Below are 167,709 nucleotides of genomic sequence, written 5' to 3' on the forward strand. Positions count from 1 at the left end.
ACCAAACCCCACCTCCCCGGGGTGCAATTTTAACAAACACACCCCCCCGGCGCCGCGGGTGGGGGTTTTTTTTTTGGGCCCCCACTCCGCTCCAAAACACTCACGACCGAACCGAACGAACATGTTCGTGACGAATCGCCGGCGGCGACTGGCGTGATCGCCTGGAGCAGCTGCTCGCCCAGTTCGCGCCGCAGCACCAGGTCACCGGGGTTTCCGGCCGTCGAAGTACACCTCCAGCTCGCCGATCGAGGTGAATGTCGCCGTGCCGCCCGGGATTCCGATGATCCGGACGCCATCCCCGGCGATCGGGTCGAACGCGAGCTCGTAGGTCTTGTTCGGGCCCGCGGTGCTGTCGTAGGGGTATGCCGGGGTGGTCGTCAGGCCGGTGACGTCCACCCAGCTCGCCCCTTGGCGGACCTGCGCGGTCAGGGAGCGGGCGAACCAGCCGCCATCCGCGAACATGCTGCCGGTGGTGTAGACGACGCGGTCGATCCAGTACTCGTCCCGCCAGGTGTATCCCCAGAAGTCGGCCTGCTTGCGGGCGCCGTCGAAGCTGTCCTCGCTCTCCTCCCGGACGCCGTTGTTGAGGTATTCGCCGTGGCCGTAGTGGGCCGTCTTCTCGATGGGGAAAGGCTCTTTCTCCGGGCCGGCCAGGTTGTCCGCCGGGTCGGGCGGGTTCTGGCCCGGATCGCCCGGCCTGCGCGGAGCCACCCGGAACTGGCGCAACGAGAAGTCGTAGTTGGGCAGCCCGCACGCCACGTTCAGGAACCAGTTGGACTGCAACCACATCCGCGTTCCGTCGGCCGAGACGAACTTGGCCGGGATGGTGGGCGCGTAGCCGCCGTTCTTCGGCCCGGCGCAGGCCGGCTTGGGTTCGCCGGTCTCCGGCGTCGGCACGTCGTGGCCGCCCGGCACGGGAAGCAGCCGGACGCGGCCGGGGCGACCGAACCAGGGCTGGGCGCCGAAGTCCTTGGACATGAACAGCTGCCACGGCCCCCAGGGCGTCGGCGCCTCGTAGAACTCGAAGGTGTACTCGGTCCACGAGGTGTAGATGAACCGGCGCAGCGGGGCGTTGTAGAAGACGCCGCCCTGGGAGATCACACTGAGGTCGCGGCGGCGTTCGCCGAAGACGTCGGTGTAGAGCCGCCGTTCGTCGGTGAGCACCGGTGCCTTCTCGCCGATGCTGGCGCTCCACTGTGGACTTCCAGCTCGCCCGGTTCCGGCGTAGAACCGCCAGGTGTCCCGCTGCTGGATCGAGTTCCGGGGAACCCGGGCCAGGTAGAGGCTCGTCGGCGACGGCACCGTGTTGCTGTAGGAGTCGCGCCAGTTGTCATCCAGGCCGTAGGCGTAGACGTACCCGGCGTTCTCCGGGCCGAGCGATCGGGCGTGCTCCTGGCTGCGACCGAAGTCGAGGAACATGATCGTGGTGAAGACGTGGCCGGTGAACATCGGCTCGGACGGCTGCTGCCAGGTGCGCCCGTAGTCCTCCGATTTGACGACGGTGGCGTCCACCGCGTCGTCGAACGCCGTGGCGGCGGGCGCGAAGCGCAGGTCCTGCACCGCCAGGTACAGCTCGTCCCGGCCGTCGCCGTTGCCGTCGACGGCGACGATCCCGGTGGGTTTCGAGTTGTACAGCTTGGGATCGGCGTGGGCCTTGGCGACCGCGTCGCCGGCGGCCAGCCGTTCGCCGCGCAGGCCGGTTTCGGGTGTTCCGGCGATCCGGTTCACCACGATGGCCGCCATCGGCTCGTCGCCGAATCCCTGACCGTCGCCGTTGGCGGTGTAGACGTAGTCGTCGTCCGCCCAGCAGGTCGGCCACAGGTCGCCGGTGCTGTCGGTGCTGACGGTGGCGGCGTACTCGGTGAACGCGGTCGCGAAGAACGCGCTGGCCGGATCGGCGACGGTCAGGCCTTCGGCCGCCTCGCCGACGCGCGGCACGCCGCCGAGGAGCACCCCGCCCGCGCCCGCGAGCGAGAGCTTCACGAACTGGCGCCGGTCCACCTCAATCCTCCGGCCGGAACCGGGTGCCCTTCCGGAACGCCCGCTCCAGCGATTCCAGGCTCCGCTGCTTGGTTTCCGGCATGACCCACCAGACGATCGGGAAGACGATCACGCCCGCGGCGGCGTAGGCGATGAACACCACCCCGGCGCCCACCAGCGAAGTGAAGGTGGGGAAGGTCAGCGAGACGAAGAAGTCGGTGAGCCAGTTGAACAGCGTGGCGACGGCCATCGCCGCGCCGCGGATCGCCAGCGGGAAGATCTCCGCCAGCACCACCCACAGCACCGGCCCCCAGGTGGCCGAGAAGGTGTTGGTGAACACGACGAAGGCGGCGACGGCGATCCCGAACAGCGCCGGGGACTCTGCGGGCAGCACCAGCGCCGCCACACCGACCGCGAACAGGCTCACCGACATGCCGACCAGCCCGGCGAGCAGGACGGGTTTGCGGCCCCTGCGGTCCACGACCTTGGCCCGCACGACGAGCGCGATCGTCAGGATGTTCAGCAGCCCGTTGAGGAACGTGAACAGCAGCGCGGTGACCTCGGAGACGCCGAAGGTCGTGAGGACGCTGGGCGCGTAGTAGACGATCGTGTTGATGCCGGTGATCTGCTGGAACACGGCGAGCATCGCGCCCAGCAACAACAGGCGGCGCACCCAGGGCGCGGACATGCGGGCGCCGAGCCGGGCGTCCCGCTGCTGGCGTTCGAGCTCGGTGATCTCGGCGAGCTCCCGGTCGGCGGCGGCCGGATCGCCGCGCAGGCCGACCAGCAGCGCGCGCGCCTGCTCCGGGCGTCCCCGCCGCACCAGCGACCGGGGCGTGTCCGGCGCGGCCAGCAGCCCCAGGACCAGCACGACCGCGGGGAACGCGCCGATGAGGATCATCCACCGCCACGAGGCGACGAAGGCCAGCCCGTAACCGGTGGCGGCGGCCAGCGCCGTGCCCACGATGATCATGTACTGGTTCAGCGAGGTGACCGCGCCGCGCTCCCCGGCCGGCGCCATCTCGGCCAGGTAGAGCGGAACCACCACCGAAGCGATGCCGATGCCGATCCCGATGACGAACCGGAACAGCACCAGCAAGGCGACCGTCGGCGCCACACCGGCACCGAGCGCGCCGATGGTGAACACGACCCCGGCGGCGAGCAGGACGCGCTGCCGTCCGAGCCGGTCGGCCACCGGCCCGCTGCCCAGGGCCCCCACCATCGCCCCGACGACGGTCGAGCTGACGACGGCGCCCTTGAGCAGCGGAGTGAGCGGCAGCTCGTGCGGGATGAACAGGATGGCGGCGGAGATGATCCCGTTGTCGTAGCCGAACAGGATCGCCGCCAGCGACCCCAGCGCGTAAACGCGCCGGGTGACCCGGAGCTTCGAAGAGGGCGTTGCCATCGACCACCTCCACGCGGCAACGGGCACCGGGGAGAACCACGAGCAGGCGAGCACCGATCGCGCCGCCCCCTCGACGCGCCCATCACACCCCTGGTACCCAACAACCCAGCCCGCAATACCTGGCCCGGTGGTCAGCGGGGCGCAGGAGCGGTCCCGGCAGCTGTCGGCACGTGTTGTAGACGATCACGGACTTCTCCAGCGAGGTGTTCACGAGGTCGCGCTCCAACTACTCACCATCGCCGAGGTCCGACTCGCTCACCAGGAAGCGGACCTCCCGCGCGCTGTCCACGGCTAGGGCGCCTCTGCACGATCCGGCGTTCACGACACCGACAGCTGGTCCACAATGGACGTCGCTGGAAAAGCGAACGCCCGGCCGGGCCGGGCGTTCGTCAGGCGTGCTTCTCGGGCCGTTCTTCCGGCTCTGCTGGTGGGGCTTCGCCCAGGATGTTGATCGGCCTGCGGCTTCGGACCGTTCCGAACAGCAGTGCCTGCGCCGTTGCCACCATGTGGTCCTGGATCACAGTTTGCGTCTTCACCGGGTCTCCCGATTCGATTGCCGTGACGATCTCCAGGTGACGGTCGGCGCTCATGTTGGTCAGCGCCCGTTCCAGGCCGCGGTACATGATGCACATGCGGATCGAGCCTTCCAGCAACTTCCACGACCGCAGCAGCGCGTCGTTTCCGGTGAGCTCGCACAGCAGCTCGTGGAAGGCGAGGTCCGCCTCGATCTGCGCTTCCAGCGAGACCTGCGCGGCCGCCGCCATGTCGTCGACGGCGGCGCGCAGGCTGCGGCAGTGCTGTTCCCGGTAGTAGCCGGAGGCCAGCGTTTCACCGGCCACCGCCTCCAGCGCGGCCCGGACGGTGAAGGTGTTGATGATGTCCTTCTCGTCGATCTGCCGGACCGTGACCCGGCCGCGATCGCCGTAGGAGACCAGGCCCTCCTGCTGCAGTTCGCGCAGCGCCTCGCGCAGCGTGCCGCGGCTGATGCCGAGCTGATCGGACACCTGCACCTCGCCGAGGTGAGTGCCCGGCGGGAACGTGCCGGTGGTGATCGCCTTCCGCAGGGCGTCGACGGCCATCTGCCGGAGGTTCCGGCCTGCCTGCGCCTGACGGCTCACCACTCGCAGCCTCCTCGGTTCCGCGCCTCCGACGGCGCTCAGCACCGTTCGTACTCGGCAATCAACTCTACCTTCGCCGCGCTGGGCGATCGGTGGTCGAACTCGTAACCGAGCCATTCGCGCACCAGCCGGCGGGCCAGTTCGAGCCCCACCACCCGCTGCCCGACGGTCAGCACCTGGCAGTTGTTGGACAGCACGGACCGCTCCACCGAGTACGAGTCGTGGGCGGTGGTGGCCCGCACGCCCGGCACCTTGTTGGCCGACAGCGCCATCCCGATGCCGGTGCCGCAGACGAGCAGGGCCCGGTCGGCGGTGCCCGCGCGCACGGCTTCGCCCGCCGCCAGGCCGATCTCCGGGTACGGGCGGTGCACGTCCTCGGCATCGCGGTGCACGCCGAGGTCGATCACCTCACTCACCCTGGGATCGGCGCGCAGGTCGGCGGCGAGGCGTTCCTTGAAGTCCAGCCCGGCGTCGTCGCAGCCGATCGCGATCCGGTACGTCATCGGAGTTCTCCCGTCAGGTAGTCGGCGATCGTCCGGGCGATCAGGGCCATCGACACCGCACCGGGATCGGGCGTGCCGACGCTGCGCTCGGCCAGCGGCCGCGCCCGTCCCTTGCGCGGCACCAGTTGTGCGGTGTTCCGGGCCGCCAGGTCGGCCGCTTCCGCCGCGCGCGACCACGCGGCAGCTGCCGAAACATCAGCGGCGACCGCCGACAGCAGTTCGGCCCGGAACGGTTCCAGCGCGTCAACCAGCGTCTTGTCGCCGACCGCCGCGCCGCCGAGCGTCGCGATGCGCGCGGCCAGCGCATCCACCGCCTTGGCCGCGATTTCCGCGCTGCCGCCGTGGTCGGCGAGGACTTCGCCGGCGGCCCGCAGCCCGGCACCCCACAGGACGCCGGACGTGCCACCCGCGCGTGCCGCCCAGCCGTCCCCGGCGGCGGCGAGGCAGTCCCCCGCCCCTGCTCCGGCCCGCTGGGCTTCCTCTGCGGCGGCCAGCGCAGCGCCGATGCCGCGGACCATGCCGCGGCCGTGGTCGCCGTCGCCCGCCACGGCGTCGATGGCACCGAGCTCGCTTTCCTCTTCGCCCAGCGCCGAAGCCACCTGACGCAGCGCCACGAGCACGTGTTCGGCGAGCCGGCGAGACTCGGCGGAGGCGGGTGAGTACACCCGCTCGGCCGTCTGCGGCTCGCTCGCCGCGGGCTCAACCGGCGCCTGCGGCTCGCCGGCCGTTCGGCCGCGCCGGAACGCCGGCGTCCACGCCGGAGCCGTCCACAGACGTTCGAGCTCGTCGTCCAGCCAGGTCATGGTGAGCGACACGCCCGCCATGTCGAGGCTCGTCACGAGCTCGCCCACCTCGGGCAGCACCGGGACGTGCCCCGACTCGCGCAGCAGCGCGGCCACCGGCCGCCACAGCACAAGCAGTTCCTCCTGCTTGACCGCGCCGAGGCCGTTGAGCAGCACGGCCACGCGCTCCCCCGCGTTCGCGGGCTTCTCCGCCAGGAGCCTGCGCACGAAGTCGGCCGCGAGTTCCCCGGCCGAGGGCAGCGGCACGTCCCGAAGGCCGGGCTCGCCGTGGATTCCCAGCCCCAGGCCCATCTGCCCGTCCGGCACGCTGAACAGCGGCTCGGGCGCGCCGGGGAAGGTGCATCCGGCGAACGCGGTGCCGATCGTGCGCGTGCGCTCGTTGGCCTTCCGGCCCACCCGCACGACTCCGGCGAGGTCCATGCCCTCTTCGGCGGCCGCGCCCATCATCTTGAAGACCGTGAAGTCACCGGCGATCCCGCGCCGCCGCTCCGCCTCCTCCGCCGGAGCGCTGGCGATGTCATCGGTGACCACCACGTTGTCGACGGCGATGCCCTCGGCCCGCAGCCGGTCGGTGGCCAGGCCGAAGTTCATCACGTCGCCGGCGTAGTTGCCGTAGCTGAACACCACCCCGGCACCGGACTGCGCGGCCATCGCCACCGAGTAGGCGTCCTGCGCGGACGGCGACGTGAACAGGTTGCCGCTGACCGCCCCGTCCGCGAGGCCGGGGCCGATGATCCCGTAGAAGGCCGGGTAGTGGCCGGAGCCGCCGCCGGGCAGCACCGCGACCTTCGGCCGCTGCGGCCGGGCCCGCCGCACCGCGCCGCCCGGCACCTGCCGCACCAGGTCGGCGTGCAGCTCGCAGAACCCGGCCAGCGCGTCGTCGGCGAACGTCGCCGGGTCGTCCCACAGATACGTCATGCCAACCCATCCGTCCTCAGTGGAGGAACGATCCGCCGTTGATGTCGATCGTGGTGCCCTGCAGGTAGCCGGCGTCGTCGGTGGACAGCCAGGTGATCACCGCGGCCACGTCGTCCACTGTGGCCTGACGGCCGATCGGGATGCCGCTGGTGATGGCGTCCTCCAGCTCCGGAGTGGTCGCGTCCGCCCGGATGTCGGTGTCCACCGCGCCCGGCGCGACTGCGTTGACGGTGATCCCGGCCGCGCCGAGCTCCTTGGCCAGCGACTTGGTGAACCCGAGGATGGCGGCCTTCGCGGCGCAGTACGGCGTCTTGCCGAACACTCCCCCGCCCTGCTGGGCCGACACCGACGACATGTTGACGATGCGCCCCCAGCCCGCCTCGATCAGGTCCGGCAGGAACGCCTTGGTGACCAGGTAGGTGCCGGTCGCGTTGACCGCCAGCACCTTGTTCCACAAGTCGAGGGTGGTCTCCAGGAACGGCACCGGCGAGGTGATGCCCGCGATGTTGGCCAGCGCCCCGACCGCGGACAGCCGGCCGGCGGCCACCTCGGCCCGCACCGCGTCGTAGGCGGCCTGCACCGACGGCTCGTCGGCGACGTCGATGCCGTGCGCGAAGACCGTCGCGCCGGTCTGCGCGGCGATGTCTTCGGCGGCGGCCTTCGCGGCCGGTTCGTCGAGGTCGAGCACCACGACGGCCCATCCCTGGCGGGCGTACCGCAGGGCTGCGGCCTTCCCGATGCCTCGCGGCGCGGCCGCGCCCGTAACCACCGCCGTGCGCTGGATGCTGGTCACTCCTGGTTCTCCTTCGGTCGACGTTTCAGAGCAGGGTCGCGATGTATTCGGCGGCGCGTACCGCCGCGGCGGGCCGTTCGTCGTCGGTGACATCGCGGGTTTCGAGTTCGAGCGCGAACGACCCGCCGTAGCCGACGGAACGCAGCGCCTCGAACGCGGCGGGGAAATCGACCACGCCGTTGCCGATGCTGTGGTTGATCCCGCCGGGGACGGCGTCCCTGAGGTGCACGTGGGCAATCCGCTGCCCGAACCGGTGCGCGAAGGCGGCCGGGTCGCCGCCGGAAGCCACGATGTGGCTGGTGTCCAGCACGACGCCCACCGCCGGATCCAGCCTCTCGATCAGCTTCGCGGCCAGGTCGACGTCGGCGCACAGGCGGAAGAAGTGCGGCGCCTCGACCCAGATCGCCACACCGTGGGCGCTTGCGAGCTCGGCGGCCCGCGCGAGCTCGCCCGCGACGCGATCCAGGTCGGCATCCAGGCCGGTCTCCGGCTCGTGCGACTGGGCGCCGCACGGCAGCACCAGCGCATCCGCGCCGCAGCCCGCGGTCAGGTCAAGCAGGCGGCGCAGGTGCGTCTCCCGCTCCTGGGCGGCGCTCGGGTCGAGCACTCGGTTCAGGTCACCGATGTCACCGTTGACCGATCGGACCGCGAGGCCGCCCGCCCGCACTGTCGACACCACCTCGGCCACGGCGGCTTCGGTCAGCTCGTAGGGCACGTGGTCGCACACGCCGGGCAGCGCGCCGAGATCGATCTCGGCGAAGCCGCATCCCGCGATCACGCCTAGCGCCTCGGACAATCCGAGGTGGCGAAAGCTGATGGACGAGCACCCGGGCCACCGGTCCGACAAGGTTCCTCCTCAAGCAACGAATGCGGAGATGTTAACAGCGCCCTGTCAACAGACAAGAGCAGCCAATCAAAGTCGGGGATTACTGCTAGTGGCAGCGGTTTTACATGGCAGATCACTGTTGACAAACGAGCGATGAGAGCTGAATATCTCCCGCAGTGTTGACACGGCGGAGCCGATGTCGACAACGTCGAACTACCCCAATGAAGAGGTGAGTGATGAGCGCGGAACCGCTGCGCATTAGCGGGCCGGTGCACGGCACACCGGACGTGCGACGGGTGGCGTGGGGATCGACCGCGGGCGCCGTGATCGAGAGTTACGACTTCATCGGTTTCGGCACCGCCGCGGCCCTCTACTTCGGCCCCGCGTTCTTCCCGAACGCCTCACCGATCGTCGGGACGCTGTCGGCCTTCGCGACGCTCGGCGTCGGTTTCGTCGCCCGGCCGCTCGGCGGCGTCATCGGCGGCCACCTCGGCGACCGGATCGGCCGCAAGCCCGTGCTGGTCGCCTCGCTGATCGTGATGGGCCTGGCCACCTTCGCCATCGGCCTGCTGCCCACCTACGCGCAGGTCGGCGTGCTCGCCCCGGCGCTGCTGGTCACCGTGCGGATCATCCAGGGCGTCGCCTACGGCGCCGAATGGGGCGGGGCGATCCTCATGACCTACGAACACGCCCCGTGGCTGCGCAAGGGCGCGTACACCGGCATCGTGCAGGCCGGCTTCCCGATCGGGCTGCTGCTGGCCAACCTCGTCTTCCTCGGCTCGGTCGCGCTGCCCGGCGACTGGGCGTGGCGTGTGCCGTTCCTGGCCAGCCTGCTGCTGGTGATCATCGGGCTGATCGTGCGGTCGAAGGTGCCCGAGTCGCCGGTGTTCGAGGACGTCCGGGACAGCGGCGAGATCGTCAAGTCGCCGATCGTCGAGGTCATCAAGGACGACTGGCGGAACCTGCTGCGCGGCATCGGACTGCGCATCGCCGAAACCGCGGGCTACGCCGTGGCCATCACCTACATGATCTCCTACCTGAAGTCGGAGAAGCTGGCCACCAGCGGCGAGACGATCCTGTCGCTGTGCATCGCCTCGGCGATCGGCATCTTCGCCACGATCGCCTGGGGCGGGCTGACCGATCGGGTCGGGCGGCGCCCGGTGTACATCTGGGTCTGCCTCTTCGGCGCGGCCTGGGCGATCCCGATGTTCCTGCTCGTCAACACGGGATCGGTGCTGGCGATCATCGCCACCGTGGCCATCTCCTACGGCGTCTGCCAGAACGCGCTGGCCGGCTCGCAGGGCGCGTGGTTCCCGGAGCTGTTCCAGGCGAAGACCCGCTCCTCGGGCGCCTCGCTGGCCTACCAGATCTCGGCGATGATCTCCGGTTTCACGCCGTTCGTCACCACCCTGCTGTTCCTCGCGCTCGGCTGGATGGGCCCCGCCCTGCTGTTCCTCGCCTACTCGGTCCTCGGCCTGGTCGCCGCGTTGGTGACCCGCGAGACCTTCGGCAAGCGGGAGCGCCAGGAAGCGCTCCGCCGCAGCGCGGAGAACGACGATCCCCGACCCGCCGCCGCGCACTGAGAAGCCTGTTTCCAGACTCGTCTTGCGTGGCGGTGCGGGTGGCGGCCCCCCTGCGGGAATTACGGTCGCCTTCTCGCTGTGGGATCCCCGATGTCATGAATGACCAATTCACTACGTCGGCGCTGTCCTTGCGAAAAGACACCTGAGAACCCGCGGCGGTGCAAGTTGCCAGGGCGGGCTAAGCGGCTTCGCCGCTTCAAAGACAGAACCGACTTCACCAACAGTCTCCGAGACCGCCTCCACTGCCCGAGAGGAACACGATGACGATTGCCACCGGCAGCGACCTGACGGCGCGCGCCGACCGGGTGCGTGCGGCGGCCTTCCGCATGCGGCACCACGTCCTGGACATGGGCCAGGTGCAGGGCCAGGGATACGTCGGGCAGGCGCTGGGCGTCGCCGACGTCCTCGCCGCGGTCTACGTCGACCAGCTGCGCTTCCGGGCCGACGACCCGCACTGGCCGGAGCGGGACCGGTTCCTGCTGTCCACCGGCCACTACGCCATCGCCCTGTACGCCGCCCTCGCCGAGGCCGGCACCATCCCGGTCGACGAGCTGGAGACCTACGGCTCCGACGGCTCCCGCCTGCCGATGTCCGGCATGGCCTCCTACACGCCCGGCATGGAGATCTCCGGCGGGTCGCTCGGGCACGGCCTCACCGTCGCGGTCGGCATGGCGCTCGGCACCCGGCTGCGGGGCGAGCAGCCCCGCATCGTCAACTTCCTGTCCGACGGCGAGCTGGACGAGGGCTCCACCTGGGAAGCCGCGGTGGGCGCCGCCCACCACCGGCTCGGCCGGATCCTGGCCATCGTGGACATGAACGCCCTGCAGGCGGACGGGCCCACGAAGGGCGTGCTGGGCATCGAGCCCGCCGAGGAGAAGTGGGCCGCGGCAGGCTGGTTCACCCAGCGCGTCGACGGCAACGACGTGCCGGCGCTGTTGCGGGCGTTCGACGCCGCCGCGCAGCGATCGGCGCCCGTCGGCGAGCCGGCGGTGATCCTCTGCGACACCAGGATCGGGCGCGGTGTCCCGCTGCTGGAGGCCAGGGAGAAGGCCCACTTCATGCGGATCGAGGAGCACGAGTGGCAGCTGTGCCGCGAACAGCTGACCGAGAATCACCCGGGAGAGCAGACACGATGACCGCCACGACACCGAAGCGGCTGACCACCTCCGCGATGATCGCCTCGTTCGCCGACCCCGGGCAGCGGACCACCAGCGCCCCATTCGGCCACGCGCTGGCCGCGCTCGCCGAGGCGGACGACCGGATCGTCGGCCTGACCGCCGACCTCGGCAAGTACACCGACATGCACGTGTTCGCCGAGGCCCACCCCGACCGGTTCTTCCAGATGGGCATGGCCGAGCAGCTGCTGCTCGGCGCGGCGGCCGGGATGGCGGAGGTCGGGCTCGTGCCGTTCGCGTCGACCTACAGCGTCTTCGCCGCCCGGCGCGCCTACGACTTCCTCTGCCTGGACATCGCCGAGCCGAACCTCAACGTCAACATCGTCGGCGGGCTTCCGGGCCTGACGACCGGCTACGGGCCCAGCCACCAGGCGACCGAGGACGTGGCGATCTTCCGCGGCATGCCGAACCTCACCATCGTCGACCCGTGCGACGCGGTGGACATCGAGCAGGCCGTGCCGCAGCTGGCCGCCGCCGAAGGGCCGACGTACCTGCGACTGCTGCGTGGCAAGGTGCCGACCGTGCTGGACGAGTACGACTACTCGTTCCGCCTCGGCAAGGCGGCGGTGCTGCGCGGCGGCTCGGATGTCGTGTTCGTCTCAAGTGGACTGATGACGATGCGGGCGCTGCAGGCCGCGGAGGAGCTCGCGAAGCACCGGGTCGACGTCGCCGTGGTGCACACGCCGACCATCAAGCCGTTCGACGCCGACACTGTTCTGTCCGAAGTGGACTCGGATCGGCTCGTGGTGACGCTGGAGAACCACACCGTGGTGGGCGGGCTGTTCGAGACCGTCGCCTCGGCAGTGGTGAGCCGCGGGCTGGGCAAGCGGATCGTGCCGATCGCGCTGCCCGACGCCTTCCTGGACGCCGGCGCCCTGCCGACGCTGCACGAACGCTACGGCCTCGCGACCGACACCATCGTCAACAAGGTCCTCGGCGCCCTCGGCTGACCGCGGGTACGACCGGCCGGCGACCTGGCGCCGCGCCGGTCGTACCCGGTTCCCGGGCCGCGGGCCACTCCTCGCCCACAGTGGTGTGAATTGCGGGCTTTTCGGTGAGATCGCAGTGAACTCGGTGACGCACGTGCTCGAAAAGGCACGTGCTACGTGAATCTACTACGCGATTCTACGAGGTGAGTTCATTGCGAAAAGCGAGCCACTGGACCCTGGCGACCCTGGGCGCACTGTGCCTGAGCGGATCGGCCGCACTGCCGCTCGCGGCAGCCGACCCCGCTTCCCTGGAGGCGTCGTTCAGCAACGTGGCGGCGGGTGCGTGCCTGCAGAGCCCGGACGGCTACGCGATCACGTTGACCGACTGCAACTCGAACGACCCGAAGCAGGACTGGTCGCGCGAGTACCTCGGCCACTCCGAGCTGATCCGGATCGACCGCACGAACAGCTGTATGGGACATGGCGGCGGCCCGTACGTGCGTCTGATGCCGTGCGACTCCTACGACGCGACCCAGCAGTGGCGCGTTGAAGCCGCCGACGAGGGCAGCCTGCTGCACCACATGGCCACCAACAGCTGCCTGGGCCACCTGAGCGGATCGGACGTGCGGCTGTTCCCCTGCGAACCGGAGAACCCGGCGCAGCAGTGGAGCCTGACCGCGAGCTGAACCACCCGGCCGTGGGGGGTGTTGTGGGGGGGTGATGTTGCGGAAAAAAAAAAGCCGCCGCGCGCCCGGAGACCCCCACCCCCCCCCCCACCGCCGCTCTCGCGCCCCCCCGGGCTGTGTCTTTTGCGGCCTCAATAACAGACCCAAAAGACTCACGGCCCCGTGCCCAGCGGAAACCCCTCCCCCTGCGGCACACCGTGCCGCTCCTGCATCTCGCGTCCCGCGATGATCGGCCGATACCTCGCAATGAGAGGTAACGTTGACAGGTGGGCGATGTGGACGCGCAGATCGTCGCCGACGAGCTGATGACCGTGATCGCGGCGCTGCGGCGGGTCGTGCGGCGCAGCCTTCGCGCCGAGTTGGCGATGCCGAACCTGCGAGGCGCTCAGGTCGAGTTGCTGCAGGTCGTCGAGCAGCAGCCCGGCGTCAGCGTGGCCGGTGCCGCGCTCCAGCTGCGCATGGCGCCGAACTCCGTGAGCACCTTGGTCAATCAGCTCGCCCGGGTCGGCCTGCTGCGCCGCGAGACCGATCCGGCCGATCGCCGCGCGATCCGGCTGCACCTGACCGACGCCGCCGCGCATCGGATCGCCGCCTGGCGGCACGCGCGGACCCGCCTCGTCGGCGGCGCCCTCGCCAATCTGTCCAAAGTGGATCAAAAGGCGGTCGCCGATGCCCTGCGCGGGTTGAACGCGTTGGTGCGGGCAGTGGAAGGAGGTGGCGCGGATGACCGAGATGGCCGTGCGATGCAGGGGCCTGCGGCAGTCGTTCGGCGAGCAGGTCGCGGTCGACGGGATTGACCTCGACGTCCGGCCCGGCGAGGTGTTCGGCCTGCTGGGCCCCAACGGCGCGGGCAAGACCACCACGATCCGGGCGATCACCACCCTGCTGCCCACCGCGGCGGGCGCCGTCGAGATCTTCGGCGTCGATGTGGCGCGCCACAAGCTGGCGGCGCGCGGCTGATCGGGTACGTGCCGCAACAGCTTTCGGCCGACGGATCGCTGACCGGGCAGGAGAACGTCGCGCTGTTCGCCCGGCTCTTCGACGTTCCGCGCGCGCAGCGGCGATCCGCGGTGCGCGCCGCGCTGGCCGCCGTCGGGCTCGCCGCCGTCGCCGAGCGCCTGGCCAACACCTATTCGGGCGGCATGGTGCGCCGCCTCGAACTCGCGCAGGCGCTGGTCAGCGGGCCGAGGCTGCTCGTGCTGGACGAACCGACGATCGGCCTGGATCCCATCGGCCGGGAGAGCGTGTGGGACCGGATCGCCGAGATCCGTGCCGAGACCGGGATGACCGTGCTGGTCACGACGCACTACATGGACGAGGCCGATCAGCACTGCGAGCGGCTCGCCCTGATGCACCGCGGGCGGATCCGGGCCCGGGGAACCCCCGCCGAGCTCAAGGCGGCCGTGGGACCGGACGCCACGCTCGACGACGTCTTCCGGACGATCACCGACGATACCTTCGAGGAAACGGGAGAAGGGATGCGAGATGTCCGCGCGACTCGACGCACCTCCGGCCGCCTCGGTTGAACCGGTGCGGCGCAGCCCGCCGGGCCTGGTGGCGGCGCGGGTGGCGGCGATGTGCCTGGTGGAGCTGCAGAAGCTGCGGCACGACCGGGCCGAGCTGCTCACCAGGGCCGTGCAGCCCGCGCTGTGGCTGCTGATCTTCGGCCAGGTGTTCACCGGGCTGCGCGCGATCCCCACCGGGAACGTCCCCTACCTCGACTTCCTCGCGCCGGGAATCCTGGCTCAGTCGGCGCTGTTCATCGCGATCTTCTACGGCATCCAGATCATCTGGGAGCGGGACGCGGGCGTGCTGGCGAAGCTGCTGGTCACGCCCACGCCGCGGGTCGCGCTGGTGACCGGCAAGGCATTCGCCGCCGGGGTGCGCGCGCTGGTGCAGGCGCTCGTGGTGCTGGTGCTGGCGGCGCTGCTGGGCGTCGGCCTCACCACGAACCCGGTGAACCTGCTCGCGATGGCCGTCGTGGTGATCCTCGGCTCGGCGTTCTTCTGCTGCCTGTCCATCACGATCGCCGGGCTGGTGCTGTCCCGGGACCGGCTGATGGGCATCGGGCAGGCGATCACCATGCCGCTGTTCTTCGCCTCCAACGCCCTGTACCCGGTCGACCTGATGCCCGAGTGGCTGAAGGTGGCCAACTACGCGAACCCGCTCGGCTACGAGGTCGACGCGCTGCGCGGCCTGCTGATCGGCACGCCGGCGCACCTGGCGTTGGACTTCGGCGTCCTGGTCGTCTCCGCCGGCATCATGATCAGCATCGCGGCCGCCCTGCTCGGGCGCTTGGCGCGCTGAGCCGGCCGGCCGGCGCCGATGGCATGTCCACTAAGGACAATCCTGACCACCATCAGGCGGGACGAGAGGCGCCCTTGGCCGAGTCTCGGCCGAGGGCGTCTCACACGTCGCGTCCTGCGGCACTGGAGGTGATCTTGGGTTCGGTGTCTTGACACCCGGCTCGTCTGGTGCAAGCGTCAGCGTTGTTGTTCATGCGACGGCGCGCAGGAAGCCGGTGTGAATCCGGCACGGTCCCGCCACTGTGAATGGGGAGCTACCGCCACCGATGCCACTGCCGCACCAAGCGGTGGGAAGGCGAGCGGGTAGCGATGATCCACGAGTCAGGAGACTGACGCCGTCGTACCGATTCGTACGGGGTCGCGGAGCCCCGGAGGAGGTACTGAAGGTGCAGCACCGCGCCGCGCGCGTCGTCGCCACCCGCCCCTGCCACGCTAAGACCGGCCGAGTCCCCGATTCCACCAGGTGTCCGAAAACAGCAGTTCAGCAGCACCGGCATAACCAGCCCTGCTCTGTTCGCCCGCTGACACCTGCGTGGAGACACCCTTGCTTCCCCCTTGGAACTCTGCGTGCCTGGAACGCATTCGGCGCTGCGATATGGGCCAGTGCGCCACCCTTCAGGGCGGTGGCGAAGGCCCACTCCGCGAAGCCCGCCAAGGGCTGGGCAGGCCTAAACCGGACGTGCTTGGGATTCGATGTACTGGCGCAGCACGCTGATCGGAGCGCTGCCCACGGAACCGGCGAAGTAAGAGCCGGACCACAGCCGCTCAGCGCGCCAGTAGTGGCGGTCCAGCTTCGGCGCAGTGTTGATCTGATAAACCGAGGTCATACGATCTTGGTGTGCAGCTGCGGTACTCCTTCCGCCTCTACCCAACGCAAGGCCAGCAAGCCCTGCTGGCCCGTGCGTTCGGGTGCGCTCGGGTGGTGTACAACGACGCTGTACGAGCACGAAACGCAGCGCACGAGGCAGGTGAGAAAGCCCCGAGTGCGGGTGAGTTGTCGAAGCGGCTGATCACCGATGCGAAGAACACCCCTGAACGCGCCTGGTTATCCGAAGTGTCGACCGTCGTGCTTCAACAAGCGCTTCGAGACTGCGACCAGGCATTCCGCAACTTCTTCGATTCGCTGTCAGGTAAACGAGCGGGCCGGAAGATGGGCGCACCGAGGTTCAAAACCCGCCGAGACCGCAGGCAGGCGATCCGGTTCACCGCCAACGCCCGCTGGTCCATCACCCCTGGCGGGAGGCTCCGGTTACCGAAGATCGGCGACATCCCCGTCACCTGGTCCCGGACACTGCCGTCGAAGCCCTCATCGGTGACGGTCATCAGGGACGCTTCCGGAAGGTATTTCGCCTCGTTTGTGGTCGACACCAGGCCGGAACCGATCAGCGGCTCCGCACCGGAGGTCGGGATTGACCTGGGCTTGAAGCACTTCGCGGTGACCTCGGACGGCCGCAAAATCACATCGCCAAGGTTTCTGCGGAAGGCGGAGAAGAAGCTCAAGCGGGCACAACGTGCCGTGTCCCGCAAGGAGAAAGGATCGGCCAACCGGGAGAAGGAACGGACCAAGCTCGCTCGCGCCCACGCGCGGGTAGCTGACGCTCGCCGAGAATTCCACCACCAGCTCTCCACCCAGTTGATCCGCGAGAACCAAGCGATCGCAGTGGAAAATCTGGCAGTGAACGGGTTGGCGCGCACCATGTTGGCGAAGTCCGTGCACGACGCCGGATGGTCCGGATTCGTCGCGATGCTGGAATACAAAGCCGCCCTGCACGGTCGGCAGGTGATCCGCATCGGCCGTTTCGAACCCACCTCGCAAACCTGCTCGGCCTGCGGCACCAAAGACGGCCCCAAACCATTGCACGTGCGCACGTGGCAGTGCGGCTCATGCGGGGTGTGGCTGGACCGGGACATCAATGCGGCGGTGAACGTCGCGAAGGCCGCCGGACTGGCGGTGACAGCCTGTGGAGCGCAGGTAAGACCACCCACGCAGGTGGGGGCTCAGCGCGGTGAAGCAGGAACCCACCGAGGTGACCTGTCGGCGCGACGCCCGCGCCGACAGACGCAGTAGGAATCTCCGGCGTTCACGCCGGAGAGGAAGTCAATGGCAGACGATCTACGACGACCAGTACCACCTCGACCACGGCCTGGTGCCCACGGCCACCGAACCGTCCGAAGTGGACTCGGGATCCGCCGGCTGGATGAAGACGCGCCGCGTCGTCGATCCGTGTCGCAACCGCGGCGCCGACGGCTCCGGTTGCCCGGTGTCCGAGGAGGGCGAGCGATGACCCTGGACGGATTCCGGCGGCTGTCGCCCGCCGCGCGGCTGCTGGTGATCAACCAGTTCGGCATCAACGTCGGCTTCTACATGCTGCTGCCGTTCCTCGCCGCCCACATGACCGGCCTCGGGTACGGCGCGGCGATGATCGGGCTGGTCCTCGGCATCCGAAACCTCAGCCAGCAGGGCATGTTCCTGGTCGGCGGAACCGCCTCGGACCGGCTCGGGTGCCGCCCGATGATCATCGCTGGATGCGCGTTGCGGGTGGTTTCCTTCGGGCTCTTCGGCGTGTTCACGTCGTTGCCCGGGCTGGTCGCCGCCGCGGTGCTCACCGGCTTGGCGGGCGCCCTGTTCAACCCCGCCGTGCGCACCTACCTCATGCACGAGGCCGGGGATCGGCGCGCGGAGGCGTTCGCCGTGTTCAACGTCTTCGCGCACGCCGGCACTCTCGTCGGGCCGTTGCTGGGCGCCGCGTTGCTCGCCCTCGACTTCCGGCTGATCGCGCTGGTGGCGTGCGTCGCCTTCGCGGTGTTGACGCTCGCCCAGATCGTCGTGCTGCCGCGGCGCGAACACGGGCCGCAGCAGCACAGCGTGCTCGGGAGCTGGCGCGAGGTCTTCGCCAACCGGCGCTTCCTGATGTTCACCTTGGCGCTGTCGGCGTACTTCGGGCTCTACAACCAGCTCTACCTGATGCTGCCGCTGGAGGCGCAGCGGGTGTCCGGGCTCACCGAGGCCGTGGCCGCCGTCTTCGTCGTGTCGACCGTCGTCGGAATCGCGTTGCAGGTCCGGATCACGCAGTGGTGCCGGCGGCGGTGGAGCGCGGGGCGATCGGTGTCGATCGGGCTGGCGTGCATGGGCGCGTCCTTCCTGCCCTTGCTGCTGAGCAGCCCGCTGCTCGACGCGCCCGCGGCGGGTGAGCCGGGCTGGGGCGTGGTCGCGCTCGCGTGCGTTCCGGTGCTGCTGACGACCGTCGTGTTCACCATCGGCATGGCGATCACCAATCCGTTCGCGATGGAACTGCTGCCGATCGTCGGCAGCGAGCGGTTGGCGGGCACGTACTACGGCTTCTACTACCTGGTGTCGAGCCTGGTCGCGGCGGCGGTGAGCTGGGTCGTCGGCGCGCTGCTCGACGTCGCAGGCGAGGCGCCGATCCGGTGGGTGCCGTGGTTGGCCCTGCTTGTAGTGGGACTGCTCGGCGGGGCCGGTGCCGCCCTGCTGGAACGACGAGGACTGCTCGACCGCGCCGGCGAACCGGCGCGGGATCAGGGGAAGGAGACGCGAAGGTGACCGGCGTCAATCGACGGAAGCTGCTCAAGGGGGCGTTGGGAGCGCTCGCGGTCGCTTCGCTCACCGCCTGCGGCGGCGCGGGCGGCTCGAACGGACGGCTGCGGGTGGCGTTCCCGACGTCGGGCGCGAAGGAATCGCTCGACCCGCACACCAGCTCGCTGTTCGTCGACCAGGCGCGGGCGAAAGCACTGTTCGACACGCTGGTCGGCTACGCCGACGACATGAGCGTCGTGCCGCGCCTGGCCGAGTCGTGGGAACCCGACGCGACCGGAAAGCGGTGGCTGATCCGGTTACGCAGCGCCCGGTTCCACGACAACCGGCCGGTCACCGCCGACGACGTCCTCTACAGCTACCGCCGCATCGCCGACCCCGCCACGGCATCGCCGGCGCGGTGGCAGTTCGCCGCCGTCGACTTCACCGCCAGCCGCGCGCGTTCGGCCGGCGAGCTGGAACTCGTGCTGCGGGCGCCGAACTTCGAATTCCCCTCGGCGTGGGGCGCGCCCGCCACCGAGATCGTTCCGGCCGGAACCACGGATTTCGCCGCGCCGGTCGGTTCCGGCCCGTTCCGGTTCGCCTCGTTCCAGCCCGGCAGGCCCGCCGTGTTCGCCCGGTTCGACGGCTACTGGGAAGGTGCCCCGAATCCCGCAGAGCTGGAATTCATTCCCATCAACGACGAAAGCGCCCGCGTCGCCGCGCTGATGTCAGGCCAGGTGCACTACGCCCACGACATCAGCGCGAACTCCGCGAGCCTGCTGCAGCACGACGACCGGACGGAGGTGCTCGCCGCGCCCGGCGGCACCATGCAGGCCGTCGCGCTCAAGGTCGATCGCGCGCCGTTCCACGATCCCCGGCTGGTGCGGGCGATCGCGTCCGGTGTGGACCGCCGAACGCTGCTCGACGTCGCGCTCAGCGGGCGCGGCCTGGTCGGCAACGACCTGTTCGGCAAGGGTTTGAAGTACTACCCGCAGGACCTGCCGCAGCGCGAACGGGATCTCGGCCTCGCCCGATCGCTGCTACGGGAGGCCGGGGCGGAGGGGCTGGAGTTCGAGCTGCTCACCAGCGCCGCCGATCCCTACTTCGAGTCGGCGGCGACGCTGCTCGGCGAGCAGCTGGGCGAGATCGGGCTGCGCGCCACGCCGCGGGTCAGGCCGTCGGAGACGTACTTCTCCGACATCAAGACCGCCGGCGTCGCCGCCCACACCAGGACCGCTCCCCTGCCGTTGACGACCTTCATGGCGCAGCGCATGCGAGGCGACGCGGGCAGCAACAACTACACCGGATACCGGTCGCCGGAGTTCGATGCGCTCTTCTCGCAGGCGATGAGCACTCCGGACGAGGCGGAGCGGGCGCGGCTGCTCGCCGACGCCCAGCGCCTCGCCAGGGACAACAGCGGCCTGCTGGTGTGGGGGTTCAGCGACTGGAATGTCGCCGCCAGCGGCGCGCTGTCCGGGATCCGGGCCGCCCCGCCCAACTCCTTGGACTGGGCGCGGTTCGACCGGGCCTCGCTTGGCTGATGGGGAGATTCCTGTTTCGGCGGCTGGTGATCGCCGCGCTGCAACTCGCGGCGGTGGCGGTCACCGTCTTCGCCCTGACGTCGATCCTGCCCGGCGACACCGCCGTCGTCGTCCTCGGCGAGCACGCCACCGACGAGCAGGTCGCCGCGCTCCGCGAGCGGCTGGGGCTGGACCGGCCGCTCTGGGAGCGCTTCGCCGACTGGCTTTCCGGTGTGCTGCAGGGCGATCTGGGCACGTCGTTGCTGACCGGTACCGCCGTCTCCGACCAGATCGCCCGGGGATTCGCCACGACGGCGCTGTTGGCGCTGCTCGCGCTCGCGGTGGTGATCCCGCTGGCGCTGGCGGTCGGCATCGGCACCGGCTTGCGACCGGGTTCGTTGCTCGATCGCGGGCTGAACGGCGCGGTCGTCACGCTCAACTCGGTCCCGGAGTTCGCGCTCGCCCTCCTGCTCATCGCCCTGTTCGCCCTCCAGCTCGGCTGGCTACCGGCCACCGCGGCCGGAGCGTCGGGCTGGGCGCTCGCCGCGCAACCCGCGGTGCTCGTCCTGCCGGTGGGCGTTCTGGTGAGCAAGCAGTTGTGCGCCTTGGCGCGCCAGGTCCGCATCGGGGTCGTGGAGGCCGACAACGCCGAGTACGCCATGCACGTGCGGCTGCACGGCCTGACCGAACGCACCGTCGTGCTCCGGCACGTGCTGCCCAATGCGCTCGGCCCCGCGGTGCAGCAGCTCGCGCAGGCCGTCGACGGGCTGCTCGGCGGCGTGGTGGTCGTCGAGGCCGTTTTCGCCTTGCCAGGAATGGGTTCCGGGTTCGTCGGCGCGGTCATGGCCCGCGATCTGCCCGCCGTCCAGGGATATGCGCTGGTGTTCGCGGGCACCACGATCGCGCTCAACCTGTTCGCCGACGTCGTCGCCCGGCGGCTCGTCCCGCAACGCGAGGTGGTCGCGTGAGTCCGCGTCGATTCCTGGGCCTGGCCGTCATCATCGGATCGGCGCTGCTGGGCGTTCCGGTGCTCGTCGCGCTGATCGGGCCGCTACTGGCCGGTCCGGTGCGCTCCGCCGCCGGGCCGTTGCGGCCGCCCGGCCCCGAATTCCCGCTGGGAACCGATGTTCTCGGCCGGGACGTGCTCGCACTCGCGCTCAGCGGCGGCGCCTCGATCGTCGCGCTCACCGGCCTGTCGCTAGTGTTGGCCTACCTGCTCGGCGTGCCGCTGGCGCTGCTCGTCGCCGGGCGTCGCAGCCGCTGGGCCGACGGCTTCCTGCTGCGCGTTCTGGACTTCGTGCTCGCACTGCCGGGCCTGCTCGTGCTCCTGGTGCTGGCCGCCGCCGGATGGCGCAGCGTATCGACCTTGATCGTGGCCATCGCCGTGCTGCAACTCCCCGCCGTGGTGCGCATCGTCCGCAGCGCCGCGCTGGCTCCCGGCTGCCGGGCGGCGGTCGAGGCGATGACGATGCAGGGCGAGCCCTGGTGGCGGATCCACCTCGGCTACCTCGGGCGCGCCGTGCTGGGGCCGGTGCTCGTCGACGCCGGAACCCGGTTGAGCCTCGTGCTCTACCTGCTGGCGTCGGCGAACTTCCTGGGGCTCGGACTGGCGCCGTCCGCGAGCGACTGGGCGGTGCTGGTCGAACGCAACAAGGAAGCCCTTTTCCTCCAACCGTTCGCCGTACTGGTCCCGGCGTTGTTGCTGGTGTCGCTTTGCATGGGCACCAATCTGCTGGTCGATCAGGCGCTCCTGCGCCGGAACGAGGTCGCAACCCGATGAGCACACCGATCCTCCGCGCGCAGGGGCTGCAAGCGCTCTCGGGCGAACACCGGCTGCTGACCGGCATCGACCTCGACATCCGGCCCGGCGAGATCACCGTCGTGATCGGCGAATCCGGTGCCGGGAAGACGACCTTGGGGCTGGCGTTGCAGGGCGAGCACCACGCCGGGATCGCGCTGGCCGGGCGGGTCGACCTGCGCGGGACGGATCTGCTCGGGCTGCCCACCGCGCGGCGCCGGGCGACCCGCGCGACCGTGATCGGCTACCTGCCGCAGCATCCCGCCGGAGTGCTCAACCCGGTGCGCAGGATCGGCAGCGTGCTGGACGAGCTGGCCGCCGTTCGGCACGGCACGCGCGAGGCGAGCGCGACGGCGGTCGCCGAAGCGCTGGAAGCCGCGCAGCTGGATCCGACCCAGTTCCTCCGCCGCTACCCGCACCAGCTCTCCGGCGGACAGCAGCAACGGGTCGCCCTGGCCCAGGCGCTCATCGGCCGGCCCGAGGTCCTCGTCCTGGACGAACCGGCCACCGGGCTGGACGCCATCACCAAGTCCGAGACCGTCGCCGCGCTGACCCGGCTCGCGGGCCGCGGCACCGCCGCCGTGCTGCTCACCCACGACCTTACGCTCGCCCGCCGGCTCGCCGACGAGATCGTCGTCCTGCTGGACGGGCGGATCGTCGAGCGGGGCCCGGCGAGCCGGCTGCCGCAGGAGCCGGCCCACGCCTACACCCGAAGCCTGCTCGCGGCGGAACCCCGCCTGCCGACCGAACCCCGAACTCCGCATGCCGCGGATCCGGCGTCCGGGCTGCACGCGCGCGGGCTCGGGAAGACGGCGAACGGCAAGCGGTTGCTGGACGACGTGGACCTCCACGTGCCGTCCGGTCGGTGCGTCGCGATCGTGGGTCGCTCCGGGGCGGGCAAGACCACCCTCGCGCGCTGCCTCGCCGGGTTGACCCGGCCCGACACCGGGCAGGTGCTGCTGGACGGCGTCCCGCTGGCCGCCGACATCCAGCGCCGCGACCGGCGGCAGCGGACGCAGGTGCAGTACGTCCACCAGAACTCGCAGGCGTCCTTCGACGAGTTCCGGCCCGTCGCCGCCCAGATCGCCAGGACCGCGCGATTCGCTCGCGGCCTCGGCGGCGAGCAGGCCCGGGCCGAGGCGGAGAGCATGCTCGAAGCGCTCGGGCTCACCTCGTCGCAGGCCGCTCGGCGGCCCGGGGCCCTGTCCGGCGGGCAGTTGCAGCGGGCGGCGCTGGCGCGGGCACTGCTCGCCCGGCCCGCCGCGTTGATCTGCGACGAGATCACCTCGGGCCAGGACCTGATCAACCAGGCGGAGCTGCTCGACCTGCTCGCCGAAGCCGCCCGCACCACCGCCGTCGGATTGGTGCTGATCAGCCACGACCTGCCCGCGATCGCCGGCATCGCCGACGAGATCCACGTGCTCGAAGCGGGCCGCCGCGTCGAGCACGCCGCCACCCACGAGCTGCTCACCCGGCCGCGAACGGCGATAGCGCGCGATCTCCTCCCCGGCGCGAGCTGCGGCGCGGCGTCGACAGGCGGAGGAACCTGACGAACCGCTGTTGCAAACCCTTGGCAACTACACTCCGGACACGAGACAACGCTGATCCGAAGGGCGGTCCCGGTGAGCAACAACCGTCGAGCGGCGATCGGCGCGGTCCGCGACAACTGGGATCGCCGGGCCCCGGCGTACGACCGCTTCTACCAGGCCTACACGCAGGACAAACGCGATGCGTGGCGCGCGACCTGCGAGAAGATCCTCGGCGAGATGTTCGGCCGGCGCGACAGGCCTCTCGAAGTGCTCGACGTCGGCACCGGAACCGGATTCCTCTCGACGCTGCTGGCCGAACTCGGGCACAACGTCACCGCGGTCGACGCCTCCAGCACGATGCTCCACTACGCCCGTGCCAAGGCACGACGCCGAGGCATCGCGGTGCGGACCGTCGCCTGCGGCGCCCACGACGTCGCGACGCTGGACGCCAAGTTCGACCTCGTGACCTCGCGCTACGTCCTGTGGACGCTGCCCGATCCGGTCGCCGCGCTGCGGGCCTGGCGCGGGATCATCAACCCCGGCGGCGGCCTGCTGCTCGCCGACGGGCTCTGGCACACCTGGCGGCACGACTTCCGCCGGCTCGTCGCATCGCTGCGCCCCGGAGCCGACCATCGCTTCCCCTGGCTACTCCTGCGCGATTACGCGCAGATCGGCCACGCGACGCCGCACTGGGCGGGCCTGACGGCGGACCGCGCGCGGGCGCTGCTCGCCGCGGGCGGATTCCAGTGCGGCACGCGCCACGACCGGCTCCTCCCGGGATACGCCCGTCCCGTCAGCGCGGATTTCTTCATCCTCGGCACCCGACCGGCCCAATTGCCCTGACAGGCCGCCGCGATCAGTGGTGGTACTCGTGCACGACCGCGTGCCCCTTGCCGCGGGCGATCAGCACCCGGTTGACCGGCACCGTCAGCACGAATGCGATCGCCAGGGCGACCACCAGGGAGCCCCAGAACAGCGGGCTGGTGAGCCCCGCGTCCATCGCGCCGGGGATGACCACCATGATCAGGTTGTCCACGATCTCCATCACGGTGATGGACAGCGTGTCGGCCGCGAGCGCGACTCCGAGCGCGGCGCCGAAGGCCAGGCCCGAGCGCAGCACGGGCAGGATCGTCAGGCTGTAGCCGAACAGGAACGCCAGCACCACGGCCAGCACGATCGTCGCCACGTTCGACAGGCCCAGCGCGGTGCCGATGACCATGCCGAGCACCTCGCCGATCGCGCAGCCGGTCAGGCAGTGCAGGGTGGCCGAGATCGCGGACCGGGTCAGCGCACGTCCTTCGAGTGCTCGGTGATGAGCGTGCCCGTGATCCGCGTGCCCGTGGTGGTCGTGGGTTTCCGGGTGATCAGCCATGATGCGCATTCCCCTTGAAGATGATGCCCGGCGAGCGGCTCCCGCCCCTTGGCGAGATCTGTATACCCTACGGGGGTATAGCTTGCAACCCGGTCGGCGCGATGATCACATCCACCCGAGGCGCCACCATCCGCCTCCGGGAGATCGCGCCCCTGCCAATACCTTAGGGGGGTATACATGGCCGTCGAGGACAGCATCCCCATGCACGTTGACGCATGCCGGAGCCCGCAGTGAGCAGGAGGAGGTACGTGGCGAGGGGCGTGCCGGGCGGTCACCGGATCTGGGACGACAAGGGGCGCCGCTGGTGGGGCGACCACTACGAGCTGTGCCCGGACAACCTGCTGAACGAGCTGACCGGCGCCGCTGACCACGCGAAGATCACCGCCCTCCTCAAGCGCTACCGAGCCAGAAGCGCTAGACGCCACCTAGGTGTTGTGGGTCAGGACGTTGATGCCGTGGGAGCGGGGCGGTTGGTGCGTTGTTTGCCGGCGACGATGAGTGCGCTTGCTGCGAGTGGGGGTAGCGCCCAAAGTGCGGCAAAGATGTAGCCGTCCAGTGCGGGGAGCAGGGTTTCGGTGGGGGTTGCTGCGGCGAGGAGGAAGCCGGCGAGGGCGCTGCCCATGCTGAAGCCGATGCTGCGGACGATCTGGTTGATGGAGAGCACGCTGGCGGTTTCGGCGTGGGGCACGTCGACGAGTACGAGTTTGGGCATGACCGCGGAGACGCCTCCGACTCCGAAGCCGAGGATGGCCATTGCGGTCAGGACGGCGACGAGCGAGCCCGTGGCGGCGGCGAAGAGTGCTGCGGCGGCGATGACAGCGGCGACGGAGATCGCGTAGGTCCATCGTTGCGCGATGCGGTCGGCCAGGCCGGGCATGATCTTGCCTGCGACGAAGCCGAGAAGGGAGAACGGGATCAGGGCGGCACCTGCCGCGACGCCCGGGAGAGCGAATCCGTAGTGGGCATCTTCCGGGGTCTGCACGTAGCGGGTGAGCAGGCTGAACAGCAGGTACATGCCGATTCCGGCGATGAGCATTGCGAGGTTCGCGCGGAAGACGGGGCCCTGGCCGAGCAACCGCAGGTTGACCAGCGGCGCGGCTGCCCGGAGTTCGATGGTCACCCAAGCGGCGAGGATCACGGCGGCAGCGGCGAGGACTCCCGTCCCGGCCAACGGGTCGGCCCACAGGGCGGGCTCTGCTATGACCAGGAGGACGCCGAGCGTGCCGGCCCCGAGCAGAAGGGCCCCGATCACGTCGATCCGGGGTCGTGGTCCCGGGGCCTCGACGGGAAGTGCACGCCACGCGATGACAAGCGCGGCGGCGGACAGCACGAAGCCGAGCCAGTAGGCGGCGCGGAGCCCCGCGAGTTGGTTGAGCAGGCTGATCACGGGGTAGCCAACACCGATCCCCACGGTCGATGCGACCGACAACGCGGCGATCGTCGATGCGGACCGTTCCGGGGGCAGGTGGGTGCGGGCGACGCTCATCAGCAGCGCTACGACGGCCACGCCGAGCCCCTGCAATCCGCGTCCGATCAGCAGCGCCTCGAAAGGCAACGGGAGCACCGTCAATGCTCCGCCGAGCGTGACGAGGGCAAGGGTGGCCAGGATCGTGGCACGCCGGTAGGGCCCGCTGCCGAGCCTGCCGAGAACTGGGCCGGCGATCGCACCGGTGAACAGGGTGACCGTCAGGGTCCATTGCGCGGCGTCGAGGGACACGTGCATCCCGGTCGCGACCGCGGTGATGAGCGGTGCTCCGACGCTTCCGATCACGGCGGCCGACAGGGCCGTGCATACCAGGGCGACACCGAGACGGCGGGCCTGCTGGTCGGGGACGGCGCTGCGGTTGTTCAGCCGGGCTCTCATCGGTTCGCCTCGGTTGTGATGTGCTCGAACAACCCGGCTTGAATCCGGGTGCGAACGCCCTCAGCCCACGCCCCGTCGACATGCTCGACGTCCAGTGCGGCTCCGGCGTTCAAGAGCATTCCGAACGCGAGGAACGATTTCACCGTTACCGGCTCGAGACTCGTGCCTCCCTCAGCCGTATCCCACAGTCGGGCGAAACACGACCGCACCACGTCACGAACCTCCTGGTCGCCGCACGCGGCGAAACCCTGGAGCTGCAGCAGCAGCCCCGTGCGGTCGGCAAGCAGATCGAAGTACTGGGTACCCATCGCCGAGAGCGCCGCCAGCCCGGTCTTGCCTTCGGCTGCGCCTCGCATTCCATCGCTCAGGCGGTCGAATGCTGCGCGGACCAGCTCTAAGAACAGTGCTTTCTTCGTCCGGAACATCCGGAAGATGTACGCCTGCGTGATCCCGGCGTCCCTAGCGATCGCCTCGGTCGACGCGCCGTGCAACCCGTGCGCGGCGAACTCCTTCGCGGCGATCGCCAACACCTGAGCCCGACGCTCGGCCCCGCTCATCCGTTCAACCATGTCGATAAGTTACTACTTACTAACTACTAACTACTAACTAATGTGAGATCGACACACGCCAGCGCCCCACTGTCCACTGAAGGCCGACGGCGGCTCGTCGAACGCTGCAAGACCCGCCCGATCGCATGTCGCCGCCGAGATGGGAATCTCGCGGGCCACGGCCAACCACCCGCCTCGCTACTCCGAGCAGGCGTCACCAACGTGGTGGCCTCCTGCACCTAGGCGCCGCGGCGGCTCACGCGCGGAGCCCGGCCAGCGAGCGCGGCTTCGGCGACGGCGACGTCGTTGAAGGGAAAGCGGATTCCGTTGACGGTTTGGTAGCGCTCGTGGCCTCGCCCGGCGATCAGCACGACGTCACCGGGCTCGGCCCGCTCGACGGCCGCGACGATCGCCCGCCTGCGATCCTCCTGCACCAGGACCTCCGCGCCGCCGCGACCGATCGTGCCGGTGAGCATCTGGGCGATGATCTCCCCCGGCCGCTCGTCGTAGGGATCGTCGGCGGTGAAGATCGCGGTGTCGGCGGTCAGCGCGACGCGTCCCATGTCCGGGCGGTTGAACCGGTCCCGGTTGCCCGCGCTCCCCACGACCAGGTGGACGCGCCCGGCCGGGTGCGCCCGGCGCGCGGTGGCGATCAGCTGCGCCAGCGCGGACGGCGTGTGGGCGAAGTCGACCACCACCTGGAACGGCTGGCCGGCATCCACCCGCTGGTACCGGCCGGGCGGCGGGGCCGCGCCCATGCCGGCCGCCGCGTCCCGCCGGGACACGCCCATCAGGCGGGCCGCGGCGTAGGCGGCGGCCAGGTTCGCGGCCTGCGCGCCGCCCGCGGCGGGCGTGGTCAGCTCCACCTCGTCGCGCCCGTCCCGCACGACGACCCGCAGGCCGCCGAACGTCGAGGTCGCCGCGTCGACCCGCACGTCCGCCAGGCGGTCGCGGCCCACCGTCACCGTCGGCACCCGCGCCTGAGCCGCCAGCCGCCGGCCCCACGAATCGTCGATGTTGATCACCGCCCGGCGGCAGGAATCCGGGGTGAACAGCGCCGCCTTCGCCGCGTAGTACTGCTCCGTCGTGCCGTGGTAATCGAGGTGCTCCGGGCTGAGATTCGTGAACACCGCGACCTCGGCCGTCACCGGGTCGATGCGGTGCTGGTCGATGGCGTGCGAGGACACCTCCATCGCCGCCGCCTGGACTCCTTCCGCGCGCATCCGGCACAGGGTCCGCTGGAGCTCGGCGGCATCCGGGGTGGTCAGGGTCGCCGGGCAGCGCATCCCGGGAATCCGGGCCTCCACCGTGGACACCAGGCCGGTGCGGTAGCCGGCGGCGGCGAGCGCCGCCTCGATCAGATGCACCGTGGTGGTCTTGCCGTTCGTGCCGGTCACGGCGGCGACCGCCAGCGCATCCGCCGGATTCCCGTGCACCGCGGCGGCCACCGGCCCCACCACCGGCCGCACGGCGGGAACCCGCACCTGGGGCACCGGCACGTCGACGAACCGCCTCACCAGCAGCGCGCTGGCTCCCGCCGCCACCGCCTCATCCGCGAAGGCGTGCCCGTCCTCGTGTGCTCCGGGCACGGCGCAGAACAGCGCGCCCTGCCGCACCCACCTGCTGTCCTCGGTGACATCCAGGACGTCGGCGTCTCCGCGCAGCTCGGCCTCGGGAAGGTCCCGAGTGGCCTTCGCCAGGCTGATTCCCGCGTGCCGACAACCGCATTCCATTTCGCGTCACCATGAACTTCCCGAACCGTCGCGCCAGGTCTGCAGTGGGTACCCGACGCCACCCGGTCGCGAATCGCTGTGCACACGGGAGAAACGGAAGTGACGTGTGGGACATCCCGCGCGTTGACTACAGTACCCCCCTAGGGTATAAATAGCGCATCGGCGAGGAGCCGACGGGAAGCCAGCCGAAAGGGATGTGGACGTGATCGAGACCAACTACACCGTGACCGGCATGACCTGCGACCACTGCGTTCGGTCGGTGACCGAGGAGATCGGCCGGATCGGCGCGGTCTCGGACGTGCGGGTGGACCTGCCGACTGGCGCCGTGACCGTGCGCAGCGCCGAACCGGTGAGCGACGCGGACGTGCGCGAAGCAGTCGAGGAAGCCGGCTACGAACTGGCCGCCAGCTAACGGCGCCGAACGGATCCGCCGCCGCGCGGATCCGGCACGAAAGGTTTGAGATGAACACAGCAGCGAAGCTCGCCGCCTACGGTGCGGTGGTAGCGCTCGGCTTCGGCGGAGCGTGGATCACCGGAACCGCTGTCGGCCCGCTCACTTCCGGCACCGCGCAAGCGCACGCCGGACACCCCGGCGGTGGGAACGCCGGGGAGGCGGGCAACAACAGCGGCACCGTCGCGGGAGCCACGCAGGACAAGACTCCAGCCGGACTGACGTCGACCAGGGGCGGCTACACCCTCGCGCCCACCACGACGTTGATCGCGCCGGAGACCACCGACGAGTTCTCCTTCCGCATCACCGGCGCCGACGGACGACCGGTCACCCGGTTCGACCTCGAGCACGACAAGCGGATGCACCTGATCGTCGTCCGCCGGGACACCGCCGGATACCAGCACCTCCACCCCGAGATGACCCCGGACGGAACCTGGCACGTGCCGATGCGCCTGCCCGGCGCCGGGACCTACCGGGTGTTCGCCGACTTCACGCCGACCGGCGGCGAGGGCCAGACGCTGGGCATCGACGTGTCCGCGCCGGGCTCCTTCTCCCCCATCACCACCGGACCATCCCGGCTCGTCGAGGTCGACGGCTACCAGGTCCGCCTCGACGGCGAGCTGGTCGCCGGCCGGTCCTCGCCGGTCACGCTGACGGTGAGCAAGGACGGGCTCCCGGTCACCGACCTGCAGCCCTACCTCGCGGCCTACGGCCACCTGGTGGCGCTGCGCACCGGCGACCTCGCCTATCTGCACGTGCATCCGACCGGCTCGCCGGGCGACGGACGCACCCCGGCCGGACCGGGCATCGCCTTCGAGGCCGAAGTGCCCTCCAGCGGCACCTACCGGCTGTTCTTGGACTTCCAGCACGGCGGTACGGTCCGCACCGCGGAATTCACAGTCAACGCGCAGGAACCGGCGGACGGGCAGCACAGCCCGGCTCCCGCCGGTGACGGCCACGGCGGTCACGGGTGAACGGGAGAACTCCGATGAGCACTGAGACAAGTCCCACCGCGGAGATCGAACTGGCCATCGGCGGCATGACGTGCGCCTCCTGCGCCGCCCGCGTCGAACGGCGGCTCGGCAAGCTCGACGGCGTCACCGCAACGGTCAACTACGCCACCGAGAAGGCCAAGATCAGCTATCCCGAGGGGCTCGACCCGCAGCAGCTGGTCGAGCAGGTCGAGGCCGCCGGCTACACCGCCGAGCTGCCCCGCCCGTCCCGTGAGTCCGAAGTGGACGAGACCGAGGCCGAAGACCCGACGAAGTCCCTGCGGGACCGGCTGATCGCCTCGGCCGCGCTGTCGGTTCCGGTGATCGTGCTGGCCATGGTTCCGGCGCTGCAGTTCACCTACTGGCAGTGGATCTCGCTCACGCTCGCCGCGCCCGTCGTGGTGTGGGGCGCGTGGCCGTTCCACAAGGCCGCGTGGACGAACCTGCGCCACGGCGCGGCCACCATGGACACGCTGATCTCCATGGGCACGCTGGCCGCGTCCCTGTGGTCGCTGTACGCCCTGTTGTTCGGCACGGCCGGCGTCCCCGGCATGACCCACCCGTTCGAGCTGACCATCCAGCGCATGAGCGGCGACGGCAACATCTACCTCGAAGTCGCCGCCGGGGTCACGACGTTCATCCTCGCCGGGCGCTACTTCGAGGCCCGCTCCAAGCGCCGGGCCGGCGCCGCGCTGCGGGCGCTGCTGGAACTCGGCGCCAAGGACGTCGCGGTGCTGCGCGGCGACCAAGAGGTCCGCATCCCGACCGATCAGCTCGCCGTCGGCGACCGGTTCGTCGTCCGGCCCGGCGAGAAGATCGCCACCGACGGCGTCATCGAGGAGGGCAGTTCCGCCGTCGACGCGAGCATGCTCACCGGCGAATCCGTGCCCGTGGAGGTCGGTGCCGGCGACGCCGTCGTGGGCGCCACCGTCAACGCCGGCGGCCGGCTGGTCGTCCGCGCCACCCGCGTCGGTTCCGACACCCAGCTGGCCCAGATGGCCAAGCTCGTCGAGGACGCCCAGAACGGCAAGGCCGCCGTGCAGCGGCTGGCGGACCGGATCTCCGCGGTGTTCGTTCCCATCGTCATCGCGCTGGCGATCGGGACCCTGGGGTTCTGGCTCGGTACCGGCGCCGGTGCCGCGGCGGCGTTCACCGCTGCCGTCGCGGTGCTGATCATCGCCTGCCCGTGCGCCCTGGGCCTGGCGACCCCGACCGCGCTGCTGGTCGGCACCGGGCGCGGCGCGCAGATGGGCATCCTCATCAAGGGCCCGGAAGTGCTGGAATCGACCCGGCGCATCGACACCATCGTGCTGGACAAGACCGGCACCGTCACCAGTGGACAGATGTCGCTCGTCGCGGTGCACGCCGCCGACGGGATCGACGAGGACGTGGTGCTGCGGCTCGCCGGAGCGGCGGAAAACGCGTCGGAGCACCCGATCGCCAGGGCGATCACACGTGGCGCGACCGAGCGCGTGGGCGAACTTCCCGCCGTCGAGGAGTTCAGCAACGTCGAGGGGCTGGGCGTGCAAGCGGTCATCGACGGCCACGCCGTGCTCGTCGGGCGACCGGCGCTGCTCGAACAGTGGAGCCAGCCGCTGACCGACGAACTGGCCGCGGCGCAAGCCGACGCCGAACGGCAGGGCCGCACCGCCGTCGCCGTGTCCTGGGACGGCGCCGCCCGGGCGGTGCTGGAGGTCGCCGACACCGTCAAGCCGACCTCCGCCGAGGCCATCGCCGGGCTGCGCAAGCTCGGGCTGAAGCCGGTGCTGCTCACCGGCGACAACGAGACCGTGGCGCGCACCGTGGCGGCCGCGGTCGGCATCGACGAGGTGATCGCCGAGGTCCTGCCGCAGGACAAGGTCGACGTCGTCAAGCGCCTGCAGTCCGAGGGCCGCGTGGTGGCCATGGCCGGTGACGGCGTCAACGACGCCGCCGCGCTCGCCCAGGCCGATCTCGGCCTGGCCATGGGCACCGGCACCGATGTCGCCATCGAGGCCAGCGACCTGACCCTGGTGCGCGGCGACCTCCGCGCGGCGGTGGACGCCATCCGGCTCTCCCGCCGCACGTTCGGCACCATCAAGGGCAACCTGTTCTGGGCCTTCGCCTACAACGTCGCGGCCCTGCCGCTGGCCGCGACCGGGCTGCTCAACCCGATGATCGCCGGTGCCGCGATGGCGTTCAGCTCGGTGTTCGTGGTCGGCAACAGCCTGCGGCTGCGCCACTTCCGCAGCACCATCACCGAAGAACCGCTGCCCGGCGCGAACGAGCGCGAAACGGTTCCGGTAGCCGCTCTCCGCAGCTGACCCGGAAGCCAGGGCACACCGATGAGCGGTTCCGGCATGTCGCCGGAACCGCTCATCCGCATCCCGGCCCCAATGCCTTGGTCGATGAAGCGAACGGACTGTTCGCCTCACCTATCGAGACAAACGGTCCGTTCACCCCACACCACCAACACCCAGGCAGGTGAAGCGAACGGACTGTTCGCCTCGCCTATCGGGACGAACGGTCCGTTCACTTCAAGTGCTCGGCCCCCTACCGCACGCGGACGATCGCGGATCCTGATCCGCGGCAGCATCCGATGCTCCGGTTCTCACCCCAGGAAGGACGATCGATGCGCACCCTCATCCGTCTACAACGGACGTTCCAGCGCGGGCAGGTGCACGGGAACCTGGCCGCCGCTGTGCACCTCTGCTGCCACCGGCTCGTTCCCGCTGTCAGGGCCGGGCTCCGGCGGCGCGGAGCGTTCGGCGAAGCGGCCGTCGAGGTCACCGCCACCGCCCTGGCGGCCTGCCGGCGCACGTCGCGAAAGTGACGTGATGACGGCCGTGAGTCTTTTGGGTCGCCATGGCAGCCCAAAAGACTCACGGCCGTCAGCCGGTGATGGCGTGCTCGGTGTACTGCCCGCAGGAACTGAAGCCGAGGCGGTGGTAGATGGGTTCGCCGTCCGCTGACGCCTGCAGGACCGCGATGCGGTGGCCTTCGGCGCGGGCCGCGTGGAGCGTCGCGAGGGTCATGGCGCCGCCGTAGCCACGCCGGCGGTGGTCGGCCAGAATGCAGATGTTGTAGATCCCTGCGACTCCCGCATGGCAGAACACCTCGGCCGAGCAGACCGGACGGCCCGCCACGTAGCCGACCAGGTAGCGAGCCGGGCAGTCGGCGGCCAGCGCCTGCGGGGCCGCCTGGGCGAAGAAGCGGCGAACGGTGCCGGCGGGCGGATCCCAGTTCCCGGCGAGAACCGTCGCGTAGTCGGCGAGCTGTTCGGGCGTGGTCACCGGGCGGATCTCCAGCCGCTCCGCATGCGGCCGCGGCAGGGAATCATCCAGTTCGGCCCACATCGCCGTCTCGCTCTCGGCGACCGGCAGGCCGGCGTCCGCCAGGAGGGAGCTCAGGTCCGCCGGTGCGGAGGCCGGGCCCACCCACCAGGAGAACGGGCGGCCGGTGGCGGCCAGCGTCCGGATCGTCTCGGCGATCCGAGCCGGCGCGGCTTCCGGGGCGAAGCGGGCCGCGGCGACGATGTTGAAGGTGTCGTCGTCGAGCCCGCTGTCGGCGACGACGAGGTCGCCCGCCTCCACCACGGTCGCGCCGCTCATGCGCCGGTGCAGGTGGCACGCGTGCTCGGCCAGGTTCCGTTCCATCCGGGCCAGCAGATCGCCCACGCCGGAGACCGGGTTCGTCATCGGTTGCACGATGCTCGATCCCACCACGCACCCGGCCAACGGCGCATGTCTTTTTCGAGCACGGCACCGGCCGTGAGCCTTTTGGGTTGCCACAGCGGCCCAAAAGGTTCACGGCCGGTCATTTCCCGTGCGGGGTCAGTGGATCGCGATCAGCCCGAGGCCGAAGCCGGCGGTGATGACGACGGCGCAGACCACGAGCGCCCACTTGATCGCGAAGCGGTGGTGGTCGCCCAGGTCGACCTTCGCCAGTCCGATGAGGACGTACATCGCGGGCACCAGCGGGCTGAGCATGTGGATCGGCTGGCCGAGCAGGGAGGCGCGGGCGATCTCCATAGCGCCGATGCCGTGCTGGGCGCCCGCCTCCGCCAGGATCGGCATGACGCCGAAGTAGAAGGCGTCGTTGCTCATGAAGAACGTGAACGGCACGCTCAGCACCGCGACGATGATGCTGAAGAACGGGAACAGCGCGTCCGGCATCGCGGTCAGCAGGTAGTGCGCCATCTGCTCGATCATCCCGGTGCCCGAGAGCACGCCGGTGAACACCGCCGCCGCGAACACCATCGCGACCACCGCGACCACGCTGTCCGCGTGCGAGGCGATGCGAGCGCGCTGCTGGTCCAGCCGCGGGTAGTTGACGATCAGCGCGATCCCGCAGCCGATCATGAACAGCACCGCGATCGGCAGGACGCCGATGATGAGCGCGGTGAGCAGCGCGATCGTCAGCACGGCGTTGAACCAGAACAGCTTCGGGCGCAGCGACTCGCGGTCGGGGGCGAGGACGTCGAAGTCGGCCGAGCCGCCGTGGTAGGTGTCGGGCCCGGGCCCGCCCGCCCCGACGAGCACGGGCGCGGCGGTGCGCAGCCGGGCGCGTTCGCGCAGGCCGATGGCGTAGGCGATCACGAACACGGTGACCAGCCCGGCGGCCAGCGCGGGGATCATCGGGACGAACAGCTCCTGCGGGTCCAGCTTCAGCGCGCTGGCCGCCCGCGCCGCCGGCCCGCCCCACGGCACGACGTTGAGGATCGCGTTGGTCATGCAGGCCAGGCCGGTCATCAGCACCGGGCTGACGCCGAGCTTGCGGTAGATCGGCAGCAGCGCCGACACCGTGATCATGAACGTGGTCGTGCCGTCGCCGTCCAGCGACACCACCGCCACCAGGGCCACCGTGCCCATGATCAGCCGCAGCGGGTCGTTGCGGGTCAGCCGGACCACCGCGCGGGCGATCGGGTCGAACAGCCCCGCGTCGATCATGATTCCGAAGTAGAGGATCGCGAACAGCAGCATCGCCGCCGTCGGGGCCACCGACTTGATGCCGTCGGTGATCATGTCGCCGAGGTCCGGCGCGAAGCCACCGAGCAAGGCGAACGCCGCCGGAACCACGATCAGCGACACCATCGGGGAGAGCCGTTTGCTCATCACCAGGTAGAGGAAAACGGTAACCATGCACAAGCCGAGCAGCGCGATCAACGCTCCTCCTCCCCGCGGACCGACGGTGGTCCTCGTTACAACGGCGTTTCGTTCTGCGGAACCGTAGGTGACCCCGTTCACCTTGGGGAGAGTTGTCGACGTTGTCCGCCTATCCCGCGTTCACCGCGTTTTGCGCGTTTTGCTCGCGGGGTACAGTCGAGGGATGTCACGCCGCCCGATGCGGTTCGCGCGGCAGGCCTTGGCCCTCCAGATCGGCTTGATCGCCCTGGTCACCGTGATCGGGTTCGTCCTCGTCGCGTCCCTGCTCGACCGCAACCTCGTCGACCAGTACGGCCAGCGCGCCCTCGCCGTCGCCCACTCGGTGGCCGCCGACAGCGACCTGGGCAGCGCGGTCGCGCGCGGCGACCTGCCGCAGGTGCGCGATCAGGCCGACCGGGCGCGCTCGGCCACCGGCGCGCTGTTCGTCGTCGTCACCGACCGCAACGGCATCCGCCTGTCGCATCCGGATCCGGCCAAGATCGGCGAGCCGGTCAGCACCGATCCGCGCTGGGTGCTCACCGGCCACGAGGTCGTCGACGTGCAGCGAGGCACGCTCGGCCTCTCCGCGCGGGGCAAGGTCCCGCTGCGCACCCCGGACGGCGCGATCGTCGGACAGGTGAGCGTCGGCTTCGACGCCGAGGACATCAGCACCGCGTTCCTGCGCCTCATCGGCACCACCGCGGCGTTCACCGGCGGGGCGCTGCTGGTCGGCGTGGCCGGGGCGGCGTGGCTCACCCGCATGCTCAAACGGCGGACCCTTGGGCTCGAACCGCAGGAGCTGGCGGAGTTGGTGCGCCAGCGCGAAGCGGTGCTCTTCGGCATCCGCGAGGGCGTGCTCGCGGTCGACGCCGAAGGCCGCGTCTCGGTGTGCAACCGCGAGGCCGAGCGGCTGCTGGACACGCCCATCGAAATCGGCACCCCGGCCGGGGAACTGGCCATTCCCCAGCGGCTCCGGGATGTGCTCGCCGACCGCCGTCCGGCCGACGACCTGATCACCGTGACCGGCGACCGGATGCTGGTGGTCAACCACCGCCCCGTCGTTCGCGGCGGCACCGAGCTCGGCAGCGTGCTCACCCTTCGCGACCAGACCGATCTCGCCGCGCTCAGCCGGGAACTGGAGTCGGTGCGCAGCATGACCGACACGCTGCGCGCCCAGCGGCACGAGTTCACCAACCGGCTGCACACCCTCTCCGGGCTGCTCCAGACCGGGCGGCACCAGGAGGCCGTCGAATACGTGCAGGCGCTTTCCTCCGGGTCGGTCGCCCGGCTCGGCCCGGCGACCGAAGCGGTGCGCGATCCCTACCTGGTGGCGTTCCTGTCCGCCAAGAAGGCGGTCGCGGCGGAACGCGGCGTCGAGCTTGAGCTCGGCGAGGCGAGCTGGGTGCCGTCGGCGGTCGTCGCCCCGGTGGAGGTCATGACCGTCGTCGGGAACCTGGTCGACAACGCGATCGACGCGGCGCGGCTGGGATCGGCCCGCCCGGCCCGCGTCGAAGTGGACCTGCTCGCCGACGGCACGACGCTGCACCTGTCCGTTGTGGACACCGGCGACGGCGTGCCGGATGTGTTGCGGGAACAGATCTTCACCGAGGGCGTGTCGACGAAGGGCGCAGACGGCAACGGACTGGGGCTCGCGCTGTGCCGGCAGGCGGCGCGCAGCCTCGGCGGAGACGTGCGGCTGGCCGATACCGGTGAGGAGCGAGGGACGGTGTTCGTCGCGGAGCTGCCGGAGGTTCTCGAAACCACCCAGGAGGTGACGCTGTGATCGGAGTTGTCGTGGTGGAGGACGACTTCCGGGTCGCGCAGGTGCACGCCGAGTTCACCGAGCGGGTGTCCGGATTCCGCGTCCTGGGCACCGCGCACACCGCGGCGCAGGCGCGTGAGCTGATCGACGCGCACAGTCCGGACCTCGTGCTGCTGGACAACTACCTGCCCGACTGCGCCGGGGTCGCGCTGCTGGCCGAGCTCGACGTCGACGCGATCATGCTCACCGCCGCAACCGATCCCGCCACCGTCCGCGCCGCGCTCGCGGCTGGCGCGCTGAACTACCTCGTCAAGCCGTTCACCGCGGAGCAGCTCACCGACCGGCTCACGGCTTATGCCCGCTACCACTCGCGCCTGCCGGTGACCGGCGGAGCGGTCGACCAGGAGGAGATCGACCGGGCGGTGCGGCTGCTGCACGAAGGCGACCGGCCCGCGGCGCCGAAGGGCCAGTCCACCCTGACGTCCCAGCTCGTGCTCGACGCGCTGCGCAACGGCGGAGGCGCCCGCTCCGCGGCGGAGATCGCCGAGGAGCTGGGCATCGCCCGCGCCACCGCGCAGCGCTACCTGGCCGCGCTGGCCCAGGACGGCAGGGCGGTCATGACGCTGCGGTACGGCGCCAGCGGCCGGCCCGAGCACCAGTACGAGCCGATCGCCGCGACCAGATAGATTCGTCCTATGTAGACATTCGGCGGGCGGCGCCGGCCCGGGATACCGGCGCTGTTGTTCGGCCGCGCCGAGAAGAACGACACGGCTCCCTGACGCGACGGGGCCGTGAGTGTTTTGGGTTGCTATAGCGACCCAAAACACTCACGGCCCCGTGCCCGCAGGAACGTCTACTCGCTCAGCGCGGATGCCCCATGGCCAGCAGGGCCAGTGGTTCGTAGCCCGCGGGGCAGTGCTGTCGCAGGGCGTCGTCGTCGAAGCCGGCTACCAGCACCGCGCCGATTCCGTCCGCGGCGGCCTGCAGTGCCACGTTCTGCGCCGCGGCACCTGCTTCGAGATGCACGTAGCCGACGCCTCGCGTTCCCGGCGGCTGGTCGGCGAACCTGGCCCGGGCCGCCGCCGTGTCACCGCTGATCAGGATGAGCGCGGCGCAGGACGACAGCCAAGGCTGGTCGCCGATGCCCGCGTCGCCGATCCGGGCGCGCAGATCGCCCCGCGCGAGCGGGACCAGCCGGTGCGCGCCCGGTTCGTACCGGTAGCTCCCGGCCGGCACGTTCGTCACCTCGCCCGCCACCAGCGTCAATCCCAGGAAGAACGATCCTCCTGCGGACGGGGCCGTGCGCAGGCCTGGGCCGCTGATGCCTTGCGCGGCCCAGAGCAACCGGCTAACTGCTCGTGCGGACAGCGGCGCGCCGGAGTACTCCCGAGTGCTCCGACGCAGCCGGAGCACTTCGTCGAACGAGGGCGTGGCCGATTCGCTGGGCGGCGGCAAGATCACCGGCGGAGCGTACCGGCCGAAGCGATCGTGGTGCTCAGCTCCCGAAGTCCTGGGTCCAGTAGTCGCCGTTGGTGTCGAGTGCGACGCCGATGGTCTTGTTGGAGCAGTTCAGGATGTTGGTCTTGTGCCCGTCGGACTTCATCCAACCGGCCATGACCTCGTCGGCCGTCTGGTAGCCCTGGGCGATGTTCTCCGCGCCCGGCGACGGGTGGCCGGCGCGCGAGATGCGCTGCGTGAAGGTCACACCGTCGGGGGTGGTGTGATCGAGGTAGGTGCGCTTGGCCATGTCGGCGCTGTGCTCCTTGGCCGCCTTGACGAGCCGGGAGTCCACCTTGACGGCGCCGCAGCCGGCACCGGCTCGTTCCTTGTTGACCAGATTGACGACCTGGTCTTCCACCGACGGAGCCGCACCCGCCACGGGGGCCAAGGCGGCGGCGGTTCCGGTACTGAGCATCAGGGCGGCCACAGCGATTACGGAGCGTCGAACATTCGGGGGTTTCATGCCGTCGCAAGCTACCCCATTCGGCTGAGATCAAACCGTTACATGTGCATACGGTCACCACGCCCTGTGGCACAGAGTAATTAGTCCCCCACAGAGCGGTTCGATCAAGGCCCTCCGGGCGCTTGTTTGCGAAAGGCCGTCACGTCTCCGGCCAACAGCTCAAGAGTGGACAGGCCTGACTTTTGTCATCACCGGCCGGTGACGCCTGCTCACTACCTGGAACACCGCGGCGAGCCGAACATGATCAGCCATGGAGAACGTGTTGGAAGTCCGCGCGGCGCGCCACCGGTACGGCGGCACGCGCGCCTTGGACGGGGTCGATCTGGACGTCGGCGCCAGCGAGTGCGTCGCGCTGCTCGGGCCGAACGGCGCCGGGAAGACGACCCTGGTGAACCTGGTGACCGGCCTGCTCCACCCGCAGGACGGCGGCCGGATCCGGGTCGGTGGCGGAGATCCGAGGATCGCCGCCACCCGGAGGCACCTGGGCGTGGTGCAGCAGTCACTCGGGTTCCCGAACACGCTGAAGGTCGCCGAGCTCGTCACCGGCGCCGCCGTGCGCGGCGGTTTCCCGCGTGCCGCGGCGGGCCCGGTGATGGCCGAGCTGGACCTGACCGAGCTGGCCGGGCGCCGGGCGAGCAAGCTCTCCGGCGGGCAGCGGCAGCGGCTGCAGCTGGCCATGGCGCTGGTGACCGAACCGGCGCTGCTCGTCCTCGACGAGCCGACCACCGGCCTCGACGTGCCGGCGCGTAGGCGGTTCTGGCAAGTCCTGGCCGAGCGTCGCGCGCGCGGTACCGGCGTGCTGGTGACCACGCACCTGATCGAGGAGTCCGGCACCGTCGCCGACCGCGTGGTGGTGCTGGACCACGGGCGCATCGTGGCCGCCGACCGGCCGGAAGAGCTGATGTCCCGGCTGCCCGATCGCACGGTCACCGCGAAGACCGCGCTCGACCAGGCCCGGCTGCGCGAACTTCCCGAGGTCGTGTCGATCAGCCGCGACGGCGACCACGTCCGCCTGGGCACCCGCAGCCCGGAGGCGCTCTTGCGCGTGCTCCTCGCCGAGGATCCGAATCTGACCGACCTCCGCGTCGAGGGAGCCGGCCTGGAGGAAGCCGTGGTCGGCCTGACCGAACGGAGCGCCGCATGAACGCCAGGATCTTCGGCGTCGAGGTCGCGTACGAGCTGCGGGCCATCTTCCGGGAGCCCACCGCGCTGTTCTTCTCCATCGTGATGCCGGTCGGGTTCTTCGCCCTGTTCGTCTCGCTGTACGGGAACATTCCGGCCGGTCCGGTCCCCGCGGGAACCGGCATGCTGGCGACCTTCGGAACCTTCGCCGTGCTGTCGGTCTCGCTGACCAACCCCGGCATCACCGTCGCGGGCGACCGCGAACGCGGCTGGCTGCGGGCGAAGCGGGTGTCCGCCGTCCCGATCGGCGTGACGCTGGCAGCGAAGCTGGTCGCGGTGCTGCCCTACTCGGCCGGGGTCCTGCTGGCCATGACCGCGACCGCCGCGCTCACCGGCTCGCTGAACATCTCGGTCGTCGAGCTGCTGCGCGTCTTCGCCGTGCTGATCCTCGGCGCCCTGCCGTTCGCGCTGCTGGGTCTGGCCGTGGGTTTCCAGGCCGGGGCGAACGCCACCGCGGCGATCCTCAACGCGTTCCTGTTCCCGTCGGCGGTGCTCTCCGGCCTGTGGATGCCGCTGGAGATCCTGCCCGCGTTCTTCGGTCACATCGCGCAATTCCTGCCGACGTACCACCTGGCCCAGCTGGCGCTCGCCCAGCTGGACGGCGAAGCGGCGACCGCGCATGCGCTCGTCGTGCTCGGCGCGACCGCGGTGACCGCAGCACTCGCCGCGATGTCGTACCGTCATGCCCGATCATGAGAAGCTGCGCACGTCTCGCCCGCTGGGTCCACCTCATCTACCTGGCGAACCTCCTGTGGGGCCCAGCCTTCGACCCGAGATCGACCTGGGTGGACTGGGCGCTGGCGTTCGGCGTCATGGCCGCGGTCGTCCCGATGTACCTGCTGGCGTGGCACCGCCCGGCTCGCGCGCGCTGGTGGTGCACCGTGCCGACCGCCGTGCTCGGCGCGGCCATGACGCCGATCAACTCCGGCGCGGCGGTGCTGTTCGTCTACGCGGCGGCGTTCGCGGGCGTCTCCGAATCGCGGCGGACCGCGCTGCGCTGGTTCGTCGGCCTGTCGGTGCTGGTCAGCCTGTTCTCCGTGGTCTCCATCGTGCCGATGCCCTGGCGGCTGTACGGCCTCATCCCGTCGCTGGTGCTCCTCTGGGCCATCGGGACGATGCAGATCAACTGGGTCGAGCGGGACCGCGCCGCGGCGGAACTTCGCAGCCAGAACGCGCGCATCGAGCACCTCGCCACCCTGGCGGAGCGCGAACGCATCGCGCGCGACCTGCACGACCTGCTCGGCCATTCCCTGACGGCGATCGTGGTGCGGGCGGCGCTCACCAACGAGCTCATCGGCCGCGATCCCGAGCGGGCGCGGGGCGAAGCCGCCGAGATCGAAAGCACCGCCCGGGCGGCGCTCACCGAGATCCGCGACGCCGTCACGGGCTGGCGGCAGGCCAGCCTCGACGCCGAGCTCGAAGCGGCGCACCACGCGCTGGCGAGTCTCGGCGTCGATGTCGTCGTGCGACGGGAGAAACTGGCGATCGTGGGTTCCACCGAGCACGAACTGGCGCTGGCGCTGCGCGAGGCGGTGACCAACGTCGTCCGGCACGCCACCGCGACGACCTGCCACATCGGGCTGAAGGCCCAGGAGGGCGAGCTGCAGCTGGTGATCGCCGACGACGGGATCGGCGGCGACGCCCCGGAGGGCAACGGCCTGTCCGGCATGCGCGAGCGAATCGCCGCGCTGGGCGGCCGGGTGCAGCGCACCGGATCGGCGGGAACCACGCTCACCGTCGCGGTGCCGTTGCGGGTGGCGACCTAGGTGGGCGAGGAGATCCGGGTCGTGCTGGCGGAAGACCAGGGCATGGTCCTCGACGCGTTCGCCGCCCTGCTGGACCTGCAGCCGGACGTCAGCGTGGTGGCGACGGCGGGCAACGGCGACGAAGCGCTCGCGGCCGTCGAGCGGCACCGGCCCCACATCCTGCTCACCGACATCGAAATGCCGGGGCGAACGGGGCTCGAAGTGGCCGCGGAGCTCCACCGGGCCGGAGATCCGGTGCGGGTCCTGATCGTCACGACCTTCGCCCGCATCGGCTACCTGCGGCGCGCGATGGACAGCGGCGTCGCGGGATACGTGCTCAAGGACGCGCCGATCGCGGAACTGGTGGCGGCGCTGCGCCGCGTGCACGCCGGAGAGCGCGTCGTGGCACCGGAACTGGCGATCGCGGCGTGGGATCACGCGGATCCGCTGACCGACCGGGAACGAGAGCTCCTCCGCGAAGCGACGACCGGCGCGAGCAATGCCGAACTGGCGCGCCGCCTCAACCTCGCCGAAGGCACGGTCCGCAACTACCTGTCGACGGCGATGGCGAAACTCGGGGCTCGCAACCGAATCGAAGCGGCGAACACCGCCCGCGAACGTGGCTGGCTCTAGAGCTCGTCGCCAACCTCGTCCTGCATGCCGGTGCATGTCGCGGCGTTTCCGCAGCGGTGGCGTTTTTGCGCGAAACCGGCGTTCTCCAGGCGTGCGAGATGACGGTTTCGCGCGAAAACGCCATCCCAACCGCACGACCACCACGCGTCGTCACCGCATCCCGAACGGCCTCGACAGCTCGGTCATCGATCGATTTCACAGCTGAATCGCAGCGAATAGAAGTGTTGGACGCGATGGGTCACCGGCGGCAACACTCAAGGCGGATTCGATGGATTTCGGTTTCTGGGAGGGGAAATGGACACGTCGTCCTCCGACGTGGCCCGGCTGCTGCGGATTTTCGCCGCGCGCGCCCTGGTTCTCGCGTTCATCGCCGGCGTCACGGGCATTACGACGCTGGCGATGGTTCTCGCGCTCGTCGGGGTCGGACTCCTCCTGGCGCCGGTGGAAACCGCTCGTCGGAAGGGCGTCAGCCGGTGAGGTGTTCCAGCAGTGCCCGCGCCGCCGGGTTCGTCGGTTCCGGCAGCCGCCCGGCAAGGTAGATCGTCCTGGTGAAGTCGGTGCCTTCAATCCGGGCGAAGGGCAGCCCGGCCCGCTCGGCGACGGACTGCGGGACGATCGTGATGCCCAGCCGCGTCGCCACCAGCTCCATCAACAGCGGAACGTTGGTGGCCTCGCAAACCGGGTTGTGCCGGAGCCCGGCGTCGGCGAACCGGTGGCGAACCATCGCCTGCATCACGCTCCCGCTGAAGTCCACGAACGGTTCGTCGTCGATCTCGGCCAGCCGGACCCGTCGCCGGTTTTCGAGCCGATGTCCCGGATAGGTGACCAGGACGATGCGCTGCGTCCACTGCGCGAAGCTGGTCAGCTCGCCCGGCAGCGGCCCATCGGCGGCGAGGTAGGCCAGGTCGAGCTCGCCGTCGGCGACGGCCGCCGAGAGTTCGGGCACGGCGCCGTCGCGGACGTGGATCCGGATCCCGGGATAGCGCGACTGGAACACCCCGAGTTCGCGTGGCAGGTCGACGACCGTCAGCATCTGGATCATGCCGATGGAAACCCGGCCCCGGGACAGTCCGACGACCGCGGACACCTCACCTCGCGCCGCGACCACGTCGGCGACGAGCCGGTGGGCGACCGGGAGCAGGGCACGGCCCGCCTCGGTCAGCGCCACGCGACGGGTGGTCCGCTCGAAAAGCGGCGCGCCGAGCTCGGCTTCGAGCTTGCGGATCGAAGCGCTCAACGCCGACTGGACGATGTGGATCTTCCGGGCGGCGGCGGTGAAGCTGCCGCTGCGCACCACGGCCAGAAAGTGCTCGACCTGCCGAAATTCCATCCAGCAACCATATCGCTGAATGCAGACCGAACCAGCATCAGAACAGACTGCTCGCGGAAATGTGGTCATGCGGGGTGGTTTGCCCGCTGCCAGCATGAGATGGGCGCGGCCGCACGCATCGGTGCACTGGGGTTCTGCGGCCGATGCGCCCGCCGACGTCGAGGGGGCGAGGTCAGATGAGGATTGTCGTCGACCTGAACCGCTGCCAGGCATTCGCGCAGTGCGTGTTCCTGGCGCCGGGAGTTTTCTCGCTGCACGGCGAAGAGGCCTTGCTCTACCAGCCGCGCGTCGACGAGGCGCACCGCGACGACGTGCTGCGGGCCGCCGCAGCCTGTCCCGTCCAGGCGATCCTGGTCGACCGCCTCGACGCGGCCGGGCATCGGGGAGCGGGCGACGATGTCCGCTGACAGCCTGTTGACCGCGCTCCGCAAGGACGGCCGGATCGTGATCGTCGGCGCTTCGCTGGCCGGTCTGCGTGCCGCCGAGCAGCTGCGCGAGGAAGGTTTCACCGGCTCGCTCACCTTGATCGGGGACGAGCCCCACGAGCCCTACGACCGGCCTCCGCTTTCCAAGCAGGTGTTGCTCGGCCGGTCGCTGCCGGAAGACACCGCTCTCCCCCGTCGGCGCGCGATCGACGCGCAGTGGCGGCTCGGCGTCGCCGCCACCGGGCTCGACCGGGACGGCCGGCGGGTCCTGCTGTCCGACGGTGCCGAGGTCGAGTTCGACCGCCTGCTGATCGCCACCGGCGGGCGCTCCCGTCCGTGGCCGCACGAGACCGAGGCCGCGCTCGACGGCGTGTGCGTGGTGCGCACCAGGGAGGACACCGCCGGGCTCGCGCGCCGGCTGGCCAGGCGGCCGAATCGCGTGCTGGTCATCGGCGCCGGCTTCACCGGCTCGGAGGTCGCCTCGGCGTGCCGGGAGCGGGGACTGCAGGTCACCGTCGCCGAGCGCGGCGAAGCGCCGCTGGTCGGCGCGCTCGGCGGCGTGGTCGGCGACGTGGCCGCGCAGCTTCAGCGCGAGCACGGTGTCGACCTCCGCTGCGGCGTCATGGTGACCGCGTTGGAGGGCGACGCCGGTGGTCGCCTCAAGCGCGCGCACCTTTCCGACGGCACCGTGGTGGATGCGGAAGTGGCCGTGGTCGCGCTCGGCGCGGTGCGCAACACCGCTTGGCTGGCGGGTTCGGGCCTGGCGGCCGGTCCCCGCGGCATCGCCTGCGACGCCGGCTGCCGGGCCTTCGACGTCCACGGCATCGTCACCGACGACGTGTTCGCCGCGGGCGATGTGGCGCGCACCCCACACCCGCTGTTCGGATACCAGTTCCTCGCGCTGGAGCACTGGGGAAACGCCGTTGCGCAGGCCGAGATCGCGGCGCACAACATGATCAGCGCCGGTTCGCAGCGACGCCCGCATCTCTGGATGCCGTCGTTCTGGTCGGCTCAGTTCGGGGTGAACATCAAGTCCGTCGGGGTGCCGTCGATGGCGGACGAGCTCCTCGTGCAGCAGGGCACGCTCGAGTCGCACTGCTTCGCCGCCGCGTACGGCTACCAGGGGCGCGTCATCGCCGCGGTCGGCTTCGACCACGGGAAGTGGATGGGCTTCTACAAGCGGCTGATCGAGCAGGCCGCGCCGTTCCCGCCCGACTTCCCCGGCGTGGACCGGCGCTCGGCGGGGCTGCGGCCGGTGCCGGCCAGGTTCCCCGATCCGGCGCTGCCCACCCACAGCCCGACCGTCACCCTGACCGGTCACTCGCCCAGCGAGCGGCGCGTCGTCTTCACGCCGGCCCGCGCCTGACTTCGAGGAGCGCGTCCATGCAAACGACCAGCCCGGTGCGGCGGATCACCGACTACTCCGTCCGCGCCGACCCATACCCGGTTTACGCCGAGCTCCGCAGCACGCCGGTAGTGCGCGACGACAGCGGCATCTATCTCGTCACCACCTTCTGGGAGATTCGCGAGCTGCTGCAGGACCCGCGGATCAGCTCCGATGCCCGCAACCTCGCCCCCGGCGCCGATCCGCTGGTCGCCGCGGAGCCGGACGACGAGGGGATGCTGCCGCCCAGCTTCATCCGGCTGGACCCGCCCGAGCACGACCGGCTGCGCCGCCTGGCGATGCGCCCGTTCGGGCCCCCGCACAGCCCGCGGCGCATCCACGACATGCACGGCGAGCTCGCCGGGATCGTGACCGGATTGATCGACGGGCTCGACGGCCGGGACCGGTTCGACGTGGTCGACGACTTCGCCTATCCCTTCCCCGTCGCGGTGATCTGCCAGCTCCTGGGCGTGCTGCGGGAGGACGAGCCGCACTTCCGGAGGCTGGTCGACGTGGTGGTCGCCGGACTCACCCCCGCCGAGGACCCGGAGGCGCAGCGGCGCGCGGTGCGCCAGGGCCGCCTGGAACTCGGGCAATACCTGGCGGCGCTGATCGAGGATCACCGCCGCCACCCGGGCGACGACATGCTCTCCGCGTGGATCACCGACGAGGGGCCGGAGGGGCGGATGTCCCTGTTGGAGATGATCACCAACGCGGTCCTGCTGCTGATCGCCGGGCACGAGACCACCGTCAACCTGATCACCAACGGGATGCTCACGGTGCTGCGGCAACCGGCGGTGCTGGAGCTGCTGCGGGCCGATCCGCTGGCGGCGGCCCGCTGCGTGGAGGAGCTGCTGCGCTACGAGCCTCCGGTGCAGATGCTGCCGCAGCGCACCACGTTGACCGACGTCGAGGTCGCGGGCAGCGTCATCCCCAAGGGAGCTCCGGTGTGGCTGCTGCTGGCCTCGGGCAACCGGGATCCGGCGCGCTTCGCGGATCCGGACCGCTTCGACCCGGCTCGCGAGGACAACCAGCACCTCGGCTTCGGCTTCGGCGTGCACGCCTGCTTCGGCGCGCCGCTCGCCCGGCTGGAAACCCAGATCGCGCTGACCGAACTCGCCCGCAGGCTGCGCGACCCGCAGCTGGCCGAAGACCCGCCGCCGTACCGGCCGAGCCCGATCCTGCGCGGCCCACGCCACCTGTCGGTGACGTTCAACGGCCTGGCCGCCTGACGGGAGCTCGGTCCTGATAGGTCAACGCGAAGCCGCTTCCATTTCCGCCAGCCGCCTACACCGGCGGCCAACCGGGTGCACCGAAACCGTTGCAGTGGCGGAAAACTCTTGTCGCAATGGCTTGACCCGGCGTAGCATTCCAGCGCGCTGCGACCCGCGATCCCGCGTTGGGAGTCGGCATGGTGCCTACGTCGATCACGGCCGAACGCTGGAGATCGGTGCGCACCTCGCTCCGGGAAACCGGCGGCAGGTTCGCCGAATTGGCGTCATCCGAGCGAAATCCCCAGGGCAGCGCCATAGGAACGTGGTCTGCGGGCGAAACCGCGGCGCACGTGGCGACCGTGACATCGATGTACACCGCTCTGCTGTCGTCGCCGGAGAATTCCCACCCGTTCCCGGAAATAGCGCAGCGCGTGCGGAGCGCGGCCCTCGACGAAATCGCTGCCCTGAACGATTTCACGCTGCGGCACATGACGGAACGCGACCCGCGCGTCCTCGGCCAACGCATCCGCGATGACATCGAAGTCGTCCTCGACGCGACCGCCGACCTCGACCCAGCGGAACCCGTGGGCTGGCTCGGCGGCGCCCGGCTTCCCGTCGCGGGCTGGTGCGCCCACCTGCTGAACGAGCTGCTGATCCACGGGCACGACATCGCCGGTTCCGCCGGGACGCGGTGGGAAGTCCCGCAGCCCGATGCCGCGCTTGCCTTCGAGCTCTTCCTCGTCGCCCTGCTCAGCAACGACACCGGGAAACTGCTTTCCCACGAACCCATCCGCCGGGATCGCGTCGCCGTGGAGTTCCGCTCCCGCTACACCTCGCCGGTCGTCCTGACCGCGCACGACGGCCGGATCACCGCCACCGCTTCGGCGCGCGAAATCGACGTGCACGTGTTCTTCCAGCCGGCCGGCCTGATGCTGATCCTGTTCGGCCGGCTCGGCAAACTGCGGGCGGCGCTCACCGGCCGGGCGGTCGTCTGGGGGCGTCGGCCGTGGCTGCTGCTCGCCTTCCTGCACTCCGTCCGATTCCCCTGATGCGTCCACTTTGGACGTCAAGCCCAGTCACGCACCGGCGTCGGGCTCTCCCGACAGCGGCCCGGGCAGCGGGATGACCTCGCCCGTGCAGCGGCCGTCCGGATGCATCAGCCAGCCCACCCGCTTGCGGGTTCGCAAGATCACCGAACTGTTGATGATCCTGCCTGCGGGCAGCAGCCGTTCGAGGCTGTCCTGCATGTTCATGAGGTCGGTCATGTCGGCGGTCCACGCGTTGACCACGAGGTTCGCCGAACCCGTCACCGACATGCACAGCCGCACCCGGGAGTTCTCGCGCAGCCGGGAAACGGTCGCGGACAGCGCGCTGCTCGGCAGCCGGCACCACCAGATCACCGGCATGGGCCACCGGGTGTGCAGCTGGGCGACTTCACAGCGCAGCCTCAGCGTCCGGGAGCGCAGCAGCGCGGACAGCTGGCGGCGGACCGTGGAGGTCGGCCGGCCCAGCTGGCCGGCGAGCTCGGCCGCCGTGGCCCGGCCATCGTGCGCGAGGGCGGACACCAGCGGCGCGTAGACGTTGGATCGCAGGTAGATCGGTTCGCTGGGCCGATCCTGCTCGGCGCGTGCGGCGCGCTGGATCTCCTCGCGCTGCTCCCGGTCCAGCGCGTCCAGCTGCCACTGGCTGCCCTCGATGTGCATCCGGGCGCCGATGTGGGAGCGCAGCGACGCCACGCCGGGCAGCTTCGGCAGCTCGTCCAGCAGCAGCGCGGACAGCTTGCCGAAGGAGCCGGCGGAGACCGTCAGCATCAAGTCCCGCCCCTGGGCGGCGTGTTCGAGGTTGTGCACGCGGGGCATCCGCTCCAGCCTGCCGGCCACCTCCTCAACGGCGCCCGGAATGCAGTTCATCTCGACCAGCGCCACCATCGCGCCGCCGGAGAACACGCCGTGCACCGGATACGCGGTGATCCAGGCCAGTCCCGCCGCGCGGAGCCGGGCCCAGCGCTGCGCCAACGCCGTCGGCGACGCGCCCAGCACGGGCGCCAGCGCGGTCCAGGGCGCGCGGGGCCAGAGCTGAAGGGCGTGGATGAGCGCCAAGTCACCTTCCGAGAAGTCCTGATGCACGTTTCCCGCTCTCGATGTGCCGTGGATGAGCGCATCCAGCGAATGATCTTGTTGCTCCGCATGCGCGATCAAACTCTAGACCAGCTGGACGAGAGGTTGAGAGAGGTTCACGACGTTGGATCTGTTGGATGACGCCTGGGCGTTGCAGCCTGACCTGGCCCGGGTGCGCGAGGCGCTGCACCGGGATCCCGAGGTCGGCCTGCACCTGCCGCGCACCCAGGAGCGGGTGCTTGACGAACTGCGCGGGCTGCCGCTGGAGATCAGCACCGGCACCGAGACGACATCGGTGACCGCCGTGCTGCGCGGTACCGGCTCCGAACCCGCCCCGGAAGGGCGGACCACCGTGCTGCTGCGCGGAGACATGGACGCGCTGCCCGTCGAGGAGCGCTCCGGCGAGGAATTCGCGGCCACCAACGGCGCGATGCACGCCTGCGGCCACGACCTGCACACCACCGGCCTGATCGGCGCCGCTCGGCTGCTGAGCGCGCACCGCGACCGGCTGGCCGGCGATGTCGTGTTCATGTTCCAGCCGGGCGAGGAAGGCTATGACGGCGCGCGCGTCATGATCGAGGAGGGCGTGCTCGAAGCGGCGGGCCGCCGCCCCGACCACGCCTACGCGCTGCACGTCGTGCCGCACCGGCTGCCCGCCGGCCTGATCTCCGGCCGGGCCGGTGTCACGCTGTTCGCGTCCTACACGCTCGAAGTCACGGTGCGCGGCACCGGCGGGCACGGCGCGACGCCTTACGAGGCAAGGGATCCGATCGTCGCCGCCGCCGAGATGGTCGGCGCGCTGCAGACCGCGGTGACCCGCTCGTTCAACGTGTTCTCCCCCGTCATCGTCACGGTCGGGGTGCTGCGCGCGGGCACCACCGCCAACATCATCCCGGACACCGCGTCGTTCGAGGCCACCGTCCGGGCCGTCGATCCCGGCGCCGAACCCGAGCTGCGCGAGGTGTTCGGCCGGTATCTGCGGGGGATCGCGGCGGCGCACGGCGTCGAAGTCGACGTCACGCTGACCGCGGGATATCCGGCCACCGTCAACGACGCCGCCGAAGCCGAATACGTCGGCGGTGTCGCACGCGAGCTGTTCGGCGAAGAGCGCTACCACGCCGCGGAGCACCCGTCGCAGGGATCCGAGGACTTCTCTCGGGTGCTGCAGGAAGTTCCCGGCGTGCTGCTCTTCCTCGGCGCCCACGTGCCGGGAGTGGAACCGGGAAAGGCGCCGGCGAACCATTCGCCGCTGGCCCGATTCGACAGCTCCGTGCTCGGCCAGGCATCCGCACTGCTGGCCGGCCTCGCCGCAGAAAGGTTGTGTGCATGAGCGCGCCCACTGCTCCTCTGTCGCGACGCAAGGTCCTGATCGGGCTCGGCCTCGGCAACGCCATCGAGTGGTACGACTGGGGCGTCTACGCCGCGTACTCGGTGTTCTTCGCCTCGCAGTTCTTCCACAGCGGAAGCACCGGATCCGATCTGCTCAAGACGCTCGCGGTGTTCGCCATCGGCTTCGTGGCGCGGCCCATCGGCGGGATGTTCTTCGGTTGGATGGCCGACCGGGTGGGCCGCAAACCGGTGATGACGCTGAGCATCGGGATGTCCGCCGGGTCGTGCTTCGTCCTCACGTTGTGCCCCACCGCGGACCAGGTCGGGCTGCTCGCGCCGACGATCCTGGTGCTGGCGCGGCTGGCGCAGGGCTTGGCGCACGGCGGCGAGCTGCCGTCGGTGCAGACCTATCTCGCGGAGATCGCGCCTCCGGAGCGCCGGGGCCTGTGGTCCAGCGTGATCTACGTGTCCGGCGGTATCGGGACGTTGTTCTCCATGGCGCTCGGCGCAGCGCTCTCCGCGCTGCTCAGCCCCGAGCAGATGGCCAGCTTCGGATGGCGCATTCCGTTCGTGCTCGGCGGTTTCCTCGGGTTGTACGCGCTGGTGCTCCGCAAGAAGTTCACCGAGACCGACATCTTCAAGGCCGCGGCGAACGCCGAGCCCGCCGAGAAGAAGGCCCGCCCGAAGCAATCGACCCTGCGGATGCTGCGGGCCAACATCAAGCCGATGCTGTGGGTGGTGGGCATCAACGTCGGAGGCACCATCGTCTACTACGTATGGGCCATCAACGCCCCGACGTTCGCGATCTCGCAACGGCACACCGACCCGACCGGCGCGATGCTGGCCGGCGCGGCGGCGACGGCGCTCTACATCGTGGCGATGCCGTTCTGGGGCATGCTGTCGGACCGGATCGGCCGCCGGCGGCTGCTGCTGATCGTCTGGCCGGTGTACCTGGTGCTGTTCTACCCGCTGAACATGCTGATCCAGGGCGAGGTCTGGCAGCTGTTCGTCGCGATGTCCATCGGCGTGGTGCTCAACGGCGTGCTCAACGCGATCGGCCCGGCGATCACGGCCGAGCTGTTCCCGACCGGAATCCGGGCGCTCGGCCTGGCCGTGCCGTATGCGCTGACGGTGGGCCTGTTCGGCGGCACCGCGCCCTACATCCAGACCTACCTGTCGGAGCTGGACATGTCGGGTTGGTTCAACATCTACGCGATCGCCCTGGGCGTGATCACGCTGATCACGTTCTGGCTCCTGCCGGAAACGAAGGGCATGAAGCTCGGCGACGAAAAGCAGAACGCCCCGCAGAACACCGCAACGCAGTAAGCACCGCGACGAAGCCCGGCATCAGGATTTCCTGATGCCGGGCTTTCTCGATCTCGCGCCGGAAGACGGTTTGAGGCGGCGACGTCGATCCGGTTAGCGTGCGGATCATGCCCTTCGTGCCGTCGGTCAACGTCGGCTTGGCACGTCCCATCGCGGCCAAGTCGGGTTCGACCGGCATCGACAAGCTCCCGGTGGCTTCTCCCGTCGCCGTGTGGGAGCCGCCGCCGAGCGGCAGCGGGCTGGCCGGCGACACTATCTGCGACACCGCCAACCACGGAGGTCCCGATCAGGCCGTTTACGCCTACGCGCGCGAGGATCTCGACTCCTGGGAACACGAACTCGGCCGCACGCTCCGGTCCGGGACCTTCGGCGAGAACCTCACCACGGAAGGGCTGGACGTCACCGGCGCGCTGATCGGGCAGCGGTGGCGGATCGGCCGTGATCTCGTGCTCCAGGTGACCGTGCCCCGGATCCCGTGCCGGACGTTCGCCGTTTGGCTGGGGCGAAAAGGCTGGGTGAAGACCTTCACCCAGCGCGCCGTTCCCGGTGCTTACCTGCGGGTGGTCCGGCCGGGATTCGTCAACGCCGGCGATCGCATCGAGGCCGAGAACCGCCCCGATCACGACGTGACCATCGGCGTGGTGTTCCGGGCTTTGACCACGCAACCCGAACTGCTGCCGCGCTTGCTGGCGGCGGAAGAGCTGCCTGAGGACGTCAGGGCCAGAGCAATCGCCCGCTGCCCGTTCGAGCTCTACTGAGGCCGTGAGTGTTTCGGGGTGCCATGGCACCCCAAAACACTCACGACCCCTTGTCAGCGGCGGGTCAGGACCCACCACGCCTGCACCGCCGCGTAGGCGAGGATCACCGCTCCGACGGCGCTGGTGATGTGCACGCCGAAGGTGAAGGCGTGCGCCGCCGACTCACGCAGCGCGATGCCCTGCTCCACCGGCAGCTCGGCCGCCGCCGACACCGCGCCGCCCAGCGTGTCCCGCACCGTGTCCACTATGGACTCCGGGATGTCGGTGACGTCGATGCGGCCGCGGTAGGCGGCGGTCAGCACGCTGCCGAGGATCGCAGTGCCCATCGCCGCACCCAGCTCGTAGCCGGTCTCCGAGATCGCCGAGGCCGCGCCCGCGTTCTCGGGGGCGACGCTGTTCATGATCGTGTCGTTGGTCGCCGTCTCGGTGATGCCCGCGCCGAGACCGACCACCATGAACGCCACGACCACCAGCCAGGTTCCGCCCTGCGCGGGCAGCAGCACCATCAGCAGGTAGCCGAACGCCGTCGCGAGGATCGCCGCACCCAGCAGTTCGGCCAGCCGGACCCGGCGGATCAGCCGCACCGCCACCAGCGACCCGAGCACCGACAGCGCGATGCCCGGCAGCAGCGCGAGACCCGCGCGCAGCGGGCTCATGCCCAGCACGAGCTGCAGGTACTGGGTCATGAAGAACAGCCCGCCGACCATCACGAACACCGCCAGCAGGTTGCTGGCGACCGCGACGCTGAACCGCGGGTTGCGGAACAGGTCCAGGTCGAGCATCGGGGCGTCCAGCCTGCGCTGCCTGCGCACGAACGCGTAACCGGCGATCACCGCGACCGCCACCGCGGGCAGCGCCAGGGCGCCGCCGCCGGCGAACTCCTTGATGCCGAGGACCAGCGCCAGCATCGCCAGCAGCGACAGGCCCGCGCTGGGCAGGTCGTAGCGGCCGGGCGCCGGATTGCGCGACTCCGGGATCACCAGCGGGCCGACGATCAGCAGCAGCACCATCACCGGCAGGTTGATCAAGAACACCGAACCCCACCAGAAGTGCTCCAGCAGCAGCCCGCCGAGCAGCGGGCCGAAGGCGGAGCCGCCGGCGAAGGTCGCCGTCCAGGCCGCGATCGCGGTGGTCCGGGCGCGCGGGTCGGTGAAGATGTTGCGGATCAACGACAGCGTCGAGGGCATCAGCGTCGCTCCGGCGACGCCCAGCAGCGCGCGGGCCGCGATGAGCAGCTCGGCGGTGGGCGCGAACGCCGCCAGCGCGGAGGCGAGGCCGAAGCCGGTCGCGCCGATCAGCAGCAGCCGGCGGCGGCCGATCCGGTCGCCGAGCGTGCCCATGGTGACGAGCAGGCCGGCCAGCATCAGCGAGTAGATGTCGACGATCCACAGCAGCTGCCCGCCGGTTGGCCGCAGCTCCTCGCTGATGTGCGGCAGAGCGAAGCTCAGCACCGTGTTGTCGACCGAGATCAGCAACACCGGGAGGAGGAGGGCACCTAGCGCCGTCCACTGCTTGCGGGAAATCTGAGGCGAATTCAGCTTTAACATCTTCTACTCGTTTCGACTGTACCGTCCAGACGGTATAGTAACCGTCCGGACGGTACAGTGCCACCCATGGCAGCCACCAGCACCCGAGACCGCATCCTCGACGCCCTACAGCGGATCCTGATCCGCCAGGGCACCGCTGCGGTGACCCTCGAATCGGTCGCCGCGGAGGCCGGCGTGTCCAAGGGCGGCCTGCTCTACCACTTCCGCTCCAAGCACGCGATGTTCCAGGGGCTCACGCGGCGGATCGACGAGGACGCCGAGGCCGAATTCGCCCAGGCCACCAGTGAGGGCGTGGACGTCGTCCGGTACTTCCTGCAGACCTCGCTGCCCGCCTCGGACGAGGAGGCGGCGCTGTACTGGTCGGTCATCGCGGCCCTGCGCAGCGGCGAAGGACTCACCGACGACGGCACCGAGGTGCTGGCCAGGGTCTTCAACCGCTGGTCCGAGCTGCTCACCGACTACATCGGCGACCCGGTGCTGGCCGAGACCGTGCGCCTGGTCGGCGACGGCCTCTACCTGAGCGCGCTGTCCGGCCTGCCGCGCCCGCACCCGGATCTGCTGCGCCAGGTCTTCGACCGGATCCTCGAACAGGTCGCCGCGGCGCGCCGGGACTGAGCGCCACCATTCCCGACCGCCGCGAGAAGAGGGCTTTTGGGTACGTCGCTCGAAACGTGGCGAGTGTTACCCAGTTCGTATACAAAAGATCGTACCGCTGAGTAAGATTCCCCTCGACCAAATTGGCTCGTCGGGAATTCCATGCGGGGGTCGCACGGTGTGGACGCAGCGGGATCAGATCCAGGCATACCGATTTCTCCGCCGCAGGCTGGTATCCGCGCTCGTCTCGGCCGACGCCAACCATCCGGTCGCTCCCGCCAAACGGGTCGTCCTCGGCACGGCGCTCGGCCTGGCGGTCGCGCTCCTGGTGGGGGCTGTGTTCGGTGTCATCGGCCTGCTCGCCCCGGCGCGGGCGGAGGCGTGGCGACAGGGCGGCCAGGTGATCATCGAGAAGGAGACCGGCACCCGGTTCGTCCTCGGGCAGGACGGCCTCCTTCATCCGGCGCTCAACTACGCGTCGGCGCGGCTGCTCGCGGGCGGTGATGGCGGCAAAACCGTGACGGTGTCCGCGAAGTCGCTGAGCGGCGCACCTCGCGGCGCTGCGGTCGGCATCGCGGGCGCGCCGGATTCGCTGCCGGGAAGCGATCGCCTGCTGACCGGCGCCTGGACGACGTGCACCCGCGTCGCGCCCGACCGGCCGAGCGGCGAAGCCCCGACCGCCACCGTCCTGTTAGGACCGGGTGGCGACGGCACCGAACTCCGCGAGGGGCAAGCACTGCTGGCCCGGCTGCCCTCCGGCGAACGCTTCCTGGTGACCGGCGGGCACCGGTACCGGCTGGGCGGTGAGCGCGCCGTGGTCGCGCTCGGATACGCGGCGGCCGAAGACGTTCCGGTGGCGCCAGCGTGGCTGAACACCCTTCCGGCGGGCCGGGATCTGACCACCATCGCCGTGCCGGACGCAGGCAAGCCCGGCATCCGGGTCGGCTCCGAAACCCGCCCGATCGGCCAGGTGCTGGTGTCCGAGGTCGGCGAGTACTACCTGGTCCGGCGCGACGGCCTGGCCGTGATCACCGAGACCGAGGCGGATCTGGTGCTCGGCGCGCCGGAGAACACCGCCGCCTACCCCGGCCGGCGCCCGCACCGGGTGGAGGTCGCCACCGCCGACATCGGCGGCGTGCCGCGATCCCCGGAACGCCAGGACGGATACCCCGACCGGCACCCGGATCCCGTCAAGCCCGGCCGGGCGCCGACGGTGTGCGCCACCGGCGAGCGGATCACGGTCGGCACGGCACTTCCCTTGCGGGGCGGGGAGAAAGTCGTCCCGGTGACCGCGCCCACCTCGGACACCGCCGCGGAGGTGTACGTGCCGGGCGGAGCCGGTGCGGTCGTCGCCGAGGAACCGGCCCCGGGCGTTCCCGCCGGGACGGTGTATCTGATCACCGATGCTGGGATGAAGTACCCGATTCCGGGTGACGAGGCGATTTCCGCGCTCGGTTACGGAACTCGGCTGACGCACGGCGTGCCCGCCTCCGTGCTCGCGCTGTTCCCGACCGGCGCGGTGCTCGACCCGGCGCTGGCCGGGCAGGTGTTTCCGGGCTGATGGGTTCGGCGGAACGCGGGCTCGTCCGGCTGGGACTGCGCTACGCCGTGTGGCTGCGCTTCGTCGTGATCGCCGTGGCGAGCGGGGCCTCGCTGGCGCTGGAGAACGAGCGAAGTCCTGGCTGGGCCATCCTCATCGTCCTGGGGCTGAACGCGTGGAACGCGTGGTACGCCACCCAGATGTCGCGCTCGGCCGCGCGCTGGCCGGTCGCCGTCGACGTGCTGGTGATGTGCGCGGTCTGCCTCACCCAGGTCTGGACGACGCCCACCGCGCCCAGCCCGGAGGGCACCAGCTGGGTCCGGGTCGCGGCGGCCATCACCGTGGTCGCCTATCCCTGGCAGATCGGCGCGGGGGCGTTGGGCGCGGCGACCGCGGCGATCACCGCCGCGCACCTGGCCGGGACGGCGCTCTCGCTGCCCGAGCACTGGCTGACGGCCGCGCCGATCCACCTGTGGATGTTCATGGAAGCAGGCCTTTCCTGGGGGCTCTACCTGCTGGTCCGGCGCGGTGCCCGCACCGCCGACCAGATCGTCGCCCGCGGCGAGCGGCTGCGCCGCCAGTCGGCGGTCGCCGAGGCGCGACGCACCGACGAGCGCGAACACCTCGCGGCGCTGCACGACACCGCGTCGGCCACGCTGCTGATGGTCGGCGCCGGAGTGGTGGCCGAACGGCAGGTTTGGCTTGCGGAGCAGGCGAAACGCGACCTGGAGGTGCTCCGCGGCCGGTCCGAGGTGTCCGGCGGCGAGGTCGATCTCGCCGGCATGCTGCGGGAAACCATCACCCGGACGCCGCTGCGGGTCCGGGTGACCGCCCCGGACGAGCTGGTGGTGCCGGCCGTGGAGGCGGTCGCCCTCTGCCACGGCACGCGGGAAGCGCTGACCAACGTCGTCCGGCACGCCGGGATCGACCAGGCCGACGTGACCGTCGCGCAGCACGACGACAGCGTCGTCGTGGAGGTCGTGGACGCCGGGCGCGGATTCGACCCGGACCGGATCTCCGGCCACCGCTACGGCGTGACCGGCTCGCTCGTGGAGCGGATGCGCCGGACGGGCGGGAGCGCGCAGGTGATCAGCAGTCCCGGCCGGGGAACCCGGGTGCGGATGACGTGCCCGCTCGGCTCGGCGGAGGACGCCGGCGGCGACGCCGAGATCATCGCCACGAAGTTCCTGCAGGGCATGCAATGGGCCTTGGTGGTGATGAACCTAGTCATCCTGTGCCTGCTAGACCTGCCGAAGCTGCTGACCAATCTGGACGACTACCGGTCCGCGCCCACCCAGTTCCTCGCCTTCGCCGGATTCATCGCGGTGACCCTGATCGTGATGGTCAGCCTGCGCCGGCAGCGGCCGATCGGGCGGTGGCGCTGGCCGCTGCTGGCGCTGGTTTTCGCGTTGTCCATGGCCGGGACCGCGTCGGTGCAGCCCGAGCACCTGCTCGGCTTCGCGCACTGGTCCGAAGGAGACGCCGGCTGGACGGTGGCTTTGCTCCTGCTCGACAGCAGGATCCCCACCTTCGCCCTGACTCTCATCGCCCAGTACGTGGTGACGTTCGCGCAGGTCGGGCTCGCCGGGCACGCCGCGATCTCGTTCTCCGACGCGGTGAACGCGACCGTGCTGATCCTCTCTTACCAGACGGCGATGGGCATGATCGCCGCGGTGTTGCGCGCGCTGGCGGTGTCCTCGGCGCGGGCGGCCAGGGAGGAGGAGCAGCTGCGAACCGCCGAGGAGGTGGCGCGGCAGCTGCACCAGGACCGCAAGAACCGCTACGCCGACCTGGAAGGCACGACCGTTCCCCTGCTCGACGGCCTGGGTTCGGGCGCCCTCGACCCCGGTGACGTCTCGGTCCGCCGGCGGTGCTCGGTGGAGGCGGCGAAGATGCGCCGCCTGTTCGCCGAAGACGCTTCCACGCCGGATCCGCTGCTGCACGAGCTCCGGGCCTGCATAGAACTGGCGGAGCGGCAAGGGGTTTCCGTGCGCTTCGCCGAGTACGGCAAGCGCCCGGCGATCCCCAGGGAGGTGCGGCGCAAGCTCACCGAGCCCGCGGTCACCGCCCTGGCCACCGCCGCCGGCACGGTTCGGGTGACGGTGGCCGGCTCCGGAGACGCCGTGACGGTCAGCCTGGTAGCCGCGGCCGTCGAACCGGTGCTCGCCGAGTCCCGCTCCGACGGCGAAGTGGTCACGTCGACGGTGGTGGACGGCGGCCGGATCTGGATCCAGGCGACTTGGAGCGGCCCGACATGACTTCCTCCCCCGCTCTCCGAGGCGGGCTTCCCAAGCACAACCCGACATTGCGCAGCGGAGGTTAGAGTTGATCACGGTCGTGGTCGTAGACGATCATCCCGCGGTGGTCGCCGGCGTGCGGGCCTGGTGCGCGCTGGCCGATCCGCCGATCAAGGTGCTCGATTCGGGCCCGGCGGTGTCGGTCGCGTGGCTGGATCCCGGCGCCACCGCCGACGTGGTGATCTTCGATCTGCAGCTGGACATCACCGGCCCCGCCTACGGCGACCTCAAGCGGCTGGTGGACGCCGGCCGCCAGGTGGTGATCTACAGCATGCGGGCCGACCGGGAAACCGTGTTGACCTGCCTGGACATCGGCGCGTTCACCTACCTCACGAAGGCGGAGGGCGAGGACCACTTGGTCGCCGCCGTGCAGGCCGCGGCGAACAACACGCCGTACCTGCCGCCGTCACTGTCCGGCGCGTTCGGCACCGACGACCGGCCGCACCGGCCCAAGCTGTCGCCCCGGGAGACCGAGGTGCTGCTGGAATGGTTCCACTGCGAGTCCAAGGAAATGGTGGCGCGGCGGCTCAACCTGACGGTGCACCGGGTCAACTCCTGCCTGGAGCGGGTGCGGGTCAAGTACGCGAACGTCGGCCGGGAGGCCCCGACCAAGGCCGCCCTGGTCGCCCGCGCGATCCAGGACGGCCTGGTGCGCGCCGACGAACTCTGATTCCCCGTTACCCAGCTCCTGATCAAGGAGTCTTGGTTCCGGCATGACCTGACCGGAGCGCAAGACCGCGGACGCAGCCCCGGGCCGGAACGGGTGCTGTCGGTGTTCGACCTCCTCATCACCTCGTTCGCGCAGCCGTCGTACGGCGGCTGCGCGGTCGTCAACACCGTGACCGACACCCGGTGCGATCCGGCGATCGCCGACATCGCCCACCTCGCTCGTCGCCGCGCGCTGCTGGAACAGCGGCTCCAAGACTTGGCCGTGCACGACGCACCGGGTCTTGCCTGCTGCTGGTCATCGAAGGCGCCAGTGTCGTTACGACCATCGAGGGCGACCAAAACGCCGGCGCCAATGCCCGCGCAGCGGCGGCACAACTCGTCGAAGCGGCAACCAGGAAAGGCTGACGAACGGGCGGCCCGGAAATGGGGTACGAACGGCCCCCACCGCGCGCGAGCCGAGCTCGCTAACGTCCTCCTCGGAGATCCAATCGGGAGGAATCGGTGGAGATCAAGCGGATTCGAGTCGGGGTGGTGGAGGACCACCCGCTGTACCGCGCGGCGGTGGCCAGGATGCTCGCCGACGCGCCGGACGTCGAAGTGGATGCGGTCGCCGAATCTGTCGCGCAGTTCGCGGCCCGCAGCCGGTGTGCCGGGAGCATCGTCGTGCTCGACCTCGGGTTGCCCGGGGTACGGGGTGCGGCGGCCGTGATGGAACTCGTGCGCCGGGGCCACCCGGTGCTGGTCGTCTCGGCGATGGCCGACCGCACCGAGGTGCTCGGCGCGATGCTGGCCGGGGCCCGGGGTTTCCTGGGCAAGGACGCCGAGGGCGAGGAGATCCTGGCGGCGATCCGGGAGATCGCGGCCGGGCGCAGCCACGTCGCCCCGAAGCTGGCGGCCGTCGTGCTGGACACCTCGCGGGAACGCAACGCGGGCGCGCGCATCGAGCTCTCACACCGCGAGGCCGAGGTGCTCAGCAGGCTCGCCGCCGGCGAACGGGACCAGGACATCGCCATGGGCCTGCGCATCAGCATCCGCACGGTTCGGTCCTACCTGGACCGGATCAGGGACAAGACGGGACTGCGGCGGCGTCCCGCGCTCACCGCGTACGCGATCGAACACGGCTTTGTCACCTGTCCGGCGCCCGACCGGTTGCCGGCCTGACATCGGGAGAAGCGACGTGATGATCCTTGCGTCGACGATCTGCTTGATGGCGATGCTGACCATCAGCGTCCGGCTCGCGCACCACACCGGATACCGGCGTGGGCGCAGGCGTGAGCGGGCCGCTATGAACCGGTACCTGCACGACACCGTCCTGCCGACGCTGGAGGCGCTGGCGCTGGCTGCCCCGTCGGATGCGGCCGCTGCTCCGGCGAGGCTCGCCGAGCTGCGCCAGGCCGCCAAGGAGCAGGCCGCGTTGGTGCGCCGGGACATCATGGCCCGCCCCGAGGCGGGGCACGCGAGGCTCGAATCCGATCTGGTGGCGCTGACGGCGGATCTGGCGCGCAACCGGCTGCGCACCGAACTGATCCGGGCGGACGTGGACGACACGCTCCCGGCTCATCGGCGCACCGCGATGCGCGACGCCGTCCGGGAAGCGCTGCGGAACACGCAGAGGCACAGCGGAACCGATCACGCCTTCGTGCGGGTCGAGGAGCGCGACCGGGGCATCGCGGTGATCGTCCGCGATCACGGGACGGGCTTCGACATGGCGGGCAAGGACGCCGGATTCGGCATCAGGGAGTCCATTTCGGCCAGGATGGCGGAGGTCGGCGGGTCCGCCCGCGTCGAATCCCGCCCCGGCTGGGGCACGCAGGTCACGCTGTGGGTTCCGCAGTCATGACGCGCAGGGCACCGCTCGCCGCGGCGGTCTGCGCGGCGCTCGGTGGCGGCCTCCTCATCGGAGCGCCGCCGGCCTCCGCTCAATGCGCCGCTCCCGCCGGGGTGTACCGGGAGGCGATGGGGTGGGCACAGCGGCTCACCGACGCGTCGGGAACCTGGCCGGTCGCCGACGGAACCGGGCAACTGCTCGCGGTCGTCGGCACCGGGATCGACGCGGGCAACGCCCAGTTCGCGCCGGGACAGGTGGTGCCGGGCTCCGATCTCGGCGACTGCGACGGGCGCGGCACGTTCGCGGCGGGCATCGTCGGCGCGCGGCCCGACCCGGCGACGGCCTTCGCGGGCATGGCACCGGGCGCCCGCCTGCTCGGGATCAGGTACACCGAAACCCGCACCGGCGGCGATGATCCCGACCCGGACGCGCTGGCCGGCGCGATCCGGCGGGCCGCGGACGCTGGCGCCACGGTGATCCTGGTCGCCGTGCCCGCGCAGCGCACGAGCCCGGAGCTGGAGGACGCGGTGCGGGATGCCTTGTCCGGCAACACCTTGGTCGTGTCGCCGGCGGTGGGCGACGAACCGGGAGTGCGGTCCTACCCGACCGGCCTGCCCGGTGTCGTCGCGGTCGGCGCGCTCGACCCGTCCGGCGCGGCGGTGCAGGACGAATCGGGCCCGTACCTGTCGATCGCGGCTCCGGGCGCGGACCTGACCGGCCTCTCGGCCGGGGCCCGCGGCGGGCTCGGGCACCGTTGGGGCGTGGACGGCCCGGCGTTCTCGGCGGCGTACGTCGCGGGAGCGGCGGTGCTGGTGCGCTCCTACCGGCCGGAGCTGAGCGCCGAGCAGGTCGCCGAGCGACTCGCCCGCACCGCCAGCCACCCGCCGAACGGACACGATTCCCGGTTGGGGTGGGGCGTGCTGAACGTCGGGGCCGCCGTGGTCTCGGAGCTGCCCGACGATCCTTCTGCTCTGGTACTCCCGAACGCCCCGGCACCTCCGGCGGCGACCGTGCGCCCGGCCGCGGGCCCGGCGCCGCTGCCGGACCATGCGCCGCTACCGGGATGGCTCGCGCTGGCGGGCGTCGCAGCCGCCGCGCTCGCCGTCGTCGCCCGAACGACCATCCGGCTCGGCAAGGCCCGCGGCTGGCGCCCGGGCTCCCGATCTCGCCACCGCGCCCCCTGAGCGGCCTTCCCCGAACCCACCTCGACCTCCGGGAGAACGCCACTTCAGGGGTTCGGCCTCCCGGAGCTGCTTGACTAAATGCTTCCGCTGGTCACGGCGTGAGCCTTTCTGGGTTGCTTTAGCGGTTGTTCGGAAACTCCTTCGCGCCGTGGTGCATCTTCGCTGTCTGGTGTGGAGTGAACGGCCTGTTCGCCTCGATAGGCGAGGCAAACAGTCCGTTCACTCCATCCACCCGATGCCGCTAGCACGGAGTGAACGGACCGTTCGTCCCGATAGACGAGGCAAACAGTCCGTTCGCTTCACCCGCCTGCGGCGGCTTTCCAGCTTGGCCGCATAGTGCGCGGCTGTGGTTGGTGGCCGCTGAAAGCGCACGATGTCCTACCCCGCGTGCACAATGCAGGACATGTCTCAGTCATCTCCGCACCGGCACCACGCCATCGACTACGTCGAGCTCACGGTTACCGACCTCGAACTGGCCAAGCGCTTCTACGCCGAAGCGTTCGGCTGGCGGTTCAACGACTACGGCCCCGGGTACGCCGGCATCCGGGGCGCGCAGGACGAATCCGCGCCCGAAGTGGGCGGTCTGCGCGCCGACCAGGAGGTGCGAGCGGGCGGGCCGCTGGTGCTGCTCTACTCGACCGACCTGGACCGGTCCGTGGAGGCGGTGAAGCACGCCGGTGGCCGAGTCGTGAACGGGCCGTACGAGTTCCCCGGTGGACGCCGGTTCCACTTCACCGACCCGAGCGGGAACGAACTCGGCGTCTGGGCGGAAGCGTAGCGGGGTCGTGAGTGGGAGTGGTCGCTCGAACGACCATCGCCACTCACGACCACCGGGCTCGATCGGCGGGTAGGGAAGTGGAACGGCCGCTGAGCGACGGGGGGTTTTGCGCTCAGCGGCCGGGCTTGGTGGCTGGTCCACAGTGGTCGGTTGTTCAGTGCGCGGACTGCCTGTCTCGGACGGTGCCGTGGACGACGTCGTTGATGTCTCGCCAGGAAGCCGATCCTGGGTCCAGGATGCTGCTGTGGGAGGACGCGTCCGGGATGAACCAGCCATCCGAATCGCGGCTGGACGGCAGCGGCGTGACGCCGGGGAAGTCGTCCGGGTCGGGCCCGTGGACGCGGCCCTGCGCCCACTGGATCGGGTCGTGCTCCATCGTGACCGAATACCTGGCGCTCGGATACGGGTTGGTCAGCTCCGTCACGCCCTCGCCCATCCCCGCCGAGGCCACGTGGACCACGTTGTCCGCCCGCATGCCCGCCGCGTCGGCCAGGCCGACGATCGCCCCGCCGTAGCTGTGCCCGATCACGGTGACCTGGGCGCCCTCCCCCAGCCTCGGCCGCAGGTCGTCGTTCACGAAATCCGCCAGCCGCGGCGCCATCTCCTGCGACAGGGCCGCCGAACTCGCCTCGGGCAGGCCCTGCGGGAAGTCGCCGTTCATCCACAGCACCGACGCCGTCCGGCCGGTCGGGTCGGCGCCCGCGAAGCTGCCCACCCGGTCCGCGTAGCGGGGGAAGTCCTCCAGCCCGGTGTTCATGCCCGGCACCAGGACGGCCACCGACCGGGTGTCGGAGTCGAGCCGGCCGATCAGCCCCACGATCCGCCCGTCTCCCGACGGGTCGAACTGGATGATCTGCGTGTTGCTGTTGAGGATCTCGTCGTACGCCGCGATCTTCTCCCGGAGGTACTTGAGCTCCGCCTCGTGCCCCACCGGCCCCGGCTTCGCTTCCAGCTCCTTCAGCTCCGCGCCGGCCGCGGCCCGCGCCGCCTCGATCTGGGCCCGGTTGGCGGCGTTCAGGTCAGCGAACGAGCCGCCGGAAGTACCGTCGGCCGGCACCGGGACGGTCAGGTCCGGGTTCAGCCGCCGGATCTTGGCGGCCTGCTCGGCGTCCCAGCGGCGCACCGCGACGTTCGACGCCGAGATCCCGTCGATGATCCCGGTCAGCCTGCCGGACGCCGCTTGCAGGCCGCGCTCGTTGTGCTGGATGTTGCCGAGATGCCCGGCCTGCGCCTGCTGCGACCCGGACACGTTCGCGAACGCGGACGTCACCAGCGTTCGCGCGGTGAGGTTGCGGCGTGCTTCACCGAGCACCGCCACCTGGTCGGGCAACGCCTGCGCCGCGGTGTCGAGCGCGGCGTGGTTCACCGCGAACCGCGCCCCCGAGATCTGCTCGGAACGGTCCATTCTCCTGGCTCCTCACAAGGAATCCGAACGACCGCTCAGGTCCTGAGGGTCTGCGGGGTGATGTCGTCGAGCAGGGCTCGCTGCGCCTGCTGGGCGCGGGTAGCGCGTTCGTCGTGCCGCCGGATCATCCGCGCCGCCCAGTCCAGGTCGTCGCGGAACTTCTGGTCGCGGTCCAGCGCTTTGCTGGTGGCCTCGCAGCTGCTGGTGATGTTCGACCGGTGCGCGCCCGCCGCCGCGGACGACGCCTGCACCCTGCCGAACGCGTTCTGCGACGCGGCGCCGTGCCGCAGCGCCTGCGAGGTGTTCAGCAGCGGATTCCTGGTTCCCTCGACGAGTTTCGCCACCGCGTCGAAGAACTTCGGGATCTCGGCCCGGAAACCGTCCGGGTTGCTGCTGGACGCGCCGCCGTTCGCCGACTTCTGCGGGCCGCCCTGCCGGATCGCCTCGCGCGCCCGGCCGATGAACTCCCGGTACTGGCCGCCGGTGTAGGTCGACCACTGGCCCCATCCGTGCGCCTGGAAGATCGCGTGGGCGTTGCGCGCGTTCGTCGCCGGGTCGGCGTTCGCCGCCTCGTTGCGGTGCCGCTGGTCGAAGGCGTTGCCGTGACCGGGATTCACCGACCGGATCTGCCACAACCCGACCGACGGGCCGTACACCTCGTTCTGCAGGGACAAGTCGCCGATCGCCCCGGGGTTCCCGCGCGACTCCGCGAGCGCGACGGCGACCGCGATCCGCAGGTCCTCGCCGCTGAAACCGGCGTTCGCGGCGTGCTCCGCGATCTGCTGGTCGGTGAGCGTTGGCATTCGCCTCTCCTCCTAGAACGAGCGCTGGTCCGGCGGTTCGGCGCCGAGCACGGAGGGGGTGATGACCGAGGACTCGCCCCAGACCTCCTCGGTTTCCACCAGCCACGGCGGGATGCGGCGCGCGCCGGACATGTCCTGTCCCCCTGGCGCGAACGGCATCATCGGCATCATCGGCATGCCGCCGACGCCGCTGCCTGCCGCGTTCACCGCTCCCGCCGCGGCTCCCAGCACTCCCGCGGCTCCCATCGCGTTCGGCGCCGACGCGATGCCGCTCAACCCGGCCGCCGCCGTCGGCGCGGGCATGCCTGCCCCGCCGCCGAGCGATCCCCCGCCGAGGCCGGGCATCGCTCCGCGCGGCATGCCGATCGGCTTGGCGTCGTCCTTCTCCTCGTCCGCGGGGTCTTTCGGCTTTCCCCACTCCGGCACCTTCGGGGGCCGGAAGCCGCCGAGCCGTCCCATGCCGGCGGCCGACGCCGCGGCCAGGCCGGCGGTGAACATGTTGCCGAACAACGGCGGCGTGTGCGGCTTCTCGCCCGGCTTCGGCTCGGGCTGCTGCCCGGGCTCGGGTTCCCCTGCCCCACCGTCGGTTCCGCCATGGCCGCCGTGGCCGCCGTCATCACCGCCGTCATCACCGGCGCCGTCGCCGGGCACCGGCGCGTCCGGCACCGTCGTCTGATCCGCCAGCGGCATCCCCTGATCTGCCGCGCGGTACTTGCCGCCGAGCTCGGTCATCACCGCGATCGCCTTGGCGTGGGCGGCATCCGCGGCCGCGCTCGCCTGCTGGTGCTTCTGCACCGCCTGCGCAGCATCGGCCTGCCGCTGGCGCAGCTGGGCCACGGCCGCGGGCGAGGTCGCCTGATCGACCTCCAGCGAGGTGGTGGCCAGCCGCACCGTCTCGTCCGGTAGGTCCGCGACCTCGACCGCGGGCGGCATATCGGTGCGGGCCTTGGCCAGCGCGTCGGCCGAGTCGTGCACCCGGTCGCGGATGGCGAACGCCGCATCGGCGATCCGGCGGAGCCCGCCGGAGAGGTCCGTGATCATCACCCGGTACTGCTCAGAAGCGCCGCCCCGCCACTCGTCCTGGAACTTCGCCAGCTTGGCCTCCAGGTTGCCGGCCTGCTCGTGCAGGGCGGCGCCGACGCTGTCCCAGGAGTCGGCGGCCGGACGTACCGATGTGTCGTCGCCGCGTTGCAGCATCGCGTAGAGCTGAGAATGGCTGTACGCGGAGAAGTTCGTCGGTTCCCGCATCTCGCTCACGCCTTCCCCACACCGGGCAGGCCGACCGACTGCACGGCCGCGCCAAGCCCGGACAGCGACGAGGTGACCTGGTCGTCGTGCTGTTCGTATGCGGTGAGCACGGTGCCGGTGATCTTCTCGGCGAAGTCGATCGCCTCCCGTGCACGGCCCACCAGGCTGCGCATCTCCGCCATCGCCAGGAAGTGGTTCTCCCACAGCGAATGGGCCTCACCGAACTCGCCGAGCCGCAGCTCGCGCTCGGTGAGCGAGTCGAGCTGCCCGGACGGCCGGTCCATCCCGGACAGCTGGGTGGCGAGTTCACCGGCGAACTCCATCAGCGACTGCAGATGGACCGCGAACGACTCGTTGCTGGACATGGACATCCCTTTCCGCACATCGATGCGACCGCGCACTGGCAGCGCCGCCCCCGCTCCGGGATCGCGCACTCACCTCTCCCGATCCCGGAGCGAGGCCCCTGCCCGGATAAGGCCTGTTTCACGAGCGGCGTGGGTTCCGCTCGCAGCGCCGCGGGTTCTCAGATGCCTTCTCGCCAGGCCCCGATGCTGGACACCGGAATCCCGGAGTCGGGAAGGCATCTGAGGTTCCGCTGCTCGCACCGCTGCGCGAACCACATTTGAAACGGCTTCTACGCGCCCTGCTGGAACTTGCCGGCCAGGGCCGAGTCCAGGGCCGCGCCGTCCATCGCCGAACGGCTCAGCAACGAGCCGAGGTTGTTGATGATCTGCGTCATCTCGCCCAGCGCGCCGCGGAGGTTGGCCTCGGCGGTCCGCGCGTCGGAACCCGACTGGCTGCCGGACTGGTACCACGTTTCCCGGACCGGGCTCAGCGCCGTGTCCAGCTCCCCGAGCGCGTTGCCGATCGCGCCGGAATACCGGACCAGCGCGCCGCCCGCGTTGTCCACCGCGCCGAAGTTCATCGCGACGGTGTCACTCGACGGTCCACCCGCGTAGATCATGTCTGCTCACTCCTTCCCGGACTGGTCCGTGCGCCTCAGCCGTTGAGCCCGGCGATGATGCCGCCCGAGTGCACGGCCGCGGTCGTCTGGTTGATCTGCGTGCTCTGCTGCTCGGAGAAGCCCGCGTGCTGGTTCATGACCTCGTTGAACTTCGTCGCGATGACGGTCAACGCGTTCTGCGCGCGCTGGATCTTGTCGTTGAGCAGCATCTTGTTCTGGTCGAACGCCAGCCGCGCCGCGCCGTTGAAGTTCTGCGTCGCGCCGACCAGACCCTCCACCTCGGCGTTGAGCTTGGCCATCATTTCGCGGATCCGCGTGGCCGTGTCGTCGAAGTCGCCGGCCGCCTTGGTCATGATCGCCCGATCGACGACGACACCCTGGGGTGTGCTCATGTCGCACCTCCTTTCGACTGATGACACTAGGGACGTTCGGCGCGGCTCCCCACGGCAGAACTCACGCCGTCACCGACGGCACTTTTGCCCGCATCGAACGGAGTCCAGGCCACCTGGACCAGTTCGTGCCCGGCCCGGCGGCGCACCAGGACCCCGCGTCCGGGCGGCTGCTTGCGCGGCCGGACGTCGCCGAGCAGGGCGCCTTCGTCGCGGCTGCCCGACATCACCAGGCCCGGCGAGCCGAGCTCCCTGATGCGCTGGACCACCGGGTCGAACATGGCTCGCGCCGCGCCTCCGCTGCCGCGCGTCAGCACCAGGTGCAGGCCGATGTCGCGGGCGTGCGGCAGGAGGTCCAGCAGCGGCAGCAACGGGTGCGTGACCTTGCCGGGCGAGGCGACGAGCTCGTAGTCGTCGATGAGCAGGAACAGCTCGCGGCCCTGCCACCAGTCGCGGCGGCGGAGCTGTTCGGGCGTGATGTCCGGGCCGGGCAGGCGTTCTCGCATGGCCTGCGCGACCTGGGCGACGACGTCGTCGAGCACCGGCTCGGAACCGGCGTAGCTGAGCAGGTGCTCCTCGGCGACCGCGCCGAGCAGCCCGCGCCGGTAGTCCACCGCGATGATCCGTGCCTCGTCGGGTGTGTAGCGGTGGGCGATGCCGTGGGCGATGGTGCGCAGCAGCGCGGTTTTCCCGCTCTCCACGTCGGCGAACGCGAGGAAGTGCGGCTCCTTGTCGAAGTCGAGGAACACCGGCTGGAGGTCGGATTCCGCCACGCCCAGCGGGATCGCGCGGCCGGACGGCGCGCCGAGCCGGTCGACGGTGATCTCGCGCGGGAGCAGCCGCACGCGCGGCGCCGGCGCGCCCGGCCAGGCCCGGGAGACCTGGGCGACGAGCTCGGCGGTGCCGGTGCTCAACGTTTCGGCGCGCTGGTCACCGTCCACTCTGGGCAGTGCGCCCAGCATGTGGAGCCGTTCCGCCGTGAGGCCCCGGCCCGGTGCTCCGGCGGGCACGTTCTGCGCGGCGCGGCGATCGATCATCGAGTCGCTCGGGTCGCCGAGCCGCAGTTCGATGCGGGTGCCCATGCTGTCGCGCAGCGGCGTCGGCATGCTCAGCCACCAGGTGGTGGAGATGATCACGTGGATGCCGAAGCCGAGCCCCCGGGTGGCGAGCTTGACCAGTGAGTCCTCCAGGGAGGAGAACTCCTGGCGCACCGTCGCCCAGTCGTCGACGACGACGAAGACGTCACCGAATTCGCGTTGCCCGGCAACGCTTTCGGTGAACTCCGCGCGGCGCTGCCGGAAGGTCTGGATGGAATCGATGCCGTTCTCGGCGAAGAACGCCTCCCGCTGATCCAGCAGGGTGGTGGCCTCCGCGACGATGCGCCGGCAGCGCTCCTCGTCCCGCCGCAGGGCGTGGCCGCTGACGTGCGGCAGCCCGGCGATCGCGCCGAGCGCGCCGCCGCCCATGTCCAGCAGGAAGAACTGCACCTCCGCCGGCGTGTGGGTGAGGGCGAGCGAGGCGATCATGCCGCGCAGGAAGGTGCTCTTTCCGCTCTGCGGCGCGCCGATGAGCATGACGTTGCCCGCCGCCCCGGAGAAGTCCACCCACAGCTGGTCGCGGCGCTGCTCGAAGGGCTTGTCCACGGTGGCCACCGGGACGGCCAGGTTCGCGCTCCAGCCCCGCGGGCGGAGCCCGCGCTCCGGGTCGAGCTCCAGCGGCGGCAGCAGCTGGTCGAGAGTCGGGGGCTCGTCGAGCGGCGGAAGCCAGATCGGGTGCGCGGCCGGGCCCTTGCCGATCAGCCTGGACACCATCGCACCCATGATCGTCTCGCCGGTGCTCTCCACCTGCTCCGGCTCGGCCTGCGGCTCGGGCGCCGGATTCGGATCCACGATCTTGTTCAGCCCGAACGGGATCACTCGCCGGCCGGGAGCGAGAGCCGGCGCCGAACCGGCGGCCCGGGGCGGGAGTTCGCCGGAGACGTAGGCGGCCTTGAGCCGGCGCAGCGTGTCGGTGTCGCTCTTCAGGTAGGCCGAGCCCGGCACCGCGGGCAGGTGGTAGGCGTCCGGAACGCCGAGCACGGTCCGGCTCTCCGACGCCGAGAACGTGCGCAGCCCGATCCGGTAGGAAAGGTGCGCGTCCAGCCCGCGCAGGCGGCCCTCCTCCAGCCTTTGGGAGGCCAGCAGCAGGTGCACCGACAGGCTTCGGCCGAGCCTGCCGATCATCACGAACAGGTCGATGAACTCCGGCCTGCTGGACAGCAGTTCGCTGAACTCGTCGATGATCACCAGCAGCGCGGGCAGCGGCGCGAGGTCGGCGCCCGCTTCGCGGGCCTGCTCGTAGTCCCGCACCGACGCGTAGTTCCCCGCCGCGCGCAGCAACTCCTGGCGGCGCACCAGTTCCCCGTTGATCGCGTCGGCCATCCGGTCGACCAGGGCCAGGTCGTCGGAGAGGTTGGTGATCACCGCGCAGGTGTGCGGCAGCGCGCTCATCCCGGCGAACGTCGCCCCGCCCTTGAAGTCGATCAGCGCCAGGTTCACCGCCTCCGACGAGTGCGTCACGGCGAGCCCGGTGACCAGGGTGCGCAGCAGTTCGCTCTTGCCGGAGCCGGTCGCGCCGATCACCAGCCCGTGCGGGCCCATCCCGCCCTCGGCGGACTCCTTCAGGTCCAGCTCGACCGGTAGCCCGTCGGGATCGAGCCCGAGCGGGACGCGCAGCCGCTCGCGGGCGGCGCGGGCACGCCAGGTGGCCACCGGATCGGTGTCCCGCGGATCGCCGATGCCGAGCAGGTCAGCCAGCCCGAACGTGGTCGACATCGGCGTCTCGGCGCCGGTGGTGCCCGGGGAGTGCCACGGGGCCATCGACCTGGCCAGCGTCTCGGCGGCGGTGGTGCTCAACCGGTCCGGCTCGCCGATGTAGCGGAAGCCGACCTCGTCGTCGCTGCCGACCAGCATGCCCATGAAACCGTCGGAGACGTGCAGGAAAAGGGCGTTCGGCTGCGGCTCGGCCGGCGGCAGTTCGGACAGCTCGATCACGGTGACGCCCTGCCGCTCGGCCTCCAGCGGCACCCGGCCGCCATCGGCGATCACCACGAGGTGCGGCCGTTCGGTGTCGGCTTGCTTGCCGAAAGCCGCGCGCTCGCCGAGGTCGCCGCCGAGCAGCTCCGCGAGCGCACCGATGTCACCGGCCGCCAGCCTCGCCGGCCCGGCCGCGTCGGGATCGGTGTCGTCCTGGGCGTGCGGCAGCCACTTCACCCAGTCCCAGTCGGCCCAGCGCCGCTGCCCCAGGCACAGCCCGATCCGCAGGTCGTTCGGGGACTGGAAGGTGACCGCCTGGGCGAGCATCGCGCGCACCAGCTCGCTGGCCTCGTCGCGCTGCCCGCTGACGCCGATCCGGGCGTAGCCGCGCAGTGCGATGGCCACCGGCAGATCGGGCACCGTCGAGTAGGTGCGGATGAAATGCCGCAGCGCGGTCGAGGAAACCGGGTCGAGGTCCTCCAGCGGCGCGGTCTGCGGGGCGCGCAGCGGAGTGGCCAGCTGCTGGGGCCCGCGGCCGATGCGCACCTGCCCGAAGTGCGGATCGCGCCTGCGGCGCTCCCAGCGTCGCGGGCTCGCCACGAGCGTCCACAGGTCCTCCGGTTCGGGCTGGGCGAACAGCAGCGCGGCGCGCTGCGCCTCGGCGGTCTCGCGCACCTGCTTGCGCAGCCCGGCGAGGTAGCGCTGGTAGTCGCGGCGCTCCTCGTTGATCTTCGCCTTGGTGGACTGCCGCCCGCCGGCCAGCGACATCGTGATCATGCCGATCATCACGACCAGGAACAGGCCGCCGAAGATGTAGGTCATCGGCCCGCCGGATCGTCCGATGTAGACGAACGACATGGCGCCCATGCCCAGCATCATCGGCACCATGAACAGCATCTGCATCCAGGACTGCCCGCCCTTGACCAGGCTTGGTGGCGCCTGCAGCACGATCTCGCCGCTGTGCTGCTCCGGCGCCCGCCCCAGGCGCAGCGCTGGTTGGGTCCGCATCGGTCTACTCCCCCGGCTCGAAACGCGTGCCGGACCCGAGTGTGGTCATCTCCGCCGCTGCGCAGGTGGGTACTTTTACCGTCCACCTGACATCTCGACGGACCTACGCTCGCGGGGAATGGAGGTGCGGCATGGACACCAGTCTGGTCACCGCGATCATCAGGGCGGGCCTGTCGTTGCTGGCCCAGACGATCAGCGACGTCACCGGCGACCCGGGGGAATTGCGGTCCAAAGCGCGGGACTGCGCGCTGTGCGCCCAGCAGGTGGGGGCGGCCGCGTCCGCGACCGGGCAGATCGTGACCCAGCTGGGCGAGACCTGGAACGGCCGGGGCTACGACGCCTGCCGGCAGACGTCCGACAACTTCGTCGACCAGCTCAACAACGCCCTGAAAGTGGCGCTGGAGAAGGAAAGCCAGCGGCTCACCGCCGCCTCGGACGCGCTGGTCAAGGCGCGCAACACCGCGCAGACGCAGAAGAAGAGCTTCTTCGAGACGGCGATGGACATCGTGCAGCGCATGATGGACGCCATCAGGGCGGCGCACTCGATGTCCTCGCCGTGGCGCGAGGCGGCCATCGCGCTGGCCATCATGAACGCGGTCATGCAGGCGGTCCAGGCGAAGTCCGAGGCCGAGTCGGGCGCCGAGCAGACCAAGAACGAGCTCAGCCAGACACTGTCCAACTTGTTCGCCGACAGCGGCGCACCCGCCGCGGTGGCCGCCTGAACCGAACGGGACATCGCCGATGAACGCGCTGCACACCACCCAGGGCCCGGACGATCCGCCCGAACTCGCCGAGTTGATGCGGCGGTTGCAACACCAGCAGGCGGAGATCGACCGCATCCGGCAGGACGTCGACGCCACCCTCGTCTCAGGCTCCTCGCGGGACAACGAGGTGACCGTCACGGTGCGGGGCACCGGCAGGTTCACCGACGTCTCGATCGACCCCGAGGCGCTGCGCCGGTACGACGCCCGCGATATCGGCGCGATCGTGGTGGAAGCCGCCAACGACGCGCTGGACCGGCTGGCGCAGCACGCGGCGCAGCGGCTCGCGCCGGCGCTCGATGCCACCGACGAGTGGACGTGATGCCCACGCCGCGCCGGGTGACCGTGGTGGCCCCGGGCTCCAGGGTGGATGTCGCGCTGCCGCTGGAGTGCACGGTGGCGGAGCTGATCCCGCAACTCGTCCGGCTCACCGGCGTGCCGAGCCGCCCGGAGCAGCATCCCGGCTGGGTGCTCGCCCGCATCGGCGGCTCGGCGCTGGCTCCCGGCCTGACGGTGTCCGCGACGTTGGTGCAGGACGGCGAGATCCTCTGCCTGAATCCCCGCCCGAGGCAGGAAATCCCGCTGGTCTTCGACGACACCGTCGACGCGATCGCCGGTGCCGCGCAGGTCCGCTCCGGGCCGTGGCGGCCGAAGGCCGGGCGGCACCTGAGCCTCTTCGCAGCCATGGCGTTGTTCGTCGGTGCCACCGTGTTCGCGGCCGCGGCGCTGGCCGGCGGCCCGGCGGCACCGATCGGCTGCGCGGTGATCGCCGTGGCGCTGGCGGTCGCGGGCGGCGCCCTGTCCCGAGCCCGGGGCGACCTGGACTCCGGGAGCGCGACCGCGGGCGCGGGCGTGGTCGCGGCGCTGCTGGCCGGGATCACGGCCCTGCCGCCGCACGTGCCCTGGCCGATCGAGATCGGATCCTTCGCCGCGGGCCTGGGCGCGGTGACGTTGTACGCCACGGCGGCGGCGATGCTGGTCCACCGGTTCGCAGTGTTCGCGCCGATCATCGCGGCCTCGGCGCTCGGCGCGGTGATCACCGCAAGCGTGCCGCTGTTCGACCTGCCGGGCGCCTCGGTCGCGGCGGTCTCGGTGACGCTGACGGCCGCGCTCACCGCAGCCGCACCGATGATCGCGCTGCGCCTGGCCCGGTTGCCGATGCCTCGGGTGCCGGCGGACATGGACTCGTTCCGGGCCGACGAACAACCAACGCTCGACTCGTCGGTCCTCGGGCCGACGACGACGGCGACCGACATCCTCACCGGCCTGGTCACGGCGCTCGGCCTGGTGACGGCCGGAGGTTGCCTCGTGCTGCTAGGTAACCCGTCGCCGTGGTCAGCGGTGCTGGTTGCGCTCGTGGCCACCGCGTGGCTGCTGCGCTCGCGCTCCTACGCGGGTACCGCGCAGCGAGTGGCGGTGATCGTCATCGGCCTGCTCCTGCTGATCGGCCTTGGCGCGCGCCTGCTGTCCACACTGGACCACTACTGGACGCTCGCGGTCGCCGCGTTCGCCGTCACGGCGGGAGCGGGATGCCTGCACTACGCCGGACGAAACCCGGCGAGCCTGCCGTCCCCGCTCCGCGCCCGCTGGCTGGACATCCTCGAATACACGGTGCTCATCGCGCTAATCCCCACGGCGGCGGCGGTCCTGGACCTCTACAACACGATCCGCGACGCGGTCGGCTGACGACTCGCCGAACCGCGTTCCGGGCACCCTCCTACCCGCCAGATTGAACACCTGTTTAGCATGTTGAACATGCGTTCAAAGGACGAGGACCGGACCACGCGGGCGATCATCCGCGAGGAGTCGCTGCGCCTTTTCGCCGAGCACGGCCCGGACGCGGTGACGATGCGGCAGATCGCCGCCGCGGCGGGCGTCTCGCCGGGGCTGGTGATGCACCACTTCGGCTCGAAGGAAGGCCTGCGGGAAGCCGTCGATCAGCACGTGTTCAACGCGTTCGAAGCGATGCTCGACGCGCTGACCGCCGGACCGGCGCCGGATCCGCGGGACGCCGCGGCGACCGGATCGCTGGTCGAGGCGCTGATGCGACACCTGCCTCCCGGCTCTCCCCTGCCCGCCTACCTGCGCCGATTGCTGCTGGCGGGCGGCGAACCGGGCCGACGGCTGATGCGGCGCATCTACGAGGCGAGCAGCGCGGGGCTGCGAGCCATGGTGGCGGCGGGCAAGGCGGCGCCGGGCCGCGATCCCGCGATGCGCGCCGCGATCCTGATGGCCAACGACCTGGCCGTGCTCCTCCTGCACGACCAGCTCACCGACGTGCTCGGCGTCGATCCGCTGACGACCGAGGGCATGGGCCGCTGGACCTCCGAGTCGCTGGCCATCTACGCGTCAGGGCTGCTCCCGGTTCCCGAGGAGCACGAGGCATGACGACCAGGCATCGCACTCGACGCATCGACTGGGAATCCGCCTCGGCCAAGCCGAGCTGGTTCTTCGGAACCGGCGCCACGACCGCCGAACGGACGTTGGCCCACCTGGCGGCCGCGGCGGGCATCGCCGTCCTGCTCTGGACCGCGCGGGACCTGCCCTGGCCGTGGTGGAAGTACCTGGTCGGCGCCGTCCTGGTGTACGACCTCGCCGGCGGCGTGGTCGCCAACGGGCTCAACGCCGCCAAGCGCTTCTACCACGGGCCACTGCCGCTGCCGCCCACCCGGCTGAACCGGTTGCTGCACAACGAGATCGGCTTCGCCGCCGTCCACCTGCAGCCGATCCTGATCGGCGTGCTGTTCGGCGGCCCGCGGTGGTGGGGACCGCTTTGGTACGCCTGGGCCCTGGCGGGAGTCGTGCTGGTCGCCCGCGCGCAGCTCTACCTGGCGCGCCCGCTCGGGCTGTTCGTCGTGCTCATCGGCGTGATGATCGCCCCGACGCTGCCCAGCCCGGAAGGCTTCGCCTGGCTCCCGGCGGTCCTGCTGCTGAAACTCGTCCTCGCGCACGCCGTTCCCGAAGAGCCGTACGGCCGCACCGAATCCGCCTGATCAGGCCGCGTCGGACGCGCCTCATTCGACCTTGATGAGGGTGACCTTCATGGATGGCTTGTAGGTCGTTCCGTCATCGGTGCGCTCGTGCAGGACGGTCTGGACGCGGTGGCCGTCGCTGAACTCCACTGTGGAACGGGTCGTTTCGCCCTGGTAGGTCCACGTGTCGCCGCGCGCGATCAGGCTGCTGACGGTCACGTTTCCCTGGCTGTCGAAGAAGTGCGACGTGTAGGCGCCACTCGTCTCGTCGTACCCGATGATCTCGGTGCCGCCGACGCCGAACTCGCCGATGCGCCCGTATGCCGAGTGGAGGATGAAGAACCCGCCGGGAGCCCACTCGTACACGTCGGAGGTCGTGATCGCCGGCCCGGGGCTTCCGTCATCGTTGATCATGTGGCCTTCGTTGATCCACCTGCCCACCCAAGCGCCGAGCGCGTCGTGCTGAGGGCCTCGCCTGGGCCCCTGACCGTCGGCGTGTTCGGCACCGCGGTTGACTGCCACTACTCGTGATGTCGTCATATTTGCTCCTCTTCGATCGGGAGATTTCCCAGGCGCGCTTCGGTGGCGGTCCTCAAGCGGTTCGAGGGTCGCACACGGGCGTGACAGGCCCAGGGCGGCGGCGCACCAGCGGCGGCCCATCCGAACAGGCCCTTTCCGGCGAGTGGATCGTGATACTTTCGCCGCGAACGGTCACAGGGGGTATTGCGAAATGGCACACGAGCCCGTCGAAATCGACACCGGCGTGCCGCACTCGGCGCGGATGTGGAACTACTGGCTCGGCGGCAAGGACAACTACGCCGTCGACCGCGCGGCCGGCGACGAATTCCGCGCCCTGTTCCCCGGAATCGACTTCGCCGCGCGCGCCGGGCGGGCGTTCTTGGCGCGCGTCGTGCGGCACCTGGTCGTCGAGGCCGGCGTGCGCCAGTTCCTGGACATCGGCACCGGGCTGCCCACCGCGGACAACACCCACGAGATCGCGCAACGGCACGCCCCCGAGTGCCGGATCGTCTACGTCGACAACGATCCGCTGGTGCTGGCCCACGCCCGGGCGCTGCTGACCAGCAATCCGGCAGGCGCCACCGACTACATCCACGCCGACATCCGCGACCCGGAGACCATCCTGGCGCGCGCCGCCGACACGCTGGACCTCGACCGCCCGGTCGCACTGGTGCTGTTCGGCATCCTCGGCCTGGTCCCGGACGAGGATGATCCGTGGTCCCTGGTCCGTCGACTGCTGGGGGCACTGCCGCCGGGCAGCTACCTCGCGCTGTTCGACAGCCCGGACACCGATCCGGCGCTGCTGGCGGCCCGCCGCAAGCAGGCCGACGCGGGCGCGATCCCGTACCACAGCCGGAGCCCGGAGCAGATCGCCGAGTACTTCCGGGATCTGGAGATCCTCGAACCCGGGCTGGTGCCCTGCACCCGCTGGCGTCCCGACGAGCCACCGGCCGATTCCCCGGCCGACCTGTCCACGCTCGGTGGCATCGGCCGCAAACCCTGACCTCAACCGTCCGCTGTGGACAGCTGGCCGGGGCGCTAGCACGCGTACCGCCAGAAGTCCCGCATCCACTCGGCCGGGACGGGGCCTTCCGTCGCGACCTGGGTGAACAGGATGGTCACCGCGCCGGTGGACGGGACGATGTGCGCCGACGTCCCGGTTCCGCCGACCCAGCCGTAGCGCCCCGGCACGTTACACGGATCGATGGCCGCGATGTCGACCGAGCCGCCGAATCCCCAGCCCTGCCCCTCCAGGAACACCTCGCCGATCTCGCGCTGGGCCGCGGTGGTGTGATCGCTGGTCATCATGCGCACCGAATCGGCCGACAGCAGCCGGCGGCCGTCTGCGGTGGTGCCGCCGGCCAGCAGCATCCGGCCGAAGGCGAGCCAGTCGTCGACGGTCCCGACCAGCCCGCCGGAACCCAGCGGGAACGCCGGCGGAGTGCTCCACTGCCCGTCCGGGCCGTCGGCGAGCTCCAGCCCGGCGGGACCGGGTCGGTAGTAGCTGGTGAACCGGTCCCGGTTGGCGGCCGGCACCACGAACCCGGAGTCGGCCATGCCCAGCGGCGCGAACACCCGCTCCGCCAGGAAGTCCGGCAGGGACCGGCCGGAGGCTCTGGCGATCAGCACGCCCTGCAGTGCCGAGCAGGTGTCGTACAGCCACGCCTCGCCCGGCTGGTGCAGCAGCGGAATCCGGGACAGCTCGGCCATCCACTCGTCCGTCGCCGGGAAGCTCTGCGGCTCGCGGCCGTCCCTCTGCACCGAGAACAGGCTCTGCACCGCCGGCAGCTCGAAGTCGGATGCGAAGCCGTAGCCCGCCGTGGAGCTGAGCAGGTCGAACACCGTGATCGGTTGGGCCGCCGGGACCACGTCGTCGACCGCGCCGGCGGGCGTGCGGACGACGGACGGCTCGGCCAGTTCCAGCAGCCACTTCCGGACCGGGTCGTGGAGCGCGATCCGGCCGTCCTCGACCAGCATCAGCACCGCTGCGGCGACGATGGTCTTGGTGACCGATGCGATGCGGAAGATCGAGTCCCGGGTCATCGGGGCACCACCGACGGCGAGGGAACCGACGGCGGCCACCTCGACCCGGTCACCGCGCGCCACGAGTCCCACCGCTCCCGGCACCGATCCGTTGTCGACGTGCTTCCGCAGGATGTCGTGCAGGTCGGTCATCATCCACCTTTCGTCACCAGGTCCAACAGGTAGACGACCGAGGCGGCCGGAACTCATCGGTCCGTCGCGCGTTCGTCCGATCTGGATCACGCGGCGCGACGAAATACCTAATGTCCCTTTTCGGTCGTAGATGAGTTTTCGCGCGGCCGGGGTCTGTACCGTTGGGCCACCGGCACGTCGCGGGCCCGGACCGCATGCCACCACCGAAACGGAAAGAGACCGACATGGGCGAGATCCACGTGCACGAGTTCGTCAGCCTCGATGGCGTGTTCGAGAGCCCGAGCTGGACGGCCGAGTACGGCTTCACCGAGGGAATGGGCCGGGCGATCGGCGGCCTGACCGAAGCCAGCAGCGCGATCCTGTTGGGGCGCACCACCTTTGAGATGTTCGCCCCGGCCTGGTCCGGGCGAACCGCCGAAGACGACCCGGGCGCGCCGTTCTTCAACGACAGCCCGAAGTACGTGGTGTCGTCCACCCTGACCACGGCCGACGCCTGGAAGAACTCGACGGTGTTCGGGGCCTACGACCCGCAGGCGATCCAGAAGCTGAAGAACGAGGTCGACGGCCACATCTACATCAGCGGAAGCGGCAAGCTGGTGCGCGCGCTGCTGGCCGACGGCCTGGTCGACGGCCTGCACCTGCTGGTCTACCCGCTCGTTCTCGGTTCCGGCGAGAGGCTGTTCCCGGAAGGCACCCAGCGCCTCCCGCTGTCCCTGACCGACCAGGAAGTGTTCGAGAACGGCGTGGTGCACCTGACCTACGGCCCCGCGAAGTCCTGAGCTCTGGCTAGGTCCCGTGTGTACTTTGTGTCGCTATAGAGCCTGTTTCCAAACTCGTCCTGCGTAGCGGTGCGGGTGGCGGAACCTCAGAGGTCTTCTCGCTGTGGGATCCCCGACATCATGAATGACCAATTCACCACGTCGGGGCTGTCCTCGCGAGAAGACCTCTGAGAACCCGCTGCGGTGCAAGCGGCGTGCGTGGGCTAAGCGGCTGCGCCGCTTCAAAGACAAAGCGCCCGCGTTACCACATCCGCACGTCACCACATCCAAAACAGCCCTCTATAGCAGCACAAAGTACACACGGGACGGACTCGCGCCGCGGGGCTCGTCAGTCGCGGAGGGCGCCTGAGTCGATCACCAGGTCGCGGATTCGCTCCAACGCTCCCTGGGTGACCGCGCGGTCGCCGAGTTCCGCGAAGCGGACGTCCGGGCAGACCGGCACCCGCCGGGCCAACTCGGACCGGATGCCGACCAGCCCGGGTTCGCCGAGTTCGGTGGCTGCGCCGCCGACCAGCACCAGCGCCGGGTCCACGGTCAGGGCCAGCACCACGGCCAGGTGGGTCCACGCCGCGACCACCTCGTCCAGCCGACCTCGGTCGGTGAGCGCCTGCACCGGTTCCGCGGTGCCGATCGCGTCGGCCAGCCCGCCCAGCCCGTATCGCTGCTCCACCGTGGCGTCGCCGGTCGGCTCGCGCAGGGGCAGGAGGCCGATCTCGCCGCTGGCACCGTGCGCGCCCGGCAGCACTCGCCCGCCGAGCATGATGCTCGCCCCGATGAATCGTCCGATGTAGAGCAGCACCACGTCGTCGGCTCCGCGGGCCGCGCCATGCACCCGTTCGCCGGTGAGCATCAGGTTGACGTCGTTGTCCACCAGCACGCAGTCACCGAACCTGCCCGCGAGCGCGTCTCCCAGCGCCTCCGGGCCGGTCCAGCCGAGGTCCGGCGCGGTGCCGACGACTCCGGTGCCGGGCGCCACCACGCCCGGCACCGCGATCGCCACCCCGCACACGTCTATGTCGGTCAGCCCGTTCGCCCGGCACAGCGCGACGAGCTCCCCGACCAGCCATTCCGGTTCCATCCGGTCGCCCTGGTAGGCGGCGTGCCGGTGGGCCACCACGGTGCCGGTGAGATCGGCCAACGCCAGTTCGGCTCGCCCGCGGGCCAGTCGCGCCAGCAGCACCCAGCGGCTTCGCGGCCGGATCGCCAGCAGCACCGGGCGGCGGCCGCCGGTGGAGCCGGCCGCTCCGATCTCGTGCACCGCTTCGTCCGCCAGCAGGTCGCGGACGAGCCTGGTGATCACCGGCTGGCTGATCCCGGTCAGCTCGGCCAGGTCGGTGCGGGACAGCGGGCGCTCGCGCAGCTGCCGGAGCACCGCCGCGCGGCCATCCCGCCGCCCGCGCGGGGTCTTGCCTGTTGAGGTCCGCCGATCCTCGGCGAGCGTTCTGGTCACGGGCCGCCTCGACTTTCTTTCTGTCGAAATGAAAGTCTAGCAACCGGCCCCGGGCCACCACCAGATCAAGACGGCGGGCGGCCAGAACCCGTGTGCACTTTCTGTTGCTATAGCAGCACAAAGTGCACACGGCCCTGGTAAGCCACACGGCCCTGGTAAGCCGAACGGCCCTGCCGGTCGGGACCGGCAGGGCCGCCGCATCAGCCCTCGATCGGCGCGGTGCGGGCAAGCGTGGCGCCGTCCGAGGCGTAGGACAGCAGCACGCGGTCGGCCGCGCCGACGGGCAGCCGCACCGTGGTCTCGCCCTTGGGCAGTTCGCGGCTCACCTGCCCGGTGGCCTGCTCGCCGTCCCAGCCGAACAGCCGGACCGCGCCGGCCACCTTCGCGGTGAGCTCGACGTCCACGGTCGTCGCGTCCACCCGCCGCACCGAGCGGATCTGCACCGCGTCCGCGGCCAGGCCCGGCGCTCCGGACAGCGGCACTCCGTCCACACTGGACTGCAGGATGCTCAGCGGCGAATCCACGCTCCTGGCCGCGGTGTCCGGCAGCACCGGCTCCTTCGGCTGCGAAGCCGGCGGCTGGTAGCCGGGCAGCTCGGCCAGGCCCCAGCGGTACGGATCGCCGCGCACGCCCTTCCAGGTCGACCAGCCCACCCTGGTCTGCGTGGTCTTGTCCTGGGTGTCCGAGTCGTAGATCAGCACGTTCAGGCCCATGCGCGCCGGGTCGACCGCGTCCGGCAGCACCGAGAACGGGATCTTCGCCTCGACCGCGTAGCCGCTGTACGGCTCGGTGAGCTTCGACGCCACCTGCATGCCGGGCGCGGTTTCCGGCCCCGGGCCCTGGTGGTTGTCCGCGTCCCGCTCGAAGCACGGTGGGTTGCCGCGTTCGGGATCGTTGGTGGTCGGGAAGATTCCGGACTTGAACGCGGTGGCCGTGTTCTCCGACGTGCCCGACGGGTCGATGGTGATCTCCACCGAATCCGTGCGGCGGTGCCGCTTGCAGTCGTTCGGCTCGATGACGGTGCCGAGGACGTCGTCGGTCACGTGCACCATCACGTACAGCGCGTCGTCGGTGAAGGTCACCTTCGCGGTCCCGGAGATGTCATCCGCCGGGGCCGGGGTTCCTTCCCACAGCGAGGAGAGGTCCAACTCCGGGCCGGCGTACTCGCCGTCGCCTTCCACGCCGTCCATGGCCGGGGCGGACTGCGCCTTCGGGATCGTGGTCACCGGGACCAGTTCCAGGGCCGCCGCTTCGGTTCCGGCCCCGCTGGTCGACGTGGTCTCGATGGCGATCGGGTAGTCGCCGTCGTTGGGCGCCCGGTTGGACGTGGGCAGGCCCGGGTCGGTGTTGGTCACCTCGAAGGTCACCGAACCGGTGGCGCCGGGCGCGAGGGCCGAATACTCCTTCTCGGCGGCGTCCGCGCGAAAACCGTCGGGCAGGTTCAACCGCACCGCGCCGCTTTCCGGAGCCTCGCCGCGGTTGACCAGGTCGACCCGCACCGAGCGGGACTGCCCGCTGCCCAGCGTCAGGACCGGCTTGTTCAGGCTGTCCAGCTGCGGCGCGCCGACGTTTCCGGCCCATTCCCGGAACTGGCCGACCTGCGCCAGCGGCTCGATGGTGCCGCGCACCGCGGGCACAACCCGCACCACGCGCGAGGAAACCCCGCTGGCGTGGTCGGCGGTGTCCAGCCTCGCCGCCAGCCTGGAGCGCGTGTTCGGCGCGGCGTCCGCCGGCGGTGTCACGGTGAAGCGGACCGTCTTTTCGCGGCCCGGCGGCACCGTGCCGAGCTCGCCGGAACCGGTGATCTGCCATCCGTCCGGCACGTTCAGCCCAACCCGGCCCTGCTGGATCGCGCGGCCGACGGCCTTGGCCCGAACCATCACCTCGAACGGTGCGCCCGGAACGACGTCGAAGCGGTCGGTCTCGACCGCGAGCTCCGTGCCCGCCGGCAATCCGCCCGAGCCTGGCAGCACCGCGCCATCCAGCGCGGCGGTGACCCCGGCGGCATCCGGGCCATACGGCGCGCGGCTGTCGATCTCGGTGAACCAGTCGCAACCGATCTTCGCGGGATCCGTCGGCGCGGGCGGATTGCTCGCCCAGCCCTGGGTGCGGTACTCCCACTCCGCTTCGCGTTCCACCGTGGACCACGGCTTTCCGCCGTTGGTGGAGGAAGGATGCCCCGCCCACACCCCGAGCACCCGGTCGGTGGGCTCCGCCGGGCGGTAGCCGGTCGCCTCGCACTCCGGCCCGGGATCCGCGGTGCCCCGCGCGCCCGACTGGAAGATCCGCCCCACCCGCCAGGGATTCAGGTTCTCGTCCGAGATCTGCTCCGGAAACGCCGACGGGTCACCGGCTTTCAGGTACGCCTCGACGGCCAGCCGCGCCGCCTGCTGGTGGTTGCCGTGGTTTCCCGGCGTCGGCGACGGGTCCATGGTGACGATCACCTTGGGCTTGGTCGCGCGAACGACCCGCACGATCCGGGAGAGGCTGTCCTCGTGGTCCCAGACCTGCTCGGTCAGCGGCGCGCTGACCGTGTAGAAGAAGTCGAGCTTGTCCAGGTTGTAGACGTGCTCGACGCCGGCCTTGCCGACCGCGCGCCGCTCCTCGCCCTCCCGGATCAGGCCCAGCGGCGGCCCTTCCTCGAAGCCGACGGCGTTGCCTCCGCCCTCCCCTCGGGTCGTCGTGATGACGCCGGCCTTGACCCCGTGCTGCTCGCTCCACTGGCCGAGCGTCGACAGCGTGCCGGCCTCGTCGTCGGGGTGCGCGCCGATGAACAGCACGTCGAGTTCGACCGGGTCGGCCGGGCGCGGCGCCGCGTGCGCGACCGGTCCCGAACCGAAGGCGAACACCGCGACCGCGGCTGCGATCGCCGGGCATTTTCGCATTCTTCCTCCACGAGAAGTGAAACAAGATAAAAGGAACTTCCGCGCGAGAAAATATCTACCGCAACAGAAACAAAGTTCCCCGAAAATCCCCCGGCAACGCGCTTTTCGGCCAACTTCGACCGCATCACCACATCCTCGAAACCGGGGGATCGAGGAATGTTAGGAAGAACGAAAACGGAAAGTCAACAGGCGGCTAGAACTCGCGGGTTCAGGCACGGCGCGATGCTTTCACGAGCCGACGACAGTCCGTGATCGCCGGATGTTGCGCGTTCGGAAGATGCGGCTCCGGAATACGCTCTGCGATGCAAGCGGCACCGGTCCACAAGAGACAGCGGTCCGCGAAACCTGCGAGCGGGCCTTCGGATTCACGCGCTGCGACCGGCGCGAGCGGCCTGTGCGAGCCGCAGGAGCCGCGCCGAGAGCACCGCGACGCTTCCGATGGCCGCAGTGGCCAGCAGCAGCATGAACGTCGGGTACAGGTACGGCACCTGGATCCAGGCGACGTCCCGGCCGCGGTAGAGCGTGCTGACGACCCGGTCGATGAACACGAACACCAGCAGCGGAATCGACAGCGGCAGCAGCCGGAATGCGGCGCGAACCGCGCTCGACCGCTTCGTCGCCCACCGGCGCGAACGCAGCACGCCGCGGATCGCGAGCAGCGCGGCACCTGCGGTCAGCACCAGCAGCACCGCGTCGGCCACGACGAACGGGGCGTTCGGCACCGGCGCGGGTGTGCCCTCCAGCAGGGCGATGAGTTGATCCGCGATCGCTTTGGCGTCGCCGTAGGCGAGTCCGGTGTTGGCCATGACCGCGATCCCGTACCCGGAAGCCGGCAGCAACGCCTGGTAGGCGGTGGCGGTGAACAGGTCGCCGCTGTGCGCGATGATCGGAGCGCCGGAACCGGTCGTGCCCACCGACCAGCCGAGAGCGTAGTCGCCGGAGATCTCCGACGACGGAGCGTGCGTGGCGGCGATGGTCGTGGCGGTGGCGATGGCCGCTCCCCCGGGGCCGCGACCGCCGTTGTTCTGCGCGATCAGCCATGCGGACATGTCGTGCGCGGAGCTGAGCATTCCGCCGGAACCGCCGCCGAAGGCAGGTGGTTCCGGCACGGCGACGGCCGAACCGAGCACCATCAGATGCCCGTGCGCGCTCGGCGGCAGCTCGCTCGCCGTGTCGATCGTGCGACTGTCCGTCATGCCGAGCGGCGCGAACACGTGCTCCTGGAGGTAGTCGTCGAAGGGCTGCCCGGCGACCACTTCGACCAACCGCGCGGCGACCTGGAAGTTGGGGTTGTGGTACTCCCACCGGGTTCCGGGTTCGGCCGCCAGCTTCGCCGAGCTCATCTCGGCCACTGCTGACCGCAGCGAATCCGGCTGTGGCCGGTTGAAGGGCGGGTAGGTCGCGTCGGACAGTCCCGAGGTCTGGTCCAGCAGCTGGCGCACGGTGATGCGAGCCGCGCGCGGGTCGGACGTGGTGAATTCCGGCAGATAGCTGCGCACGGGCTCGTCCAGGTCCACCCGGCCCGCTTCCGCCAGCTGCATCACGGCCAACGCGGTGAAGGACTTGCTCACCGACGCCACGGCCATGGTCGTGTGCTCCGTGACCGGCTCGCCCGCCGGAGTGCGGCCGTACCCGGCGGCCCGCACCACTTCGTCGCCCTGGGTGACGGCGACCGCCGCGCCCGGTAAACCGGTGCTTCGGAGGTACTCCTCGACGACGGAGTCGATGTCGGCGGCGCCGACCGGCGGGGCCGCCGGGGCGAACGCGGCGGCGACGGCGAACGCGCCGGATGCGATGAGCGCTTTGATGATCATGCCGACGAGTGTCGGCGCGGATCGTCGTGTCCACATCGGACCAGAGTCCGAATTCCGGTATCGGACCGTGGTCCGATGTGGGGGCGTTCTCCTGCGGATATGGTCGTCGCGTGATCACTCCCGGAACCGTCGGAACGCGGCGGCTGGTGGCGCTCGACGCCGTGGTGGCGGCTGCGCTCGTGCTGGTGGCGGCGTTCCGCGCTCCTGGCGCCGCGCTCTTCGAATGGGCCCTGGCCCTCGTGCTGTGCGCGCCGCTGGTGCTGCGCAGGCGCTGGCCGCGAGCAGTGCTCGGTGTCGTGGTCCTGGCAGGCATGAGCGCGATCATCACCGGAAGCGCGAGCGATGTCGTGGTTCTGGCGATCGCCTTCGCGCTCTACCCGGTCGGGCTGTCCAGCCCGGCGCTCCACTCGTGGCTGGCCCTGGCAGGTGCGCTGGCCGGGATCGCGATCGCCGGCCTGGCAGTGGTCTTGGTTCCGGGCCTGCCGCTCGTCGCGGTGCCGGAGAACACCGAGTCCTTCGCGACAACGCCGATGCCCGTGTTCGGCTACAGCGCGGTCGTCTTGGCGGGCTCGTGGGCTCTCGCGCGGACGGTACGAGCGCGCCGTGGTCAAGCCGCCCAGCTCGCCGAGCTTCGCGCCCGGCAGGCGGCGGTCGAGGAGAGGTTGCGCATCGCCAGGGACGTGCACGACGTCGTCGGGCACAACCTCAGCCTGATCGCGATGAAAGCAGCGGTCGCCAACCACCTGGTGGACAGCCACCCGGAAGAAGGCCGGGCCGCGCTCGCGACCATCGAGTGGGTCAGCCGCAGCGCGCTGGCCGACGTCCGCGCCGTCCTCGGCGCGCTGCGCGACTCTGCCGACGCATCGCCGGATTCCGGATTCGACGGCTTGGTCGAGAACGTCAGGTCTGCCGGTGTCGCGGTCGAGTTCGACGAGTCCGGCCTGGCGGAAGTGCCGATGGCGGTGCGGGCGTCGGCGTACCGCATCGCGCAGGAAGCGCTCACGAACGTGCTCCGCCACGCCCGGGCGACCAGCTGCCGGCTCGGCCTCACCGCCGCCGCCGGTGTCCTGACCGTGTCCGTCGTCGACGACGGGAAGCCTCCCGAACGGCCGGGACCGCCCGGCCAGGGCCTGCTGGGGATGCGCGAACGAGTCGCGTTGCACGGCGGGACGATCGGCATCGGCCCCGAGCCCGGCGGCGGGTTCGCGGTCCGCGCCCGGCTGCCGTTCGAGGTGGCCGATGAGTGAGCGGCTGCGAGTGCTCCTGGCAGACGACGAAGCGCTCTTCCGGAGCACCCTCCGCCTGCTGATCGATGCCACCCCGGGGATGACCGTGGTGGGCGAGGCGGCCACCGGCTCCGCCGCCGTGGAACTCGCATCGGAGCGGGCGGCCGACGTCGTCGTGATGGACGTCCGGATGCCCGAGCTCGACGGCATCGCCGCCACCGCGCGGATCACCGCGCTGCCACGGGCCCCGAAAGTGCTCGTCCTCACCACGTTCGACCTGGATGACTACGTGTACCGGGCGCTGCACGCCGGCGCCGGCGGCTTCCTGCTCAAGGACATCCGGCCCAACCAACTGCTCGACGCGATCCGGGTGATCGCCACCGGTGAAGCGCTGCTCGCCCCGAGCGTTACCCGGCGGCTGATCGCCGAGTTCACCCGCGGGCCGCAGACCCGGCCCCGCCGCGAGCTCAGCGGGGTCACGCAGCGGGAGATGGAGGTGCTGGCGCTTATCACGCGCGGGTTGTCCAACACCGAGATCGAGCTGCACCTGCACCTCAGCCGCAGCACGGTCAAGACCCACATCGGGCGGTTGATGACCAAGCTGGCCGCGCGGGACCGGGCCCAGCTGGTGATCGCCGGCTACGAGTCCGGCCTGGCCGATCGGCCGTGAGCGGAACTCGGCAGCAGCCGGGGAACGGCCAGCAGGGCCGATGCCGCCGCGGTGGCGGCGGCCAGCACGAACGCGGCCGGGACGGATGCCACGTCGAGCAGGGTCCCGGCCAGCGCCGAACCGATCGCGTTGCCGACCCCGAACGAGGTGATCATCCAGGCGTGCGCCTCGGTCAGCGTCCCGTCCGGCGCCATCCGGGCGATGAGCGCGAACGCCGACGCCAGCACGGCGGGCAGCGCGCATCCGCTGACGAAGGCCAGCGGGAACATCAGCACGATGCCGGGTGTGAGAACCAGCGGCAGGTAACCCGCGGCAAGCAACGCCAGCAGCACGAGCAGCCGGCGGTCTTCGCGGTGCGCCGCGCGCACGGCGGTGTACCCGATCCCGCACACCAGCGCTCCCGCCGCGTTCAGCGCGATCAGCCAGCCCGCGAACGCCGGACTTCCTTCCGTCTCGGCGTATCCGGTGATGCCGACGGTGAAAACGCCGATCGTGGCTCCCACGCAGACCAGCACGGCGAAGAGCCTGAGCACGCCCGCACTGCGCAGCGGGCCCGCCCAGTGGCGTTCCACCCGCGCACCGCGCCACGCCCGGGCCGGGCGGGCGGTCGCGAACCACGTGGCACCGGAAAAGCCCAGAACTGCGGCGAAAACCAGACCTGCGGTGGGGCCCGCGACGGCGATCGCGCCGAGCACGACCAGCGGGCCGGTCACGAAGATCAGCTCCTGCGTCGCCGCATCCAGGGAGAACGCGGCGCGGACGTTCCGCTCGCCGGGCACCACGTGCTCCCACAGCACCCGCAGGCACGGTTCGAGCTGCGGTGTCACCGCGCCGGCGACGACGGCCGCGACCGCGCCGATCACCGGGCTGCGCACCGGATTCGCGAAGGCCAGCACCAGAAGCGCGGCGGCCGACACCGACGCGCTCGTCAACAGCGCGGGTGCCTGGCGCGTCCGGTCGATCAGCCGGCCCATCACCGGCCCGCACACCGCGGCGCTCGCCGCGTAGAGCGCGATCAGGAAGCCCGCCAAGCGGTAGTCGCCGCCGCCGTCGCGAACGGTGAGCAGGATCGCCAGCGGCGCCATGCCGGTCGGCAGCCGACCGATCAGCGACGCCGACAGCAGGCGCGGAACATGACGAGAACGCAGCACCGCGCCAACCGGAGTCCGCCCGCTGCTCAACGTCTGATCGGCGTTCACAGCGCACCACCGACCGGAATCCCGGGCACGCCGCACGACGAACCCTCGACCGCCACGCCGCTGGAATCCGGCCCGCTGCTCGCCGGCAGAGGTGCTCGCTTCAGCGACGCCCACCGACTGCATCGGGTTCCCTGCTCGTCCGCTGGACGAGCAGGTCCGGGCGAAGGAGGTGGAATACGGTCACCGCGCTCGGCCAGGTAGCTCATTCGACCACGTCGTCCTGTTCTCCAGTCACGATCTTCTTGATGTTCTCGTAGCTCGTCGTGCCCGCGTCGAGATAGTCCGAGTGTCCATTGGTCGGCTGGTTCTTGCCTTGGGCGTCGGTGGACAGTTCCGTCGCGCCGTCGAGCTCCCCGGTGCGGAAGAGGCTTCCCATGGCTTCGACGATGTCGTTGTTGAAGTCGGACTTGCCCTGCAGGGAGACGGTCGCGTCCGCGCTGAAGGTGTAGACCGAGCCGGCGGGCACCTTGAGCTCCGACACGTGGTCGACGACGTGCCCGGGGCCGCCGAACAGGACGGTGTCGTCCACACCGGTCCCCTCGTTCTTCAGTGCCGCCTCCGTGGTCACGGCCCCGTAGGAGTGGCCGAGCGCGGTCAGGTGCGGGTCGGGTCCCGGGAGGCGTTGATGCCCTGGAAGAAGCGGGCGAGGTCGGTGGCGCCGCCTTCGGCCTGGCCGTTGCCGAGCGCCTCCGGCATGTTCGGCGAGTCGTATCCGATCCAGGTCACGCCGGCCACCGACTTGCCTTCGTCGTGCAGCCTGGTCATCTCGCCCTGCTTCAGCTCCAGGGTGTCGCCGCCGACCGTCGAGTTCATCCCGGGGATCTGCACCGCGACGTGGTCGGCCGTGTCAACGTTGCCCGTGGCCACGGCCGCCTTCGGCCACTCCTCCAACATGTCCAGCAGCAGGAGCTGCCGGTTGCCCTGCGCGAGCTGCTTGTCGATCGCGTTGATCGCCGCCATCTTCTTCTCCGCGTCGGTGTAGACCCACGGCGTGGAGAGCTCATCAGTGAGGGTGCCGTCGAGTTCCTTCTGCACCGAGGCGCGGAGTGCTTTGAGCCTGGCCCGGTTCGCCTGGTCGCGGAACGCGGCGGGCACTCCGTCGAGGTTCCCGATCCAGGCCGGGTGGTTCTTGAGCACGGCCTTCTTGTCCGCCTCCGACAGCGATTCCCACCACGCGGCGTTCGCGCCGGGCTTGCCGTTGGGCGGCGGCGTGATCGGCAGGTCGCCCACCTTCTCCCCGGTTCGCGCGGCCTGCTGCAGGGTTCCGGCGGCACGCAACTTGTCGCCGCAGGCGGTGCGGAGCACTTTCGCGAGCTGGGTGTCGATGGCGGCGCCGCGCCGCACCAGCTCCCGGACCCGCTCGACCAGTTCGAGCTGCACGGCTCGCCGCTCGGCCTTGACCGCGTCGAGCTCGCCGGGCGCCACGTCCGTCGGTGGGGCGGTGTCGTTGACCGCTCCGCTGTCGGCGATGGTGAAGCCGTTGGTCTTCGCCAGGTTCTCCGTTTCCACCAGGGATTTCCGCAGCGCCTCGACCGAGTCGGCGGCGTCGGTCGCCGCCATCCGGACGGCGGCGACTTCCGCGGTCAGCTGCCGCGCCGATGCCGCGATCCTGGCGTGGGCGGGAGCCGCCGCGCCTGCGGCCGCGCCCTGCCAGCTCGCCGGGGGCTTGCAGCCGGTCACCTCGTCATCGAGCGCGATCAACGCGTTTCGGTGCTTGAGCAGGGTTCGCACCGCCTCGTCCAGCGCGCCGGGCTCCCATTTCCGGATGGTGCCGATCGTGATGCTCATCGAAGACCTCCGAAGGCCGACAGCCGGATCGCGGCGAACGTCTCGGTGACGCTGCTGTCGTCATCCAGGTATTGGGCGGCGCAGGCGTCCAGGTTCTGCCCGTAGTCGCCGGTGGCCCGCGCCCACTGCTCGATCTCGGCATCCCAGTCCCCTGCCAGCGCCACGGCGGCCGAGGAGGCGGCTGCGCCGGGCAATGCACGCGCGATCTGCTCCGCGCCTGTTCGCAACGCGACTCCCCGCACCTGCTCCGCAGCGCAGCTCGCCTGCCCCGCTGCCTTCCGCAGTTCGTCTGGGCGAATCTTGAACGACATCGCCGGCACCTCCGTCACATCCGTGGTGGTTGTGCAGGTGGGACGGCGGCGCCGGGGTTGGCGGATCCGTCCGCGTGCGGCCATGTCCGCCGTCGGACAGGCTCACAGCCGGTCGAGTTCGGAACCGTCGAGCCAGCCGAGCTTGGCCGCGCGGAAGGCGAGCTGGATGCGGCTGGTCACCCCGGCGACTTCGTAGAGGTCCGCGATCATCCGGCGAACGGTGCGGGTCGAAACGCTGAACCGGCGCGCGACCGCCTCGTCCTTGCTGCCGTTGACCACCATCACCAGCAGCTGGTGCTGCGCCGCCGTCAGCGGCCCGCCGGCGCGACCGGGTTCGGTCTCGCCGAGCGGGGTGGCCGCACGCCAGCAACGGCCGAACAGGTCGCCGGCCGCGGCCACCGCGCCGGGAGTGCGCACCAGCATGCTTCCCCGGTCGTGGTCGGCGACGTCGAGGGCGGTCACCACGTAATCCTGGTCGACGACGATCGTCCAGACCGGGAGCGTCGGGCTCATCCGGATCTCCACGCCGGCCTGCTGCATCCGCCGGGCGCCCTCGACCAGCGGGGTGAGGTAGTTGATGCTGTCCAGCATGATCACCCGCAGCCGGACGCCGCGTTCGGCCAGCGACACCGCCAGCTGCACCACCGGGCTGTAGTCGGTCGGATCCGGCACTCCAGGAGCCGGGCCGGACGCCGCCAGCACCAGCACGTCGTCACGCGCGGTCGCCGCGATGCGCTCCAGGCAGCTGAACGCCGCAGCGGGCCCTCGGTTGAGCTCGACCTCTGGCGATCCGGCGGCGACCCCGTGGGACTGCAGCGCCGACAGTTCCTCCACCGTCGCCGAAGCCAGCTCGATGCGTTGCGATTCGGCCCGCAGCGCCACCCGGGCGCGAGCGAGCAGCGGCGCGAAGGCGATGGTCGGGTGAACCGGCCGGATCGCGCCGGTCCCGTTGTCGTACTCCTCCACCAGCCCGCTCGCTTGGAGCCCGGCAAGCGCGTCGGCCACTTCGCCGGGCGCCAGGCCCAGCCGGGAGCCGACATCACCGGGCTCGCAAGCGGTCTCGGTCAGCAGCAGCCGGTAGATCCGTTCCCCCGGCTCGCTGATCCCCAGGCCCTGCAGCATAAGAGTCCCCAGCCGTCGACCTGCCCCAGAACAAGATCGAGATCATACCTGCCGGCCTCGAACACGCCTCGCGGCGCCGCGGGAAGAGGCTGGCGCCACCCGCTTTCCATGTACTATGTCATCTATCATAAATTACCGAACGGAAGTTTCATCGACGCGTGGGAGGCGCTGCGGCATGGTCGACCGCTCATCCACCGCGGCCGCCGGGACGGTGGCCGCGTGAGCCCGCGCAAGAGCGACAGCCGCGAGCGGATGCTCACCAGCACCGAGGCGCTGTTGCGGGAGCACGGGGCGACCGCCACGACCATCGACCGGGTTCTCGCGCACAGCGGCGCCCCTCGCGGCTCGGTCTACCACCACTTCCCCGGCGGGCGGACGCAGCTGATCGACGAGGCGGTGACGCTCGCCGGTGAATCCATCACCGGCCTGATCGAGACCGCCGCGCAGGCCGACGATCCCGTGGTGGTGATCGACGCCTTCTTCGCGCTGTGGCGCGACCGGATCGTGGCCAGCGACTTCCGGGCCGGCTGCCCGATCGTGGCGGTGGCCGTGGAGACCAACGACGACGCCCCGCAGCTCGCGCGCTCGGCGGCCGCGGTTTTCGCGCGCTGGCAGGAGGCGCTGGTCGACTTGTTCCGCCGGCACGGCCTGCCCGAAGAACGCGGAAAGCGGCTGGCCGCGTTCGTCATCGCCGCGGCCGAAGGCGCGATGGTCATGTGCAAGGCCGAGAAGAGCGCCGCGCCGATGGAGGCCGCCGCAGGAGAGATCCACGAACTGCTGGTTCGCACCCTGCAGGAGCCCGCGGATCGCCGCCGGAACCGAGAGACGACCTGATCATCAGCAACAGCAAGGAGCTTCCCGTGTCCACCGCAGAACTCGCCGCCATGTCCGGCCTCGAACTGATGCGTTGGGTGCAGTCCGAGCGCACCGACGACATCCCCTCCATCGGCCGGCTGCTCGGCATGCGTTTCGACGAGGTGGAGCACGGCCGGATCGTCATCTCGCTGGAAACCCGCCCGGACTTCGCCAACCCGCTGGGCATCGTGCACGGCGGCATCGCGGCGACGCTGCTCGATTCGGCGATGGCCTGCGCGGTGCACACCACCCTCCCGACCGGCGTCGGCTACACCACCCTCGAACTCAAGGTGAACTACATCCGCGCCGCGCAAACCGACGGCCGCACCCTCACCGCCGAAGGCAACGTCATCCACGCCGGCCGCAGCACGGCGACGGCCGAAGGAAAAGTGCTTGACGACCAAGGGAAACTGATCGCACACGCCACTACGACCTGCCTGATCCTCCAGCCCGCTGGCTGAGCCGCACGCCCGGTTTCCGGGGATCTCGCGAGTCCGCTGTGGATTCTATGGCCATTCCCTTTACAGAAAATGAACTCGTCATGCCCGATTTCGTCGTCCCAGCAGTACGATCCTGACGAACCGCGACTCGCCGCCGCAGCAGTCCGAAGAGAACTCCGCGAAGTCCGCTGCGGCGAGCGGCTTCCGCGTGCCTTGACCTACTCGATCTGATTCGATTCGGCCGCAATTCTTCGTTGCGGGCGCCTTCAGCGTTCTTCACAGGCCACGAGTACTGCTGTGGGTATTTGTGCCTACACCGCAAGGATTCCGGGCGGCCGAATGGCCCAGATCACGACACGCGGGCTCGACCGAGCGTCGGAATTGTCGGTGGCAGGTGGTATATCTAAATCACGTGAGGCCGCCGGGGATGCGAAGCGGCCAACGCATCGGCTTTCCTCCCTCCAAAGGAGAATCGGCCGCGGTCAGGGCCGCCGGGCGGTTCCGCATCGCCGCGCCCTGATCGCATCCGCCCGCACGATCCCGACCCGCCACCACGCGCCCGAACCCGCGCCACCAGGCGCACCGCGAAAGGAAGTTCCGCCATGTCCACCACCGCACCCGAGCCCGGGAACCCGGCGGAGAACACACCCGCGCGCCCGTTCCAGGTGGACCTGCGCGGCGTGGTGGACCTGCTCAGCCGGCACATCTACTCCAGTCCCCAGGTGTTCCTGCGGGAGCTGCTGCAGAACGGTCGCGACGCGATCGAGACCCGCCGACGGCTGGACCCGGCGGCCCCCGAAGGGCTGATGCGGATCACGCCCGCCGCCGCGGGCCGGCCGGACTTCACCTTCACCGACAACGGAGTCGGGCTGACCGCGGCCGAGGCCACCGACCTGCTCGCCACCGTGGGCCGCTCCTCGAAGCGCGACGAGGTGCTGAACCTGCGCCGGGAGGACTACCTGGGCCAGTTCGGCATCGGCCTGCTCTCCTGCTTCATGGTGTCCGACCACATCACGGTTCTCAGCCGGTCCGCGCGCGGCGGCCGCGCCATCGAGTGGGTCGGGCGCGCCGAGGGCACCTTCCACGTGCGCGAGCTGCCCGAGGACCAGACCGACGCGCTGCCGATCGGCACCACGGTTCGCCTGACCCCGCGCCCGGACGAGGCCGAGATGCTCTCCGCCACCCAGGTGCGCGCCCTGGCCACCCGGTTCGGCCAGTACCTGCCGCACCCGGTGGAGGTCGCCGCCCCGGACGGCACTCGGGACACCATCACCCGCGCGCCGGTGTTCCTGGACCCGCACGCCCACCCCGAGCAGGTGCTCGAACTCGGCGCCGAGATCGTCGGCGCGAAACCGCTGGCCGCGTTCCCGGTCGAGGCGCCGGGCACCGGCACCCGGGGCGTGGCGTTCGTGCTCCCGTACGCGCCGCCGCCCGGTAGGAACCAGGCGAACCGCGTGTACCTGGGCCGGATGCTGCTGAGCGAGCGGGTGGACGACCTGCTGCCCGGCTGGGGTTTCTTCGTGCGGTGCGTGCTGGACACGACCGACCTGAAGCCGACGGCGTCCCGGGAATCGTTCGTGGGCGGGGAGGATCTGGAGCACACCCGCACCGAGCTGGGCGCCCAGCTGCGCCGGTGGCTGCTCGGCGCGGCCCGCACCGACCCGCACCTGTTCGGCCAGGTGATGAGCGTGCACCAGCAGGGCATGAAGGCGCTGGCCGTGCACGACACCGACCTGGCCCGGATCCTGTTCTCCTGGCTCACGGTCGAGACCAGCGCGGGGACCATGAAGGTCACCGACTACACCGCCCTGACGCCCCGGGTGCGCTACACCGAGACCGTCGACGAGTTCCGCCAGATCGCGGCCGTGATCCCGGCGGACGCGCCCATCGTGAACGCCGGGTACGCCTTCGACTCCGACCTGCTGCGGCAGCTGGTGGACCTCACCCCGGGCCTGACGCTGGAGCGGGTCAACGTCACCGCCGAGCTGGACAACCTCAACCCGCCGCCGCTGGCGGACCGGGAATCCGTTGTCGCGCTGGAGAATCGTGCCACCGCGGTGCTCGCGGACTCCGGCGCGGAGGCGGCGGTGCGCATGTTCACGCCCACGGACCTGCCCGCGCTGTACGTGGCGGATCCGGAGGTGCTGCGGCACATCGAGCGTTCCAAGGCCACCGACGTCGCCCCCACGCTGTGGGCCGGTCTGGTCTCCGACGCGGACGCGTTCATGGCCAAGCACGCGGCGGTGCGGGGCGCGGACGCGAAGGCCCGGCTGTGCCTGAACTGGTCCAACCCGCTGGTGCGGCAGCTCGCGAACGTCCGCGACGAGGCGGTGTTCTCCCGCTCGGTGCGGCTGGTCTACCTGCAGGCGATGCTCGCCGGCCACCGCCCGCTGTCCGCTCGTGATCGCCGTCTGCTCACGACGACGATGACCGATCTCGTCCACCTTTCCATCGGATTCGAAAGCGACCTGGCATGAGCGACGCCACCAAGACCATCACCGATCTGCTCGAAGAGGCCGACCAGACCCCGTACGGCCCGCAGGAGCGCGCACTGCTCGACCAGGCCATCGCTGTGTCCGAGGAGGCCGGGCACGAGGAACTCGGCTACGCGGCGCGGATGCGCCTGGTGACCTCGGCGAAGATGACCGGCGACACCGACGGCATGCTCGCCGCTTTCGCCTGGTGCCTGGGCAAGTTCGACTCGGACCCGGTCCGCTTCCCCTCGGAGCTCACCGGCGCCGCCGATTCCTGGGACCTGCTCTGGTACTTCAAGTGGATGGCCTCCACGGTGACGGGCAGCCTGCAGTTCTCCTCGGCTCAGCTGGAGGCCGTGCTCGCCGACATGGACCGCCGCTACACCGAAGCCGGCGTCGGCCGCACCGGCGTGGTGCAGTCGCTGTTCTCCTCGTCCGTGGAGACGGGGCGGCTGGAGGACGCCGAGCGGTTCCGCCTGGAGCTGGAGGCCCTGCCCAGGGACGAATACTCGCACTGCGAAGCTTGCGCGCGCAGCGAGTTCGCGGACTACCAGCAGACCATCGGCGACAACGCGGCTGCCGTGGCGCTGTTCGACGAGATCCAGGAGCAGCAGCTCAGCTGCGGCGAGGAGCCGGAGGGCAACGAGGCCGATTCGCTGCTGCCGCTGCTGAGGCTGGGACGCGGCGAGGACGCCGCCGCCGCGCACATGCGCGGCTACCGGGCCACGCGCGGCAACCCGGACAACATCGCGATGATCGCCCGGCACTGGGTCTTCTGCGCGGTCACGGGCAACGAGGCACGCGGATTGGCTCTGCTGGAGCGGCACATCCGCGACCAGATGGTGGACCCGATGAACGACCGGCAGAAGTTCGCCGGGTCGTGCGCCGCGGCCGTGCTGCTGGACGCGGTCACCCGGGCCGGCCAGGGTTCGACGCCGGTGCGGCACTCCGACGACCCGGTGCTGGCGCCGCTGCTGGGCGACCACGCCGGCCCCTGGACGGCGGCGGACCTGGCCGCGACGTTCTGGGCGGCGGCCGACCGGCTGGCGGCGGCGTTCGACGCCCGCAACGGCAACGACTTCCACACCCGGCAGGTGGCCCGGTCCCGGGCGCTCGCCGACGAGCGCTACGACGTGCCGCTGGAGTCGAGCACCTACACGCCGGTCGTGGCGGCCGAGGTCACCACGACCGAGCCGACCACGGCCGAGGACTGGCTGCGGCAGGCCGGTGAGCGCGCCGCGACGGGAGACCACGACGAGGTCATGGACGCCGTCGAGCGCGCTCTCGCCGCAGGTGGGCGGGCGGTCGCCGCCGACGCCTACCGCGTCGCGGTGCAGGCCCTGATCGCGAGGGATCAGCACGAGCAGGCCGCCAACGCGCTCGCCGACCGCGGGAAGGCGCTGCGCGAGCTCGGCCGGGACGACTACGCCGACGTCGAGGACCAGATCGGCCTCGCCCTGTACGGCACCGCGACCGCGGCCGACCTGCCCGCGTTCGACGCCGCGATCGAGGACGCCCGCGCCCGCGCCGGCCGGGACGTGCTGGCCGACCTGCTCGCGACCCGGGCGGACGTGCTCGGCACCGAGGAGCGGGTCGACGAAGCACTGCGCGACGCGCAGGAAGCGGCGGCCCTGCTCGTGCCGGTGGCGGAGCCGACCATCGCAGAGCGGCAGCTGCGCAACCACGCCGTGCTGCACCGCACGTTCCTGCTGATGATGTCGCAGCGGTTCGAGGAGGCCGCGGGTTCCATCGACGACCTGCTCCGGGACGCCGGGATCGGCAGGCCGACCCGCCAGGTCGGGCTGCGGATGAAGGCACAGGCGCTGGCCACCCAGGGCCGGCTCGACGAGGCCCTGCAGGCGGCCGAGGAGGCGCTGTCCCTGCAGGTGGCCATCGGCGGCGCCCGGCTGGTGCTCAACGCCGCCGGCCTGAGCGCGCAACTGCTTTCGGACCTGGGCCGCGACGCCGAGGCCGCGGCCCGCATGCGGTTCGCGCTGCGGCAGGCCGAGTCCGCCGGGATCACCGGCGTCTTCGCCGAGAAGTTCCGGCTCGGCCAGTACCTGACCTGGTCGGACCAGGCCGACGAGGCGATCGAGGTGATCGACGAGGTCTACCGCGGCGAGTCCGAGTCCGGGGCGCCGCCGGTCGCGCTCGGCGAGACCATGCTGGGCCTGGGCGTCGCGGCCCTGCGCGGCGAACAACCGGGCGTCGCCTACGGCGCGTTCCAGCGGGGACTCGAGCACGCCGTCGAGGCCGAGCACCTGCCGCTGCAGGTGGGCCTGGCGACGCAGCTGGCGCGGATGCTGGTGCAGTTCCGGGACGACGAGGCCATCGAGGTGATCGACGCCGTGCTGGAGCGGGCGCGCGCCGCCGAGGACGGCCAGTCGGCGCTGCGGATGCTCAACGAGCGCGGGCTGGCCAAGGCCAACCTGGGCGACGAGTCGGCCATCGCGGACTTCGACGCGGTGATCGCCGAGGCGCACGCCGCGGGTGAGGCGTGGCTCGCGGCCGACGCTACCGACTCCAAGGCGCGCGAGCTGGCGGGCGCAGAGCGCCACGACGAGGCGATCCAGTGCGCCCTGGCGGCAGCGGACGGGTACGCCGCGAACGGCGACCCGAACTCGGGCGCGAACAGCGAGTTCCTCGCCGCGCAGATCCTGCGCGGCCAGGGTCGCGCGGACGAGGCGCTCGCCTGCTACACCTCGGCCATCGAGCGGGCCGAGGCGCCCGCCCTGGTCGAGCGCCTGACCGAACAGCGGGCGGAATACCTCGCGGAACTGGGCCGGAGCGAGTGATCCACCGGTGCCGGAGCGGGCGGCCGTCCCGGCACCATCTCTGTCCACATTGCACTGTTGCGGACCGGAACCGGCCTGCGCCGAGAGGAATGCGCCGAACGCGGTCCTGCCCAGCCCGTTGGACCACCGGCCGAGAGGGTTGGGTTCATGAGGGTCATCGCGTCGATCATGCTGTTGCCCGGCGTTGTGCTGACGGTGCTCTACATCAAGGCAGGCTTGACCGCGACGGCCGCCGGCGATGACGTGGTGTTCGCCTGGCTGAACGTGTGGATGGCCGGGCCGATCTTGCTGCTGTTCGTGGTGCCGATGTTGTTCAGCAACGCCCCGGTCGGCGGCGACCGGAAGTTCCGGGGCGCTCCCATCGGCCGTGCGACCGTCGAGAGCGTGCGCCGCACCGGCCTGACCGTCAACGACAGGCCGCAGCTCGAACTCCGCGTCCTGGTGGACACCGCGGACGGCGTCTCCTTCTCCAGCACCACCAGGTTGATCGCCGACCTCACGGAGCTCGCCACCTTGAAGCCCGGCCTGATGCTGCCGGTTCGCTACCTCCCCGGAGAGCCCGCCCGAGGCGTGGCGGTGGTGCGCGACGCGCCGCCGCACGAAGTGCAAGCAACGCTCGACGCCATCCAGCTCGCGAAGGGCGAAATCACCCCGCTGCAGCACGAAATCGGCACCCGCGGCATCGATGCGCAGGCGGTGGTGATGTCGATGACGCCGACCGGCGAGATCCGCGGCGACAAGAGCGTGCTCGACCTGACGGTGCGAATCACCCGCCCCGATGGCGGCACCTTCGACATCCAGCAGAATCGGCCGGTGCTCCCGCAGGTGGTCGACCAGATGCAGCCGGGCAAGATCCTTCGGGTGCGCTACCTCCCCGCGGACGAAACCGATTTCGGGATCATCAGCGCCCTCAACTGACCGCCACGAACCGGTTGCGGTCTGCTGTCGGCCGGCCTAACTTGGGAAAATACCGATTGCAGACTGCAACCAGACCGTGAGGCGACGAATGGGCGACATCGAACCGCAGGTCGCGGGCGGAAAGGTGCTCTGGCACTTCACGATGTCGCTGGACGGCTTCGTGGCGGGCCCGAACCACGAGATGGACTGGATGACCGGCGTCTCGTCCCGCGATGGCCTGGCCGACGAGTACGCCACGACCACCGGCGCCGTGCTGGGCGGCCGGGACGGCTGGGACCGCTACCCGGACCCCGGCGGCATCTACGGCGGCGCCTGGAACGGAACGGTCTTCGTGCTCACCCACCACCCCGAGGACGCCGCGCCCACCGACGGGGTCACGTTCCTGAACTGCGGCCCCGCCGAGGCGGTGCGGATCGGCCTGGAGGCGGCCGGCGGCAAGAACCTCGAGATCTTCTCGGCCGACATCGGCCGCCAGCTCCTCGAACTGGAGCTGATCGACGAGATCGACCTGCACATCGCGCCGGTCCTCCTCGGCGAAGGCATCCGGCTGTACGACAACCCGGGCGGCGCGCCTATCCGGCTCCACCGCGTCGGCACGAGCGACCCGGCATCGGCCATCGACGTGCGGTACCGCCCCACCGCAGCGGCGGAGTAGGGGAACTCTCCAGAAAACCCCAGGGCAGGCTCGCCCCGAAGGCACTCGACGCCCGACAGGCGGGCGATTTCGCGCGAAATCGTCACCCCGCCCTCGCGCGGACCGCTGATTTCGCGCGAAATCGCCCCCCGCCGCACCCACCACAGAGCGATCATGTTCGCTACTGGCCCTGGGCGCGGAAACTCGGTGTGCGCCAGCGGTGTTCCGGAAGGAAGCGCACGTCGTACTCCCGCGGGACGGTCGCGAACTTGCCCGGCTCCGGCACCGCGGGCGTGCGCGGGAGACCAAATTCTTCCGTCGGGACGCCCAGGTTCTCGAAGAACCGCTCGAAGGTGCCGCCAGGACCGGCCGCCACCCCGACGATCTGGCTGTGGTGGCGCTCGATCCGATAGGCGTGCGGGCAGTTCTTCGGCACGAAGCCGAAATCGCCTGCGCCGAGCAGCTTCTCGTACTGCTCGCCGGCGGTGTCCTCGACGAAGAGCCGGACCGCGCCGGCCGCGACGTAGAAGACCTCGTAGGTCTCCGAGTGGGAATGGGCCGGGATCGCGTCACCCTTCGGGCCCTCGCAGGTGAAGAAGTTGAAGGCGTGCTCGGTCTGCTCGCCGCCGGCGTAGATGGTGATCAGGTCGCCGAACAGGTGCGCGCGGTCGCCCATCCCCTTCTGGACGAAGTACGGCTTGCCCGGCTCGGGCGGGATGTGCGAGCGGGAGCGGTAGGGCGTGGCGAACTCCATCGTCATGCGATTCCTCCTGGACGCGGCTATTTCGTCAGGTTGCCTGACATTTTGCCGCGGGCGAGGGCGGCTGGCTATGCTCGGTGCCCGCTCCCGCTACCCCAGGAACCATGACAGCACCACCACCGAACCTCCCCCAGCTGCTCACCGACGCCAAGCGCTGGTTCGACGACGCGCTGCTGAGCAGCATGCAGGCGGCCGGCGAACGCCCGGTGACCGTCGCCCAGGCTGCCGTCTTCGCGAACCTGGATGCGGGCGGAACCTCGATCTCCGAGCTCGCCCGCCGGATCGGCACCACCCGCCAGTCCGTCCACCAGGCAGTGCACGGGCTGATCGGCATGGGCCTGCTGAAGCAGGTCCCCGATCCGGCCTCGGCCCGCAGCCGGCTGGTCCGCACCACTCCGGCGGGAGCCCGCGCCCACGAGCGCGCCCTGAACATGATCGCGACCATCGAAGGCGTCTTGGCCGAGCGGATCGGCGCCAGCGCGGTCGACGCACTACGCGACGGGCTCGACCGCGACTGGGGAGATCCACCGCTGGTCCAGGACCGCTGACAGCGACACGGGCTTTCACCGGCCGATGGGACCGGCAACCGCGGCAGCGGGGACGACATCTTTTTCCGTCTCCCCCGGCGCGCGGCTTCCGTCGGTTTCGGCGGGGGTCGATCATCGCTTTGATCTCCGCTTGCCGGGCCATCGCCGCCAGCGACCAGCCGATCCGCGTTCCGGGCCCGATCGGCCGGCCCAACGCGTCCGATGTGGACTCCCCGGCGGCGACGACATCGCCGACCACCTGTGCCCGAGGATCAGTCCACTGTGTACAACTCTGCATCGGTCGGGATCAGCTCGGCGACGGGAATTGGCGATCTCCTCCGCGGCGGTCTGCGTCGACACTCGTTCAGGTGCAACCTAAGCGAGGACGGCGCCGCGAGTCCGCCACAAGTAGGCGATGCGAGCGTCGTGAGTGTTCATTCCGGTTCTTACCGGACTTATCACTCACGAAAAACGCCCGCACCTGCGCGCAGGTGCGGGCGTGCTCGGGCCGGGTCAGGCCAGGTTCTTCTGGATCAGCTCGAGGTACCGGTCGATCATGTGGTCGCGGATCCCGTCGGCGGCGGGCGCGAACACGTCGCTGGTGAAGCCCTTGAACTTGTCGGTCAGCCCGGCGGTGAAGGTGATCTTCTTGTGCAGCTTCCCGCTGCTGTCGAAGTAGCGGACGTCGTCGACGTGGTGGAACACCGGCTCCGGCGGGAGCTGCGGGACGACGTCGTTGTTGTTGACGAACCGGAACACCCGCTCGGCGAGCGCCTCGTTGTACGGGCCGACCAGCAGGCGGTCGCAGGTGCGCGGCTGCCCGAAGGTGTAGACGCCGTCCGGGAGCAGCCGCGGGTCTTCGAAGAAGATCCGGGCGGAGGCGAGCATGGCCAGCGCGCCGCCGAGGCTGTGCCCGGTGAACCACAGGCTCTGGCCGTTGTCCCGGAATCGCTGCACCGCGTCGCGCACCTGCGGGTAGATCGAGTCCAGCGCGCGGCTGAAGCCCGTGTGCACGTGCCCCTTGCCGGCGGGGCCGCGAGCGGCCAGGGTGTTGGTGTCGGTCAGCCAGTCCTTGATCTTCTTCGGCTCGGTGCCCCGGAAGGCGACGACGACCATCTTGTCGCTGCCCGCCGCGAAGGCCTGCGTGTCCTCGATGGGGAACGAACCGTCGAGCTCGGCGTGGAAGTACTCGCACCGGTCGAAGCCCCACTCCTTGGTGGCCTCCCGGATCGTCGCCTCGTCGTCGTACGCGAGCTTCGCCGCCCTGGCCAGCCAGTACGCGTGCTGCAGCCGGTAGTCGGTCACCTCGTGGTCGAATTCGAGCACCGCCATCGTTGGCCTCCATCCGAAGAAGATCTCGCCGGGTCAGCGCCCCGGCGCTCCCGGGGCGCCAAGCGCGACTATGGCGAGGGATGGCGGCGCACATGTGCCTGGTCACTGGAAGGGATGGCCACTGTGGCCCGGTTCAGCGACACAGCCGGAAAAGCACGAAAATCCAACGCGTTCGCGCGGCCTGTGAGGTGCTCGGCGCGGTCGGGGCTTGCGCTCAACCTGGGTTGAGCCAGCATGCTGCCCTTCGATGCCCCGGTTCGCCGATGGCATCGGTTCTTCCAGCAGGAGAAGGGAAAACATGCACGCACAGTCATCGCCGCCGAAGGTCGCAGCACCCGCTCCCGCAGTGGTTCTCGCGCTGGCCTGCGCCGGTTCGTTCGTGGTGATCCTCGACGCCACGATCGTGTCCGTCGCGTTGCCCGCCATTCGCGCGGAGCTGGGGTTCGATCCGGCCGCACTGTCGTGGGTGGTCAACGCCTACACGCTGGTCTTCGCCGGGTTCTTGCTGCTGGGCGGCCGGTTGGCGGATCTCTTCGGGCAGCGCGCGATGTTCGTGCTGGGCATGAGCCTGTTCACGGCCGCCCGGTTGGTCGGCGGGCTGGCCGGATCGGCCGAGCAGCTGCTGATCGCGCGGGCGGTGCAGGGCTTCGGCGGGGCGCTGCTGATGCCGGTGACGCTGTCCCTGCTGACCACGACCTTCACCGAACCCGGCAGGCGAGCCCGCGCGCTGGGCACCTGGAGCGCCGTGGGCGCGGTCGGCGCCGCGTCCGGCCCGGTCATCGGCGGCGTGCTGACGCAGTGGGCCGGGTGGCGCTGGGTGTTCTTCGTCAGCGTCCCGGTCGGCGTGCTGGCCGTCGTGGCCGCCGCCGCGATCTTGCCGGGCCGGGTGACCACCGGAGCCCGCCCCCGGCTCGACGTGATCGGCGCGGTGCTGGCGACGGCGGGCTTGGGCGCGCTGGTGTACGCAGTGATGCAGCCGTCCGCCGGGGATGCCCTGCCGCCGCTGCTCGGCGGCCTCGCGCTGCTCGGGATCTTCCTGCTGCACCAAGCGAAATGGGCGGCGGATCCGCTGCTGCCGCTAGAGGTGTTCCGGCTGCGTTCCGTCAGCAGCGGGAATCTGGTGATGTTCTTGCTGGGCCTGGGTTTCTTCGCCAGCCCGGTGCTGTTGTCGCTGTACTTGCAGGACGTGCACGGGTATTCGCCGCTGCAGGCGGGCCTCGCCTACCTGCCGATCGGATTCGCGATGTTCTGCGGCGCGCAGAGCGCCGGAGCGCTGTCGGTGCGAATGGGAGCCCGCCGCGCGGCCGTGCTGTGCTGCCTGCTCGGCGGCGCCGGTTTCGCCGGGGTGGCGGCGCTGATCGGGGCGCACGCCTCGTACCTGTCGTCGGTACTGCTTCCGGGGATCTTTCTGGGATTCGGAACCGCCGCCGCGTTCACCCCGATCACCGTGGCCGCCACCGGCGGCGTGCCGCCCCACCACAACGGCCTCGCGGCCGGGCTGCTCAACACCGTGCGGCAGACCAGCGGCGCGATCGGGCTGGCGGCGCTGACCGCGCTGACCGCCGCCGTCGCGTGGGAACCGGGCGCGGAAGCGCTCGCGCACGGCTACGCGGCCGCGTTCACCGCGTCCGCCGGCTGCCTGGCGATCGCGGCGGTCGTCGCGGCGCTGGCCATGCCGCGCCGCTGATCACGGCAGGTCGACGGCGGCGCGGAACCTCGGGCACCGGTCGGGGCCGGCCTCGTGCCGGCACCCGAGCAGGTGGTTCAGGTAGGACCGCGCCGCGTCCAGCGCCGCCTGCTGCCGCTCGATCTCGGCGATCCGGGCGGGAACGGTTTCCTGCCAACCGGATTCCGCGTCGAGCATGGCCGAGATCTCGTCGATGCTCATCAACCCGGTCGTGCGCCACAGTTTGATCAGCGCGATCCGGTAGAGCTGGTCGGCGTCGTAGCACCGCTGCCCGGCCCGCCGCTGCGGGCTGATCAGTCCGCGCCGTTCCCAGTAGTGCAACGTCGAAATCGCCAGCTCGAAGTGGTCGGCGACGACGCGGATCGGAGTCAGGGAGCTCACTCCGCGAATTCTATCCGGCGACCAGGATCGTCCACAGAGGACGAATGCTAGAAAGGGGCGTCCTGGGCGAGCAGTTCCTTGAGCGCGTCGTCGATGAACGCCGTGTCCACCGGGTTGAGACCGCCGCCCGCGAAGTGCCCCCAGGCACCGGGGATGACCCGCAGCTCCGCCCCGGGGATGCGGGCCTGCTCCCACTCGTTGTCCTCCGGCGGGAAGTACAGGTCCTGCTCGCCGGGCATGATGATCGTCTTCGCCCGGATTCCCGCGAGCGCCTCCTCCACGCCGGCGTAGCCGGGGGTGCCGCCGAGGTCCGCGTGCTGCCAGGTCCACAACATGGTCAGCAGGTTGTTCGCGTCCCGCTTGAGGAACAGGCCTTCCCAGAACCCCACCAGGAAGTCCTCCAGCGAGCCGTAGCCGAGCGGCTCCCGCAGGTAGATCTGCTCGCGGTAGAACTGCTGGCAGAAACCCCATCCCGCGTAGACCCGGGCCATCGCCCGCAGGCCGGTCACCGGCTGCTCCCGGTACCAGCCGTTGTGCCACTGCGCGTCCGCGGTGAGCGCCGCCTTGACGCCTTCCAGGAAGACGAAGTTGTGCGGGCTGGTCTTCGCCGAGCCGCAGAACGGCAGGATGCGCCGCACCATCTCCGGGTAGCTCAGCGCCCACTGGTAGGTCTGGCCGGCGCCCATGGACCAGCCGGTCACCAGCTCCAGCCGTTCGATGCCGAACCGCTCGGTCACCAGGCGGTGCTGGAGGCGGACGTTGTCGTGCATCGTCACGTCCGGGAACCGCGCCCGGTCGTGCGGTGCCGGGGTGTTGCTGGGCGAGGACGAAAGCCCGTTGCCGAGCATGTTCGGGATGATCACGAAGTACCGCGACGGGTCGAGGGCCATACCCTCCCCGACGAGCCATTCGTTGTCGTAGTGCTGACCCGAATACCAGGTCGGGTAGACGATCGCGTTGTCCTTGGCGGCGTTGAGCTCGCCGTAGGTCTTGTACGCCAGCTTCGCGTCGCGCAGCGTGGCACCGCGCTGCAGCCGGACGTCGCCGAGGTCGAACACTTCGTAGTCCATCGCGGCCTCCTCGCCACCCAGGTGGTGCCCGCGGCGGCACGCCTGGCACGGTTCGAGCGAACGCGACGCTCCTCCGGCGGGCTGCCCACCAATGTAGGTCCGCTCGCGAGACGCGTCCGGCCACGCACGATCCGCGACCTGACGCATCCCCCATAAGGGCGGCAGCGGCCGACGCGCCATCCGGCCTGCTACGCAGGTGCGGGAACTTCGCGAAGGATGCCGGTTCGTGACCGGAATCGATGAAGCCCTGCAGCTCTACCCGGAGCTCGCGGTCCTGCTCGGGCTGTCCCTGTGGACCTTCTGGAGCCTGACCGGCACTCCCGGGCGCCGGGAGTGGCTGTTCGGGGTGCTGAACTGGCCGGAGCACAGCGACGCGCTGTGGATCGCCGACCGCCACGAGGCCCTCGCGGTCCGGCTGCTCGTCGACTCGCCGGACACGCGCGGCGGGGTCGTCTGGCGCTCCTCGGGCACGCTGGCCGCCACCATCGACGCCCTGCGCAGCCTGCCCGCGCCCGGCGAGCCCGGTGCTCCGCACCGGGTCATCCAGTCCGGGCCGTTCTGGCCGTCGCGCGACTTCCGCTGATCCAGCCTCCGGCCCGCGTCGCGGTCATCGCGCCCGCGGGCGCGCGGAGTCGAACGCCTGCCTGGCCCGGTCGCGGCGTTCGAGGTCGGCGAAGAACCGGACCATGCCGGCCTGTCCGCGCAGGCTGGCCGCCAGCTCGCGCCGGTCGCACTCCTCGGTCGGACGGCCCGCGAGGACGTCCTGAGTGGCCCGGTCCAGCTCGTCCGCCAGCCGCTCCAGCAGCGCGGCCCGTTCGGCGTGGTCGTGGGTGATCGCGCAGCGCCGCAGCAGATCCCGCATCGGCACTGCGGTGGTCCGCGGATACATCGAGAAGGGCACGTCCGCAGCTGTCATGCGCTCTCTCCCTGATGTTTTGGTGACAGGCCGAGTACTACCGCATCCGCCATGCCCGGGCAGCGCGCCCAAAGCCCGTCACCGGCGCTCCGGTGACATCTGCAGACCGCATTCCCCCAGCGTGACAAGGTCCAGCCACCCGACCGAGCGGACTTTGACCAACGGCTGCGCGTGAACGGGGATTCCCGGCTGGGGACCGCTCCCGGCGCCGCCGTGCGAGAGTTCCGCAGATCCAGCCGCGAGTGCCGGCGGGGTTCGAGGAGCGGGCATGTCACGAATCAATCGGAACGGCTTTGCCGGGAACGCGCGGACGACGTGCGTCGGCGCGGCATTGCTGGCAGGAAGCCTTTTCCTGTCGGGCTGCTCGTTGTTCCAGAGCACCGACAGCGCCTGCTCGGACGTCAAAGAGGTGGTGGAGGCCTTGCCACCGACCAACCCGGACGACACCGGCGTCGAGATCATGCCTCGCATCGACCAGCAGATCGCGGCGGCACGCGAAGCTCAGGGCGTGTTCGCGGACGCCGAGGTGCCCGCGGAGTTCCAGGACGCGTGGACGGGGATGATCGGCGCGCTCGAAGAGAACCGCGAGGCCTGGCAGGCTGTGACGCCGTGGAAGGGCGCTCCGGGTACCGAGATGATCGGCGTGCTCGAACTCGGTTCGGTCAAGCAGAAGGCCGACGATGCGAAGAACTCCCTGAACGCCGCCGCCGACCGGCACGGGTTCGCGAGCTGCGGCACCGCGATCAACTGGCAGTACTGAGCCCACCTGCCGCCCGCGCGTCCTGGGGGGTGCGCGCGGGCGGTGATCGAACGGCGGGTGAATTGCCGGGAAATTGGTCGGTGAAGCGGGGGCGGACGCCTTCGCGGGCTCAATACGTTGACGGCCTCAGTCGTTGCCTGTGCCTGCGGAGGCGGTCGTGGACGGTTTTCCCTGGGAGCTGGCGCTCGCGATCACCGGCGCGCTGGTTCCCATCATCGCCTTCCTGTGGGAATTCGCGTTCGTCGGCCGCAAGCGGCTCGGCTACCGGGTGCAGATGGACACCACGCCCACCGATGTCAGCTCCCTGTACGCCGGCGCGTGGCGGCGGCTGGAGCGGGCCGACGGCGGGCGGCTGGTCGACCCGTCGTTCGTCCTGCTGCGCGTCGAGAACACCGGCACCACCAACATCGCCGAGAGCGACTACGGCTTCCCCGAGGACACCCCCGTGGGCATCCGCGTCAGGTTCCCCGGCCGCCGGGTCGCCGGAGTCGTCGTCACCGAGCTCAGCGACCCGTCGCTGGCGACGTACTTCGACGCCAAGGCACCGGGGCTGGGCATGTCGGACGTCGACGAGGCCGACCGGACGATCGGGCTCGTCGAACTGCCCAAGGTCAAGCTGAACAGCTCCGCGCACTACAAGGTCCTGGTCGTCCTGGAACGCGCGGGAGACGACGGGGGCAAGATCCCGGATCCCGAGGTCGTCGGCACCATCAGCGGCGGCGTGGGCAGCGGGAAGGTGCACGAGACCAAGAGCCAGACCGGAACGCCCCGCTGGGTCGTCGCGCTGGTGTGCTTCCTGCTGATGGTCAGCCTCGTCGAACCGTTCCTCATCGACCTCACCAGGGACGAGGCGGCCCGGCTGGACTGCGCCACCGGGAACCTCACCGTCACCGGCTCCACGGCCTTCGAACCCGCCCTGCGGGAGGCCGCCGACGAGTACGTGAAGTCCTGCCCAGGAGCCAAGTTCGCGTGGGAGATGCACGGCAGCGCCCAGGGCCTCGATCTGCTCAACCGCACGCGATCGCCCGAGATGCTGGCGTTCTCCGACGGCCCCAAGGGCGACCGGCTGCCGGAACTGCTGCCGCGCCCCATGGCGTTCCTGCTGTTCACGATCGTCGTCAACCGGGAAGCCGGCGTCCAGGACCTCAAGCCGGAGCAGGTCCGGGACGTCTTCGGCGGCCGGGTCGCCAACTGGGCGGACGTGGGCGGCAACGACGTGCCGGTGCGCATCGTCGACCGGGAAGCCCTGTCCGGCACCCGCGCCACCCTGGAGGAACGGCTCCTCGGCGGCGAGGTGGAACCCGGTGAGAACTCCAACGACTGCGTGGAGCCCAGGAACGAGAACCTGCGCGGCAGCGTCCTCCGCTGCCGGCGCAGCGACACCGGCAGCCTGCTGGACACCGTGGCCAAAACCTCCGGCGCCATCGGCTACAGCGAGCTGCGGGCCGCCGAAGGGCGCGCGGAGTTGCTCAAGGTCCGCATCGGCGGTCATGAAGCGAACCTGGAGGCGGCCGACCACGGCGCCTACCCGTTCTGGCAGACGGAGTACGCCTACACCTTCGGCGAACCCGCGGCGACGTCCCTGGCCGCGAGCTTCAGGCGCTACCTGACGAACCAGGTGGGCAGCGACATCATCCGCTCCTACGGCAACCGCCCGTGCGCCGAGCTGGCGAACCCGGTGCTGTGCCGCCCCGAGTAGCCCGCTCCGTCAACCCAGCGACCAGTCCGCGTCGCCATCGGTGACGGTCGCGTCGCCGAAGGGATTGCGGGTGGCGTCGGGCCAGGATCCGAGCGGGAAGTCGGTGGCATCCACCGCTTCCCCGTGCAGCGCGACCATCTCGCCGGCCTGGGTCGCCACCACCGTGGCGAGGGCTCCGATGGCAGTGTTGATGAGCCCGTAGCCCACCGTCGTTTCCTCGACGACGAGGAGCGCGCCCGCCCAGGAGAACACCGCCGACTCGAAGGCGGCTATGGCCGCCACCATCGTCTGGATGTACTTGGCGAGGATGAATCCCAGGGAGACGTAGAAGGCCACTCCGGCGCTCGCGCAGATGACGAGGGCTCCTGCGGTCTTGCCGGCGATCGTCCCGATGCGAGTGGCGGCCTGCCCCTGCGGTTTGATCGCCGCGGTGTAGGCGTCCGCGGCGGCGCCGTGCCATTTGTCGTCGGCGATCATCGCCTCCGGCGTGAGTCGGCCGGCCACCGAACTGGCTCGTCCGCGCAGGTTCTGCCATTCCCACGCCCGCACGTACATCAGGATCGGCGCGACTGCGGCCTTCAGGAGGTCGACGATCACCTCGCAGACGACCGTTGCCGCTTCTTCGAGCAACTCCGCGCACCACGCGATCGCGTCCTTGACCGGCTGGGGAACCCACCCTGATTGGATCGCGGCCGCTGCGGCCGGGCCGATCCGCGCGATCTGGCCGGTCAGCTCCTCGGTTCCGGCGGTGAGCCGGTCGATGACGACGTTGAACTGCGCTTCGCTGAACATGACCGATCACCCGCCTTCAGCACAGGTTCCGGAGGGCGTGGGTGCCGTCCTCGTCTTCCTGCTCGTAGGTGTCCGCGACCTGCCGCAGGGTTCCGGCCACCTCGCGCGTGCGCTGGACGCCTTCCCGGCACCGGTCGTGGACCTGGCCGACGACCTCGTCGTAGGCGGAGAGCAGCAAGAAGAACGGCCCCGATTCCAGTGCTCCGACGCGGAGTTGCGCGACCTCCGATGCGATCAGGTTCAGCGCGTCGGCCTGTTCGTCCCAGATGTCGGCCTCAATCCGGAGGGCGCCCGTTGCGACCTCGACCTCGTTCTTGTCCGGCGGTGCCACGAATGCCTCCCGCTCACCGATGACCGTGCTCGCCCGGGTCACGCATGATCGAGAAGACCTCGTCCAGCGCGGAGTCCCACGCGTGAGAGTTCCGTGATCGCCGGGCCAGCGCGCTTTTCAGGTTCGTTCGCGCTCGGATCAGGGCATCGCTCAAGGCATGCGTCAGTCGCGCGCCACCGAGCGGACCGATCCACTCGGGATCGGCCACACAGGACAGTTGCCCGGTCTCCAGAACCGTCAGCGCGAGCTTTCCCGTCGCAGCGGTACCAACTCCTCGAACGACTGCGTGCGGCCGACGAGCCTCATCCAGTGACACGAGCATGTGCTCGATGAGCACGTCCAAGTCCCGCGGGTCGGCTTCCGGGCACGATTCTGCCGGCGCGCCAGGAGGATTCTCGTCGCTGACTTCTCGGCCTTCCTCGGCCAGGAAGTTTCCCCAGCCCGCCATGCGCCGGTTCAGGGCCGCGTCGGCGGCTTCGGCCACCGCGCCGGCGAACTCAACGGCGGCCAGCTTCTCGGACCACCGCGGGCGAATCCGGATCGCGACAGGTATCCCGTCCGCGTCCAGCCGCACCCGAACGGCTCCGGTTCGGTCAAGGCCCTCGACGTCGCGCGATGCGGCCCGCGCCGCGTTCGTCAACGACGAACGGGCCGCCCGCAGCCGCCGGCCGAGCCGTTCCAGCCTCGCCGCCGGGTCGGCATCTCCCACGACCATCCCCACCTCGCCTCACATCGCGGGACTCGGCCCCGCGCGGCGCGCCAACTGCGTGGCGACCACGATCATCCCCACCGCGCCGGTGAGCAGCAGCAGCCCGGTTCCCGTCGACTCCAGGCCCGCCGCACCGAACACGCATTGCAGGCCCCACGCCGCCACTCCTCCGGCCGTGACCGCCACGAGCACCGATGCAAGCAGGCCCACCAGTCGCACGCCCCTAAGCAGCAACACCACGCAGACCGCCGCGACGATCTCGATCATGGCCGCGATCACGATCGTCGCACCGGTCAACCCGAATATCGGCGTCGACGCCACACCCGCGCCGGACGCGACGACGAGCGCCACCACGAAGCACGCCACGGCAACCGCGCTCCACACCACAGCCACACCAGGACGTCGCACAGGCATGAGCCTTCCCATCACGTCAGCCGGCAACGCGCGACCGCCGGTAGGCACTTCACCGGGCACCGGCGGTGGCCCCCAACGCCGGAGGGACAACGTCCCAGCACCGCCGACGCGGCAGAAACCGCCGTTCAGGGCAAAGCCGCACCACCGAACGAAAATCACCTTCGCGGCGCAAGCGCCGCCGGACACTCCGGAATCGGCCCGCCGATCGCGGGCCCGCGCCAATCTAGTGGCGCGAAAGCCGCCGATCGGGCGTTTTCGCTCGGACTCACAACCATCGGATGACGAGCAAACGAAGCGTGAAATACGTGAACTATTAATGAAATCGCTTCACGGACGCGGTGATCCCGGGCGGTCGATCGCAGAATTTCACTCCCACGCCGGGCGCGCCGGCGGTTCTTCCCGGACGAAATGCGCGCTTCACATTGCGATCCGGCGCTCATATGAGCAATTGGCTCGGACGGACGACGGCCGCTTCCGCCATTCGCTATTAGTCCACTGTGGATTTCGCTGTCGAACCGTCACACCGATGCAGCCTTGCGCTCGGCGTGGCCGAGAATCTCCGGATTTCCCCAGACGCCCCCGGCCCGGCATCCGACCTGGGAATACCGGGCGCGCGGTCAGCACGATTCGAACGGGAAATATTCCTTCGAGTACTACTGAACGGACTCCCCTCCGGGCACCCGGATGGCGTATACCGAGCTCCCCGAAATACGCCGCATCATCGAAACCGGGAAGGCGACAGGTATTTTCGAGCGAGTCGATCTTCGTGGTTTTCCGCACAGTTTCGTGGTTTCCTGGCGGAACAGCGCTATGAGTTGATGAGCACGACGGGCATGCCAGGGGAGCAGATGCCGAATAGCGACAACTGGGGTGGGTTATCGAGGCGCGTCGCGGAGCACTCCGCTGACGTTGAGCAGTTCCACGCACCGTCCCGCCTGCTGACCGGACGGCGGGGTTCCCGGCCGGGCGCAACGCACGGTCGCGGTGACGTTCTCGTTGGCCGGGATCTCGATCGGCGTCACCCAGTGGTAGTCCTGGTTCCGGAAGGTCTCCAGCGCGATCGTGGTGATCGTCCGGTCGCCGAAGCGGATGGTGAGCAGGCCCTCGTCTCCCTGGTAGTTGGCCAGGACGAGGTCGGTCACGAAGAAGATCTTGTCCTCCGGGACCTGCGCGGAACGCGAGAGGGTGGCGCTGGGATTCGCGACCACCTCGATGGTCATCGAATGCTGCCCGCCGTTGCCGGGCGGAACTCCCGGAACTTCCGGCGGCGGAGGTGGCGGCGGTTGTTGCCCGGCGTCCGGCGGGGGCTTCGGCGGTTCGGCAGGTGGCGGCGGTACGAGCTCGCCGTTCTGGGCCATCTGCTTCGCCTCCTCCCTGGCCGCCTCCCGCGCCGCGCTCGTCAGCATCGGACCCACCATGAAGAGCCAAGCCAGCAGCAGGGCCAGCAGCAACGCCAGCAGGGCGAGCAACCACCGCGGCAGCAGCGGGAGCTGAACCAGCTCTCCGTCCACCTCCTCCGGCTGCGGCTGATCTCCCTCCACCGCCTCCGCATCGGTGGCGGCCGTGATCAGGAACTGGTGGCTGGTCGGCTTGCCGAACCAGATGAGGCTGCTCGACCGCGCGCGCAGCCGGACCTCGGTCTGCTCACCGGGTTCGAGCGCGGGACGATCCGACTCGAACCGGAAGTTCAGCTGCTCCGCCGGATCGGTCGCCGAAAGCGGCAACGCCGCCGCCGTGTTGCCCTGGTTGTGCAGCGCCACCTCGTACCGGCCGGTCCGCCAGGCGCGGCGCCGCTGCGGTACGAGCGAGGCCCTGATCCGGTGGAACGGGGTGATGATCACCGTCGTCTCGGGCACGGTCACCAGGTCGGGCCGTTCCACGGGAACGACCCGCACGGCCAGCGGAACCTCGCCGGCCCGCACCTCGGAGGACCGGGGCGGGCGCAGGTACAGGGTCACCGTGTCCTGGGTTCCCGGGTAGAGCGACAGCCGGGTCGGTTCCACCGTCGTCCAGGCGGCGCATTCGCCGACCACCTCGAACTCGTACGCCTCGACGATCTCGGTGTCGTTGCGCACGGTGAGTGTCGTGGTCGCCTCCCCGCCCGGGTTCACCACCACCGTGGCGCTTTCGAGTTCGGCAAATGGGCTCACCTCAGAAAAGTTAGGTGGCCCGAGCGGTTTCGAGCAGGGCGGTGAGGGCAGCGCGGGGGCAATGCGACTGCCCGCGCAACGCCGCCGCGCTGCCCTCGCGAGCGGCGGTCCCGCGCCGCAGGCCTGATCCGGCACCACCCGGAGTTCGCCCCGCGGGGCGCATCGAGCAGGTCTCACCGAGAACACGCAGTGACAGGACCCGGTTCTAGGGAGAAGAGACAATGACGAGAGTCCCGGTCGCGGTCTACGCAGGGGATCCGATACTGGAGTTCGGCGTCACCCAGCAGTTGCGCCCGCGCCCCGAGGTGGAAGTGCTGAAAGCGAGCGAAGAAGCCCGTGCCGAGGTGTCGCTGGTCGTGGTCGACCGGCTGGACGACGCGGCCGGGCAGTTGCTCCGCCGGCTGCAGCGAACGTCTTCGGTGCGCACCGGGCTCATCGTCAGCGAATTCGAGCAGGACTCGCTGCAAGCCACCATCGAATGCGGGGTGGCGGCCGTCCTTCGCCGCCGCGACGCGGATCAGGACCGCATGGTGGGGCTGATCACGGCGCTGGTTCGCGGCGAAGGGATGCTGCCCGGCGACATGCTCGGCCGGTTGCTCGACCACGTCGGCAAGCTCCAGCGCAGTGCCGCCGCCGCGGTGCGGCCCATCCTGTCGACGCTGAACACGCGCGAGGTGGAGGTTCTCCGCCTGATCGCCGACGGCTTCGACACCAGGGAGATCGCTGTCAAGATGTCCTACTCCGAGCGCACCGTGAAGAACATCCTCCAGGAGGTCACCACGCGCCTTCAGCTGCGCAACCGGGCGCACGCCGTCGGCTACGTCATGCGGCACGGCCTGATCTGACCCGCCGCCCGCCGCGCGTTGCCCGAAAGTGCCGGAGCCCTGCCCGCTTGCCTGCCTGTCGGGATCTGGGGGCGGGGCCGGGCGCCGGGCCAGGATGCTGACGTATCGGTCGCCTGCGGTGGAGGTCAACCGTGATCGGCAGCGTGCCAGGATTCCGGCGCGGCCCAACCCGTTTCGGGATCGCGCTGATCGGCGCCGTCCTGTTGCTGGACGGGCTGATCAGCGTTCCGACCACCGCGGCGCAGGCACCGCCCCGGCCGGTGGCCGAGCAGCCGCCTGCCCGCATCGCCTATTCGGGCACCGAGCACCGCAGCCTGGGCGTCACCGCCACCGGGCTGCCCGGGCAGTCGGCGACTCAGCCGCTGCTGGACGAATCACCGCAGCACTTCGACCAGGACGTGTCCTCGCGCGGCGGGCTGCTGGTGTTCACCAGCCTGCGCGACGAGCCCAGGCCGCAGGTGTACCTGCGGGATGCCGATGGCGAGGTCCGGCGGCTCACCCGGGGCCGCGATGCCGCGAATCCGCAGCTCTCGCCGGATCTGCAGTGGGTGGCGTTCGACTCGGCCGAGACGTCGGGCCAGAAGACGCAGCGCGACATCTGGCTCGTGCGCGTCGACGGCACCGATGCCCACCGCCTCGCCGAAACCTCCGACAACGACTCGCATCCCACCTTCTCGCCGGACGGCTCCCGCATCGCCTACGCCTGCGATGCCGGCGGCCGGTGGCAGATCTACGACCAGGCCTCCGGCGGTGGATCCCTGCGGCGGCTGACCGACGAGCCATCCGGCGGCGCGATCCAGCCCTCGTGGAACCCGGTCGACGACGCCGGGCACCGAGACCAGATCGCGTACACCTTCGACCGGGACGGCAACATCGGCGACGCCTCCGATCAGAGCGTGCGCGTGCTCCGCGGCACCGGAACCGGCGCGCCGCTGCTCGACGACGGCTGGCAGAGCCGGGAACCCCGGTGGCTGCCGAATGGCGAACAGTTGCTGTTCGTCAGCCCGAACCTCCAGGCGGTTCAGGGCGTCAACGCCACCGCGGCCGACAGCATCGACCGCGTCTACCGGGCCGATACCACGACGCTGCCCGCGCCTCGTCCCCAGCAGATGCTGGAGGAAGACCGGAAGGTCGACTCCCCCACGTGGTTCTCCAACGGGATAACCGGGCGCCTCGTGGTGGCCCGCACGACCGCGGAGCTCCGGAACACCGCAACGCTGCAGGACATCCGGCAGGACGGGTCGGATCCGCGAAGTCTGGGGCTCGACGTGCTCACCGAGGATCCCAAGGCCGTCGTCGACTCCAGCAAGCTGTTCGAGCCGGACGCGGGCTTCGACCCGTGGACGCAGCGGCAGAGCTATTCCCCGGATGGCAGCAAGATCGCGGTCAGCCGCTTCGAGACCGTCGGCGGGCAGCGCGTGCAGCGGATCTGGGTCGTCGGCTCCGACGGCTCCGATCCACGGCTGCTGCCCATCGCCGACCGCAAGGGCGGCGACTGGGAGACCGACGCCGCGTGGTCGCCGGACGGCAAGAAGATCGCCGTGGCCCGCAGGTCTCCCGGGGCGCAGGAAGCGGGACGCGGCCGGAGCCGGATCATCGTCGTGGACGTGGCCACCGGCGAGGTCACCGGGCGCCTGCAGGGCGCGAACCCGGAAGAGGACGACACCCAGCCCGCGTTCTCGCCGGATGGCCAGCGGTTCGCGTTCAGCCGCGGCAGGGTCGCGGACGTGCCGGCAGGACGGCTGCGGGAGAACCACATCTGGATCGCCCGCGCCGAAGGCCTCGACCAGCATCGCGACCTGAGCGAGCTCATCTGCCGGTGCGATGTGGTCGACGACAGTCCGGCGTTCTCGCCGGACGGGCGAAGCATCGTGTTCAACCGGGAACCCGACGGGTTGTTCCGGATGTACCTCGCCGACGACCGCTGCGAGGTGCTGCTGCCAAAGGGGCTGATGAGCTGCGCCGATCGGCCCGACGGCGGGGAGACCGGGCCGTTCCAGCCCCGGGACGCCAGTTCGTCGCCGGACGGCGAGTGGCTCGTGCTGTCCAAGCGCCAGGCCAAGGGCGTCAACTCGCCGGAGCACCTGGCGACCCTGGACATGGCGAAGGGCCAGCCGGCCTCGATCACCGACCGGCTTCCCGGGCGGCAGAAGGAACCGACCTGGCAGGCGACCGTCGACCTGGCGCTCACCGCTCTCCCGTCGTCGGCCACCGTCGAGGTCGGCTCCTCGGTGCCGGTCACCGCCACCATCCGGAACAACGGCCCGGCGGCCTCACCGGGCACGAAGGTGACCCTCGACGTGCCGGAAGGGCTGCGGCTGCAACGGCTCCGGACGGCAGCGGGCAGCTGTGATGCCGAGAACGCGCGATGCGATCTCGGCGTGGTGCAGCCGGGGAAGTCCGTGCAGGTCACCGCGGAACTCGTCGGCGTGACCGCCGGGAACCACCGGATCCGCTGGACGGCCGGTGGCGCGATGCAGGACTCCCACGCCGACGACAACACGGCGACGACGATCGTGCCGGTGACTCCGGTGCCGCCGCCTCCTCCGCCACCGCCGGACGCCAATCCCGGCGTGGCGGTGGAAGCCCAGCCGAATCCGTCCTATGTGGGCGGTCGAACCGACGTGACCTACACCGTGCGCAACACCGGCGGCGGCACGGCGACGGGCCTCGCCCTGGACATCGCGCTACCGGCCGGTGTCCAGGTGGTCAGCCTGCCGCCGGACTGCTCGGCCGTGCGGTGCGCCCTGCCGGACCTGCCTCCCGGCGGTGTCATCACCAAGCAGGTGGTGTTGGCGCCGAACGCGGCGCTGGAGGCGGTGATCACCACAACGCTGCGGACCACCGGAACGGACGCCGACCCGGCCGACAACCTCGCCGCCTCCCCGTATCGCGTGCTGCAGCCCCGGATCGTCGCGGTGCCGAACATCGGTGAACCCGGCTTCGTGACCTCCGTCCGCGGCATCGACTTCCCGCCGGGAGCCCCGGTGCAGCTGCTGTGGACGCCCGGCATCACCGCCGCCACGGCACCGACGCTGCCCGGCCTCGACGGCCGGTTCGCCGCGCAGCTGCTGATCCTGCCCAAGGATCAGACCGGGCCGCGCACCATCACCGCGTCCGGCCCCGGATTCGGTCCTGTCACAACGCAGTTCCTGGTGGTCAAGCCCACGATCGCGCCGCCGGATCTGGTCGGGAGGAGGTGACCGGATGATCCACGAGGTGGACGAGGGCCTGCGCCTGCTGCTGGCCGAGGAGGGCATTCCGGGCGCGGGAGTGGAACTCGGCTTCGACGCGCCCACGACGGACTGGTCGGCGAAGCGCAACTCGCCCACGATCAGCGTTTTCCTCTACGACATCAGGGAAGAGCCGGATCTCCGGCGCGCCGGCGCGTTCGAGCAGTACGACGACGACGGGAAGATGATCGGCTGGCAGAGCCCGCCGCACTGGTTCCAGCTCTCCTACCTGGTGACAGTGTGGACGAACCGCCCGCAGGACGAGCACCGGCTGCTCTCCGACGTGCTGCGCTGCCTGGTGCGCCACGACGCGCTGGCGGCTCGGTGGCTGACCGGGACGCTGGCCGAACTCGGGCTGACGGTGTCGTTCGCGGCCGGCGGAGCGATGGCGGAGGGCCGTTCGGCCTCCGACGTGTGGTCGGCGCTCGGCGGGCAGCTCAAGCCGTCGATCAACCTGCAGGTGACGGCGCCGCTGGCCGGCGAGCGGATCCCGGCCGGGCCGCCGGTCACCGAAGGCGTGCTCCTGCACGCGGAAAGCACGGGCGATCCGGCGAACGAGGCCGCCCGGCGGTTGCGCTACGAGGGCCCGACCACGGCGGAAGGAACCGGCTTCGCCCCGCCGCGGCCGCGCCCGGAGCCGAAGCGGCGGCGGCGAGGCACGATCTCGTGACCGAACCGGACCTGAACTACCTCTGGGCCCGCCTCGGGCTGGTCGAGCGGCGCGTCCGCGAGGTCGTGGCGACGCGGCAGGCCGCCGATCCGCACCCGGACGATCCCTACCGCGGGCTCTACGTCACCCCGGACGACGTCGACCGCATCCTCGCCGCCCCGGCGAAGTCGTGGGCCGCTACCCGCGGCGACGATCCCGCAGCCGCCGAGCTGGACTCGCTCGCGGCGGCCGTGCCCGATCCCGGGCCGAGATTGCTCCGCCTGGCCGCGGATTTCGGCCTCACGGCGCTGGATCTGGAGCTGCTGCTGGTGGCGATGGCCCCCGATGTCGATGTCCGCTTCGAACCGCTCTACGGCTACCTCAACGACGATGTGACCCGTCGGCGGCCGACCACCGGCCTGGCGCTGGAACTGTGCGGAATGCCGGCGGCGGGCGATGGGCGGTTCCGGTTCACCGCGGGCGCGCCACTGGTCGCCGGTGGCCTGCTGGAGGTGCAGGAGCCGGAGCGGCCGGCGCTGTCCCGGACGCTGCGGGTTCCCGACCGAGTTGTGGCGCATCTGCTCGGCAACGACGACATCGATCCGCGCACGGCGCATCTCGCCCGCCTCACCCACGCCGATCCGCGCTCCCCTGACACGCTGGCCAAGCGGATCGGCGCGGCTCTGGACACCGGTATCCGGCTCGTCCACCTCAACGGGGCGGAGGGCGCGATGCAGGTCGCGACGGACGCCCTGGCGGTGAGCGGCCGTCGCGCGCTCGTCCTGGACGCCAGGGAGCTGGCCGTCGAGCCGGATCCGCTGCCCGCACTGCCCGCGCTGGTCCGGGAAGCGCGGCTGCAGCGGGCCGGAGTCGTGTTCGGCCCGCTGGAAGCGTTCGAGCCCGAACGCCCCGAGCGGGCCCGGCTGCTGCGGGCGATCGTCGCGTCGGCGGCGGGAGCTCCGCTGTTCCTGCACGGCTCCCGCAGCTGGGATGCGACCTGGTCCCGGCAGGCTCCGGTGTCGATCCGCGTCACGGCCCCGAAACCGGAGCAGCGGGCGCGGGAATGGCGGCAGGCCCTCGCGGACGCATCCGGTGACACTGCCGCAGTGCCCGAAAGCGCGCTCGTCGATGCCCTCGCGGGCTACCGGTTGGACGCCGACCAGGTCGGCCGGGCGGCCTCGGTGGCGGCCCAGCTCGCCATGCTCGACGCCCGCCCGGTGGGCCTGGAGGATCTGCGGTCGGGCGTGCGCGCCCAGAACGGCGCGGGCCTGGAACGGCTCGCCCGCCGCATCACGCCGGCGGTGCGCTGGGACGACCTGGTGCTGCCCGAGCCGACCCACCGCCACCTGGCCGAGCTGGCGATGCGCGCCCGGCACCGGGACCTCGTCCTCGGCGACTGGCGGATGCGCCCCGGCGGCGGCCGCGGGCGCGGCGTGATCGCCCTGTTCGCGGGCGAGTCCGGCACCGGCAAGACCATGTCGGCGGAAGTCGTCGCGTCCGACCTCGGGATGGACCTCTACGTGGTCGATCTGTCCACTGTGGTCGACAAGTACGTCGGCGAGACGGAGAAGAACCTGGAGCGAATCTTCACCGAAGCGGTCGGCGTGAACGGGGTGCTGCTGTTCGACGAGGCCGACGCCATCTTCGGCAAGCGCTCCCAGGTGAAGGACGCCCACGACCGCTACGCCAACGTCGAGTCGGCGTTCCTGTTGCAGCGCATGGAAACCTTCGACGGCATCGCGATCCTCACCACGAACCTCCGAGCGAACCTGGACGAGGCGTTCACCCGCCGCCTGGACGTCATCGCCGATTTCCCCATGCCGGGCCAGGACCAACGCCGAGCCCTCTGGGACCGCTGCCTCGGCAGCGCGATCCCCCGAGCCGAAGACCTGGACCTGAACTTCTGCGCGGAGCGTTTCGAGTTGGCGGGCGGCTCAATCCGCTCCTGCGCCATCACGGCCGCCTACCTGGCAGCGGAGGCCGGCAGGCCGGTGGGCATGACGGAGCTGATCACGGCAGTGCGCCAGGAGTACGGAAAACTGGGGCGGCTGGTGCTGGAATCGGAGTTCGGGAAGTGGGCGGTGGGGTCCTGATCTCCCGACGAGGCCCCACCACATCGGCCGGAACCAGCAACAGCGTCAAACATCTTGATTCAGCGCGTCTATTTCCTGCCGGGAAAGATCCTTGCTGACCTCGATCTGCGGATGCGCCCCCAAGGCGTCCAATGCCTTGTCGGATGCTCTCTTACCGCCTATCACCTTCGCATGGTAAAGGCCTTTCACAACGAGGACGATCTTGAACTTGTAGACTCGATCTCCGTCTTGGATGCCATTTGTCGCCAGGTCGAGGATCGCCTCGGTACACCCCCTGCTCTTGTTCGACGTCGACGGAAGGCCGTCGCGCGACTCTGAAGTGCAAGGAGACTTGGTGACCGAAAGAATGACCTTGTGATAGCGATGTGGGCCTGGCTTGAACTTGTCGAGGTTGTTCCGCAAACCGGTGATCAGAACGTCCTCGGCATGCACGGCTTCCTCGTCGGCGGAACCAGGAACGTTCGTCGCCGTCAGCAGGTTCACGTCTCGCCCCGAGTCGTCGGTGTAGATCAGCGATGCATGGGTCTGGAACTTCTTCTCCTTGTCCACCGCCCCCTGCGCAGTAGTGCCGAACCACTCCTCGTTCGTCATCAGTTCAGGGCGGGGTCCAGGATTGGACGCCGGTGCTCGCTGCACAGCCTCCTCCGCCACCGGCGAATCGGTCTTGCTCTCGACCCGATTTCGGTGTGGCCGCGCCATCACGCGCTTCGCGTTCTGCTCCGCCTCTCGCTCAAAGCGGTCCGATGGATCGGAGATCCGCAGGCCACTTCCGTTGTCGGTGCCCGCGACCGGGCCCGAGCGTTGTTGGATGACGTGGGTGAGTTCGTGGGCGAGGGTGTGCTCGTCGGCCCCTCCGTCGCCTACGACGATGTTGTTTCCCGAGGTGTAGGCGCGGGCACCGATCTCGGCCGCCGAGCGTTGCGCGGCCGGTCCGGTGTGCAGGCGGACGTCGGAGAAGTCCGCGCCGAGACGGCTCTCCATGTCCGCCCGCACGGGCTCGTCCAGCGGCTTTCCCGACGACCGCAGCACCTCGTGCACGGCCGACCTCTGCACCTCCTCCACGCCGCCACTGCGGGCATCGGCGATCGCCCTTGCCACGGCTGCGTTCCCCAGAGTTCGCTGCAGGTGCAGGATGTGTTCAGCAGAGCCCGGAACACCGCTCGGCCGTGCTCCGGGTTCCGGTGGTCGAGTGCGCCGTTCCCGCTCGGACGACTCCGCTTCACCGTTGCTGTGCCGGTCGTGCATCAGGTCTCCTCACAACGCCCGTGCACCACTGGTACCGCGACCGGCTGGACCGGGAAATGCCCAGAAGGGCACACCTCAGGGCAGAAACGCGCCGATCCCGCCCTCAGGCGATGAGGATGCCGAGTCCGTCTCCGAACAGCTTCAACCCAAGCACGAAGAACAACACCGCCATGACAGCGGTGTTGTGCCGCACGGCCCAATCCCGCCAGGTGCCGAGCATGTTCTTCGCCCGCTCTCCCATGAGCAGGAAGACCCCGAGCGGAGCCAGAATGCCCAGCGAACCGATGAGCACGAACACCGCCAGCGACGCGATCTGCTGCCCGACGGGAAGCCCGGCCGAGCTGATCGAGGCACCCGCGGCGAGGGTCAGCGGGGCGTTCTTGAGATTGGCCGCCGACAGTGCCAGCCCGAGCCCGAAGGTCTTGATCGGCGTGAAGCGGTCGATCGCGGCCATCCACTTCGGCAGCTGCGCCTGCGAGACGTCGGCAGGTCGTCGGCGCCACTGCCGGGCGCCGAAGAGCACGAGCAGCACCCCCAGCGCGAGCTTGAGGCCGCCGACCCAGGTGGCCGGTTGCTGGTGGGTGGAGGCACCGGCCGGCCCGCCGATCACCAGCATCACCGCGCCCAGCGCGGAAAGCCCGCCAAGCCAGCCGATGGCGAACAGCGGCCCGTTGAGACGTCCCCGCGGCGTCGCCAGCACGAGGATGATCGCGACGATCGGGAGCGGGCTGACCGCGACACCGGCCGCCAGACCCAGCACATCGCCGAGAACCTTGCCCATAGCGGCCTCCGGACGGATTCAGGGACGATCGGGTTGGCCGGGGCCTCTCGCACCGAGGCGTCCGGATGGACACGGCGATACGAGCAAGCCGTGCAGCAGGAGACACGACGACGCCGACGGGGTGCTCGGGCTACGGCAGCAATCGGTCGGCACCGGGTGGCTCTTCGCGCTGCTGCTGGTTGAGCTTGTGGCGCAGGATGGACGAGCGGCGGTAGACCTCCTTGCGCGCCCGCATGATGTTGCCGAGGGGCGCGTGTTCGGCCGTGACCCGCCAAGGCGTGAACGAGAGCGCATCCATCTTCTCCAGGTTGTCCTCACCTGAGATGTCCTGCTGCGGGATCCGCAGCTTGGCCACCGTGACGAACGGGGAAAGCCTTTCGGGCCATTCCACGGTGACGTCCTCGACCGGCATCCGCTCCAGATCGGTGCACAGCTGGACCTGGATGTCGAACGCGTACGGGCGCTCCCGCAGCTCGGCCACCAAAGCCGGCCGGAAGACCTCCGGCGCCGAGTCCACTTCCACGGCACGCCGGATCACCGCGTCGGCGAAGACGGGGTCCGGGGCGAAACGCACCTTGGCGACGTAGTCGCCGTGCCGGACCGCGCCCATCGTCCAGTAGCTCGACAGCAGCACGTTCACCTTGGGCAGCTGCGACAGGCGGAGGAACGCCAGGAACTCGTCCCAGGCCCAGTCCTCCTGGCCGAGAGTTCCCTTTCCGGTCACGAAGTCGCGGTAGAAGCGATGCGCTCCGGCGCGTCCTTCGGCGAAGTAGGCCGGGGCTTGGAGGAACAGGTCCTGGATGAACAGGTAGTGCTCGACGGTGTTGCAGAAGAAGATCGGCGCGTTGATGTTGGCGTAGTCGAACGTGCGCGTGTCGGGCTCGTCCTCCAGCAAGGTCGGACCGTCGATGTCGAAGATCTTCATCGCCAGTCCGGTCGCCCCGCCGAGCCGCGCGTCGGCTCCGACGTGGGGCGAACCGTTGGAGAAGCGGATGAGGGCATCGTGCCTGCCCGGTGTGGCGTAAACACCCTGCGCGTACTCGGCGGGGAGCCCGTCCAGGATCTCGACTTCCCCCCGAACCAGTCCGTACCCCTTGGCATGTGCGTCGCGAACAGCCCGGCCGACGCCCTCGGACTCAACCGATTCAGCGATGTACCGCTCCGCCTTCTCGATCACCGTCTGCAGGTTCTGGTCGAACTGGGGGTCAGCGACCTCGACGTCACGCGTGTACGGGACGAACCGTGTTGCCATGACCTCGACCTTCCTTCCGTGCCGGCGGGGGGTATCAGCCGAAGGACCGGCGAAAGCGCGGCTCAAGACAGGGGTGGGCCATCGCGCTCAGTCCTCCAGGTCGGAGAGCCAGCGCAGGGCACGCATTCCCGGGAGGAAGCAGTACTCCCCACCGCGAGTGACGACGAAGCTCGGCAGGTTCCGCAGGCGGCGCCGGACCGGCTTCTCCGGGATGGTGACGCTGCCCGTGCCGTCGTGATGCCCGGCCACCGGGTCCTTCTCGCCCGGGAACCCGATGAAGTTGCCATCATTGACCCATTCGGACTTGATGAACTCGAACTGCCGGTCCAGGTGGGCGCAGATGAAGACCCCGACGAGGCCACGATCGGCGCCATCGTCTTCGAGCACGCCCTCCGGCAGCGGCGGGCCGTAGGTGGTGCCGCGGCGGATGATGCGGTGCATCCGTGCCACCCCGATGATGTCGGCATCGCGCGGGTTCACCCGCCGGATATGCGCACCAGCGGGACACTTGAAGCCGCGATCGTCGTCTTCCCGGTAGAGGAAATCATTGACGCGGCGCGGATCCGCGGCCAATTCCGGATCATCGTGCTCCGGGGAGAGGACCAGCGGTGCCCCGCTCGGCCAGCGCCCGATCATCTTCGCCGCCAGCAGCGCCTCCTCCTCGGGGCTCGAGGTGTTCGCGCGCAGGTACTGCCGCCAGGCCGCCACCTTGGTGTGAAGCTTGCGCACAGCCAGGTAGGTCCCGTTGCGCCCCAGGGCCTCGGGCCGAGGCATGGGCGGCAGGTTTCCGGTCTCATCGGGGTAGCCGAGGATGAACTCGCCGGCCTTGAGAGGGGCTTCGTGCGGATTGGAGCCGGCAATCCCGACCCCCTCGATGCTCGGAAAGCTGATGCCGTCGCGAAAGCCCAAGGTGGTGCGGCCGGTGGGGAGCTGCTGGACCTCCTGCTGCCAGATCACCTCGACACCGGGCGTCTCCTGGAGGGCGGCGCGTGCTCGTTCCAGCGCCTTCTCCAGACGCGCCGCATCGGGCGCGAGCGCACTCACCGCGATATGAACATCAGGGGTTCCGAACGGCGGCTCCCACCCGGCCGGATCACTCTCGCCGACGTCGCCGATCACGGTCGCCCGCACGGCCATGCCCTGCCGGAACGGAAGCGGGAAGCTGTCGAGCGAATCCTGGGGAACCCCGAGGGCTCGTAGTCCCTGGTAGGTAAAGGCCACGGCAACCCAGGCATCCCGACTCGGATCGGCGCTGGGGAGTCCGCCATCGACCGCCGGGAGCAGCCGCCCCAGCAGGGCACGCCCGGCGTGCCGGTCGTCAACGCGCAGGAAGAAGAACCTGCCAACGTACGGCATCGGCCGGGGACGAAGTGCTCCACTCTGGATATCGTCGATCTCGATGCTCGGCGCGCTGCTGCTTGCCGCTTCGTCCATGATGTCGTGCCCCCCGTATCAAGTCGCCACACAACCCGGATAACCCCGCGCGACCGGCACGAATCCCCGCCCCGGTTGACCGCCGAAGTGATCGACTCGGCGCTAGCCCGAGGCTTCGTCGAGCAGCTTCTGGAAGGCCGGCGTGGCCAGCAGCTCCGCGTTGGCCGGATCGTCGAGCGCCGCCCGGAACTCGGGGGTGTCGAGCACCGCTTGGAACGCCTCGTTCACCCGCTGGTCCTTCCAGATCTGCTGGACGGTGAGATCGGGGTAGGAGCTGGAGAAGACGCCCGCGGGTGCCTGGTGGGCGACGAACCAGTCCTTCACGTTGGGATCGGCGATGCCGGGGAACCCTTCCGCGTGCGAGAAGACCTTCTCGAAGTTCGCCCCGACGGCCGTCTTGGCGAAGTCGTCGATGTAGGTGTCCCAGGACCCGTCGAACACGCTGGCGAACATGTGCCGGGTATCGTCGTCGAAGATCACGTGCCGCGCGTCGTGCAATGTGCCGATCTCCTTCAACGCGGCTCGAGACCCCTCCGTGGACGACCCGCTCATGATCTCGGCGAGGTCCTTGCGCAGCGCATCCGCGTGGCCCGGCTTGATCTTCGTGAAGACCGTGAACTCGCTGCACACCCCATCCGTCAGGCCTGGCCGCTTCGACTGAGCCGACTCGGTTGGTCCCGTCTGCGTAGCCATCGGAGCCCCTCCCCCGTGCTTGTGAGACGTTGATTTTGGTGCCCGTGAGCGGGAAAACGTCCTCCTGCCAGGCTAGTCGTGCCACGGCGAGCGCGCCTCAACGCAGATGACTCCTGGGCCTCCTGCCGCCGATGGGACAGCCGCCCGGCCACGCGCCAGGGCACGTCCCGGGAAGGCAGGGCCCGGTTGCCCTGGAAGGCAGTCGTGTTGCCCTCGGTGGGGGTCGGGCGGACCTGTTCGCGCGCGTCGCGGGGCGCGAGGCTCTGGGCACGCCACACCTCAGACGAAGGAGCGAACATGCCGTCGTACCTGTCCCCTGGCGTGTACGTGGAGGAGGTCCAGAACGGGGCCAGACCGATCGAAGGGGTCGGGACCGCCGTCGCCGCTTTCGTCGGCTTCGCACCTCAGGGGCCGTTCCACCAGCCGACGCTGGTGACGAACTGGAGCCAGTACGTCCAGACCTTCGGCGGCTTCGACGACGGCTACCTCGCGCACGCCGTATACGGCTACTTCGCCAACGGCGGCGGCACGGCCTACGTCGTCCGCATCGGCGGGCCTGCCACAGCGTCCGACGCAGGTGCAGCGCCGGCGCCGCCTGTGGAGTTGGGTGGTCTGCGGATCTCGGCGCTGCCCGGCGCCGGCGCCGACATCACCGTCGAGGTCGCCGACGCCGAGGGCGAGAACCCGCCGGAGGACCGGTTCCGGCTGCTGGTCGGCCAGGGCGGCAAGGTAACGGAGACCTACGACGTCTCGACCAAGAAGAACGTCAAGAGCTACGTGGTCACCCAGGTCCGCGAGCGGTCCAAGCTCATCGAGGTCAGCGAGCGGTCCAGCGCGGCGCTGACCAGGCCGGACAATCAGTCGGTCACGATCGTCGCGACGCCGCCGCGCGATTCGAAACCGGCCACCGTGAACGCCAACGAGTACGTCGGGGACCTCGCCGCGCGCACCGGATTCGGCGGGCTGGAGACCATCGACGAGATCACCATGGTCGCCGTTCCCGACCTGATGAGCGCCCACCAGCGCGGCCTGATCGACGCCGAAGGCGTGAAGACGGTTCAGCTCGCGGCGATCTCGCACTGCGAGCAGATGGGCGACCGCGTCGCGGTGCTCGACGCGCCGCCGGGGCTCAACGCCCAGCAGGTGCGGGCCTGGCGGATGGACCAGGCTGGCTACGACTCGCGGTACGCGACGCTGTACTACCCGTGGATCAAGGTCTTCGACCCCGCCAGCGGGCGCAACACCCTGGTTCCGCCGAGTGGCCACGTCGCCGGCGTGTGGGCGCGCAGCGACACCGAGCGCGGCGTGCACAAGGCCCCGGCGAACGAGGTCATCCGCGGCGCGGTGGACCTGGAGATCAACCTGAGCAAGGGCGAGCAGGACCTGCTCAACCCGATCGGCGTGAACTGCGTCCGCGCGTTCGCCGGGCGCGGCATCCGGATCTGGGGCGCCCGGACGCTGTCGTCGGATCCCGCCTGGCGTTACCTCAACGTCCGCCGGCTGTTCAACTACCTGGAGGAGTCGATCCTGATCGGCACCCAGTGGGTGGTCTTCGAGCCGAACGACGACCGGTTGTGGTCCAGCATCCGGCGCAACATCTCCGCGTTCCTGCACGAGGCTTGGCGCGACGGCGCGTTGTTCGGCCGCACCGCCGAGGAGGCGTTCTTCGTCAAGTGCGACCGGGAGAACAACCCGCAGGAATCGATCGATCTGGGGCAGGTCGTGTGCGACATCGGTGTCGCTCCGGTCAAGCCCGCCGAGTTCGTGATCTTCCGGCTCTCCCAGTTCTCGGACAGCACCAGTCTGCTCAGCGAATAGCACCAACAGCACGGAAGGCGGCGGATAGGCAATGGCACAGGGCGACAGTCTCGCCACGCACCGGTTCGGTGTGCAACTCGGTGGCATCACGGTGGAATCGGTCAAGGAGATCAGCGGGCTGACCGTCGAGCAGGACGTGATCGAGACCCAGCAGGTCACGCCGACCGGCGAGCGGATCAACAAGAAGCAGCCCGGCGGTCAGAAGGGCGGCGAGGTGACGATCACCCGCGGCATGGACCAGAGCGCCGAGTTCACCGACTGGATCAAGAAGACGCTGCTGGACGGCAACGTCGAGGTCGCGCGGGAGAACCTGACGATCGAGATCCAGGACTCGAAGGGCGACACGGTGCGCCGGATGCAGCTCTACGAAGCCTGGGTCAGCAAGTGGGAGGGCCCGTCGCTCACCGCGGGCGAGTCCCAGGCGGCGACGGAGAAGGCCACCATCACCTTCGAGCGGATCGAGGTCGAATGAGGCGACGCATCGCCTCGCTGGGCGAGCTCGACGAGGTCGCGGGCAAGAACCAGGCGGCGGACACCCGCCCGGCTCCGGCCGAGCAGGCGACGCAGCACGACGAGTTCGACTTCGAACTCCCCCGCGGCTACGTGCACTCGGACGGCACCGTGCACCGGCACGGCCGGATGCGGCTGGCCACCGCGAAGGACGAGCTCCGGCCGCTGATCGACGTGCGGGTCAAGGAGAACCCGGCCTACCTCAGCGTGGTGCTGCTCAGCCAGGTGATCACCAGGCTGGGCGGCCTCACCGAGGTGCACACGGGGCTGGTGGAGAACATGTACGCCACCGACATCGCCTTCCTGCAGGACTTCTACCGGCGGATCAACAGCGAGGGGCACACCAGGGCCGGCGTCACCTGCCCGTCCTGCGGCACGGCATTCGAGGTCGACCTCGCCGGCGGGCGCCTGGGGGAATCGTGACGTACGCGGTCGACCGGCTGCACGAGGAGGTCGCGTACGTCGCCTACCACTTCCACTGGCCCCGCGCCGAGATCCTCGAACTCGACCACCACGAGCGACGGCGCTGGGTTCGCGAGATCGCGCGAATCAACACCAGGGTGAACGAAGGCGGGTGACCGGGTGAGCCTGTGGGACCTCTTCCGCCGTCGCCGCGGCGAGGCGCGGCGCGAGGACGGCTCGGCGCGGCCGGCCACCACGCCCGGCTGGGACGGCGGGTGGCGGCGTGCCGCCGCCGATCCCGGCGTGATCCAGCGCGCCGCCTGCGACGTGACCGGAGCCATGCGGTTCCGGGATTCCGTGACCTCGTTCCAGGACCACGGCGTGATGACCGGACTCAGGCACAGCCTCGACGCAGGCGCACCGTCCGGTCTCGTGCACGGGCTGCTCCGTCCGGCCGCCGGGGTTCCCGTACAGCGCTCGGCGGCCGAGGCGCTGCCCGTGGTCGGTCCCGCAGGCGACGGCGATCCGGTGCCACTGGACTACTCCCCGGTGCCCGCCGCGTCCGGTGGCTCGACGGAATCCCTTGCTGCCGAAGGGACTGTCGCTCCGGTGCGACCACGACGGTTGTCTCCGCCGTTGACCGTGGCTCGGCTGGCAACGCCACTCGCACCCCGGACCTTGCGCTCGGTGAGGCCACGGCCGCAGGCAGCATCCGGACGACCGGCTGAGCATTCGACGCCCACATCCATTGTGGATGCTCCACATCAGGGCGACGGGACGGACGCGCCTCAGGATCCGGTCGTGCAGCGGCAGGTTTCCCGCACGACCAAGCCCGACGTCACCGTGCGATCAGGTCCTGGCGAGCCGTTGCGCGCCCTTCCGCCCAACGCCGTGGTCTTTCCCGGCGCAGATCGCACGCCGGATCAGGCCCCGGAGGCCGAATCGGCGGCTCTGCCGCTGGCGGGTAACGATCCGGCGCCGTCCCGCACCAGCGAGCACCGGGCAGTCCAGCGGACGAGGAAAACCTCCGCACCTGATGTTCCGGGAAGGCAGGCGCCACCCGAGGTTCGCCCCCGCTTGGGCATCGGAGCACCGATCGCCCAGCTCCCGCCGTCCGCGACGCCTGCCGGGTCGACCAGCGCCGAAGTCCCTCCGGCGCCCGCCGAGTCGGCCCCGCTCCCGGTTGATCCTCCCGTTGTGCAGCGCAAACCGGAAGCAGCGCCGACCGGCACGCCCGCAACCGACCCTCCCGTGACGGTTCACCCCGACTCCGCCGCCCCGGTTAAGCCGCAAATCTCCACCGCACCGCAGCACGGCAGTGCGCCGAAGGAAGCGGACCCCGTGGTGGTGCAGCGACTCGCCACGACGACACCTCCGCAGAATGCGGAACACCGCGACGCGCACTCACCGACGCGCGGCTCCGCCCCACCATCGACCGGCCGTGCCGAACCGGACAGCCCGGGCGAGACACCGCACGGACCAGCCGGAATCCCACCTCGAAGCCCGTCGGCAGACGCCCCGGTCACGCCGCTGATCCACGAATCCGCGGAATCCATGGTGGTGCAACGACTCGCCCACGAGGACACCCCAGGGGAAGCGCCACGACCAACGACACCCGGCGACGCGCACTCACCGGCGACCGATCTCGTCGTCCCGCACTCGGCCCGTGACGCAACTCCGGGCAGCCCCGAACGAGGACAAGACGAGAACCCGCCCCAGAATCCGCTAGCAGCTCCGCTGATCCACGAATCCACTGCTGTGCAACGGATCGCGAACCCGCTGAGCGCACCGCCGGACCATCCTCTTCCGGCGGTACACGAGGTTTCGGCATCCGATCGGGCCGACACCGAAGCGGTCCGGCGTCCGGAGGATCCCACTTCCAGGCAAAATCAGACGGCCCCGAACCCGGGCCTGCCGGTCGGGGATGCCACGGCCGAACCCGGATCAGGCCTGGCACCGGTAGTCCAACGCTCAGCCCGGCCCCAGGAATCTCCCGCGGCCCCGCCCGAAACCGCGGATCTGACGGCACAGGTCCTTCCACCGGAAAGCGATGCGCCGACCGTGCTCCCGTTGACCGGAGCTTCCCGAGCTCAGGTCTCCGATGCTGCCGCTGCCGTCGTCCAACGCCAGGTTCGAGCGCCCGGAACCCCGAGCCGCGCAACGACGCAGGCCGGGGATCGGTTGCACACGCACGAACCCGTCCAGCGCACCCTGCCGCTGTTGGCGGCGCGGCCGCTGACCGCACGCGTCGGCCACGGAACGGGATTCGGCGCGGCGCGCAGCCCTCAGCCCGCCGCGCGGCCGGTGGCACCGGTGCGCTGGAACCAGGCTGACCCGACACCGCCACGGCCTTCCGGGATCACGCAGCCCCGACCGGCACCGAGCACGCCAGTGCAGCCAGCCCGGATCTCGGCTTCCCCGGCATCCAGCACGCCGGTACAGCTAGCCCCGATCTCGACCGCTCCCCCAACATCCAGCGCGCCAGTGCAGCTCGCCCCGATCTCGACGTCACCGCACCGGCCCGGCGGTGAAGTCCTGCCGTCCTCGTCGATCTCCGCGGGGCCAGTTCCCCGCCAGGTAACAGAAACTCCGCACGACAGCGGCCCGGGCGCGCGCGAAGATCTCCCAGTGTCCCGGTCGGCGGCTCCTATCGTGCAGCGTGCGAGCGCCGCCCCGGAAAAACGGTCCGCAGACCGGAAGAAGACCGCGTCTGCGAAGCCGGTCGCCGGGCCGGGACCGGCGATCCCATCGAGCCCGATTCCCGGTGTCCCGCCTGGAGTTCCGGTCACGGTGGTCCAGCGCAAGGACGAGCCGGTCGCCACCGGTGAACAGGACAGCGCCCCGGCCGGGGCGGCCGGCGCCGGCGGGCACGACATCGACGAGCTGGCTCGTCGCCTGATCGAGCCCGTAGGCCGGCTGCTGCGCGCCGAGTTCCGCCACGGCAGGGAACGAATCGGGCGGCTGCACGACCGCCGCCGCTAGTACGTTCGGAAGGAGTGTTGTCGGTGCCTCAGGAGATCTTCGCGTCCAGTGTGTTCTTCCGGCTGGTCATCGGGGGCAACGACCTGGGCAGGTTCAACACCTGCTCCGGGCTCGGCGCCCAGGTCGAGGTGGAGCAGTTCGCCGAGGGCGGCAACAACGGCTTCACCTGGCAGCTGCCCACCCGGATCACCTGGTCCAACATCACGCTGACCCGGCCGGTCACCAGCGACACCACCAAGATCTCGCGGTGGCTCGCGCAGATCATCCGGCGCGCCGAGCGCAAGAACGGCGAGATCGTCGCGCTGAAGCCGGATCTCACGCCCATCGCCCGGTGGCAGGTGCTCGGCATCATCCCGGTCAGCTGGCAGGGCCCGTCCTTCGACCCGTCCAACGCGCAGGCCGCGGTGGAGACGCTGGAAATCGCCCACCTGGGCCTGCAACCGTCGTGAGAGGAGGGGCCGGATGGCCGCCGCACCGGGCAACAACCTCGCCCGCGCCCAGCTGTTGATCATGGAGCCGCCCGCGAAGGTCGGCGCGAAACCGGGCGCGACGATCAAGCGGGTCAGGTTCCAGTTCAACCCGAACAAGCTCGCGCTGACCAAGAGCACCGAGTGGCGGCGCAAGCCGTCCCGGATGGCGCCGGACGCGGCGTTGCCCGAGTTCGTCGGCAGCGGCCCGCGTTCCCTCTCCCTCGAAGTGTTCCTGGACGCCACCGGCAAGCACGACGGCTCGGTGGAGAAGAAGATCGAAGACCTCATGGTGGCCTGCGTGCCGACCCCGAAGAGCCTGGCCAGCAAGAAGCCCGCCAGCCCGTGGGTGCGGTTCGAATGGGGCACGGCCAGGACGACCTCGTTCAACGGGGTGCTGTCGAGCTTCTCGGTCGACTACTCGCTGTTCGACGTCGACGGCAAGCCGCTGCGGGCGACCTGTTCGCTGGGCATCGAGGAGGCCAGCGTCGACACCCCGGGCCAGAACCCGACGTCGGGTTCTGAGAACGCCCGCCGCACGCACCGGGTCGTCGCCGGCGACAGCCTGCCGCAGCTCGCCTGGCACGAGTACGGCGACGCCACGGCGTGGCGGATCATCGCCGAGGCCAACGAGATCGACGACCCCATGATCCTGGCGCCCGGCACCGAACTGCTGGTGCCCGCCTTCGACGACGGACAGGACGGTGCGTGATGGGCGCGAAAGAAGGCGGGCGATCCGTTGCCGCCGATCCGATCGTGGCCACGCCCGGCCCGCTGCCGGCGGCCTGGCAGGAGCAGCTCACCAGTTGCGTGGTGGACGAGAACGTAGGGCTGCCCGACGCGGCGCTGCTGACCTTCCGGGATCCGAACCACGAGCTGCTGACCGCGACCGGCATCACCATCGGTTCGCCGCTGACGGTGTCGGTCGCCACCACCGGCAGCCAGGCGCCGAAGCGCCTGTTCACCGGCGAGGTCACCGGCCTGGAGCTGGACACCGACGGCACCGGCTCGTTCACCGTGGTGCGGGCGATGAGCAAGGCGCACCGGCTGATGCGGGGCCGCAAGGTCACGGCGTTCCGGAACATGACCGCCGCCGCGATCGTGCGGAAGGTCGCGACGGGCGCGGGCCTGCGGGCCGGCCGCATCGACGCCAAGCCGATCACCTACACCCAGCTCTCCCAGGCGAACGTGTCGGACTGGGAGTTCCTCCAGAACCTGGCGCAGGAACACGGCGTCACCGTGCGGATCGACGAGAAGGGGCGGCTGGACTTCGCCGCGCTCAAGCCGGCCGCGAGCGCTCCCGCGCCCGCCACCCCGGCGACCAGGAGCCCGTTCGTCCTGGAGTACGGCCGGAACCTGATGGCGCTGCGCGCGGTGCTCACGGCCATGGATCAGGTCGACAAGGTCGAGGTGCGCGGCTGGAACGTGGCCACCAAACGTCCTTTGATAGCCGAGGAGAACGCCACCAGGAGCACGACCGTGCGGCCGGGGCTCACCGCGGCGAAAGCCACCGGCAAGTTCGGCAAGGGCGCCCGGATGCGCGTCACCGACACGCCCTACGGCACGCAGGCCGAGGCCGCGGCGGCGGCACGCGCGCTGGCGGCGTCGATGAGCGCGGGGCTGGGCGAGATCGAAGCGGTCGCGGAGGGCAACCCGGAACTGCGCGCGGGAGTGCCGGTCGCGCTGGGCAACGTCGGGCCCGACTTCTCCGGGCGGTTCACCGCGACGGCCGTGCACCACGTGCTGGAACCCGGGAACGGCTACCGCACCACGGTGCTGGTCAGCACCTCTCCCGACCGGTCGCTGACCGGGCTGGTCACCGGCGCCAACGCGCCGGACCGGGGCCCGCGCATTCCCGGCCTGGCCACCGGGATCGTGACCGACATCAAGGAGGCGGGCAAGGCCGAGCGGGGCTGGGTGAAGCTCAAGTTCCCGTGGCTCGACGACGCCTACGTGACCGACTGGGTCCGCACCGTGCAGCTCGGCGGGCAGGGCGGTGGCGGCGTGTTCAGCCCCGACGTCAACGACGAGGTGCTGGTCGGTTTCGAGCAGGGCAGCCTCGACCGGCCCTACGTGCTCGGCGGGCTCTACAACGGCCGGGACAACCCGTCGCCGCACGACCTGCCGCTGGTCGACCGCACCACCGGCAAGGTCAACCGGCGTTCCCTGGTGTCCCGCAAGGGACATCGGCTCGAACTGATCGACTCCACCACCGATGCGCCGGGGCTCCGGCTCACCAGTGGGAACAAGCGGCTGGACATCCGGATGGACGAGAAGCGGCGCACGATCGACATCACGGTGTCCGCCGTGGGCGGCAAGCGGGCGCTGAGTTCGGTGTCACTGACCGACCGGGGAATCACGCTCGACGCCGGAAACGGCGACATCACCCTGACCGGCAGGTCGGTGTCGATCGACGCGAAGACGTCGGTCTCGATCAACGGCCGAACCAACGTGGGAATCGACGGCGGCGCGATGGCGACGTTGCGCGGCCGCATGGTCCACATCAACTGATCAGGCCGTTTTCCACACGCTGACAAGGAGTTCCCGCGATGCCACCCGCAGCCCGGATGGGCGATCCCACCTCCCACGGAGGCACCATCGGCCCGCCTCCGCCGCCCGCCGCTCGCAAGGTGGCCACCGTGCTCATCGGCGGCAAACCCGCCGCGGTGACGGGAAGTCAGCACCTGTGCCCGCTGCTGCCGCACACCGTGTTGAGCGCGGGGAACAAGCTCATGCCGAGTCCACCCCGCTCCGGTGTGGTGCTCATCGGCGGCTTGCCCGCCGCGCGGATGAACGACAAGACCACCTGCGGCGCGACCGTCGCCTTCGGGGCGCCGAACGTGCTGATCGGAGGCCCGCTGTGAGCGAGCGCTTCATCGGCCGCGGCTGGGCCTTCCCGATGCGGGTCGGGGCGACCGGCGGCATCGCGATGGTCGAGCGGGAGCAGGAGATCGAGGAGGCGATCCGCCTCGTGCTGGGCACCGCACCGGGCGAGCGCCCGATGCGCCCGGAATTCGGCTGCGGCATCCACGAGTACGTGTTCGCCCCGAGTGACGGCGCCACCGCCGGGCGCATCGCCCAGGAGGTGCGCAGCGCGCTGCGGCGCTGGGAACCCCGGATCGACGTGGCCGACGTAGTCGTCGCGTTCGACACCGTCGAGGAAGGCGTGCTGTACATCGACGTGCACTACACGCTGCGCGCCACCAACGACCGCAGGAACCTCGTCTTCCCCTTCTACACGATCCCGCACAGCACTGCGGAGGAGCAGGGGGACGTGGACTGATGGCACTGCCCATTCCGAACCTGGACGATCGCCGGTTCCAGGAACTCGTCGACGAGGCGAAGCGCTACGTGCAGCAGCGCGCTCCGGAGTGGACCGACCACAACGTCTCCGATCCGGGCGTGACCCTCATCGAGACGTTCGCGCACATGGTGGACCAGCTCATCTACCGGCTGAACAGGGTGCCAGAGAAGAACTACCTCGCGTTCCTCGACCTGCTGGGCGTCCGCCTGTTCCCGCCGTCGGCGGCGCGGGCCGACGTGACCTTCTGGCTGTCGGCCGCGCAGCCGGAAACGGTGCTCCTCCCGCTGGGCACCGAGGTCGCCACCGCGCGTTCGGAGACCGAGGAGGCGGTCGTTTTCGCCACCACCGACGAACTGCCCATCGTGCCCTGCGAGCTGACGACGCTGGTGACGATCTCGGCGGCCGGGGCGCAGCAGAACCACACCGGCGACCTCGACGCGGGCAAGGACGTGCCGTGTTTCCAGGCGGAACCGGCCGTCGACGACGCCATGCTGTTCGGCCTCACCAACGCCGTCCCGCGCTGCGTGGTCGCGGTGCGGCTGGACAGCCAGGTCGAAGGCATCGGTGTCGATCCCCGGCAGCCGCCGCTGGTGTGGGAGTCGTGGGACGGGGTGCGCTGGAGCGAGTGCGTGGTCTTCGACGACACCACCGGCGGCCTCAACCGGCCCGGCGAGGTGGTGCTGCAGGTGCCCGCCGGGCACGCCCTGTCGTCGGTGGCGGGCGTCCGGGCGGGCTGGCTGCGCTGCCGGGTCGTGGCTCCGGAACACAACCAGCCGTTCTACTCCGAGTCGCCGACCGTCCGGGTGGCGGAGGTGTTCACCATCGGCGGCACCACGACCGTCGAGCACGCCGAGACCGTCACCGACGTCGCGCTGGGCCTTTCCGACGGCGTGCCGGGCCAGCGGTTCCGGCTCGACCGGGCGCCGGTGCTCACCGACGCCGAGCCGGTCGTGGTGCAGGTCGCCGCGGACGACGGCTGGCAGGACTGGCACGTCGTGGAGCACTTCGGCAATTCCGGCCCCGCCGACCGGCACGTCACGCTCGACGCGACGAACGGCGAGTTCCTCTTCCCGCCCGCCGTGCGCGCGCCGGACGGCACCTTGCGCCGATACGGGGCGGTGCCGCCCAAGGGCGCGCACATCAGGGTGCCGGAGTACCGCACGGGCGGCGGGCGATCGGGCAACGTGGCACGTGGCGCGATCTCGGTGCTGCGCAGCTCGGTGCCCTACGTGGCCGATGTCGAGAACCGCGAGGCCGCCATCGGCGGCGTCGATGGGGAGACGGTGTCCGAGGCGAAAGTGCGCGCGCCGCACCAACTCCGGGTGCAGGAGCGTGCCGTGACCGCCGCGGACTACGAGCAGATCGCGTGGCAGGCGGCGCCGGCCGCAGCCAGGATCCGCTGCCTGCCCACGGGCGCGGAGCACGAACCGGGCGCGGCCCGCGTCCTGGTCGTGCCGAACGCCGTGGCCGATGCGGGCGATCAGCTCCGGTTCGAGCAGCTGATCCCCTCGCCGCAGCTGCTCGCCGCGATCGCCGCCCGGCTCGACGAGCACCGGCTGCTCGGCACCCGCCTGGTCGTGGAGCCGCCGTTCTACCAGGGCATCACCGTCGTGGCGCGGATGCGCTCCGCGGAAGCCGACGTGAACCAGGTGAACCGCGACGCCCTCGACGCGCTCTACCGGTACCTCAACCCGCTGCGCGGCGGCGCCGACGGCACCGGCTGGCCGTTCGGGCGGCCGGTCCAGGTCGGCGAGGTCTTCGCCGTGCTCCAGCAGGTCAGGGGCGTCGAGCTGATCGACGAGATCCGCCTGTTCCCAGCCGACCCGATCACCGGGCAGCGGGGAACGCCGGTGGATCGCGTCGAGCTGGCCGGCCACGCGCTGGTCTTCTCCCACCAGCACCAGGTGCTGGTGGGCTCCGGCGATCCGGCGGAAGGTCCGGGGCCGCGATGAGCCGCCGCGCGGTACCCGACCTGCCCAGCCGCTACCCGCTCGGCGACCAGCTCCCCGCGCTGTACGCCGGGGACGACTTCGCCCAGCGGTTCACCGGGGGCCTGGACTCGGTCCTCGCCCCAATTCTGTCCACAATGGACAACATCGCGGGCTATTTCGACCCGCGCGTGGCGCCGGAGGACTTCGCGTCCTGGCTGGCCGACTGGGTCTCGGTGGAGCTCGACCCGGCGTGGCCGCCGCCGCTGCGGCGGGCAGTGGTGATGCGCGCCGTCGAGCTGCACCGCCGCAACGGCACCGTGCGGGGGCTCGTGGACCGGCTTTGGCTGTGCGCCGGGGTGCACGCGCGAGTGCTCGACGGCCCGGGCGCGGTGTGGTCGACCCGGCCGGGCACCGCGCTGCCCGGCAACGCGATCACCCGGGCCGTGGTCCAGGTCTGGCCGGGCCGCTCGGCAGTGGACCGAAAGCAGGTCGACGCGGTGGTCGAGGCGGCCTGCCCGATCCACCTCACCTGCACCGTCGAGGTCCTGCCGGGGCCGCCACAACGGGAAGGGGGATGACCCGATGCGCTCCTGTTCGACGTGCGGCGCCCAAGTCGCCCGCGGCGAGGACTTCTGCACCACCTGCGGCGCCTACCTGGGCTGGGACAAGGGCGCCGAACCCGAACCACCCGCCCCGGACCCGTCAGCGCCGACGGCACGAATCCCGGTCCCGCCGCCGCCCGCTCCCGTCCCGGCGGCACCGGAACCACCTGCGGGACCGGTCGCCGAGCCGGAGCCGGAGCAACCGGCCGCCGTGCAGCCGGCGAAGCCCGTCGCGCCGCGGCCCGAGCCGAGCGCGCCGGTCGCGGAGCCCGCGCCCGAGGGCCCGCCGTGCGGCGCGTGCGGCGCCCCCAACCCGCCCGAACGACGGTTCTGCATCCGCTGCGCCGCGCCGCTCGCCCCGGATTCCGAAGCGCCGCAATCGAATCGCGCGCGCCGGCGGCGCCGGATCGATCGCGGCAAGGTGTGGCGGCGGCTCGTCGTCCTAGCCGTGGTGATCGTCCTGGTGATCGGCGGCGTCCTGTTCTACCCGACCGGCCGGGAGATCGTCGAGGACGTGCTCGACAAGACCTTCGGGGCGGCGCCGATCGGACCGGTGAGCTCCAGCGCCAGCGGCGAGATGCCCGACCACCCGCGCGGCAAGGCCGTGGACGGGCTCAGGGACGTGTACTGGGGAACCGAGCGGCCCGGGGAATGGGCCGAGTTCAACTTCGATCACCCGTTCCGGCTGGTGGGCATGCTGGTGAGCACCGGGCCGTCGCGGAAGGACGAGGAGTTCCGCAGCCAGGCCCGGCCCGCCCGGCTGGAGATCACCGCCACCAGCTCCGGCGGCCGGACCCGCACGGAGACCGTCGACGTGCCCGACAGCCCGGCCCCGTACGAGGTCCGCATCAAGACCAGCGACGTGGTCAAGGTCCGGGTGCACATCAAGACGGTGACCGGCCTGACCGAGGGCAAGCACATCGCACTGGGCGAGATCGAGTTCTTCGGGCGCAAGTGAGCGCTGGCTACTGCTCCAGGGGGCGGACGGTGAGGCTCTGCTGCGCGGTCCCGATCGGGCCCCGGACGTCGTGCAGGACGGTGCTGGTGAGGCCCTGGCCGTGGCCGCCGAAGACGACGGTGGTGTCCAGCCCGGTCCAGCGGCCTTCCGGCTGGCGGTAGAGGTGGATCGACAGGTCGACGTTGGGGAACATCCACTTGGTCGGCTCCTGCCGCACGGCGATGCCGTTGGCCGTGTCGACGAGCGCCACGTAGGACGCCACCGGGCTGACCGGCTCGCCGGCCACGAGGTCGGTCCGGGTGGACACCCAGGCCGTGGTGCGCCCGGGCTGCGGTGCGCCGACGGTCCGGGTTTCCAGCGACGCGATGAAACCGCCGGACCACAGCGAGCTCATCGGCCAGGGCTCCAGCGACTCGGGGGCCGGCAGCGGATCGGGTTCGCCCCCGGCGACCGCGCTGGTGTCCTGCTCCCCCAGGAACCACGCGCGGGCCCGGACCACGGGCCGCCCGGCGATGATCGTGGTGGCCTCCATCAGCTCGATGGTGCGGCCCGGCCGGGTCGTCTCCACGTGGATCTCGAACTCGTCGAGGTCGATCTTGCCCAGGATGTCGAAGCTGATGCGGCTGATCAGCAGCTCGGGGCGGCCGGCACGCGCGCGCTCGATCGCGTGGACGATGAGCCCGCCCAGCGGGCTGAAGTGCTGCTCGTCGCTGCGCCACGCCCCGCTGGCGTGGGCGGTCGGCTTGAAGCGGTGCGCGTCGAGCCGCTCGAAGTAGCTGGGCGTGCTCTCGGGTGACTCGGGCAACGCGGTTCTCTCCCCACTCGTGGCCGGCGCGACGGTCAGGACTACAGGATATGGACCGGATGGCCTAACACGCGGTGAGGATCGCCACAGCTTCCTGGAGCGCTGGCCGGAAATGGACGTAGAACGCCATCGATGCGAGACCGCGCTGGCCAAGAACGGGGTTCGCCAAACCTCACGAATTGAACGCCTCGAGGTAGGGAGACCGGCTTCGGAGCACGCTCGCCTTGCACCAAAGCCAATGGGCACAGCATACCCAGGCGAAGTCGTTGCCGAATCAAGCCATACGTAGGCTGCCGTTGAGGAAAGATCTCGCCGAGGTCGCCGAGTCCGCAACTCCGCAGAGTCGAAGACGCCAGACCTCGCGCACCGATTGAGTCAGCAAGACTGGCGCTTTGCTGTCGATGACCTCATCGCCGCATGCCCGCAGGCATACCAAGCCACCTGCGTCGAGTTGGATGCTTTGACAACATGACGGATTGATTTCCCACATACGAGCAGGAAGGCGCGATGTGGCGAGATCTGTTGACCACCAGTGGACTTGCTCTTGGTGTGTCACTGGAGATCAAGGCCGATTCCCCAAAGCTTTGCTGAACACCCTGTATTAACCCGGAGTCGAGGTCGCGTTCCGGCACTGATGGCAGTGCTCGGCGCCGACGGCACCGATGCCCTGTTAGCGGAGTTGAGTCTCGCGGTCGGGTCAAGGACGCGGGCCTTGGCCCGACCGCGACGGCCGGTCCCCTGCAGAGCTTGATCCCGATCTGATCGACGTCTTTTTGGCCCGGTCGGCCCCGGAAATGGTTCCCCGAAAGGGAATCTCATCCGATCACAACAGGTTCTTGACAGCTCGTCCCTACCGTTCTGGCACATGAGATCACGCACCCTGGCGGCCCTGCTCGCGGCGAGCGCCGCACTGACCTGGGCTCCCACCGCGCAAGCCGCCGAAACCCCCGTCGTGTCCACCGCCGATGTCCTGCCGCACCTGCAGGAGTTCCAGCGGATCGCGGACCGCAACGGCGGAAACCGGGCGCACGGCACCCGCGGGTACCAGGAATCCCTGGACTACGTGAAGGAACGGCTCGACGAAGCGGGTTTCCGGACCTCCGTCGAGGAGTTCGAGCACGACGGGGCCAAGGGCTACAACCTGATCGCGGACTGGCCCGGCGGCGACGAGGACCAGGTGGTGCTCCTGGGCGCCCACCTCGACAGCGTGCCCGCCGGCCCGGGGATCAGCGACAACGCCACGGGTTCGGCCGCGATCCTGGCCACCGCGCTGGCCGTGAGCGAGGCGAACCCGGCCCCGGCCAAGCACCTCCGGTTCGCCTGGTGGGGCGCGGAGGAACCCGGGCTGATCGGCTCCGCGAAGTACGTGGCGGCGCGCACGCCCGAGGAGCTGGCGAAGATCGCGGTGTACCTCAACTTCGACATGACCGGCTCCAAGGGCGACCGGCAGTGGCTGGTGATCCACGCGGGCGCGCCCGCGACCGACGTGTTCGAACGCCACTTCGCTGACCAGGGCATCCCGACATTCGACATCGGCGTAGGCGGCTCGGACCACGAGTCCTTCGACGCGGCCGGGGTGCCGGTGTCCGGGTTCACCAACGGCGTCGGCGCGTGCATCCACGACGCCTGCGACACGATCGACAACGTCGATCCGGAAGCCGAGGTCATCAGCACGAACGCCATCATCCAGGCGGTCTGGAGCGTGGCCGGTGCGTAACCGAATCCTCGTGACGGGCGCCGTCGCCGGCGTCATGGTGCTGGGCATCGCGACCGCGTCGGCCCAGCCCGGCAGCGGTGGCCTGGGCGACCCGTACTTCCCGGACGACGGCAACTCCGGCTACGACGTGACCCGCTACGACGTCGGCATCAGCTACGACCCGGCCAGGCCGGGCTACCTGGAAGGCGACACCACGGTGACCGCGACTGCGAGCGCGGAGCTGGACGGCTTTCACCTCGACCTGTCCGGATTTCAGGTCACCGACGTGTCCGTCGACGGCGTCGCCGCGAAGTCGTTCGGCCGCGCGGGCGAGCACGAGCTGGTGATCACCCCCGCCAGCCCCATCGCCGCGGGTGCTTCGTTCGCCGTGCGCGTCCGGTACTCCGGGCTGCCGGGCGGTGGCGGCTGGCACACGTTCCCCAACGGCGGCGCCAACGCGTTGGGCGAGCCGCATTCGGCCACGTCGTGGTACCCGGCCAACGACCACCCGTCCGACAAGGCCGCGTTCCACCTGACGGCCACCGTCCCCGAGGGCTGGACGGTGATCGGCAACGGGCTGCCTGGCGAGACCACCACCGCCGGCGGCAAGGCGACCTTCCGGTGGCACGAGGACCAGCCGATCGCGACCTACCTCACGACGGTCGCGATCGACAAGTTCACCGTGCGCACGTCCAAGCTCTCCGACGGCACGCCGGTCATCAACGCCTACTCCCCCGGCACGCAGATCGACCCGGCCACCGAGGAGCAATACGTCGAGATCATGGACGTGCTGGCCGAGAAATTCGGGAAGTACCCGTTCTCCTCGGCGGGCAGCATCGTGCTCGGCAAGACCTCCGGGGAGAACCCGGGCGCACTGGAAACCCAGACCCGGCCGACGTACTTCGGCTCCGTCTTCGACTTCTCGCTGCTGCACGAGAACGCCCACCAGTGGTTCGGCGACAACGTGTCGTTCACCGACTGGCGCGACGGCTGCATAGCCGAGTGCGTCGCCCAGTACTCCGTCCAGCTGTGGCAGGAGCACAACGGCGTCGACATCGACAAGTCGTTCTACAAATCCACTGTGGAGGAGGAACGGAACAACCCGGAGTTCTGGTCGGTGAAGCTGTACGACCCCGGCCAGGAGAACCCCCTGCACCAAGCCCTGTACGACAAGGGCTCGCTGATGGTGCACGCACTGCGCCGGAGCATCGGCGACGAGGCGTTCTTCGGCACCCTCCAGCAGTGGCAGGCCAAGTACGCGGGCGGCAACGCCTCCTGGCCGCAGTTCGAGGAGCTGGCGAAGGAAGTGTCCGGAAAGGACCTCAACGGCTTCTTCGAAGCCTGGGCGCACAGCACGACGATCCCGCCTGACCAGTACCTCTACCCGGCAGGCCGCTGACCGGCGAGCCTGCCGGCCGACAGCGGCGCCGATTTCTATCACACCTGTGATAGTGTGCGGCAATGCCAGCTCGGATCGACCTCGGACAGCGCAGCGAGGACGTCATCGAGGCGGCTTTCCGCCTCTTGGCCGCCGAAGGACTCGGCGGTTGACGCGCGCTCCGAACCCTTCGGGGCGGCTGCGACCAAGGTGTGATCGCACGGGAAAGGGCTCACCTGGTGTTCGATTCGCACGTTGACCGGACTCGCGGATGGATCTGCCATCGACGCTCTGCAGGACCTGATCGCGGAGTTGCTTCCGATCGGGGATGAGCGTCGACCGGGATTCGTCGTTTCCGCACGACGAATCCCGGTCTTCCGCCCGGTGGCCGGGGCGTTCTCGAAGAGCCGACGCCGAACCGACATCCAGTGACCTGGTACGCGCACTGTCAGGCATTGTTGTATTGCAAAAGGAGATCAGTTGTGCCCGCGTGGCTGTTCGCACTGCTCGCAGCGGCTTTCGTCTTCTACACCGATGATTACGTGATCGCGGGTGTTCTGCCGGAGATCGCGCGAGATCTGGGTGTCAGCGAGGCGCACGCCGGGCAGCTGGTGACCGTCTTCTCCCTCACCGTCGCTCTCGCCGCGCCGATCGCCGGAGTCGCCCTGGCCCGGGTGTCCCGCCGGTACCTGTTCACCGCCTCGTTCGTGATCTTCGTCGTGGCGAACCTCTTGGCGGCCACGACGACCGGCTTCGGCCTCCTGGTGGCCCTGCGGGTCGTGGCGGCGATCGCGGCGGCGGCGTCCACCCCGGCGGTGTTCGCCTACGCCGCCGAGCGAGCTCCGGAAAGCCACATCGGCAGGTACGTCGCAGTCGTGGCGCTCGGCGTCACGGGCTCGATCGCGGCCGGCGTCCCGATAGGCACCTGGATCGGCGGCCATTGGGGCTGGCGAACGACATTCGTCTCGATGGCGGTGGCCGGAGCCGCGGCGCTGGCATTCTTGCTCGCAACCCTGCCTCGCGAGCGCGGCGAGGCCGGCGACGTGCCGAGCATCCCCGAACAGTTGCGCGCTCTCGCCAGCGCGCCGGTATCGCTCGGGCTCATGGCGAACTGCGCGCTCATGACCGGATCGATGATGATGCTCACCTACACGGCCCCCTACCTCGACGCGGTGAGCAACGCCGGCGTCGATCAGCGCGCGCTCGCCTTCAGCTCGTCCGGGTTGGCCGGCATCGTCTGCATCTGGGCAGGCGGGAAGGCCACCGACCGGTGGGGTTCGGACCGCACACTGGTCGCCGGGATCAGCACCTTCACCGGCATCATGGTGCTCTTGGGCGTGCTCTGGTTCGCCCGCCCCGTACCGTTTTCCGTTCTCCTCGTGGTGGGAACGGTCTGGGGCGGCATGGCCTTCTGGAATTCCCCGGCGATTCAAGCGCGCCTCCACCTGCTCGCCGGACCGGCCGCACCGCAGGCATTGGCGCTCAACACCTCGGGCACATACCTCGGAGTCTCGTTGGGCGGAGCCATCGGAGGGTTGACCCTGAGCAGCCTGGGGGCCGGACTGCTGCCGGCCGTCGCGGCAGCCCTCGGACTGAGCGCATTGGCGCTGCTGGCACTCGCCATCGGCGCCGCGAAGAAAACGCCGAGCGGTGCGGCAACTGCAACGGAACACTGAACCCCGCAACGGCGCGGGCCTCGACGCTCGCGCATTCCGCACCTGATGCCGTGGGTGCGCGACGTGCAGCACTTCCCGCTACCCGGCAGGCCGCTGACCGGCGAGCTCGGGGCCGTGAGTCTTTTGGGTCGCTATAGCAGCCCAAAGTGCTCACGGCCCCGCACGCGACCAGCGCCCGCCCCTTCAGAGCCAGACGAGGTGGTTCTTCGAGCGACTGAGCAACGCTGCACTGCCTGTCCCGAAGACCCGACAACTCATTGCTCGCGTGCTCAAGAAGTACCGGTGACCACCGGGAGGAACAACGATGTCGGCCTTAGCTCTTGAGAATGCCGCTTGGCGCAAATCCAGCTATAACCAGGGCAACGGCGGCGTGTGCGTCGAGGTTGCTGTTCAGCCGACTGTCGTCGGTGTGCGGGACTCGAAGGATCCCGATGGCCCGGTGCTGGTCTTCGACTCCGGCTCCTTCGCGCGGTTCCTCTGCACCTTGAAGGGTTAGGCACGCAGAATTGCCTGGTGCGGGTACCTCTACCCGAAGCCTTCAGAGCCAACTTCGCCTTCAGAGCCAACTTCCGGTGGATTGCGCGCGAACCGGGGTTGCCGCACGCTACCCGAGGGATCGTCGCTGTGACCGCCGCCACCGCGCCGGGCTGCGGCGCACTCGGCGGCTGGGGAGGCTTGATGGTGCAACCGGTGCAGAGCATGCGCCCGACGCTGCTCGGCGTCCGGGTGCCCCGCATCGAGGACGACCGCTTGGTCACCGGGCGCGGCCGGTACATCGCCGACGTTGTCCTGCCCGGCATGGTCGAGGCCGCGTTCGTCCGCAGCGACGTTCCGCACGCGCAAGTGCGCGGCGTCGATACGGCGGCCGCGCTGGATTCTCCCGGGATCTATGCGGCGTTCTCCGGCGCGGATCTCGACATCCGCGCCGTTCCGGACCTGATGCCGTGGGTACGCGGCGTGCAGCACTTCCCGCTGGCGCGTGACCGGGTGCGCTTCGTCGGCTGCCCGCTGGCGGTGGTCGTCGCCGACGACCGCTACCTCGCCGAAGACGCCGCCGAACTGGTCGACGTCGACCTCGAACCGCTGCCCGTCATCGACACCGCCGAGGATGCCCTCGCCGAGGACGCACCGCTGCTCTACCCGGAATGGGGCGACAACCTCCTGCTTTCGATGCCCGCACCGGAGAACCCGGCCGTGGACGAGGCGTTCGACCGGCTGCGCACGATCAGCGGCACCTACACCACGCACCGCCACGCGGCCGCGCCCATGGAACCCCGCGGCGTCGTGGCCGAATACCGCGACGACCGGCTGACGGTGTGGACCTCCACCCAGGCCGCGTTCATCGTGCGGTCGATGCTGGCCCAGGTGCTGGGCCTGCCGGAACGCGACATCCGGGTGATCACGCCCGACGTCGGCGGCGGATTCGGCCAGAAGAACGAGGTCTACCCCGAGGACTACGTGATCCCGTGGCTGGCGATGCGGCTGCGCCGCCCGGTGCGCTGGCTCGAAGACCGCCACGAGCACCTGATCACCGCCAGCCACGCCCGCGACATGCGCATCGAGCTGTCCGCCGCGGTCCGCGACGACGGCACGATCGCGGCCCTGCGCGGGCGGATCCGCACCGATCTGGGTTCCGGCGAGGTGTTCCCCGCCGGATTCGGGCCCAGCCTGGTGGCCGTCGGTTCGCTGTGCGGGCCCTACCGGATTCCGCACCAGTGCGTGTCGGTGCAGGGCGTGGTCACCAACAAGACGCCGCTCGGCGCCTACCGCGGTTTCGGCATGCCGGAGGGCACCTTCGCCATCGAGCGGCTGGTCGACAAGATCGGCCGCGAGCTGGGCATCGATCCGGTCGAGCTGCGCCGCCGGATGATCGTCGATCCGCACGAGCTCCCCTACGAGACCGCCGCCGGTGCCCGGCTGGACTCCGGCAGCCACCGCGTGGCCTTCGACCGCGCCGTCGAGATCGGCGAGCGGCTGCTGGCCGCCGAACGGGAACGCGCCGAACCCGGCGCGCGCCTCGGCGTCGGCTACGCCACCTACATCGAAGGCGTTGCCGCCAGCGCCTTCTCGATCACCGGCACCTGGAGCGGGCAGGACTCCGCGGACGTGCGCTTCGACGCCGACGGCGGCGTCACCGTGGCGGTCGGCATCTCCGCCATGGGCCAGGGCGCACACACCATGGTGGCCACCCTCGTCGCCGAGGAGCTGGCCCTGCCGATCGAGCAGGTGCGGGTGGTGATGGGCGACACCGACACCGCCCCGTTCGGCCTGGGCAGCTGGGCCAGCCGCGGCGCCGTCGTCGCCGGCGGCGCGATCGCGCAGGCCGCCGAAGTGTTGCGGCGCAAGGGAACCGAGATCGCCGCGCACCTGCTGGAGGCCGCGCCGGAAGACCTGGAGCTCGCCGACGGCGGATTCCAGGTGCGCGGCAGTCCCGGCAGCTCGGTGCCCTGGGAACGGGTGGCGCGGGTGGCGCTGACCCGCACCTTCGAGCTGCCGCCGGGCGTCGAACCCGGGCTCGACGCGCGAGCGAGCTACGAGCCGCCCGGAATGGACCACGTGCCGCGTCCCGACGGCAAGATGAACGCCTCGACCACCTACACCAACGCCGCGCACGCCGCGGTCGTCGCGGTCGATCCCGCCACCGGCGAGGTGCGGGTGGTGCGGTACGCGGTCGTGCACGACTGCGGGCGCGTGATCAATCCGCAGACCGTCGCCGGGCAGATCCACGGCGGCGTCGCGCAGGGCATCGGCGGCACGCTCTTCGAGCAGCTGCCCTACGAAGACGGCCAACCGCTGGCCACCACGTTCATGGACTACCTCCTGCCCACCGCCTGCGAGATCCCCGACATCGCGACCGAGGAGATGTGCAGCCCGGCGCCCGAAACCCCGTTCGGGATCAAGGGCGTCGGCGAGGCGGGCATCATCGGCCCGCCGGCCGCGATCGTGCGCGCCGTCGAGCACGCCCTGGAACCGCTCGGGGTCGCCGACATCGACACCACACCGCTGACGCCATCGGCGGTGCGGCGGCTGATCGAGGAGGCCGCGTCGTGAAGCCGCCGCCATTCGACTACGTCCGCCCCGACAGCCTCGACGAAGCGGTGCGGCTGCTCGCCGCCGACGAGGACGCGAAGGCCCTCGCCGGCGGGCAGAGCCTGATGCCGATGATGAACTTCCGCCTCGCCCGCCCGAGCATCCTGGTCGACATCGGCCGCCTGCCGGAGCTGACCGAGCTGCGCCGCGAGGACGGCGTGCTGGTCATCGGCGCGGGCGTGCGGCAGCGGGCCGCCGAGACCTCGCCGCTAGTCCGGCAGGCCTGCCCGCTGCTCGGGCAAGCGCTGCGCCACGTCGGCCACCACCAGATCCGCTCCCGCGGCACCGTCGGCGGCTCACTGGCGCACGCGGACCCGGCGGCGGAGCTGTGCGCAGCGGCGTGCGCCCTGGACGCCGAGGTCGTGGTGACGGGCACCGGCGGCCGGCGCACCGTTCCCGCCGCCGAGCTGTTCGTCGCGCCCTACCAGACCTCGCTGGCCGCCGACGAAATCCTCACCGAGGTGCGGCTGCCGATCCGCGCCGCCCGCCACGGCTTCGCCGAAATCGCCCGGCGGGCAGGGGATTTCGCCATCGCCGGCGTGGCCGCGGTCCTGGAGTTCGACGGCGGCACCGTGACCCGCGCGCGACTGGCCGGTCTCGGCATCGGCGGCACGGTGCGACGACTTCCCGAGGCCGAAGCGGCCCTGCGTGGGCGGGCGCTCGACGCCGATGCGATCGGTGCCGCGGCAGGCGCCGCCGCCGACTCCGCCACGCCGCCCGACGACCTCCACGCCGATCCGGCGACCCGCCGCGCCGCACTGCGCGCGGCCGCACAGCGAGCCCTGGAGCAGGTGGCGCATGACTGACATCCCGGCCGCGCACCGCGAGATCACGCTCACCGTCAACGGTCGTGAAGTCCGGCGCCGCGTCCCGGTGCGCCGCCTGCTGGTGGACTTCCTGCGCGACGACCTCGGCCACACCGGCACCCACGCCGGTTGCGAGCACGGCATCTGCGGCGCGTGCACGGTCCTCATCGACGGCGAGCCCGCGCGTTCCTGCATCACGCTGACCGTGCAGGCCGAGGGCACCGAGGTGACCACGGTGGAAGGCCTCACCCCCGGCGAGGGCTTGAGCCCGATGCAGCAGGCCTTCAAGGACTGCCACGGCCTCCAATGCGGTTTCTGCACGCCGGGGTTCATCGCGACGCTCTCCGCCGCCGATCCCGACGAGCACCCCGACGACGAGGCCATCCGCGAACTGCTGTCCGGGAACCTGTGCCGCTGCACCGGCTACCAGCACATCGTCGACGCCGTCAACCAGGCCTGGGGCCGGGGGTAGAGCTTGTTATAGGGGCTGTTTGAGAACTCGTTTGCGTAGTGGTGGCTCCTCGTTGGCTGGTGTGAGGTGAACGGCCCGTTCGTCCCGATAGGCGAGGTGAACAGGCCGTTCGCTTCACCTACCTGACGCCGGTGGGCACCAGCTGGTGTGAGGTGAACGGCCCGTTCGTCCCGATAGACGAGGTGAACAGGCCGTTCGCTTCACCGCATTGAAGGCACAAGCCGCCCTACCACGACCCCACACCACCACATCCCAAACAGGCTCGTAACAGCCCGGGTCAGAGCGATTCGAGGAACGCGACCGCGACGGTCCACGCCTCGGTGGCGGCCTCCGGGTCGTAGTCCGGCAGGTCCGGATCGGTGAACAGGTGCCCGGCGCCCGGGTACTGGAAGATCTCGACGTCCGCCCCGGCGCGCCGCATCCGCAGGTACCAGGAGTTCAGCCAGTCGGCCGTCTCGAACGGATCGGGGTCGGCGACGTGCAGCTGCACCGGCAGGTCGTCGACGGCCGCGCCCTCGGCGATGTCCGAGGTGCCGTGCAGGAGCAACAGGCCTCGGACCTTCTCGTCGGCCAGCGCGAGGTTCTGCGCGATGGCCGCACCCAACGACAATCCCGCGTACACCAGGCCCCGGTCGCTGAGCGGCGCCGCCACCTGCACGGCGCGGCGCAGCAGCTCGTCCCGGCCGATCTCCTCCGTGATGCGCATGCCGTCCTCGACCGTCTCCGCGGTCCGCCCGTCGAACAGATCGGGGACGTGCACCTCGTGACCGGCCACGCGCAACCGGTCGGCGGCGGCGCGCACGGCGGGTCGCAGCCCGAACGCGGAGTGAAGCAACAGGATATCCACAAGGGACATCCAATCAGCCCGCCGCGACCGGGGCCCGGAACGGGGCCCGCGCCCAATCATTGCAATAGTCATTGACACAGTCATCGATGTCATCGATCCTGATACCTGTTACTCGCGGTATCAGGTATCGCCGGGTAACGCGAGACACCGCCGCCACCGTCGCAGGGAGCGCCCATGACCGGCAGCATCGCCCGGGACCACGGAACTCCGCCGCAGTCCGACCGCCGAGATGTCGCGGACCGGCTGCTGCGCTCCTCGGAGATCCTCTCCTACGACCCGGTCCAGAAGGTGGACTGGGAGACGCCGCTGGACACGAGCTACCACGGCACGAGCCCCGAGTGGAGCACGCTGTACGGCACGTCGTACTGGCAGGAGATGACGCCGGAGCAGCAGCGCGAGCTGACGCGCCAGGAGGCGGCGTCGGTGGCGAGCACCGGCATCTGGTTCGAGATGATCCTGCAGCAGATGGTGCTCCGGGACTTCTACGCGAAGGACCCGACCGATCCCGCCTTCCAGTGGGCGCTGACCGAGATCGCCGACGAGTGCAGGCACTCGATCATGTTCGCGCGCGGCGCCGCGAAGCTGCGGGCCCCGGCGTACCGGCCGACGCGGCTCGTGGTGGAGCTCGGCCGCGTGTTCAAGACCGTCGCCTTCGGCGAAGCCGCCTACGCGGCGATCCTGGTCGCCGAGGAAGTCCTCGACGTCATGCAGCGGGACTGGATGCGCGACGAGCGGGTCGTGCCGTTCGTCCGGACGGTGAACAACATCCACGTCGTCGAGGAATCGCGGCACATGAAGTTCGCCCGCGAGGAGACCAGGACCCGGCTGGAGGGCGCGGGCTGGCTGCGGCGGCAGATCACCGCGGTCGTGGTCGCCGGCGCGTCCTACTTCATCGTGACCAGCATGTGGAACCGCAAGGTGTACGAGAACGCCGGGCTCGACCCGAAGCGGGCCATCCGCGAGGCGAAGGCGAACGAGCACCACAAGTCGATGTTGCGCACCAGCTGCGCAGGCCTGATGGAATTCCTCAACTCCGCAGGCCTGCTCACCAAGGCGTCGCAGTGGTTCTACAAGCGCGCGAACCTCATCTGAGCCCATGGCATACGCGATCACCCAGACCTGCTGCAACGACGCGACCTGCGTGAAGGTCTGCCCGGTCAACTGCATCCACCCGACGCCGGACGAACCGGGCTTCGGCACCACCGAGATGCTCTACATCGACCCGGCTTCCTGCATCGACTGCGGCGCCTGCGCCGACGCCTGCCCGGTCGAGGCGATCTTCCCCGTGGAGAGCCTGACCGAACCGCTCCAGGCATACGCCGAGGTCAACGCCGCCTACTACGCGGGCGCGGATCCCGTGGCGGAGACGACCGATCCGGCGCCGAACTTTCACCGCTGGGGCCCGCCGGTGTTCGGCCGCGCCATCCCCAGCGACTTCGCGCCGCTGGACGTCGCGGTCGTGGGCACCGGCCCCGCGGGCATGTACGCGGTGGAGGACCTGCTGCTGCGCACCAACGCCCGGGTCACCCTGATCGACCGGCTGCCCGTCGCCGGCGGCCTCGTGCGCTACGGCGTCGCACCCGACCACCCGTCGACGAAGAAGATCGGCGAGACCTTCGGCCGCTTCCACACCCACCCGCGGCTGCGCATGCGCCTGGGCGTCGAGGTCGGCAGGGACGTCACGGCCGACGAGCTGGCCGCCCGGCACGACGCGGTGATCTACGCCGTCGGCGCCTCCTCGGCACGCCGGCTCGGCATTCCCGGCGAGGACCTGCCCGGCAGCGTCGCCGCCACCACACTCGTGGGCTGGTACAACGGGCACCCGGACGTCCCGGCCGACGCGATCGACCTCTCGGCGGAGCGGGTGGTCGTGGTGGGCAACGGCAACGTCGCGCTCGACGTGGCCAGGATCCTGACCATGGATCCGGTGGCCCTGGAAGGCACCACGATCTCGCCCGCCGCACTGGCCCAGCTCCGGTCGAGCAAGGTCCGCGAGGTCGTGCTCCTCGGCCGCCGCGGCCCCGAGTCCGCCGCCTACACGACGCCAGAGCTGTTCGCGCTCACCCAGCTCGACGACGTCGAACTCGTCGTGGACGGCCACGACCCGCGGATCGAGTCGGCCATCGAAACCGCACCCGCCGGCGGCAAGGCGAGCCTGCTCCGGGGTCTCGGGCGCGAGGCCGTCGACTGGTCCGCGCCGCCGCGGCACGGACGACGTCGCATCGTGCTCCGCTTCAACTCCGCACCGCTCGAGATCAGCGGCGACGCACAGGTCCGCGCGCTCCGCGTCACCGGTCGGCCCGACGATGTGGAGGTCACGGCAGGCCAGGTGGTGCGGGCGATCGGTTACCGGGGAACCGGGCTCCCGGGCCTGCTCTTCGACGAGGCCACCGGCACCATTCCGCACACCGACGGCCGGGTGGACGGGCGGCCGGGAACCTACGTCGTGGGCTGGATCAAGCGCGGCTCCACCGGCGGCATCGGCGCCAACCGGACGTGCGCCCGGGAAACGGTCGACGCGCTGCTCGACGACGCCATCGCCGGCCGCCTTCCGGCGCGGCGCTGACGGCGGCTTCGCCGGACCCGTGGCCGGGGCGTGCTCCTCCCCGCCACGGGTCCGGCGGACTCCCGGGTCTCGTAGAATTCGAAGGCAACGCTGGACGCAGAAGGTGAAACAGCGATGTCCTCGGATCTGGGCTCGGCCCAGCAGCAGCACTGGCAAGCCGTCTACCAGGACCATCCCCACATGTACGGGGACGCGCCCTCGGAACCCGCTCGCCACGCCGCCGAGCTGTTCCGCACCCGCGGCGCGCGAACCGTGCTCGAACTCGGTGCCGGTCACGGGCGCGACTCCATGCACTTCGCCCACACCGGTTTCGCCGTGCACGCCACCGACTTCAGCCTTCTCGGCCTGGCACAACTGGCCCAGGACGCCGAGCGGAACGGGCTCGCCGAGCAGGTCACCACCACCGTCCACGACGTGCGCGAGCCGCTGCCGCTACCCGACGAGAGCGTCGACGCCGTGTTCGCGCACATGTTGCTGTGCATGGCTCTGTCCACAGCAGACATTCGTGCGCTCGTCGGTGAAATCGAGCGGGTACTGCGCCCCGGCGGCACGCTCGTCTACACCGTCCGCCACACCGGCGACGCGCACTGCGGCACCGGAATCGCGCACGGCGACGGCATCTACGAGCACGACGGTTTCGCGGTGCACTTCTTCGACCGAGCCCTCGTCGACGAACTCGCCACCGGCTGGCGCCTCGGCGAGGTCCAGCCGTTCGAAGAAGGCGAACTGCCCCGCAGGCTGTGGCGCGTCACTCAAGCCCGCCCGACAAGTCCTCAGTAGACGAAGCGCTACGAGCGGCGGCGGGGCTTCCCGCGCTTGCCACCCTTGGACGCGCCGGAACGCGGTTGCCGATTACCGCTGTCCGGCTTACGGGCGGCGGGCTTCTTGCCGTCGCCTTCGGGCCGCTTGCGCTTCGCCGGAGCCGGAGCCGGTGTGCGTCCGCGCGTGCTGTTGACGGTCCGCCCGCGGACGATCCCGATGAACTGCTCCATCAGGTCGGTGGTCTCGTCCTCCAGCCACGACAGCGCGACGCGCGACTGCGGGACGTCGGCGAGCGGCCGGTAGGTGAGGTCCCGGCGGTGGTGCAGCCGGGCGAGCGACTGCGGGACGACGAGCACGCCCACGCCGGCCGCCACCAGCTGGATGGCGTCCGCGGTCGTGGCCGGGCGCTCGATGGCCGGGCGGCCGGGCGGCCGCTCCCAGTCGAGGGTGTCGTCGAGCGGGTGCAGCACGACGTCGTCGGCCAGGTCGTCGACGGACACCTCTTCGGCCGCGGTCAGGACGTGATCCTTCGGGACCACGACCACCGTCGTCTCGGCGTAGAGGGGGATCGCGTGCAGGCCCTCCCGGTCCGTCGGCAACCGGAGGAGGACCGCGTCGGCGTCGCGGGCCCGCACCAGGTCGGCGGCTTCGGCGGCGGTCACCTGGACGAGGTTCAGCGGGACCTCAGGCGACCGTTCGTTCCAGGTCCGCACCCACTTGCCGGGTGTCACCCCAGGGACGTATGCGAGCGTGAATGACGGATGTCCGTCCGAGCCTGTCACGAGGCCAGGCTACCGGGCGTCATCGCAGGTAGTGCGCACCCGGTAGATACCCTTGAGGACATGACGTCGCAGAAGACCCCCCAAACCATGAAGCCCGCGACCGCGGCGAAGAAGCTGAACGTGTACCTCGAAGCCACCCCCGCGGAGTTCCAGGAGGGTGTCGTCTCGCGCGACGAGTTGAACGCCCTGCAGACCAGCCCGCCCGAGTGGCTGCGGGAGCTGCGCCGCAACGGCCCGCACCCGCGACAGGTCGTCGCGTCGAAGCTGGGCGTCTCCATCGGCGGTCTCGCACGCGGCGGGATCACCGAGGCGCTCACCACGGAGCAGATCGAGGCGTTGAAGGCGGACAGCCCCGAGTGGCTCGAGCAGGAGCGCGCCACCCAGGCGGAGGTCCGGAAGGAAGCGGTGCGCATCAAGGAGAAGGCCGCCGAACGCCGCCAGCGACCTTCCTGACGGGGCCACCAGCGCCGTTGGTGGGGACCGGCGGCGTACCCGCGGTTTCACCAGCCGCGGGCACCGTCCCACTGCTCGCGCAGGACGTCCGCGTGGCCCGCGTGGCGAGCGGTGTCCAGGGCGACGTGGCAGAGCGCCCAGCGCAGCGTGTAATCATCGGTCGTCTGGGCACCGGTGCTGTCCAGTTCCAGATCGTCGATGATGCGGTCGCTCTCCCCGCACGCTTCGCGATAGCGGGCCAGCAGATCGGGCAGGGACTCGTCGGCGGACGCGATCCAGTCGCCGTCGGGGTTCTGCGGGTCGAACGGCATCGGCACTTCCCGGCCGCCGAGGACGACCTGGAACCAGTGTTGTTCCACGGTGGTCAGGTGCTTGACGATGCCCGCCAGCGAGGTGTTCGAGCGCGTCGGGTTGTACCGGGCGCCGTCCTCGGAGAGCCCGGCCGTCTTGCCCAGGATGGTGTTGCGGCCGAACTCCAGCCAGGCCTGGAGCATTTCCTTCTCCGCGAGCCCGTGCTTCGGGATCCGGCGCTGCGTAGCGTCTTCGCAAACCGGAACGTGCTGCGCCATGTGCGTCTCATTTCTGCTTGCGAGCAAAGGGAAACCCGAGCACGGTCCGACCGGCGGAAGACGCGCGGAGTTCGCCGCACCAGATCGCACTCGACCGACATATTCGAATGTCAGCAATACTCGAAGCTTATGATCATGAGGAAGCTTCTGTCCACAACATTGGAATCGAAACGAACCAAGGGGTGACGGTGGCGGAAGAACCAGACGCGGTCGACCACGCGCTGCTGGCCGAGCTCCAGGAGGACGGCCGGATGACGCACGCCGAGCTGGGACGCCGGGTGGGGCTGAGCGCACCCGCGGTGGCCGAGCGGCTGCGCCGCCTGGAACGGCTCGGCGTGATCACCGGCTATGCCGTCCGGCTGAACCCCGCGAAGCTGGGCTTCCACGTCGTCGCGTTCATCCGGCTGGCCGCGTTCGGCACCGAACCCGCCGGCGGCTCGATCCACCGGCTGATGGAGATCCCGGAAGTCCTGGAGACGCATCACGTGGTCGGCGACGACTGCTGGATATTCAAGGTGGCGGTGCCGGATGTCGGCCGCCTGGAGGAAATTCTCGGGTCGATGACGGCGCTGGGCCGGACGACCACCTCGATCGTCCTGTCCTCCCCGGTGACCGGGAACAAACTCCCGATCTCCAACGAACCCACCGGCTGACCGGGACTTCGGATCGGTCGGCCCGGCGCCGGGCCGACCGATCCGAGGCGATCATGCGGTCGGGGCTCCGGCGACGCGGCGCTCACCACCGTTGCGCGCCTGCCATTCCCGGTAGACGTCGACGGCGGCGTCGCGGGGTTCGTAGCTCATCGGCAGGCGGCGCTCGTCCCAGTTCTTGGCGAACTCGCCGTAGAAGGTGGCGAGCTCGAAGTACTTGCGGTCGTCCACGTAGTGCGGCTCGTAGTCATCGCGGGTGGTGAGGAAGACCACCTCGTCGGGGCTGCAGTAGTACAGCGAGCCCAGGCACATCGGGCACGGCTGAGCCAGGACGTAGATGGTGGCGCCGGCGAGGTGCTCGGTGCCGAGCTTCGTGCAGGCCTCGCGGATGGCGAGGATCTCGGCGTGGGCGGTGGGGTCGTTGGTCTGGGCGACCTTGTTGGGGCTTTCCGCGATGACCTGGCCGTCCTTGACGATCACCGTCGCGAACGGGCGGCCGCCCTCGGCGACGTTCTGCCGGGCGAGGTCGATGGTGCGTTGTGCGAAGTCCATGGGATTCCTCTGGTTGCGGGCGTCGGTGCCGGGCCTGCCCGGCGCGCGGGTGGTTCGGGCCTGCCTCAGAACGGCTTGGTCGGCAGGTACTTGCCGTCGAGGGTGATTACGGCGCGCTCGCCGCCCTCGGGATCCGCGACCTTCTTGACGTCCAGCCTGAAGTTGATGGCGCTGATGATGCCGTCGCCGAACTGCTCGTGGACCAGGGCTTTCAGGGTCGTGCCGTAGACCTGGAGCATCTCGTAGAAGCGGTAGATGGTCGGGTCGGTCGGGATACCGCCGTCGATGGAGCCGCGGGTCGGGATGGTCTGCAGCAGCATCTCGGCGTCGTCGTCGAGGCCCAGCAGTTCGGTGACGGTCTTGGCCGCCGCCGCCGGCAGGGCGTGCTGGCCGAGGACGGCGGCGGTGACGAAGGCCGTCGACAGGCCGGTGGCATCGGCGATCTGCTGCCAGGTCAGGTTCTTGCGGGTCTTCGCCTCCACGGCGGCGACGGCCACGGACTGGCGGGCGGTGGGGTCGAACTGGGCGTGCGGCATGGGAAGTGCTTCCTTTCAGGTGGCCGCCGGGCGCTGCGGAGGCGCAACGGCGGGGCTTGAGCGAGGCCGGCCCGCGGTTGTTGTGGCGGGCCGGTCGCGTCCCGGCTCGTGCGCGTTTTGGAGCGCCATAGCACTCCGAACCGCTCACGAGGCAGGGCCAGGACGATCAGGCGACCTGGGACCGGAGGTCGCCGGCGTCGAGCTCGTCGACAGCGCCGGTCGGAATGTCGAAGATCCAGCCGTGCATTCGAACGGCACCCTTCGTGAGGGCGCGCGCCACCGACGGATGCGTGGCGAGGTTCGCCAGCTGCGCAGCGACGTTGTCGCGGACCAGCGCCGCCACGACATCGCGATCACCGGGTGCGGTGCGGCCATGAGCGGAGTCCGCGTGGCGCAGCCAGTCGGCGATCGCGGGCATGCCGGTCAGGTCGTGGCCTTCGGCGATGGCGGTCATCGCGCCGCAGGCGGAGTGACCGCACACGACGATGTCGGACACACCCAGGACGGCGACGGCGTACTCGATGCTCGCGGTGACGCCATCGGCGCCCGGGGCGTAGGCGGGCACCAGGTTGCCCGCGGTCCTGATGACGAACAGCTCGCCCGGCTCCTGCTGGGTGATCAGCTCGGGGACGACTCGCGCGTCGGAGCAGCCGATGAACAGCGCGCTCGGCCGATGGGCGGCACCAAGGCGGGCGAACAGTTCCGCCTTGGCCGGGAAGACCTCCTCCTGGAAGCGGTGGATTCCCTCGGCGAGGTGGTGCATGCCCCAATCTCCTTCCGGACGTCTGCGGGGACCGACCACACAACCATGCATCAGCTGGGACGATAGTGTCCAAGTCGCAATTCGCATGATCACGATTGACCTCATCTATAGTCGTGCCATGCCCCTTGAGCTGCGCCATCTGCGCTACCTGCTCGCGGTCGCCGAGCACGCCAACTTCACGCGCGCCGCCGAGGACCTGCACATCTCCCAACCCACGCTCTCGCAGCAGATCAAGCAGCTGGAGAAGTCGCTGGGCGTGCAACTGCTGGACCGCACCGGCCGCACCGTGCGCCTGACCGACGCGGGCGAGACCTACGCCGACTACGCCCGGCGGGCGCTGCGCGAACTGGCGGCGGGCCGGCACGCGGTCCTGGACGTCCAGGACCTCACCCGCGGCCGCCTGCGCCTGGCGATGACACCGACCTTCACCGCTTACCTGATCGGGCCGCTCGCCGGCGAATTCCACGACCAGCACCCCGGAATCCGCCTGGACGTCCGGGAAATGACCCAGGACCGGATCGAATCCGCCCTACTCGCCGACGAACTCGACCTCGGCATCGCCTTCGCGGGCGCCCACCTGCCGGGCATCGAGAGCACCGCACTGTTCGCCGAATCCCTCAGCCTCGTCGTGGGCCCCGGTCATCCGCACGCCGGGCGAACCCGGCCGCTGCCGGTCGCCGAAGCGGCGCAACACCAGCTAGCCCTGCTCAGCCCGGATTTCGCCACCAGGGGCCACATCGACGCCTACTTCGCGCGGCACCGAGTGCAGACGCCGATCGCGGTCGAGACCAACACGATCACGGCACTGACCGAGATCATCCAGCGCACCACGCTGGCCACCGTGCTACCCGACGCCATCACGCGGGAACACCCGCGCCTGCACCCGATCCCCCTCGATCCCGGACTCCCCAGCCGCACCGTCAGCATCCTGCGCCGCGAGAACGCCTACCTCAGCGCGGCGGCCCGGGCGCTCATCCGGCTCACGCACCGCTGGGCGTAGGCGCAGAGAATCATCCACTTAGGACATTCGGGCACTTCCCCGGGTTTCCGGCACTTCGGCCTACCGGGCCGCCCGGATCACGCCGTCGACCGCCCGGTCGATTCGGTCCGCGATCTCATGCGGCGCGGGACGCCCGGCGTCCAGCCAGGCCATGATGGCCTCCAGGCACACGGCGGTGGCCAGCTGCGCAGCCCAGTCCGCCCACGACCCGGCGGCGATCGACTCGGTCAGCCGCGCTCGCACCTCTTCCACCATGGCCGCGCGCAGCTCGTCGACCTCCGCGCAGAATTCCGGCTCCCTGGCGGCGTGCCGGAACAGCAGCCGGAATCCGGCGGGCTCGGCATCGGCCCACCGGAGCAGCGCCTGCGCGCTCGCCCGGCCGACCTCCACGTCGGTGGCCGCGGCCAGCCGGGCCGTCGCCCGCTCCAGCACGGCACGGTACAGGTCGGTCTTGGACTCGAAGTGCCGGTAGAGGATCACCCGGCTGATCCCGGCCTCGGCGGCGACGTCGTCCAGTCCGGTGCCGGCGAATCCACTGCGCGCGAAGGCATTCGTGGCGGCGGCGAGGATCTGCTCGCGGCGCTGCGCCCGGGGCAGCCGCCGCACCGGCTCCTGCTGGATCTTCGACATCGGGCTTGAGAGTACACCCGGGTATGTTTATCTTCAGATGTTCACATCGAAGTAAACATCGTGGAGGCGACATGCCGGCCGGAGACCTGCCCGACCTGCCCACGGCACCACCGACCGTGCTGACCCACGCGCCCGTGCTGCGAGCGCTGCAAGCCGAGCGCCCGATCGTCCGGGTGTGCACCCCGGCCGGCGACGAGGCCTGGCTGGTGACCCGGTACGCGGAGGTGAAGCAGCTGTTCACCGACTGCCGGATCGGCCGGACGCATCCAGATCCCGAGCGGGCGCCGCGAATACGCGATCACGTCATGCTCAAGGCCACGGATCTGTACGAGCACGAGACCGAGCACGCCGAGCACGCTCAGCTGCGGGCGCTGCTCACGCCGTACTTCTCCGCCAAGCGGATGCGCGAGCTGCAGCCCAGGGTGCAGCTGCTGACCGACCGGCTGCTGGAGGAGATCGCCGCCGCCGGGCCACCGGCGGACCTGCACCGGGCGCTGTCGCTGCCGCTGTCCGTGCGGGTGCTGTGCGAACTGCTCGGCGTGCCCTATGCCGAGCGCGACCGGTTCCAGGAGCTGGTGCACGGCATGGCGGACCTCTCCGACCAGCAGCGCTCGGAGGCCGGACAAGCCGAACTGATCGGCTACATGTCGGATCTGGTGTCCCGCAAGCGCCGCCGGCCGGAGGACGACGTGATCTCCGGCCTTTGCGCGGTCGAGGAGCTGCCCGACGAGACCATCGCGGGAATCGCCGCGATCGTGCTGTTCGCCGGGTACGACAGCGTCGCGGATGCCATCGATCTCGGCGCGCTGCAGCTGTTGACCAATGTGGACCAGCGGGACGCGGTGCTCCGGAACCCGGAGCTGGTGGGCGGCGCGGTGGAGGAGATCTTGCGGACCGCGGAACGCGGCGGGCCCGGCCTGCCGCGCTACGCCCGGGAAGACGTCGAGATCGGCGGCGTCACGATCCGCGCCGGTGAGGCGGTGCTGCTCGACACGACGCTGGCCAACTTCGACGACTCGGTCTTCGCCGAGCCGGACCGCTTCGACGTCACCCGCGCGCCCAACCCGCACGTGGCGTTCGCCCACGGCACTTGGCACTGCCTCGGCGCGCCGCTGGCCCGGATCGAGCTGCAGACGGTGTTCGCGTCCCTGCTCCCCCGGTTTCCCACGCTGCGGCTGGCCGTGCCCGTCGAGGAACTGCGGCTCAGCGCCGCTTCGTTCACCAACAAGCTGGTGGAGATGCCAGTGGCCTGGTGACGCGGTCCCGCGTCACCAGATTCAGTCCCGCTGGGCTCGCCGGGCGCATTCCGCCGCCACGGCGCGCATCTCTTCGCGGTAGCGCTGGGCGAGGTTCCAGCGCCGGGTTTCGAGGGCGAGGGTCATGTGGTGCTCGGCGCGGCGGGCTCGGTCGTCGAGTTCGGCCGCGGTGCACTGGTTCAAAATCATCTGGCTACCTGGAAAACGTCGTCTTCGGGGTCACGCGGCGATCAGCTGCTGCGCGGATTCGATGTCGACGGCGGCCTGCACCGCATCTAGGTGCGTGCGGTAGACCGTGCGGGCGCGTTCCGGACCGGGGTTGGCTCGGGTGCCTTCCTGATCGCAGATCCAGGTGCCCATGAGCAGGTTGCGGTAGACGTGGGGCCGGTGGTGGGAGGATGAGCGCGGTTCGAGCGTGTGGACTGCCGGGTGCTCGGTGGTCTTCGAGGTGGCGAATCGGGGGGTGTACATGGTGTTCTTTCCTGAGGGAGTCTCGTTCGGTACGGAACCCAGCTTGGCCCCCGAGGCCCCCGCGGGAACACGGGAGTTCTACGTAGCGACTACCTAAATCCGGGACCTTCGCCTCTGTACGGGTCGCCGGTTCCGGGCGGACCGGGCGCTCGCCGCGGAAGCGTTCGGGCTCCGATGGCCGAGCAGGTAGGCTCGAACGCGGAAGTCCTGCCATGGCTGAGCAATCGGGGGCCGACATGGCGACTAGCGATGGACAACGGATCGAACTTCAGCGCCAAACGATCGCCGAGCACATCGACGCGGAGAACGCCCACGACTGGTCGCGGGTGTACGGCACTTTCATCCAGGACGAGCACGCCTACTACGACGTCGTTCCGCTGAGCACGCGGTACGCGGGGTTCGAGGGGGTTCAGGACTTCTACCAGATCCTGGAAACCGCCGTTCCGGACTTCCGCGTCACCGTGAACGCCGAGTACGACACGCCTGGATCGTCGGTGCGCGAGGTGACGGTCAGCGGAACGCACCTGGGCGACTACTGCGGCGTCCGCCCGACCGGGCAGCGGGTCTCCTTCGAGCTGGCGGCGTTCTACCTCTTCCGCTCGGACGACGCCGGAAAGCTGCTCGCGGAGCGGATCTACTTCGACAACGAGACAGTGCTGCGCCAGATGCGCGGCGAGGAGAACGCGCCGATCGGCATCGGCCTGGCCCACGCCTGAACGGCGATGGGAGGCCGATCGGATGTTGATGACATCCGACGGCCGAGCCCTCGAACGATGTCGCGGCGGCTCCCAGCCACGCTCGGCGCACGGCGGTGAGCTGCCGAGCCTCGATATTCTGGCGGCGTGATCGACACGTGCGCGAACCCTGATGATGCTGGTGTTGCAGCAGCTGCGGCATGTGCCGGCGCGGACGTGGTGCGCAAGATGTACGGCCAGCAGCTCTCCCGCATCGACAAGGGCGCGGGCGACTTCGCCACCGCCGCCGATGTGCAGGCCGAGAAGGCGATCCTCGGCGTCATCCGGGCTGCCCGGCCCGATGTTGCGGTGCTCGGCGAGGAAGGTGGGCAGCAGGGCGCGGCCGCCGCCGTGCGCCAGTGGCTGGTGGATCCCTTGTGCGGCACGCTGAACTACGCCGTCGGCAACATGCTGGTCGCCGTCAACGTGGCGCTGCGCAACGGTGCGGCGGCGGTGGCCGATCCGTTCAGCGGCGAGGTCTTCTGCACCGACGGTGAGACCGCCTGGGTGCGGCACGAAGGGGTCGATGCGCCGCTGGCGCCGACGCCGGCCACCCGGCTGGTGGACGTCAACCTGGATCCGCCGTTTCCGAACGCGCCCGGATTCCGGGCCGTGGACCTGCTGACCCACCCCGGGTTCGTCGAGCGGTTCCGGCCGCGGGTCGTGTCGACGACGTTGGCGTTGGCGTGGGTCGCGGCCGGCAAGCGCGCCGCGTACGCAACCGATGGCGAAGACCTGTGCGGGAGCGTGCATTTCGCCGCCGGCATCGCCGTGTGCCGGGGCGCCGGCTGCGTGGTCACCGGGATCAATGGCGCCCCGATCGGCGAAGCGAGCCGCGGGCTCGTCGTGGCCGCCGACGCCGAGACCCACGACCTGCTGATGTCGATGATCCGCAGCCGGAGCTAGCGCTCTCCTCGTCCACACGCGTTGCCTGCGGTATCCGGATCAGCCGGCTCGATGCTGCTCATGAACGGTGGCGATTCGGGCCGCCGACCGTTTCCGTTTCTCGGCTAGGTGGCGCCTTCGGCTTTGCGTTGTGCTGCGACCCATGTCGCGATCTGGGTTCGCGAGCCGAAGTCGAGCTTGGTGAGGATGTGTTCGACGTGCGCCTCCGCGGTGCGTTGGCTGATCACCAGGTTCGCCGCGATCTCCTTGTTCGACATGCCCCGGGCGACTGCTTCGGCGACCTGGAGTTCCCGCCGGGTCAGCGGCCATCCCGGCCGTTCCTCGGCCGGCGGGCCCTCGTTCATCTCCGGAGCCGACCGGGCTTTGCCCCGCACCACCATCGGGATGCTCTGCTCCAGCGGTAGCTTCGCGGTATCCGCCGCGAGCTTCTCGAAGGCGCTGTCCCCCAGCTCCGCGCGCGCTTCGGCTTCGGCCCGGCCCCGGTAGTCGATCAGCTGCTGCGAGCCCAGCAGCGGAATCCCGACCAGCGGCCAGATTCGCCCGAGGACGCCGAACATCCTGGCGGCCTGATCGTGTTCGCCCCGCGACACGTGCGACCACGCTAGGACCTCCACCGCCACCCCGAGGCCGAAGAGGTCGTTGAAGCGGGATTTGATGCCGATGCCCTCCCGCAGATCCGCGATGGCGGCGTCCACGTCGCCCCGCATCCAGCGTGCGAGGCCGCGCACCACCAGCGACCAGGAGCGAGTCCACAGCTCGCCGGCCTTCGACGTGATCTTCAGGCATTCCTCGGCGTGCTCGATCGCGTGCTCGCTGTCGCCCTGCAGGCACGCCACCAGGCCCGCCTGGACCAGCGACATCACCATCGGGCTGGTGATCTCCTCGTGCGTGCGGTGCCGCGACCACGCCTGCGCGCAGAGGTCGTGGGCCTGCTCCAGCTCGCCTTCGGCCAACGCGGCGACGCCCCGCAGGTGCATGCCGAAGGACGCCAGGCTGGGATCGTCGAGCTCCTCGGCGATCGCGAGGCACCGTTCGGCCGTCGCCCGGCCCCAGGCCACATCGCCCTGGTGCGAAGCCAGCCAGCTGCAGACCCACAGATCGGTTGCCCGAGCTGCCGTTGGCCGCACGTCCAGCGCCAGCAGGCGGTCGAGCCACTGCCGTCCCTCCGCGATGAGCCCGCAGGCCGTCCAGTAGAACCACAGCGCCCCGGCCAGGCGGAGCCCGGCCTGCACGTGCTCGGGCTTCGCCGCGCAGAACTCCATGGCCGCCCGCAGGTTGTCGTGCTCGGCGGCGATGCGGGCGCGCCATTCGAGCTGGCGCGGGCCGAACCATTCGCGGGCAGCGCGTTCGGCCAGACCGAGGTACCAGTCCCGATGCTGGAGGCGGAGCCGCGCTCGCTCGTCCTCGTCCTGCAGGCTCTGACCGTATTCGCGGACGATCGACAGCAACTGGTAGCGCGTGCCGGCGGGAAGATCGCCGGTCGAGTTCGCGGTGCGAATCAGGATCGACTTGTCGATCAGCGACGCGATCAGGTCCAGCACGCGATCCGGCGTGAGACCGTCGCCGCTGCAGACGTGCTCCACAGCCGCCAGGTCCATACCACCGCCGAAGACCGACATCCGCGCCCAGAGCATGCGTTCCTCGGCCGAGCACAGCTCGTAGCTCCAGTCCATGGTCGCGCGCAGCGTCTGGTGCCGCGGCAGGGATGCGCGGGTGCTGCTGGAGAGCAGCCGGAAGCGGTCGCCGATTCGCAACAGCAGTTCGTCCAGCGACAGGAACCGGGTGCGGGCCGCCGCCAGTTCGATCGCCAGCGGGATTCCGTCGAGCGCCCGGCACAACTCGGCGACGGTGGTCTCCTGGTCCGCGGTGCACCGGAAGCCCGCGGCCGCGGCCCGGTCGATGAACAGTCGCACCGAGTTGGATGTGTCCGCGCCGGTGTCGACGTCGGCCGGTTCGGGCACCGGCAGCGTCGGCACGACGAGGACGTGTTCGCCGTACACGTCGAGCGGCTGCCTGCTCGTGGCCAGGATCCGCACCCCGGGCGCGGCGTCGAGCAGCACCGCGCTCGCCTTGACGCACCCGTCCAGCACCTGTTCGCAGTTGTCCAGCACGATCAGGACGTCCTTGTCCCGGACGTATTCGGCGAGCACGGAATCCACGCCGCGGGACGACCAGTCCTGGATGCCGAGCGTCTGGGCGATGGTGTGCACCACCAGGTCGTCGTCGCGCACCTCGGCCAGCTCGACCAGCCACACGCCGTCCCGGTAGGCGCGCCCCAGCTGCGCGGCGACCCGCAGCACCAGCCGGGTCTTTCCGACTCCGCCAACACCGGTCAAGGTCACCAGTCGGGAGCGGGACAGGAGTTCTCGCACATCGGCGCATTCCTGTCGACGGCCCACGAAACTCGTTCGCTCGGCGGGAAGGTTACCCACCAGCCTGCGAATCGTACGACTGGCCATTTCGGCCCCACAACGAAGTAGCGGCACGGGCGCGCATCGCCCACCCTCTTCACCGCCAGCCTACGGCGGGTGCGGCCCCCGTGCGAGCACGCGGCCCGATGAGCGGTCGAACCAACCGCCACAACCGTCTCGCGGGTCCCGCGCGCCGAGCATCCGCGCCTGCGGTCGCCGCTGCCTGTTAGCCTTCCCCGGTGTCGGACGCAGGACGTAGCCGGGGAACAAGGGGCCAGGACCACCGCAAGGGCGGCCATTCCGGCCGGGGCCTCCGGGTCAGCACCCGGAACGCGCTTTTCCAGCAGTGGCAGGCATTGCTGTCGAACCGCACGAAGCGGCAGCGTTCCGGCGAGTTCCTGATCCACGGTGTCCGGCCGATCACGCTGGCGGTCGAGCAGGGCTGGCCGCTGCGCAATCTCCTGTATCCGTCGGGCAGGAAGCTGTCCACTTGGGCCCGGCGGCTGATCGACGAATGCGATGCGACCGCCGTCGAAGTGCACCCGGATCTGCTCTGGGAACTCGGCGAACGCGAATCCGAGGCGCCGGAACTGATCGCCGTCGCCGCCCTGCCGGCCGACGACCTCGACCGGCTGCCCGTGAAGCAGGACTTCCTGGGCCTGGTCTTCGACCGGCCCACCAGCCCCGGCAACATCGGCACCCTGGCACGCTCCGCGGACGCCTTCGGCGCCGACTGCCTGATCGTCAGCGGACACGCGGCGGACGTCTACGACCCGAAGGCCGTGCGCGCCAGCACGGGCTCGCTCTTCTCTGTTCCCGCCGTCCGGGTGCCATCACCGCAGGGCGTGCTCGACTGGGTCGCCGAACACCGGCGGCGCGGCGTGCCGATCACGGTCGTCGGCACCGACGAGCACGGCACGGCCGAGATCACCGACTTCGACTTCACCCGGCCCGTGCTGCTGGTGATCGGCAACGAGACCTCCGGGATGAGCGCCACCTGGCGCGAACTGTGCGACGAGATCGTCCGGGTTCCCATCGGAGGCGCCGCGAGCTCGCTCAACGCGGCCTCGGCGGGAACCGTGGTGCTGTACGAAGTCGCTCGTCAGCGCGGCTTCCCCGCGGCCGGCTGATCGCTTCATCCACACCGGACCCCGCCGCGCATCCAGGGACGAAACCGTCCCCCTCACAGGTGCGCCGCTCGGTGCCAGACTGGACCGATGAGCAACAACGCGCGCCGCAACGAACTCGGCGAGTTCCTCAAGGCCCGCCGCTCGGAGCTCAGCCCCCACATGGTCGGGCTGCCCGACACCGGCGGCTCCAGGCGCGTGAAAGGCCTGCGCCGCGAGGAAGTCGCGCTGCTCGCAGCCATCAGCACCGACTACTACACCCGCCTGGAACAGGGCAGGATCCAGGCGTCCGCACCGGTGCTGGACACCATCGCCCGGGTGCTGCACCTCGACGACGACGAGCGCGAGTACATGTTCGAGCTCGCCGGCAAGGACACCTCACGGCCGCGGCGGCGCACCACGCAGAAGGTCCAGCCGCAGCTGCGGTGGCTGCTCGACGACCTCATCACCACCCCGGCCCTGGTCTTCGGCCGCCGCATGGACATCCTCGCGTGGAACGCGATGGCCGCCGCCCTCATCACCGATTTCGCGAAGATCCCGGAGAAGGAGCGCAACTACGCGCGGCTGATCTTCACGGACCCGTCGGCCCGGGAGCTCTACCCCGACTGGGAGGGCGTCGCCCACACCGCCGTGGCCCAGCTGCGGATGGAGGCCGCCCGGGACCCGAAGGATCCGCGCATGGCGCAGCTGGTGGGCGAGCTGTCGATGCAGGACGAGGACTTCCGCCGGTGGTGGGGCGCGCACCGCGTCGCCACCAGGACGATGGGCACCAAGGTGCTCCGCCACCCCACGGTCGGCGACCTCACCCTCGACTGGGACACCCTCACCTGCAACTCCGACCCCGAGCAGCAGCTCGTCACCTGGACCGCGGAGCCCGGCACTCCGTCGCACGACGGCCTGCGCATCCTCGCCTCCTGGGCGACCGGAGATCGGCAACACGCGCCCGATACCACCAGCCGCCCGGGCAATCCCGGGTAGCACCACCGACGACGTGCTCGTCAGGGAGGGACAAAACCTTCCCAGGATGAAACCGTCCCTTCTTGCGCGCACCGGCCCGGAGCACAGTGGAGTCATGGCGCTGGATCGCCAGCACGGCGCAGCCCGCCAGAACATCCGCACCAGCCACCAGGGGTAACCAGTTCCATGAAGACCGATGTGCGTTTCCCGAGCAACGGCACGATGCTCGCCGGGCACCTCCACACGCCCGACACCCCGTCCTCGAAGCCGTCGCCGGCGATCGTGGTCGGCCACCCGGCGACCGGCGTCAAGGAGCAGACCGCCAGCATCTACGCGCAGCGCCTGGCTGAGCAGGGCTTCATCGCGCTGACCTTCGACGCCGCCTACCAGGGCGAGAGCGAAGGCGAACCGCGCGGCCTGGAGGACCCCTTCCAGCGCGCCGACGACTTCCGCAACGCCGTGTCGTTCCTGACCACCCGCGACGACATCGACCCCGAGCGCATCGGCGTGCTCGGCATCTGCGCGTCGGGCGGCTACGTGCCCTTCGCCGCGCAGACCGACCACCGCATGAAGGCCGTGGCCACCGTCAGCGGAGTGGACCTGCCGGGATTCTTCCGCGCCGGCGACCCGGCCGCCTTCGAGGCGCTGGTCGCGCAGGCGGGCCAGGCGCGCAGCGAGGAGGCCGCGGGCAAGCCGGTGCGCATGGTGCCGGTCCTGCCCGACTCGATCGACGAGTCCACGCCGAAGCCCGTGGCGGAGTTCTTCGACTACTACAAGACGCCGCGCGCCCAGCACCCGCGTTCGATCGGCGCGTACGCGCTGCGCAGCGTCGACAAGCTCGCCCAGTACGACTCCTACGCCGAGGTCGACAAGATCGCCCCGCGCCCGCTGCTGATGATCGCCGGCACCGAGGCGGCGACCCTGCCGTTCAGCCAGGGCGCGGTGGCGAAGGCCGGTGACACCGCCGAGCTGTTCGAGATCGAGGGCGCGACGCACGTCGACCTCTACGACCGGGACGAATACGTCACCCCCGCCGTGGCCAAGCTGACCGAGTTCTTCAAGCAGCACCTGGCCTGAGGCGCAAATCACGCGGAGGCCGCGGCGTTGACGCCGCGGCCTCCGCGCGTTCGAACCATTCATCCACAAGAGACGGTTCACGCGAGAACCGATTACCGGCGCGCCGTAGGCGTGGCGGCGCAGCCACCAGGTCTCGTGAGTGTTTTGGGTTGCCATAGCGACACAAAACACTCACGGGCCCGGGTGGCCGGTCGGCGCACCGGGAGGGCGGCGCCGTTGGACGGCCCGCGCCGGTTCCAGGCTCCGGTCGCGCCCGAGCGCTGGGTTGGCGTGCGCGATGCCTCGGCGTTCAGTGCC

At 70.4% G+C, this 167,709-nt stretch carries 155 protein-coding genes, 3 pseudogenes and 1 riboswitch; of the genes and pseudogenes, 97 read left to right on the plus strand and 61 right to left on the minus strand.

The window, feature by feature from the left end; translation table 11 throughout:
• Positions 1-201: 201 nt before the first annotated feature.
• The 7 genes from AB0I53_RS03560 to AB0I53_RS03590 form a co-directional block, all read right to left on the minus strand.
• On the minus strand, positions 202-2,001 hold the full coding sequence (locus AB0I53_RS03560; RefSeq protein WP_358595789.1) for a hypothetical protein: 1,800 nt from the start codon (positions 1,999-2,001) through the stop codon (positions 202-204).
• Position 2,002: 1 nt separating this feature from the next.
• On the minus strand, positions 2,003-3,385 hold the full coding sequence (locus AB0I53_RS03565) for a sugar porter family MFS transporter (RefSeq protein ID WP_358595792.1): 1,383 nt from the start codon (positions 3,383-3,385) through the stop codon (positions 2,003-2,005).
• Between the two features lie 389 nt (positions 3,386-3,774).
• On the minus strand, positions 3,775-4,506 hold the full coding sequence (locus tag AB0I53_RS03570) for a GntR family transcriptional regulator (protein WP_358595795.1): 732 nt from the start codon (positions 4,504-4,506) through the stop codon (positions 3,775-3,777).
• 35 nt (positions 4,507-4,541) lie between these two features.
• Positions 4,542-5,006: a ribose-5-phosphate isomerase gene (locus AB0I53_RS03575; protein WP_358595798.1), complete on the minus strand. Its 465-nt coding sequence runs from the start codon at positions 5,004-5,006 to the stop codon at positions 4,542-4,544.
• Positions 5,003-6,727 (minus strand): dihydroxyacetone kinase family protein, encoded by a 1,725-nt coding sequence (locus tag AB0I53_RS03580; protein WP_358595801.1) that lies wholly within the window; start codon positions 6,725-6,727, stop codon positions 5,003-5,005. The genes AB0I53_RS03575 and AB0I53_RS03580 overlap by 4 nt, the downstream gene beginning before the upstream one ends.
• A gap of 16 nt (positions 6,728-6,743) precedes the next feature.
• Positions 6,744-7,520: an SDR family oxidoreductase gene (locus AB0I53_RS03585; protein ID WP_358595804.1), complete on the minus strand. Its 777-nt coding sequence runs from the start codon at positions 7,518-7,520 to the stop codon at positions 6,744-6,746.
• Between the two features lie 25 nt (positions 7,521-7,545).
• Positions 7,546-8,298 carry a sugar phosphate isomerase/epimerase gene (locus AB0I53_RS03590; protein WP_358595807.1) on the minus strand — a complete coding sequence of 251 codons (753 nt, stop codon included), beginning with the start codon at positions 8,296-8,298 and terminating at the stop codon, positions 7,546-7,548.
• Positions 8,299-8,582: 284 nt separating this feature from the next.
• Between AB0I53_RS03590 and AB0I53_RS03595 the strand changes: the two genes are divergently transcribed.
• The 7 genes and pseudogenes from AB0I53_RS03595 (at position 8,583) to AB0I53_RS03625 (ending at position 15,026) form a co-directional block, all read left to right on the plus strand.
• Positions 8,583-9,929, plus strand: a complete 1,347-nt coding sequence (locus AB0I53_RS03595) for an MFS transporter (protein ID WP_358595810.1) — start codon at positions 8,583-8,585, stop codon at positions 9,927-9,929.
• 260 nt (positions 9,930-10,189) lie between these two features.
• Positions 10,190-11,065 carry a transketolase gene (locus AB0I53_RS03600; RefSeq protein WP_358595813.1) on the plus strand — a complete coding sequence of 292 codons (876 nt, stop codon included), beginning with the start codon at positions 10,190-10,192 and terminating at the stop codon, positions 11,063-11,065.
• Positions 11,062-12,054 (plus strand): transketolase C-terminal domain-containing protein, encoded by a 993-nt coding sequence (locus AB0I53_RS03605; protein ID WP_358595816.1) that lies wholly within the window; start codon positions 11,062-11,064, stop codon positions 12,052-12,054. Before AB0I53_RS03600 ends, AB0I53_RS03605 begins: the two co-directional genes overlap by 4 nt.
• 191 nt (positions 12,055-12,245) lie before the next feature.
• The gene (locus tag AB0I53_RS03610) at positions 12,246-12,719 is read left to right on the plus strand and encodes an RICIN domain-containing protein (RefSeq protein ID WP_358595819.1); all 474 of its coding nucleotides are present in this window, start codon (positions 12,246-12,248) and stop codon (positions 12,717-12,719) included.
• Positions 12,720-13,084: 365 nt separating this feature from the next.
• Positions 13,085-13,516 (plus strand): MarR family transcriptional regulator, encoded by a 432-nt coding sequence (locus tag AB0I53_RS03615; RefSeq protein WP_358596244.1) that lies wholly within the window; start codon positions 13,085-13,087, stop codon positions 13,514-13,516.
• Positions 13,443-14,245 (plus strand): annotated as a pseudogene (locus AB0I53_RS03620) (ATP-binding cassette domain-containing protein). The gene AB0I53_RS03615 and the pseudogene AB0I53_RS03620 overlap by 74 nt, the downstream one beginning before the upstream one ends.
• A complete protein-coding gene (locus AB0I53_RS03625; RefSeq protein ID WP_358595822.1) occupies positions 14,205-15,026 on the plus strand; it encodes an ABC transporter permease in 822 nt (273 codons plus the stop codon). Before AB0I53_RS03620 ends, AB0I53_RS03625 begins: the two are co-directional and overlap by 41 nt.
• A gap of 162 nt (positions 15,027-15,188) precedes the next feature.
• Positions 15,189-15,378: riboswitch (cobalamin riboswitch) on the plus strand.
• A 315-nt stretch (positions 15,379-15,693) separates the two neighbouring features.
• On the opposite strand, the gene AB0I53_RS03630 is transcribed toward AB0I53_RS03625, so the two are convergent.
• A complete protein-coding gene (locus AB0I53_RS03630; protein WP_358595825.1) occupies positions 15,694-15,852 on the minus strand; it encodes a transposase in 159 nt (52 codons plus the stop codon).
• A gap of 11 nt (positions 15,853-15,863) precedes the next feature.
• Between AB0I53_RS03630 and AB0I53_RS03635 the strand changes: the two genes are divergently transcribed.
• The 7 genes from AB0I53_RS03635 (at position 15,864) to AB0I53_RS03665 (ending at position 24,250) form a co-directional block, all read left to right on the plus strand.
• The gene (locus AB0I53_RS03635) at positions 15,864-17,093 is read left to right on the plus strand and encodes an RNA-guided endonuclease TnpB family protein (RefSeq protein ID WP_358595828.1); all 1,230 of its coding nucleotides are present in this window, start codon (positions 15,864-15,866) and stop codon (positions 17,091-17,093) included.
• Positions 17,094-17,306: 213 nt separating this feature from the next.
• Entirely contained in the window at positions 17,307-18,587 is a 1,281-nt protein-coding gene (locus AB0I53_RS03640; RefSeq protein WP_358595830.1) for an MFS transporter, read from the plus strand.
• Positions 18,584-20,101 carry an ABC transporter substrate-binding protein gene (locus tag AB0I53_RS03645; RefSeq protein ID WP_358595833.1) on the plus strand — a complete coding sequence of 506 codons (1,518 nt, stop codon included), beginning with the start codon at positions 18,584-18,586 and terminating at the stop codon, positions 20,099-20,101. The genes AB0I53_RS03640 and AB0I53_RS03645 overlap by 4 nt, the downstream gene beginning before the upstream one ends.
• On the plus strand, positions 20,101-21,048 hold the full coding sequence (locus AB0I53_RS03650; RefSeq protein WP_358595836.1) for an ABC transporter permease: 948 nt from the start codon (positions 20,101-20,103) through the stop codon (positions 21,046-21,048). The genes AB0I53_RS03645 and AB0I53_RS03650 overlap by 1 nt, the downstream gene beginning before the upstream one ends.
• Positions 21,045-21,860, plus strand: coding sequence for an ABC transporter permease subunit (locus tag AB0I53_RS03655; protein WP_358595839.1), 816 nt, complete (start codon positions 21,045-21,047; stop codon positions 21,858-21,860). Before AB0I53_RS03650 ends, AB0I53_RS03655 begins: the two co-directional genes overlap by 4 nt.
• Complete coding sequence (locus tag AB0I53_RS03660) at positions 21,857-23,428, plus strand: ATP-binding cassette domain-containing protein (protein ID WP_358595842.1); 1,572 nt, start codon at positions 21,857-21,859, stop codon at positions 23,426-23,428. Before AB0I53_RS03655 ends, AB0I53_RS03660 begins: the two co-directional genes overlap by 4 nt.
• A 72-nt stretch (positions 23,429-23,500) precedes the next feature.
• Entirely contained in the window at positions 23,501-24,250 is a 750-nt protein-coding gene (locus tag AB0I53_RS03665; RefSeq protein WP_358595845.1) for a class I SAM-dependent methyltransferase, read from the plus strand.
• Positions 24,251-24,263: 13 nt separating this feature from the next.
• Here the strand turns inward: AB0I53_RS03665 and AB0I53_RS03670 are convergent, their stop codons facing one another.
• The 3 genes from AB0I53_RS03670 to AB0I53_RS03680 all read right to left on the minus strand — a co-directional run bounded on the left by AB0I53_RS03670 (position 24,264) and on the right by AB0I53_RS03680 (position 27,212).
• Entirely contained in the window at positions 24,264-24,779 is a 516-nt protein-coding gene (locus AB0I53_RS03670; RefSeq protein ID WP_358595847.1) for a DUF4396 domain-containing protein, read from the minus strand.
• A 439-nt stretch (positions 24,780-25,218) separates the two neighbouring features.
• A complete protein-coding gene (locus AB0I53_RS03675; RefSeq protein WP_358595850.1) occupies positions 25,219-26,643 on the minus strand; it encodes an MFS transporter in 1,425 nt (474 codons plus the stop codon).
• Complete coding sequence (locus AB0I53_RS03680) at positions 26,640-27,212, minus strand: helix-turn-helix domain-containing protein (protein ID WP_358595853.1); 573 nt, start codon at positions 27,210-27,212, stop codon at positions 26,640-26,642. Before AB0I53_RS03680 ends, AB0I53_RS03675 begins: the two co-directional genes overlap by 4 nt.
• A 42-nt stretch (positions 27,213-27,254) precedes the next feature.
• Here AB0I53_RS03680 and AB0I53_RS03685 point away from each other — a divergent pair.
• A pseudogene (locus tag AB0I53_RS03685) lies at positions 27,255-27,378 on the plus strand (IS481 family transposase); the annotation flags it as partial.
• 52 nt (positions 27,379-27,430) lie between these two features.
• On the opposite strand, the gene AB0I53_RS03690 reads toward AB0I53_RS03685, so the two are convergent.
• Positions 27,431-28,924 (minus strand): UDP-N-acetylmuramoyl-L-alanyl-D-glutamate--2,6-diaminopimelate ligase, encoded by a 1,494-nt coding sequence (locus AB0I53_RS03690; protein WP_358595856.1) that lies wholly within the window; start codon positions 28,922-28,924, stop codon positions 27,431-27,433.
• A gap of 202 nt (positions 28,925-29,126) precedes the next feature.
• On the opposite strand from AB0I53_RS03690, the gene AB0I53_RS03695 reads away from it, so the two are divergent.
• The 4 genes from AB0I53_RS03695 (at position 29,127) to AB0I53_RS03710 (ending at position 33,179) form a co-directional block, all read left to right on the plus strand.
• The gene (locus AB0I53_RS03695) at positions 29,127-29,336 is read left to right on the plus strand and encodes a heavy-metal-associated domain-containing protein (RefSeq protein WP_358595859.1); all 210 of its coding nucleotides are present in this window, start codon (positions 29,127-29,129) and stop codon (positions 29,334-29,336) included.
• 50 nt (positions 29,337-29,386) lie between these two features.
• Positions 29,387-30,349 carry a hypothetical protein gene (locus tag AB0I53_RS03700; protein WP_358595862.1) on the plus strand — a complete coding sequence of 321 codons (963 nt, stop codon included), beginning with the start codon at positions 29,387-29,389 and terminating at the stop codon, positions 30,347-30,349.
• 14 nt (positions 30,350-30,363) lie between these two features.
• Positions 30,364-32,670: a heavy metal translocating P-type ATPase gene (locus tag AB0I53_RS03705; protein WP_358595865.1), complete on the plus strand. Its 2,307-nt coding sequence runs from the start codon at positions 30,364-30,366 to the stop codon at positions 32,668-32,670.
• A 308-nt stretch (positions 32,671-32,978) separates the two neighbouring features.
• Positions 32,979-33,179, plus strand: a complete 201-nt coding sequence (locus tag AB0I53_RS03710) for a hypothetical protein (protein ID WP_358595868.1) — start codon at positions 32,979-32,981, stop codon at positions 33,177-33,179.
• Positions 33,180-33,237: 58 nt separating this feature from the next.
• On the opposite strand, the gene AB0I53_RS03715 is transcribed toward AB0I53_RS03710, so the two are convergent.
• Together AB0I53_RS03715 and AB0I53_RS03720 are read right to left on the minus strand one after the other, a co-directional pair.
• Positions 33,238-34,044 (minus strand): GNAT family N-acetyltransferase, encoded by an 807-nt coding sequence (locus AB0I53_RS03715; RefSeq protein WP_358595871.1) that lies wholly within the window; start codon positions 34,042-34,044, stop codon positions 33,238-33,240.
• A 135-nt stretch (positions 34,045-34,179) separates the two neighbouring features.
• Complete coding sequence (locus AB0I53_RS03720; RefSeq protein WP_358595874.1) at positions 34,180-35,511, minus strand: citrate:proton symporter; 1,332 nt, start codon at positions 35,509-35,511, stop codon at positions 34,180-34,182.
• Between the two features lie 163 nt (positions 35,512-35,674).
• Between AB0I53_RS03720 and AB0I53_RS03725 the strand changes: the two genes are divergently transcribed.
• Positions 35,675-37,273: a sensor histidine kinase gene (locus AB0I53_RS03725; RefSeq protein WP_358595877.1), complete on the plus strand. Its 1,599-nt coding sequence runs from the start codon at positions 35,675-35,677 to the stop codon at positions 37,271-37,273.
• Positions 37,270-37,938 carry a response regulator gene (locus AB0I53_RS03730; protein WP_358595880.1) on the plus strand — a complete coding sequence of 223 codons (669 nt, stop codon included), beginning with the start codon at positions 37,270-37,272 and terminating at the stop codon, positions 37,936-37,938. The genes AB0I53_RS03725 and AB0I53_RS03730 overlap by 4 nt, the downstream gene beginning before the upstream one ends.
• A 175-nt stretch (positions 37,939-38,113) precedes the next feature.
• On the opposite strand, the gene AB0I53_RS03735 is transcribed toward AB0I53_RS03730, so the two are convergent.
• Positions 38,114-38,713: a SagB/ThcOx family dehydrogenase gene (locus AB0I53_RS03735; RefSeq protein ID WP_358595883.1), complete on the minus strand. Its 600-nt coding sequence runs from the start codon at positions 38,711-38,713 to the stop codon at positions 38,114-38,116.
• 34 nt (positions 38,714-38,747) lie between these two features.
• The gene (locus AB0I53_RS03740; protein WP_358595886.1) at positions 38,748-39,167 is read right to left on the minus strand and encodes a CAP domain-containing protein; all 420 of its coding nucleotides are present in this window, start codon (positions 39,165-39,167) and stop codon (positions 38,748-38,750) included.
• Between the two features lie 298 nt (positions 39,168-39,465).
• On the opposite strand from AB0I53_RS03740, the gene AB0I53_RS03745 reads away from it, so the two are divergent.
• From AB0I53_RS03745 to AB0I53_RS03765, 5 genes are all read left to right on the plus strand, one after another.
• Positions 39,466-40,359, plus strand: a complete 894-nt coding sequence (locus tag AB0I53_RS03745) for an ABC transporter ATP-binding protein (RefSeq protein WP_358595889.1) — start codon at positions 39,466-39,468, stop codon at positions 40,357-40,359.
• On the plus strand, positions 40,356-41,093 hold the full coding sequence (locus AB0I53_RS03750; RefSeq protein ID WP_358595892.1) for an ABC transporter permease: 738 nt from the start codon (positions 40,356-40,358) through the stop codon (positions 41,091-41,093). The genes AB0I53_RS03745 and AB0I53_RS03750 overlap by 4 nt, the downstream gene beginning before the upstream one ends.
• Positions 41,090-42,163, plus strand: a complete 1,074-nt coding sequence (locus AB0I53_RS03755; RefSeq protein ID WP_358595895.1) for a sensor histidine kinase — start codon at positions 41,090-41,092, stop codon at positions 42,161-42,163. The genes AB0I53_RS03750 and AB0I53_RS03755 overlap by 4 nt, the downstream gene beginning before the upstream one ends.
• A 42-nt stretch (positions 42,164-42,205) precedes the next feature.
• Positions 42,206-42,775, plus strand: a complete 570-nt coding sequence (locus tag AB0I53_RS03760) for a response regulator transcription factor (protein WP_358596247.1) — start codon at positions 42,206-42,208, stop codon at positions 42,773-42,775.
• A gap of 294 nt (positions 42,776-43,069) precedes the next feature.
• On the plus strand, positions 43,070-43,252 hold the full coding sequence (locus AB0I53_RS03765) for a hypothetical protein (protein WP_358595898.1): 183 nt from the start codon (positions 43,070-43,072) through the stop codon (positions 43,250-43,252).
• Here AB0I53_RS03765 and AB0I53_RS03770 read toward each other — a convergent pair.
• Positions 43,242-44,105, minus strand: coding sequence for a LysR family transcriptional regulator (locus AB0I53_RS03770; RefSeq protein ID WP_358595901.1), 864 nt, complete (start codon positions 44,103-44,105; stop codon positions 43,242-43,244). The genes AB0I53_RS03765 and AB0I53_RS03770 overlap by 11 nt on opposite strands.
• Positions 44,106-44,281: 176 nt before the next feature.
• Between AB0I53_RS03770 and AB0I53_RS03775 the strand changes: the two genes are divergently transcribed.
• The 4 genes from AB0I53_RS03775 to AB0I53_RS03790 all read left to right on the plus strand — a co-directional run bounded on the left by AB0I53_RS03775 (position 44,282) and on the right by AB0I53_RS03790 (position 48,177).
• Positions 44,282-44,512 (plus strand): ferredoxin, encoded by a 231-nt coding sequence (locus AB0I53_RS03775; protein ID WP_358595904.1) that lies wholly within the window; start codon positions 44,282-44,284, stop codon positions 44,510-44,512.
• The gene (locus tag AB0I53_RS03780) at positions 44,502-45,896 is read left to right on the plus strand and encodes an FAD-dependent oxidoreductase (protein WP_358595907.1); all 1,395 of its coding nucleotides are present in this window, start codon (positions 44,502-44,504) and stop codon (positions 45,894-45,896) included. Before AB0I53_RS03775 ends, AB0I53_RS03780 begins: the two co-directional genes overlap by 11 nt.
• A gap of 17 nt (positions 45,897-45,913) precedes the next feature.
• On the plus strand, positions 45,914-47,146 hold the full coding sequence (locus AB0I53_RS03785; protein ID WP_358595910.1) for a cytochrome P450: 1,233 nt from the start codon (positions 45,914-45,916) through the stop codon (positions 47,144-47,146).
• A gap of 179 nt (positions 47,147-47,325) precedes the next feature.
• Positions 47,326-48,177 carry a maleylpyruvate isomerase N-terminal domain-containing protein gene (locus AB0I53_RS03790; protein WP_358595913.1) on the plus strand — a complete coding sequence of 284 codons (852 nt, stop codon included), beginning with the start codon at positions 47,326-47,328 and terminating at the stop codon, positions 48,175-48,177.
• Between the two features lie 27 nt (positions 48,178-48,204).
• On the opposite strand, the gene AB0I53_RS03795 is transcribed toward AB0I53_RS03790, so the two are convergent.
• Positions 48,205-49,227: an Lrp/AsnC family transcriptional regulator gene (locus AB0I53_RS03795; protein WP_358595916.1), complete on the minus strand. Its 1,023-nt coding sequence runs from the start codon at positions 49,225-49,227 to the stop codon at positions 48,205-48,207.
• A gap of 142 nt (positions 49,228-49,369) precedes the next feature.
• Here AB0I53_RS03795 and AB0I53_RS03800 point away from each other — a divergent pair, with 142 nt between their 5' ends.
• The 3 genes from AB0I53_RS03800 (at position 49,370) to AB0I53_RS03810 (ending at position 52,658) form a co-directional block, all read left to right on the plus strand.
• A complete protein-coding gene (locus tag AB0I53_RS03800; RefSeq protein ID WP_358595919.1) occupies positions 49,370-50,575 on the plus strand; it encodes a M20 family metallopeptidase in 1,206 nt (401 codons plus the stop codon).
• On the plus strand, positions 50,572-51,900 hold the full coding sequence (locus AB0I53_RS03805) for an MFS transporter (protein WP_358595922.1): 1,329 nt from the start codon (positions 50,572-50,574) through the stop codon (positions 51,898-51,900). The genes AB0I53_RS03800 and AB0I53_RS03805 overlap by 4 nt, the downstream gene beginning before the upstream one ends.
• Before the next feature lie 107 nt (positions 51,901-52,007).
• A complete protein-coding gene (locus tag AB0I53_RS03810; protein WP_358595924.1) occupies positions 52,008-52,658 on the plus strand; it encodes an MOSC domain-containing protein in 651 nt (216 codons plus the stop codon).
• A gap of 53 nt (positions 52,659-52,711) precedes the next feature.
• Here AB0I53_RS03810 and AB0I53_RS03815 read toward each other — a convergent pair whose 3' ends face one another.
• Positions 52,712-54,205: an MFS transporter gene (locus AB0I53_RS03815; protein ID WP_358595926.1), complete on the minus strand. Its 1,494-nt coding sequence runs from the start codon at positions 54,203-54,205 to the stop codon at positions 52,712-52,714.
• A 66-nt stretch (positions 54,206-54,271) separates the two neighbouring features.
• On the opposite strand from AB0I53_RS03815, the gene AB0I53_RS03820 reads away from it, so the two are divergent.
• The 8 genes from AB0I53_RS03820 (at position 54,272) to AB0I53_RS03855 (ending at position 63,095) form a co-directional block, all read left to right on the plus strand.
• Positions 54,272-54,820, plus strand: coding sequence for a TetR/AcrR family transcriptional regulator (locus AB0I53_RS03820; RefSeq protein WP_358595929.1), 549 nt, complete (start codon positions 54,272-54,274; stop codon positions 54,818-54,820).
• Positions 54,821-54,977: 157 nt separating this feature from the next.
• Positions 54,978-56,360, plus strand: coding sequence for a type VII secretion protein EccB (gene eccB, locus AB0I53_RS03825; RefSeq protein ID WP_358595932.1), 1,383 nt, complete (start codon positions 54,978-54,980; stop codon positions 56,358-56,360).
• Positions 56,360-58,597 (plus strand): ATP-binding protein, encoded by a 2,238-nt coding sequence (locus AB0I53_RS03830; RefSeq protein WP_358595935.1) that lies wholly within the window; start codon positions 56,360-56,362, stop codon positions 58,595-58,597. The genes eccB and AB0I53_RS03830 overlap by 1 nt, the downstream gene beginning before the upstream one ends.
• 70 nt (positions 58,598-58,667) lie before the next feature.
• Positions 58,668-59,306 carry a response regulator gene (locus AB0I53_RS03835; RefSeq protein WP_358596250.1) on the plus strand — a complete coding sequence of 213 codons (639 nt, stop codon included), beginning with the start codon at positions 58,668-58,670 and terminating at the stop codon, positions 59,304-59,306.
• A 500-nt stretch (positions 59,307-59,806) separates the two neighbouring features.
• Positions 59,807-60,466: a response regulator transcription factor gene (locus AB0I53_RS03840; RefSeq protein ID WP_358595938.1), complete on the plus strand. Its 660-nt coding sequence runs from the start codon at positions 59,807-59,809 to the stop codon at positions 60,464-60,466.
• 46 nt (positions 60,467-60,512) lie between these two features.
• The gene (locus tag AB0I53_RS03845) at positions 60,513-61,145 is read left to right on the plus strand and encodes an ATP-binding protein (RefSeq protein ID WP_358595941.1); all 633 of its coding nucleotides are present in this window, start codon (positions 60,513-60,515) and stop codon (positions 61,143-61,145) included.
• Positions 61,142-62,317, plus strand: a complete 1,176-nt coding sequence (locus tag AB0I53_RS03850; RefSeq protein ID WP_358595944.1) for a S8 family serine peptidase — start codon at positions 61,142-61,144, stop codon at positions 62,315-62,317. Before AB0I53_RS03845 ends, AB0I53_RS03850 begins: the two co-directional genes overlap by 4 nt.
• A gap of 403 nt (positions 62,318-62,720) precedes the next feature.
• Complete coding sequence (locus AB0I53_RS03855) at positions 62,721-63,095, plus strand: VOC family protein (RefSeq protein ID WP_358595946.1); 375 nt, start codon at positions 62,721-62,723, stop codon at positions 63,093-63,095.
• Positions 63,096-63,249: 154 nt separating this feature from the next.
• Here AB0I53_RS03855 and AB0I53_RS03860 read toward each other — a convergent pair whose 3' ends face one another.
• The 7 genes from AB0I53_RS03860 to eccCa all read right to left on the minus strand — a co-directional run bounded on the left by AB0I53_RS03860 (position 63,250) and on the right by eccCa (position 71,926).
• Entirely contained in the window at positions 63,250-64,500 is a 1,251-nt protein-coding gene (locus AB0I53_RS03860) for an alpha/beta hydrolase (RefSeq protein ID WP_358595948.1), read from the minus strand.
• Positions 64,501-64,535: 35 nt separating this feature from the next.
• The gene (locus tag AB0I53_RS03865) at positions 64,536-65,303 is read right to left on the minus strand and encodes a transglycosylase SLT domain-containing protein (RefSeq protein ID WP_358595951.1); all 768 of its coding nucleotides are present in this window, start codon (positions 65,301-65,303) and stop codon (positions 64,536-64,538) included.
• Between the two features lie 12 nt (positions 65,304-65,315).
• The gene (locus AB0I53_RS03870) at positions 65,316-66,551 is read right to left on the minus strand and encodes a PPE domain-containing protein (protein ID WP_358595955.1); all 1,236 of its coding nucleotides are present in this window, start codon (positions 66,549-66,551) and stop codon (positions 65,316-65,318) included.
• Positions 66,552-66,556: 5 nt separating this feature from the next.
• Entirely contained in the window at positions 66,557-66,916 is a 360-nt protein-coding gene (locus AB0I53_RS03875) for a hypothetical protein (protein ID WP_358595958.1), read from the minus strand.
• Between the two features lie 269 nt (positions 66,917-67,185).
• A complete protein-coding gene (locus AB0I53_RS03880) occupies positions 67,186-67,515 on the minus strand; it encodes a hypothetical protein (RefSeq protein WP_358595961.1) in 330 nt (109 codons plus the stop codon).
• Between the two features lie 35 nt (positions 67,516-67,550).
• Positions 67,551-67,907, minus strand: a complete 357-nt coding sequence (locus AB0I53_RS03885; protein ID WP_358595964.1) for a WXG100 family type VII secretion target — start codon at positions 67,905-67,907, stop codon at positions 67,551-67,553.
• Between the two features lie 26 nt (positions 67,908-67,933).
• Positions 67,934-71,926 carry a type VII secretion protein EccCa gene (gene eccCa, locus AB0I53_RS03890; RefSeq protein WP_358595967.1) on the minus strand — a complete coding sequence of 1,331 codons (3,993 nt, stop codon included), beginning with the start codon at positions 71,924-71,926 and terminating at the stop codon, positions 67,934-67,936.
• A 131-nt stretch (positions 71,927-72,057) separates the two neighbouring features.
• On the opposite strand from eccCa, the gene AB0I53_RS03895 reads away from it, so the two are divergent.
• From AB0I53_RS03895 to AB0I53_RS03915, 5 genes are all read left to right on the plus strand, one after another.
• Complete coding sequence (locus tag AB0I53_RS03895; RefSeq protein WP_358595969.1) at positions 72,058-72,648, plus strand: hypothetical protein; 591 nt, start codon at positions 72,058-72,060, stop codon at positions 72,646-72,648.
• A gap of 19 nt (positions 72,649-72,667) precedes the next feature.
• Positions 72,668-73,009 carry a YbaB/EbfC family nucleoid-associated protein gene (locus tag AB0I53_RS03900; RefSeq protein ID WP_358595972.1) on the plus strand — a complete coding sequence of 114 codons (342 nt, stop codon included), beginning with the start codon at positions 72,668-72,670 and terminating at the stop codon, positions 73,007-73,009.
• Positions 73,009-74,373: a type VII secretion integral membrane protein EccD gene (gene eccD, locus AB0I53_RS03905; RefSeq protein WP_358595975.1), complete on the plus strand. Its 1,365-nt coding sequence runs from the start codon at positions 73,009-73,011 to the stop codon at positions 74,371-74,373. The genes AB0I53_RS03900 and eccD overlap by 1 nt, the downstream gene beginning before the upstream one ends.
• Before the next feature lie 69 nt (positions 74,374-74,442).
• Complete coding sequence (locus tag AB0I53_RS03910) at positions 74,443-75,075, plus strand: TetR family transcriptional regulator (protein ID WP_358595977.1); 633 nt, start codon at positions 74,443-74,445, stop codon at positions 75,073-75,075.
• On the plus strand, positions 75,072-75,680 hold the full coding sequence (locus tag AB0I53_RS03915) for a hypothetical protein (protein ID WP_358595980.1): 609 nt from the start codon (positions 75,072-75,074) through the stop codon (positions 75,678-75,680). Before AB0I53_RS03910 ends, AB0I53_RS03915 begins: the two co-directional genes overlap by 4 nt.
• Before the next feature lie 21 nt (positions 75,681-75,701).
• Here the strand turns inward: AB0I53_RS03915 and AB0I53_RS03920 are convergent, their stop codons facing one another.
• Positions 75,702-76,199 carry a DUF1579 family protein gene (locus tag AB0I53_RS03920; protein ID WP_358595983.1) on the minus strand — a complete coding sequence of 166 codons (498 nt, stop codon included), beginning with the start codon at positions 76,197-76,199 and terminating at the stop codon, positions 75,702-75,704.
• 190 nt (positions 76,200-76,389) lie between these two features.
• On the opposite strand from AB0I53_RS03920, the gene AB0I53_RS03925 reads away from it, so the two are divergent.
• A complete protein-coding gene (locus AB0I53_RS03925; RefSeq protein WP_358595986.1) occupies positions 76,390-77,181 on the plus strand; it encodes an SAM-dependent methyltransferase in 792 nt (263 codons plus the stop codon).
• Between the two features lie 35 nt (positions 77,182-77,216).
• On the opposite strand, the gene AB0I53_RS03930 is transcribed toward AB0I53_RS03925, so the two are convergent.
• Complete coding sequence (locus AB0I53_RS03930) at positions 77,217-78,353, minus strand: serine hydrolase domain-containing protein (RefSeq protein ID WP_358595988.1); 1,137 nt, start codon at positions 78,351-78,353, stop codon at positions 77,217-77,219.
• Between the two features lie 224 nt (positions 78,354-78,577).
• On the opposite strand from AB0I53_RS03930, the gene AB0I53_RS03935 reads away from it, so the two are divergent.
• On the plus strand, positions 78,578-79,132 hold the full coding sequence (locus AB0I53_RS03935; RefSeq protein WP_358595991.1) for a dihydrofolate reductase family protein: 555 nt from the start codon (positions 78,578-78,580) through the stop codon (positions 79,130-79,132).
• A gap of 328 nt (positions 79,133-79,460) precedes the next feature.
• Here the strand turns inward: AB0I53_RS03935 and AB0I53_RS03940 are convergent, their stop codons facing one another.
• The 3 genes from AB0I53_RS03940 to AB0I53_RS03950 form a co-directional block, all read right to left on the minus strand.
• The gene (locus AB0I53_RS03940; protein ID WP_358595994.1) at positions 79,461-80,582 is read right to left on the minus strand and encodes an ROK family protein; all 1,122 of its coding nucleotides are present in this window, start codon (positions 80,580-80,582) and stop codon (positions 79,461-79,463) included.
• 200 nt (positions 80,583-80,782) lie between these two features.
• Positions 80,783-83,467: a sugar-binding protein gene (locus tag AB0I53_RS03945; RefSeq protein WP_358595997.1), complete on the minus strand. Its 2,685-nt coding sequence runs from the start codon at positions 83,465-83,467 to the stop codon at positions 80,783-80,785.
• A 365-nt stretch (positions 83,468-83,832) separates the two neighbouring features.
• Positions 83,833-85,281, minus strand: a complete 1,449-nt coding sequence (locus AB0I53_RS03950; RefSeq protein WP_358596000.1) for a serine hydrolase domain-containing protein — start codon at positions 85,279-85,281, stop codon at positions 83,833-83,835.
• A 110-nt stretch (positions 85,282-85,391) separates the two neighbouring features.
• Here AB0I53_RS03950 and AB0I53_RS03955 point away from each other — a divergent pair, with 110 nt between their 5' ends.
• Positions 85,392-86,528 carry a sensor histidine kinase gene (locus AB0I53_RS03955; protein WP_358596003.1) on the plus strand — a complete coding sequence of 379 codons (1,137 nt, stop codon included), beginning with the start codon at positions 85,392-85,394 and terminating at the stop codon, positions 86,526-86,528.
• The gene (locus AB0I53_RS03960) at positions 86,521-87,177 is read left to right on the plus strand and encodes a response regulator transcription factor (protein ID WP_358596005.1); all 657 of its coding nucleotides are present in this window, start codon (positions 86,521-86,523) and stop codon (positions 87,175-87,177) included. Before AB0I53_RS03955 ends, AB0I53_RS03960 begins: the two co-directional genes overlap by 8 nt.
• On the opposite strand, the gene AB0I53_RS03965 is transcribed toward AB0I53_RS03960, so the two are convergent.
• The 4 genes and pseudogenes from AB0I53_RS03965 to AB0I53_RS03980 all read right to left on the minus strand — a co-directional run bounded on the left by AB0I53_RS03965 (position 87,147) and on the right by AB0I53_RS03980 (position 91,597).
• Complete coding sequence (locus AB0I53_RS03965) at positions 87,147-88,376, minus strand: MFS transporter (RefSeq protein WP_358596008.1); 1,230 nt, start codon at positions 88,374-88,376, stop codon at positions 87,147-87,149. The genes AB0I53_RS03960 and AB0I53_RS03965 overlap by 31 nt on opposite strands.
• Before the next feature lie 202 nt (positions 88,377-88,578).
• Positions 88,579-90,164, minus strand: a pseudogene (locus tag AB0I53_RS03970) (alpha/beta hydrolase).
• Positions 90,161-90,475 carry a hypothetical protein gene (locus AB0I53_RS03975; RefSeq protein ID WP_358596011.1) on the minus strand — a complete coding sequence of 105 codons (315 nt, stop codon included), beginning with the start codon at positions 90,473-90,475 and terminating at the stop codon, positions 90,161-90,163. Before AB0I53_RS03975 ends, AB0I53_RS03970 begins: the two are co-directional and overlap by 4 nt.
• Before the next feature lie 102 nt (positions 90,476-90,577).
• On the minus strand, positions 90,578-91,597 hold the full coding sequence (locus AB0I53_RS03980; protein ID WP_358596014.1) for a DNA-binding response regulator: 1,020 nt from the start codon (positions 91,595-91,597) through the stop codon (positions 90,578-90,580).
• A gap of 219 nt (positions 91,598-91,816) precedes the next feature.
• Here AB0I53_RS03980 and AB0I53_RS03985 point away from each other — a divergent pair, with 219 nt between their 5' ends.
• From AB0I53_RS03985 to AB0I53_RS04010, 6 genes are all read left to right on the plus strand, one after another.
• A complete protein-coding gene (locus AB0I53_RS03985; protein ID WP_358596017.1) occupies positions 91,817-92,431 on the plus strand; it encodes a TetR/AcrR family transcriptional regulator in 615 nt (204 codons plus the stop codon).
• 26 nt (positions 92,432-92,457) lie between these two features.
• The gene (locus AB0I53_RS03990; protein WP_358596020.1) at positions 92,458-92,913 is read left to right on the plus strand and encodes a PaaI family thioesterase; all 456 of its coding nucleotides are present in this window, start codon (positions 92,458-92,460) and stop codon (positions 92,911-92,913) included.
• Between the two features lie 581 nt (positions 92,914-93,494).
• The gene (locus tag AB0I53_RS03995) at positions 93,495-95,369 is read left to right on the plus strand and encodes an HSP90 family protein (RefSeq protein ID WP_358596023.1); all 1,875 of its coding nucleotides are present in this window, start codon (positions 93,495-93,497) and stop codon (positions 95,367-95,369) included.
• Entirely contained in the window at positions 95,366-98,161 is a 2,796-nt protein-coding gene (locus AB0I53_RS04000) for a hypothetical protein (RefSeq protein ID WP_358596026.1), read from the plus strand. Before AB0I53_RS03995 ends, AB0I53_RS04000 begins: the two co-directional genes overlap by 4 nt.
• A gap of 147 nt (positions 98,162-98,308) precedes the next feature.
• Positions 98,309-99,079, plus strand: coding sequence for a hypothetical protein (locus AB0I53_RS04005; RefSeq protein WP_358596029.1), 771 nt, complete (start codon positions 98,309-98,311; stop codon positions 99,077-99,079).
• An 88-nt stretch (positions 99,080-99,167) separates the two neighbouring features.
• Positions 99,168-99,734, plus strand: coding sequence for a dihydrofolate reductase family protein (locus AB0I53_RS04010; RefSeq protein WP_358596032.1), 567 nt, complete (start codon positions 99,168-99,170; stop codon positions 99,732-99,734).
• Positions 99,735-99,894: 160 nt separating this feature from the next.
• On the opposite strand, the gene AB0I53_RS04015 is transcribed toward AB0I53_RS04010, so the two are convergent.
• The gene (locus tag AB0I53_RS04015) at positions 99,895-100,473 is read right to left on the minus strand and encodes a quercetin 2,3-dioxygenase (RefSeq protein ID WP_358596035.1); all 579 of its coding nucleotides are present in this window, start codon (positions 100,471-100,473) and stop codon (positions 99,895-99,897) included.
• A 104-nt stretch (positions 100,474-100,577) separates the two neighbouring features.
• On the opposite strand from AB0I53_RS04015, the gene AB0I53_RS04020 reads away from it, so the two are divergent.
• Positions 100,578-101,021, plus strand: a complete 444-nt coding sequence (locus tag AB0I53_RS04020) for a MarR family winged helix-turn-helix transcriptional regulator (protein ID WP_358596038.1) — start codon at positions 100,578-100,580, stop codon at positions 101,019-101,021.
• Positions 101,022-101,513: 492 nt separating this feature from the next.
• Here the strand turns inward: AB0I53_RS04020 and AB0I53_RS04025 are convergent, their stop codons facing one another.
• Positions 101,514-102,332: a lipase family protein gene (locus AB0I53_RS04025; RefSeq protein WP_358596041.1), complete on the minus strand. Its 819-nt coding sequence runs from the start codon at positions 102,330-102,332 to the stop codon at positions 101,514-101,516.
• Positions 102,333-102,630: 298 nt separating this feature from the next.
• Between AB0I53_RS04025 and AB0I53_RS04030 the strand changes: the two genes are divergently transcribed.
• Positions 102,631-104,019, plus strand: a complete 1,389-nt coding sequence (locus AB0I53_RS04030; protein WP_358596044.1) for a DHA2 family efflux MFS transporter permease subunit — start codon at positions 102,631-102,633, stop codon at positions 104,017-104,019.
• Here the strand turns inward: AB0I53_RS04030 and AB0I53_RS04035 are convergent, their stop codons facing one another.
• Positions 104,020-104,400, minus strand: coding sequence for a MerR family transcriptional regulator (locus AB0I53_RS04035; RefSeq protein ID WP_358596048.1), 381 nt, complete (start codon positions 104,398-104,400; stop codon positions 104,020-104,022). It abuts the gene before it with no gap.
• A 47-nt stretch (positions 104,401-104,447) separates the two neighbouring features.
• Positions 104,448-105,470 (minus strand): alpha/beta fold hydrolase, encoded by a 1,023-nt coding sequence (locus tag AB0I53_RS04040; protein ID WP_358596050.1) that lies wholly within the window; start codon positions 105,468-105,470, stop codon positions 104,448-104,450.
• Between the two features lie 226 nt (positions 105,471-105,696).
• Between AB0I53_RS04040 and AB0I53_RS04045 the strand changes: the two genes are divergently transcribed.
• Positions 105,697-106,053 (plus strand): hypothetical protein, encoded by a 357-nt coding sequence (locus AB0I53_RS04045; protein WP_358596053.1) that lies wholly within the window; start codon positions 105,697-105,699, stop codon positions 106,051-106,053.
• Positions 106,054-106,077: 24 nt separating this feature from the next.
• Here the strand turns inward: AB0I53_RS04045 and AB0I53_RS04050 are convergent, their stop codons facing one another.
• The gene (locus AB0I53_RS04050; RefSeq protein ID WP_358596055.1) at positions 106,078-106,386 is read right to left on the minus strand and encodes a hypothetical protein; all 309 of its coding nucleotides are present in this window, start codon (positions 106,384-106,386) and stop codon (positions 106,078-106,080) included.
• 268 nt (positions 106,387-106,654) lie between these two features.
• Between AB0I53_RS04050 and AB0I53_RS04055 the strand changes: the two genes are divergently transcribed.
• Together AB0I53_RS04055 and AB0I53_RS04060 are read left to right on the plus strand one after the other, a co-directional pair.
• Complete coding sequence (locus AB0I53_RS04055; RefSeq protein ID WP_358596057.1) at positions 106,655-107,146, plus strand: hypothetical protein; 492 nt, start codon at positions 106,655-106,657, stop codon at positions 107,144-107,146.
• 157 nt (positions 107,147-107,303) lie between these two features.
• Positions 107,304-108,845, plus strand: a complete 1,542-nt coding sequence (locus tag AB0I53_RS04060; protein WP_358596060.1) for a substrate-binding domain-containing protein — start codon at positions 107,304-107,306, stop codon at positions 108,843-108,845.
• Between the two features lie 9 nt (positions 108,846-108,854).
• Here AB0I53_RS04060 and AB0I53_RS04065 read toward each other — a convergent pair whose 3' ends face one another.
• The 5 genes from AB0I53_RS04065 to AB0I53_RS04085 all read right to left on the minus strand — a co-directional run bounded on the left by AB0I53_RS04065 (position 108,855) and on the right by AB0I53_RS04085 (position 113,241).
• Positions 108,855-109,637, minus strand: a complete 783-nt coding sequence (locus AB0I53_RS04065; protein WP_358596063.1) for a hypothetical protein — start codon at positions 109,635-109,637, stop codon at positions 108,855-108,857.
• 16 nt (positions 109,638-109,653) lie between these two features.
• Positions 109,654-110,010: a hypothetical protein gene (locus tag AB0I53_RS04070; RefSeq protein WP_358596066.1), complete on the minus strand. Its 357-nt coding sequence runs from the start codon at positions 110,008-110,010 to the stop codon at positions 109,654-109,656.
• Positions 109,982-110,683, minus strand: coding sequence for a hypothetical protein (locus tag AB0I53_RS04075; RefSeq protein WP_358596069.1), 702 nt, complete (start codon positions 110,681-110,683; stop codon positions 109,982-109,984). Before AB0I53_RS04075 ends, AB0I53_RS04070 begins: the two co-directional genes overlap by 29 nt.
• A 12-nt stretch (positions 110,684-110,695) precedes the next feature.
• Positions 110,696-111,091, minus strand: coding sequence for a hypothetical protein (locus AB0I53_RS04080; RefSeq protein ID WP_358596072.1), 396 nt, complete (start codon positions 111,089-111,091; stop codon positions 110,696-110,698).
• Between the two features lie 875 nt (positions 111,092-111,966).
• Positions 111,967-113,241 carry a hydrolytic protein gene (locus AB0I53_RS04085; RefSeq protein ID WP_358596075.1) on the minus strand — a complete coding sequence of 425 codons (1,275 nt, stop codon included), beginning with the start codon at positions 113,239-113,241 and terminating at the stop codon, positions 111,967-111,969.
• A gap of 221 nt (positions 113,242-113,462) precedes the next feature.
• On the opposite strand from AB0I53_RS04085, the gene AB0I53_RS04090 reads away from it, so the two are divergent.
• From AB0I53_RS04090 to AB0I53_RS04105, 4 genes are all read left to right on the plus strand, one after another.
• Entirely contained in the window at positions 113,463-114,086 is a 624-nt protein-coding gene (locus AB0I53_RS04090; protein ID WP_358596078.1) for a LuxR C-terminal-related transcriptional regulator, read from the plus strand.
• A gap of 131 nt (positions 114,087-114,217) precedes the next feature.
• Positions 114,218-117,289 carry a hypothetical protein gene (locus AB0I53_RS04095; RefSeq protein WP_358596081.1) on the plus strand — a complete coding sequence of 1,024 codons (3,072 nt, stop codon included), beginning with the start codon at positions 114,218-114,220 and terminating at the stop codon, positions 117,287-117,289.
• Between the two features lie 4 nt (positions 117,290-117,293).
• Positions 117,294-117,989: a DUF4255 domain-containing protein gene (locus tag AB0I53_RS04100; protein ID WP_358596084.1), complete on the plus strand. Its 696-nt coding sequence runs from the start codon at positions 117,294-117,296 to the stop codon at positions 117,987-117,989.
• Positions 117,986-120,061, plus strand: a complete 2,076-nt coding sequence (locus AB0I53_RS04105) for an ATP-binding protein (protein WP_358596087.1) — start codon at positions 117,986-117,988, stop codon at positions 120,059-120,061. Before AB0I53_RS04100 ends, AB0I53_RS04105 begins: the two co-directional genes overlap by 4 nt.
• Positions 120,062-120,106: 45 nt before the next feature.
• Here the strand turns inward: AB0I53_RS04105 and AB0I53_RS04110 are convergent, their stop codons facing one another.
• The 5 genes from AB0I53_RS04110 to AB0I53_RS04130 all read right to left on the minus strand — a co-directional run bounded on the left by AB0I53_RS04110 (position 120,107) and on the right by AB0I53_RS04130 (position 125,466).
• Positions 120,107-121,306 carry a DUF4157 domain-containing protein gene (locus AB0I53_RS04110; RefSeq protein WP_358596090.1) on the minus strand — a complete coding sequence of 400 codons (1,200 nt, stop codon included), beginning with the start codon at positions 121,304-121,306 and terminating at the stop codon, positions 120,107-120,109.
• Between the two features lie 103 nt (positions 121,307-121,409).
• Positions 121,410-122,087 (minus strand): GAP family protein, encoded by a 678-nt coding sequence (locus tag AB0I53_RS04115; protein WP_358596092.1) that lies wholly within the window; start codon positions 122,085-122,087, stop codon positions 121,410-121,412.
• Between the two features lie 130 nt (positions 122,088-122,217).
• Entirely contained in the window at positions 122,218-123,339 is a 1,122-nt protein-coding gene (locus tag AB0I53_RS04120; protein WP_358596094.1) for a catalase family protein, read from the minus strand.
• A gap of 87 nt (positions 123,340-123,426) precedes the next feature.
• A complete protein-coding gene (locus AB0I53_RS04125) occupies positions 123,427-124,773 on the minus strand; it encodes a Dyp-type peroxidase (protein ID WP_358596096.1) in 1,347 nt (448 codons plus the stop codon).
• Positions 124,774-124,875: 102 nt separating this feature from the next.
• A complete protein-coding gene (locus tag AB0I53_RS04130) occupies positions 124,876-125,466 on the minus strand; it encodes a hypothetical protein (protein WP_358596098.1) in 591 nt (196 codons plus the stop codon).
• Positions 125,467-125,763: 297 nt separating this feature from the next.
• Between AB0I53_RS04130 and AB0I53_RS04135 the strand changes: the two genes are divergently transcribed.
• The 13 genes from AB0I53_RS04135 (at position 125,764) to AB0I53_RS04195 (ending at position 138,440) form a co-directional block, all read left to right on the plus strand.
• Entirely contained in the window at positions 125,764-127,284 is a 1,521-nt protein-coding gene (locus tag AB0I53_RS04135; RefSeq protein WP_358596100.1) for a phage tail sheath family protein, read from the plus strand.
• 31 nt (positions 127,285-127,315) lie between these two features.
• Complete coding sequence (locus tag AB0I53_RS04140; RefSeq protein ID WP_358596103.1) at positions 127,316-127,756, plus strand: phage tail protein; 441 nt, start codon at positions 127,316-127,318, stop codon at positions 127,754-127,756.
• Positions 127,753-128,217: a hypothetical protein gene (locus AB0I53_RS04145; protein WP_358596106.1), complete on the plus strand. Its 465-nt coding sequence runs from the start codon at positions 127,753-127,755 to the stop codon at positions 128,215-128,217. Before AB0I53_RS04140 ends, AB0I53_RS04145 begins: the two co-directional genes overlap by 4 nt.
• Entirely contained in the window at positions 128,214-128,372 is a 159-nt protein-coding gene (locus tag AB0I53_RS04150) for a DUF6760 family protein (protein WP_358596109.1), read from the plus strand. The genes AB0I53_RS04145 and AB0I53_RS04150 overlap by 4 nt, the downstream gene beginning before the upstream one ends.
• Before the next feature lie 2,614 nt (positions 128,373-130,986).
• On the plus strand, positions 130,987-131,178 hold the full coding sequence (locus tag AB0I53_RS04155; RefSeq protein ID WP_358596112.1) for a hypothetical protein: 192 nt from the start codon (positions 130,987-130,989) through the stop codon (positions 131,176-131,178).
• Between the two features lie 23 nt (positions 131,179-131,201).
• Positions 131,202-131,627, plus strand: coding sequence for a phage tail protein (locus AB0I53_RS04160; RefSeq protein ID WP_358596115.1), 426 nt, complete (start codon positions 131,202-131,204; stop codon positions 131,625-131,627).
• A 13-nt stretch (positions 131,628-131,640) separates the two neighbouring features.
• Positions 131,641-132,357, plus strand: a complete 717-nt coding sequence (locus AB0I53_RS04165; RefSeq protein WP_358596118.1) for a LysM peptidoglycan-binding domain-containing protein — start codon at positions 131,641-131,643, stop codon at positions 132,355-132,357.
• Entirely contained in the window at positions 132,357-134,156 is a 1,800-nt protein-coding gene (locus AB0I53_RS04170) for a VgrG-related protein (RefSeq protein ID WP_358596121.1), read from the plus strand. Before AB0I53_RS04165 ends, AB0I53_RS04170 begins: the two co-directional genes overlap by 1 nt.
• Positions 134,157-134,194: 38 nt before the next feature.
• The gene (locus tag AB0I53_RS04175; RefSeq protein WP_358596124.1) at positions 134,195-134,509 is read left to right on the plus strand and encodes a PAAR domain-containing protein; all 315 of its coding nucleotides are present in this window, start codon (positions 134,195-134,197) and stop codon (positions 134,507-134,509) included.
• On the plus strand, positions 134,506-134,928 hold the full coding sequence (locus AB0I53_RS04180; RefSeq protein ID WP_358596126.1) for a GPW/gp25 family protein: 423 nt from the start codon (positions 134,506-134,508) through the stop codon (positions 134,926-134,928). The genes AB0I53_RS04175 and AB0I53_RS04180 overlap by 4 nt, the downstream gene beginning before the upstream one ends.
• Positions 134,928-136,901: a putative baseplate assembly protein gene (locus AB0I53_RS04185; protein WP_358596129.1), complete on the plus strand. Its 1,974-nt coding sequence runs from the start codon at positions 134,928-134,930 to the stop codon at positions 136,899-136,901. Before AB0I53_RS04180 ends, AB0I53_RS04185 begins: the two co-directional genes overlap by 1 nt.
• A complete protein-coding gene (locus AB0I53_RS04190; protein WP_358596132.1) occupies positions 136,898-137,458 on the plus strand; it encodes a phage tail protein in 561 nt (186 codons plus the stop codon). The genes AB0I53_RS04185 and AB0I53_RS04190 overlap by 4 nt, the downstream gene beginning before the upstream one ends.
• Positions 137,459-137,462: 4 nt before the next feature.
• The gene (locus AB0I53_RS04195) at positions 137,463-138,440 is read left to right on the plus strand and encodes a hypothetical protein (protein WP_358596135.1); all 978 of its coding nucleotides are present in this window, start codon (positions 137,463-137,465) and stop codon (positions 138,438-138,440) included.
• Positions 138,441-138,447: 7 nt separating this feature from the next.
• On the opposite strand, the gene AB0I53_RS04200 is transcribed toward AB0I53_RS04195, so the two are convergent.
• A complete protein-coding gene (locus AB0I53_RS04200; protein WP_358596138.1) occupies positions 138,448-139,245 on the minus strand; it encodes a thioesterase family protein in 798 nt (265 codons plus the stop codon).
• A gap of 865 nt (positions 139,246-140,110) precedes the next feature.
• Between AB0I53_RS04200 and AB0I53_RS04205 the strand changes: the two genes are divergently transcribed.
• The 7 genes from AB0I53_RS04205 (at position 140,111) to AB0I53_RS04235 (ending at position 148,363) form a co-directional block, all read left to right on the plus strand.
• Positions 140,111-140,962, plus strand: coding sequence for a M20/M25/M40 family metallo-hydrolase (locus AB0I53_RS04205; RefSeq protein ID WP_358596141.1), 852 nt, complete (start codon positions 140,111-140,113; stop codon positions 140,960-140,962).
• Positions 140,955-142,340 (plus strand): M1 family metallopeptidase, encoded by a 1,386-nt coding sequence (locus AB0I53_RS04210; protein WP_358596144.1) that lies wholly within the window; start codon positions 140,955-140,957, stop codon positions 142,338-142,340. The genes AB0I53_RS04205 and AB0I53_RS04210 overlap by 8 nt, the downstream gene beginning before the upstream one ends.
• Positions 142,341-142,801: 461 nt before the next feature.
• Complete coding sequence (locus tag AB0I53_RS04215) at positions 142,802-143,995, plus strand: MFS transporter (RefSeq protein WP_358596147.1); 1,194 nt, start codon at positions 142,802-142,804, stop codon at positions 143,993-143,995.
• 304 nt (positions 143,996-144,299) lie between these two features.
• A complete protein-coding gene (locus tag AB0I53_RS04220) occupies positions 144,300-144,491 on the plus strand; it encodes a DUF397 domain-containing protein (RefSeq protein WP_358596150.1) in 192 nt (63 codons plus the stop codon).
• Positions 144,492-144,619: 128 nt separating this feature from the next.
• Entirely contained in the window at positions 144,620-147,046 is a 2,427-nt protein-coding gene (locus AB0I53_RS04225; protein ID WP_358596153.1) for a xanthine dehydrogenase family protein molybdopterin-binding subunit, read from the plus strand.
• Positions 147,043-147,891 (plus strand): FAD binding domain-containing protein, encoded by an 849-nt coding sequence (locus AB0I53_RS04230; RefSeq protein ID WP_358596156.1) that lies wholly within the window; start codon positions 147,043-147,045, stop codon positions 147,889-147,891. The genes AB0I53_RS04225 and AB0I53_RS04230 overlap by 4 nt, the downstream gene beginning before the upstream one ends.
• Positions 147,884-148,363, plus strand: a complete 480-nt coding sequence (locus AB0I53_RS04235) for a (2Fe-2S)-binding protein (RefSeq protein ID WP_358596159.1) — start codon at positions 147,884-147,886, stop codon at positions 148,361-148,363. Before AB0I53_RS04230 ends, AB0I53_RS04235 begins: the two co-directional genes overlap by 8 nt.
• 277 nt (positions 148,364-148,640) lie before the next feature.
• Here the strand turns inward: AB0I53_RS04235 and AB0I53_RS04240 are convergent, their stop codons facing one another.
• Positions 148,641-149,219: a dienelactone hydrolase family protein gene (locus tag AB0I53_RS04240; RefSeq protein WP_358596162.1), complete on the minus strand. Its 579-nt coding sequence runs from the start codon at positions 149,217-149,219 to the stop codon at positions 148,641-148,643.
• Between the two features lie 165 nt (positions 149,220-149,384).
• Here AB0I53_RS04240 and AB0I53_RS04245 point away from each other — a divergent pair, with 165 nt between their 5' ends.
• The 3 genes from AB0I53_RS04245 (at position 149,385) to AB0I53_RS04255 (ending at position 152,556) form a co-directional block, all read left to right on the plus strand.
• Entirely contained in the window at positions 149,385-150,302 is a 918-nt protein-coding gene (locus AB0I53_RS04245; RefSeq protein ID WP_358596165.1) for a diiron oxygenase, read from the plus strand.
• Positions 150,303-150,306: 4 nt separating this feature from the next.
• Complete coding sequence (locus AB0I53_RS04250; protein WP_358596168.1) at positions 150,307-151,776, plus strand: FAD-dependent oxidoreductase; 1,470 nt, start codon at positions 150,307-150,309, stop codon at positions 151,774-151,776.
• 114 nt (positions 151,777-151,890) lie between these two features.
• Entirely contained in the window at positions 151,891-152,556 is a 666-nt protein-coding gene (locus tag AB0I53_RS04255; RefSeq protein WP_358596171.1) for a class I SAM-dependent methyltransferase, read from the plus strand.
• A gap of 8 nt (positions 152,557-152,564) precedes the next feature.
• On the opposite strand, the gene AB0I53_RS04260 is transcribed toward AB0I53_RS04255, so the two are convergent.
• Positions 152,565-153,320, minus strand: coding sequence for a LysR substrate-binding domain-containing protein (locus AB0I53_RS04260; RefSeq protein WP_358596174.1), 756 nt, complete (start codon positions 153,318-153,320; stop codon positions 152,565-152,567).
• A 60-nt stretch (positions 153,321-153,380) separates the two neighbouring features.
• Between AB0I53_RS04260 and AB0I53_RS04265 the strand changes: the two genes are divergently transcribed.
• The gene (locus AB0I53_RS04265) at positions 153,381-153,773 is read left to right on the plus strand and encodes a DUF5997 family protein (RefSeq protein WP_358596177.1); all 393 of its coding nucleotides are present in this window, start codon (positions 153,381-153,383) and stop codon (positions 153,771-153,773) included.
• A gap of 47 nt (positions 153,774-153,820) precedes the next feature.
• Here AB0I53_RS04265 and AB0I53_RS04270 read toward each other — a convergent pair whose 3' ends face one another.
• Positions 153,821-154,342 (minus strand): DinB family protein, encoded by a 522-nt coding sequence (locus AB0I53_RS04270; protein WP_358596180.1) that lies wholly within the window; start codon positions 154,340-154,342, stop codon positions 153,821-153,823.
• A 188-nt stretch (positions 154,343-154,530) separates the two neighbouring features.
• Between AB0I53_RS04270 and AB0I53_RS04275 the strand changes: the two genes are divergently transcribed.
• Positions 154,531-154,995, plus strand: coding sequence for an Lrp/AsnC family transcriptional regulator (locus AB0I53_RS04275; protein WP_358596183.1), 465 nt, complete (start codon positions 154,531-154,533; stop codon positions 154,993-154,995).
• 51 nt (positions 154,996-155,046) lie between these two features.
• On the opposite strand, the gene AB0I53_RS04280 is transcribed toward AB0I53_RS04275, so the two are convergent.
• From AB0I53_RS04280 to AB0I53_RS04290, 3 genes are all read right to left on the minus strand, one after another.
• Entirely contained in the window at positions 155,047-155,544 is a 498-nt protein-coding gene (locus AB0I53_RS04280) for a nucleoside deaminase (RefSeq protein ID WP_358596185.1), read from the minus strand.
• A 65-nt stretch (positions 155,545-155,609) separates the two neighbouring features.
• Positions 155,610-156,080: a cyanase gene (gene cynS, locus AB0I53_RS04285; RefSeq protein ID WP_358596188.1), complete on the minus strand. Its 471-nt coding sequence runs from the start codon at positions 156,078-156,080 to the stop codon at positions 155,610-155,612.
• 166 nt (positions 156,081-156,246) lie between these two features.
• Positions 156,247-156,843: a carbonic anhydrase gene (locus AB0I53_RS04290; protein ID WP_358596191.1), complete on the minus strand. Its 597-nt coding sequence runs from the start codon at positions 156,841-156,843 to the stop codon at positions 156,247-156,249.
• Positions 156,844-156,961: 118 nt separating this feature from the next.
• On the opposite strand from AB0I53_RS04290, the gene cynR reads away from it, so the two are divergent.
• Positions 156,962-157,843 carry a transcriptional regulator CynR gene (cynR, locus tag AB0I53_RS04295; RefSeq protein WP_358596194.1) on the plus strand — a complete coding sequence of 294 codons (882 nt, stop codon included), beginning with the start codon at positions 156,962-156,964 and terminating at the stop codon, positions 157,841-157,843.
• Positions 157,844-157,903: 60 nt separating this feature from the next.
• Here the strand turns inward: cynR and AB0I53_RS04300 are convergent, their stop codons facing one another.
• The gene (locus AB0I53_RS04300; RefSeq protein WP_358596197.1) at positions 157,904-158,473 is read right to left on the minus strand and encodes a helix-turn-helix domain-containing protein; all 570 of its coding nucleotides are present in this window, start codon (positions 158,471-158,473) and stop codon (positions 157,904-157,906) included.
• Between the two features lie 71 nt (positions 158,474-158,544).
• On the opposite strand from AB0I53_RS04300, the gene AB0I53_RS04305 reads away from it, so the two are divergent.
• The gene (locus AB0I53_RS04305) at positions 158,545-159,729 is read left to right on the plus strand and encodes a cytochrome P450 (RefSeq protein WP_358596200.1); all 1,185 of its coding nucleotides are present in this window, start codon (positions 158,545-158,547) and stop codon (positions 159,727-159,729) included.
• A gap of 21 nt (positions 159,730-159,750) precedes the next feature.
• On the opposite strand, the gene AB0I53_RS04310 is transcribed toward AB0I53_RS04305, so the two are convergent.
• Together AB0I53_RS04310 and AB0I53_RS04315 are read right to left on the minus strand one after the other, a co-directional pair.
• A complete protein-coding gene (locus AB0I53_RS04310) occupies positions 159,751-159,918 on the minus strand; it encodes a hypothetical protein (protein WP_358596204.1) in 168 nt (55 codons plus the stop codon).
• Between the two features lie 30 nt (positions 159,919-159,948).
• Entirely contained in the window at positions 159,949-160,200 is a 252-nt protein-coding gene (locus AB0I53_RS04315) for a hypothetical protein (RefSeq protein WP_358596207.1), read from the minus strand.
• 212 nt (positions 160,201-160,412) lie between these two features.
• Between AB0I53_RS04315 and AB0I53_RS04320 the strand changes: the two genes are divergently transcribed.
• On the plus strand, positions 160,413-160,916 hold the full coding sequence (locus AB0I53_RS04320) for an ester cyclase (protein WP_358596210.1): 504 nt from the start codon (positions 160,413-160,415) through the stop codon (positions 160,914-160,916).
• 126 nt (positions 160,917-161,042) lie between these two features.
• Positions 161,043-161,840, plus strand: a complete 798-nt coding sequence (locus AB0I53_RS04325; RefSeq protein WP_358596213.1) for an inositol monophosphatase family protein — start codon at positions 161,043-161,045, stop codon at positions 161,838-161,840.
• Between the two features lie 104 nt (positions 161,841-161,944).
• Here AB0I53_RS04325 and AB0I53_RS04330 read toward each other — a convergent pair whose 3' ends face one another.
• A complete protein-coding gene (locus AB0I53_RS04330; protein ID WP_358596216.1) occupies positions 161,945-164,239 on the minus strand; it encodes a LuxR C-terminal-related transcriptional regulator in 2,295 nt (764 codons plus the stop codon).
• Between the two features lie 251 nt (positions 164,240-164,490).
• Here AB0I53_RS04330 and AB0I53_RS04335 point away from each other — a divergent pair, with 251 nt between their 5' ends.
• The 3 genes from AB0I53_RS04335 (at position 164,491) to AB0I53_RS04345 (ending at position 167,412) form a co-directional block, all read left to right on the plus strand.
• Entirely contained in the window at positions 164,491-165,381 is an 891-nt protein-coding gene (locus AB0I53_RS04335; RefSeq protein WP_358596219.1) for a TrmH family RNA methyltransferase, read from the plus strand.
• 87 nt (positions 165,382-165,468) lie between these two features.
• On the plus strand, positions 165,469-166,356 hold the full coding sequence (locus tag AB0I53_RS04340; RefSeq protein ID WP_358596222.1) for a helix-turn-helix domain-containing protein: 888 nt from the start codon (positions 165,469-165,471) through the stop codon (positions 166,354-166,356).
• 165 nt (positions 166,357-166,521) lie between these two features.
• The gene (locus tag AB0I53_RS04345; RefSeq protein WP_358596225.1) at positions 166,522-167,412 is read left to right on the plus strand and encodes an alpha/beta hydrolase; all 891 of its coding nucleotides are present in this window, start codon (positions 166,522-166,524) and stop codon (positions 167,410-167,412) included.
• The last annotated feature ends 297 nt before the right edge of the window (positions 167,413-167,709 follow it).

Origin of the sequence: Saccharopolyspora sp. NPDC050389, from assembly GCF_040655595.1 — a bacterium.
Taxonomy (GTDB): domain Bacteria; phylum Actinomycetota; class Actinomycetes; order Mycobacteriales; family Pseudonocardiaceae; genus Saccharopolyspora.

What these genes read in the sequence shown, in the direction of transcription:
- AB0I53_RS03565 (WP_358595792.1), bottom strand. Translation starts at nt 3,385, where the DNA reads ATGGCAACGCCCTCTTCGAAGCTCCGGGTCACCCGGCGCGTTTACGCG.
- AB0I53_RS03575 (WP_358595798.1), bottom strand. Translation starts at nt 5,006, where the DNA reads ATGACGTACCGGATCGCGATCGGCTGCGACGACGCCGGGCTGGACTTC.
- AB0I53_RS03580 (WP_358595801.1), bottom strand. Translation starts at nt 6,727, where the DNA reads ATGACGTATCTGTGGGACGACCCGGCGACGTTCGCCGACGACGCGCTG.
- AB0I53_RS03595 (WP_358595810.1), top strand. Translation starts at nt 8,583, where the DNA reads ATGAGCGCGGAACCGCTGCGCATTAGCGGGCCGGTGCACGGCACACCG.
- AB0I53_RS03600 (WP_358595813.1), top strand. Translation starts at nt 10,190, where the DNA reads ATGACGATTGCCACCGGCAGCGACCTGACGGCGCGCGCCGACCGGGTG.
- AB0I53_RS03605 (WP_358595816.1), top strand. Translation starts at nt 11,062, where the DNA reads ATGACCGCCACGACACCGAAGCGGCTGACCACCTCCGCGATGATCGCC.
- AB0I53_RS03615 (WP_358596244.1), top strand. Translation starts at nt 13,085, where the DNA reads ATGCCGAACCTGCGAGGCGCTCAGGTCGAGTTGCTGCAGGTCGTCGAG.
- AB0I53_RS03625 (WP_358595822.1), top strand. Translation starts at nt 14,205, where the DNA reads ATGTCCGCGCGACTCGACGCACCTCCGGCCGCCTCGGTTGAACCGGTG.
- AB0I53_RS03630 (WP_358595825.1), bottom strand. Translation starts at nt 15,852, where the DNA reads ATGACCTCGGTTTATCAGATCAACACTGCGCCGAAGCTGGACCGCCAC.
- AB0I53_RS03640 (WP_358595830.1), top strand. Translation starts at nt 17,307, where the DNA reads ATGACCCTGGACGGATTCCGGCGGCTGTCGCCCGCCGCGCGGCTGCTG.
- AB0I53_RS03650 (WP_358595836.1), top strand. Translation starts at nt 20,101, where the DNA reads ATGGGGAGATTCCTGTTTCGGCGGCTGGTGATCGCCGCGCTGCAACTC.
- AB0I53_RS03660 (WP_358595842.1), top strand. Translation starts at nt 21,857, where the DNA reads ATGAGCACACCGATCCTCCGCGCGCAGGGGCTGCAAGCGCTCTCGGGC.
- AB0I53_RS03670 (WP_358595847.1), bottom strand. Translation starts at nt 24,779, where the DNA reads ATGGCTGATCACCCGGAAACCCACGACCACCACGGGCACGCGGATCAC.
- AB0I53_RS03675 (WP_358595850.1), bottom strand. Translation starts at nt 26,643, where the DNA reads ATGAGAGCCCGGCTGAACAACCGCAGCGCCGTCCCCGACCAGCAGGCC.
- AB0I53_RS03680 (WP_358595853.1), bottom strand. Translation starts at nt 27,212, where the DNA reads ATGGTTGAACGGATGAGCGGGGCCGAGCGTCGGGCTCAGGTGTTGGCG.
- AB0I53_RS03690 (WP_358595856.1), bottom strand. Translation starts at nt 28,924, where the DNA reads ATGGAATGCGGTTGTCGGCACGCGGGAATCAGCCTGGCGAAGGCCACT.
- AB0I53_RS03700 (WP_358595862.1), top strand. Translation starts at nt 29,387, where the DNA reads ATGAACACAGCAGCGAAGCTCGCCGCCTACGGTGCGGTGGTAGCGCTC.
- AB0I53_RS03705 (WP_358595865.1), top strand. Translation starts at nt 30,364, where the DNA reads ATGAGCACTGAGACAAGTCCCACCGCGGAGATCGAACTGGCCATCGGC.
- AB0I53_RS03710 (WP_358595868.1), top strand. Translation starts at nt 32,979, where the DNA reads ATGCGCACCCTCATCCGTCTACAACGGACGTTCCAGCGCGGGCAGGTG.
- AB0I53_RS03715 (WP_358595871.1), bottom strand. Translation starts at nt 34,044, where the DNA reads ATGACGAACCCGGTCTCCGGCGTGGGCGATCTGCTGGCCCGGATGGAA.
- AB0I53_RS03725 (WP_358595877.1), top strand. Translation starts at nt 35,675, where the DNA reads ATGTCACGCCGCCCGATGCGGTTCGCGCGGCAGGCCTTGGCCCTCCAG.
- AB0I53_RS03740 (WP_358595886.1), bottom strand. Translation starts at nt 39,167, where the DNA reads ATGCTCAGTACCGGAACCGCCGCCGCCTTGGCCCCCGTGGCGGGTGCG.
- AB0I53_RS03745 (WP_358595889.1), top strand. Translation starts at nt 39,466, where the DNA reads ATGGAGAACGTGTTGGAAGTCCGCGCGGCGCGCCACCGGTACGGCGGC.
- AB0I53_RS03750 (WP_358595892.1), top strand. Translation starts at nt 40,356, where the DNA reads ATGAACGCCAGGATCTTCGGCGTCGAGGTCGCGTACGAGCTGCGGGCC.
- AB0I53_RS03755 (WP_358595895.1), top strand. Translation starts at nt 41,090, where the DNA reads ATGAGAAGCTGCGCACGTCTCGCCCGCTGGGTCCACCTCATCTACCTG.
- AB0I53_RS03760 (WP_358596247.1), top strand. Translation starts at nt 42,206, where the DNA reads ATGGTCCTCGACGCGTTCGCCGCCCTGCTGGACCTGCAGCCGGACGTC.
- AB0I53_RS03765 (WP_358595898.1), top strand. Translation starts at nt 43,070, where the DNA reads ATGGACACGTCGTCCTCCGACGTGGCCCGGCTGCTGCGGATTTTCGCC.
- AB0I53_RS03770 (WP_358595901.1), bottom strand. Translation starts at nt 44,105, where the DNA reads ATGGAATTTCGGCAGGTCGAGCACTTTCTGGCCGTGGTGCGCAGCGGC.
- AB0I53_RS03775 (WP_358595904.1), top strand. Translation starts at nt 44,282, where the DNA reads ATGAGGATTGTCGTCGACCTGAACCGCTGCCAGGCATTCGCGCAGTGC.
- AB0I53_RS03780 (WP_358595907.1), top strand. Translation starts at nt 44,502, where the DNA reads ATGTCCGCTGACAGCCTGTTGACCGCGCTCCGCAAGGACGGCCGGATC.
- AB0I53_RS03785 (WP_358595910.1), top strand. Translation starts at nt 45,914, where the DNA reads ATGCAAACGACCAGCCCGGTGCGGCGGATCACCGACTACTCCGTCCGC.
- AB0I53_RS03790 (WP_358595913.1), top strand. Translation starts at nt 47,326, where the DNA reads ATGGTGCCTACGTCGATCACGGCCGAACGCTGGAGATCGGTGCGCACC.
- AB0I53_RS03805 (WP_358595922.1), top strand. Translation starts at nt 50,572, where the DNA reads ATGAGCGCGCCCACTGCTCCTCTGTCGCGACGCAAGGTCCTGATCGGG.
- AB0I53_RS03810 (WP_358595924.1), top strand. Translation starts at nt 52,008, where the DNA reads ATGCCCTTCGTGCCGTCGGTCAACGTCGGCTTGGCACGTCCCATCGCG.
- AB0I53_RS03815 (WP_358595926.1), bottom strand. Translation starts at nt 54,205, where the DNA reads ATGTTAAAGCTGAATTCGCCTCAGATTTCCCGCAAGCAGTGGACGGCG.
- AB0I53_RS03820 (WP_358595929.1), top strand. Translation starts at nt 54,272, where the DNA reads ATGGCAGCCACCAGCACCCGAGACCGCATCCTCGACGCCCTACAGCGG.
- AB0I53_RS03830 (WP_358595935.1), top strand. Translation starts at nt 56,360, where the DNA reads ATGGGTTCGGCGGAACGCGGGCTCGTCCGGCTGGGACTGCGCTACGCC.
- AB0I53_RS03845 (WP_358595941.1), top strand. Translation starts at nt 60,513, where the DNA reads ATGGCGATGCTGACCATCAGCGTCCGGCTCGCGCACCACACCGGATAC.
- AB0I53_RS03850 (WP_358595944.1), top strand. Translation starts at nt 61,142, where the DNA reads ATGACGCGCAGGGCACCGCTCGCCGCGGCGGTCTGCGCGGCGCTCGGT.
- AB0I53_RS03855 (WP_358595946.1), top strand. Translation starts at nt 62,721, where the DNA reads ATGTCTCAGTCATCTCCGCACCGGCACCACGCCATCGACTACGTCGAG.
- AB0I53_RS03860 (WP_358595948.1), bottom strand. Translation starts at nt 64,500, where the DNA reads ATGGACCGTTCCGAGCAGATCTCGGGGGCGCGGTTCGCGGTGAACCAC.
- AB0I53_RS03865 (WP_358595951.1), bottom strand. Translation starts at nt 65,303, where the DNA reads ATGCCAACGCTCACCGACCAGCAGATCGCGGAGCACGCCGCGAACGCC.
- AB0I53_RS03870 (WP_358595955.1), bottom strand. Translation starts at nt 66,551, where the DNA reads ATGCGGGAACCGACGAACTTCTCCGCGTACAGCCATTCTCAGCTCTAC.
- AB0I53_RS03875 (WP_358595958.1), bottom strand. Translation starts at nt 66,916, where the DNA reads ATGTCCAGCAACGAGTCGTTCGCGGTCCATCTGCAGTCGCTGATGGAG.
- AB0I53_RS03880 (WP_358595961.1), bottom strand. Translation starts at nt 67,515, where the DNA reads ATGATCTACGCGGGTGGACCGTCGAGTGACACCGTCGCGATGAACTTC.
- AB0I53_RS03885 (WP_358595964.1), bottom strand. Translation starts at nt 67,907, where the DNA reads ATGAGCACACCCCAGGGTGTCGTCGTCGATCGGGCGATCATGACCAAG.
- eccCa (WP_358595967.1), bottom strand. Translation starts at nt 71,926, where the DNA reads ATGCGGACCCAACCAGCGCTGCGCCTGGGGCGGGCGCCGGAGCAGCAC.
- AB0I53_RS03895 (WP_358595969.1), top strand. Translation starts at nt 72,058, where the DNA reads ATGGACACCAGTCTGGTCACCGCGATCATCAGGGCGGGCCTGTCGTTG.
- AB0I53_RS03900 (WP_358595972.1), top strand. Translation starts at nt 72,668, where the DNA reads ATGAACGCGCTGCACACCACCCAGGGCCCGGACGATCCGCCCGAACTC.
- eccD (WP_358595975.1), top strand. Translation starts at nt 73,009, where the DNA reads ATGCCCACGCCGCGCCGGGTGACCGTGGTGGCCCCGGGCTCCAGGGTG.
- AB0I53_RS03910 (WP_358595977.1), top strand. Translation starts at nt 74,443, where the DNA reads ATGCGTTCAAAGGACGAGGACCGGACCACGCGGGCGATCATCCGCGAG.
- AB0I53_RS03915 (WP_358595980.1), top strand. Translation starts at nt 75,072, where the DNA reads ATGACGACCAGGCATCGCACTCGACGCATCGACTGGGAATCCGCCTCG.
- AB0I53_RS03920 (WP_358595983.1), bottom strand. Translation starts at nt 76,199, where the DNA reads ATGACGACATCACGAGTAGTGGCAGTCAACCGCGGTGCCGAACACGCC.
- AB0I53_RS03925 (WP_358595986.1), top strand. Translation starts at nt 76,390, where the DNA reads ATGGCACACGAGCCCGTCGAAATCGACACCGGCGTGCCGCACTCGGCG.
- AB0I53_RS03930 (WP_358595988.1), bottom strand. Translation starts at nt 78,353, where the DNA reads ATGACCGACCTGCACGACATCCTGCGGAAGCACGTCGACAACGGATCG.
- AB0I53_RS03935 (WP_358595991.1), top strand. Translation starts at nt 78,578, where the DNA reads ATGGGCGAGATCCACGTGCACGAGTTCGTCAGCCTCGATGGCGTGTTC.
- AB0I53_RS03945 (WP_358595997.1), bottom strand. Translation starts at nt 83,467, where the DNA reads ATGCGAAAATGCCCGGCGATCGCAGCCGCGGTCGCGGTGTTCGCCTTC.
- AB0I53_RS03950 (WP_358596000.1), bottom strand. Translation starts at nt 85,281, where the DNA reads ATGATCATCAAAGCGCTCATCGCATCCGGCGCGTTCGCCGTCGCCGCC.
- AB0I53_RS03960 (WP_358596005.1), top strand. Translation starts at nt 86,521, where the DNA reads ATGAGTGAGCGGCTGCGAGTGCTCCTGGCAGACGACGAAGCGCTCTTC.
- AB0I53_RS03975 (WP_358596011.1), bottom strand. Translation starts at nt 90,475, where the DNA reads ATGTCGTTCAAGATTCGCCCAGACGAACTGCGGAAGGCAGCGGGGCAG.
- AB0I53_RS03980 (WP_358596014.1), bottom strand. Translation starts at nt 91,597, where the DNA reads ATGCTGCAGGGCCTGGGGATCAGCGAGCCGGGGGAACGGATCTACCGG.
- AB0I53_RS03995 (WP_358596023.1), top strand. Translation starts at nt 93,495, where the DNA reads ATGTCCACCACCGCACCCGAGCCCGGGAACCCGGCGGAGAACACACCC.
- AB0I53_RS04000 (WP_358596026.1), top strand. Translation starts at nt 95,366, where the DNA reads ATGAGCGACGCCACCAAGACCATCACCGATCTGCTCGAAGAGGCCGAC.
- AB0I53_RS04005 (WP_358596029.1), top strand. Translation starts at nt 98,309, where the DNA reads ATGAGGGTCATCGCGTCGATCATGCTGTTGCCCGGCGTTGTGCTGACG.
- AB0I53_RS04010 (WP_358596032.1), top strand. Translation starts at nt 99,168, where the DNA reads ATGGGCGACATCGAACCGCAGGTCGCGGGCGGAAAGGTGCTCTGGCAC.
- AB0I53_RS04015 (WP_358596035.1), bottom strand. Translation starts at nt 100,473, where the DNA reads ATGACGATGGAGTTCGCCACGCCCTACCGCTCCCGCTCGCACATCCCG.
- AB0I53_RS04020 (WP_358596038.1), top strand. Translation starts at nt 100,578, where the DNA reads ATGACAGCACCACCACCGAACCTCCCCCAGCTGCTCACCGACGCCAAG.
- AB0I53_RS04025 (WP_358596041.1), bottom strand. Translation starts at nt 102,332, where the DNA reads ATGGCGGTGCTCGAATTCGACCACGAGGTGACCGACTACCGGCTGCAG.
- AB0I53_RS04030 (WP_358596044.1), top strand. Translation starts at nt 102,631, where the DNA reads ATGCACGCACAGTCATCGCCGCCGAAGGTCGCAGCACCCGCTCCCGCA.
- AB0I53_RS04040 (WP_358596050.1), bottom strand. Translation starts at nt 105,470, where the DNA reads ATGGACTACGAAGTGTTCGACCTCGGCGACGTCCGGCTGCAGCGCGGT.
- AB0I53_RS04050 (WP_358596055.1), bottom strand. Translation starts at nt 106,386, where the DNA reads ATGACAGCTGCGGACGTGCCCTTCTCGATGTATCCGCGGACCACCGCA.
- AB0I53_RS04055 (WP_358596057.1), top strand. Translation starts at nt 106,655, where the DNA reads ATGTCACGAATCAATCGGAACGGCTTTGCCGGGAACGCGCGGACGACG.
- AB0I53_RS04065 (WP_358596063.1), bottom strand. Translation starts at nt 109,637, where the DNA reads ATGTTCAGCGAAGCGCAGTTCAACGTCGTCATCGACCGGCTCACCGCC.
- AB0I53_RS04075 (WP_358596069.1), bottom strand. Translation starts at nt 110,683, where the DNA reads ATGGTCGTGGGAGATGCCGACCCGGCGGCGAGGCTGGAACGGCTCGGC.
- AB0I53_RS04080 (WP_358596072.1), bottom strand. Translation starts at nt 111,091, where the DNA reads ATGCCTGTGCGACGTCCTGGTGTGGCTGTGGTGTGGAGCGCGGTTGCC.
- AB0I53_RS04090 (WP_358596078.1), top strand. Translation starts at nt 113,463, where the DNA reads ATGACGAGAGTCCCGGTCGCGGTCTACGCAGGGGATCCGATACTGGAG.
- AB0I53_RS04100 (WP_358596084.1), top strand. Translation starts at nt 117,294, where the DNA reads ATGATCCACGAGGTGGACGAGGGCCTGCGCCTGCTGCTGGCCGAGGAG.
- AB0I53_RS04110 (WP_358596090.1), bottom strand. Translation starts at nt 121,306, where the DNA reads ATGCACGACCGGCACAGCAACGGTGAAGCGGAGTCGTCCGAGCGGGAA.
- AB0I53_RS04115 (WP_358596092.1), bottom strand. Translation starts at nt 122,087, where the DNA reads ATGGGCAAGGTTCTCGGCGATGTGCTGGGTCTGGCGGCCGGTGTCGCG.
- AB0I53_RS04120 (WP_358596094.1), bottom strand. Translation starts at nt 123,339, where the DNA reads ATGGCAACACGGTTCGTCCCGTACACGCGTGACGTCGAGGTCGCTGAC.
- AB0I53_RS04125 (WP_358596096.1), bottom strand. Translation starts at nt 124,773, where the DNA reads ATGGACGAAGCGGCAAGCAGCAGCGCGCCGAGCATCGAGATCGACGAT.
- AB0I53_RS04130 (WP_358596098.1), bottom strand. Translation starts at nt 125,466, where the DNA reads ATGGCTACGCAGACGGGACCAACCGAGTCGGCTCAGTCGAAGCGGCCA.
- AB0I53_RS04135 (WP_358596100.1), top strand. Translation starts at nt 125,764, where the DNA reads ATGCCGTCGTACCTGTCCCCTGGCGTGTACGTGGAGGAGGTCCAGAAC.
- AB0I53_RS04140 (WP_358596103.1), top strand. Translation starts at nt 127,316, where the DNA reads ATGGCACAGGGCGACAGTCTCGCCACGCACCGGTTCGGTGTGCAACTC.
- AB0I53_RS04145 (WP_358596106.1), top strand. Translation starts at nt 127,753, where the DNA reads ATGAGGCGACGCATCGCCTCGCTGGGCGAGCTCGACGAGGTCGCGGGC.
- AB0I53_RS04165 (WP_358596118.1), top strand. Translation starts at nt 131,641, where the DNA reads ATGGCCGCCGCACCGGGCAACAACCTCGCCCGCGCCCAGCTGTTGATC.
- AB0I53_RS04170 (WP_358596121.1), top strand. Translation starts at nt 132,357, where the DNA reads ATGGGCGCGAAAGAAGGCGGGCGATCCGTTGCCGCCGATCCGATCGTG.
- AB0I53_RS04175 (WP_358596124.1), top strand. Translation starts at nt 134,195, where the DNA reads ATGCCACCCGCAGCCCGGATGGGCGATCCCACCTCCCACGGAGGCACC.
- AB0I53_RS04185 (WP_358596129.1), top strand. Translation starts at nt 134,928, where the DNA reads ATGGCACTGCCCATTCCGAACCTGGACGATCGCCGGTTCCAGGAACTC.
- AB0I53_RS04190 (WP_358596132.1), top strand. Translation starts at nt 136,898, where the DNA reads ATGAGCCGCCGCGCGGTACCCGACCTGCCCAGCCGCTACCCGCTCGGC.
- AB0I53_RS04195 (WP_358596135.1), top strand. Translation starts at nt 137,463, where the DNA reads ATGCGCTCCTGTTCGACGTGCGGCGCCCAAGTCGCCCGCGGCGAGGAC.
- AB0I53_RS04205 (WP_358596141.1), top strand. Translation starts at nt 140,111, where the DNA reads ATGAGATCACGCACCCTGGCGGCCCTGCTCGCGGCGAGCGCCGCACTG.
- AB0I53_RS04220 (WP_358596150.1), top strand. Translation starts at nt 144,300, where the DNA reads ATGTCGGCCTTAGCTCTTGAGAATGCCGCTTGGCGCAAATCCAGCTAT.
- AB0I53_RS04235 (WP_358596159.1), top strand. Translation starts at nt 147,884, where the DNA reads ATGACTGACATCCCGGCCGCGCACCGCGAGATCACGCTCACCGTCAAC.
- AB0I53_RS04240 (WP_358596162.1), bottom strand. Translation starts at nt 149,219, where the DNA reads ATGTCCCTTGTGGATATCCTGTTGCTTCACTCCGCGTTCGGGCTGCGA.
- AB0I53_RS04245 (WP_358596165.1), top strand. Translation starts at nt 149,385, where the DNA reads ATGACCGGCAGCATCGCCCGGGACCACGGAACTCCGCCGCAGTCCGAC.
- AB0I53_RS04250 (WP_358596168.1), top strand. Translation starts at nt 150,307, where the DNA reads ATGGCATACGCGATCACCCAGACCTGCTGCAACGACGCGACCTGCGTG.
- AB0I53_RS04255 (WP_358596171.1), top strand. Translation starts at nt 151,891, where the DNA reads ATGTCCTCGGATCTGGGCTCGGCCCAGCAGCAGCACTGGCAAGCCGTC.
- AB0I53_RS04265 (WP_358596177.1), top strand. Translation starts at nt 153,381, where the DNA reads ATGACGTCGCAGAAGACCCCCCAAACCATGAAGCCCGCGACCGCGGCG.
- AB0I53_RS04270 (WP_358596180.1), bottom strand. Translation starts at nt 154,342, where the DNA reads ATGGCGCAGCACGTTCCGGTTTGCGAAGACGCTACGCAGCGCCGGATC.
- AB0I53_RS04280 (WP_358596185.1), bottom strand. Translation starts at nt 155,544, where the DNA reads ATGGACTTCGCACAACGCACCATCGACCTCGCCCGGCAGAACGTCGCC.
- cynS (WP_358596188.1), bottom strand. Translation starts at nt 156,080, where the DNA reads ATGCCGCACGCCCAGTTCGACCCCACCGCCCGCCAGTCCGTGGCCGTC.
- AB0I53_RS04290 (WP_358596191.1), bottom strand. Translation starts at nt 156,843, where the DNA reads ATGCACCACCTCGCCGAGGGAATCCACCGCTTCCAGGAGGAGGTCTTC.
- cynR (WP_358596194.1), top strand. Translation starts at nt 156,962, where the DNA reads ATGCCCCTTGAGCTGCGCCATCTGCGCTACCTGCTCGCGGTCGCCGAG.
- AB0I53_RS04300 (WP_358596197.1), bottom strand. Translation starts at nt 158,473, where the DNA reads ATGTCGAAGATCCAGCAGGAGCCGGTGCGGCGGCTGCCCCGGGCGCAG.
- AB0I53_RS04305 (WP_358596200.1), top strand. Translation starts at nt 158,545, where the DNA reads ATGCCGGCCGGAGACCTGCCCGACCTGCCCACGGCACCACCGACCGTG.
- AB0I53_RS04310 (WP_358596204.1), bottom strand. Translation starts at nt 159,918, where the DNA reads ATGATTTTGAACCAGTGCACCGCGGCCGAACTCGACGACCGAGCCCGC.
- AB0I53_RS04315 (WP_358596207.1), bottom strand. Translation starts at nt 160,200, where the DNA reads ATGTACACCCCCCGATTCGCCACCTCGAAGACCACCGAGCACCCGGCA.
- AB0I53_RS04320 (WP_358596210.1), top strand. Translation starts at nt 160,413, where the DNA reads ATGGCTGAGCAATCGGGGGCCGACATGGCGACTAGCGATGGACAACGG.
- AB0I53_RS04340 (WP_358596222.1), top strand. Translation starts at nt 165,469, where the DNA reads ATGAGCAACAACGCGCGCCGCAACGAACTCGGCGAGTTCCTCAAGGCC.
- AB0I53_RS04345 (WP_358596225.1), top strand. Translation starts at nt 166,522, where the DNA reads ATGAAGACCGATGTGCGTTTCCCGAGCAACGGCACGATGCTCGCCGGG.